A 230,686-nucleotide genomic window follows, 5' to 3' on the forward strand; every position below is an offset into this window, starting at 1 on the left:
CACCGCTACAAGGCGGGAGGTCAATGGATCGAGAAGTTCGCCAATGACGAAAAGGGTTGGATCAATACCGAGCTGGGTTTTTCGCTGCCGGTGGTCATCAAGCCAAAACGTTCGATCTGCGGTTACATCGTCGTGCAGATCAGCCTCGCCGGAAATGGCATCGGTGCAGCGGATAATCACGAGCCACTGATCCATGTCGGATGGTGGGGCGCACCGATTGATTTCGAAGAGTTTCTGATGAGCTTTCCGCTTGATCTGGACAGTGAATTCGATCTTTCACTGCAAGCGGATCGCCTTTTCAAGTGGGCTCACTCTCAGTACGACGATGAGTGGTGCTACAGCCTGTATCTGACCGATATCAACAGCCCCGCGGATGTTCAGGCTCTGATCGTCAACCCTGTAAAAGCGTTGCTGGCAGGCAGTGATGCCGAGCAGGCCCTGTCGCGCACGCGTGCCGTCAGGTATGAAAAATTACTGCACGGGGAGCCCGTTCAATACCGGACTTTGCCACGCTGAGAACGCACACGGGAAACAGCACATGCTTCAGTATTTGAAACTCGCCGTAGTCGACGACTTTATCGATTGGCTCGCCGCCAATCTTGACCAACCATTGTTTGCTCATGCCTACGTTGATCGTCGCCACGGTCCAAGAACATTCACTGGCTTGCCCGATGCGCTTTCGCAGTATTTCTGGAAGCACAATGGCGCGCTTGGCGCACCTGGTGGCACGTGCCTGACCAGCAGCAATGCCGTATTGAACGCACTTCGACAGGCCTTGAACACCGGGATGAAAAACTCCAACGATGCAGCCACGCTTTCGGCGAGCATCGAAGTCATGGCCTGGGGCGGCGTGCGGGCAGGCAATGCGCGCTGGCTGACTATCAACACCGCAAAACTTGTGAGCATCCTCTCTTCGACGACGGCTGCGCTAGCCAGCCAAAACCTGGCTCATGGACTCCTTGCGACTCGCGGGCAGATGCGCTTCAACGCCGGCATGACCAAGGTCTACTCGCTGTTGGTCGATGATTTCATCATTTACGACAGTCGCGTCGCCGCTGCTCTGGACTGGATCGTAGTGAAATATTGTCAGGCCAGACAACTGCCCGCAGTACCCGCAGAACTGGCCTTTCCCTGGGCGCCTGCGAAAGAAGCAGCCAATGCCAAGGCACCGAAAAATCGCGATCCACGGCAACATAACTATTACTTCCCCCGTTTGGCTGCCGGTGAGCCCCATGCTGTCTGGAACCTGAAAGCTAGCGGGATTCTGGCCGAAGTCTTGCGCCGAGCGCCTTTCAGCACATTCAATACTGCCTCGACGATACCCGCGCTACGCCGACTTGAGGCAGCACTGTTCATGATTGGCTACGACTTGCCACACGGCCGGTCGAGCGAGGTTGCAGTGAGCCCGCGCGAGATTGACGACGAAGAGGATTGGACGGAGTGCTTCACCGCGGCACGCGGCAGAATGTTCCATTATCGAATTCAAACCGATGGCATCTATTTGCAGGATGGGCGCGTCTATCCGGCCGAAGTCATCAACTCGATGCTGAACATTCTCCGTTCACAATTCAAAAGCGGCCATTTTCCGTTGGCGAACAGTGCAACCGATGTTCGTTCCGGAAACAGCAAGCCAGGCGTGGGTAGCGCGTACTTCCAGGCCACCGCAGACAAGGGCAACCCGCCAGACAGCAGTGCTCTGGTCGCCGTTCTGCATGATTTGGGCGCGCTGAACCATACGGCTGGTCGCCGCGATCCATGGTCGATCAACGACAGTGAATTTGCACATCAAAGCAAAATGGATGTGAGTGTTCTGTTCACCCGCCAGCTTGAGTTGAACGACGCCCTGTAGGGTCGGATCGGCAACGTGTTCAGGGCAAATACGGATGATCACGGCGTGCCGTTGCGACCGTAAAGCAGATAGCCGGGACGCTCGCTCAAGCGTTCGTAGTAGGCGTTTACGGCGGGCAAATGCGGATGATTGAGCGGCGTTTCGAACCAGCGATTGACCGACAAGCCAATCGGGATGTCCGCCAGTGAAAACCGCTCGCCGCTGACGTAGGCGCCGGTTTTCTGCAGTTGCCGGTCGAGGATTTGCATGTTTCTCGACCACGCTTGGCAACCGGCGGCCAAGGCGTCCGGATCTTGATAGTCCGGTGACTTGCGCACCAGTGCCATCAGCGGATAAGACCATGAACGGTTCAGCTCCGCCGGCTGCCAGTCGAGCCATTGATCAATCCGCGCCCGCTCGCGTGGATCAGCCGGATATAGGTGCGAGCCCTCAAAGCGCGCGACCAGATAACGAATGATCGAGTTGGATTCCCACAGGGTGAAATCACCGTCCTGAATCACCGGTACCATGGCGCACGGGTTCAGCGCGAGAAATTCAGGCGTCTCGGTGGATCGGAAGCCTGAGCCCCAGTCCTCACGTTCAAACGGAATCTGTAATTCAGCGCAGGTCCACAGCACTTTGCGCACGTTGATCGATGATGCCTTACCGAGTATTCGCAGCATTGGATGTCCTTGTCCTGCTATTCGATGGGCCTATAGGAATACCACAGAGTTATGCAGGAGGCCCGCACCGCACAGTCACTCTTGTCTCACCGACTCAGTCCTGAAGACTGCTCGTCAGCGTCCGAGGCTGGCTGATAAGATTGCCGATCGTCGATATTTTCTAACCGAAAAATGACGAGTCAAAGCCACATTAAAGGAGCTGTGAATGACGCTTGCGGATGGTCTGGTGGTGATGTCGTTGATATTGAGTGTCTTGGCTTCAGCCTTTTTGGCCTATGACGCGATATGGGCACCGGGTGCACGTTTTCAGCAAAATGTCAGAGTGAGGAAACTGGAACACCTCAATCATTTGATTGAGTCGCAAACGCTGAAGATTAATGAGCTTCCCGCTGTTTATTCTCCGCAGGAGAAAGCCTGGCTGATTTCTCAACTTCAGGAGAGGCTAGCGCCGGGCAAGGAAAAAATGGAGTCCGAATTGCAGCTTTGGGAGGAGCATCCATTGCGGGTAACTCTCTACGCACTTTTAGGTCTTTTGTGCCTTTCCATTGCGTCGATATTACAAGGAGTGGTGTATTTCATTGGCAAGTAAAGGTCAGATTTTTCAAGCGATATCCGTATAGTTGAAACACTGAATATCGTGTCGATCTACGCATGAAGCCATTTAAAAAGTCATCGCGAACAAAGGGCATTGATGAAGCATTCAATGCCCTTTGGCGGGTTAAATCGCCGCAGATCAACTATCTGGCAGCCTTTTTTAGCCCTATATCCGGCGTTCAGACTCTCTGTGCATCAGCGATTCAGGAACGCCAACAAATCCTCATTCAACGCCTGCGCATGCGTCACCGCAAAACCATGCGGTGCGCCGGCATAGACCTTGAGTTCAGCCCCTTTGATCTGCGCGGCGGCCTGTTTGCCGGTGGTTTCGAACGGCACGATCTGGTCGCCGTCGCCATGAATCACCAGCGTCGGCACATCGATCTTCGCCATGTCCGGACGGAAGTCGGTTTCCGAGAAGGCAGTCACGCAGTCCACGGTGCCTTTGAGCGACGCCAGCAGCGCGACGTTCAGGGTTTGCGTCAGCACGCCGTCGGAGACGGTCTGGCCCTGATTGGTGCCATAGAACGGCGCGGCAAAGTCAGCGATGAACTGCGCACGATCTTTCAGCAGACCGGCCTTGATGCCATCGAACACCGACGTATCTACGCCCTGCGGGAAGTCGGCTTTCTTGCCGAACAGCGGCGTCACTGCGCCCAGTAAAACCAACCCGGCAACGCGCTCGCTGCCGTGCCGGGCGATGTAGCGGCTGACATCGCCGCCGCCCATGGAGAAACCCACGAGCGTCACTTCACGCAGGTCCAGATGATTGATCAGTTGCGCGATGTCATCGGCAAAGGTGTCGTAGTCGTAACCGGTCCACGGTTGATCGGAACGGCCGAAACCCCGACGGTCGAAAGCGATGGTGCGATAGCCACGACTGCTCAGGTATTCCATCTGGTATTCCCACATGTCGGCATCCAGCGGCCAGCCGTGGCTGAACAGCACGGGCTTACCGCTGCCCCAGTCCTTGTAATAGATTTCGGTGCCGTCTTGCGTGGTGAGCGTGCTCATGGAAACTCCTTGCGTCAGGGTTCTTCGAAGGGCGTGCATGGATTGCCGAAAAGGCAGCCTTCACTATCCCCGCAATCGCAACCGGTCACTTGTATGCAGGTGCTGGGTTGGATCTCGGCATCAGGGTTGTATGATGCAACCCTGAGCCACAAGGCCGATCACTGGTTTGAGGGAGTACGTTGACGTGAAGCGCAAAAGCCTGCAAGGCAATGCCTGCCCGGTTGCCCGGACACTGGACCTGATCGGTGACTGGTGGTCGTTGCTGATCATCCGCGATGCGCTGGAGGGCATACGCCGGTTCAGCGATTTTCAAAAGAACCTGGATATCGCCAAAAACATGCTCAGTGCCCGCCTCAAGGCGCTGGTGGAGCAGGGCATCCTGCAAACAGTGCCGGCAGCCGATGGCGGCGCCTATAAGGAATATGTGCTGACCGAACGCGGCAAGGCCTTGCAGACCGTGATTGTCGCGCTGTCGCAATGGGGCGGCGAGTTTATGTACGAGCCGGGTGAGGCGGGATCAGTGATGGTCGATGCGAAGAATCGCCAACCGATCCGCAAGATTGAACTGAAGGCAGCGGACGGTCGCGTGTTGGCGGCGAACGAGGTGGCGACCCGATTCGGCGTCGAGCATTGAGCTAAAACAGCCAACACACCGACAGACGGACTGAACATAAGTTTGACGTCAAAATGATGGCCATCTAATATCGCGCCACTATATTGATATTGCAATCCGTCTCGAGGGATCGAACATGTGCCCACCCGCCCTCATGGCGAGGTTGTGCGTAGCTTTGCTGTGCCTGTCTCCGCTTCATTTTGCCTTCGCTGCAACCACCCCCGGTGATACCGACCTGATCCGTGATCGCCAGAATCGCCTGCTCGAAGAGCAGCAGCGGCGTCTCCAGGAACTCAAAGATCTGCCTGGCAAGGACATCAAACCCGTCCAGCCTGCAGCACCCACCGACACGCGGTGCTTCCCGATCAAGGGCATCGAGCTCAAGGGCGCCGACAGCCTTTCCGAGAGCGAAAAAAACCGCCTGCTCAAACCCTATATCGGTGAATGCCTCGGCGTGCCGCAGCTCAACGAGCTGCTCAAAGTCATCACCGATTACTACATCGAGAAAGGCCTGGTCACCAGCCGCGCCTACCTGCCGCAGCAGGATCTTTCCGCTGGCCATCTGAAGGTGCTGGTGGTCGAGGGCAAGCTCGAGGGGATGAAGGGGGCCGAGAACAGCAAGCTATCGGATCGCGAATTGGCCATGGCGTTTCCCGGCAAGTCGGGGGAATTGGTCAATCTGCGGGAAATCGAGCAGATGGTCGATCAGCTCAATCGCCTGCCCTCCAACCAGGCAAAAATGGAATTGGCGCCGGGCAAAAACGTCGGCGGCAGCGAAGTATTGGTCACCAACACGCCTCAGAAACCCTGGCGCGTAGGGCTGTCGCGTAACAACGACGGCCAGCGCAGCACCGGCGAACAGCAATGGAACACGACGTTCGACTGGGACAGCCCGCTGGGCCTGGCCGATCAGTTGAGCCTGCGCGGCGGTCACGATGCGATGACCGATCACCAGCACACCTCCAAAAACGCCATGCTCAATTACAACTTGCCGTTGGGCTGGTGGAACTTCAGTTACACCTACAGCCAGAGCGAGTACCGCTCGCAGATCGTCGCCAACCTCTTCAAGTTCAAGCAGACTGGCGACAGCGAAAACCATCAGTTGCGCGCTGAACGAGTGATCCACCGCGATTCCGTCAGCAAGACCTCGCTCAACGCTGGCCTCTCGTACTTGCGCACCAACAATTTCATCGAAGACAGCAAGCTCAAGTTGAGCAGCAACCGCATCAGTGAAGCGCAGTTCGGCTTCAACCATGGCCGCCGTGTCGGCAGTGCGTTCGTCAACTTCGACGCGGGCATGCAGGAAGGCATTGGCGCTTTCGACGCTCAGGGCAGCCACGATCCCGGCCCCGGTGAACCGAACGCGCGCTATCGCAAATACACCGCCACCTTGAGTTATTTGCAGCCGTTCAAAGTGTGGGGCGAGTCCCTCACGTTCAGCAGCCTGATGACCGGCCAGCGCAGCGAAGACGTGCTGTTTGGTCCGCAACGCACCAGCCTGGGTGGGTCGTCCTCGATCCGTGGCTACAAGGATCAATCGTTGTCCGGCGACAGCGGCGGTTACTGGCGCAACGATTTGCGCTGGTCGCGTCCGGTCACCCTTGAATGGTTGCAACCGGTGTTCTCCGAATACGGCACCAGCCTCGGTTACGACCAAGGCGTAATTCGTGGTGATCGCTACAACGGTGATCAGCACGGGCGTATGTCGAGCAACTCGCTGGACCTGTTCGCCCGCGGCAAGCACGTGTCCGCCGGCGTGACGTTTGCCCACTCCCTGGAACGACCTGACGCGCTGACCGAGCACGAAGCGCCGATCTATTTCCGCCTGGAATTCTTCCTCTAATACCTGCCTGCCCCGAGATTCTGAAATGGACATTCGTCATCTGAGCTTGCTCGCCGGCCAACCCTGCGCGGACGCTAAATCCCACGAGCAGTTTTGGGGCATGCCTAAACGTGGACTGGCGTTTCTGCTGGCGAACGTTATGTTTTGGCAACCGATGTGGGCGCAGGCCGACGGCATTGTGGTGGCTAACCCGAACACCTCGATGGATCGGGCGGGCAACGGCGTGCCGATCATCAACATCGCCACACCCAACGGCAGCGGGCTGTCGCATAACCAGTTTCACGATTACAACGTCGGAGCGCAGGGCGTCATCCTCAACAACGGTTCTGCGCAGACCACGGCCACGCAACTGGGTGGCCACATCGTCGGCAACCCGAACCTTAAGAACAGCGTTGCGGCGCAGGCGATTCTCAACGAAGTCATCAGTGGCAACCCGAGCCAGCTGCGCGGTTACACCGAAGTGGCGGGGCAGTCGGCGCGAGTCATCGTCGCCAACCCGTACGGCATCACCTGCAACGGTTGTGGTTTTATCAATTCGCCGCGCGTCACGCTGACCACCGGTAAACCGGTGCTTGATAGTGGGCGTCTGGATCGTTTTCAGGTTGACCAAGGCTCTGTGGCCATTGAAGGCGCCGGGCTTAACGCTACCAACGTCGACCGCTTCGAAATCATCACCCGCAGCGCGAAGATCAACGCTCAGCTTCAGGCGCAGAATCTGACGATTGTGGCCGGTCGCAACGACGTCAACGCGCAATCGTTGAATGCCACCGCGCGCGCCGAGGATGGCAGTGCGAAACCACAATTGGCGATCGACTCTTCTGCACTCGGCGGCATGTATGCCGGCGCGATCAAACTGGTCGGTACCGAGGCCGGGGTCGGCGTGAAGCTCGACGGCAAACTGATTGCCAGCGGCGGCGACATTCAGCTCGACGCCAATGGTCATCTCAGTCTGGCGGACACGTCAGCGACCGGTGCGCTCAACGTCAAAGCGGCCAGCCTTGACGCGCAAGGTCCGGTTTACGCCGGCACTGCGCTAAACGTGCAAACCCAAGGCAATCTGACTAATCGCCAGACTCTCGCGGCACGCGACAGCGTGGTGCTGAGTGCTGGTGGCCAACTGACCAACGTCGGCGCCATCGAAGCGGGCGTCAATGCCGACGGCAGCCGCAACGCCAGCGGTGATTTGAGCCTGACAGTGCAGTCTCTCGACAACACCGGCAAAAGCCTCGTCGCCAGCCGCAATCTGACGGTCAACACCGCGCAAACCCTGAACAACCAGGGCGGCACGCTCAGCGGCCAGACCACCACGATCACAGCGGGAATACTGGACAACCGCAGCGGCGATATTTCCAGTAGGGGCCTCACTCGTGTCATCGCCGGTACGGTGAATAATCGTAGCGGTGAGATCCTTGGCGATCTTGGGCTGAACATCGATCTCAGCGGCGCAATGGATAACCGTGACGGCGTTCTGGGTTCCGGTCAGTCGGTCAACTTCAAAGCGGCCAGCCTGGATAACCGCGAGGCCGGTGTGCTAGTCAGCGACGGCGGCCTGACGGTGCGTATTGGCGGCTTGCTCGACAACAGCAACAAGGGTGATATCTCGGCCAAGGGTGTCATTGATGTGCAAACCGGCAGCGTCAATAACCGCGACGGCAAAGTCATCGGTAAAAGCACCCTGGCACTGCGCAGCGATGTTGCCGATAACCGCGCCGGGGTGATTCAGGCCGACCAGCAACTGACGCTGAATATCGGGCAACTCGATAACCGTGAGAAAGGTGTCGTCAGCGGAAAGGCTGGCATTAATTACACCGGCACGCGTCTGGATAACAGCGGCGGCTTGATCAGCGCGGTCGGCCCGGTCAGCCTCACACTTGGCGAAGTCCAGAATGCTGTCGGGCGGATTTCCAGTCAGAACGACCTGGCCGCCACGATTGGTCTGCTGCAACAGCAGGGCGGCGCCCTCGTCGCGCAAGGCAACCTGAGCCTGACCGGCAAGACGCTCGATAACCGTAACGGCGGGTTGGTCGGTACCACGAAAGCGCTGACCTTGAATGTCGACGAGATCGACAACCGCAATGGCGAAATCTCCAGCAGCCTGCTGATGAACATCAAGGGCCAGCGGCTGGATAACAGCGACAGTGGCAAGATTCTCGCCGGCAGTGATCTTGGGCTTACGGTTGCCAAACTGATCAACCAGAGCACAGGTTTGATCACCGCCAAAGGTGCGACCACTTTGACCGGCGGCACGCTGGACAATAGCGGCGGCAACTTCAACAGCCTCAAAGGTCTGGTGATTACGCTCGATGATGCGCTGATCAATGCTCAAGGATTTATCAGCAGTGAAGGCACGCTGACCCTCAAAGCCGGGCGTGTCGATAACAGTGCTGGCAGCCTGAGCAGCGCCGGTAACCTGCACATTACCAGTGCTGGTATGTTGCTCAATCGGGCCGGTTCGCTCAGCACCAATAATGAGCTGACGCTCAACAGCACCCGCCTCGATAACAGCGAAAAAGGCCTGATTTACGCTAAAGGCAACAGCCGAGTCGATACCGGCAATCTCGACAACAGCCAAGGCGGGAAACTGACCGGCGAAGCGTCCCTGACGCTCAAAGCTGCTCAAGTCAACAACGCCACCGGCCGTATCGCCAGTCAGCAGGCACTGGATGTTTCAGTCACTGGGCTCGATCAACAAGGCGGCGAACTGTTCAGCAAATCCAGTTTGACCCTTGATCTGAACAACGGTCAGTTGAACAATCAGAAAGGTTTGATCAACGCCCCCGGCACGCTGCTGCTGAAAAACCTCAACGGCGTGAACAACCAGGGCGGTGAAATCTCCAGTCAGCAAGCGTTCGAGATCGCGGCTCATGACCTGGACAACAGCGACGGCAAACTGATCAGTCAGCAGGGTTTGACGCTGCGTATTGCACAGGCGTTGAACAACGTCAAAGGCACTCTTTCCGGCACATCGCTGGACAGCCATAGCGACAGCCTCGACAACCACGAGGGCCTGATCAGCAGTCGCGGCGAGATGTTGCTGACGACCGACAAGACGCTGGATAACCAGCTCGGCACGGTCATTGCCGACGGTCAACTAACGCTCACCGCTGATGTTCTGGATAACACCAGTGGCAGCATCGCCGGTAAAACCGACGCCGTCGTCAACGCAAAAAAAATCGACAACCAGAAAGGCAAATTAATCGCCACTGGTGCGCTCGAGGTGAACGCCGATGTACTCGATAACCGTCAGGCGGGCCTGCTCGGTGCGACAAAAGCGCTGACCCTCACGGTCGATGATCTGGACAACCGCGGCGGCGAAATCTCCACCAACAGCGATCTGCAAATCAGCGGTAAAAAACTCGACAACAGTGACGCGGGCGAAATTTACAGCGGCAATGCGTTGATCCTGACTGTCGATGAACTGATCAACCGCAACAAAGGCCTGATCAGCGCCAATACGCAATTGACGTTGCAAGGGCAGTCGCTCGACAACAGCGGCGGCGAGTTGCTCAGCCAGCAAGGTATGCGCCTGACCCTAAGCGGCGCATTCGATAACACCAAGGGCAACGTCAGCAGCGAAGGCGTGCTAAACGTCAAGACAGCGCAACTGACCAACGTGCAGGGCAGTCTTTCCAGCGCTGAGGATTTGACCCTCGACAGCGACGGCAGCGTCGACAATCAGGACGGTAAAGTCGTCACCGATGGCGCGCTTGTGCTCAACAGCGGCAGCCTTGATAACCGCCAAAAAGGCACACTCAGTGGTAAAGGTGCAGTCACCGTCACCACTGGCGCCTTCGATAACAGCAGCGGCACGCTGAGCAGCGCCGACACCCTGAACCTCGTTGCAGGGCAGGTCACCAACAGCGATGCCGGCAGCATTGGCAGCCAGGGCGCGTTGACGGCATCGGTCACCGGTCTCGATCAACAGGGCGGCAAGTTGTTCAGCATGACTCGCCTGAGTCTGGACCTGAACAACGGCCAATTGAACAACCAGAACGGCGTGATCAATGCGCCGGGCACTTTACTGCTCAAACAACTCAACGGCGTCAACAACCAGGGCGGTACGATTTCCAGCAAGGAAGCGTTCACCCTTACCGCACAGAGCCTGGATAACAGCAACGGCAAGCTCCTGAGTGATCAGGGTCTGATTTTGCGCATCGCCAACGCGCTGGATAACGTCAAAGGCATCATCGGTGCCGCGTCCCTGGATGTGCACGCCGCCAGCGTGAATAACAGTGGCGGCCGTCTCGTTAGCCGAGGCGACCTGGACCTTACCGTCGATGGCTTGCTGCGCAACGATGACAACGCCCTGATCAGTGCAGCGCAAACGCTGCACATCGACAGTGCTGAACTCAACAACCGTGACAGTGGCTTAATCATCAGCGAAGGCAACCTGACGCTGACGGCGACCGATCTTGATTCCAGCAACAAAGGTGAAGTTTCGGCCAGCGGCGACATCGATCTGAAGCTGACGTCGTTGAGCCAGAACGGTGGTCGCCTGATGGGCGACAAATCCGTCACCATCGATCTCGCCAATGGCGACCTCAATAACCAAAACGGATTGCTCACCGCCAAAGGCCCGCTGACCCTCAAGCGTCTGCGCGACCTCAATAACCAGAGCGGCGAAGTTTCCAGCAACCTGGGTTTTGATCTCATCGCCCGAGCCGTCAACAACACCTCCGGCAAAATCATCAGCGGCGAAAAACTGCTGTTGCGCGGCACGAGCCTGATCAACCAGAAAGGCTTGATGTCCGGCTGGCAGGGGCTCACGGTCAACGGCGACAGCCTGGACAACCGCGACAGCGGCACGCTGTCCAGCAAGTCCGCTGATGTGACGGTCGACCTCAAAGATGCGCTGCTCAACAGCGGCTCAGGCGCGGTGGTCGCGCAGGGCAGTCTGAACATCAAGGCTGGTAGCCTCGACAACAGCAACAAGGGCAATCTGAGCAGTGGAACAGGGCAGACGCTGACACTCGCTGGCGCGCTCAATAACAACCAAAGCGGACTGATCGCCAGTGGCGCAGCGCTGGATATTGTCAGCACTGCGTTCACCAACGTCGGCGGCGCCATCAATGCGCAACAGGCCATCAATGCCACGGCTTCGCGCCTGGACAACAGCGGTGGAGAGATCGCCGGTAACGGCGCGATCACCCTCAACCTGAGCGGCCAACTGAACAACAACGCCGGCAAACTGGCCGGTGCCGGTCCCGTGCTGATCAACGGTGTGACTGACCTCATCAACCAGAACGGCCAACTCGCCAGCCAGAAAACTTTGGAGGTGCGCACCGGCTCGCTGGACAACAGCAACAAGGGCACCGTCGCCGCCAATGACCAGTTGAAAATCACCGCAACGGGTACTGTAAAAAACAGTGCCGACGGCTTGATCTACAGCCAGAAGGCCGATGTTAAACTGAAAGCGGCAAGTTTGCTTAACGGTAAAGGCGCAATCCAGAGCGAAACGGCGCTGACCCTTGAAGTCGCTGGCGACTTCGATAACCAGAGCGGCAAAGTCATCGCGCAAAACGGCGACGTCTTCGTCAAGGCTGCCAACATCGATAACCGTGGCGGCACGCTCTCCAGCATCAAAGGCGCGCTGGAGGCGCGTACGGTTGGTGTGTTGCGCAACGGCTTCGACCTGAACAACAACCGTCAGGGTGGCATCATTCAGGCGCAGAGCCTGACGCTGACGGCATTGGCCGGCCTGAACAACAATGGCGGGCGGATTTCGGCACAGGCGGCAGATGTGAGTATCACCACCGCGGCGCTGGATAACGGCAATGGCGTGCTCTATGCGAAAGGGTTGTTGGGCGTTACTGGCGCAAGCCTGAACAACGCCGGCGGAAAAATCGCCGCCAACCGTATCGACTTCGGTCTCAGTGGTGCGCTGAGCAACAACGCAGGTGTCATCGAAAGCGATACTCAACTGACCGTAAAAGCGGCCAGTGTCGACAACCAGAACGGGCGCCTGCGCTCTCTGGGCAACACCGGCAAGACCCTGTTCCAGATCGGCGGTTTGCTCGATAACCGCAACGGCGTGCTGGAAACCGCAAACATTGACATGACCCTTGCCGTTGGCGGCTTCCTCAACGCTGGCGGGCAACTCAACCATGTCGGCCGCGGCACGTTCGACATCTCCACCGCCAATGTCGTCGGCGCCGGCGGCAGCATCGTCACCGGTGGCCTGCTGGAACTCAATGCCGACACCTGGAGCAACTCCAACGTGATTCAGGCCGGTCGCCTGAACGTCAACGTCGGGCAATTCAGCCAGACCGCCAGCGGCAAATTGTTGGCTTCCGATTCCCTGCAGATCCGTGGCGGCAACTGGACCAACGATGGCTTGATCGCCAGTGATGGCACCCTCGATATGCAAATCGGCGGCACCTATGCCGGCAGCGGCCGTTTGACCAGTCAGCGTGGGGCTTATCTTTCCGTCGCACAGATGAACGTCGCGGCGGGCGGCAGTTTCGCGGTAGGCGCAACGTCGACCGTCAATGTCGGCGGGCAATTGACCAACTCCGGGCGCATGACCTCCAGCGAAGACCTGACGATCAATGCGGGAAGCGTTACCAACTACGGCACCCTGGGCGCGGCGCAGAACCTCATCATCAACACACCTTCGTTGCTCAACGATCGCGGGCTGATTTTCAGCGGCAACAACATGACCCTCGGCGTCAGCATGCTGACCAACCAGCACGGTGATTTCTACGGTCTGGGCGATGTGGTGATGGGCGGGTATAGCGGCGCGGCACGGGCAGCAGGGGTGTACAACATCTCCGGCTCAATGGAGAGCGGGCGTGGGTTCACGCTCAGTGCCGATGTGTTCGAGAACCGTACCGAAGGACCGACGGCATCGGTTGAGCGCAAATTGATCTCCGGGTTGATTGCAGCCAGCTGTGGGGACTGCGTTGGCGGCACCTTTAACAACTTCCTCGCCAGCCGCGAGACTTACCAATTCTTCGACACCGATACCAGCGCCTCGGCGATGTTCAACGTCGGCAAGGATTTTACGTTCACAGGTGGCACGTTCCTCAACAGCAAAAGCACGGTAGCAGCGGGCGGCAACATCACCATCACCGCTGACAGCTTGGAGAATATCGGTGCCAAGAGCGGGACCGTTGAAGTAACGCGTCAGTACAACTTCGAGATGGGCACTGGCACCACGGCGCAATTCATGGCCAACGTGATCATGCCGTACAACCAGCGTAACAACCCCGATTTCCCGTTTGTGTACTACGTCATCGCGCCGGAAGGTCTGATCCGTAAAGCGATCGCCAAAACCGTGGGCAATGGCATCGTCATCGTCGACGCCGAGACGGGTGAAAACGTCGGTAGTCGCAAATATGGCCGGGCCATGTCTGGTTATACCGCGGGCTTTGAAACCTCAACGCCATCGATGTATGACCCGAATAATTTGCTCGCCTTACCGAGCGAACTGGCGCCTTACCAGAGCCGCGTTGCATCCGAAAACCCGGTTAACAGTACCGGTACTGCTGATACCAACAACTCGCGCAACGCAGTGATTCAGGCAGGCGGCAACGTCTCGATCACCGCCACCCGGGAAGTTGCGAACGGCGTTATCCATCAGGACTACAGCTCGACCGGTGGCACCAACAAAGTTGCTGATACCGCGGTCGGAAACAGCGGCACTGTCGTTGTGCGCATCAACAGCCAACTGCCGCCGAACCTTGCACAACAGCAAGTCAATCCGTTGAGCCTGCCTGGCTTCTCTCTGCCGACGGGCGAGAATGGTTTGTTTCGTCTGAGCGGGCAGGGCACCAGTGGCGCCGCAGCCGGCAACACCGGGCCAGCACCGACCTGGACGGTCGGCAGTGAGGCGGTGAATGCCCAGGACCATATGGTTGCCGCCAGCAGCGGCGGGCCGCGCAACCTGTTCATTGACGCCCCTGCGCCGGTGTCCGACAGTACCCGCGCAGTGGACAAGTTCAACCGCACCCCAAGCATGGTTAACGCCGTCGCCACCACGGTCGACGTCAATGTGCCGGTGAACTCCGCAGGCCCGGGCAAGCCCAACCGCGGCAACGACATGAAAGAGTCGATCGACACCCGTCCGGTCACTCGTGTCACCGGCCTGCCAGACACCACGGCGCCCTCAAACCCGCACAAATACCTGATCGAAACCAACCCGGTACTCACCGACCTCAAGTCGTTCATGAGTTCCGATTACCTGCTGGAAAAACTCGGCTACAACCCCGACCAAAGCGCCAAACGTCTGGGCGATGGCCTCTACGAACAGCGCCTGATCCAGCAAGCCGTGACCGCGCGCACCGGTCAGGCGTTCCTTGATGGCCAGACCTCCAACGAGGGCATGTTCAAGTACCTCATGAACAATGCCATCGCCAGCAAGGACGCACTTAACCTGTCGGTCGGCGTCGGTCTCACGGCGCAACAAGTCGCCGCGCTAACCCACGACATCGTCTGGCTCGAAGAGCATGAAGTAAACGGCGAAAAAGTGCTGGTGCCGGTGGTTTATCTGGCGCAGGCCAGCGGCCGTCTCGGCCCGACCGGTGCGCTGATTGCCGGTAATGATGTGACGCTGATTGCCGGGGAAAACCTGGATAACGTCGGCACGTTGAAAGCGACCAATAATCTGTCGGCAACGGCAGGAAAGGATCTGGTCAACAGCGGTTCGATCGAGGCGGGCAATCGTCTGGATCTGCTGGCGACCAATAACATCGTCAACAAGGCTGGCGGCATCATTGCCGGCAAGGACGTCAGCCTGACCACCCGCACGGGCGATGTGATCAACGGGCGGACTATCACTTCGTTGGACGACCAATACGGCTCTGTCACCCGGCATCAGGACTTTGCCGATAACGCCGCCCGGATCGAGGCCGCCAACGACCTGACCGTGAAAGCGGCGAAGGACATTAACGTCATCGGTGGCGTGATGAAGAGCGGCCAGGACATGGTCTTGAACGCCGGTCGCGACGTTAACGTGGCCTCTGTGCAGATCAACGACAGCGCGTCGCTAGGCTGGAGGGGAGCCGTCAGCAGTGTCACGCAATTGGGCGCTGATATTGATGCCGGGCGTGATTTCAAGGCGGATGCCAAGCGTGACATCAGTGTGATTGCCAGTGAGATTGATGCCAAGCGCGATGTGTCGATGTCGGCGACTGAGAACATGTTGATCAGCTCGGCGGCGGATGAAGAACACTCGCTATCGAAGAGCAAGAAAGTCACCCGTCAGGAAGACCATGTCAGTCAGGTCATGTCCGGCATTACGGCGGGTGGCGATGTGTCGCTGTTCGCTGAGCAAAACCTCGCCGTCGTTTCCAGTCGTGTCACCGCTGGGGATGAAGCCTATCTGGTGGCAGGCGACCGCCTCGATATCCTCGCTGCGCAGGATACCGATTACTCGCTGTATGACATGAAGAAGAAGGGAAGCTTCGGTAAAAAGAAAACCAAGCATGATGAAGTCACTGATGTGAAAAACATCAGCAGCGAAATCACCTCCGGCGCCAGCATGGTGCTCGCCAGCGGTGGCGATCAGCATTACCAGGCAGCCAAGCTCGACAGCGGAAACGACCTGATCATCAGCAGTGGCGGAGCCGTCACTTTTGAGGGCGTGAAGGACCTGCATCAGGAAAGCCACACAAAAAGTAATACCAGCCTGTCCTGGAACTCGATGTCGGGCAAAGGAAAAACCGACGAGACCCTGCGCCAGAGCCAATTGGTAGCCAAAGGGCAATTGGTGATCAATGCGGTTGACGGCCTGAACATCGATATAAAACAGATCAACCAGAAATCGATCAGCCAAACCATTGATGTCATGGTCCAGGCAGATCCACAACTGGCGTGGCTGAAAGATGCCGAGAAGCGCGGTGACGTGGACTGGAAACTGATTAAGGAAACCCACGACTCGTTCAAATACAGCAGTTCGAGCCTCGGTCAGGGCGCCATGTTGGCGATCATTATTATCGTCACTGTGCTGACGGCCGGCGCCGCGAGTGCGGCAGTGGGAACTGCCGCCAGCGCTGCGGCGGGATCAGGGACAGCCATGGCAGCTGCGGGCACGGCAACCGCATCGGCAGTTGCCGGTGGTGCTGCAGTCGGCTCTACCGTTGCCGCGGGGTTAGGGAACGTGATGGCCTCTGCGGTGTTGACCTCCATGGCCAGCGCCGCCGCCGTTAGTACGATCAATAACAAAGGTAACGTGGGAGCAGCCTTCAAAGACGCCTTCTCTTCTGAGAACCTCAAAGGCTATGTGCTAGCAGGCGTCACCGCGGGCATCGCTGCACAGTTTGGCTTTAACCCTACAGAGTTGACGTTAGATTCGGCCGGTGCCAAGGCAGTGACAACCAAGATTGCAGCGGACACCGTGGCCAAAACGGCAATTATGGGAGGTAGCCTGACGGATAATTTGGTCGACGCTACGGTAGGGGCAGGGATCAGTATTGGCGGGGCCCTTGGGGCCAGCAAGATCGGTGATGTAACTCTGTTTGAAAACGGCAAGTTGACGAAATTCGCGATGCACGCGGCTCTCGGCGGCCTGATGGCTGAGGCCATGGGCGGCGACTTCCGTACGGGGGCTCTAGCTGCGGGGGCAAATGAAGCGGTCGTAGATTTCCTGGCTGACAAGTTGTTACCGGTAGGTGTGGATAGAAATAGCCTCGAGTACCAGCAAGGGATCAGCAAGTTGCTGGCTGCGTCACAACTAATTGGTGTTTTAACGGCGGCTGTAACGGGGGGGGATGCATCGTCAGCCGCTGCAGTTACGGCCAACGCAACGCAATACAACAACCTCGACCACCCATCTGCTGAAAGGTTACTTGAAGAACTTCAAGGTTGTCGGGTTACCGCCGGCTGTAGTTCAGAAAATATTCGCGAGATTATTGCGCAATACGAAGATTTATCCACCACGCGTTCGATGGCAATCAATGCCTGTGATAGCAGAGCATGTGTAGACTCGATTCAAAAAAGTGCCGTTTCATTAGAAGCGCCGGTGGCCAAGGATTTGATGGCGTTCTTGCGCCAGCATGTTTCCTACGATATGGCCGGACTCCTCACCGGGAATCCAGGAAGTATTGCCGTTCCATCGCAAGGGGTCGACGGTTGGGGAGCTCTGTTTACTTCGGACAAACAAATGGCTTTTGCGAAGAACCTAAAGGAAGGTTGGCTGACGCAGAGTGAGTTGGCAGGTGTCGATCAGTGGGTCAAGGAAACCAGTTGGCTTAATCCACAGTCTGGACAACAGCTGTCTCTAGAAGAGCGGGCAACGTTGCTGACTGAGCTCAAGTTCACGCTGGGAATGGCCATCCTAGGCAAAAGCCCGATCAGTGCAGGTAGTGGCGGTCCAACGACTACCCGTGTAAAAATTGAGCCTGTGTACAAAACTAACGCTGAGGCTCAGCAGGCGGCAAAAAAACTGGGATTTGAAAAAATAAACGAGACAATCCACGGTGGTCAGGCAATATTCAAGAAGGGTAATTATTATATTACTCGAGACATCGCTGGGCATGTTGGTGGTGCATGGAAGATGGCAGACTCTGTCAAGTCACTTGGAAGTAAAAAGACTAGGTCAGGGACTTATGACATAAACTTAAATCGTATTGGAGATTGACATGAACGATAAAAACAATCCCGTTTGGATTGGCCGGGGGAAAACTATTAAGCAGCTTATATCGGAGCTCCAATCGTTCGAGAATCAAAATTTGTTAGTTGAATTGTCAACGGATGATGGTGTGACTACAAAATCGATTAATTTGGTTGTCAAATCTGGAGATGCTTGTGTGTTGATAAGTTGCAGTTCGTAGAGAATAAGTGGGGGCGCGTTTAGAATGATTTGATAAACGTAGTCTGTCCTCCTTTTTTTTGGGTGAAAAACAGTATCTCATTGACTAATGTAAAGTCGCTGAATGAGCTTTGTTTTTTTCTGACGCGAATACGCATATGTGGAAGTTATTCGTATTGGCTCGGAAAATGTGCTTTTCAGTTACAATTACTGATGGCGCTGGCGGAGTATTCGCATTCTGGGGGGGGCGAATATAGTCATGGTTTTTTATAACGTAGGCGCTTTGAAAGTACGAGAATTTGGTGGTGGCTTGGCACAGTTCATGGATTTTCGCGTCTCGATAGTTGAGGGCGGACTGGATCGCATTCGCTTTAAGCTAGTTGAGGAGGAAGACGAAAAAATATATTTTAAGTTTCATGCCTTTGAATTGCTGAACGACGATCATTGCATCATCGAATAAGGCGTGGAAGCCAGATTACGAAATCGATGCTCGTACCTGTGTAAGAGAAACGCCCCGTATAAGTCGGGGCGTTTTTATTTGTTCTTTACGGTTTTCTCCAAAATACACTCACCGAAACACCGGCACCACGTGCTTGATAAACAACGCCAACGACTTCTTCTTCTCTTCATGCGGCAGACTGTTATCACACCAGAAACTAAACTCATCCACCCCCAGCTCCTGGTAGTACTTGATCCGCGGAATAATCTCCTCCGGCGTACCAATCATCGCGGTCTTGTGCAAACTCTCCAGCTCAAACTCCGGACGCCCTGCGAACTTCTCCTCCGGACTCGGCGCGAGAAAGCCGTTCACCGGCGTTTCCTTGTTACCGAACCACGCATCAAACGTGCGGTAAAACCGCGAAATCGCTTTCGCCCCGACTTTCCAGCCTTCCGGGTCATCTGCGGTGTGCACGTGGGTATGACGCAGGACCATCAATTGCGGGCGCGGCACGTCCGGGTTGTTATCCAACGCAGTCTGGAATTTGTTCTTCAGGTCGAGAACTTCTTCATCGCCTTTCATCAATGGCGTGACCATCACGTTGCAGCCGTTGGCGACGGCGAAGTTGTGTGAGTCCGGGTCGCGGGCGGCGATCCACATCGGTGGATTGGGCTTCTGGATGGGTTTCGGCACGCTGGTGGAGGTGGGGAATTTCCAGATGTCGCCGTCGTGGGCGTAGTCGCCTTTCCATAGGGCGCGGACCACCGGAACCATTTCCCGCAGGGCTTGGCCGCCGCTTGATGCGGGCATGCCGCCGGCCATGCGATCGAATTCAACCTGATAAGCGCCACGGGCGAGGCCGACTTCCATGCGGCCGTTGCTGATGACGTCGAGCAACGCGCATTCACCGGCGACCCGCAGCGGGTGCCAGAACGGCGCGATGATGGTGCCGGCGCCGAGGTGGATGGTGGTGGTTTTGGCTGCGAGGTAGGCCAGCAGCGGCATCGGGCTCGGCGAAATCGTGTATTCCATGGCGTGGTGTTCGCCGATCCACACGGTGCTGAAGCCACCGGCCTCGGCCATCAGGGTCAGTTCGGTGAGGTCTTCGAACAGTTGGCGGTGGCTGACGCTTTCGTCCCAGCGTTCCATGTGTACGAACAGGGAAAATTTCATGACGCTTCCTCGGATTTTTTGTTGTTGCGGCCGCAAAACTGCAGGAGCGAGTCTGCTCGCGTTGGCGTCGTGTCAGTCGCCATCTGCTTGCCTGTAACACCGCTTTCGCGAGCAGGCTCGCTCCCACATTTGATCTGCATGAGTCTGGAGGTTTTGATCAGGCCAGGACGGGCAGGGCGCCCATTTTGCCGTGGCAATACACCAGCGGTCCGGCGCACTGTTCGGGCACGATCAGGTTCTTCACCGCACCGACCATGATCGCGTGGTCGCCACCTTCGTATTCGCGCCACAACTCGCACTCGATCACCGCTGTCGCGTTGGCCAGAATCGGATTGCCCAGCTCGCTCAATGTCCACTCGATGCCCTGTGCCTTGTCCTTGCCTTTACGGGCGAAGGCGTAGGCCTCGCTTTGCTGACCACCGGACAGAACATGGATCGCGAAGCGTTTGTTCTTGATCAGTACCGGGTAGGAATCGGAACTGTAGTTGGGGCAGAACAGCACCAGAGCCGGATCGATCGACAGCGAACTGAAGGCGCTGGCGGTCAGACCGACGATCTGACCGTCGTCGTCCAGGGTAGTGATGACGGTTACGCCGGACGGGAACGAGCCCATGACTTGTTTGTAGATGGCGGCATCGATCATTGGGCAGTCCTCGGGTGTTGTGATGCGATTATTATGTATTTGTTGGTCTGATGGTATACCAGTATTTGTTCTTTGCAAGGGCTTTTAAGCGGATCCGATAAGCGTGGCTTTTGCGTCGAAAAGCCGATGTCCAACGGGGTTTGAATAGTCGCGAAGTGGGTGAATCGAGTACGAACAATGCCCAGCCATTCACCGGCTACTTTTGTTTGCGCATAACAGTGGTCATTCAAATTGGCCATATCGATCCCCTTTTGGCCCATCGCCCACTGTGATCCATCTACGCGGTCAGCAAGAATCAAAGCCACAACGAAACGCCAGACCTTTTTACCCTTGGCTATCTTTAGCCACTGCCGTGTACAGAACATAAAAACCATCGAACTCACGTCGCTTTTTGGGAAAACAACCATGGTCACGATGAAACGTATTCTGGGTGCCACCGTTTGTGGACTGACGCTGCTGGCCAGCGCGGTCCAGGCTGAGCAGCGCGAACTGCGGGTGTATAACTGGGCGGATTACATCCTGCCGGCGGTGCCCAAGGATTTCGCAGCGCAAAGCGGCATCAAAGTGACCTGGGACACCTTCGACACTAACGAATCCCTGGAAGCCAAACTGCTGACCGGTAACTCCGGTTACGACCTCGTGGTGCCGTCGAACCAGTTTCTCGAGACCCAGATCAAGGCCGGTGTGTTTCAGAAACTCGACAAGTCGAAGTTGCCCAACTGGAAGCACCAGGATCCGGAGTTGTTGAAGCTGCTGGGCAAGAACGATCCCGGCAACCAGTACGGCGTTCCCTACATGGTCGGTACTGTGCTGATCGGCTTCAACCCGGCCAAGGTCAAGGCGGCGCTGGGCGAGAATGCACCGGTGGACAGCTGGGATCTGGTGTTCAAGCCCGAGAACATGGAAAAGCTGAAATCCTGCGGTGTGGCGATGCTTGATTCGCCGACGGAAATTCTGCCGCTGGCCCTGCATTATCTGGGCCTCGACCCGAACAGCCAAAACCCCGCCGACTACGAAAAAGCCAAAGAGCTGATGCTCAAGGTTCGTCCTTACGTAACCTACTTCCACTCCGCCAAATACATGACCGACATCGCCAACGGCGACATCTGCGTAGCCATCGGTTACTCCGGCAGCTTCTATCAGTTCGGCAATCGCGCGAAAGAGTCGGGCAATGGTGTCGTGGTCGACTGGCGCCTGCCGAAGGAAGGCGCGCCGATCTGGTTCGATACGTTCGCGATTCCGAAGAGCGCGAAGAACGTCGCCGAGGCTCATGAGTTTCTCAACAACCTGCTTGACCCGAAGGTCATCGCGCCGATCAGTGATTTCCTCGGTTACCCGAATGCGAACAAGGATTCGATGGTGTTGATCAACAAGGAAATCACTGGCAACCCGAACCTGACGCCGACCCCCGAGGCGCTGAAAACCCTTTACGTCGTCCAGCCGTTACCGCAAAAAGTCGAGCGTGTACGCACCCGGGTCTGGACCAGCATCAAATCCGGTAATTGATAGCACACAATCCTGTGGGAGCGAGCCTGCTCGCGAATGCGGTGGATCAGCCAACATAATCGTTGAATGACACGACGCCTTCGCGAGCAGGCTCGCTCCCACGGGGTTTCAGGGGGACTGGTTTTCCGGCGCTTTGCCCTTCGTCGTGATCAGGCTCAGCAGCACCGACCCGAAAATCACCCCACCCACCACCGCCAACGACCATTCCACCGGCATGTGGAACCACGGCATCAATGTCATCTTGCCGCCGATAAACACCAGCACGATCGCCAAACCGTACTTGAGCAGGTGGAAGCGGTCGGCCATGTCCGCCAGCAGAAAGTACAGCGCCCGCAGGCCCATCATCGCGAAGATGTTCGAGGTGAAGACAATGAACGGGTCAGTGGTGACGGCGAAGATCGCCGGGATGCTGTCGACCGCGAACATCAAGTCGCTGGCCTCGATCAGTACCAGCACCAGAAACATCGGCGTGGCCCAGCGCACGCCGTTTTGTAGGACAAAAAACCGTTCGCCATGAAAGCCGCTGGTAATCCGCATATGCCCGCGCACCCAGCGCAATAAAGGGTTTTTCTCCAGATCCGGTTGCTGATCGGCAAAGATCAGCATCTTGATACCGGTGATGATCAGGAACACCCCGAACACGTACAGCAGCCACTCGAACTGCGACACCAGCCACACCCCGGCAAAAATCATCACCGCGCGCATCACGATCGCCCCGAGTACGCCGTACAGCAGCACCCGACGCTGTAATTCCGGCGGCACGGCGAAGTAGGTGAAGATCATCACGAAGATGAACATGTTGTCGATCGACAGCGACTGCTCGATCAGATAACCGGTGAGGAATTCCAGGGTTTTCTGTCGGGCGATTTCGCCGCCGAATTCGCCGTTCAGATACCACCACAGCAGCCCGGCGAAGCTCAGCGCCAGCAAGCACCAGGCAATAACCCATGCCGAGGCTTCCCGCACTGAAACCCGATGCGCCTTGCGCCCGCCGAACACAAAAAGGTCCAGTGCCAACATCGCAAGTACGAAGACGATGAAGGCGCCCCACATCCACGGTTCGCCGATATTGATGTTCGTTTCTGGCATGTCACGCTCCCTTTTTCTGGTTGTATCAGGGTCAGACGAGGCCATGCTAGCGACGTGTTTGGGCGAAAGAAAAATCGTTTATTTCTGGTTTAGAGTTCGTAAATAACGAAGTGTCGAGCCATGGCTTGGCTCCGGCCGGTGCCCGATTACCCCGGTGGTGTAAATGTCGTGATCCTGCACTTTCAGTGATGAGCGCCGACGCGCTGGCAGAGTTAACAGCCTGGGCGGTAACATGCCATTAAAGGGGAGTGAGCATTTAAAGAGGAGGGAAGTAGCTGCCAAACACAGCGAGAGATAACGTTCTCGTTTGGCATTTGTTGTTCTTTAATATCTAACAATCTGCTTTAAACAGGGCCGGTTGCCCGAAGAAATAACTTCCCGTTCTCTACTTTGTATACTTCGCCTTCATGGACTATTTCATAGTTGAATGTTGCTTCGATTGTTTTGTCTGCTTTATTTTGCTTCAGCGTGATCTGGCCATTTTGTCCTGAAAGAATCGGACTGAAATTGACCGGTGTCACGAAGTGGGCTCGGGCTTTGCTGCCGCTTCCTTCCTGCAATTCGTGCGTGCCGTCCTCAATGTCGCGTTCCAATATAAAGCCTGCTTGATAAAACATTCCTGGCGTGTTGTGGCGCGCAATGATACTAATTGTATCTAATGACAATGAAGCATAGATGTATTGGTTGGGAGCGAATTCAGGCATTTGAGGGAAACCAGGCGAAAGCGTCAGCTTGAAATACTCCTCTTGTGTGATTTTTTTATGCGCGGTTGGCACGGGCTTCAGCGTTTTATCGACGCCGAGTTCGGTAAAATAGTCAAGCTTGCTCATGATGTCAGATCCTTTAGTCATGGATTTTTAATTTGACGGTGTTTGCCAAATGGAGCCATCAACAGTTCGTACGCTACATATTCGATATGCGCTGGACAACTGTAAGATCTGACAGTTGACAGGTTATAAAAATGTAGTGGGAAAGTTTCACTGGTAAGTCAATGACTTGGTTTCTCGACAGCGAAACCTAGCGAAAAAACTCCCCCGGCGTCTCCCCAAACTGCTGGCGGAACGCTGCAATAAACGCCGACGTCGAGTCGTAGCCGCAGGCCAGCGCGACGTCGGTGACGCGTTCGCCTTTTTCCAGTGGCGTCAGCGCTCCGAGCAAGCGCAAGCGTTGGCGCCAGGCGCGGAAGGTCAGGCCGGTGTCGCGCAGGAACAGGCGCGTGAGGGTTTTTTCGGTGACACCGAACTTCTCGCTCCAATGGCTCAGCGTGGTCTGCTGTTCGGGATGTTGCTCCAGGCTCTGGTAGATCTGCCGTAAACGCGCGTCTTGCGGTAGCGGCAACATCAGGTCGATCTGTGGCGCTTCGGCGAGTTGATCGAGGATCACCTGGGCCAGCCGTCCGTGTGGGCCGGATTGATCGTATTCCACGGGAACCTGGCTGAATGCGCGGATCAGTTCACGCAGCAAGTCGCTGACACCGAGCACATGACAGTGCTCAACAGCCCAACCGGCAACGCTGCAATCGATATACAGACTGCGCATTTCGGTGTGTGGCGAACTGAATACCCGATGCGGCACGCCGGCCGGAATCCATACAGCACGCTCAGGCGGCGCAACGAAGCGTCCGGCACTGGTCTGGACCTCAAGCACCCCTTGAATGGCGTACGACAATTGCACCCACGGATGGCTGTGGCGGCGGGTCAGTGCGCGATTGGGCAGGGATTCAGTGCGTCCGTACAACGGGCGCGGAAGGCTGGGCAGCCCGGGAATGCTGCGCCGAATACTTTTGATATGTCCTTTAGGCGGCATCTGCAGGCTCTTCGGCGTTAGTCGGTAATTGCCGCTCACGTTAGAGTCGTCGGCACGCACTGGCAACCCCCGGATGAACACACCATGACGCGCCCAAGATTCCTGCCCGACAACTTCACCCTGACGCTGATCGGCGTCGTGCTACTGGCGAGTTTTCTACCTGCCAGCGGTCAGGTCGCGGTCGGTTTCGGCTGGCTGACCAACATCGCCATCGCGCTGCTGTTTTTCCTCCACGGCGCCAAACTCTCCCGTGAATCGATCATCGCCGGTGCCGGTCACTGGCGCCTGCATTTGCTGGTGTTCGGTCTGACCTTCGTGCTGTTCCCGCTGCTGGGGTTTGCCTTGAAACCGCTGCTGTCGCCGCTGATCGGCGACACGTTGTACATGGGCATGCTTTACCTGTGCGCGTTACCCGCAACGGTGCAATCGGCGATTGCCTTCACTTCGCTGGCGCGAGGCAACATTCCTGCGGCGATTTGCAGTGCGGCGGCATCCAGCCTGTTCGGGATTTTCCTCACTCCGTTGCTGGTGACGCTGCTGTTGGACGTCCATGGTGACGGCGGTTCGACCCTCGATGCGATCCTGAAAATCAGCATGCAGTTGCTACTGCCATTCATCGTGGGTCAGATTGCCCGTCGCTGGATCGGCGCGTGGGTAGGGCGCAACAAGAACTGGCTGAAGTTTGTCGATCAGGGTTCGATTCTGCTGGTGGTTTACGGCGCGTTCAGCGAGGCAGTCAACGAAGGCATCTGGCATCAGATCCCGCTGATCGAGTTGCTCGGGCTGGTAGTGGTCTGCTGTATTTTGCTGGCACTGGTGCTAGTGGCGGCGACGTTGCTGGGCAAGGCCTTTGGTTTCAATCAGGAAGACCGCATCACCATTCTGTTCTGCGGCTCTAAAAAGAGCCTGGCCACCGGCGTGCCGATGGCTCAGGTGTTGTTTGCCGGCAGCACCATTGGCGTGCTCATCCTGCCGCTGATGCTGTTCCATCAGATTCAATTGATGGTTTGCGCGGTGTTGGCGCAGCGCTATGCGAAACGGCCGGAGTCGGTGCCGGAGTTGATGGCGCAGGTCGATCCATAACCCCACACCGTCACCTGTAGGAGCTACCGAAGGCTGCGATCTTTTGATGTTGGTTTTTAAAGACAAGCTCAAAAAATCGCAGCGTGGCGGCAGCGCCTACAGAGTTCCTGCATATTTCACCGCAGCGGCCGCCCGTGAGGGCACGTTGAGCGTGCGTAGTAAAGAAGACACATGAATGCGCACCGTGAACGGAGAAATATCCAGTTCGCGAGCGATTTCCTTGTTGGTCTTGCCCTGGGCGATCAAGCGCAGGACGTCTTGCTGACGGGGTGTGAGCGGGGTGCCGGTCTCCAGCGGCAACAGCCCTGACGGCGCAAACTTCACCAGCACCTCGCCTTCACGAATCGCCAGAATCGCCTGACCGATGTCGGCCGGGGCAATGTTCTTGCCGATAAAGCCGTCAATGCCGACGGCCATGACGTCACGGATCAACGCTTCATCATCGACCATCGACACCACAATCAGCGTGCTGCGCGGCAAGCGCTGGCGCAGTTCGGCGAGCTGGCTGACGCCGGTCAGTCCGGGAAAGCGCAGATCCAGTATCAGTGTGTCCGGCTCTTCACCCAGTGCCAGCAGCGCCCGCACCGCGTCCAGATCGCCGGCTTCGTCGATGACGGCTTCGGGCAGCAATCGCTGAACCGTGCGCAGCATCGCCTCACGAAACAGCGGATGATCGTCGGCTATGATAATTCGGCATGTCATGGCATGTCCCTCCCTGGGTCAGGCATTGCTCAAGGCTTGCACCTTAGCACCGGGCGCGATCGTTGCCTGTAGGCTGCTTCCGAATCTGACGATTGCTGCACAAGGACGTTTACCATGAAGTTCGAGAAAAATACCGAACTCGACCAGGCCAATCTGCGCATCATCATTGCCAGTATTGCCGTGGTTTACATGCTCGTATTGGGTTTTTTGCCGGGCGAGCGCTTCGATACGTATCTACCGGTGATCACCTACATCATCGTGTTTCTGCTGGCTTCTATCGGGTTACGCCAGGCAATTGTGCGCTGGCCGGGGCATTACCCGGCACGGCGGATTTTCGCCATTGTCCACGATTACACCGGCACCTGCTTTGGTCTGGTGGTGGGAGGCGAGGCGGCGTTGCCGCTGTATGCGGTCATCATTTGGGTCAACCTCGGCAACGGCATGCGTTATGGCTCGCGCTATCTGGCGATTGCCACGGCCCTGGCGTTGCTGGCGCTGCTGTGTGTCTATCGCCTGACCCCGGTGTGGCAGGCGCAACCGTTCATGGTGTTGATGCTGATGATCACCAGCACGGTGATCCCGTTTTACGCCCATCTGTTGCTGGAGCGCACGCGCAAGGCGTCGGAAGAAGCAGTCGCGGCCAATCTGGAGAAGTCGCGGTTTCTCGCGCAGGCCAGTCATGACTTGCGTCAGCCGATTCACTCCATTGGACTGTTTACCGCGTGTCTGCGCGAGTCGCGGCTGGGTGACGAGGAGCGTCGGCTGGTGGACAACATCGACCGTTCGCTGCTCAACGTGTCGCAGCTGTTTCGGTCTATTCTCGACCTGTACACCCTTGATAACGGACGGGTGTTGCCGAAGCTGCAAACCATCAACTTGCACGAATGGCTGACCGAACTGATTCACCAGAACGCCGAAGCTGCGCGCTGGGCTGGCGTGGACCTGCGCTTGCGCCCCTGTAAATACTGGGTGCGCACCGATCCGGTACTGCTGGCGACCATGGTGCAGAACGTGCTTTCCAATTGCTTCAAATATGGCGCGCATCGGCCGGTCCTGATCGGCGTGCGTCGGCGCGGGGCAGGGCTGGCCATCGTGATTTATGACCGCGGCAATGGTATCGCCGAGGAGCATTTGCCAAAGGTGTTCGAGGAGTTCTATCGGGTGCGGCAAGTGCGCGACAAGGATGTCGAGGGTGTGGGGTTGGGCCTGTCGATCGTCAAGCGACTGGGGCAATTGATCGGTGTGAGTGTTGCTTTGCGTTCGCGGCTTGGGCGGGGCACGGCGGTGACCTTGTACGGATTGCCGATCGCCGCGCCGCCGCCATCAACGGTCAATCGTGATGAGGTGCGCCAGGTCGGTTTGCTGACCGGGTTGAAGGTGTGTCTGGTTGAGGATGATCGCAACGTGCTGCTGGCGACGTCAGCATTGCTGGAGCGCTGGGGCTGTGTGGTTCAGGCCGAGTGTGCGGCAGCGTATCTGGTCACCGACTGCGACATCATCGTCGCCGACTATGACCTCGGCACCCATGCCACCGGCATCGAATGTATCGATGAAGTGCGCCGGCAGAGAGGCTGGGCTGTGCCGGCGATGATCATCACCGGGCATGACATCGAAAAAATACAGGCGGCCTTGCACGACCGCCAAATTGCCATCCTGTCCAAACCCGTGCGCCCGGCCGAGCTGCGCGCGACCTTGCGGGCACTGCGCGACCGGCAACCGGAGTCGCTCGAGCAGGCTTGACTCAGCGCTTGCAGAGATAATCCTGAGTGATAGTGGTTTGCAGGCAGTTGTATTGACCCATGGTGCGGCAGATATTTTTCTCCGAGCCGGTGACCTCGGCGTTTTTGTAGCCCCAGGTCTTGCAGCGTTGCGAGGCGACAGTCAGACCCTGTTCGGCGCTGGTCTGGCCGCTTTCGAACTGGCCCAGTTCATAGGAGACCTGGACGACGCCATCGTTTTTGCTGCCGCCGGTGGCTTCCCATTGTTTCGGGGTGGCGCAGCCGCTGAGGACAAGTGTGGCAACGGCCACAACGCCGAACTTGCTGAGGTGTGCATGCAGTTTCATGGTGTTTCTTCCTTGGTGTTGTTCTGATTTCCACGCGCAATGATCCTGCACACCGCCAAGTGGCAGTGTTGAGAAGCATCGGGGGGTGCGAGGAATATAGCGCCGGGGGGCGGAGCGGTCGATTAGCACAAATGTGCTAGTGCGCAGCGGGGATATACAGGGGTTAGGCGTTTCCCTTCCTGCACGTTCTGCGCAAAGCTCAAATCAGTCTAAAAATCCCGCGCCGCCTCCGTAAGCCTTTGCTAGGCTCAATGTTGTAGGTGAAGACGCAGACTGATGCGCAAACGGATAGCAAGGGGACGTGGGGCGCGTTCCGAAGGGTGCACGGTTAGAAAGATCTCCGCGCTGAGATCCAGCCCTTATGCCGTGTGAAGCAGCCGAGGCACTACCTTTTTCAATTTGGCCCGGTACTGTGAGAAGCCTGATAAACCTTGCAAGCCAGAGACCAGCACTGGCCGCCTACTCGAATACCAAAGCCCGCTTCGTGCGGGCTTTGTCGTTCTTGCAGCGCTAGATTTTCGTCAGGGCATACGCCAGATCGGCGCGCAGGTCTTCGACGTCTTCGACGCCCACCGACAAGCGTACCAAGCCATCGCCAATTCCCAGTTTCGCGCGGGTTTCGGGTGGAATGGTGGCGTGCGTCATGATCGCCGGGTGCTCGATCAGGCTTTCAACGCCGCCCAGACTTTCCGCCAGGGCGAAGATTTTCACGTTCTCCAGAAAGCGCCGTGCGCCGGCCAGATCACTGTTCAGGTCCACGGAAATCATCCCGCCGAAACCGCGCATCTGCCGCTTGGCCAATTCATGCTGCGGGTGCGATTCAAGACCGGGGTAGTAGACGCGTTTGACCTGCGGTTGCTGTTCCAGCCACTGCGCCAGATCCTGCGCGTTGCTGCAATGACGCTCCATGCGCAGCGCCAGGGTTTTCACGCCACGCAAGGTAAGAAACGCATCGAACGGCCCGGATATCGCACCCACCGCGTTCTGCAAAAAGCCCAGACGCTCGGCCAGTTCGGCGTTCTGCCCGACCACGGCGATTCCGCCGATCACGTCGGAGTGACCGTTCAGGTATTTTGTGGTCGAGTGCAGCACGATGTCGAAACCCAGCTCCAGCGGGCGCTGGATGTAGGGGCTGGCAAAGGTGTTGTCGGCCACGCTGATGATCCCGCGTGCTCGGCAGATGCGCGCGATGGCCGCCAGGTCCGACAGGCTCAGCAGCGGATTGGTCGGTGTCTCGACCATGACCATGCGCGTGTCGTCCTGTAACGACGCTTCGAATGCCGACAGGTCAGTCAGGTCGACGTAGCTGAAGCGGTGCCCGGCGCTGCGTTGGCGCACCTTGTCGAACAAGCGAAAGGTGCCGCCGTACAAGTCGTTGCCGGAAATCACGTGAGAGCCCGCGTCAATCAACTCGAGAACGGTGGAAATCGTCGCCAGACCGGAGGCGAACGCAAACCCGCGGGTGCCCCCCTCCAGATCCGCCACGCAGCGCTCAAGGGCAAAACGCGTCGGGTTGTGCGAGCGCCCGTAGTCGAAACCCTTGTGCACGCCGGGGCTGTCTTGCAGGTAAGTGGAGTTGGCGTAAATCGGCGGCATCAACGCGCCGGTGGTCGGGTCGGGCTCTTGCCCGGCATGGATTACCCGGGTCGCGAAACCTTGGGAATTGTTGTCCTGCTGACTCATGCGAGGGATCTCCGTAATTGGTTGAGCATGTCGACGCGGGTGATCAGGCCATGGAAGCCCGATGCGTCGGCGATGATGGCGACGAGGCCACGGCTGAGCACCGATTCCAGCTCAGCCAGGGGGGCGTCGGGCGCGAGGGTTTGCAGTTTGTCGGTCATCACGCTGGAGACCGATTGGCTGAAGCGTGCAGCGTCCTCGTGCACCCCCAGCAAAATGTCCGATTCGTCGATCACCCCGACCAGTTGTTTGCCTTCCACCAGCACGGGCAACTGCGAGACATCCGCCAGGCGCATGCGCTGAAAGGCGGTCAGCAGCGTGTCATCGGGCCCGACGCTGATGACCCGACCGTCTTCAAAACGTCGGGCGATCAAGTCCCGCAGGTCGCCATAGCCTTTGCGCTGCAACAGGCCCTGATCGGTCATCCACTGGTCGTTGTAGACCTTCGACAAATAGCGCGTGCCGGTGTCGCAGACGAAACTCACCACGCGTTTGGGCTCGGTCTGTTCGCGGCAATAACGCAGCGCGGCAGCGAGCAGGGTGCCGGTCGATGACCCACCGAGAATGCCCTCGGCACGCAGCAACTGACGGGCATGGTCGAAGCTTTCTTCATCGCTGATCGAATAGGCGTGGCGTACGCTGGAGAGGTCGGTGATCGACGGAATAAAGTCCTCGCCAATGCCTTCAACCGCCCATGAACCGGGGGTTGGCAGCGAGCCGTCGCGGCTGTATTGCGCCATCACCGAGCCGACCGGGTCGGCCAGAACCATTTCCAGATCCGGTTGCACCCGTTTGAAAAAACGGGTCAGCCCGGTCAGGGTGCCGGCCGAGCCGACGCCGACCACAATTGCATCCAGATCATGTTCGGTTTGCGCCCAGATTTCCGGCGCGGTGCTGCATTCATGGGCCAATGGGTTGGCCGGGTTGTTGAACTGATCGGCAAAAAATGCGCCGGGAATGTCTTTCGCCAACCGCGCGGCGACGTCCTGGTAATACTCGGGATGACCCTTGCCGACGTCGGAGCGGGTGATGTGCACCTCGGCGCCCATGGCCTTCAAATGCAGGACTTTTTCCGTGGACATTTTGTCCGGGACCACCAGTACCACGCGATAACCTTTGGCGCGCCCGACCAGTGCCAGGCCCAGGCCAGTATTGCCCGCAGTCGCCTCGACGATGGTGCCACCGGGGGTGAGGCGACCGTCACGTTCGGCGGCGTCAATCATCGCCAGACCGATTCGGTCCTTGATCGAGCCGCCAGGGTTTTGTGATTCGAGTTTGAGAAAGAGTGTGCACGGGCCGGTATCGAAGCGGGTCACTTGCACCAGCGGCGTATTTCCTATCAGCCCGAGTACGGCAGGGCGGGATTCCTTTGACATTCTTCACCTCTTGTTGGTGATTGATCGCGTTCCATTCGCGGGGAAAAGCTCGCCTGCAACATAGGCCGTGAAGGGATCTCCCGCAACCATTCGGTGGGCTGAAAAGCTCAACGATTTTGATCTAACTATAGAACTGAATTTGGCAAGAGGCCGGGCGTTATGAGGGAGGAGGGTTATGCGGATTTGAACGCTGGGCAGAAAAAACTGTAGGCGTGAGGGGATACAAAAAGGCCCCGACAGCACCGTTGATCCCTGTGGGAGCTGGCTTGCCAGCGATGGCGGTGGGTCAGTTTGCATCAATGCCACATGTGCGCAACATATCGCTGGCAAGCCAGCTCCCAAAGGGATCAGCGGTGCTCAAACATTTTCAATCCATGCAGATCCCGCTGAAGGAATGCAGGCAAATTGTGGCAAGGTCAGTGCTTGGTCATCAATCCGTGCAGCACACCCAGGCGCAATCCTGGTTCAGATGGCACCATCTGTGAGATGCCGAACGCCTTGAACGCGGCGAGTATCAGCACCAGGCCGCCGGGCAGGATGCTTTGACGGTGTGGTTGCAGGCCCTGGAGCCTGAGCTGCCGGACGTTCGTCACCTCCAGCAGAAGCAGCGACAGGCGCAACAGCCCCGCGTAGGTGATGCCGTCCTCGCCGAAGTCGTTCAATCGGTTGGCCTTGAGCACTTTGGCGAGCATCCGTGCGGTGCCCGAGGAGCCGATGGTCTGCTGCCAACCCTGAGCGCGATAGCGTCGAGCGACTGTTTCAAACTCGAGGATGGCGACGCGTTCGGCTTCTTGCAGCGCACCGGGGGAGATCTCGCCGCCGCGAAAGAATCGGGCACTCAATGTTCCGCTGCCGATGGCAATGCTTTCGGTAAGCAGCGGTTGTGAGCCCTGGCCGAGGATCAATTCGGTAGAACCGCCACCGATATCGACTACCAGGCGCATGTCTTCGACGCCCGGTAACGCGTGAGCCACGCCTGCGTACACCAATCGCGCTTCTTCATGCCCTGAGATGACGTCGATGCGAAAGCCCAGATGCCGCTCCGCACTGGCCAGAAACAGCTGCGCGTTATCGGCCTCACGCACTGCACTGGTTGCCACTGCCCGCACGCGGCCCGGCTCGAATCCGCGCAGTTTCTTGCCGAACCGCGCCAATGCCTGCCAGCCTCGATCAAGGGCGAGGGTGTCAAGCGCACCACCGTCGAGCCCCTCGGCCAGACGCACCGGTTCGCGCAAGGTTTTCACTTCCTGAATCATCAGGCCTTTGCGACTGCGGACCGACTGGCCGATCATCAAGCGAAACGCATTCGAACCCAGGTCGATGGCGGCAAACAGCGAGGCGTCGTCTTTCATGGCAGTCCTTGCAAAGCATCCGTCGCGAGGCTCAAGACGGTTTGCGAGGATTCTGCCGTTATCTTGATGACATCCTGATGACGGGTCAGGGGCCGTTCAGTGAATTGTTGTTTGTCATGACACTGTCATTATTCGATACCCATACTGAGCTCAACACATCGCGTGTTCTTAAAGTTTTTGCTGCCATTTCTGGCAGCTTTTTTTTGCCCGAAATTCAACAGACACAACCCTGTAGGGGCTGCCTTGTGCAGCTCCTACGGGGGATTGGCCTAGCAGCCTTGAGGGGTTTCGCCTCGGGCCAGCCGCGCGTTGATGTCGTCGATCACCTCGGGTAACTCTGCAATGGTGTCGATCAGGTAATGCGGGCGCGAAGGGGCAAACATCGTGCTGATGCGCGCGCGCTCCTCGGCGAGTCTGTCCGATGGCAGCGCCTTGTATTGCTCGTAGGTCAGGCCCAGCGCGTTACCGGAGCAGGTCAGCGCCACCGTCCACATCCCCGCACTGCGACCCTCGAGAATTCCCGGCCAGGTGTCGTCAACCTTCACGCACGCAGCCACGTCATTGATGCCCAGCGCTATCACGTTAGCCAGTGCCTGTGCCGGATAAGGGCGACCATTGGGCACTTCATCGGTAGCGACGACGTGGTCAGCGACATAACCGTTTTTCCGTGCCAGCTCGATGACCCTGGCCATGACCACCGCCGGATAACCTGAGCACGAGCCGATCTTCAAACCCTTGTCACGCAGCGCCGCGATGGCTTCAAGCGCGCCGGGGATCAACGCAGAGTGGAGGGCGATTTTCTCGATCTGCAGCGGCATGAAGCGCTCGTAGATCGCCGTCACGTCGTCATCGCTCGGCAAGCGACCAAACGCGGCGCGGTAGCGTTCGCCAATCTGATCAAGGTTGCACAAAGTGCGGATATGGTCCCATTTGCCCATGCCCATCGGGCCACGAGCCTCTTCCAGCGACACGGCGACACCGAACTCGGCGAAGGCTTCGACGAAAATCTGCGTCGGCGCGAACGAGCCGAAATCAACAACGGTGCCGGCCCAGTCGAGAATCGCGGCTTGCACGTAAGTAGGTTGCTTGTACTGCATGATCAATCTCCGTTTTCAGGTGAGCGTGTGCCGTCCCTCGATATAGAGGTAGGCCGGTTGGAATAAGTGTTGAATCAGAGCATCGGTGAATTCGAGTCGAACAGCTCCGCGATCACCGGTCGGTTCCTGCGGATGCCGAGGCAGCACAAGTGGTATTCGATGAAGAACGGATGGTCGACAAAGGTGATCGGCTTGGTGCCCGGGGTCTGCGCATACTCGACGGCGGACACCAGGCCGATGCCGATGCCTTTGGCGATCGCATGGACGATCGCCTCGCGGCTGTTCAACTGCATTACGCAATCGAGTCTGACGTTAAGCCGCGTGCAGCTTTCTTCCACCAGTTGCCGGGTGCGTGAACTCTGCTCGCGCAGCACCCATTTCTCATGGCTGATCTGGCTGACGTGTACCTGCTCCTGGCTGGCCCAGGGATGATCGTCACGCACCACGGCAATGATCGGATAGCGGTGATACAGCCGCGTGTGGAAGCGCTGATCGAATTCCGACAGCGCCAGAATCGCCACATCGATATCAAAATTGAACAGTCGCGCCAGGGTTTCCTTTTCCGAGGAGAACGAGGTCTCCAGTTCTATATCAGGGTGGCGCTGCATTAGCTCATAAGTCAGGTTCATCGCGATCGGCGGCGACACGGCGCCGAGGCGCAGCATGCCGGATTTGCGTTGCTTGAAGCTCTGCAGCAGTTGCACCGCCTCATCCTCCTGACCAAATAGGCCCTGGGTAATTGCGTACAGCTTGTGCCCGGCCGCGCTCATCTCGATGTAGCGCCCGCGACGATGGAACAGTTCCACCGAGAAGGTTTTCTCCAGCGCGTTGACCTGCTCGCTGACGGTCGGCTGACCGATGCACAGAAACTCGGCGGCGAGGGTGAAACTGCCGGTCTTGGCCACGGCATGAAATGAACGCAACCACTTGTGGTACTGGTACATGCAGGCCCCGTCAGCGTCGGATGAACATTGCCACCGCCGCGCTGCAAAGGCAGGCGCTGGTGACCACGATGAAGATAAGAGACGTATTTGCCGTGGAGTCAAGCAAACGGCCGATCAGCGGTTCGGCCAGTCCGGCGAACAGATAGGACGAGAAGTTCATCACCCCGGTCGCCGTGCCCGCACGCTTGGCACCGACCAGGTCAGGACACAGTGCCCAGAAACTCGAAGCCGGGCCGTAGACGAAGAAGCCGCAAAGGAACAACGCCACCAGACCGACCAGACTGTGCGGCGGCAGGCTCCACATCCACAGACTGGTCGCAGCGCCGAGGACCATATAAAGCATGATCGCCAGATAGCGCCTGGAGCCGAACAGCTTGTCCGACACCCAGCCGTTGCTCAGGGCGCCGACCGCCATGCCGACGGGGAGGGCGACGGTGATCCACTTCGGATCGACCATGCTGTCGCCGCTTTTCCAGTTGGCGCCGAGAAAGTGCACCGGCACCCAGACGATCAATCCGTAGCGCGCGGCGTTCTGGAAACCCAATGCCAGCGCGGCGATAAGCAAGCGTGGATTCTTCAGTACAGCCTTGTAGCGCTGCGCCGAGGACTCGACCTCGCCGTGGGCCGCTTCCTGATGTTTGTCGTCGGTGTTGGCGACGCCAGTATCAGTCAGCGGCTCGAAGCCGAGATCCTGAGGCCGTTCGCGAGCGACCAGATAGAAAATGATCCCGCCGGCCAGCATCAACAACACCGGCAAACGGAAGATCCAGCGCCATTCCAGTTGCAACACTTCCAGAATGACGATGGAGGTGACGTACGACAGAATCGACGCGCAACCCGCGGCGAAGGTGTAGAAGCCATAAACCTTGCCGCGCTCGCCGGCCGCCCACCAATTGGAAAGCAGACGGCTTCCCGGCGCCCAGCCGAGCGCCTGAAAGTAACCGTTAACGCCCCACGGCAGGATCAGGCTGGTGAGTCCACCGGCAAAACTGGTCACCCAATTCGCCCCGCACGACAGCACTGCGCCGAGGGTCATGATGCGCCGACCACCGAATTTGTCGGCGAGGTTGCCGTTGATTGCCTGGCCGATGGCATAGGCCCAGAGCATCGCGGCGGATGCCCAGCCGAGGGTTTCCTTGGTCAAGCCGAATTCGGCCTGGATACCCGGGATAGCGAAACCGAAGGTTTGTCGACCGGTGTAGAAAAACAGGTAGCAGAACATCGCCGCCAGCAACATGCGCCATTGGGCGACCCTGAACGAGGCAGAACGTACGGCGAGACCAGGCAGGGTTTGGGCACGATTCATGATCTTTTCCTTATTGTTGTGGGTTCCCGCCGAATGTCGGCAGCGGGTGCACTCTTTTTTGGTGCGACAGGAAATCACCGCAGCTTTTGGCTGCTGGCTGTGCTTGGGTTATTTAGCAATTGCGACGCGTCAGGCGGCCTGTGAACCGATGAAGTTCTTGCCGCGCGCGCCCTGCATCGCGAGATGGATGATGTCTTCGGCTTCCTTGGCCGAGACGCCATAATCGGCGAACTCGGTCTTCACGCCGAGGCTGTGCAGGAACTCGCGCAACTGCTGTTGGGCTTTGGCCAGGTCTTCGCCGAAGATGCGTTGCAAGGTGCGGTCGCGGGTAGCGTCATGGCCCCAGGCCAAACCCAGCACCAGCGGCAGAGTGAAGGAGCAGGCGATGCCGTGGGGCAGGCCGTGGCGCAGGGTCATTTCGTAGGAGATTGAGTGCGCCAGCGCGGTTTTGGTGTTGGAAAACGCCAGGCCAGCCTTGAGCGCCGCCAGCGCCATGCGCGTGCGCAGCTCCTGGCTGGACAAGTCCTTATGCAGGCGCGGCAGGCATTCGAGAATGTCTTCAATGGCCGAGATTGCGAAGGTGTCGGACACCGGGTTGGCGTTGACATTCCAGATTGATTCCAGCGCATGCGACAGTGCGTCGAGCCCGGTGGAAACGGTGACGCCGGCCGGCACGGTGAGCATCAGTTGCGGGTCGATGATTGCCACGCGCGGCCAGGTGCATTCCAGGTGCAACGAATATTTTTTCTGGCTGGCGCTGTCCCAAATCGTCGCCCACGGCGTGACTTCACTGCCGGTGCCGGCCGTGGTTGGCGCGGCGATCAACTGTTTGCAGCGCGGCGGGGTGAATGGTTTGCCGGTCGCCAGCAGCGCCAGTAATTCATCAAAACGTCCCGAGGCGGTACCGACAATCAACGCTTTGGCAGTGTCGATCGCACTGCCGCCGCCAACCGCCAGCACTACGTCGCACGTGTCGGCACGCTGCCAAAAATCTTCGTAAGTGCTGCGCAGATGCGCGACATCCGGGTTGGGCTGCACGTCTTCGAAGACGTAGACCAGACGATCACCGAGTAACTCTTGCAGACGATCGACCAGTCCCAATCCACGCGCTTCGGGGAAGGTGACGAGGGCGACGGTCTGTTGTTCGGTGAGGGCGTCAAGTTCTTGCAGGCTGCCCCAGCCGAAACGGGTATCAACTGGGTTCTGGAAGCGGGCAGTCATGGTGAATCCTTCTTGTTGTTGTCGGTAGTGGCGCCATACTCAGCGCCCGTCGGCAACGGCTAAAATCGATAATTCGCAGGTTTGAATCGGCTGAGGCGATAACAGCGTCCGCAACCGTTCATGGTTGCCAGGCTCTAGTGATTAGAACCGCTCTGGATTGCGGCGCGCAGCCGACTGGATATCGCATCGGCGACGATCACCATGAAGGTGATGACGATGATGCAGGTGGCGGTTTCCTGATATTTGAACAGCTTGAGGCTGCTCACCAGTTCGAATCCGAGGCCGCCGGCGCCGACCATGCCGAGCACCGTGGCCGAGCGCAGGTTGACTTCGAAACGGTAGAGAATCACCGCGATCCATGCGGTAATGACTTGCGGCAAGACGCCAAACACGATCACTTGCAAGGGCCGGGCGCCGGTTGCCTGCAACGCTTCAATCGGACCTTGATCGATCTCTTCGATGCTCTCGGCAAAGAACTTGCCGAGCATGCCCACACCGTGCAACGCCAGCGCCAGCACACCCGGGAACGGGCCAAGGCCAACTGCCGAGACGAAGATCAGGGCGAGGATCAACTCGTTGATGCTGCGGGTAAAATTGAGTGCCTGGCGGGTGGCGTGAAACACCAGCCGATTACGGCTCAGGTTGCGCGCTGCGAGAAACGACAGCGGAATCGCCAGCAGCACACCGAGCAACGTGCCCCAGATGGCGATCTGCAGGGTTTCCACAGCGGGTGCCAACAAGCGCGGCAGGATACTCAGGTCTGGCGGGAAGGTTCGCGAGAGGAAGTCGCCGATCTGCGGCAGTCCCGCAGCCAGTTCGCCCAGGCTGAGTTGGGCGCCTTGGGCGCTCCAGTTCAGGGTCCACAGCATGATCAGGACGACGGCGCCGACGGTCAGCCAACTGCGTGTACTGCGGGGCCGGTCGCCCACCCACTGATAGTTGCTCGATTGCATGTTCAGGCCCTCGATGCGGCGCAGTAGGTCAGGTTCGGGGTCGCAGTGTCTGCGGACAATTGCGTGGATGGCTGCGGATAGATCCGCGCCAGATCGGCATCGGTCATGCTCGAAGCCTTGCCATCGAACACCAGATTGCCGTGAGCGAGGCCGACCACGCGGTCGCCGAATTCGCGGGCATATTCGACCTGATGCAGATTGCACAGCACGGTGATGCCCAGCTCGCGAGTGGCATCGCGCAGGTACTGCAGCACCAGTCGCGCAGTTTTCGGGTCGAGGCTGGCAATCGGTTCATCGGCCAGGATCACTTGCGGTCGTTGCGCCAGGGCACGAGCAATCCCCACTCGTTGCTTCTGCCCGCCGGACAGCGAATCGGTGCGCTCGCCAGCCTTGTGCGCCAGTTCGACGCGCTCCAGGCATTGCATGGCCAACGCCACGTCGTCACGCCGAAACAGCTGAAAAATCGAGGCGAGGGTACCGATCGATCCGAGGCGACCGGTCAGCACGTTCTTCAAGACACTCAGGCGCGGCACGACATTGTGGTGCTGGAAAATCATTGCCACTTCTCGACGCAAAACGCTGGTGTCGGGGCAGCCGAGAGCGTCAATGCCGGCCACGCTCAGCGTCCCGCTATCGGCCTGCGCCAAGCGGTTGATGCATCGCAGCAAGGTCGATTTCCCGGCACCGGACTGGCCGAGTACCACGACGAATTCACCAGCAGCGACCTCAAGATCAATTCCGCGCAAAACCGGGTTGCTGCCGTAGTGTTTGGTCAGTTGGCGGATGCTGATCATTTCATGCTCCGCAAATCGAGATCGAGCACCTTGGCGGTGTCGCGCACCACGTCGTAAGCCGCGTCAGTGGTGGGCTGAAAGCCATTAAGTACGCCCTGATCACCCCACGGTACGTCTTTGATCGATGCCAATGCGTCGGCGATTTTCTTCTTCAATTGCGGATCGAGCGCCTTACGCCAGACCATCGGCGATTCCGGGATCGGCTTGGAACTCCAGACCACTTCGAAGTCATCCTGCTTCACCACACCCTTGGCCACAGCGCTGGCGAAGATGCGGTCGGCGACGGCGGCGGCATCCACCTTTTTGTTCTCGACGGCGAGGATGCTGGCGTCGTGGGAGCCGGAGAAAATTACTCGCTTGAACAAGGTGTCCGGAACAAAACCGGCTTGCTCAAGCCCGGCCTTGGGGAACAGATGCCCGGAGGCGGAGCTTGGATCTACGAAAGCGAAGGTATGGCCTTGCAGATCAGCCAGCGAGTGAATGCCGCTGTCCTTGCGCGCCAGAATCACGCTTTTGTAAGCGCTCTGACCGGTCTTCTTGGTGACCGCCACGGAGAACGCTTCGACATCCGCGACTGAGGTCGCCAGCACATACGAGAACGGGCCGAGATAGGCAACGTCGAGTTTGCCCGAGCGCAGCGCTTCGATGATGCCGTTGTAGTCGGTGGCCACGAACGGCACCACCGGCATGCCGATTTTGCTTTGCAGATCGTCGAGCACTTGTTTGCTCGCCTCGATCATCGCCTGGGAGTCTTCAGACGGGATCAGGCCAATGGTCAGTTTGTCCTTGGCCCAGACCTGGCTGGCGCTCAGGGCGAGTACGGTAAGGCTGACGACACGCAGAAACTGGTTAATTGTTTTCATGGCATTCCACGGTGTGGTTGGGAGTTGCCACAGGCTAGGTCTGTCACGTGACAGTCATTCAATCAATTCAATATGGGAAACAGCAGCTAACTATTGATGGAGTCTATGGATGTCGAGCGCCAAACTGCGGGCTTTTCTGGCCGTCGCCCGTCACGGCAGTTTTAGTGCCGGGGCGCGGGCTTGCGGGCTGACTCAGCCGACCTTGACCACTCAGGTGCAAAGCCTGGAGCGTCAGCACAATGTCGAGCTTTTTCATCGACGCGGACGGCGGATCGAGCTGTCGGATGTCGGCCGGCAATTGCTGCCGATTGCCCAGCGCATCGCCTTGCTGGAACTGGAGGCGCACAACCTGATGCGCGACTCGGGGCGGCTCGACAGCGGCCAGCTCAAGCTGGGGGCAGTGGGGCCGTTTCATGTGATCGAGATGGTCGACACCTACCTGCAACAGCACCCGAACATCGACGTGTCGATCCGCGTGGGCAACTCGGTGCAGGTGTTGTCCGATCTGGAAAACTACGTGACCGACATCGCGGTGTTGGCCGGGCGTCAGGATGACCCGGGGTTGTGTGCGGTGCACTACGCGCGGCACGCGATCATTCTGTTCGCGCACCACGAACATCCGTTGGCCAACCGCGGCAGCGTGCGCCTGGAGGAGCTCGAAGGTCAGCGCTTGCTGCAACGCGAACCGGGCTCGACCACCCGTTTGGTGCTGGAGCAGGCATTGCACGCGGCGCAGGTCAAACCGCGTATCGCCATGGAAATCGGCAGCCGTGAAGCACTGCGTGAAGCGGTGGTACGCGGCCTGGGCCTGGGGGTGGTGTCGGAGGCGGAGTTCATTGCCGACCCGAACATCCGTGTGATTCGCATCGAAGGCGCGGCGCTCTACACCGAGACCTATCTGTATTGCTTGGCCGAGCGGCGTTCGAGTCGGCTGATCTCTTCGTTTTTCGACGCGGCGCTGGCTTGATTTGCAATTCTTGCTGATGCTTAGCTAATATACGAACCATATACACTTCGTATCGGATTTCGCTATGGGCATCGTAAAGATTTCAGAGGACATGCACGAGAACCTGCGCATTTCCAGCAACGCACTCAGCCGCTCGATCAACGCGCAAGCCGAGCACTGGATGCGCATCGGCATGCTCGCCGAACTGCATCCCAGCCTCGACCACAGCGCGATCTGCCGTTTGCTGATTCGTGCTGAACAAAACGGCGGGCTGGACCTGCAACAACTGACTCAGGAAGACGTCACGGCATGAGAAACCAGATCAAGATCAACACCCCGACCGACATCGCTCAATCGCGCGCCGCCGGCAAACTCGCCGCGCAAGTGCTGGCGATGCTGGTGCCGCACGTCAAGGCAGGCGTCACCACCGATGAACTGGATCGGTTGTGCAACGACTACATCGTCAATGTGCAAAAAGCCATTCCCGCCAATGTCGGCTATCACGGTTTCCCGAAAACCGTGTGCGCCTCGGTCAACGATGTGGTGTGCCACGGGATCCCGTCTGGCACGCCGCTCAAGGATGGCGACATCGTCAACCTCGACATCGCCGTGATCAAGGATGGCTGGTTTGGCGATACCAGCCGCATGTATGTGGTCGGGGAGGCGACGCCTGAGGCGCAGCACCTGATCAAAACGACGTACGACGCCATGTGCGCGGGCATTCGCGTTGTAAAACCGGGCGCGACTTTGGGCGATATCGGCCATGCGATCCAGAGCCTGGCGGAGAAAGAAGGCTTCAGTGTGGTGCGTGAGTATTGCGGCCACGGCATTGGCAAGGTTTATCACGATGAGCCGCAGATCCTGCATTACGGCTTCCCGAATCAGGGCATGAAGCTCAAGGCCGGGATGATTTTTACGGTTGAGCCGATGCTCAATGCCGGTAAACGACATGTGAAGAACATGCCCGATGGCTGGACCGTGCTGACCAAGGATGGCTCGTTGTCGGCGCAGTGGGAACACATGGTGGCGGTGACGGAGACTGGGTTTGAAGTGCTGACGGCGTGGCCGGATCAGATTGAGGGGTTTACCCCGATCGTCTGAGCACCGCAAAATCACTGTGGGAGCGAGCCTGCTCGCGAAGAGGCCGTATCAGTCAACATCAACATTGAATGACACACCGCATTCGCGAGCAGGCTCGCTCCCACATTCGCAATACATTCTTGTAGGAGCTGTCGAGTGAAACGAGGCTGCGATCTTTTGATCTTGTTTTTTCACAGCAAGATCAAAAGATCGCAGCCTGCGGCAGCTCCTACAGGGGGGGCTCAGTGGGCCCCGGCGGCTTTGTTGAGGTCGCCTTCGGTCCACTCGGTGTAGACGCAGGCGTCGGCGGTGGCCCAACGCACCCGCACCGCATCGCCGGCCTTGAGGGGCATGCCCGCCGCCGACAACGCCTTCACCGTCATCGATGTGCCACCCGAAGTGACCACGCTGCAAGTCTGGCTCTCGCCCAGGAACAGCACTTCCACCACCTTCGCTGAAACTTCATTCCATCCCGCCGCCAACGGTTCATCGCTCGCCTGCTGCACGCTCAGCGCCAGCGCCTTTTCCGGGCGCACCATCAGCAACACATCCTGATCGGTGTGCAAACCGGCCGTCAGCCGAATCGACAACGATTGCCCCTCAAAACTCGCCGCCGCATTGCCCTGCGCCTTGAGCTTGAGGAAGTTGGAGTTGCCAAGAAACGACGCGACAAACGCATTCGGCGGATTCTGGTAGAGGTCATACCCGCTGCCCAAACCGACAATCTTGCCGTGACTGAAAATCGCGATGCGCTGCGACAAACGCATCGCTTCTTCCTGATCGTGGGTCACGTAGACGATGGTGATGCCCAGACGCCGATGCAACTGGCGCAGTTCATCCTGCAAATCTTCACGCAGCTTTTTGTCCAGCGCCCCCAGCGGTTCGTCCATCAGCAGAATGCGTGGCTCGTAAACCAGCGCACGAGCGATTGCGACCCTTTGCTGCTGACCACCGGACAGTTGCGAAGGGCGGCGATGGGCGAACTGTTCGAGTTGCACCAGTTTCAACATCGCATCGACACGCCGTTCGCGTTCGGCAGTCGCGAGTTTGCGGATTGCCAACGGGAACGCAATGTTGTCGCGCACCGACAGATGCGGGAACAGCGAATAACGCTGGAACACCATGCCGATGTCGCGCTTGTGCGGCGGCACGTTGACCAGCGACTGACCGTTGACGAGGATCTCGCCGCTACTCGGCGTTTCGAAGCCCGCGAGCATCGACAGTGTGGTGCTTTTGCCAGAGCCGCTGGAGCCGAGGAAGGTGAGGAATTCACCGTCCTTGATGTCCAGCGAGATGTTGTCCACGGCAGCAAAGTCGCCGTAGTGCTTGTTCAGGTTGCGCAGGCTGACCAGGGGTTTGTCGTTCTGCTGGGATGCGTCTTTGATCACGGCACTCATGTCGTACTCCTGGGCGCTCAGGCGCTGATTTGATTGCGCCGGCGCAGGGCGGCGGCGATCACCATGACCAATACCGACAGGCCGATCAGCAGCGTCGAAGCGACGGCGATCACCGGTGTCAGGTCTTGACGCAGGGTGGTCCACATTTTTACGGGAAGGGTTTGCAGCGTCGGGCTGGCCATCATCACGCTGAGCACCACTTCGTCCCACGAAACCAGGAAGGCGAAGAGGGCGCCGGCGACCATGCCCGGACGAATCGCCGGGAACGTCACCTTGAACACCGCTTGCAGGCGCGAGGCCCCGCAGATCACCGCTGCGTCTTCAATCGACTGATCGAACAGCTTCAACGAGTTGATGATCGAGATGATGGTGAACGGCAGCGCGACGATCACATGGCTGACGACGAAGGCGAACATCGTCCCGGTGTAACCGAGCTTGAGAAACAGCGCGTACACCGCCACCGCGATAATCACCAACGGTACGATCATCGGCAGGGTGAACAGGCCATAGAGCATCTCGCGGCCGGGGAAGCGCCCGCGCACCAAGGCAAACGCCGTTGGCAAACCGAGGGCCACGGCGCAGATCGTCGTCAGTACCGCGACCTTGAGGCTGGCCGCTGCGGCGTTCATCCAGTCGGGGTTGGAAAAGAACTGGCCGTACCATTTCAGCGTCCAGCCCGGTGGCGGGAACACCAGCCACTGCGATGAACCGAACGACAGCAGCACGATAAAGACGATCGGCAACAGCAGAAACAATCCGATCAGCCCGGTGGTGGCGTAGAGGCCGAAACGCATGCGCCGGCTCATTGCGTTGGGAGTCAGGAGCATGTCGGCTTACCTCGCGTTACTGGCGCCAACCGGGGATTCCGGCTGAAGCTTCAGGTAGAAGTAGAACAGCACCAGCGTGATCGCGATCAGCAACGCGGCGCCGGCACTGGCCAGGCCCCAATTGAGGAACGATTGCACCTGCTGAATGATGAACTCCGGCAGCATCATGTTTTGCGCCCCGCCGAGCAGCGCCGGGGTGACGTAGTAACCGAGCGACATCACAAACACCATCAAGCCGCCGGACGCCAGACCTGGCCGGCACAGCGGCAGGAATACCCGGAAGAAGTTGGTCCAGGGACTGGCGCCGCAGATCGAGCCGGCCTGCAGTATCATCGGATCAATAGCCTGCATGGTCGCCTGCAACGGCAGCACGATGAACGGGATCATGATGTAGCTCATGCCGATCACTACGCCGGTGAGGTTATGCACCATTTCCAGCGGCTGATCGATGATGCCCATCGCCATCAAGGCTTTGTTGATCACCCCCGAAGCTTGCAGCAGCACCAGCCATGAATAGGTGCGAGCGAGGAGGCTGGTCCACATCGAGAGCAGCACGATGTTGAGAATCCAGCGCCCCCAGCCGCGCGGCACCAACGTGATCGCCCAAGCCAGCGGGAAGCCCAGCAGCAGACTGAACACCGTTACCAGCCCGGCCACCGAAAAGGTGTTGAGCAGCACGCGGGCGTACGCCGAGTTGGCGAACAGTTGTTCATAGTTGCCCAGGCCAGGCACAGGTTCCAGGACGCCGCGCAACAGCAGGCCAATCAGCGGCGCAAGAAAGAACAGGCCGAGGAACAGCAGCGCCGGGAGGAGGTTGCCGGCACCGCGCCAGCGTTGTTTGAGGGACTCGGCTTGCGGCATCGCAATCGCCTTTTTGCCTTCGGCCGAGCCGGCAGCGCGGGCGGCGCTCCCGGTGGCAGTGGAGGGACGGGACGCAGTGGCCGCCATTTTCATTTGACCAGCCATTCGTTCCACCGTGTCGCGATGGCCGGACCGTTCTTGGCCCAGTACGCGAAATCAAGAGTGATCTGATCCTTAGCGTAGGCAGTCGGCAGGTTGGGGGCCAGCGTCGAATCCAGACGCTCCACACTGTCGAGGTTGACCGGGGCGTAGGCTGTCAGGTTGGAGAAGTCGGCCTGGCCCTTGGCGCTGCTGGCGTTGGCCAGAAACTTCATCGCCGCGTCCTTGTTTTTCGAGCCTTTGGGAATGACCAGAATGTCGGCCATGACCAGGTTCTGTTTCCAGCTCACGCCAACCGGGGCGCCGTCCTCTTGCAGAGCATGAACGCGGCCGTTCCAGAACTGGCCCATGCTCGCTTCACCGGACGCCAGCAGTTGCTGCGACTGCGCGCCGCCGCCCCACCAGACGATGTTTTTCTTGATGGTGTCGAGTTTTTTGAAGGCGCGATCCAGATCTAGCGGATAGAGCTTGTCGGCAGCTACGCCATCGGCCAGCAGCGCCAGTTCGAGTACGCCGGGGCTTGGCCATTTGTACAGGGCGCGTTTGCCGGGGTAGGTCTTGGTGTCGAACAGGGCGCTCCAGTCCTGCGGCTTGTTGGCGCCGAGTTTGCTCTCGTTGTAGCCGAGAACGAAGGAGAAGAAGAACGAGCCCACGCCGTGATCGCTGACGAAACGCGGGTCGATTTTGTCGCGCTGGATGACGTTGAAATCGAGGGGTTCGAGCAGGCCTTCAGCCGCGGCGCGCAGGGCGAAATCGGCTTCAACATCGACCACGTCCCATTGCACGTTGCCGCTTTCAACCATGGCTTTGAGTTTGCCGTAGTCGGTCGGGCCATCCTGTACGACGGTAATGCCGCTGGCTTTGCTGAACGGATCAGCCCAGGCCTGTTTTTGCGCATCCTGGGTGCTTCCGCCCCAACTGACAAAATTCACGCTCTCGGCGGCCATCGCGGCCTGGCCGGTAACGCTGAGCAGTCCCGCAAAAAAGATCGCGGTTGCAGCTTTGTTCAACACCATTTTCACGCCCTCATTGTTGTGTTTTTGAGCGGGCTTGCGTTGTTGCCCGCCTGTCGGGAGCAGTAGATGGACGTTCGTGGAAGTGTCCGGTCTATGGAATATCATATTATGGTATTCCAAGTTTTGTGCAAGCACTTTGCCTGACCGGTTATCTGGCGAATCTGCTTTTTGTGGCTTGAAATGCGAAACACTGTGGGAGGTCTCGGGTTATTCGCTGAAGGGGATGCTCTCGACCACCTCCAGGTCATACCCCGTCAACCCCGCATACTTCAACGGCGGCCCCAGATGCCGCAGTTTGCCAACCCCAAGGTTCTGCAAAATCTGCGCTCCGGTCCCCACTTCAGAATAGATCCGCGATTGCGAGCGGCTGAACTGTCGTGGCGGTTGAGTCAGTTGTGGAACCCGCTCCAGCAACGCCTGCGAAGACTCATGATTGGCCAGCACCACCACAACACCATGACCCTCTGCCGCGACCCGTTGCAGCGCCGCCCACAGCGTCCAGTTGCTTGGCCCGCTGTAGTCGGCGCCGACCAGATCGCGCAGCGGATCGATCACATGCACGCGCACCAGCGTCGGTTCTTCCCGGCGCAAATCACCCATGACCATCGCCATATGCACGCCGCCCTCGATGCGGTCCTCAAACGTGATCAGGCGGAACGTGCCATGCACCGTCGGCAAATCGCGTTCGCCAATACGTTCGATGGTGTGCTCGGTGCTCAAACGATGGTGGATCAGGTCGGCAATGGTGCCGATCTTGATCCCGTGCTGGCGCGCAAACACTTCCAGATCCGGGCGACGTGCCATGGTGCCATCGTCATTCATCACTTCGACAATGACCGAGGCCGGAGTAAAACCGGCCAGTCTGGCCAGATCGCACCCCGCCTCTGTATGGCCTGCACGGGTCAGCACGCCACCTTCCTTGGCGCGCAGTGGAAAGATGTGGCCGGGCTGCACCAGGTCTTCTGCGCGGGCGTCCTTGGCCACGGCAGCGGCAACCGTGCAGGCGCGGTCAGCGGCGGAAATACCGGTGGTCACGCCCACCGCCGCTTCAATCGACACGGTAAACGCGGTGCTGAACACGCTGCCATTGCTCGGCACCATTTGTTCAAGCCCTAGCCGCTGGCAATGTTCGTCGGTCAACGTCAGGCAGATCAGACCGCGTGCTTCACGGGCCATGAAGCTGATCGCCTCGGGCGTGCAACAGTCGGCGGCCAGCAACAGGTCGCCTTCGTTTTCCCGATCTTCGTCATCGACCAGCAAGACCATTTTGCCGAGGCGATAATCTGCGATGATTTCTTCGATGCTGTTGAAGGCCATGCTGGACTCTCAGTGTTTGTTGGAAATATTATTGGTATACCATAATACATAATCGACAAAGAGGTCACTATGAAGGCGTACTGGATTGCTCACGTAGACATTGCCGATCCCGACCACTACAGCCAATACACCCAGCGCGCGCCGAAGGCATTCGCCGAGTTTGGCGGGCGGTTTCTGGCCAGAGGTGGTCGCAGCGAGGCGATGGAAGGACGCAAGGCACCGCAGCGCAGCGTGGTGATCGAGTTTGATAGCTTTGAGAAGGCTGTGGCGTGCTACCACTCAGCGGCGTATCAGGAAGCGAAAAGTTACCGCGAGGAATGGGCGAGGGCGGAAATCATCATCGTCGAAGGCGTTGCCCCGATGTAAGCAACACCACTTCACCCTGTGGGAGCGAGCCTGCTCGCGAAGGCGGTCGTTCATTCAACATTTGTATCGACTGACCCGACGCCTTCGCGAGCAGGCTCGCTCCCACGCGGGGATAGGTGGGGATTAGCGGATAAAGTGAATTTTGCCGCTGTCGTCATTGCCCACATAGATCCCGTAAACCCCGGCCTGGCGTTCCTCGATATAGCGTTCGAGGATCTGCCGGATCGCCGGGTAATAGATCTGCTCCCACGGGATGTCCTCGGGGGCGAAGAATTTATAGTCGAGGGTTTCCGGCCCGAACTGGCCGGTAATCTCCAGCGCGATGGCGCGGAAGATGATGTACACCTCGCTGATTTTCGGCACGCTGAAAATCGAGTAGGGCGAGAGGATTTCCGCGCGCACGCCGCTTTCTTCCCAGACTTCACGCAGCGCGGCCTGCTCGGTGGTTTCGCCGCTTTCCATGAAGCCTGCGGGCAGCGTCCAGGTGCCCGGGCGCGGGGGAATTGCCCGTTGGCACAAGAGGTACTTGCCGTCCTGCTCAATGATGCAGCCGGCAATGATCTTCGGATTGACGTAGTGGATGAAGCCGCAACCGCGGCACATCAGGCGCTCGTGCGTATCGCCCGGCGGTACCTGCTGACCGAGATCAGGTCCACCGCACTTTGGGCAAAAGCTCGGGCTGAACATGTCAGTGACCTATACGGGGTTCTTTGAGCGGGATGGGCAGGGTGATCGGTGGCGTGCCTTTGACAGCGATGCCGGTTTCTTCCTGCTTGCGCTTGAGGTAGTCGAGCGCAACGGCAGCGGCAGCGCGAACGTGGTCCACGCAAGCCTGATGCGCCAGCAGCGGATCGCCGCTCTTGATGGCCTCGACCATTTTTTCCATTTCCTGGTTACTCGCGCCGCGACGGTTTTCCTGAGACACCGAGGTCGCGCGCAGGTAGCTGATGCGTGCCTGCAACTGACGCAATTGTGTGGCCGCGACGTGGTTGCCTGAACCTTCCAGCAGCACATCGTAGAAACCTTGTACCGAGTCGATCACTTGCTGCAATTCGCCGTCCTTGAGCGCCTTGCGGTTCTCATCGAGGGCTTTCTCCAGCGCTTTGATGTCCTTGGCTTTGGCGCGCAGGGTGAACAGCTGCACGATCAGGCCTTCCAGCACGCAACGCAGTTCGTAGATATCGACGGCATCGGCGAGGGTGATGATGGCGACGCGTGGGCCCTTGGCATCGGCAAACTCCACCAGGCCTTCGGATTCGAGGTGACGCAAGGCTTCGCGTACCGACGTGCGGCTGACGCCCAGGCGATCGCACAGATCGCGTTCGACCAGGCGGTCGCCCGGCAGAAGCTGGAAGTTCATGATGGCGCTTCGCAGTTTATCCAGCACGATTTCGCGCAGGGTAACGGGGTTGCGATTGACCTTGAAGCTGTCGTCGAGTGGCAGGCGTTTCATGGGGTCCGCTCTTTACTATGGCTGTCCATGCCAGACGGGCATCAAAACAGCCGAGGGGTTAACTGGAGGCCTCGGCGTCGGCGTCGGCAAAGGCTTCGCGGGCCAGCCGGAAACTGTCCACGGCCGCCGGGACGCCGCAATAAATGCCGACTTGAAGCAGAATTTCGCGTATTTGCTCACGACTCAGGCCGTTACGCAAGGCGCCACGCACATGCAGCTTGAGTTCGTGCGGGCGGTTGAGCGCCGAGATCATCGCCAGGTTGATCATGCTGCGTTCCTTGAGCGACAAACCCTCGCGACCCCAGACATGGCCCCAGCAGTATTCGGTGACCATTTCCTGCAACGGGCGGGTGAAGTCGTCGGCGTTCTCTATTGAGCGTTGCACATAGGCTTCGCCCAATACCTGAGTGCGGATCTTCAGGCCTTTTTCGTATTTCTCATTGTTCATGATGTTCGCCTCAACTCGATCCCTGTGGGAGCTGGCTTGCCAGCGATAGCGGTAGATCACTCAACATTGATATCGAATGTGATGCCGTCATCGCTGGCAAGCCAGCTCCCACAGGGTTTATGTGAATCGGTCAGGTCAGGGCAGGCAACGCGCCCAGCTTGCCCTTGTGATAAATCATTGGCGTCACCGGTTGTGCCGGCAGAATCAGATTCTTCACCGCGCCAACGATGATCGCGTGATCGCCACCATCGTATTCGCGCCACAATTCGCACTCGATGATCGCCGTAGCCTTGGCCAGAATCGGGTTGCCCAGTTCGCTCAAATGCCACTCGATGTCTTTGGCCTTGTCCTTGCCTTTACCGGCAAAGGCGTAGGCCTCGGCAGTCTGCTCGGCTGAGAGCAAGTGAATGGCGAAGCGCTTGCTGTCGCGCAAGATCGGGTAGGTATCGGAGGCGTAATTGGGGCAGAACAGCACCAATGCCGGATCAATCGACAGGGCGCTGAAGGCGCTCGCGGTGATGCCGACGATGCCGCCATCCGGGTCGAGGGCGGTGACCACCGTGACGCCGGACGGAAACGAGCTCATCACGTCTTTATATATGCCGGGTTCGATCATGTCGCAGGTCTCCTAGCGCATCACAAACGGATCAGGCATTGGCGCCTGAGAAAGGTTGATCCACACCGTTTTCAGTTCGGTGTAGGCCAGCACCGAATCGATGCCGCTTTCGCGTCCATAGCCACTGTTCTTGAAGCCGCCGATCGGTGCCATCGCCGACACCGCGCGGTAGGTGTTGACCCAGATGATCCCCGACCGCACATCCCGGGCCAGACGATGGGCACGGCCCAGGTCACGGGTCCAGATGCCGGCGGCGAGACCGAACTGTGAGTCGTTGGCAATCGCCAGCGCTTGGGCTTCATCTTTAAAGCGAATGACCGATGCGACGGGGCCGAAGACTTCTTCCTGCATGATTTTCATCGAATTGCTGTCGCACTCGAACAGTGTCGGCTCATAGAACCAGCCGTCACCGAGCCCCGTCGGGCGCTTGCCACCGGTACGCAAAATCGCACCTTCGGCGAGGGCATCGGCAACCAGACCTTCAACCACCGCGAGCTGCTGCGCGGTGGCCATCGGGCCCATTTCACTGCTGTCTTCCTGCGGATTGCCAATGCGAATGCGCTGGGCGCGCTCCACCAGTCGACTGACGAACTCGTCGTAGATTTCGTCCTGCACCAACAGTCGCGAGCCGGACACACAACTCTGACCGGATGCCGCGTAAATCCCGGCAATCGCCCCGTTAATCGCGCTGTCGAGGTCGGCGTCGGCGAAGATGATGTTCGGCGATTTGCCGCCCAGTTCCAGCGACAGCTTGGCGAAGTTCTCGGCACTGCTGCGCACCACATGCCGTGCCGTGGCCGCGCCGCCGGTGAAGGCGATCTTGCGGATCAGCGGATGACGGGTGAGGGCGGCGCCGGTGCTCGGGCCGTAACCGGTGACGACGTTGACCACGCCCGGCGGGATCCCGGCTTCGAGGGCCAGACGCGCCAACTCAAGGATGGTCGCCGAAGCATGTTCGGACGGCTTGATCACAATCGTGTTGCCGGCGGCGAGGGCCGGGGCGAGTTTGATCGCAGTCAAATAAAGCGGGCTGTTCCAGGGAATGATCGCGGCGACTACACCCATGGCTTCGTGAACCGTGTAGGCGAACAGATCCGGCTTATCCAGCGGCAAGGTGCCGCCTTCGAGCTTGTCGGCAAGCCCTGCGGTGTAATGGAAAAATTCTGGCAGATAGCTGACCTGACCACGGGTTTCGCGGATCAGTTTGCCGTTATCGCGGCTTTCCAGTTGCGCCAGGTGTTCCTTGTTCTCAGCGATCAAGTCACTGAGACGACGCAGCAATTTGCCGCGTGCCGTGGCGGTCAGGCCACGCCATGCCGGGCTGTCGAACGCGGTTTGCGCCGATTGCACGGCGCGCTCGACATCCGCTTCATCGGCGTCGGGCAGCTCGGCCCAGGCTTGGGCCGTGGCCGGGTTGAGGCTTTCGAAAGTCTTGCCGGAGAGGGCATCGACCCATTCTCCGCCGATGCACATCTGGAAGCGTGCGAGCGTCATGCAACGATCCCCTTTATTTGATTTTGTCGGGAGTGCGCGAATTCGAGAAATTCCAGCAGTGTCTGGTTGACCAGACGCGGCGACTCTACGGGCATCATATGCCGTTGCTCGGGCAGCACGGCAACCTTGGCGCCGGGGATGCGCAGGGCCAGTTGTTCGGCCATCTCCGGGGTCGAGCCCGGATCGAGTCCACCGGTGGCAATCAGCGTCGGCGCCTGAATGCTGCCCAGGTCGTCGGCGCGATACATGTCTTGCGTGGCGAACAGCTCGTAAGTGGTCAGGTAACCCTGCGGATCATTATTGGCCAGGGTTTGCCGCAACGCGGCGATCTGCGCCGGATTCGCTGCCTGATATTCACGGCTGAACCAGCGTGAAAGCGCCGCTTCGGCATTCGCGTCGGGCCCGTGTTCGGCGGCTTGCGCAGTGCGGGCGATGACGCCGGCGCGCTGCTCTTCGCTGCGGTTGAACACGCTGTTGAGCACCACCAGGCTTTGCAGGCGCTGTGGGTAATGCAGGGCAAATGCTCGCGCCACCAGTCCGCCCATGGAAAAACCGATCACCGCCGCCTCAGGCAAGTTCAGGTGATCGAGCAGCTCCAGCAACTGGTCGGCATAACCGAGCAGGTTGGTGCCGCTGGCCGGTCGCGGACTCGCGCCATGGCCGAGCATGTCGTAGGCGATCACCTGATATTGGCTGGCGAGGCCGACAATCTGGCCGCCCCACATTTCTTTGTTCAGGCCCACGCCGTGGATCAAAACCACGGGCTGGCCTTGGCCGGTCGCCAGGTAACTGGTGCCAGCCGGGGTGAGTTCAGCGGTGAGCCGAATCATGGAGCGCTCCTGCTTGCCTTTTTTATTGTGATTACTGGGCTTTTTCGGCGGCCAGTTCTTCCAGATCGATGTAACGGTTACCGATGCGCGGGTGCAGACGACCACCGTCGGCGCAACCCAGCACGACGACGATTTCATCGGCACGCGGCGCGTCTTCGATCTGTATTTCCAAGGTGATGTAGTGCGAACGCAGGCCTTCGTCGTCCTTGTGCATCATCGGGATCTGAATCGAGGTGCCCGGGCCGCCGCGCTTGTTGGTGAAGCTCAGGTAGCTCTTGGCCTTGACCGCTTCGCGGTAGTGGTTGCCGAAGCGCAGGGTGTGGATCACGGCGGAGGCGTGCTCGATCTCGCCATCAGCGCCGACCACAGCGGCTTTGCCGTAGGCCTCGATTTTTTCTGCGCCGCCAATGATCCCGACCAGACGCTCGACCATCAAAGCGCCGAGATCGGAGCAGTTGGCGCGGATCTGCGGCTTGAGGTCTTCCACAAAGCCGTTGCCCACCCAAGGGTTTTTCATCACCACGGCGAGGCCAACCATGGTCACTGGCTTGTCGGTGGCTTTACCGCCTTCGATGAAGGTTTCTTCGACATAGCTGACGATCTTGCGAATTTCGAAACTCATGAGCTGCTCCGGTGGGGGATTGAGAGTGTCTTTCCGTCTGATGGTATACCATAATACCTATCGTGCAAGTCCCCCTTGCGAGTTTTGAATCATCTATCCGGCGAATGGCGGTGCATTCAGCCGCCACCCCACATCCCCAATTCGCCTCAGGCCCCTGTGGGAGCGAGCCTGCTCGCGAAAGCGGTGGGTCAGCCAATAAAGAGGGTGACTGTCACCCCGCATTCGCGAGCAGGCTCGCTCCCACAATGGAAATCACTGGCAGGAGAAGCCTGTGTGCGGTTAACAAAAGATAACGTGGCGCCGATTGTCAGACGTTTCCAAAGCCCGATAGGATGAGCCAGCTTCCGAAGGGGCTCTGGATTGCGGGTTTCAGGACTATGCTTCTGACCAGCGATCGCTCGAACACCCTTGCGGCGCCCTTTAAGGCCAAATGGCCTAACAATAATAAATAGGGGAAGGTCTATGAGTCGTTGCCGCCCGCCGGCGTTACGCAACACCGCGTTGCTGGCCACAGCACTCTCGATGCTGGGCTTTGCCATATTGTCGGCACCTGTGATTGCCGCCCAGGCTCCAGCCGATGTGGTTTATGCCACCGAATCAGCCAAAGCCGCGAAAAGCCTCATTCTTGACGTCGTCCACGCTGGCGCCCGTTTGGTCGCCGTCGGGGATCGCGGGCACATTCTGTATTCCGATGACCAGGGCAAGACCTGGACGCAGGCCAAGGTGCCGAGCCGGCAGTTGCTGACGGCCGTGTATTTTGTCGACGACAAGCACGGCTGGGCGGTCGGCCATGACGCGCAGATTCTCGCCAGCGAGGACGGCGGCCTGACCTGGACCAAACAATTCGAAGATCTCAAACGCGAATCGCCGCTGCTCGACGTCTGGTTCAAGGACGCCAACAGCGGCTTTGCCGTGGGCGCTTACGGCGCGCTGCTGGAAACAACCGATGGCGGCAAAAACTGGGAAGACGTCAGTGACCGCCTCGACAACGAAGACCAGTTTCACCTCAACGCCATCGCTGCAGTGAAAGACGCCGGGCTGTTCATCGTCGGCGAGTCGGGCAGCATGTTTCGCTCCGCCGACGAGGGCCAGACCTGGGAAAAACTCGAAGGCCCATACGAAGGCTCGCTCTTCGGCGTGATCGGCACTGCTCAACCGCAGACGCTGCTGGCTTACGGCTTGCGCGGCAACCTCTACCGCTCGAGCGATTTCGGCAGCAACTGGGAACAGATCGAGCTCAAAGCCGCGCGCGGAACACTGGAATTCGGCCTTTCCGGCGCTGCCTTGCTCGACGACGGCTCCATCGTGATCGTCGGCAACGGCGGTTCGGTGATCAGCAGCAGCGACAACGGTGAAACTTTCAGTGTGTTCAACCGCGCGGATCGCATTTCCCTGTCGTCGGTCACCGCCGCCGGCAATGGCAACCTGATTCTGACCGGGCAGGGTGGCGTCCACACCACGCTGCCGAACGGCGCCGAGATCAATAATAAGAAGGCGGGGCTATGACTTCCTTGAACACACAAAACCAGGAAAAGGCGACGGTCCTCGAACGCCTGATTTTCAACAACCGCCCGGCGGTGATCCTCATCTGCCTGGTGGTGAGCATTTTCCTGTTCTGGCAGGCCACGTTGATCCGGCCGTCCACCAGTTTCGAAAAAATGATCCCGCTGCAGCATCCGTTCATCGAGAAGATGATGGAGCACCGCAACGATCTGGCGAACCTGGGCAACACCGTGCGGATTTCGGTGGAAGCCACCGATGGCGATATCTTCTCCAAGGAGTACATGGAGACCCTGCGCCAGATCAACGACGAGGTGTTCTACATCTCGGGCGTTGACCGCTCCGGGCTGAAGTCGCTGTGGAGCCCGAGCGTGCGCTGGACCGAAGTGACCGAGGAGGGTTTCGCCGGCGGTGAGGTGATTCCGCAGAGCTACAACGGCTCGCAGGACAGCCTCGATCTGCTGCGCAACAACGTGCTCAAGTCCGGTCAGGTCGGCCGTCTGGTGGCCAACGACTTCAAGTCGAGCATCGTCGACATCCCGCTGCTGGAGTCCTACCCGGACCCGCAGGATCAGGGCAAGTTGCTGGCGCTGGATTACCGCAAGTTCTCCCATGAACTCGAAGACAAGATCCGCAACAAGTTCGAAGCGCAGAACCCGAACATCAAGATCCACATCGTCGGTTTCGCCAAGAAGGTCGGCGACCTGATTGACGGTCTGGTGATGGTGGTGCTGTTCTTCGGCGTCGCCTTCGTGATCACCCTGATTCTGCTGCTGTGGTTCACCAACTGCGTGCGCAGCACCATCGCGGTATTGAGCACGACGCTGGTGGCGGTGGTCTGGCAACTCGGCTTGATGCACTTCTTCGGCTTCGGACTCGATCCGTATTCGATGCTGGTGCCGTTCCTGATTTTCGCCATCGGCATCTCTCATGGCGTGCAGAAGATCAACGGCATCGCGCTGCAATCCAGCGAGGCGGACAACGCGCTTACGGCTGCACGACGCACGTTCCGGCAACTGTTCCTGCCGGGGATGATTGCGATTCTCGCGGATGCGGTCGGCTTCATCACGCTGCTGATCATCGACATCGGTGTTATCCGTGAATTGGCCATCGGTGCGTCCATCGGTGTGGCGGTGATCGTGTTTACCAACCTGATCCTGTTGCCGGTCGCCATCTCCTATGTCGGCATCAGCAAACGCGCTATCGCCAAGAGCAAGAAGGACGCGAACCGCGAACATCCGTTCTGGCGCCTGCTGTCGAACTTTGCCAGCCCGAAAGTTGCACCGATCTCTGTAGCCCTGGCGCTGGTCGCCTTCGGTGGTGGCCTCTGGTACAGCCAGAACCTGAAAATCGGCGACCTCGACCAAGGCGCGCCGGAGTTGCGTCCTGATTCGCGCTACAACAAGGACAACAACTTCATCATCAGCAACTATTCGACCAGTTCCGACGTGCTTGTGGTGATGGTCAAGACCAAGGCTGAAGGCTGTTCACGCATTGAAGCCATGGCACCGATCGATGAACTGATGTGGAAGATGCAGAACACCGAGGGCGTGCAGTCGGCGATCTCGTTGGTGACGGTGTCCAAGCAGATGATCAAAGGCATGAACGAGGGCAACCTGAAATGGGAAACCCTGTCGCGCAATCCGGACGTGCTGAACAACTCGATTGCCCGTGCTGATGGTTTGTACAACAACAGCTGCTCGCTGGCGCCGGTGCTGGTGTTCCTCAACGACCACAAGGCCGAAACCCTTGATCGTGCGGTGCATGCGGTGCAGGAGTTCGCCAAGGACAACAACAAGGACGGCCTGGAATTCATCCTCGCCGCGGGTAACGCCGGCATCGAAGCGGCCACCAACGAAGTCATCAAACAGGCTGAGTTGACCATCCTGATCCTGGTGTACATCTGCGTGGCGGTGATGTGCATGATCACCTTCCGTTCATGGGCGGCGACCTTGTGCATCGTGCTGCCGCTGGTGCTGACTTCGGTACTCGGCAACGCGCTGATGGCGTTCATGGGCATCGGTGTGAAAGTGGCGACGTTGCCGGTGGTGGCGCTGGGTGTGGGTATCGGCGTCGACTACGGGATCTACATCTACAGCCGTCTGGAAAGTTTCCTGCGTGCCGGTCTGCCGTTGCAGGAAGCCTATTACCAGACCCTGAAATCCACCGGTAAAGCGGTGCTGTTCACCGGTCTGTGCCTGGCCATCGGCGTGTGCACCTGGATCTTCTCGGCGATCAAGTTCCAGGCCGACATGGGCCTGATGCTGACCTTCATGCTGCTGTGGAACATGTTCGGTGCGCTGTGGCTGCTGCCGGCACTGGCGAAGTTCCTGATCAAGCCAGAGAAACTGGCGGGGCAGAAGGGCAACTCGCTGTTTGCGCATTGATCTGAAGGGCTGAAATGAAAAAGCCGCAACCTTAGGGTTGCGGCTTTTTTTGTGGATCAGGATCTTTTGACTTTGCTTCAAGAAAGCTCAGCCCCAAGCACAACACTCAACGCACTGCGCGCATCATCCAGCTGCACCAACGTTGCATGCCGAGCACCCAGCGCATCGCGATTTTCAATGGCCGTCAAAATCGCCTTGTGCCGCGGCAACGCGAATTCATGCAGGTTCGGCCGCTGATTCGAATGCTTCAGCGCCTCGGCAATCGCCACCGACAGCATGTTGCACAGGTTCGCCAACAAATCATTGTGCGTCGCATCGGCAATCCGGCTGTGAAAGTCCAGGTCCGGTTGCAGCAGTGCTTCCGGCGTCGGCGCCGCTTCCATGCGTTGGTAGGCTTCGCCGATGGCGGCAATGTCGGCATCGGTCGCATGCTGGGCGGCGAGGGCGGCGGCGGCAGGTTCGATGATGCTGCGCACGCTGGTCAGCACGTTGAAAAACTCATTCTGCGGGCTGCTTTGCATCAGCCAGTGCAGCACGTCCGGGTCGAGCATGTGCCATTCGCGGCGCGCCTTGACCACCGTGCCGACGCGCGGCTTCGAATACACCAGACCCTTGGCCACCAACACCCGCGTGGCTTCGCGCAACACCGGCCGGCTGACCGCGTACTCCTCGCACAACAAGGCTTCGGCGGGCAGTTTGTCATCGGGCAAAAAGCGTCCGGAGACGATCTGCTTGCCCAATTCCTGGACAATGCGCGAGTGCATGCTTTTGCGGTCGGAAGGTTTACGGTAATCCATGGGGGGCGGCGCGATCCTGAGCGATGGAGATGCCGCGCATCATAGCAGGCACGGCACAATCTTGAGGCAGACACAGAAACCAAATGTGGGAGCGAGCCTGCTCGCGAAGGCGGCATATCAGTCAAATAGATGTCGACTGACACTCCCTCTTCGCGAGCAGGCTCGCTCCCACAGGGGACTGCGGTGTTAGTGAGAGTGGCGGGGTACTTCCGCCCCACGGCAACCGACCAGGAAGTCAAAGTCGCAGCCCTGATCCGCCTGCAACACATGGTCGATGTACAGCTGACGATAACCGCCCACCAGCAACTGTTGCGGTGGTTGCAGATCGGCCATGCGCGCCGCCAGTTCGGCATCCGGAATGTCCAGGTGCAAACGGCCAGTGGCGCAATCGAGTTCGATCCAGTCGCCTTCCTTCACCGTGGCCAACGGCCCACCGGCTGCCGCTTCCGGCGCCACGTGCAAAACCACCGTGCCGTACGCCGTGCCGCTCATCCGCGCATCGGAAATACGCACCATGTCGGTCACGCCTTGCGCTAGCAGCTTGGCCGGTAGGCCCATGTTGCCGACTTCGGCCATGCCCGGATAACCCTTCGGCCCGCAGTTCTTCATCACCAGAATCGAGTTGGCATCAACATCCAGTTCCGGATCATTGATTCGTGCTTTGTACATGTCGAAGTTCTCGAACACCACTGCACGTCCACGATGCTGCATCAGTTCGGCGCTGGCGGCGGACGGCTTGAGCACCGCGCCCAGTGGCGCGAGATTACCGCGCAGCACGCAGATACCGCCGTCAGCACGAATCGGATTGTCGAGCGTGCGGATCACTTCGTCTTCGCCATAGATCGGCGCGTCCTTGGTGTTCTCGCCGATGGACTTGCCGTTGACGGTCAAGGCATTCGGATGCGGAATCAGGTTGGCTTCACCCAGGCGACGCAGCACGGCTGGCAAGCCACCGGCGTAGTAAAACTCTTCCATCAGGAAACGCCCGGACGGTTGCAGATCGACGATGGTCGGCATGCCGCGGCCGATGCGGGTCCAGTCGTCCAGATCCAGCTCGACGCCAATGCGCCCGGCGATGGCTTTCAAGTGAATCACGGCGTTGGTCGAACCACCGATGGCAGCGTTGACGCGAATCGCGTTTTCGAAGGCTTCCTTGGTCAGGATCTTCGACAGTTTCAAATCCTCGCGAACCATCTCCACCGCCCGCATGCCGGACATGTGCGCCAGCACATAACGCCGCGCATCCACCGCTGGAATTGCCGCGTTGTGCGGCAGCGAAGTGCCCAGTGCTTCGGCCATGCACGCCATGGTCGACGCCGTGCCCATGGTGTTGCAGGTGCCCGCCGAACGCGACATTCCGCCCTCGGCCGCGAGGAAGTCGTCAATGGTGATGGTGCCGGCCTTGACCTGTTCGCTGAGCTGCCAGACCACGGTGCCGGAGCCAATGTCCTTGCCCTTGTGCTTGCCGTTGAGCATCGGCCCGCCAGTGACGACGATGGCCGGCACGTCGCAACTCGCTGCGCCCATTAGCAGCGCCGGAGTGGTTTTGTCGCAACCGGTCAGCAGCACCACACCGTCAATCGGGTTACCGCGAATCGCTTCCTCAACGTCCATGCTCGCCAGGTTGCGGGTGAGCATGGCGGTCGGGCGCAGGTTGGATTCGCCGTTGGAGAACACCGGGAATTCCACCGGGAAGCCACCGGCCTCGATCACCCCGCGTTTGACGTGCTCCGCGATCTGGCGGAAATGCGCGTTGCACGGGGTCAGTTCCGACCAGGTGTTGCAGATGCCGATGATCGGCTTGCCATGAAACTGGTGGTCGGCGATGCCCTGATTCTTCATCCAGCTGCGGTACATGAAGCCGTTCTTGTCGGCCGTGCCAAACCATTGGGCGGAGCGCAGGGTGGGTTTCTTATCAGACATGATCGATTCTCTTATTGTATGACTATAGTGTTCCGGTGATGGCCTAACATAAGCTCAAATTCGGCGGTTTGGAAGTGTTGTTGGGTAATTAGTAATACTATATAGTCGTTTTCGACGGAGGGATGGCCCTGGCGGTTTTCCGCGAGAGGCGTCCCCCGAGGTTCTATAAAAACAACAATCGGAGACCGATCTCATGAGCCAGGAATTGCGCCTGATACGGCGCATCACACTGAAACTGATTCCCTTCCTGATCCTGCTGTACCTGATCGCCTATGTGGATCGCTCCGCCGTCGGCTTCGCCAAGCTACACATGGGCGCCGACATCGGCATCGGCGATGCGGCCTATGGCCTCGGTGCCGGGCTGTTCTTCATTGGTTATTTCCTTTTTGAAATTCCCAGCAACCTGATGCTCGAACGCTTCGGCGCGCGGCGTTGGTTCGCGCGGATCATGATCACCTGGGGCGCGATCACCATCGGCATGGCTTTCGTCCAGGGCCCGCACAGCTTTTATGTCATGCGCTTTTTGCTCGGCGCGGCAGAGGCAGGGTTCTTCCCCGGCGTTCTCTACTACATCACCCAATGGTTCCCGGTGCGCCATCGCGGCAAGATCCTCGGGCTGTTCATTCTTTCGCAACCGATCGCCATGATGATCACTGGTCCCGTGTCCGGCGGTTTACTGGGCATGGACGGCATTCTCGGCCTGCACGGCTGGCAATGGCTGTTCATCGTCATCGGCATCCCGGCGATCCTGCTGACCTGGCCAGTGCTGCGCTGGTTGCCTGACGGTCCGCAACAGGTGAAGTGGATGGATCAGGCCGAGAAAGACTGGCTGACCGGTGAGCTGAAAAAGGATCTGCAAGCATACGGCCAGACCCGTCACGGCAATCCTTTACATGCGCTGAAAGACAAACGCGTGTTGCTGCTGGCGCTGTTCTATCTGCCGGTGACCCTGAGCATCTACGGCCTCGGTTTGTGGCTGCCGACGTTGATCAAACAGTTCGGTGGCAGCGATCTGGTGACCGGATTCGTATCGTCGGTGCCGTACATCTTCGGGATCATCGGCCTGCTTATCATCCCGCGCAGTTCCGATCGCATGAACGATCGCTACGGGCATTTGGCGGTGTTGTATGTGCTGGGCGCGATTGGCTTGTTCCTCAGTGCCTGGCTCTCGTTGCCGGTGGCGCAACTGGCGGCGCTGTGTCTGGTGGCGTTTGCACTGTTTTCCTGCACGGCGGTGTTCTGGACCTTGCCGGGGCGGTTCTTTGCTGGCGCAAGTGCGGCGGCGGGGATCGCGCTGATCAACTCGGTGGGCAACCTCGGCGGCTACATCGGGCCATTCGTGATCGGGGCGCTGAAGGAACACACGGGTAATCTGGCTTCGGGGTTGTACTTCCTGTCGGGGGTAATGGTGTTTGGTTTGATTTTGACTGGTGTGGTGTATCGCGTGCTGGAGCGTAAACACGTGTTGCCGGCTGACCAGTTTGCAGCGAGTGCCCGCGGTGCCACACGCACCTGACACGCCCCTGTGGGAGCTGGCTTGCCAGCGATGGCGGCGGCACATCCAACATTGATGTGTCTGACAGATTGCTATCGCTGGCAAGCCAGCTCCCACAGGGATCTGCGGTGTTTTTGAAGGAATAGGAGAAAAACATGCATCTGGTTCAATTCGAATTGAGTAACGGCGAACGCCGCGTCGGCGTGGTCGAAGGCGCTGTGGTGCGCGAAGTGCAGGCCGCCCGCAGCGTGCGTGATCTGGCCCTGGCCGCCATCGAAGCCGGCGGCACTCTGGAGCAACAAGTCAAAACCCTCGGCCTGGGCAGCAGCCACGACTATGCGCAATTGCTCAAAGACCTGCGCATTCTGCCGCCGCTCGATCACCCGGACCCGGCGCACATGCTGGTCAGCGGCACCGGTCTGACGCATCTGGGCAGCGCCTCGGCCCGCGACAAGATGCACCAGCAGGCCGGTGACGAAACCGCGATGACCGACACCATGAAAATCTTCAAATGGGGCGTCGAGGGCGGTAAGCCGGCGGCGGGGCAGGCCGGTGTTCAGCCGGAATGGTTCTACAAGGGCGACGGCAGCATCGTCGTGCGTCCCGGCGAAGCGTTCCCGTTGCCGCCGTTTGCCGAAGACGCTGGTGAAGAGCCGGAAATGGCCGGCCTGTACATCATCGGCCACGACGGCAAGCCGTATCGCCTGGGGTTCGCCGTCGGTAACGAGTTCTCCGATCACGTCATGGAGCGCAAGAACTACCTGTACCTGGCCCACTCGAAATTGCGCAGTTGCAGTTATGGTCCGGAACTTCGCGTCGGTGAGCTACCCCAACACCTTGCGGGCTCCAGCCGCATCCTGCGTGACGGTAAAGTGCTGTGGCAGAACGAGTTCCTCAGTGGCGAGGCCAACATGTGCCACAGCCTGGCGAACCTCGAATACCACCACTTCAAGTACAGCCAGTTTCTGCGCCCGGGTGACGTGCACATTCACTTTTTCGGCACCGCGACCTTGTCGTTCGCCGATGGCATTCGCACCCAGCCGGGTGACGTTTTCGAAATCAGCCAGGCCGAATTCGGCGCACCGCTGATCAATGGCATCGCCCCGGTTCAGGCCGTTTTCGAACCGGACAGCATCGGCACCCTTTAAGGAGATCCCATGACTCAGATTCTCGGTCACAACTACATCGGCGGTCAGCGTAGCGCTGCCGGCAACGTCAAACTGCAAAGCGTTGACGCGACGACGGGCGAACAACTGCCTCACGACTTCATCCAGGCCACGGCCGAAGAAGTTGACGCCGCCGCCAAAGCCGCCGCTGCCGCCTACCCGGCCTATCGCAGCCTCAGCGCTGAGCGTCGTGCGCAGTTTCTCGACGCGATTGCCGACGAACTGGATGCGCTCGGTGATGATTTCGTCGCCGTGGTCTGCCGCGAAACCGCGTTGCCGGCTGGGCGCATTCAGGGCGAACGCGGTCGCACCAGCGGCCAGATGCGTTTGTTCGCCAAAGTGCTGCGCCGTGGCGATTTCTATGGCGCGCGGATCGACCTGCCGTTGCCGGATCGCCAGCCATTGCCACGTCCGGATCTGCGTCAGTACCGCATCGGCCTCGGTCCAGTCGCCGTGTTCGGCGCGAGCAATTTTCCACTGGCATTTTCGACTGCCGGTGGCGACACCGCATCGGCACTCGCTGCCGGTTGCCCGGTGGTGTTCAAGGCGCACAGCGGTCACATGGCCACGGCCGAACTGGTGGCTGATGCACTGATTCGCGCGGCGGAAAAAACCGAGATGCCAGCGGGTGTTTTCAACATGATCTATGGCGGTGGCGTCGGCGAGTGGCTGGTCAAGCATCCGGCGATTCAGGCTGTCGGTTTCACCGGTTCGCTCAAGGGCGGACGTGCGTTGTGCGACATGGCTGCGGCACGCCCGCAACCAATCCCGGTGTTTGCCGAGATGTCGAGCATCAACCCGGTCATCGTCTTGCCGCAGGCGCTGGCCGCTCGCTCGGAAAGCGTCGCTCGCGACCTCACCGCGTCGGTCGTGCAGGGCTGCGGTCAGTTCTGCACCAATCCGGGTTTGGTCATCGGTATTCGCTCGCCTGAGTTCAGCGCATTCGTGCAGCAGGTTGCAGGTTTGATCGGCGACCAACCGGCGCAAACCATGCTCAATGCCGGCACCCTTGGCAGTTACGGCAACGGCTTGCAGAAGCTGCTCGCGCACCAGGGCATCGAACATCTGGCCGGCAACCCGCAGCAGGGTAATCAAGCGCAGCCGCAGCTGTTCAAAGCGGATGTCAGCCTGTTGATCAACGGCGATGAAGTGCTGCAGGAAGAAGTCTTCGGCCCAACCACGGTGATTGTCGAGGTGGCCGATCAGGCGCAACTCAGTGCCGCATTGAACGGTTTGCACGGGCAGCTCACGGCGACGATCATCGGCGAGCCGGCGGACTTCCAAGCGTTCGCGGAGTTGACGCCGCTGCTGGAACAGAAGGTCGGGCGCATCCTGCTCAACGGCTATCCCACCGGTGTCGAGGTGTGTGATTCGATGGTCCATGGCGGCCCGTACCCTGCGACGTCCGATGCTCGTGGCACTTCGGTCGGCACACTGGCCATTGATCGGTTCCTGCGTCCGGTGTGTTTCCAGAACTACCCCGACAGCTTGCTGCCGGAACCGCTGAAAAACGCCAACCCGTTGCGTATCCAGCGTCTGGTGGATGGCAAGCCTTCGCGCGAAGCGTTGTAAGGCAACACGCATAACCTGTGGGAGCTGGCTTGCCAGCGATGACTGCGGCACATCCAACATTGATGTGTCAGACAGATTGCTATCGCTGGCAAGCCGGCTCCCACAGGGATCTGTATCGACAATAAGCTATCATTCGCTCTTTCCCCCCTAGAAAGACTGTTCACCATGACTGCCCAAACCCTTCTCAACGCCCTCGAACACTGCGGTATGGTCGAAATCGACGGCCTGCACGCTTTCGAATTCGCCCTCGATGAAGACGACAATCTGCACATCGAATGCATTGATGGCCGAGCGGCCAAGCATTGGGAATTCACGCCGGCGCAGGTCGCTGCAGCCACCTTCGATGATTCTCTGCAGAGCTGGTTGATCGTCGGTTATTTCAATGAGACCAAAGCTATCGGCGAACACCGCCTGGTCTGCCACGGCGACGTCGTCAGCAGCAGCGACGACGAGGATGAAACTGATGAAAATGCGTAAATTCTGGCCGTTGCTGATGGCCGGCAGCGTCGGTGCGATGGGCCTTTCCAGTGCATCCGCTGAAAGCTTCCAGCTGCTGGTCGGCTCTTACACTGCCGGCGCCAGCCAAGGCATCTATCGGATGAGCTTCGATAGCGCCACCGGTCAGATCGAAGCCAAACCACTGCAAGTGGTGAAAAGCGAAAACCCGTCGTGGCTCACTCTGTCCAAAGACCAGAAACGCTTGTTCGTGGTCAACGAAAACGGTCCAGGCCAGACCGATCCGGTCGGTCGCGTCAGCAGTTATGCGATTGATCCGAAAACCCATGCGCTTAGCCTGATCAATCAAGTCCAAAGCCTGGGCAACGAGCCGACCCATTCAAGCCTCAGCCATGACGCCAGCCATTTGTTCGTCAGCAACTATTCGGTGATGGAAGATCCGGGCGGCACCCTGGCGGTGTTGCCGGTAGGCGCAGACGGCAAACTCAAACCGGTGGTGCAGATGAGCGCGCACCCGGCGAGCCGGGTCAACCCCGAGCGTCAGGCGTCGAACCATGTGCACTCGACGGTCTCTTCGCCGGACGGCCGTTACGTGTTCTCCAATGATCTGGGCGCGGACAAGGTCTTCATCTACCAGTTCGACCCGAAGGCCAACCCGGAGCTGCCACTGACACCGGCGAAAACCGCTGCCGTGCCTATGCCAGCGGGCAGTGGCCCGCGTCACCTGCTGTTCAGCGCCGATGGCAAACACGCCTGGCTGACCATGGAAATGAGCGCTCAAGTCGCCGTATTCGATTACAACGATGGCGTGCTGACCCAGACGCAATTGGTTGATCTGGCGGCTGGCCAGCCGACCTCGGACAAGGCTGCCGCTGCTTTGCATGCCAGCGCTGACGGTAAATTCCTCTACGTCAGCAACCGTGGCACCGCCAATCAGTTGGTCGTGTTCAGCATTGATCCGGCCACCGGCCAGCTCAAGGAACTGCAAAAACGCTCGGTGGACGGTGATCACCCGCGCGAATTCAGTCTCGACCCGAGTGGCAAATTCCTGCTGATTGCCAACCAGAAGAGCAATGAGATCGTCGTCGTTGAACGCGATGGCAAGACCGGCCTGCTCGGTAAAACCGTGCAGAAACTGCCGATGGATGCGCCCAGCGATCTCAAGTTTGTAGTGCGACAATAAGCCACAGGCCCCGATTCACGGGGCCTGTCTCTATGTATTAATCGCGCTGATAACTGCTACTGTTACAAAGCATTTCAAGCGATCAACCCTCGAGCGTTAAGTTGGCTCCACAGCCCAACCGGGCAAGCAAGCCAACCGAACACGAGGGTTACCACCATGAACTTCAATCTCTTCTCCGTCATCGCCGCTTCCGCCATCTCCGCCACCGTGGTTCTGCCAGCCAGTGCCAACGTCGAGATCAACGGCAAAAAATCCCACGCCCAGAGCTACACCCAGAAATATCTGCAACAGAGCGCCAACTTCTACGCCGCGCTGGATCACAAAGCCCAACATTGAAATTCCCCGTTCCCGAGAGATATACGATCTCCTGTAGGAGCTGCCGAAGGCTGCGATCTTTTGATCCTCAACGTCAAAAGATCGCAGCCTTCGGCAGCTCCTACACGTTTGTGGGTGCGAAAAATCCTCGTGTAATGGTTTTATTCAACACCGAAATAGACTGGCTTAATGATCAACGAAGCTGATGTTCACTATGGGAAACCCTGAGTGGTTGCCACAGCTTTTTTGATCGATTCTGTGGGCATCGAAACATGCCCACGGGAGAACACCATGGCCAGCACAATCATCTCTTCTGCCAAATTCGGCGCCTACCTGGCCATCGGCCTTTACCTGGCGCTGGTGCTGATCGTCAGCATCTCGTCGCAGATGGAACACAGCTTCGACGCACCGATTCAGGTCGCAAGCCCCGGTGTTCAGTTCGAACACCGCTCGCAAAGCGTGATGGTCGACCCGGCGGAACTCGCAGGAGTCGGCGGCGCATGAAAGGCTACAGGCTTTGGGTTATCGCCAGTCTCGCATTGATGACTAACGGCGCATCGTTGCTGGGTATTGGTCAAGGCTCGGTGGGAGCGCTGGCGCGGGCCATCGAGGCCAATCACAACATCGCCCACGACATTGAGCGGGCGAATACGCTGGGGCTGCTGGCCGGCAATCCGCCGAGCAAGGCCGCGGCGAATTTCCTCGGGCCGTTCGAAGTGGATTGCTCGGCCCTCGGCATGTGCCAGGTTTTGGCCTGACCCCGTGGTTATTTCTTCATGATCGAGGTAAAGAGCTCGGATTCGAGGAATCGCTGAAGCCACGCCTGCAAACGAACGTATGGCGTCTGCGCGAACCACTCGCGATCGACATGGGCGAACTGGCGTACGAACGGCAATAACGCAATGTCCGCCAGGCTCGGATGATCCGTCAGCAAGTAATCGCGCCCTTCAAGCAACTCTTCGAGCCTGCGCAAAAACATCTCCCCCTCGGCCCGATAAACTTCCATCGGCTGCTCGGGATAGCGCTCGGCATATTTGTAGCGGTTCAAATGGACCTTGAACACCTGATCATTGGCTTCGATCAACTCGGCAACCCGAGCATCACCGCTGAGCAACCAATCCTGCGGATCATTCTGTGCCAGCGCCCAGCGCATGATTTCCAGGCTTTCATCGATCACCCGACCGTCCGCATTCAGCACCGGCACCGTGCCTTTGGGCGAGATCGCGAGCATCTCGGCGGGTTTGGCCTTGAGGCTGACCTCGACAATCTCCACCGGTACGCCGCAATAACGCAGGGCCATCCGCGCGCGCATGGCGTAGGGGCAGCGGCGGAATGAATACAGCGTATTCATTTCACCTCCAGCGTGCTCAAACCGTTGCCCTGGCGCAGGACTTGAATCTGCACCGGGATCCGCTCGTGCATCTCCTGCACGTGGGAAATCACCGCGACCTTGCGGCCCTGCGCCTGCAAGCCGTCGAGGGCATCCATCGCCAGTTGCAGGGATTCCGGATCAAGACTGCCAAAGCCTTCGTCGATAAACAGCGATTCGATTTTCAGCGTACTCGATGCCATTGATGCCAGGCCCAGCGCAAGGGCCAGCGAGACCAGGAACGTCTCGCCGCCGGACAACGAATGCACCGAACGCAATTCGTCGCCCATCTCCGTGTCCATCACCAGAAGGCCGAGCATGCTGCCGCCGCGTTTCAGGCGATAGCGTTTGACCAGTTGGCGCAACTGCACGTTGGCGTGGTGCACAAGCAAATCGAGGTTGTAGGCCTGGGCGATCTTGCGGAAAGTGTCGCCCGTCGCCGAACCGATCAGCGCACTCAGACGTGCCCAGCGCTGGTACTCGGCGTAGGCGTCGGCGATTTGCTGCGCCAGTGCCTGATTGGCGTTCTGCCGGCGCTGGTCTTCAGCCTGTTCGGCGCGCAATTCGGCGCATTGCTGCTCGCTGACGTTGAACTGGTTCTGCAGGTCAACGAGGGCGCTGGCGAGTTGTTCGGCATCGAGATTGCCGTTGTGCTGCGCCTGATGATCGAGCAAACGCTGATCGCGTTCCTGCAACAGCACTTTGGCCTGTTCGATGGCTTTTTCGTTGCGCTGCAAGTGTTGGCGCAATTCAGCCAGTTGCGTGTCATCGACCCGCAGTAGATCTTCGAGACCGCCATCGTCCAGCTCGGGATGGCGGGCGCGCCAGTCGGCAATCTTGCCGGCGAGATCCTTGTCTTCACTTTCCAGCGCTTGCAAACGTTCACGCTGGGCCTTGAGTTCAGCGGCGATCTGCACGAGTTGCGTGCTGATACTTTGCAGTTCTTGAGCCGTGCCGGTTTCGGCGTTGCGCGCCTGTTCAACGGCGTGTTCGAGTTGCTGCTGCCAGTGCTCGGCGCTGCTGTGCTCACCGAGCAGTTGCGTGAGTTTTTGCTGGCAAGCCTGTTGTTGCTCGGCCAGCGCATTGAATTGCTGTTCGGCGGCTTGCGATTGCTGCACGCGGGTCTGCTGGCGATCCTGTTCTTTCTCCAGCGTTTGCTGACGTTGTTGCTGCTCGGCCAGTTCTTCCTTCTGCTGCTCGACTTGCGCCAGGCGCTCGGCAATCTGCTGGTCGAGCTGCATGAACGTCGCGGCTGGTTCCAGGCGCAAGGCTTCGAGAGTGTCCGCCGGCAGCAGGCTGCCAAACGCGGTGAGTTCTTCATCAAGGCGCTGACGATCGCTGCTCAACTCGCGCTGCTGGTTACTCAAGTGCTGCGCCGCTTGCTGATGCGCAGTTTCGGCCTGACGCAATTGCTGGGTCAGGCGCGCGGCGTCCTGTTGCAGAGTGAGCAGGGCGCCTTGGCGTTGTTCGTCCTGAGCGATGCTCTGATTCAATTGCTCGTTTTGGCGGGTGAGCCAGGCGTCGCGTTTCTCGGCGTCCTGATTATGCAACTGCGCGGACAGCGGATGAGCGTCGAGGCTCGGCGCCAGCGCCTGTTGCTGAGCGGCCAATTGTTCCTGTTGTTGCAGCAGCTCTTTTTGCTGAGCAATGACACCACCGACCTCGGCGCGCAGTTCAACCAGTTTTTCCTTGAGCTGATCGACCACTTGCTGGGCGTTGGCCTGTTCGCTTTCATCGTGGCGACCAAGGCTTTGCAGCAGCGCTTCGGGCTGATGATACGGGTGCTCGTTGCTGCCGCAGACCGGGCAGGGCTGATCGTCCTGCAACTGCGCGCGCAGCTCTTCGACACTGGCACTGCGGGCCAGACGCTGACGCTCCAGCAGTTCGCGGGTGACGTTGAGGGTTTGTTCGGCGACGGTCAGTTCAGCCTTGGTTTTTACGCCGTCCTGGGTCAGCCGCTCACGTTCCTGCTGGGCGCTGAGCTGGCGTTGTTGCAGCTCGCCGCTGCGCTTGTGCAGCTCCTGTTGGCTGGCCCACAGGCGCGACAGGTCTTCGAAGGCGCGCAGTTGCTTGCGATTGTCCTGCAACAGATTGCCGAGAATGCCGATCTGCTCGGCGACGGCATCGGGTTCGGCGCCGGCCTCCTTGAACAGCACTTCAAGTTGCTGCTTTTGTGCGGCGAATGCTTCAGCGTTGCGCGTGGCGCTCTCTTCGAGCGAAGCCAGTTCGGCCTGACCTTTGTTCAAACGGTTGCCGATCAGCATCAGCTGTTGCAGGCGATCGCGGTAGGCATTCCACGCATCGCTCAATGGCGCCAGATGCGCGCTTTTCTCAAGTCCGGCTGCGATGTGTTGCAGGCGTTCAGCGACCTGGCCCTGCTTTTCCAACAAGGCTTGTATGTCACTCTGGCCTTGTGTGCAGGCGTGCTGTGCACGCTGTTTGGCATCGGCGCTGCCGGCTGCTTCTTTGGCCAGACGGGTGAGGGTGCTTTGCTCTTCAAACGCCTGACGCAACAGCGGGGCGTTCTCGCTTTGGCGCTGTTGTGCCTCGCTCAGGGCGACTTTCGCCGCCGCCAGATTTTGCTCCAGCAGCGTCTGCTGCTTGCTCAGTTCTGCGTGTTGTTGCGTGTGCGCGGCAATCTGTGCAGCCAGCGGTGTCAGCAGCGCATCCAGTTCGGTTTTACGCGCGAACTGGTGACGTTGCGGGCCGAGCTGCTCCAGGCGCGTCAGTTTCACGCGCTCGCCGGCCAGACTTTCCCATTGTTGTTGCGCGCTGTGCAGTTGCTCGGTGGCGGCCTGCTGCGATTCCTGCAACAGGCGCAACTCCTTGAGCCAGCCGTGCTGCTGTTCAAGCTGCTTGAGCTGCGTCTGCTGCACTTTCAGTTGTTGCTGTGCGGCGTTGAAACGCTCATCCAGTTCCGCCCGCGCTTCGGGCGCAAGCGGGGTGACGCCGGTGGCCTGATCCTGCAACAGCTTGTGCGCTTCGCGGGCCTCCTTGGTCTTGTCGAAGGCGCGGCGCCCGAGCTGGGTGTACAGCGCGGTGTCGGTGAGTTTTTCCAGCAGTTCGCTGCGATCGTTGTCGTCAGCCTTGAGGAAGGCACTGAACTCGCTCTGGGCCAGCAGTACGGCGCGGGTGAACTGTTCGAAGTTCAGGCCCAGCGCGGCTTCCAGTTGAGTCTTGTATTCGCCTTTCTGGCTGGCGAGCAGTTGATCCTGATCGATGTCGCGCAGGCTCTGCCGACTGGCCTGTAACTTGCCGCCAGCCTTTTCCCTTGCACGATTGGCTTCCCAGCGCGCACGGTAGCGACGACCATCGACACCGACAAAATCCACCTCGGCGTAGCCTTCACCGGTGCCGCGACGCAGCAACGTGCGCGGATCGCCGGTGGCGATTTCGCCATCGGCATCCGGGACTTTGGCGTCACGGCCGGTGTTGTTCAGACGCGGCACGGCGCCGAACAGCGCCAGGCACAAGGCATCGAGCAGGGTACTTTTACCGGCGCCGGTCGGGCCGGTGATCGCGAACAGACCGGCGCTGGCCAGCGGTTCGGCAGTGAAGTCGATTTCAAACGGACCTGCCAGCGAGGCGAGGTTCTTCAAACGAATGGCGAGAATCTTCATGGCTGCTCGCCCTCCATTTGCACGTCCTGCAACAGTTCGGCGAAGTCCTTGAGCGTTTGCTCATCGACCTCGTTGCCATAGTTGTCGAGCCACGCGCGGCTGAACAATTCCTGGGGCGTGAGTTGGTCAAGTTCGATCAACGCGGTGCCGTCCTCCACGCCATCGGCACCCCGGTTGCCGGCGTATTCGGCGGCGATGCGCACCAGACGCACGGCTTTGCCTTGCAGGGCGGTTTCTACCTGATGACGCAGATCCGGTTGCGGCTCGTCGAGGCGCACGCGCACCTCCAGCCATGGTTGGCGCTGGGTTTCAGCCAGCAGATCGACGTTCGGCAAGTCCGCCAGTTGCACGAGGATTTCCGCCAACGGCGCCGGGCCAATGCGCTGCAAGTTGACAGCGCGAGGGATCAGCTTCGGTTCGACGCTGACCAGTGTTTCGCCGTCGAGGGTGATCTCTAGAATCTGGTGCTGATAACCAATCTCCGAGAACGACAACGGAATCGGCGAGCCGCTGTAGCGAATGCGCTCCTCACCATTGACCTTCTGCGGTTTGTGCAAGTGACCGAGGGCGACGTAGCTGATGCTCGGCCCGAACAGACTGGCGGGCAGGGCTTCGGCGTTACCGATGATCAGGCTGCGCTCCGAGTCTTCCGAAACCGAACCACCGGCCATGTGCGCATGGCTGATGGCGATCAGCGCCTGGCCCGGCTTGCGCTTGGCGTTGGCCGCTTCGATCAGCCATTCATGCACTTGGCCAATGCCACGCAAATAGTTGTCGCCCAGATGCGCGCCAGTCACCTCCGCCGGGCGCAGGAATGGCAGCGCCAGGCACCACGCGGCGACTTCGCCGGTTTTATCCGGCAACGGCAGCAGCAGGCGTTCGGCATCCAGTTGCCCATCATCCAGCCACAGCACCCGACCCAGTGCGTGGGTGCGCAAACGGCGCATCAACGGCGCAGGCAGTTCGATCCGCGAGCCGGAATCGTGGTTGCCGGCGATCATCACGATGGTCAGCAACGGTTGCTGCTCGTGGGCGCTGACGATGAAATCGTAGAGGCGTTCCTGGGCTTTGACCGGTGGATTGACCGTGTCGAAGATGTCACCGGCAATCAACAGCACATCCGGCTGTGCCAGTTTCAACTGGCGCAGCAGCCATTCGAGGAAGCACGCATGCTCGAAATCGCGCTCCTGGCCGTGCAGGTTTTGCCCAAGGTGCCAGTCGGAGGTGTGAAACAGACGCAAGGTGGACTCCGCAACAGATAAAGAGGTGATGGCCGCGGGGAAATGAGGGGCGGCGAAAGAGGGGAGAGTTTACAGATTATTGCGGTGTGAAGGCTGGTTGTGGCATCGAGCGCTTACTGATGGAGAGCTGGATTTTACCTTGACCATTCGTCCGCGACAGACAGCGGACGCATCTATTAATTGACGCCAAAATAGTGGCTATCTAACATCGCACCATCAATTTGATATCAAAGCGCTGGCAATCGAGCTTTACCCTTGTTTGCTCTCGTGGGCGCCAAGGTCCGGGCCTGTTGGATCAACTGCGCTTGTCGTCAATCCCGTATTCCTGCCTGCTGTAATGAGATTTTAAACATGGACGTCCGCCACTTCGACTTGCTCGCTCGTCAGCCTGCTGCTGCCGTGAAACCCCGTGAATCGTTTCTGGGCATGCCCAAGCGCGGGTTGGCGTTTCTGCTGGCGAACGTCATGTTCTGGCAACCGATGTGGGCTCAGGCCGACGGCATCGTGGTGGCGAACCCGAACACCTCGCTGGACCGGGCGGGCAACGGCGTGCCGATCATCAACATCGCCACACCGCAAGTGTTTTACACGATTGACGGTAAAACCAAGTCCGTAGTGTTCGAAAACGAAGCCCGAAAAATACCGGAGATAATCGAGTGATCACAGAAGATCTAGAAATCGTCAAAAAAATTTTTCACATGGTCGAAGGGGGTATTGTTCACGGGTACGACGCCTTTCGATACGAAATAGAGGTAAGTCAGGGGTTTATGGAAGCCGAATTGACCGTTGAAAAAAACGGTGTTGAGGTAACTGATGCCGAAATCGATTTTGATATCTCCGACGTGTATTTTTTGGCAAAAGAATTAAAGGCTAATGCCGTGCAGCGCGGTGAACCATGGAAATCGTTTGTCATGTCCTACCGAGAGGGTGGGGAAGTGAAGATGAAGTTCAGCTATTGATTATGGAGTTATTGGCGCATCACTTAATGTCTGGAGCAACGGACGGCTACCGCCCTCCGTTTCCATAACAAGCACGATTGGTAGCGTTATGAAAGAACAGCTGGATATTCTAAACACGTTGGCTTCGCTGATTTACGAGCAAGCCCCGGGTTCTTGTGACGAGATAGTCTATAAAGCCAAAACTGATCCCGATGAAGGCTGGGTTGAATCAAGCTTTTTCTACCATAAAGATGGTGAGCGGCATTCCGTTTTTTTGGCTGACGCTTGTGAATCAGAAGCGTCGGAGCTGGTATCGAAATTAAATGAAGTCATGTTTGCGTATACGGGAGGCAGATGGCGATCTTTTGTTTTGAAGTTCGACAGCAACCTCAAGGTTTCTACAGATTTTAACTATTGAAAATGTAGCGGGCACCCTCGAGGCGCCCCGTTTCATTGTAGAGCGGAGAACGAAATCAAGCCTACTTCGGATAAAGCGGCGGCAACCCACTCTCACCCACCGGATCCTGCACCCGTTCCGCCGCCGGAATCGTGCGAATCGCCCGCCACAAATCCTCACCCTGCCAGTGCTGCCCCGTCTCGCTGTACAGCGCGCCATTGAGCCCATCCAGCGCATCCGACAACGGCACAAACCGCGCCGCCATATCCGCCAGCGTCTCTGGTTGCTGACGCGCCCAGGCATCCAGTGCCTGGCGGGTTGCGTGCGGATCGTTGGCCTGGCTCGCACGCTTGATGTCGTCCATCAATGTGCGCGGGCTCGGGCCGGTTTGGGCGGCGCGCAGGATCGCCGGTTGCCAGCGCGCACGCCACCAAAGACCGAAGCCGAGCAGGGTGGTGCAGGCCAGGATCAGCGTGCTGAGTTTCCACCACCACAACACATCATTGTCGACCGCGCTCGGTTGCAGGCTGCCGGTCGGGGTGTCGACTTGCAGGCTCGGGTTGTTGGCCACTTGCAGGATGCGGGCCGGCAGGCTGGTGTGTTCCAGGTGATCCTCGAAAGTGTTCCACCACACCACGTCCACCGTTGGCAGGTCGATTAAACCGCTGCGGCTCGGGACCAGCGCTTCGCGTTCTTCACGGCTGCCGATCAGGCCACGGTCGCTGCTCTGGTTGCTCAGCACCGGTTGATCCGGGTAGCGCCGCAGGCCGTTGACTTCGGTGGCGGGCATGGCGGGCAATTGAGAGCTGGCCAGGCCTTCGACCTTCAGGGTCAGGCTGCGTGTCAGCGAGTCGCCGACCTGAGTGTGTTCTGGCTCAGGGTTCCAGCTTTCGCTCAGGCTCAAGCTGCGGGCTGGAAGCCATGGCGCATCGATCGGGTAGGTCAGCGGCTTGGGTTTGACCGTGAGGGGGATTTGCGCGGAGCTGACTCGCATCAGTTTGCCGGGTTTCGGCCCTTGTGCGGTCGAGTCCTGAGCGGGCTGAGTCTCGACCAGCGTTGCACTAAACGTCTGCGGCGCAATGGTCAACAAGCCGCTGTGCTGCGGATAGATCGCGTAGCGCATTTCGATCACGCCATGGCGCACGCCGTTGATGTCTTTCTCGTAGGTGCGCGTGTCACCGAGTTGCTCGACGCGCGCGTCGGCGATTTGCAGCGGGGTCAGGCTGCTGTCGTCGTACAGCGACACCGAATGGTAGATGCGCAGGGTCAGGATCGCCTGGGCCTGCACGTAGACGCTGGACTGATCGAGACTGGCCTCGATGAACACCGGGTCGAGGCTGTTTTTGTCCTCGCGAACATCGCTTTCGACCACTTGCACGGTGATCGGCTGGCTCTGGACATCGCCCACTTGCAGCGGCGGAATCAGCACGCTGCCGTTTTCCTTTGGCAACAGGGTGATGATCCAGCGCGTGGTGGCGCGGTTGTCGCCGTTGAGGGTGTTCAACTGGTTGACCTGCCGCGTGCCGCGTACTTCGAACAGCGGTTCCAGCGGTGTCAGGTCGGGTTTGCCGAACTGGGTGACGTCGCTGGTTTCGAGGGTGAGTTCGACCGTCTCGCCGGAATTCAGGCGACTGCGATCCACGCTGGCGATCAACTCGGCCGCGTGCGCGGTGGCCGTGCAGATCAGCAGGGGCAGCAAGAGAACGGTGAAGCGGGTCATCGAATGTTTTCCTGATCCTGATGTTGTTGCTGTTCGTACCAGAATTTGCGTCGCAGCAATTCGCCGGGGTCATCCGGGATCTTGCCCAGCCATTGTTCCAGTGCCTGACGTTGCTCGCCTTCGAGGTTGTCCTCGCTGGGACGCAGCGTCGGCACGGTGTTCGTTTCTTCTTCCTCGTCACTGCCGGGCAATTCGTCAGGGCCTGGCAGCGGCGGGGCGGTCGGTGGTGGTTCGCTGGCCGACTCGGCGGGCTGAGCCTCGCTGCGAGTTTCACTTTGTACCGCAGGTGGCGGCGCGGTCGCTGGCGGCGGTTCATCGCCAGGCAGGTTTTGCTCCGTCGGTTTGCGCTCCGGTTCAGCGGGCGGTGGTGTTTTTTGCAGCTTCAGCAGATTTTCCACCAGCGCCTTGTTGGTCTGCGCCGGGCGCAAGTCCGGTTGCAACTCCAGTGCCTGTTCATAGGCATCGATGGCGGCGTCCAGCTCACCGCTTTTCGCCAGCGCGTTGCCTCGATTGTAGTGGGCGCGGGCGTCGCTGCCTTCGGCGAAACGCTGGGCGGCGCCACTGTAGTCGCCGGCCTCGTACAACGCCACCCCTTGCCACTGATGATCGGCAAAATGTTGCGCCGCTTCGGCGGGGCGTTTCTGCTTCAGCAGGTGCAGCCCGCGCTGGTCGGGGCGCAGCCACAGGTCTTCGAAGTCAAAAGCGTAGCTGGGCTGCGGCAGGCAGAACAGCAGCGGCAGACAGAACAACCAGCCGCGACGCCCGGCACACGCCGCCAGCAATAACAGCGGCAACAGCAACCAGTAACCCTGATCAGCCCAGGTGTCGAGGCGCACGGTCTGGCCGTCGTCGCGCAAACTGCGCGGGCCATTGAGCAAACCGAGGGCGCCCAGATCGCCTTCGTCCAGCCGTGCGACGTGATAGTCGCCGCCGACGCTGTTGAGGAAAGCGCTGAGGCCCGGACTGTCGAGTTGCGGCACGCGGATCGCGCCTTGTTCGTCCTTGAGGAAACTGCCGTCCTCCTGAGCAATCGGTGCGCCTTCTGCGGTGCCGACGCCGAGCATCAACAGTTGCGCCGACTCACCGCTCAGGGCACGGCGAATGCCTTGACGCTCTTCTTCATTCAGGGATGAGCCGATCAACAGAATCCGGCCTTGGCCGAGCGCGCCTTGTTTGAGCAATGCCAGCGCTTTGCTCACCGCAAGGTCTGCGCGATGACCGCTTTGCGGCATCAGCGAAGGCTTGAGGGCGTCGAGCAGGTTACGACTGGTCGCCAAATCATCCGACAGCGGCACCAGCGTGTGGGCACTGCCGGCGTAGACGACGATGGCGGTCTGCGCATCGCTGCGTGCCTGCAACAGATCGAAGAGTTTGCGTCGCGCCTGTTCCAGTCGCGTCGGCGGCGAATCGGTGGCGAGCATTTCCGGGGTCAGTTCCAGCACCACCACCAAAGGATCGGCAGGTTTCTGACTGGTCTGTTCGACGCGCTCCCAACTCGGCCCGAGCAGCGCCAGAATCGTCAGCAGCCATGCCACGCCCAGGGCGACCCACGGCAGTTTGCTGTCGCGACCACTACCGCCGCTGAGCAGGGTGGCGTGGAATGCCGGCGGCAAAATCATCTGCCAGCGGCCAGCGCGTTTTTGCCGATGCCAGAGTTGCCAGATCAGCCAGCCGAGCAGCGGCAGCAACAGCAACCACCACGGACGAAACCAGTGCGGCCAGAGGGCGATCATCGGCGCCTCCGCAGACGCAAGCGTTTGAGGCGCTCACGCCAGTCAGGCAGCGGACTTTGCAGGTACAGCTCCTTGTTGAACAGGCGTTGCAGCGGGTTGTCCGGCCACAATTCACGCGCGACCAACAGCAGGCTCAGCCACAGGGTCAACGCCAGTGGCCAGTGATACAAGGCTTGCGCCGGTCGTGCCTGGGTCGGTTGCTGGGTCACCGGCTCGAGTTGGTCGAGGGTGTCCTTGATTGCTTGCAGTTCTTTGCCGTCGTGGGCGCGGAAATACTGGCCGCCGGTGACTTCAGCGATCGCTTTAAGCGCCGGCTCGTCGAGGTCCAGGCTCGGATTGACCCCGAGCAACGCGGTGGATCCGCTGTCTTCCGGATTGGCGCCGATGCCGATCGGGTAGATCTTCACGCCTTCGCTGGCCGCCAGTTCCGCCGCGGTCAGCGGGTCGATTTCGCCGCCATTGTTGGCGCCGTCCGTGACCAGAATCAGCACGCGACTTTGCGCCGGACGCAGGCGCAGGCGTTTCAAGGCCAGACCGATGGCGTCGCCGATGGCGGTGTTCTTGCCAGCGATGCCGATCCGCGCTTCGTCGAGCCAGACACGCACGGTGTGGCGATCGAAGGTCAGCGGTGCTTGCAGATAGGCCTGGCTGCCGAACAGGATCAGGCCAACGCGATCGCCGTCGCGGCTTTCGAGGAAGTCACCCAGCAAGTGTTGCACCAGAGTCAGGCGGCTGACGTCCTCGTCCTGCCATTGCATGTCGGGGAAGTCCATTGATCCGGACACGTCCACCGCGACCAGCAGATCACGACCGCTGGCAGCAATCGGGAGTGGTTCGCCAAGCCATTGCGGGCGTGCAGCGGCGCTCAACAGCAGCAGCCACAGCAAAATGAACGGTGCCTGTTGGCGCCACGCCGGCAGATTGGCCCGAGCACGACGACGCGCGAGGCCTTCAAGGTCGGAGAGGAAACTGACTTTCAACGCCGGCTCGCCGCTGTCGGCCACCGGCAGCACAAGGCGCATCAGCCACGGCAGCGGCAACAGGACGAAGATCCACGGCCAGGCGAATTCAAACATGCTTGCGAATCCAGGTGTCGACCGCTTGGGTCAGTCCGGCGATGGCTTTGTCGTCGAGTTTGCATTCCGGCTTGTAGGCGCCTTCAACCAGCACCATCCAGCGCGTCAGCCCGGCGGCCGGACAACGGTTGTCGAGAAACGCCAGCCACTTGCGGCCATTGAGCGTGTGGCTCTGGCTGTAGGGGTAATGGTTGCGGCACAGGCGTTTGAGCAGACCGTTGAGTTGTTGCAGCCAGGCTCCGGCCGGGGCGCCGTCGTAGGGTTTGGGCATTTGTGCCAGTTCGGCGAGGGCGGCGATGCGCACCGGGTCGAGCGGCTGTTCGGCGCGCACCACCGGGCGTTTTTTAATCGGGATGAAACGGCGCAGACGCCACACGGCGAAGCCGAGCAGCGGCAATAACAAAAGCAGCAACCACCAGCCCGGCGCCGGCGGCCAGAAGGCAATCGGGGGCGGGGAGATAAGCGGTTGCAGTTGTTCGAGGCCGTTCATCGACCTTTCCCCGGTCGCTGCGGATTGAGGAACTCGCGCATCTGCTCGACCATCTCGCTTTGGGTGCTCAGCGGCATCAGCAACACCCGCAGCTTTTGCGCGAGCAATTCCCAGCGGGCGATACGTGCTTCGGCCTGGGCGCGATAGGTTTGGCGCAGGTCAAAATTGAGCGTGTCGAGTTCCAGTTGCGCGCCTCGTTCGGCGAATCGCAAAAGGCCGGCGGCGGGCAGGGCGTGATCAAGCGGATCGGACAGCGGCAGCATCAGCAAGTCGCAATGCCGAGAAAGCAGGCTCAGTTGCTGCTCTGCGCTATCAGACAATGCGCGCTCATCGCAAATCACGATCACCAGACTGCCCGGACGCAGCACTTCACGGGCGCGGCGCAGGGCCACGCCGAGCGTGTCGCGATCCGGTTCGCGCTCGGTGTGCAACGACTGGTTGACTTTCACCAGACGGTTGAGCAGTTGCAGCAGGCTCTGTTTGCTCCGTCGCGGCTTGATTTCGTAGTGCTCGTTGTCGCCGAACACCAGCCCGCCGACCCGGTCGTTATGGCCGAGCGCGGCCCAGCCGATCAACGCCGCCACTTGCGCCGCCAGCACCGACTTGAACATCAGCCCCGAGCCGAAAAACAACCGCGTGCTTTGCTCGACCATGATGAAGATCGGCCGTTCGCGTTCCTCATGGAACAGCTTGGTGTGCGGCTCTTGGGTGCGAGCGGTAACGCGCCAGTCGATGGTGCGCACGTCGTCGCCGGCCTGATAAACCCGCACTTGATCGAAGTCGACGCCACGCCCGCGGAATTTCGAGTGATGCAAGCCGATCAACGGGCTGCGCTGGCTCGGCGTGGAAAACAGCTGCACTTCGCGCACACGGTGGCGCATCTCGATCAGTTCGGCGAGGCTGACGCGGATGCCCGGTTCGGACGGCAGAGGGGCGTTCATGGGGGTCAAGCGACGGCTACGACGTCGAGAATCCGCTGCACCACCCGATCCTGATCGATGCCGGCGGCTTCGGCCTCAAACGACAGAATGATGCGATGACGCAACACGTCGAACAGTACGGCTTGAATGTCTTCGGGGCTGACGAAGTCGCGTCCGGCCAGCCAGGCGTGGGCCCGGGCGCAGCGGTCGAGGGCGATCGAACCCCGCGGGCTGGCGCCATAGGCGATCCATTCGGCCATTTCCGGGTCGAACTTGGCCGGGGTGCGCGTGGCCATGACCAGTTGCACGAGGTATTCCTCCACGGCGTCAGCCATGTACAAGCCAAGAATTTCCTTGCGGGCGGCGAAGATCGCCTGCTGGCTGACCCGGCGCTCGGGTTTGGTCTCGCCGTTCAGCGCTTCGCCACGGGCTTGCTGGAGGATGCGCCGTTCGACGGCGGCGTCGGGGAAGCCGATTTTGACATGCATCAGGAAGCGGTCTAGTTGCGCTTCGGGCAATGGATAGGTGCCTTCCTGCTCGATCGGGTTCTGCGTCGCCATCACCAGAAACAGCGGCGATAGCTCATAGGTGCTGCGCCCGACGCTGACCTGGCGCTCGGCCATCGCTTCAAGCAGCGCCGATTGCACCTTGGCCGGGGCCCGGTTGATTTCGTCCGCCAGCACCAGGTTGTGGAAGATCGGCCCCTGCTGAAACACGAAACTGCCGGTTTCCGGGCGATAGATCTCGGTGCCGGTGATGTCGGCAGGCAACAGGTCGGGGGTGAACTGGATGCGATGGAACTGGGCTTCGATGCCCTCGGCGAGTTCTTTGATCGCTTTGGTCTTGGCCAGACCCGGAGCGCCCTCGACCAGCATGTGGCCGTCAGCGAGCAGGGCGATGAGCAAACGCTCGATGAGTTTTTCCTGGCCGAGAATCTGCGTTGAAAGAAAGGTTCGCAGCGCCAGCAGCGCTTCACGATGTTCCATCGGTGACTGTTCCTGGAAAGGGGTGGCCACAGGCGCAAGGATAACGCCGGGGCTGGGGGCGTTACTTTAATCCATCGCGGGGGGTGGCGACTAACGGCATTTCGCGCAAAGTGCGGGAAATGATCGTGGGAATTGTTGGATTTTTGTAGTACCCGGGAAGGGCGGTGTTGTTTCGGGTCTCTTCGCGAGCAGGCTCGCTCCCACATTTGAGCGGCGTAAATCCGTCAATGTGGGAGCGAGCCTGCTCGCGAAGGGGCCAGTTCAGACAACATCAAATCTGGTTAATAAAGGTCCCGGTGCCATCAAGGATGTTCTTCAAAGTCTCCACAACCTCATCCATATCCACCATGTCCGGGTTGAAGCTGATCTCCAGCACATCATCCCCGTTCAACGCATCGGCATCCGCCGCCGCAATCTCGATCTTCAGCAGGGTCGAGGTCAGGGTGACTTTGACGCCATCGAGCGTCGAAGGCTCGCCATCCAGCGTAATCTCCAGCTCATCCTCGTCCGGATAACGGCTCATCAGGAACATGTCGCCCTTGTCGCTGTGGCAGCAGAGCATGGCCATGTTGTCTTCTTCGTCGTCGCACGGGTTGACGATGAGTAGGGCGGTGGTCATTTGCATGGGGGAATTCCTGCCTCAAAGGGCGTGTTGGTCGCAATTGGGCGCGATTCTGCCAGCCCTCGGGAATTTCTGCATGTGAGAGTGTCAGAGGATGTGTCGTGAACGCGACATGGGTCAATGGTCATTTCTGGCACGGATGTACCGTAAAACCGGGCATTCAGGCCGACGTTCTGCGCCATGAATGCTAGTGTTTAACCCAGCCAGAGCCTTGGTTTACGTGCCAATGACCGAATATGTCGCAGCACCGCAAGCAGACACATTGTCGCACCCATTAAGCTGCGCAACGGATGAGCACCCGTAAAGGCATTGTCGGCAGCCCCGGACAGTCGCTTTTGCAGATGCTCATTCATGGAAGGTGAATGTGACCTGAGTGTCCCGTCCAGCTTCACCCACCTGTCCCCCTGTTTCCTCTGCCCGAGAATCAGGAACAGGGCGACACAAGCCCCGAAAGGGGTGTTGCACGCGACGCTTTCCATCAATAACAAGCTTAAGCGGAGTACCACAGATGGCGTTCTTCACCGCAGCCAGCAAAGCCGACTTCCAGCACCAACTGCAAGCGGCACTGGCGCAGCACATCAGTGAACAGGCACTGCCACAAGTGGCGCTGTTCGCTGAACAATTCTTCGGCATCATTTCCCTGGACGAGCTGACCCAGCGTCGCCTCTCCGACCTCGCTGGCTGTACTCTCTCTGCGTGGCGCCTGCTTGAGCGCTTCGATCACGCGCAACCGCAAGTGCGCGTCTACAACCCCGATTACGAGCGTCATGGCTGGCAGTCGACCCACACCGCGGTCGAAGTCCTGCACCATGACCTGCCATTTCTGGTCGACTCGGTCCGTACCGAGCTGAACCGCCGCGGCTACAGCATCCACACCCTGCAAACCACCGTGCTCAGCGTGCGTCGTGGCAACAAGGGCGAGTTGCTGGAAATCCTGCCAAAAGGCAGCACCGGCGAAGGCGTACTGCACGAATCGCTGATGTACCTGGAAATCGACCGCTGCGCCAACGCGGCCGAATTGAATGTGCTGAGCAAAGAGCTGGAGCAGGTTCTCGGTGAAGTCCGCGTTGCGGTCGCCGATTTTGAACCGATGAAAGCCAAGGTGCAGGAACTCCTCGCCAAGCTCGACACCAGCGCATTCGTCGTCGATGCCGACGAGAAGAACGAAATCAAGAGCTTCCTGGAATGGCTGGTGGGTAACCACTTCACCTTCCTGGGCTACGAAGAGTTCGTGGTCACCAATCAGGCCGACGGCGGCCACATCGAGTACGACCAGAACTCCTTCCTCGGCCTGACCAAGCTGCTGCGCACCGGCCTGACCTACGATGACCTGCGCATCGAAGACTACGCCGTGAGCTACCTGCGCGAACCGACCCTGCTGTCGTTCGCCAAGGCTGCGCACCCAAGCCGTGTGCACCGTCCGGCCTACCCGGACTATGTGTCGATCCGTGAAATCGACGCCGACGGCAAAGTCATCAAGGAACACCGTTTCATGGGCCTGTACACCTCTTCGGTGTATGGCGAGAGCGTGCGGGTCATCCCGTTCATCCGCCGCAAGGTCGAAGAAATCGAACACCGCTCCGGCTTCCAGTCCAAGGCTCACCTGGGCAAGGAACTGGCGCAGGTGCTCGAAGTGCTGCCGCGTGATGATCTGTTCCAGACCCCGGTCGACGAACTGTTCACTACCGTGATGTCGATCGTGCAGATCCAGGAACGCAACAAGATCCGCGTGTTCCTGCGCAAAGACCCGTACGGTCGTTTCTGCTACTGCTTGGCCTACGTGCCGCGTGACATCTATTCCACCGAAGTTCGCCAGAAGATCCAGCAAGTACTGATGGAACGTCTGAAGGCGTCCGACTGCGAATTCTGGACGTTCTTCTCCGAGTCGGTTCTGGCGCGCGTGCAGCTGATCCTGCGTGTCGATCCGAAAAACCGTCTCGACATCGACACGGTGCTGTTGGAAAAAGAAGTGGTTCAGGCCTGCCGCAGCTGGCAGGACGACTACGCCGCACTGACCGTCGAAAGCTTCGGCGAAGCCCACGGCACCAATGTGCTGGCTGACTTCCCGAAAGGTTTCCCGGCCGGCTACCGCGAGCGTTTCGCTGCGCATTCGGCTGTGGTCGACATGCAGCACCTGCTGAGCCTCAACGAAAAAAATCCGCTGGTGATGAGTTTCTATCAGCCGCTGGGTCAGGTTTCCGGCCAGCGCGAGCTGCATTGCAAGCTGTATCACGCCGACACGCCGCTGGCACTGTCCGACGTGCTGCCGATTCTGGAAAACCTTGGCCTGCGCGTTCTGGGTGAGTTCCCGTATCGCCTGCGTCACACCAATGGCCGCGAGTTCTGGATTCACGATTTCGCGTTCACGGCCGCTGAAGGCCTGGACCTCGACATCCAGCAACTCAACGACACCCTGCAGGACGCCTTCGTCCACATCGTGCGTGGCGAAGCCGAGAACGATGCGTTCAACCGTCTGGTACTGACCGCCGGCCTGCCGTGGCGCGACGTGGCGCTGCTGCGTGCCTACGCCCGTTACCTGAAGCAGATTCGTCTGGGCTTCGATCTGGGTTACATCGCCAGCACCCTGAACAACCACACCGACATCGCTCGCGAACTGACCCGGTTGTTCAAGACCCGCTTCTATCTGGCGCGCAAGCTCAGCGAAGACGACCTGGAAGACAAGCAACAGCGTCTGGAACAAGCGATTCTGACGGCACTGGACGACGTTCAGGTGCTCAACGAAGACCGCATCCTGCGTCGTTACCTCGACCTGATCAAAGCCACGCTGCGTACCAACTTCTACCAGACTGACGCCAACGGCCAGAACAAGTCCTACTTCAGCTTCAAGTTCAACCCGCACGCAATTCCAGAGCTGCCGAAGCCAGTACCGAAGTTCGAAATCTTCGTTTACTCGCCACGCGTTGAAGGCGTGCACCTGCGCTTCGGCAACGTTGCTCGCGGTGGTCTGCGCTGGTCGGACCGTGAAGAAGACTTCCGCACTGAAGTCCTCGGCCTGGTAAAAGCCCAGCAAGTGAAGAACTCGGTCATCGTGCCGGTGGGTGCGAAGGGCGGTTTCCTGCCGCGTCGTCTGCCACTGGGCGGCAGCCGTGACGAGATCGCGGCCGAAGGTATCGCCTGCTACCGCATCTTCATTTCCGGTCTGTTGGACATCACCGACAACCTGAAAGACGGCACGCTGGTTCCGCCATTGAACGTGGTTCGCCACGACGATGACGACCCGTACCTGGTCGTCGCAGCGGACAAGGGCACTGCAACCTTCTCCGACATCGCCAACGGCATCGCCATCGACTACGGCTTCTGGCTGGGTGACGCGTTTGCCTCCGGTGGTTCGGCCGGTTACGATCACAAGAAAATGGGCATCACCGCTAAAGGCGCGTGGGTTGGCGTACAGCGCCACTTCCGCGAGCGCGGCATCAATGTTCAGGAAGACAGCATCACTGTGGTTGGCGTCGGCGACATGGCCGGTGACGTGTTCGGTAACGGTCTGTTGATGTCGGACAAGCTGCAACTGGTTGCTGCGTTCAACCACCTGCACATCTTCATCGACCCGAATCCGAATCCGGCGACCAGCTTCGTCGAGCGTCAGCGCATGTTCGACCTGCCGCGTTCGGCCTGGACCGATTACGACACCAGCATCATGTCCGAAGGTGGCGGTATCTTCTCGCGTAGCGCGAAGAGCATCGCTATTTCCCCGCAGATGCAGGAACGCTTCGACATCAAGGCTGACAAGCTGACCCCGACCGAGCTGCTGAACGCCTTGCTCAAGGCGCCGGTGGACCTGCTGTGGAACGGCGGCATCGGTACTTACGTCAAGGCCAGCACCGAAAGCCACGCCGATGTCGGCGACAAGGCCAACGATGCGCTGCGCGTGAATGGCAACGAACTGCGCTGCAAAGTCGTGGGCGAGGGCGGTAACCTCGGCATGACCCAGCTGGGTCGTGTGGAATTCGGCCTCAATGGCGGCGGCTCCAACACCGACTTCATCGACAACGCCGGTGGTGTGGACTGCTCCGACCACGAAGTGAACATCAAGATCCTGCTGAACGAAGTGGTTCAGGCCGGTGACATGACCGACAAGCAACGCAACCAGTTGCTGGCGAGCATGACCGACGAAGTCGGCAATCTGGTGCTGGGCAACAACTACAAGCAGACTCAGGCCTTGTCCCTGGCAGCGCGTCGTGCGTATGAGCGCATCGCTGAGTACAAGCGTCTGATGGGCGATCTGGAAGGCCGTGGCAAGCTGGACCGTGCCATCGAGTTCCTGCCGACCGAAGAGCAACTGGCTGAGCGTATCGCTGAGGGCCACGGCCTGACGCGTCCTGAGCTGTCGGTGCTGATCTCCTACAGCAAGATCGACCTCAAGGAGCAGCTGCTGGGCTCCCAGGTGCCGGACGATGATTACCTGACCCGCGACATGGAAACGGCGTTCCCGCCGACCCTGGTCAGCAAGTTCTCCGAAGCCATGCGTCGTCACCGCCTGAAGCGCGAGATCGTCAGCACCCAGATCGCCAACGATCTGGTCAACCACATGGGCATCACCTTCGTTCAACGACTCAAAGAGTCGACCGGCATGAGCCCGGCGAACGTGGCCGGCGCTTATGTGATCGTGCGCGACATCTTCCACCTCCCGCACTGGTTCCGTCAGATCGAAGCGCTGGACTATCAGGTTTCCGCTGACGTACAGCTGGAGCTGATGGACGAGCTGATGCGTCTGGGTCGCCGTGCCACTCGCTGGTTCCTGCGTGCCCGTCGTAACGAGCAGAACGCTGCCCGTGACGTCGCGCATTTCGGTCCGCACCTCAAAGAGCTGGGTCTGAAACTCGACGAACTGCTGAGCGGCGAAATCCGTGAAAACTGGCAGGCGCGTTATCAGGCTTACGTTGCAGCCGGTGTACCGGAGTTGCTGGCGCGTATGGTTGCGGGCACCTCGCACCTGTACACCCTGCTGCCGATCATCGAAGCGTCCGACGTGACTGGCCAGAACCCTGCCGAAGTGGCCAAGGCCTACTTCGCCGTGGGCAGTGCGCTGGACATCACCTGGTACCTGCAACAGATCAGTGCTCTGCCTGTTGAAAACAACTGGCAGGCGCTGGCCCGTGAAGCGTTCCGTGATGATGTGGACTGGCAGCAACGTGCGATCACCATCTCTGTCCTGCAACAGGGCGACGGCACTCAGGACGTGGAAACACGTCTGGCGCTGTGGATGGCGCAGCACGAAAGCATGATCTCGCGCTGGCGCGCCATGCTGGTGGAAATCCGTGCCGCGAGCGGCACTGACTACGCCATGTATGCAGTCGCCAACCGTGAATTGCTGGATCTGGCGTTGAGCGGCCAGGCAGTCATTCCTGCACCGACAACGACCCCGGCCAACGCCGAGCTCGAGCCGGCAGTCTGATCGGCAACTGAATGAAAAAGCCCCGCATCGTGAGATGCGGGGCTTTTTTGTTTATGCGGACTCAACAAGTGCAGCCGCGGAAATCTCTCGGATACAGTCGATGCTATTACGCGTCGACTGCTCCTTCATTCGAAAAACCCGAACTTTAATTCGAATCCAGTCTCAGGAATTGTTGCACCGAGCGCGAGAATCCGTAGTTCGCCAAGTCATCAAAACCGCGTTCGACGATTTCAATGTTGAGTTTGACCAGAGTCCCCTGTTGCCCGCTAAAAGTGTAGACCTTATCGTCGAGCACTTGTCTTTTAATGAAATCGCCCTGATTCAATTTCAAATAAACGCTGGCATTGTTTGTTGTAATGTCATCCAGGGTGACGACATTCAAGTTGGCATCGAACAGTGCAAAAGAACCTGTGGTGTTCGATTCCGTGAAGGCTCCGAGAGGATAGCCGATTTTGACACCGGCACCGAGATACAACGCATGGTTCGTGCCGCTGCGGAATTGTATCTTGTACGTGTAATCGTCGTGGCCAATAAAGTAAGCGTAGTCCGGGCCATCCCACCTCGCTGGAGAGTAGCTGGCCAGGGCGTCACCGGATTTTTCGGGGCCGTGGGATGTAGTGATGTGGCTCTTGCGGAACTCGTAGTTTTTGCCGAAAGGATGTTTGTCGAAGAATACGATGTCAGCATCATCGAATTTGATTTTCGCCAGAAAAGATCGGCTATTCGAAATACCCATGGGTTCGTCCTTGTTTGGTTGGGTTTAAGTTCTGTGTTGCATCGACAGTATGCAATTCATTGAGTTTTTTAAAAGCCTGGAACGGTTACTTGTTATTGCGCGAGTGAAGATTACGTTAACGGCTTGGCATAACTTGTAAAGAAGTTACCTAGTGCAGTCGGGTTGCGAATTCTTTTGTGATGTTGCGCGCGTTAAAAAGCATCGCCTCTGCTTATCATCCAGGCAGAGGCGTTGCCTGTTAACGGTGGCGTTAGTTGTTTTGCAGCATTGATACGGTATTTACAGCGGGTTTCAACACGTTGTTTAGCGATTGGTCGAATTTTTTCAGAGCGCTTGTTTGCACATCCTGCTGCTGATTAATATCCGCAACAATTTCTTCCGAACGTTTGAAGTCCGCCCAGAGTGGTGTCAGTTCTCTTGCCGCGGAGCCCTTTGCCGTTGCGATATAGCTTAACTGGGCGTCATAAAAATCGGCGCTGACGTCGGCCTTGATGTCGGAACTGCGTGACGTGATCAATTGACTATGGGTATCGACGATGGCTACCACATCAGGCTTGGCCGCACGCAGGCTCTGCATGTCGGGATACACCGTCACCGAGCCGAACTGACGCTGCAGGGATGCGTTGACCCAGTCAACCGCCATGTCCGGTTTCGAACTGGCGACGTAGGCGTCATGGATCGATTGCACCAGCAGGCTTTGGCCGAAGCCGGTGCCGGCGTTGGCCTGATAGCCGCGCAGGTATTCGCGGTTGGTCTGGGTGCTTGGGCTTTAGACCACGCCGAGCGAAACGCCGGGGCCACTTTTTACCAGGGTGGCGCTGCTGCGGCCGGTTGGATGAGGAAGCAGAGTGTCCAGTGATGAAACCGCTCTGGGGGCGGTGGGAATCGAACAGGCTGACAGGGCTAAAACCGATATCGCTAATACACTGGTGAGCGCAAGTTTCATGGTGTTTCTCCCGTGAAACAACATCGGTCGGAAAGTTTTCAATGTCGTTCATGGCGACAGTTGATCCAGACTAAACCCACCGGGCTGACCCTTTGCCGGGTTAAAACGACTTGAATAGTTTCATTTGCTGTAACCCGTTGCGGGTAATTACTGCGGGAAATAAAAAGGCGCCGATTGTCGATTTGCGCCTTTTTATTTATGGCTGACTAAACAGCCATCAGTTTTTCAGCGGGATCAACACCTGTTCATCCGGGGCCAGCACCATGAACACCAGCAACTTCGCCGGTTTGCTTTGGCTGGCATTTTTCGACAGCAGATGTTCGGAGCCGGCCGGTTCGTACCAGAACTGACCCTTCTTGTAAGTGACTGCTTCTTCGCCCTTGACCTGGGAAATCACCTCGCCCTCCAGCACATAGGCCATGGCAGTGCCCTCGTGTTTGTGGGCGATGGACGACTGGCCCGGCTTGTAATCGACTTCGATCATCATGGCTTTTTTGCCGGGGACGTTTTTTAGCATCTGGTCTTGCAGGACGGTGATTTTCTCGGATGGGTCATGAGCAAAAGCGGCAGAAGCGCAAAGGCTCAGGGCGAGGGCAGCGGTGAACAGGGGCAGGGCTTTCATGGCGGGTTACCTGTGATGATTGGGGGGTTGCTGATCACAGTAGTCCGCGCAAAGGGGCATGCAAACGGCCAATATTCGGGAAGATCGGGTGACCAATTGGCAGCGTGTCAGAAAGCGTATCGGTACGTCGGAAAACGCCTTCGCGAGCAGGCTCGCTCCCACAGGGGTATGGGTTGTACTCAAAATATATGAGCAACCAAGAACCTGTGGGAGCGAGCCTGCTCGCGAAGGGGCCAGATCAGACGATGGGGAAACTATTGAAATCCACACTGTTGGCCAATCGACTGTCGATCAGGTCGATAAACCCCTGTGCCTCGGGCCGGTTGAAATGCGCCTGCATCGCCGCCTCCGACTGCCATCGCGCACTGACCGTCCAGCGGTGGTTGTCTTCGGGGCAGCGGTCGACCAGATAAGAATCGCAGCCCGGCGTTTCGCGCAGGGTGTCGACGATCTTCTGCAGTTGCCTGCCCAGCTCATCCGAGCGGCCGGCGGCAGCCTGCAGTTGCACCGTGTTGATCACTTCGTTGGACATTACTCACACTCCTGAATCAGGCCGGACGAATCCTGCTCATTGAGGGATAACGCCTGTGCAGAATAGGCCTGCCCCTGTCGATCACCAATAACCAATCGGCGGTTAATCGCCGAGACCAATCATTCAGGCAACTTGTTGCAGAATGTCGCGCAGGCGATCCAGGGCGATATCGATGTCGAGGGTTTCGATGGCGCCGAAGCCGAAATACAAACCGCTGCGCACGGGCTGCTGGTAATAGAAACCGTCGATGGAATACAGCCCGACCTCGACTTTTTTCGCCAGTTCGATCACCAGCGGCAGGTCGATCGGTACTTTGCATAACGCGGCCATATGAAACCCGGCACTGGGCGGCACGGCCTCGAGCCACGGCGACAGATCGCTGGCCATGCGCGCCAGAATCCGTTCGCGCCGCTGGGCGTAAATGGTGTGGCAGCGGCGGATGTGTTTGAGCAGACAGCCCTCGGCGATGAACTTGGCCAGCGCCCATTGCGGCAGGGTCGAGGCGTGCAGATCGGTAAGTTGCTTGGCGCGGATCACCGCTTCGAGGATCGATGGCGGCAGGATCGCGTAACCCAGGCGCAGCTCCGGCAGCAGGGTCTTTGAGAAGGTGCCGACGTAGGCAACGATGCCGCGCTGGTCGAGGCTATGCAGTGAATCGGTCGGACGCCCTTCATAGCGAAATTCGCTGTCGTAGTCGTCCTCGATGATGATCGCCCCCAGTTCATGCGCGCGAGCCAGCAAGGCTTCGCGGCGCGCCGGGCTCATCGGCATGCTCAGCGGAAACTGATGCGACGGCGTGACATAAATCAGCCGCGTGCCATCAGGGATGTGTTCAACCTGTATTCCCTCGGCATCAACGGGAACACCGACCACCTCGGCGCCATGTGTGCCGAACAACAGGCGTGCCGGCGGATAGCCCGGATCTTCCATCGCCACCAGGCTGCCGGGGCTGATCAACACGCGAGTGATCAGGTCCAGCGCCTGTTGCGCGCCGTTGCACACCACGATGTCTTCGTCCTGACAGTTGACCCCGCGAGAAAACGCGATGTGCCGGGCAATCGCATTGCGCAGCGCCGGCAGGCCTTCGGGCACGCTGTAGAAACCTTTGGACGCGGCCATCTGGCGCATCGCGTGGGAGACGCAGCGGCGCCAGTCGTCATGGGGGAACTGGCCCTTGCTGGTGGCGCCACCGATGAAGTCGTAGCGCAGCGAACCTTGCAGCGTCGGATGGCGCAGGAACACCGGCAAGTTGCGCCAACTCTCGATCACCTCTGCACCGGCCAGCTCGGTGTGGCTTTGCTTGCGCTGGACTTGCGCCGGGCGCGCATTGACGTAGGTGCCTTTGCCGATCACGCCGGTGAGGAAGTTTTCGTAGGTCAGTAGCGCGTAGGTGTCGGAAATGGTTTTGCGCGAAATACCCAGTTGTTCGGCCAGCAAGCGGCTGGGCGGTAACTGCGTGCCGGCGGCAAGACGCCCGGATTCGATGGCCTCGCGCAGTTGCTGATACAACTGACCGGCAAGATCCTTGCGGCCGTTGATCACGACGTGAAGTTCCATACCGACGAGGCTCCGGGGGCTATTTGGTGTGCCGGCCAGATTACCGCTGTTGCGTGGTCGGCAATAGTTGCGCACCACAAAAACCCGAAATTGGCCTAGATCCCTGTGGGAGCGGGCTTGCCCGCGATAGCGGTACATAAGGCGACATTTTCGTAGGATGTGCCGACGTCATCGCGGGCAAGCCCGCTCCCACAGGGATCTGCTGTGTCTGCAATTTTTGTGTGAAACACCATTGCTCCAATTAGTGGTGTAGCCAATTTTCGTGGAATTGGGGCTGTAACGCCGCTGTTGCAGCGCATACCTTGAGGTCACTATTGCGCTTCCCGAGATCCCCCATGTCCCCGCGCCTGGATTACTACAACGCTTCGCCCAAGGCCATGAAAGCCATGATTGCCATGGAGGCACTGACCGGTAACTTGAGCATCGAGCAGCCGTTGCTGCAACTTATCCGGATCCGCGCATCGCAGCTCAACGGCTGCGCGTTCTGTACCGACATGCATTCGGTGGACGCACGGCGGGCCGGGGAGAGTGATCGGCGGTTGTATGCGATTGCGGTCTGGCGCGACAGCGACTTCTTCAACCCCCGCGAACGCGCGGCGCTGGCGTGGGCCGAGGCGGTGACGTTGCTCTCGGAAAGCCATGTGCCGGACGACGTCTATCAACTGGCACGCGAGCAATTCAACGAAGGCGAACTGGTCGACCTGACGGTGGCCGTGACCACCATCAACAGCTGGAATCGGCTGGCAGTGAGCTTTCGCCAAACGCCAAGTGACTGAAGATCAAAAGATCGCAGCCTTCGGCAGCTCCTACATGGGATCAACTGTAGGAGCTGCCGAAGGCTGCGATCATTTCCCTAATTCGGCGGGCGCTGCGGTTTCACCGACGTTCCAAACGTATTGCCCATCCGCGTGCTGGTCGCCGCCGGTGTTGCCAGGCCAACCTGATTCGGCGGCCGTTTGTTCACTGGCACATTCAGCGCTTCTTGATTCTTCTGCGCCGCCGCCGCGCCTTCCGGGTTGTTGCCCATCTGCTGACTCAGGCAATCGTAATTCGGTGCCTTGTAGCCACCGACCGTCACATCCACGCAACCCAGCCGCTGCTCGGCGTGGGCACTGGCGAACAGGCTCAGCAACAGCCCACCGAAGGTGATTTTCCACAATGATTTCATGCAGGCCTCCTGGCAGACCCGAAGGGGCCGCGCTATGGAATGAGTCTAGTGCACGCCGTGCGCAATTCCCGTGATGGTTTTTTTGCACCGCCCGTCACACCAGATTCATAAACAGCCCTCAGGATGACGATTTTCAGGGATACGTCAGCCGTGCAGCGAGGCAGTTCCAGGGACGGTCTTCAGCGTTCAACGACACTTGTGCGCCAGATCACGCTGGGGCTGCTGCTTGGCTTGCTGGCAGGCAATGCGAAAGCAGCGCCCGTGCCGACGGACCTGCGCATGACGCTGCATATTCCCGCGCAGGATCTGGCCGGGGCGCTGGATCAGTACAGCCGCGCCACGGGGGTTGCAGTGCTGGTCGACAGCCAATTGAGTCGCGGCAGGCGTTCCTTGGCGGTGGATGGCGAATACACCGCGGCGGACGCTTTGCGCCGTTTACTCGGTGGCAGTGGCTTGATGGCGCGCTATGCCCGTGACGATGCATTCACCTTGCAAGTGGCGCAGGTCGAGGATGTGCCGGCGACGCTGGAAAAACCGACCCCCGCCAGCATCGCGGTCAACCGCAGTTACGCCACGGCAGTGCAAACCGCCATCGAGCGCAACCTGTGTCGTTCGCCGCTGACCCGCCCGGGCAATTACCGCGCGGTGTTGCAGGTGTGGGTGGGGCGCGACGGCGTGGTGCAACACAACCGGTTGCTTACTTCGACCGGAGATGTACGGCGCGATACCGCGCTGGTGGAAAGCTTTCGCAATCTCAGGATCGACCGGCCGACGCCCAGTGCCTTACGTCAGCCGGTCACGTTGCTGTTGTTACCGGAGTCGTCAGGAAAACGCATGGAATGCACTAAATGGGAAGGAGTTTCCGGGGGATGAAAGACACCGGACAAGGTTCGATGGTCCAACTGTTCCTGACGTCCTACGAGGACTTTCGGGTGCGCCTGCGCAGGCGTCTCGGTTCGGAGGATCTGGCCAACGACGTGCTGCACGAAACCTACCTGCGGGTCGACCGCATGGAGACGCCGCCGAACCTGCTGCGGCCGAACGCCTACCTCTATCGCATGGCCCTGAACATCGCCGCAGACCGGCGTCAGGCCGATGCGCGGCTGCTCACCGGCGAGGAAGTCGAGGAGCTGCTGCAAATTGGCGACGAAGCGCTCGACCCTGCGCGGGTGGTGGGCGGGCAGAAGGAAATCCAGTCGCTGCTCAGTGCGTTGTACGAACTGCCGGCACGGCGCCGGAAGATCTTCATCGCGGCGCGTCTGGAAGAGGCGCCGCACCTGGAAATCTCCCAGCGCTTCGGCATTTCCACGCGCATGGTCGAGAAGGAAATCAAGGCCGCGTTGGGCTTCTGCGCAGCGAAACTGGAAAGAAAAGTGTTTCAGCGGTTCGGTCGCGGGGCCGGAAAACCGTCTTCTGAATAGTGCCCGATCAATTCGTTGAGAATCTGCGCGTTTGAACATCTTTCGACTGACACCTGCCGAGCCATCGGCGGCCGACAATCTGCACAGCGAAGCCCGCGACTGGCTGGTCCTGCTGACCTCCGGCCGCGCCACCGTGGCCGATGCCCGTGCACTGCGCGAATGGTGCGCGCAAAGTGCCGAGCATGCCCGCGCCTTTGAGGAAGCCAAAGCGCTGTGGCATTTGTTGCAACCGGCGGCGCAAGGTTTGCAGGCACCACGTGGGTTTGGGCGACGCGCCTTTCTCGGCGGCGCCATTGCCGCATCGGCGGCGTTTTTGCTGGTGCGCGGGACCATCCCCGGTGGCTTCGAAGGGCTCGGTGCCGACTACATCACCGAAGTCGGCCAGCAGCGCCGCGTCGAACCGGCGCAGGGTGTGAGCCTGGAGCTGAACACCCAGACGCGGATCAATCAGCGTGCAGTGTCTGACGGTGTGCAGGGTTTTGAGCTGGTCAGCGGCGAAGTCGAGGTGCAGACCGCACGTCTGCCCTTGGCGATGCAGGCTGGAGGAGGGTGGTTGCGCGCCAGTCAGGCACGTTTCAACCTGCGCAACACTGATCAGCAAGTTTGCGTGACCTGCCTTGATGGCGCGGTGGAAGTCGACGTGGAAGGCCGAAGCCTGCGCCTCGAACCGGGGCAGCAAGTGACTTATGACGCGCGGCGGGTTGGCAGTGTGCAGAGCGTTGATACGGCGGCTGTGATGAATTGGCGGCAGCAGGTGTTGGTGTTCAACGGTGCGACGCTGAGCGAGATGATTGATGAGATTAATCGGTATCGGCCGGGGATGTTGCTACTGCTCAACCGCGAGCTTGGCCAGCGCCGGGTGCAGGCGCGGTTCAGTCTTGATCAACTCGCTGGCGTCGCGATGCTGATTCGCGATGCCTATGGCGTTAAATGCACCGAGCTGCCGGGCGGCGTCGTTGTTTTGAGCTAGTGGGGTTGATTGGGTACATATCCGTTGCTGCGGTAACGGCAGCCTAGGGTTCCGCCCTTACGGCGGGTCACTTTTTCCAGACGCCCGGAATGCCGGCCCAGAAAAAAGTAACCAAAAAGGCTTGCTCCAACGTCCGGCCCGCTCGCTAAAGCTCGGGGTTCCTTCGCTCCGGGATCCATCCACTCAGCCTCCCGACGTCGTCCGTGAATCAAGATCAACAGCGGCAGCCGAGCTTGCGCTCATCCTGTTGAGTGGTGAGGAGCGGAGGCGGTGTGCGCTGCTCTTGCTTTTGCTTTTCTGTGGGAGCTGGCTTGCCAGCGATGGCGGCCTCACAGCCAACCAATTTCAAACAGGCCACACCCAATCCTGATGTAGGAGCTGCCGAAGGCTGCGATCTTTTGATTCTGGTTTTTATTTGGGCTTTGGGAGTACATATCCGTTGCTGCGGTAACGGCTGCTTAGGGTTCCGCCCTTACGGCGGGTCACTTTTTCCAGACGCCCGGAATGCCGGCCCAGAAAAAAGTAACCAAAAAGGCTTGCTCCAACGTCCGGCCCGCTCGCTAAAGCTCGGGGTTCCTTCGCTCCGGAATCCATCCGGGGCATCGATTCCGGTTTGCTTCGCTGCACCTCCTTTCGATGTCCTCCCCGGATGAATCCCTCCACTCAGCCTCCCGACGTCGCCCGTGAATCAAGATCAACAGCGGCAGCCGAGCTTGCGCTCATCCTGTTGAGTGGTGAGGAGCGAAGCGGGTCGGTGTGTTGCTTGCTTTTCTCTGGGAGCCAGCCTGCTCGCGAAGACGGCCTGCCAGCCAACCCATCTTCAGCACATGCACCCAATCCCTGTGGGAGTTGGCTTGCCAACGATAGCGGCCTCACAGCCAACCAATCCCCAACTGACCTCACCCAATCCCACTGTGGGAGCGAGCCTGCTCGCGAAGACGGCCTGCCAGCCACCAGTTTTTTGGCAGGTGCACCCGATCCCAATGTAGGAGCTGCCGAAGGCTGCGATCTTTTGATCTTGCTTCTGAAAAACAAAATCAAAAGATCGCAGCGTTCGGCAGCTCCAGGTATCTCCCGCGGTAACGGGGATAATCTGCAGAGCAGGCGCGTGTTAGTCCAACGGCCCAATCACCTGCCGATATTTCTCCACCCCCTGCGGCGTCTGCCGAGTCAACCGAATCTCCAACCCCGCCGGATCCTCCCGCCGATTACCACTCAACTGCCGCCACCCCTTATCCACCTCCCAAACCCGCACCTGCGCATCGCTAACGTCGTTCAACACCGCAACCCCATTCCCAGGCGCCGGCAACGGATACCGACTCCGCGCCTCAGCCACCGCCCGATACAACGTGCCGCCCTTAACCCACCAGCGAACCCGCTGCAAAGCCCCCGGCTGATCAGCCGCTGTACGAATGATGTCGAGCCGAAACCCCGTACTGTCACTGCTACGCACGGTGAGGGCTGGGGGCGCGGTCGGCGGCTCATCATCCACGCCGACCTTCTTCGGCTCGGTCAACTCAATCCCCGCGCGCATCTCCACATCCCGCTGCAACTGATTCAGCGCCCGCAACAGGCTGTCACTCTGCTCACTGCTGGCCTGCAAATGACTGTCCGCCCGCGTCACACTGTCCAGCCCCCGCCAGGCAATCAAACTCACCACCGCCATCAGCAGAATCGCGACCATCACCTCAATCAGGGTAAAACCTTGTTGGTTTCTCATTGCACACTGATCCGGCCGGCGCCGTCGCGCAGCACGCTGAGGCGATTGAAACCGTCGGACAAAGTCAGTTGCAGCGGCGGATTGATCCACTCGGCGTTGAGCACGACTTTCTGTCTGGGCTCCACGCGCACTTCCAGTTTCGGGCTCTGCCACTGCCGTGGGCGCAATTGCGGGTCCTGCGCGAAATGATCAAACCCCTTGCCACTGTCACTGCGCCGACTAAACCGAAACCCCTTGGCATCACTCACCCACACAATCGGCCGCCCATCGGCGCGGGCCTCGGCCTGCGCCACTTGCAGCAACTGCGCCACACGCTCGGCATCCTTGCGCAGCAACTGCAACGGATCGGGCTTGATACTCAGGCTGATTGCCGCACTGGCGATACCGATGATCACCAGCACCACCATCAACTCGATCAGCGTAAAACCCTGTTGCTTGACCCCGTTCATCGATTGCGCGCTCCTTTGCGTCGGAAGTCATCCTGCACGGCCAACATGTAAGGCGTGTGAAATAAAACGGAGAGAATTGCCGCGTAGGCTGGCAGCAGGGATAAAAAGGAGATTCAACCCATGACCTTCACCGCACGCTTTTCCCCACCCCAAATGGTCCAGGCCCTCGCGCTGCTCGCGGCGCTGGTCGGCGTGGCGACATGGTCGTCGCTGCTACTTACCTCCGCCGAATCACACACCCCGGCAGCGGCCCCGCAATTGCTGGCAGCGCGAAGTGATAGCCCGGCGTTGCAGTGGTTTTCCAATCAAACGGCGCCGGTGGACATCAAGGTGAGCGGCGTGATGGCGGGGAATCGGGGGGCGGTGGCGATACTGAGTTTGAATGACGGGCCGCCGCGTAGTTTTTTGCAGGGGGAGAAGGTTGGGCCTGGGGTGAATTTGGTGGCGGTGGAGGGGGATGGGGTGGTGATTGAGCAGGGTGGGGAATCGGTGCGGTTGGGGGTGGAATCGTTGCCGGAGGGGCCAGTTTTACCAAGGTTGGTGATACCGTAATTAGTGGGGCAAGGTTGGTTGTTTTCGGCGTTTACTTGTGTATGAGTTCACGGGGTTAATACCTTGTGTTTTTTATAGAAAATTTGAAGATGGAAAAAGGCAAAAAACGGAGTTGAGTAAATGGTAAGAACTTACACCCTTAATGCGAGTAATGGCGCCGTTTATAATGAAGTTGATTTCAGGAGAAAAGATTCATCTGAGATATGTCTGAAGTTGCCGAATCAAAGCGTAAAAGATTTTTATTTTAATTGCGGTCGTAAGAAAGGCCGAAGAACTTAACTTCGGCCTGCTCACAGAGTGGACTTTATTCTAATTTATCATGGCAGCTCAAAGTGCTTTTCATCCGGACGCACAGAAGGTACCTCGATATTTGTAACCGTCCTTAGAAATTCCTCCGTTTTCATAATGACGGACATGTCCACGCTGACGAAGCCAAGTGGCACCGCGTGGCCATATGTGGCCTCGACGGGAAGGTGCACTAGAACGACGGCCAGCAAGCCCGGTACTAGTAATATCTCTACAAAACGAGGCAGCTGGCCCGTATTAAGTAGAATGGTTTTTCGAAAAGCCTTGTCGGGAGCTCGATGAGTTTCGTCACGAATTAAAACAGCCGAAATCAGTGGGTCATAGAACTCTGATTTACTAGACAGTAGTTGCGATAATCTATCGATCAGCTGCGGCAGAGTTCTGGTTCTCCCCCAGTGCCAAGTGTAAGGGGCGCGCCAATAAAATTTACTAGGGAGGCTTTCTGTAGGTGTATTAGCAACTCCTAAGGCGAGTCCGTTTAATATTAGGCGCATATTCTTTGCTGTAAAGAGTGGGCCGACTATAGGTATTGTGGTTCTGTTCTTTCGGAAACCTCCTGGTTTTAAAGAGATCACGTCTGTGTAGAATTTTTTTACAGAGATACCCTCTTTTCCAGAGTAGTTAACCATTAAGTTTGGCGCTAGGTTGAGAAGAACTTTATACTGTTCTTTCGCATCCCTCGGCAAGGAGAATCGTAAATCCTCGACAAATCTAGCTGCGGCAGGAGTTATTTTTGCTCTATTATCTAATTCGTCTTCTGATCGCCAGAATGTTAGATCAGGCTCTCCACGAGAGGGCAGAGACTTCTGTGCTTTCACAACTACCGGGACGACAGAAACAAAGCGATCTCCTGGAGATACGTTGTCAATAGAGTAAAGTGATTTTCTGGGGCCTGATTTGAACTCGCGCCGAAAAGCAATTTCACTGAAGTGTTTCTTAAACGAAATAGTAACTTGTTCTGTGCCCTTGCTAGCAATGGTGGGGTCAATGGCAAGTTCTGGTAGTGCCGGGTCGAAATGGTCAATCCAGCCTTTCTCTTGTGGAGCAAACGATATCTGATCGAAGCCGATATCCAATGAGCTATTATCAACATTGAAAATTTGCGGGCTGTCGTTATCAGGAACAAAAAGATTTCGTCCAGCACTAGTTAACCACAATCGTCCTGCATCACGATTGACATAGCCTAAATTCAATGACTCATTCAATAAATAAGTCATCTCAATTGCAGAAAAGTCGAAAAATTTCGCAATTTCAGTTTCGTGGATTCCGTCAATGGAATGGATTAATCGTAGTAAAAATTCAGTCGTTAACGAAGCTTTTCCAGTCTCGGCAACCTTATAGTTTATACGGTAACGTCGGCATGGAAGGAAAACATCATAGACTCCTATTTCAATAGTAGAGACTTCCTTCTCCGGCTCAAAACTATCTGAAATGATATCGTCCATCATAGGCTCTCCTCGCCATTATCTGTTTTTCGACTAGACGAAACATCATTTGTTTGATGCTCGCGTTGTTTCGCAAGAAGGCCTACTGCATTAACGAATGCTCCTTGACCTGTGCTTACCTCTTCGCTGAAGTGCTTTACCAGTTCGGCCATTGGCCCCGCAGGCGCCCATCTACTGCTTGCTCCGACAATGATCAACCAATCCATAGCACGACTGATCGCTACGTTTATTCGATTTGGACGAGACATAAATCCCGGTCTAATTGTAGAGCCTTCATTGTTGCGAGCGCCATCAGCGTTGTTTCGAACAAGTGATAATATGACAATGCGGTTTTCTTTGCCTTGATAACTGTCAACAGTATCGACTTTAAGGGAGTTGAGTAAATCTTCGTTTAAGTTTGCTAGTTGGATTTTATGGCGGATAGCAGCGGCTTGGGCTCCATACGTGCAAATTACTCCGATTGCCGGTTCCACATTTCTTCGCTTGCGCAACCATGCGAGAAAATTTTCATCAGTATTCCATTCGCTGAGTATGCCTACAATAAGATCTATTTCAACTTGGTTGATCAGTGACTTACGCCCTCTGCCAATGTGTTGCTTTTGGTATGAAGACTCGCCCATTTCATCTGTATAAATCCAAGTTAGAGGATGGGAAAATCCTACAGGGATTATCTTTTCTTCTTGTTCTGTCTCAGACCTGCCAGCTTTCAAATCTTTATTATAAAAAGTGTCCGCAACTACTCGACCAATCGAAGGCAGCATTCGGTATTGAACGTTAAGTTTTTGACTGATTTTTGCTCCCAACGGCGTTTCGAACACCTGTTCAAAAGCGCTTTTGACGATATCTTCTGCCGGATAGCCAGTTTGGTCAGCTACCACAGAAACCACTTTTTCCTGACTGCGAGGCTCCAACTGTCGTTGATCTCCTACAAGAACAATCCACCGCCCAGCTTGCATTGGAACGGCTAGCTCACTGGCAGAGCACCGTGCAGCCTCATCGATAATAACGAGATCAAAAGCTGTTGACGTCAGGCCAAGCGATGAACGTCCTAAACCTACACAGGTACCCGCCACGATCTGTCGCGTCCCTGCTAGGAAGGTTTCAAAACTCCGATCCGCAGTTGAAACACTACCAATAATATCTTGAGTCAAACGGGAGACAGATCGAAGCTTATCGATTAAATCAGGAGCACAATGAAACTTTCGTGCTACTGCTGAGTAAATATCATCCATAAAAAAACTGTCAGGCAGAGTTTCGAGTTTTGGAGTAGTAACATCTATATCCAAACCAGATAACAAAGTCTCTACTGTTTGTAGCAAGCTTTTGACTCTAACTAGCACGCCTTCAGGGATGATATCTACAGATAGAGCATTCAATTGCTCGAAAACTGGGCTCAGGGTTGTCTCAATTTGAATAAGAACCGTAGTGACGTCATCTGGCAGACCGATGGAAATGGATGCCGCTTTAAGTCTTTGTTTTAGCGTCGCCCGAAACTTATCCTTATATAGTTGTTCTACTTTCGCTACATGATAAGGCAGAAGCTGCTCGGAAACCTTTTCTTCTTGGCCAATTCGAATAATGCTTGGGGCATCCTCTGTACTAGGGAAAAGTTTTAAAACCGCTTGAGCTGCATTGTTTACAGCCTCGTGAGATTGGCTTGCGATGAGTACGTTTCGCACAATATTCTTTGACAAAGCGTAGTGTACTAAAGCTCCAATCCATCGTGTTTTACCGGTACCGGGCGGCCCTTGAAGAAGGGTCATAGGCCTTATTTGAAAGGCGCGGACTAATGCTTCGGCTTGACGTTGGTTTAGACCATATGTAGCTTGAATTTCTAACTCATCTATTTGGATTATTTGTTCTGTCACAGGCGGTGATACAGCAGGGTCAAAATAATCTATTAGATTCCTGACAACTGATTCACGATTTAGGATGCGTTTAACTGCGGCTTCTCGACGAGTAATGTCGGAAAAATGCAGTTGGCTCTGAAACCGCAATCTTTGGTCCGAGTCCAACAGGTTTCCCATGAATGCGTTTCTGCCGCCATCATCAATATGGATAAATTCGGCACTTGACTTCGATACATCCAGTAAACCCACCCGTCTCCATCTGTTGTCATTACCCATTTTCTCAACAGTTACTTTGTCGTGTCGAGAAAACTCAAATGTTCCACACTCAAGAGTTATTGGTACAGCATGTAGCTTAGTCTCTTTTCTGAAGGTGCTAGGCCCCAGTGTAGTGGCTTCGTTCGTTAAACTAACTTCTACATCAACAAGAGCTCGCCAAAGTTCAGGAGTGCTTGATTTTGTCCTTCCGTTGTTTTTTTCAATAATTTCGGTAACAGCATCCTCGTCTGTGTCTGCTTGAGTTACTTCTCCACTATCCTCTGGGTCTTCATATTCTACAGAAATATCTGACTCATCAACCGCTTGTTCGCCTTCGCTAAATTTACTTGAAATCAATTCAAAAAATGGACTCTCTTTGAAAAGTTCAATAAACTCCGCGTATGAATCTTGTACGCCTCCAACGACTTTAATGGATGCGGAAAATATCCCTTCCTGCATTCGCAAGAGCCGGCGGTGCTCTGCCTGTGGAGCACTTGAACATTTAACTCTGTTCAAGATTTTGTTAGCGAAACTAAAATATAATATATCCGACACGCCTCGGATAAAAAGCTTATTTTTATTGAATCCATAACCAAAGAAACCTTCATCTGGCAAAATTTCGATGGACTTTGACTCAGATAGAGCGATTGACAAACTGCGTTTTGCTTCGGAGCCTTCCGGCCGGAGAATATTAGCCAGAGCATCCCTAAGCGGGAGCAACGTAGCATTTGCTACAATGGTACCGCGACACTCAGAGATAGCACCTCCTAGCGACGCACGTACATTTCCATCTAGGCTGGTAACTGCTAGTAGCTCTTCAACTATCTTCGTGATTGCGAACCTATCGCGCTCTAGAGTACCTCCCAAAGAAGGAGCATACGCAGATGTACTGATTTCTCCATCAGCTTGGCAACTAAAGTCGAGATAATCAATCAGCTTGGGCTCCATATCTTCGCCGTACACCAAGATGTTATCTGGTTTTAAGTCTCCGTGAGCATGCCCTGAATCATGGAGTTTTATAATGCATTCGACCAAGTCAAAAAGGAATTTTATTAGTTTTGCAGCGTCTAGAGTGGCGGGCTCAAGCATCATTATATGAGAGGCTAAATTTGGTGCATCAACATAGTCTTGGATAATGGCAAATGAATCTGACAGCCAGTACGCCTCGCGAAGTTGTACGCATCCTGGCGGGGGTGAGATAGCGAATTGTCTCGCTTTTTCAAGAAAGTCAAGTATACGAGGCTGGTCTATTCCTCCATCGCTCCAAGAAGCTCTTTTCCAGAGTTTTCCGAGAAGTCTCCCTGCATCTTTTTCTGAAATCCATATTGTTTTGAAGTCATTGTCGGTAATAATGATTTCATCAGGAAATTGTCTGAAGAGCTGCCGTTGAGAACTAATTGACTTAAACGTGTCAAGCCTTTTTAGAATTGCTGTACCTGTGTCCAATGGCTTAAGTGCATTATTGAATTCATCTAGAAAAGCTGACGCATCTGCATATCGTGAATTGTCCCAAGCAATGGCGCGTTCTAATACGTGATGAAGATGCTTGAATTGGATTTCGACATCTATAGAAGGGTCCCATTCAGGAGGGTCAGATTTTGGGGGCGTACCCCAGAGTATCAAATGAACTAGTACGCCTAAATGGAAAACATCCTTCTGTTCGGATGTCGACTTAAAGTCGATGATGTCATCAGGCAGACTGGTGTTTGATAGAAACTGATAACGTTTTTCTCCAAGCGACTCAGCTTCCGGATACCTAGCGGTCATTAAGTGCGAAAGTTTTACTTCGCTGGGTAATGCAATCCACACACTGTGCTCACCTATATCAAGATGCGCCGTCTGATAGGAGTGTAGGCAACTGGCCTGATGAATAAGCTGTCTAGCAATCTCTATTCTTTCTTCTGATCTTAAACGGGGGAGTTCACTCCTGGTGAATTCCGAAAGCCGCTTCATTCTCTTACGTAAGTCGTAAACCTCCCAATAGTCTACACTTTTCTCTGGGTCTTCAGCCTTTGGCTGAAGTACAGCATTCGCACAATTCTCACTTCTGTCGTTGAGCCAGCCGATAATACTTCGCTCTCTACCGGCTATTTCGAAACGACCACTCTCCGTTTGAAAGCGAGTATCCGCTTTTGAAAAATCCCAACGTCTCAGAAGTCCTACTGCCTGAGCTGCTGAAACGTCATTTACTATAAACTCTTGAAATATTTCTTGTTTGTGAATGTAATTCGCACTGCTTTGCTCAGTGGCAATATATTCGCCATACCGACGGACGCCATGTTTAAAGTAACCAGAGCTAACGTTGAAAAACTGATTGAGCCATCGTCCCCATTCGACTGAGCAAATCGGAGTTGTTACAAAGTCTGGCGGCACTCCTCCGAAGCGCTCGATTCGTGCGTTAGTGTCTTTAACTGTAGTTACAAACTGCTTGGCGGTGAAGACTGAGTTGATTTCGGTTGGTGCAATCCCGTTTAAGTCATGGCTGCTCGTCAGGATTACTGCTCCATAAAGCCTTGGTGTAAGAAGTTTTGGATAACCTGTGCGCTTGGAGTGTTTCTCCAAGAAGTTAGCTAAAAGAATGTGTGTCTCTCGCGTATTATCTAAAATTTTCTGAACTGGAGATTGTCCATCGAGAGACTTTCCATTTAGTGTCCAACCACCATCGACACTCGCGTATTTTCCATGGCCATCTTTAAGATCAATCAGAAAAATTCTATCTATTGCAAAAACGATTAAGTCTATTTCACGGGCTCCGAGTGGCAACGAGAGAGCTAGGTTCGTGTGGCCAATCCAGTCGTCAGGCAAATGCTTTTGCAAATACGTAATACCAGGGACTTCACGCTGATGAATTCCTTTCCCATGATTGATAATTCTCATTAACTTCCCTTGTCCAGAACTGACTTTAGGCTAAGTTAATCCATATCTGGAAAATGTGCCACCATCAGCTTTTCATCGTAAAGCAATGGTGATAGGTAACAGAATAGCTCCGAATGTCGTAGACACCCGCATGTCTTATGGATGGGGAGAAATGGGTGGCTCGTCGCCACCCCGCGTTCCTCGGAAGAGTTCAAAATCCCGATGCTCAATCAAGCGAGTAGCAAGAAGCTCTCTATTGCTGATATCGCGTCTGCCTTGACGTTTCAGCTAAGCATCGGTAGTGCGAAGGGAATCGCTCGGGGTCAGGAGAGAAGGCTAAGGTTCTGTTTTAATGGAGAATTGGTGCAATGAGACTTCTATAAACGCCAATGTTTAAAACGACATGTCAAGATACTCTCTCAGGCTACACATCCTTGCGCCTTTGCCTACAGCTACGCCAGAATCCGCCGGCTTGTGCGCTTTGGGGGTGGGTTTTATTGTGGTCCGGTCGCTGACGAATCAGCGATCGGGTTTGGTAGCCCGGCTTAGACTTGGCGCATAGCGTCACCCGATACAGGCCTTTTTGGGGCTGTGTATTTATGGTGGCCATGCGCAGGGCGTCTTCGGGCGCGCCGGTTTTCCAAGTCACCGGTCTACCAACCTTCGTATGGCCACCACCCCTTCGTTTGGTAGCGAAAGATGATGGCTCCTTTTCTATGATTTGGAGATTCACTCATGATCAAACCAACACTCAACCCGCCCGAAACCGATCCGGTTTCCCCCTACGAATCCCTCGACTCAAAAAAACTCCACGAAGCCGCTGACCGCGCCCTGGACCATTACCTCTGCCCACCCGGTTCCACGCCGCCGCCACGCAAAACCCGTGGGATGTACGCGGTAACCGCAGACAACAAAAACGAAGAACTGCTGATCGATGCCAGTGAAACACTCGCTTCGGCGCAAACCATCGCGCAGAACGTCGCCAGTCTGTTGCCGGCGTCGCAGCGTCGGGCGTTATTGGGGATTGCGCAGTTGATCATGCTCGGGGAGTTGGCGGTGAATCGGGCGTTGGATAACTTGCAGTTGCCGGAGTGATGCGGGTTTCGGGGCACTTGGTGATTGATCAGGTGTGAGCTCTGGCGCCTTCGCGAGCAGGCTCGCTCCCACCTTTGAGCGTGTTTCAAGGTGGGAGTGCGCTGGCTCTTCAGCCGCGATAAATACCGAGACGATGTACGCGTTTCTGTACCTGCGAGCGGGGTGCTTTCTTTACTTCAATCGACTGCCAGGTTGTCCCGAGCCCACTGTTCCGCCGTGGTGACCTGAATCGACTGCTGCTCGTTGAAAGTCCCCGCTTTAGGCCACGACACGCCTCTGCCTTGGGCAAATACGGCGCGGTATTTTTTGATGTGGTGAGTGGGGTCTTTTTCCAGTTCCTGCATCAGGTGCGGCACCGTCCAGACGTTCCGCGTGAACGGACGCCCCAGCACACGTTCAAGCAGGCTCGCCACCTGCCCATACGTCACCGTGTCGCCAGACAGGTACACGATCTCATTGCGAAAGCGCGGTTCGAAGAAAACGATTTCTGCTGTCAGCTTGCCGATGTCCTCCGGTGTTGTGAGCGTCACGCTGGTTTCGAGGCTGCCCAAGGCGTTGACGGTGTCGTTCTCAAAATCGACGACCTCAAATACCGGCTCGAACAGAAAGCTCGTGAACATGCCGGTCGAGATGATCACCCATTCGGTTTTGTCCTGGGCGCGTAGCAACTCGCGCACGTCGAGTTGCGCATCGAACAAATCCTGCGGGCTGCCCCGGCCAATCACTTCGAAATCGACGCCAAACTGCCAGGGGAAGTAGCGCTTCACGCCGGACCTGAGCGCGGCTGTTGCCAGTTTCATCGGCGTTTCCCGACCCGCGACCATGCCTGCGCAGCCTATGACGGTGTCGAATGCTGCGAACACTTCGGCCAGTTGATCGATGGAATCGTTAACCAGGTCTGCGGCGACTAGCTGAATGCCCAGGCCGCGCAGTTCATCGATTTCGCGCTTTTTCTCAGGGATTTGCGTGTTGATGGTCGAATCCCTGAGCAGGACGCTGATGGTGCTGCCGGGCGAGTGCCTTGCTACCCGCGCAAGATTGCGCAGAACCGGCAGGCCGAGTTCGCCGGCGCCAAGTACGAGAATGGATTGGGGGGAAGGGTGGGTCGATTCGGTCATGGTGTCTCCTGAATCCGTCGTCTGTATGATTTGGTGATGCTGGCACGATTGGGCAGCGCTCAGAAGAAGGCACACGCGTGATACCAGGGGGACAAATGACCGATGAGGAAACCCTTAGCCAGGCAGAAGCGATCTGCCAGACGCTAAGACGAGACGATGATGGCGTGCGGCGCGAGGTCCTGGCTCACGCCGGTAGCCGCTGGTCACTGGGGATTCTGCATGCTCTCGGTGTGTACGGCACGATGCGTCATGCCGAGATCAAACGGCAGATGACGGGCGTGACTCAGCGCATGTTGACCAAAACGCTCCGTGCGCTGGAACGCGATGGTCTGCTGATACGGCGAGAGTTGGATCAAGTGCCGCCCCATGTCGAGTACGAGCTGACGCCTTTGGGTATGGAGCTATTGGTCCGTATGTCGCCCATTTGGACGTGGGTGGTGGAACACGTCGAGGATTTTCGCGAGGCGCGTCGTGCGTTTGATAGCCAGAGTGGGAAAAAGCCTTCGTGGCAAATTCCGGTGGTGGGGCTGGGCGATTCAGAAGGGGTGGATTGAGTAGAGTTGGTTCGGTTTGGACCATTGCGCAGGACGTCGCGATTATGGTGTCGGTGTTGCGGTGTCGGGCGTTGTTGGGGATTGCGCAGTTGATCATGCTCGGGGAGCTGGCGGTGAATCGGGCGTTGGATAATTTGCAATTGCCGGGGTGATGCGCGTATCGGTATCACCTGGTGATTGATTGGGTGTCCGTCCTGGCGCCTTCGCGGGTAAGCCCGCTCCCACAGGGTTTTGGGTTGGTCAGGGATGTTGTGTCTGGCTGTGAAATCTTTGAGAGCTGGGCTGGCAGTGATGGTGATGGCATATGTGCTGCTTCTGCTGCCTGAGATATCTGTGTAGGAGCTGCCGAAGGCTGCGATCTTTTGATTTTGATCCTGAAAAACAAGATCAAAAGATCGCAGCCTGCGGCAGTTCCTACAGGGGGTGGGCGAGTAGGGTTTCGAGTTTTGCCAGTGGTGGCGCGTCCTGGTTGCGGTCAAATACTTGAATCCCGACCTTGAGCAACCGCCCATTCTGCGCCGCACCAATCACCTGCTCACACCGCAGCAACAGCCGCCCCTGATCACATTCAACGGCCTTCATCCCCACCGGTAACCGACCTTCCAACCGCAACTCCGCGATCCGACTCTGCCCCGCAATCAGCGCAATCGATCGATCCCGCAACACCCCATTGCTCTGCGTCATCAACCCCGCCACGCGCACAGCCGCCGACATCGCCACGGCAATAATCGCCAGCGCCACCAGCACTTCGATCAGGGTAAATCCGCTTTCTCGGGAAGGCGTACGCATGGAGGGCTCAAAGCGAAAACACAGCCCTCGACGCTAACCCCCGTCCTTGACGGCTTGACGACGAAAACTCCCGAGGATTTTCAACATCCCTGACATATCTTCTTGCAACACTGCGCGTCGAATCGAATCAAGCCAAGGAATGTCGAGATGGATATCGCACAGTTCAAACCGCTTAAGCAGTCGCCGCGTATGCCACGTGGGCAGCAGGGTTTTACCCTGATCGAGATCATGGTGGTTGTGGTGATTCTCGGGATTCTCGCGGCGATGGTGGTGCCTAAAGTGCTTGATCGCCCGGATCAGGCGCGGGCGACGGCGGCGAAGCAGGACATTGGCGGTTTGATGCAGGCGCTCAAGCTGTATCGCCTCGACCACGGCACTTATCCGAGCATGAACCAGGGTTTGAAAGTGCTGGTGGAGCGCCCGGCGGATGCGAAGAACAGTAACTGGCGTTCGTACCTTGAGCGCTTGCCCAACGATCCGTGGGGCCGTCCGTATCAGTACCTCAATCCCGGTGCCAACGGTGAAATCGACATCTTCTCGCTCGGTGCCGACGGGCAGCCTGACGGCGACGGCGTGAATGCCGACATTGGTTCCTGGCAGCTGTAAGGCCGGCCATGAACAGACGTTCGCCGGATCTGGCGAAGCAACAAGGCATGGCGATTATCAGTGCGTTGCTGATTGCTGCCGTGGTGGCGGTGATTGCTGCCGGCATGTTGACCCGCCAAAGCGTTGCGACCCGTGCGCTGGAGGCCGATCAGCATCGTGTGCAGGGGCGCTGGGTGGTGCAGGGCGGTTTGGAGATCAGCCGCCAGTTGTTGTGGGACGCTCGCCAGCGCGATCCGTTGACCCGGCTCGATCAGCCGTGGGCGCAACGGCTTGTTGCGCAGGGTTTTGAGGGGCGGCTGGAGGACGAGCAGGGCAAGTTCAACCTGCGCAATCTGGTGGCCAATGAGCGTGTTGATGAGGCGCAGATTCAGGCGTTTGGGCGCTTGTGCGAATTGATCGGGATCAGCGCCGGTTTGAGTCAGCGCATCAGTCAGCGCGTGATCGCGTCCTACCCGCGACTGTTGAATCCGCAGATCGCCAACAACACGAACACCTTCGACAGTGGTCGCGCCACATCACCCAACGCTTCGCGAAAGCCTGAGAATCCGAAACTGCCGATGCTGCGTAACCTCGAAGACTTGCGCAGCGTCGAGGGAGTTAACGACGCCGTCATCAGCAAGCTTGCACCGTACCTGACGGTAATTCCCGCGACGACCTGGATCAACGGCAACACCGCCACCGCGCCGGTGTTGGCCGCGTATGTGCCGGGCCTGTCGCTGGAGCGTGCGCAGGCGTTGATCAATGAACGTGACGCCGGGCGCTGGTTCATCAACCGGGGCGATTTCGTCAACCGTTTGCGCATGCCGAGTCTGGAACTCACCAGCGTCAAGGTCGGCATCACCAGCGACTGGTTTCGACTGCGCGGTGAAGCGCGTCGCGAGCAGCGGCGGGTCAGTCTGGATGCGTTGCTGCATCGCAGCCAGGATCGTCTGCCGCAGGTGATCTGGTCGCGGGTGGGTGCATGAATCAGCTGAGAATTGCCCTGCCGCCCTTGGTGGATCTTGACCTCGACAGTGAATTGAACTGCGCCTGGCTGGATCGTCAGGGCCAGGTCAGCCGCGAAGAGCGCCGTAGCCTGAAGCAGTTGAGTCAGATGCCGAAACAGCCGCCGCTGATGGGTTTTCTGCACCCGGCGGACAGCCTGTTGGCGAGTATCGATTTACCGCCGTTGCCGGCCAACAAGACCGCCGCAGCGGTGCAATGTGCGGCGCAAGCCTTGATGCTCGGCGCCAGCAGCGAGATGCACATTGCCCACAGTCCGCGTGACGCAGCGGGGCGGGTGCAGATCGCGTGGGTGCCGCGGCAGTCCTTGCAGCGACTCGGCCAGATGCTCAAGCAAACCGGTTTGAATCTGCGCGGTCTGTACCCGGCGGCCTACAGCTTGCCGGTGCTGCCGGGCACCGTCGCTTGCGTGCAGGACGGTCACTTGCTGCTGCGCGAAAGCGTGCAGACCGCGCAGGTACAGCCGCTGTTCGATGAAGGCGTCGACCACGCGTTGTGGCAACCGGGCGCGCAGTTGCACTGGATCGGCGCCGCTGCGCCGCCCGGTGCCGATCTGCCGATGGCCAAGGCGCAGCGCTGGACCGGGCCGTTGCCAGGCTGGGGTCTGCACGGTGCGCTGCAACAACAAGGCACTGAACATCGCGGCTGGGGCCGGGCGATCGGGTTTTCGGCGTTGGCCGTGGCGGTGTGGGTGGTTGGGCTCAACCTCTATGCGGCGCGCGAAGCCAGTCAGGGGCAGCAGCTCAAAAGCCAAATGAATCAGCGCGTGAAGCAGGCGTTTCCGGAGTTGCCGGTGATCCTCAATCCGCTGCAACAGGCCCGCCAGCAATTGGCGGCGCGGCACAAAGGTGCAGCGGACGATCCCTCGCAGAATTTCAATCGACTGGTGCTGCAGGCCGCGACGGGCATTCCGTTCATGGCTGGCAGCGTTGAGCGTCTGACGTTTGTCGACGGGACGCTGCAACTCGGTCTGATCGCAGACGCTCGTCGCACCGGCAACGACAAGGACTGGCAAACCACACTGGCGCAGGCCGGCATCAGCGTGACTGCCGATGACGACGGCTGGGCATTGCGCCCGGCCAGCGAAGCGACCACTGACGAAAGCGCAGACAACAGCAGCGAGGCAGAAGATGAATAAGGCATCGCTGGCGATTTACCGCGCACGCTGGCAGCGCTTCAACAGTCAGTTGCAGGCACGTTGGCAGCCGTTGGCGTTGCGCGAAAAACGCATGGTCGGCGGTATGGCAATTGCGGTGATCGGTCTGCTGGTCTGGGTCGCGCTGATCCAGCCACCGCTGAAGAAAATCACTTACTGGCAAAGCGAAACACCGAAGTTGCGCGCTCAGACGCAAGCGCTGGAGGTGGTGCTGCGCGACGTCAGCGTGCGTCCGGACGGTCAAAGTCTCGGCCAGTCGCTGGAGCAGTCCCTGCAGGCGAGCGGTCTGGCCGGACATTATCAATTACAGGTGGCGGATACCGGTTCATGGCAGTTGACCTTCGACGTCGCGCCGGCCGACGCGGTGCTCGACTGGCTGCTGAGCCATCCGGCACAACTTTCTCTGCAAGTGGTCGAGGCCCGTTTGCAACGCGCAGACGCGGCCACGACTGAAGTCACTGCCGGCACTTTGTCAGGCACCGTTCGCATGGATCAGGCGCTTGGCGCTAAGGAAGCTTCATGATGGGGTCAGGATCCAAACCGACGCGCATGGCGTTGCCGCTGCTGCTGATGGCATTGAGCGCGTGCAGCAACACGTCCACACAGAAAGATCAGCCACCGTTGCTGGTCGACAGCGAACTCGGCCGGCCGCTGGCCAACACTCAGCGCAGTGGCGACGCGGTGCTCGACCGTGAACGCATGCAGGCGCAAGCCAGGCCTGCGCCGAAGCAGTTGCACAACATCACCGAGCGCAGCCGTGGCGGTGGTGCTGCACGCGGCACTGCGTTGCCGAGCAATCCACTGGGCGATCAACCGGTGACGCTGAATTTCGTCGAGGCGGATATTCAAGCGGTGGTGCGCGCGTTGTCGCGGTCAACCGGGCAGCAGTTTCTGGTCGATCCGCGGGTCAAGGGCAACTTGACGCTGGTCTCGGAAGGTCAGGTGCCGGCGCGTCAGGCGTACGACATGTTGCTGTCGGCGTTGCGCATGCAGGGCTTTGCCGTGGTCGATGTGGGCGGTGTTGCGCAAGTGGTTCCGGAGGCCGATGCGAAGCTGCTCGGGGGGCCGATCTACAGCGCCGACAAACCCGTTGGCAACGGCATGCTCACCCGCACCTTTCGCCTGCAATACGAGAACGCGGTGAACCTGATTCCGGTGCTGCGCCCGATTGTGTCGCCGAACAATCCGATCAACGCTTACCCCGGCAACAACACCATCGTCGTCACCGATTACGCCGAGAACCTGACCCGCGTCGCACAATTGATCGCCGGCATCGATACGCCGAGCGCCATCGACACCGATGTGGTGCAGATCGAGAACGGCATCGCCGCCGACATCGCGCCGATGGTTGCGGACCTGCTCGACGCGCCGGGCAATGACCCGACGCAGAAAATCGCGGTGATTGGCGATCCGCGTTCCAACACCATCATCATCCGCGCCGGCAGCCCGGAGCGCACCGAGCTGGCGCGTAACCTGATCTACAAACTCGACAACGCGCAGAGCAATCCGAGCAACCTGCATGTGGTTTATCTGCGCAACGCCCAAGCGGCAAAACTGGCCCAGGCACTGCGCGGTTTGCTCACCGGAGAAAGCGACAGCGGCACCAGCGACAGTGCGCGTTCGGTACTCAGTGCAATGGGTAGCAATAGCGGCAGCTCCGGCGGGCAAAACGGCCAGAGCAGCACGCAAACCAGCGGCACCACGTCGACCACTTCAACTGGTAGCACTGGCGGCAGTTACGCGCAGGGCAGTGGCGGTACCAGTGGCAATGGCGGTGCGCAGGCCAGCGAGCAGAACGTCGCTTTCAGCGCTGGCGGCGTGACGATCCAGGCTGACGCGACCACCAACACCTTGCTGATTTCCGCGCCGGAGCCGTTGTATCGCAGTCTGCGTGAAGTCATCGACCTGCTCGACCAGCGGCGTGCGCAAGTGGTGATCGAAAGCCTGATCGTCGAAGTCGGCGAGGACGATGCCAGCGAATTCGGCGTGCAATGGCAGACTGGCGATCTGGGCGGTAAAGGCGTGATCGGCGGGGCGAACCTGGGCGGCTCGGGGATCAACCTCAGCGGCAAGACCAGCCTCGATGTGCTTCCGCAGGGTTTGAACCTCGGCTACGTCAACGGCACCGTGGACATCCCCGGCATCGGCAAGATTCTTGATCTGAAAGTGCTGGCCCGCGCCTTGAAGAGCAAGGGCGGCACCAACGTGCTGTCGACGCCGAACCTGCTGACCCTGGACAACGAAGCGGCGAGCATCTTTGTCGGCCAGACCATTCCGTTTGTCAGCGGCAGTTACGTTACCGGGGGCGGGGGGACCAGCAACAACCCATTCCAGACCGTAACCCGTGAAGAGGTGGGGCTGAAGCTCAACGTGCGCCCGCAAATTTCCGAGGGCGGCACGGTCAAGCTCGACATTTATCAGGAAGTCAGCAGCATCGACGAACGCGCCTCCAACAGCCCGACATCGACGGGCATCGTCACCAACAAGCGTGCAATCGACACCAGTATTTTGCTCGACGACGGCCAGATCATGGTGCTTGGCGGCTTGCTGCAGGACGGCTACAGCCAGAGCAATGAAGCCGTGCCTTGGCTGTCGACCATCCCCGGACTCGGCGCGTTGTTTCGCAACGAGCGCCGGGCGATCACCAAGACCAACCTGATGGTGTTCCTGCGCCCGTACATCATCCGCGACAGCGAAGCGGGGCGCAGCATCACCCTCAATCGTTACGATTTCATGCGCCGCGCGCAGGGCGGTTTGCAGCCGGAGCGCAGTTGGGCAATGCCGGACATGCAGGCGCCGCAATTGCCTGCAACTGCGCAAGGCGTGCCGGCCCCAGGTCCGAGGGCAACCATTAAAGCGGTGCCCCTGCAATGAAAACACTATCCCCTGTAGGAGCTGCCGAAGGCTGCGATCTTTTGATCCTGCTCTTTGGCAGCATTGAAAAAATCAAGATCAAAAGATCGCAGCCTTCGGCAGCTCCTACAGGGAATCGTATTGCCATGGGGGAGATCATTCGCGTTGGGGAGGGTGGGCGATGAGTGCGTTGCCTTACGCCTGGGCCAAGGCTCAGCGCATTTTGTTGCGCGACGGGGTACTGACGGTGTGTCCATCGACGCCGGGCTGGTCGATCAGTGAAGCGCGGCGGCAGTTTGGCGCGACCACGATACAGCGCGTGCGCGATGACGAACTCGATGGCTTGCTCGCCGCTGCCTACGCCGATACCGGCAGTGCCGCAGCCGTGGTGGGTGCCGCAGAAAACGAGGTCGATCTCGATCGCCTCATGCAGGACATGCCGGAAATCACTGACCTGCTCGACACCCAGGACGGCGCGCCGGTGATCCGCATGATCAACGCCTTGCTCACACAAGCGGCGCGGGATGAGGCCAGCGACATTCACATCGAACCGTTCGAAACCCATTCGGTGGTGCGCTATCGCGTCGACGGTACGCTGCGTGACGTGGTCTCGCCGCGCAAGGCGCTGCACGGTGCGCTGGTGTCGCGGATCAAGATCATGGCCCAGCTCGACATCGCGGAAAAACGTCTGCCGCAGGACGGCCGCATCGCTTTGCGCGTGGCGGGACGGCCGATCGATATTCGTGTTTCCACGGTGCCCACCGGCCACGGCGAGCGAGTGGTGATGCGTCTGCTCGACAAGCAGGCCGGGCGTCTGCACCTCGAAACCCTTGGCATGGACGCGCAGGTGTTGGCCAAGCTTGATCACCTGATCCGCCAACCCCACGGCATCGTGCTGGTCACCGGCCCCACCGGCAGCGGCAAAACCACCAGCCTTTATGCGGCGCTGGCGCGGCTGGATGCGAGCACCAGCAACATCCTTACCGTGGAGGACCCGGTGGAATACGACCTGCCGGGCATCAGTCAGATTCAGGTCAACGCCAAGATCGACATGACCTTTGCCCTGGCACTGCGGGCGATTTTGCGGCAAGACCCGGACATCATCATGATTGGCGAAATCCGTGATCTGGAAACCGCACAAATCGCCGTGCAGGCGTCGCTCACCGGTCACCTGGTGCTGGCGACATTGCACACCAACGACGCGGTGTCGGCGGTCAACCGCTTGATCGACATGGGCGTCGAGCCGTTTCTGCTGGCGTCTTCAATGCTCGGGGTTTTGGCGCAGCGACTGGTACGACGGCTGTGCAATCAATGCAAGGAAGAAGACCCTACCGCGCCCGGCACTTGGCGCCCGGTCGGGTGCGCAAACTGTAATCAGACCGGTTACAGCGGCCGCACCGGCATCCACGAGTTGTTCTGTATCGACGACGACATCCGCACGCTGATTCACCAAGGGGCAGGGGAGCAGGCCTTGCGTGCGGCGGCCAACAAGGCCGGCATGTTCAGCCTGCGTGAGGACGGTGAACGCTGGATTCGCAGCGGCGCCACCGCGCCTGAAGAAATCTTGCGCGTGACACGGGACGCCTGATGAATCGTTATCGTTTTGAAGCCGCCGATGCCACTGGCAAGATCGAATCGGGGCACCTGGAGGCCGACAGCCAGACTGCCGCGTTCAGCGCATTACGCGCGCGCGGTTTGACTGCGTTGGCAGTGCACAAGGAGAGCAATGTCGCCCAGCATGGCGGCGGTGGATTGTTCAGTGCGCGGTTGTCGGATAACGACCTGGCGTGGGCCACGCGGCAACTGTCGAGCCTGCTCGGCGCCAGCCTGCCGCTGGAGGCCGCGTTGAGTGCCACGGTCGAGCAGGCCGAGAAAAAGCACATCGCCCACACGCTGAGCGCGGTGCGTGCCGATGTGCGCAGCGGCATGCGTCTGGCCGAATCCCTGGCGTCGCGGCCGCGGGACTTTCCCGAGATCTACCGCGCATTGATCGCGGCGGGCGAGGAGTCCGGGGATCTGGCGCAGGTGATGGAGCGACTCGCCGACTACATCGAGGAGCGCAACAACCTGCGCGGCAAGATTCTCACCGCGTTCATCTACCCCGGCGTGGTCGGGCTGGTGTCGATCGGCATTGTGATTTTCCTGCTCAGTTACGTGGTGCCGCAGGTGGTCAGCGCGTTTTCCCAGGCGCGCCAGGATCTGCCGGGGCTGACGCTGGCGATGCTGACGGCCAGTGATTTCATTCGTGCGTGGGGCTGGTTGTGTGCAGCGGTCATGGCCGGGGCGTTCTGGAGTTGGCGTTTGTATTTGCGCAACCCGGCGGCGCGTTTGAGCTGGCATCACCGGGTGCTGAAATTGCCGTTGATTGGTCGTTTTATTCTGGGCCTGAACACCGCGCGTTTTGCCTCGACCCTGGCGATTCTCGGCGGCGCGGGCGTGCCGTTATTAAGAGCCTTGGAAGCGGCGCGCCAGACCTTGTCCAACGACCGTTTGAGCCTGAGTGTCAGCGATGCCACGGCCAAGGTGCGCGAGGGCGTCAACCTCGCCGCGGCGCTGCGGGTCGAAAATGTGTTCCCGCCTGTGCTGATTCATTTGATCGCCAGTGGCGAGAAAACCGGCTCGCTGCCACCGATGCTGGAGCGCGCGGCGCAAACCCTGTCCCGAGATATTGAACGCCGGGCGATGGGCATGACGGCGTTGCTGGAGCCGCTTATGATTGTGGTGATGGGTGGGGTGGTGTTGGTGATTGTGATGGCGGTGTTGCTGCCGATCATCGAGATCAATCAGTTGGTTCAGTAGTGGTGTATCTGATGTTTTGATGGTGTCTGGGTTGGCCCCATCGCTGGCAAGCCAGCTCCCACAGGGATTTGTGTTGTTAATGCAATCTGCCCCACAACACTCAAACCTGTGGGAGCGAGCCTGCTCGCGAAAGGGCCATTCCAGCCGACAAATTTCTCAAATAACGTTCACCGGTCTGCCTACCACCCGAGCCCCACCCCCGCCATCCTCGGGTTCTCCTTTCTGTCATCTGCAACGGCTCTTCAACGGCTCCAGCCCGATTGCGCGAAACACTTGATCCAGACACACCTTCGACCTGCGCAAACACCCGAGAAACCTTGACGAAAATCACCTCGCAGCTCCCGAGGTTTTTTCCTTTATCTGTCACCGGAAACTGCGAATTTCTCAGTGCGACTTAACCACGGCCAACGCTCGCGAGGGCCCGGTGAGTTTTCCCAGTGTCATGCAAGCAATCTGAAACCCTGTGTTCACAACCCCCGTTGAAAAGGAGATTCTTCATGTTCAAGCGCACTCTGATCGCAGCCTCACTGACCGTCGCCGCTCTGGCATCCGCCCAGGCCATGGCCGTAACCGGTGGTGGCGCTTCACTGCCTGCCGCTCTGTACAAAGGTTCTGCCAACAGCATCCTGCCTGCCAACTTCAGCTACGCCGTAACCGGTAGCGGCATCGGCAAAAGTGCTTTCCTGACCAACAACGCTGCACAGTTCAGCACCACTGGTACTGTGCATTTCGCCGGTAGCGACTCGATCCTCAGCGGCACGGAAGTCAGCACCTACAACACCAACTTCGGCACTTCGTTTGGTCCGCTGATTCAACTGCCATCGGTTGCCACTTCGGTTGCCATCCCTTACAAAAAGGCCGGCAACACCACCCTCAACCTGACCAGCGCTCAACTGTGTGATGCCTTGTCGGGCACCAAGACTACCTGGGGCGCGCTGTTGGGTACCTCCGACACCACCGCGATCCGCGTTGTTTATCGCACCGCTTCCAGCGGCACCACCGAAATCCTCAGCCGTCACCTGAACTCGATCTGCCCGACCAAGTTCGCGGTCAACACCACCTTCACCAACGCACGTCTGCCAGCAGGTTCCGCTGTGCCGGCGAACTGGGTAGGCGTGGCCAATACCGCTGACGTAGCCCCGGCAGTCAACGCGGTTGACGGTTCCATCGGTTATGTCGGTCCGGACGGTGTCAACGCTTCGAGCAACGCTGTGGTTGCCCGTATCAACGGTGTTCAGCCAACCAGCGCCAACGTCAACACTGCTCTGGCTTCGGCTCCACTGCCAACCAACGCGGCCAACCCGGCGCAGTGGTCCCCTGTGGTTGCCAACCCGTCCAGCGGTTATGCAATGGCTGCTTACACCAACTTCATCTTCGGCCAGTGCTACAAGGACGCAGCCGTGGCCGCTGACGTCAAAGCGTTCCTGACCCAGCACTACAGCACTCCGGGTAACGCCGTGGCCACTGCCGCTCACGGTTTCATTCCGGTTCCAACCAACTGGAAAAACGCTGTAACTGCCAACTTCATCACCAACACCACCGGCAACAACCTGGACATCAACAACGCCAGCGTCTGCAACACTGTTGGTCGTCCTTTGTAAGCATCACCTTATAAGCCGCAACAGGAATGGCAGTCCCTTGGGGCTGCCATTTTTTTTGCCGCGCAATTACACCCCGATCATGAAGTTTGTGTGACATCCGTTCGGTCGCGCCCCTCGCCAACTGCCTATGTCGTAACAGCAGGTTTTTGCTGGCCTGCAGCTTTGTGTGGCAACCAAAAAGGATCTCGTAGTGATGCTCGCTCGCCCATCCCGTCGCAGTACCCGTGCCCAGATTCTCAAGCGTGAGGTCGCCGATCCGGCGCTGTGGCTGCTCAAGCCACTGGCGCACGCGGTGGCGTTGTGTCTGGTGGCGGGCAGTGCGCAGGCGCAAACGGCATTCAATTCCAGCTGGTTCGCCGCCAAGGGTGCCGCACAACAAGCGGCGGCTGCGCGACCGAGTACTGGTGGCTTGCCGGGGACGACCCCGCCACTGGCCCAGCAGCAAAGGGCCAATCAGCAATTGCAGCGCTCGTTGCAGACCCTCAACAACACTGTGGCGGCGATTGCCGCCCAGCAGGCGGCGCAGGCGGCTGGCCGAGCGGCGGCGTTGGGCTCGGTGCAGTTCGTGCCGGACGGTCTCGGTGAGGGTGGCTTGAAGGTCGATAACAGCCTCGCGCAAGGCTGGCAGAACGCCAAAGGCCCGCAGCAGACGCAAGCCGATGGCAAGACCAACGTGAAGATCGAGCAGACGGCGGACAAGGCGATTCTCAACTGGGAAACCTTCAACGTCGGGCGCAACACTACGGTCGAATTCGCCCAGCAAGCAGACTGGGCGGTGCTCAATCGGGTCAACGATCCAGGCGCACGCGCCAGTCAGATCCAGGGCCAGATCAAGGGCGACGGCACAGTGATGCTGATCAACCGCAACGGTATCGTCTTCAGCGGCAACAGTCAGGTCAACGTGCGTAACCTGGTGGCCGCTGCGGCCAATATCACCGACATCCAGTTCCGTGAACGGGGTCTGTACTTTGACAGCAGCGCCAGCCAGCCGACCTTCACTGATGCCGCCGGCAAGGTGCTGGTGGAGCGCGGTGCGGCCATCCAGACCCATAAACCGGCGATCTCCACCGACGCCGGCGGCTACGTCTTGCTGTTGGGCAATGAAGTGCAGAACGACGGCAGTATCAGCACCAACAAGGGCCAGACAGTGCTCGGTGCCGGTGATCGTTTCTTTATCCGTAAAGGTTCGGGTACCGAAGGCAATGCGCTGTCCACCACCTTCGGCAACGAAGTCATACCGGGCTTCAAGACCGGCGCGGTTGCCGGCAAGGTCAGCAACAACGGCTTGATTCAAGCGGCGACCGGTGACATCACCCTGACAGGGCATGAAGTGGTACAGAACGGTGTGCTGCTGTCGAGCACCTCGGTAGCGACCCGTGGCTCCGTGCACTTGCTCAACCCGGCATCCGACGCAGCGGGCAGCGTGACGCTCGGCGAGAACAGCGTCACCGCCATCATGCTCGACAGCAGCGACCTTACCGCCCTCGACAGCCAGCGCGATGCTGCGTTGAGCGCAGTCAATGCCAACAACCGGATTCGCAGTGACCAGTCGCGCGTGGAAATCGGCAGCGGCGGCAGCGTCGAGTTTCAGAACGGCTCGATCACGCTGGCTACCGGCGGTCAGGTTGCGGTAGCAGCGGGCCGCCGCAGTCTGGTGCGCGAGGGTGCGGTGATTGATGTGTCCGGCGCCGTGGGCGTGAAAGTGGCGATGGATGCCAACAATATCAAGATCAACGTGCAGGGCAACGAGCAACGCGATGCGCCGGTCAACCGCGAAGGCGGCGCGCTCAACAGCAACGATATCTGGGTCGATGTGCGTGAGTTGGTGTATGTGCCGGCCGGTACCAACGGCTACGCGACAGACCGTTGGTACACGGCCGGCGGCCTACTGGAAGTCGGCGGCTATCTCGGCACCCAGGGTCACACCGTCGGCGAATGGATGGCTCAGGGCGGCACCGTAGGTTTCTCCGGTAACGATGTGGTCAGTGAAAAAGGTTCGCTGATCAACCTGTCCGGCGGGACGCTCGATGTGCAGAGCGGCGAGGTCCGCCAGAGCTGGTTGCGTGGCGCCGACGGGCGTTTGTATGAGGTCTCTCGGGCACCGGGGGATGTGCTCTATAGCGGGTTGTACAAAGGATATGAAGACACCAGCGAGCGTTGGGGTCAGACGCAGGTTTTCTACAATCCACTGATTGCTCCGAGATCGCGTCGGGAATCAGGTTATACCGTCGGCCGCGATGCCGGCCAACTGGTGATCGGCACCCGCAACGCGTTGGTCGAAGGTCAGATCGTCGGCGAGGTGTTCCAGGGCGAGCGCCAGACACAGGCACCACGCGCCGTCATCGACGGTTATGAACAGAGCCAGACTGCACGGGCTCGCCGTGCGCAGTTGGTCGTGGGCCAATATGATCCGGCGTGGTCAGCGACTGCCGGTGGCTTGCAGTATGTCCTTGAACCCATGCTTGATCAGGTGCAGATCGGCGGCGTCCGCGATGCTGCGCAAGAAGTACCCGGCCTTACCGATGCGGTGGCGCAAGCACGTGCCGGCCAGCTGTTTCTCGACAGCGATCTGATCAATGGTTTTGGTCTCGGCGCATTGAAGGTCTCGGCCAGAAATATCATTGACGTCAATCAGGCGGTGACGGTCGATTCGGGCGGCGACATCACGCTGTTCGCCCCGCAAGTGCAGGTCAACGCCAACCTTGTAGCGCGTAGCGGCAGTCTGAATCTGGGTGATGTGTTGACGGGCCAACCGGGACTGGCGGCACCGGCGAAGGCGAGTGTCGGTGTAACCGTGGCCGAAGGCGTACAACTGGATGCGCGTGGTCTGTGGAGCAATCAGCGCACCGATTTCGATGACGTGAACAGCTTGGCATACATCAACGGCGGCGTGGTGTCGCTGCGCAGTACTGGCGACATCAGCCTGGCAAGCGGCAGTCGGGTGGACGTGTCGTCCGGTGGCGCTCTGTTGGCCAATGGCAAGACCCGCGGCGGCAAGGGCGGCGATGTAACGCTTGAGTCCATCCCGCTTACCGTATCGGCGCCGTCACAATTGCGTCTCGATGGCGATGTGCGTGGCTACGGTGTGACGGGCGGCGGCAGCCTGACGATTCAGTCTGGCAAGGTAATGATCGCAGAGCCCGGCGCTGCGTTGGCCGATAACACCCTGCAACTGACAACTGATCTGTTCACCAGAGGGTTTTCCGCTTACAGCGTCACCGGTCTGAACGGCCTGCAAGTCGCTGACGGCGCACAAGTCGATGTCGTCATGCCGGTCTACCGTTTTGGCGATGCGGCGCCGAGCCAACCGAGCGGTGTCGATCCGCGAACGGCGCTCGAACTGTGGACGCCCACCCTGTTCCAGGAAAGCCCTACCAAAGGCTTTTTGACCCAACGAGGTGGCGCCAATCTGTCGCTGCAGGCAGGTTCCAGCGTTGTCGCCCTGATTGACCCGCAGAACAGCTCGCTGTCCATAGGCCGAGGTGCCCGAATCAGCGTCGATCCTGGTCAACACATCAACGTGCGTGGTGGCGGGCAGATCACTGTCGACGGTGAACTCAACGCGTGGGGCGGCGTGATTGATATCCGTCAGCAACAATTTGGTTTGCAGGACGTGGCCACCAACCTGCAGACCGCTGATCCGAATGCCCACGACCGTTCGATCTGGATTGGCGCGAACGCAGTGCTGGATGTTGCGGGACGCGCCTTCACTGCGGTGGATAGGCTGGGTCGGGTCTATGGTCAGGTTGGCAAGGGTGGCAGCATCGTCATTGGTGGCGAGATTGATTCGAAAAAGATCACTGCAACGTCTGCCGATGCCTACGTGATTGTGCGTGACGGCGCACGTCTGGACGCGTCGGGAACGCGCGCGGTTCTGGATATCGCTGGACTGGGGCCAACCGAGATCGCCACCGATGGCGGTCGCATTGCCTTGAGTTCCTACAATGGTGTGTTCATCGACGGTCAGTTGAAGGCGGCCGCGGGCGGCGCAGGCAAGTCGGGCGGTCGCCTGGAGATTGCCCAGGAAGCGCCGCTCTACCCAACCAACCTGGCGAGCGCCGAGGTGCGCGCTCCCCGCGAAATCATCATTGCCCAGGAAACGGGTGAATCGCTGCTGCCCCTGGACTTGCAGGCCGGCGAAGGTGCGCCGCTACTGCGTTATGGTCAAACTCGCTTGAGCGCAGATCGATTGATGTCGGGCGGTTTCGACCACCTGAGCGTGTTGAGTAATGGTTTTCTGACGTTTGATGGCGACGTTGATCTGCGCATGAACCAGAGCCTGAACCTGTACGCAGGCTCGATTTCGTTGGCGCAGTCGTCCAGCGACACGGCCCGGGTCAATCTGGCGGCACCTTACATGCGCTTGTCGGGACTGGGTCTGTATGTGCCTTCGGATATCAACGTCCGCCCACGGGTCATGGCTAACGCGACCACGCAAATGTCCAGTGCCCAATTCACCGCCACAGCCGACCTGCTCGATTTGAACAACACGTTGTCGTTCGGCACCGAAGGATCGATTGCTCAGCTCGGCGCACCGGCCACTTTCGTCAGCCGCCGTAGTTTTGACCTGGTCACGCTCGACAGCCGTGGCGATATGCGTTTCCTCGCGCCAACGGATAACGAACGCAGCTCGCGCTTGTGGACGGCCGGCGACCTCAACTTGCGCGCCGCGCAGATTTATCCCGCCACCGGCGTTTCTGCCGATGTGCGTGTCGGCTATCAGGGCTATACGCCTGTACCGGGCCTGGAGCGCACTTTGCGTATCAGCGGCCATGGCCCGGCGCCGCAGGCCTTGCCTTATTCGGCGTTTGGCAGCTTGCTGTTGGTGGCCGGGAACATCGAGCAGGGCGGCGTTATCCGTGCTCCATTGGGGTTGATCAAGCTGGGGGAAGACTCGCTGGGCAAGACCCACGAGCTTCGTCTGATGCCCGGTAGTGTCACCTCCGTCAGCGGCGCCGGCCTCGTCATGCCCTATGGCGGTACGACCGACGGCATCGACTATCGCTACAACGGCAAATCGGTTGTGTTGAACGGGGTGGCAGGTGAGCTGGATGGCGTGGTGCTTACGGGGCGGCTCGTCGATGTGCAGGGCGGCGCGCTGATCGACTTGTCCGGTGGTGGCGATCTGCGCGGCGCTGGTTTCGTCTCCGGGCGCGGGGGCTCTACCGATGCACGCTTCAATCCGCTGGTGCGCAATGCCAGCGACGGCACCTTCAGTTTGCCGGGCCTGAGCAGCAATCCGGTGTACGCCATCGTGCCGGGCAATCAGAGTACCTTCGCACCAGTGCTCGCAGAAGCCGGCGCCAGCGATCCGCGTATCGGTCAGCAGATTACCGTGGGCGCCGGTGTTCCGGGCCTGGCCGCCGGCACCTATACCTTGCTGCCCTCGACGTTTGCCTTGTTACCGGGTGCGTTCCGCGTTGAAGTCAACGGCCAGGCGACACCAGGCCTGACCACCGGCGCGCTGAAGATGCGCAATGGGTCATGGTCGAGTTCAGGGCTGATGTCGATTGCCAATAGCGGTCTGCGCGACAGTCTGGCCAGTCAGGTGATCCTGACGTCGGCGGATGTCCTGCGCCGCTATTCGCAGTACACCGAAACCAGCTTCAGCCAATTCGTGCAAAGCGACGCTGCCCGTCGCGGCGTGCCGCGTGCCTTGATACCGATGGATGCCAGGTCACTGGTGTTCAAATTGAGCGCCAGTGACAAGTACGATATCGGCATGAATTTCCAGGGGCAGGCATTGTTTTCCCCAGGTGAAGGCGGTGTCGCTGGCACCGCTGTCGTGTCAGGTTGGCAACTGGAAGTGCTTGGTCAAGGACAGACGCGCACGCCAGGCTTTGGCGGCATTTCGGTGTATGCCGATAGCCTCAATCGCCTCAATCCCGGTCGTCTGAGCATCGGCGCGACGCCGACGGTTGAATACGGCTCTGCGGGAAACTTCATCAGATTTGTCGGCATATCGTCCGACATCATCTTGCGTAATGGTGCGATGTTATCCGCGCCGGAAGTGCTTTTGCGCACGACGACACCGAACGGCGGTATCACTCTCGAAGCGGGTTCGGGCATCAACACGCTCGGCCGAGGCGAGGCGCCTTACGACTCCACCGACGGTTTCATTTATCAGCCGGGTGCTGCCAGTCTGTTGATCGTGTCCAACGGCTGGACCAACGTGCTCGCGCCGAAGGCCGGGACCCCTATCGATGGGCCCGGCAGCATCCGCATCGGCAGCTGCACAGTGCAGCCGTGCACTCAGCCGACGCTGCTCTATTCCAGCGGCAGCATTACCGCCGCCACCGATAACCAGTTTGAACTCAACGAGGCTGTTCGCTTCGGTACCCGTCACCTGGCCCTGGCAGTCGGTGCAGTGAACGCCGGCAGCGCCCAGGCACTCGCGGCGGCCGGTAGCGTGCCGAGTGGCCTGACCCTGAATCAGAATGTGCTTGATCGCCTGCTGCGCGGCGACACGCAGTTCGGCGCACCGGCCCTGGAAACCCTGAGCCTCACCACCCGAGACTCGTTCAACTTCTTCGGCAACGTCAGCCTCGATACGCTCGATCCATTGACCGGTGTCAGTCGCTTGCAGAATCTGGTGCTCGCCACGCCTGCCATTTATGGCATGGGTGAGGCCAGCGATGTGGCGACCATTCGCACGGCCAACCTGATCTGGAACGGCGCGACCCAAGCGCCGGGAGCGGTGGCCAGCGGCGGTGCGGGCACGGGCCGAGGCACTCTGAACATCGAGGCGCAACGCATCGAGTTCGGCTATGGCCCCAACCCGCAACCCAATGGGCTGGACCAGAACAATCGTCTGGCGCTGGGGTTTGCCAACGTCAATCTCAACGCCAGCGAACGCATCACCGCCAATCACAAGGGCAGCCTTGCGGTGTATCAGGAGCAGGGCGCCTACGACCCGGTTTCGGGCTACGTCTACAGTGGCGGCAACCTCAATCTGCGCACGCCGCTGCTCACGGGTGAAGCGGCTTCGGTCAACCTCATCAAGGCTGGCGGCAATCTGACCCTGAGCGGCATCGCCAACACGGCCGTGGCCGATGCGCTGGGCGCAGAGTTGACCCTGGATGCGCGCAATGTGCTGCTCGACGGTCGAATTGCACTGGCCAGCGGCAAACTGGTGGTCAAGTCCGAGAACGATCTGACCTTGACCAGCGCCGCGCAGCTGGACCTGGCCGGACGTACCTTGCCCTTCAATGATGTCAGCAAATACAGCTGGGGCGGCGACGTGGCGTTGTACAGCAGCCGTGGCAATATTCGTCAGGCCAGTGGTTCGCGCATTGATCTGTCAGCCCGCAACAATCAGGCCGGCAACCTCAGCGCCGTGGCGCTGGCGGCAGACGCGGGCGTGGTCGATCTGCAAGGTGAAATCCTCGGCGCCAGCAGTGGTTACTACGATGCCGGTGGCACGCTGGTGCCGTACAAGGCTGGCGGCGTGGACATTCGCGCGCAGCACTTGGGCGGCAATCTGAGCGAAGCGTTTGCTTCGCTGAACCAGCGTCTGAACGCAGGGCAAGTGTCTGGCAGCCGCAGCTTCCAGCTCAAGCAGGGCGATCTGCAGATCGGTGACGGGCTCAAGGCCGGTGAGGTCAACGTTTCCGTGGACAACGGCAGCTTGACTGTGACCGGACTGATCGACGCCAGTGGCGAGCGGGTCGGCAGCATTCGCCTGTCCGGCAATAACGGCCTGACCCTGGCCGGCACTGCCGTGCTTGATGCCCACGGTCGTGTGCTGCGGGTCGACAGCTACGGCAAAATCATCGATGCACCGAACCGCGCCATGGTCGAACTCGATTCAGGTGACGGCCTGTTGACGCTGGCGTCTGGCGCACGCATCGACTTGCGCCATGGAACCGATGCGCCGCGGGGCACTCTTGCAGGACAAAACGATGGCCTGCCGCGTGGCACGCTTGAACTCATTGCCCCGCGAATTGGCGTCGGCAACATCGCCATTGATGCCAGCGGTGCGCTGGATATCGAGGGGGCACGCTCTATCGGCCTTAACGCCATGCGTCGCTACACCGATGCAGCTGACGGCACCGATGCTTCCGTCAGCGGGCGCCCGTATCAGGTGATCGATCAGGCTTATCTGGATGGTATCCATGGCGACAGCACGGCCTTCATCAATGCTGCGCTGGACAACACCGATTTGCTGCAACGCAAACTGGCCGGATTGAATAACGCGACCTATACCGATGCGTTCCATCTGCGCCCGGGCGTCGAGATCGCCAGCAAAACCGCCGACGGCGATCTGGTGGTGCAAGGCGATCTGGACCTGTCCGCTTACCGCTACGCCAGTCTGAATCCGCACACGCAAAAAACCGCTGTTTATGGTTCGGGTGAATCCGGCAGTCTGTTGATCCGCGCCGGCGGCAATCTGGATATTTACGGCAGCATCAACGACGGTTTTGCGCCGCCGCCGGAAACGGTTGACGACGCAGGCTGGAAACTCGTCCCGGGCATACAGCCATTTGCTGGCGACCTGATCGTGCCGGGCGCGGGGGTGACGCTGGCAGAGGGCACGCTTTTCCCGGCAGGTACGACCCTCAATTATGACTTGCCAATACAAGGCGCGACGCTGGCCAGCGATACGCTGTTGCCGACGCAAGGCATTCTCGCCGGGTCTTACACGCTGACTGCCGGCACCGTGTTGGCCGCAGCGGTGCACGATGCTGGCGGCAATCTGTTGTACGCCGCCGGTACTCTGCTCAGCGAAAGTGTGACGTTGCCCGCAGGCAGTCGCCTCGGGGCCGGTACCCGGTTGAACGCAGCCGCCGAGATGCAAGCGATGCTCTGGCCCAAGGGCGTGCCGCTGCCAGGCACCGTTGCGGACAACATCCTCGCGGGCGTGAAGTTGAGTGGTTCGCTGGCGTTGCTGCGCGGCTCGCTGATTCCATCGATGACCGATGTGGTGCTGGCCGACGGCACGCCATTCATCGATCTGCGTCCGTTGAACGGTACGCAGCAGGGACGCAACTGGGCTGTGGCAAGCATGCTGCCTTCAGGCAGCACCTCGTGGTCGATGCGCGTAGTGGCCGGTGCGGATCTTGACGCTGCCGACAGCCGAACCGTGAAACCGCTGACCACAGAAGGCCACTTGCGTCTTGCGGACACGCATTACGGGGTAGTCGTCACTACGAAAACCCTCGACACCACTTGGGCGGTTGATAATGCGCTGGGCTTCCCGGCCGGAGAGGTAGTAAAAGAAGATGAAATATTTTGGTGCGATGCCATTCCTGGTGTCTGTGTCGCCCCCGCCAAGTTTCTGTGGGCGGAGGGCAACTGGTTGGGGATGCCGGTTGGCACGCCGGTCGCTGAGGGCGACTTGTTCTGGTGTGACATCGATCTTCAATCCTGCATCGCCAACGTCGGCGGCACCACGGTATCGACGCATAGCCAAATGTTCAGCGTGCTGCGAACCGGCGCCGCTGATCTGGACGTAATGGCCGCTGGCAATCTGAGCATGGCATCACCTTTCGGCGTGTACACCGCGGGTACCCAATCCAGCGATGTTGACGCGCGTTACAACCAGCCACGCGGTCGTTTGTCGGACGATGGTTCGGTGCTGGGCAGCGCGGGCAGTGATAACGAAAAATGGGTCAATGGCGGTAGCGACAGTCTGTATCAGGCCTGGTATCCGCAACTGGGCGGCAACCTCATGATCGGCGCCGGTGGTTCTGTTTCCGGTGATGTCCTCGGGCGACGTGCGATCAGCACAGCGATGGAAACCCGTGAACAGGTGCCAAGTGTTGCCGTTGGAAACTGGCTGTGGCGTCAGGGTACGGGGAACGACGAAATACCGACCGCCTGGTGGATCAACTTCGGCAGCTATGCCAGTCAGCCGTTGGCGGATTCGAGCAGGAGTACCGCGCCGTATCTGGTGGGTTTTACGGGTTTCGGCACGCTTGGCGGCGGTAACATCAGCCTGCGCGCTGGCGCAGACGGTGGCATGCTTGATCCGGTCGGTGATGGCCGCACAAATCTGTATCCGCGTGGCCAGGGCCTGATCGTCGCCGTAGGCAGCACCGGGCGAGTGGGCAGCGATGGCAGCCTGCAACTGACCGGTGGCGGCGATATCGATATGCGTCTCGGCGGTTCGCTCAACCCCTCGCTGCAAGCCCGGGCGGGAGGTACCGGTACGCAGACGCCGCGCCATGATCTGCAAGGCGCGGTGATCAACTTGCGTGGTGCTGCGCAAATCAGTGCCAGTGCCGTGGGCGGCGTCAATCTGCACTACGGTGCGTTTTCCCTGGATCAGGATTCGCGCGAAGTCCGTGCATACGATCCGTTCAAATCGACCCTGGGCAGTGCCTCCGGCGGTCTGGTACTGATTCCGGGAGACTCGGGGATGCGCCTGAGCACCCGTGGTGATCTGGTGTTGGGCGGTGCAGCAGATCCGGGACGCGTGCGCTTGCAAAATTCCACAGCCTTTACTGACGCCAGTGGGGTGGACCATGCGGGCGGTGGATTGACCAGTTTCTCGCTGTGGACCGATCACACCGCGATCGATCTGTTCTCGGCGGGAGGCAACCTCACACCCAGCACGCAGTTGGCCGAATCGGACAATTTGGCGGCTTCCACATCCAATACATCACCCACTGACGGTCGCTTCGTCTATCCGTCGATCCTGCGTGCCGTGGCTGCCCAAGGCTCGATTTACGCGGGATCCTCGGCCGCTTATGGCACGGGCAATGTACCGCCGGCGGAGGGCTACTCGTTGCTTCTGGCACCGTCTACCTCCGGTCAGCTGGAACTGCTGGCAGGCGATTCAATCTACGCCGGCGGTTATGCGATCAATCAATCAGGCGCCAGTCCAGCGGCGATGACTTCGCCATTTGCGCCGTCCTTCAACGGGTTCGTCAGCAACAGCGCGCAAAGGCCGCTCATGACCAATAACAGCGTTGACGGCGTGGCCACGCAACGCAACTCGCGCTACCCATTATTTGCGTTTGGTGCCAATAGCTATTCCGGGTTGAGTGGCGTGCAAGGGCCCGCACGGTTTTACGCGTTGACCGGAGATCTGGTAGGGGTGCGCAGTGGCGAAACGCTGACATTCTCTAGCTCCGGCGTACAGCAGCGCACCTGGTACGAAGCGGCAGGGCCTGTGTGGATGCTCGCCGGGCGCGACATCGTCGCCTCGGGCACTTATCTAGGCCAGCCTACAGCCGTACCGAATGAAGTACTGAGCTACAACGGCGAAGAGATCAGATCCACCGGCAACCTGTTCGTCCACAACCGGCCCAACGATGTGTCACGGGTTTCGGCCGGGCGCGACATTCTCTACAGCAACTTCGACATCGCAGGCCCTGGTGTGCTGGACGTCAGTGCGGGGCGCAACATCCTGATGGAGGACCGTGCCAGCATCACCAGCATCGGGCCGGTGCTGGCAGGCGATAGCCGACCGGGTGCCAGTGTGGTGCTGCAGGCCGGTGTCGGTGCGCAAGGGCCGGATTACTCGCGGTTCATCGCGCGCTATCTGAACGCACAGAACCTCGCTGATCCGCAGGCCTCTCTCAACGGGCAACCGGGCAAAGTGGTCAAAACCTACCTCGACGAATTGCAAAGCTGGCTGACCCTCGGTTATGGCTTCAGCGGCAGCGCAGATCAGGCGCAAGCCTTCTTCGCCGCGTTGCCGAGCACGGAACAGGCGATCTTCGCACGGCAGGTGTACTTCGCTGAATTGCGTGCCGGCGGCCTGGAATACAACGACGTCGATGGCCCGCGCACTGGCAGCTATTTGCGCGGTCGCAACGCTATTGCCTCGCTATTCCCGAGCACCGATGTGGCCGGTAACCCAATCCGTTATGACGGCGACATCACGATGTACGGCGGCGCGGGGGTCAAGACCCTGTTCGGCGGCGACATCCAGATGCTCACGCCGGGCGGCGGTCAGGTGTTCGGCATCGAAGGCGCGGCGCCGCCATCCACAGCGGGGATCATCACCCAGGGTTCGGGCAATATTCAGCTCTATTCGGAGGGCAGCATTTTGCTCGGCCAGAGCCGGATCATGACCACGTTCGGCGGCTCGATCCTCGGCTGGTCGGCCGAGGGCGATATCAACGCCGGTCGCGGCTCGAAAACCACTGTGGTCTACACACCGCCTAAACGGGTTTACGACACCTGGGGCAACGTCACCTTGTCGCCATCGGTACCGAGCACTGGCGCCGGTATTGCCACGCTCAACCCGATTGCCGAAGTGGCGCCGGGCGACATCGATCTGATCGCACCGCTGGGCACCATTGATGCGGGCGAGGCGGGGATTCGTGTGTCGGGCAACGTCAACATTGCGGCACTGACGGTGGTCAACGCGGCAAACATTTCGGTGCAGGGCAAAGCGACCGGAGTGCCGGTGGTTTCGGCGGTCAACACCGGGGCAATCACCTCCGCCAGTTCCGCCGCCTCATCCGCGACGCAAGCCGCTGAAGATGTCGCGCGCCAGCAACAAGCGGCAGCGCGGCAGAACCAGGCGTCGGTGTTTACCGTGCAGGTGCTGAGTTTCGGCAGCGAACAACTCGCGCCGTCCCGCGATGGCGCCAGCCGTGCAGCGGCGCCGGGCTACAACCCGAACAGTCCGGTGCAAGTGCTGGGCGCCGGGGCGCTGGATGAACAGGCGAAACAGCAGTTGACCGAGGAGGAGCGTGGGCAACTGACGCTGTAAGAGACTCTCGTGTAGTACGTTTGGGCGGCCGTTTGGCCGCCCTTTTTTTTCAGCCAGTTAACGTAAAGCCTGCGGGACGGTGGTGGTTGTCAGAACGCGTAGGGAATACTGATTTTGGCCCAGAGCATCTCGCCCTCGGGGCGGTTCTCGACATCAAATTCCTTGGCCCAGCGGATCTCCGCGCTGGCGTATTTGAGGAAGGTGAAGTGCAGCGCCGGGCCGATCGCAAACACCTCGCCGCGCACCCCGTCGTCCACGTCTTGCCCGGCGAACTGCACGGTGCGGCCAAACTGTTTGTCGTCGGTGGTCTGCTTGAGGTAGTAACCGTTGAGACCGAGCATCAGATCGTCGGTGAGCTTGTAGCTGGCCGAGTAGTCGAAGTGGAAAATCTGCCCGGATTTGTAGTCGGTGTCCTTGTTCTTCTCGTTGAAGCTGTAGGTGGTCTTCATCGAGACTTCGCTGCGCTCGGTCGGCAACCAGGTGAAGGAGAACAGCGGCTTGTAGGTGTAGAAATTGTTGCTGGTGTTGGCCAGCCGGTCGACGCTGTATTCGCCGGTGGGTACGGTGATTTCCAATGCGGCGCCGAGGGTCAGGTCCTTGCCCATGTCCCACAGGATGATCGGCGCGACGGTGGTGTCGCCCATGCCTTCGCGGGTGTCGCTCAAGCCGAACACTGACACTTCCTGCTTCAGCCACGGTTGCGCGATGTACCCGGCCAGGCGTCCGCCAAAGATCCGCACCGGACTCAAGTAATCGATGCGCGGAATCACCGCCGTCGACTCGATTTCGACATTCGGCACCTTGCCGCCCAGCGAGCTGATATTGAGCTTCCTGGCCTTGTAATGGTTGTAGTAGACGTTGAACGCGACCATGTTTTCCGCAAGGCTGTCGACCTCCATCGGCAGCATGAAGAAGCCGTCGGTGCCGGTACCGATGTTATCGACGCCGGCCTCGGTGGCCAGGGCGGGAAGGGTCGCGGTGCAGCCCAGCAAAATCAGGGCCAGACGCAGGGGCAATGCCGCGTGGTTGGGGTGCATATCCGTCCTCATTATTATTGTTTTGGAGCGCAACGCGGGCACGCAGGTCGCCCCGCACGATAGAAATAAGCGCTCTGGGCCCGACGGGGCAGGGTATTGGCGGACAGTTAGGGGGACTTCTGCGGACACTCGACAAACCCTGTGCTAACTTCCTTCGACATAACCGGTAACAAAAATAACAATCAAGCGTGATCCGGAATGTCAGCCCACATGAACGTAAAAGTCCAAGACTCGACCTTTGAACTGGCGCTGGTGTCGCCATTTCTCCTGCAAACCCTCGCCGAAGTCGCGCAGAACAAAGGCGTCGATCCTGAAAGCCTGTGCCGTGGCCTGGGTTTTACCCTTGAAGATCTGCAGGACCCGGCGCAGCGGATTTCCTATCGTCAGGCCGTGGCGATGATCCAGCGCGCGCTCAAAGCCCTGCCGAACCAAGGGTTGGGCCTGTGGGTCGGCGCCCAGAACGTACTGGGTACGCTGGGGCTGCTCGGGCACGTGCTTTCACTGAGTAAAACCTTGCGCGATGCGTTTGCCGTGGGGATTCGCCATCAACACACCTCGGGCGGGATCGTGGTTTCCAGCGTCGATGTGGTCGGTGATCAGGTGCATCTCGATGCCGAATGTCGCCTGCCATTCGCCGATGTGCAGGTGTTCGCGGTCGAGGAGTTTTTCGCCAGTTTGCTGGTGTACGGCCGCGCGTTGGCGGGTGCCGACTTCAAGCCGATCGCCGTGGAATTCGTGCATGCGGCGCCGGATTACCTGAGTGAATATCAGCGTCTGCTTGGGCCGCAAGTGCGCTTTGGTTGCTTGCACAATCGCATGCTGATTGATGTGCAATGGCTGGACGTCAACCTGCCCAATCATCATTCACTGGCGTTGCGTCAGGCAGTCGCGTTGTTGGAACTGGAAGCGGCGCAGGTGCACCAGAAAATCGACCTGATTCAAGCCGTGGAGCGTGCGATCGCCCGCGACCTGAGCAGGGGCAGTCATATCGAAAAGATAGCCGGCGACCTGAACATGAGCAGCCGCACTTTACGGCGACGGCTGACCGAGCATGCGCTGACCTTTGAAGCGTTGCTGGAACAAGTCCGGCAGGCGCGGACGATGAGTTTGCTGGCAAATCCGGACATGCCGATCGAGCGGATCACCGAAGAGGTCGGCTACAGCGATGTGCGCAGCTTTCGCCGGGCGTTCAAGCGCTGGACGGGGCTGAGCCCGAGTGCGTGGCGCGTCGAGACCAGCATGACGCTTTAGAAGATCAAAAGATCGTCCGAAGGCTGCGATCTTTTGATCTTGCTTCAACCACACAAACTGTCTGGCTACAGGTAAACTCCGCGCACTTTTTCAAGGAGTTCACATGAGTCACTACCAGCCGGGCATTCTCGCCACCCCCGTTCCATTGCAAGCACGTCATTTGTTTTTCGCCCTGGCCTCGATCGAAGCCTTGCCGCAGGCGATCGACAACCTGCTGAGCCTGGTGGACGGCAAGTCTGCGGTGGTCGGTTTCGGTGAATCCCTGGCCAAGGCCCTCAACGTGGAAATCGCCGGTCTGCGCAGTTTTCCGGCCATGAGTGGCGTGGGCGTGAACAACCCGTCCACCCAGCATGCGCTGTGGGTCTGGTTGCACGGCGTCGACCGTGGCGACCTGCTCAATCGCTGCAACGCCATTGAAGCTGCACTGGCTCCGGCCTTGCGTCTGGTAGAGATGCAGGAAGCCTTCCGCCACAAGGACGGTCACGACCTGACCGGCTACGAAGACGGCACTGAAAACCCTCATGACGAAGCCGCTATTGCTGCCGCGTTGCAAAGCGAAGGCGCTGAAGGCCTGATCGGTGGCAGCTTCGCCGCGATTCAGCAGTGGCAGCACGACCTCAAGGGTTTCCACAAATTGTCCGCCGACGACAAAGACAACATCATGGGCCGTCGCCTGAGCGATAACGAAGAGATCGACGACGCGCCGGTCTCCGCTCACGTCAAACGCACCGCGCAGGAAAGCTTCGCGCCTGAAGCGTTCGTCGTGCGTCGCTCGATGCCGTGGATTGAAGGTGACCGCGCGGGGCTGATGTTCCTCGCGTTCGGTTTCTCGCTGGATGCCTTCGAAGCCCAGTTGCGGCGCATGAGCGGTCTGGAAGACGGCATCGCCGATGGCCTGTACCGCATCAGCCGGCCGATCACCGGCGGCTATTACTGGTGCCCGCCGCTCAAGGACGGTCATCTTGATCTGCGCGCCTTGCGCATCGGCTGATTCTGCATAAGGACTAAAGATGAACGTGGTGCGCTGGGGCATGATCGGTTGCGGCAGTGTCGCGGAACGCAAGAGCGGGCCAGCCTTTTACAAGGCGCCAGGGTCCGCACTGGTGGCGGTGATGGGCCGACGCCTTGAAGCCGTGAGTGATTACGCCGCGCGCCACGGTATCGCTCGGGTTTACACCGACGTCGATGCACTCATCAACGATCCCGAGGTGGACGCGGTGTACATCGCCACGCCGCCCGACAGCCACCGCGATTACAGTCTGAGAGTCGCCGCCGCCGGCAAACATTGCTGCGTGGAAAAACCCATGTCACTCAACGCCGGCCAAAGCCGCGAGATGCAGCAGGCGTTTGCCGACGCCGGTTTGCACCTGTTCGTTTCGTATTACCGCCGCTCGTTGCCGCGCTTCGCGCAGGTGCGGCAATGGCTGGAACAGGGACGGATCGGCGAGGTGCGGCATTTGAGCTGGACGCTGACCAAGGCACCGTCGCCGGCAGATGTGGATGGCCGCGACAATTGGCGCACCGACCCGGCGGTAGCGGGCGGCGGTTACTTCGCGGATTTGGCCAGCCACGGTTTCGACCTGTTCCAGTATTTGCTCGGCGACATCGTCGAGGTCGCCGGTTTCACCGCGCGGCAGGCCGGGTTGTACGCGGCGGAAGATGCGGTCAGCGCCAGTTGGCGCTTTGCCTCTGGGGCGCTGGGCATGGGCTGCTGGAGTTTTGTTGCCGATCGGCGCGAGGATCGGGTCGAGATCATCGGCAGCCTCGGTCGGATCAGCTTTTCAGTATTTGATGAGCATCCGGTCGAGCTGCATGCCGATGAGCAGATCAGCCTGGACATTGCCCATCACGAACACATTCAGTGGCATCACGTGCTGGGCATGAATGCGCATATTCGTGGTGAATCGGAGCATCCGGCGATGGCCGAACAAGCACTGAAGACCGATTGGGTCATGGACCAGATCCTCAAGCGTCACTGAATCTCAGACGTCACCCAATCCCTCTAGGTCGGCTTAGGCCGACTGGCGGTGCTTGTCAGGAAAATCCCACAGGAGTACAAATGTACTCCATGACGAATCTGACTCCCCGCCGTACCGCCATTCTGACTTTTATCCGCGAACGCATCGCCGAACACGGTCAGCCCCCAAGCCTCGCTGAAATCAGCGAGGCTTTTGGTTTTGCCTCGCGCAGCGTGGCGCGCAAGCATGTGCTGGCGCTCACCGAAGCCGGGTTTATCGAGGTCAACCCGCATCAGGCGCGGGGCATTCGCTTGCTCGGGCAACCGGCGCGACCGGAGTTGCTCGATATTCCCGTGCTCGGCCGGGTGGCCGCCGGTGCGCCGATTGGTGCCGATGCCGATCTCCATAGCCGTTTGCTGCTCGACCCGGCGCTGTTCTCCCGTACGCCCGACTACATGCTGCGGGTGCAGGGCGATTCGATGATCGAGGACGGCATTCTTGACGGCGATCTGGTCGGCGTGCGGCGCAATCCCGAGGCGCTCAACGGCCAGATCGTCGTGGCGCGGCTCGACGGTGAAGTCACCATCAAACGCTTTGAGCGCATGGGCGATGAGGTTCGCCTGCTGCCGCGCAACCCGGCCTACCAGCCGATTGTCGTGCGTGACGATCAGGATCTGGCTATTGAGGGAGTGTTCTGCGGCCTGGTGAGGCAAGGCTGATGGGCGCCGTCGTTGCGTTGGATACGCTGTTCAATGGCGGCCAGGTCTGGAAGGGCCGGCCTGCGCCACCGGCCGCGAGCCCGCAACCGACCGGGCATGCCGCACTGGACGCAGCGTTGCCCAGTGGCGGCTGGCCGGAAGCGGCGCTGAGCGAAATCCTCCTGGCCGGCCCCGGGGTCGGCGAACTGCAACTGGTCTGGCCGACGCTGGCGCGGCTGTCAGCGGCGGGCGAGCGCATCGTGCTGGTGGCGCCGCCGTTCGTGCCCTACCCGCAAGCGTGGGAAAACGCCGGGGTCGATCTGCGACAGTTGTCGGTGATTCAGGCCAGTGAGCGCGATGCCTTGTGGGCGGCGGAACAATGCCTGCGCTCCGGCAGTTGCGGCGCGGTGCTGTGCTGGCCGCACAAGGCTGATGACCGCGCGTTAAGGCGTTTGCAGGTGGCGGCGGAAACCGGCCAGACCCTGGCCTTTGCCTGGCGCTCGCTGAGCGAGGCGATCAACCCGTCACCGGCGGCGTTGCGCATTGCCATTGATGCCAAACCTGCCCAGTTGCGCGTGCTCAAATGCCGTGGCGGCCTGGCTCGCGCGACGCCCATTGCCTTTGCCATAGGTCACTGAGGTCGTCATGCGCTGGGTGTGTATTCTGTTCCCGCAATTGGCCCTCGACGCCGTGCTGCGTCAGCGCCCCGACCCCGATGAGCCGCTGGTGCTGCTCAGCGGCCCGGCCCAGCGCCGGGTGTTGCAAGCCGTGAATGGCGCGGCGCGCAAACTTGGCTTGCGTCCCGGCCAGTCCATGACCGCTGCGCAAGCCTTGAGCAAAGGCTTTGCCACCGCCGATTACGACGTCGCCGAGGTCGAGCACTGGCAGCAGTTTCTCGCCGCATGGGCCTATCGTTTCAGCTCACAGGTCAGCGTGCATTATCCGCGTACCGTGGTGTTCGAGATCGAATCGAGCCTGGGCCTGTTCGGTTCCTGGGCGCAGTTCGAAGTGCGGTTGCGCAAAGAGCTGACCGAGCTGGGTTTTCGTCATCGCATCGTCGCCGCGCCCAACCCGGTGGCGGCGCGAGTACTGGCCAATGCTTATGACGGTTTGGTGGTGCCGGACGGTGAAGCCTTGCAGCATCACTTGGGGCAATTGCCCATCGACCGCGTCGGCCTGGAGCCACACGTGGCTACGGCATTGTCGCGCATGGGGCTGCGCAGTCTTAGTCAGGTGCAGAGCCTGCCGCGTCAGGCCTTGGCACGGCGCTTCGAGGCGCAGATGCTCAAGCATCTCGACACCCTGTTTGGCGCACGTCCGCTGGCGCTGGCATTTTATCTGCCGCCGGATCGTTTCGATGTGCGCATCGAACTCAATTTCGACGTGCAGTCCCATCAGGCGCTGCTGTTTCCACTGCGGCGCCTGACCGGCGATCTATCGGCGTTCCTGTGTGGGCGCGACAGCGGCGTGCAGCGTTTCGATCTGCATCTGGAACATGCCGGGTTGCCGGATACGCTGATCAAGGTCGGCCTGCTCAGCGCCGAGCGCGACCCGGCGATGCTCTTCGAACTGGCCCGTGGCCGACTGGAACAAGTGCAGGTCGAGGCCCCGGTGCGCGGCTTCCGGCTGCGCGCCGAAGATCTGCCGAGTTTCGTGCCGCAGTTTCAGGAATTGTTCGACGACCGTCCGCAGCAGACCTTGCCTTGGGAGCAATTGCGCGAACGCCTGCGCGCAAGGCTGGGCGACGACGCGGTGCAAGGCCTGCGTTTTCAGGCCGACCATCGTCCGGAGTGCGCGTGGCAAAACGCCGTCGACAAACAGCGCTGCGCCGGTTTGCCGAGTGTCCAGCGTCCGGGCTGGTTGCTGGGCGAACCGCAAAGCGTACCGGAAGGTGCGGCACGGATCCTCATGGGGCCTGAGCGCATCGAATCCGGCTGGTGGGACGGTGACGATGTGCGCCGCGATTACTACCTGATCCAGAACCGCGCCGGGCAGCAGGGCTGGGCCTATCGGGCGGTGGGCGAGGGCGGTCCGTTGTGGCTGCAGGGCTGGTTCGCATGAACGATGGCTACGCCGAGCTGCACTGCCTGTCGAACTTCAGTTTCCAGCGCGGTGCTTCCAGTGCGCTGGAGCTGTTCCAGCGGGCGAAAAAGCACGGCTATCAGGCGCTGGCGATCACCGATGAATGCACGCTGGCCGGGATCGTGCGTGCCTGGCAAGCGGCGAAATCCGTTGAACTGCCGTTGATTATCGGGAGCGAAATTCGCATCGAAAACGGCCCGAAACTGGTGCTGTTGGTGGAGAACCTTGCCGGCTATCAGGCACTGTGCGGCCTGATAACCCGCGCCCGGCGGCGTACGCAAAAAGGCCAGTATCAGGTGCTGCGCGAGGACTTCAGCGAGCCGTTGCCGGGGTTGCTGACGCTTTGGGTGCCGGACAGCGTCGATGACGTGGAAGAGGGACGTTGGCTGCGACAAACCTTCGGCGAACGGCTGTGGCTGGCGGTGCAATTGCATCGCGGGCAGGACGATCAGCGGCGATTGGCGGCGTTGTTGAGCCTGGCCGCTGAGTTGGGGATTGCCGCGGTGGCCTGTGGCGATGTGCACATGCACGCCCGTGGCCGGCGTGCCTTGCAGGACACCATGACGGCAATTCGGCACCACGTGCCCGTGGCCGAAGCCGGATTGCGCCTGCACCCCAATGGCGAACGGCATCTGCGCAGCGTCGAGGTGCAGCGGGAGCTGTATCCGCCGGCGTTGCTGGATGAGTCAGTCGCGCTGGCTCGGCGTTGTACATTCGATCTGAGTCAGTTGCGTTATCAATATCCCAAAGAGCTGGTACCGGACGGACACACCGGCAGTTCCTGGTTACGGCACCTTACTAAAGCGGGCATCGCCTGGCGCTGGAAACAAGGCGCGCCCTTCAAGGTGCTGCGGCAGATCAACAAGGAATTAAAGCTGATCGCCGAACTCGGTTACGAAAGCTACTTCCTCACGGTGCATGATGTGGTGAACTTCGCCCGCGAACAGCACATCCTCTGTCAGGGCCGCGGTTCGGCGGCCAACTCGGCGGTGTGTTTTGCCTTGGGCATTACCGAGATCGATCCGGATCGCACCACGCTGTTGTTCGAACGCTTCATGTCGAAAGAGCGCAACGAGCCGCCGGACATCGACGTCGATTTCGAACACGAACGTCGCGAAGAAGTCCTGCAGTACGTGTTTCGTCGTTATGGTCGCAACCGTGCGGCGTTGACGGCGGTGGTCAGCACTTATCACGCGGCCGGCGCGGTGCGCGATGTGGCCAAGGCCCTGGGCCTGCCCCCCGATCAAATCAACGCGCTGGCCGATTGCTGCGGCCATTGGAGTGATGAAACGCCGCCGCTCGCGCGTTTGCTCGAAGGCGGCTTCGACCCGGACAGTCCGGTGCTGCGACGGGTGCTGAGCCTGACCGGGCAACTGATCGGTTTTCCCCGGCACCTGTCGCAACATCCCGGCGGTTTTGTGATTTCCGAACAGCCGCTCGACAGTCTGGTGCCGGTGGAGAATGCGGCGATGGCTGACCGCACTATCATCCAGTGGGACAAGGACGATCTCGACGCGGTCGGGCTGCTCAAGGTGGATATTCTCGCGCTGGGCATGCTCAGTGCGATCCGCCGCTGTTTCGACCTGCTGCGCCGTCATCGCCATCAAGACCTGACACTGGCGACGATTCCTGCCGAAGACAAACCGACCTACGAGATGATCAGCCGTGCCGACACCATCGGCGTGTTCCAGATCGAGTCCCGCGCGCAGATGTCGATGCTGCCGCGCCTGAAACCGGCAAAGTTTTACGATCTGGTGATCGAGGTGGCCATCGTCCGGCCGGGGCCGATTCAGGGCGGTATGGTCCATCCGTACCTGCGCCGCAGAAACAAGGAAGAGGCGGAAACCTATCCTTCGCCGGAACTGGAAGTGGTGCTTAAACGCACCCTCGGCGTGCCGCTGTTTCAGGAACAGGTGATGCAGATCGCCATCGTCGCCGCCGACTACAGCCCCGGCGAGGCCGATCAGTTGCGCCGCTCCATGGCTGCCTGGAAACGCCACGGCGGGCTGGAGCCGCATAAGGAACGACTCGCTGCCGGCATGAAGAAAAACGGCTACACACCGGAGTTCGCAGCGCAGATTTTCGAGCAGATCAAAGGCTTCGGCAGTTACGGTTTTCCCGAATCCCACGCCGCCAGCTTCGCCTTGCTGACGTATGCCAGTTGCTGGCTCAAGTGTCATGAACCCGCAGCGTTCGCCTGTGCGCTGATCAACAGTTGGCCGATGGGGTTCTACAGTCCTGACCAGATTCTGCAGGACGCGCGCCGGCATCAGTTGCAGATCCGTGCGGTGGATGTGCGCGCCAGCGACTGGGATTGCAGCCTGGAACCGATCAGCGGTGCGCAACCGGCGATCCGCATGGGCCTGCGGATGATCAAGGGTTTTCGTGAGGACGACGCCCGGCGTATCGAGGCGGCGCGGGCACGCGGAGCATTTGCCGATGTCGCCGATCTGGGGGAGCGCGCCGGGCTCGACAGCCGGGCGCAGGCGTTGCTGGCAGATTCCGGGGCGTTACGCGGTCTGGCCGGACATCGGCATCGGGCGCGCTGGGAAGTGGCCGGGGTGCAGAAACAGCTTGGGTTGTTTGCCGGGTTGTCGAGTCAGGAAGAGCCTGACGTGGTGCTGCCCAAACCCAGTGTTGGCGAGGACCTGCACGCGGATTACACAACGGTCGGCACCACGCTGGGGCCGCATCCGCTGGCGCTGCTGCGCAATGAGTTGAAGGCGCGGCGCTGCCGCAGTTCGCAAGAGTTGCTTGATATCGAGCACGGACGCCCGGTCAGCATTGCCGGATTGGTCACGGGCCGGCAACGTCCGGGCACTGCCAGCGGCGTGACGTTTGTCACGCTCGAAGACGAGTTCGGCAACGTCAACGTGGTGGTCTGGCGCGACCTCGCCGAGCGTCAGCGCCAGGTGCTGGTCGGCTCGCAACTGCTCAGGGTCGATGGCCGCTGGGAACGCGAAGGCGAAGTGCGCCACCTGATCGCCGGACGCCTGAGTGATTTGAGCCCGCTGCTCAACGGCATCCGCGTGCAGAGCCGCGATTTTCACTGATCCGCTTTATATCTGCCGACACGAATCATTCGGGTGCGCGAGGACGAGTCAGTCACGGTCATTTTGAGCCGATTAATTGGCGTCAAAAAAATCTGTCGCGAATGATGGCACTTTGTCATAATGCCGCCCCTTTTCCGCTCCCCACCGCTATGCCGTGCCGGGACACACCGTTTTTCAAGAAGGAATACACAGTGAGAATGATCTCCCGGATGTTGGTCTCAGGCGTTGCAATTGCGGTACTCGGCACGCTGGCTACTTCGCTCACCGGTTGCGCTACCGAAAGCTCCCGCGCGTTGCCGGTGGCCAAGGTTGAAAGTGCTTCTCAAGTCTGGACCGGCGTTCGCGTGCCGATGGCGGTGGGCAAGTTCGATAACCGTTCCAGCTATATGCGCGGGATCTTTTCCGACGGCGTTGACCGTCTCGGCGGTCAGGCCAAGACCATCCTGATCACGCACTTGCAGCAGACCAACCGTTTCTCCGTGCTGGATCGCGACAACATGGGCGAAATCCAGCAGGAAGCAGCGATCAAGGGCCAGGCCCAGCGTCTGAAAGGCGCCGATTACGTGGTCACCGGTGACGTCACCGAGTTCGGCCGTAAAGAGACTGGCGATCACCAATTGTTCGGCATTCTCGGCCGTGGCAAGACCCAGGTCGCTTACGCCAAGGTCAACCTGAATATCGTCAACATCAGCACGTCGGAAGTGGTGTATTCGACCCAGGGTGCAGGCGAGTACGCCTTGTCCAACCGCGAAATCATCGGCTTCGGCGGCACCGCTGCCTACGACTCCACCCTCAACGGCAAAGTCCTGGATCTGGCCATGCGCGAGGCGATCAATCGTCTGGTGGATGGCATGAACGCCGGTGCCTGGAAGCCGGGCAACTGATCGACGCCCATTGCAAGGAGCAACAACACATGAATTTGACTCTGTCGCGGTCGCTGCTGGCCTTGACCCTGGCCGCCAGCACCTTGCTGGCCGGTTGTGCCGGCCCGAAAACCCTGTACCAGTGGGAAGGCTACGAACCGCAGGTCTACGAATACTTCAAAGGCGAAGAGCCGAAAGAAGCCCAGGCCGAAGCGCTTGAACGTGACCTGCAAAAAATCCGCTCCACCGGTAAGGCCGTACCACCGGGTTACCACGCGCACCTGGGCCTGCTCTATCTGAGCATGGGCAAGGATGATCAGATGGTGCAGCAGTTCCGCACCGAAAAGACGCTGTTTCCCGAGTCCGGCACGTACATGGATTTTCTGCTTAAAAACGCCAAGACCGGAGACGCCAAATGATCCCGCGTGCAGTGAAACTGCTGGTCGGTGTGCTGGCGCTGAGCGTGCTCGGTGGCTGCGTCAAGCCCAAGACCGTGGACTATTCGGCGTACAAGCAGGCACGGCCCAAGACCATTCTGGTGCTGCCGCCGCTGAACACCTCGCCGGACGTCAAGGCCTCCTACAGCCTGCTGTCGCAGGTAACGTTTCCACTGGCCGAGGCCGGTTACTACGTATTGCCGATCACACTGGTTGACGAGACCTTTCGCCAGAACGGTTTGACCACGCCGGATGATATTCACCAGGCGCCGGCGCACAAACTGCAGGAAATCTTCGGCGCCGATGCGGCGTTGTATATCACCGTGACCGAATACGGCACGCGTTACATGGTGATCAGCAGCGAAACCGCAGTCACTGCAACGGCGAAACTGGTTGACCTGAAAAGCGGCACCACGCTGTGGACCGGCTCTGCCCGTGCCTCAAGCGAAGAGGGCGGTAACAACGGTGGCGGCGGCCTGATCGGCATGCTGATCACGGCGGCGGTGAAGCAGATCATCAACAGTTCCACTGATGCCGGTTTCCCGATTGCCGGCGTGGCGAGTAACCGCCTGCTGTCGGCCGGGCATCCGGCAGGTCTGTTGTACGGTCCGCGTTCGCCGAAGTACGGCACGGACTAAAAACGCAGATCAAAAGATCGCAGCCTTCGGCAGCTCCTACATTTGGAATGCATTTCCCTGTAGGAGCTGCCGAAGGCTGCGATCTTTTGTTTTCAGGGTTGGCTCAGCACTCCCAGTGCCTCCGTCCGCGCTTGCTACGAGCGCATCAGCGGCAACGCTACCTCGCCCCATCGACTTGCAATCAAGACCCTGCATCTTCCGGCCGAAGGCGATATTCTGCGCGACAGTTCATGCGCCACTGCTGCGTTGCCAGCACTGAAGGAGCTTTCGAATGACCGAGAAAAAACCGGAAACCACGGTCGACCGCGTCTACCAAGGGGTTTACGAGGCGATCAGCAAGCGATCGCTGCGTCCGGGGATGAAACTGGGCGAAGCCTCGCTGGCGGAGTTATTTAATGTCAGCCGCACGTCGGTTCGCGCCGCGCTCAAGCAATTGGAGGCCGACGGACTGGTGACGACCGAGCCCAATAAAGGTGCGTCGGTGTCGTTGCCGAGCAATGAAGAGATCCGTTCGCTGTTCGAAACCCGGCGCTTGATCGAGATCGGCATCGTCACTGAACTGTGCCGCCGCAAGGACACCGCAGCGATGCAAGAGCTGCGTGAACACCTGCTGCTGGAGGAAGAGGCCCACGCGGCCGGGGACCATCCGCGGCTGATTCACTTGCTCGGCGAGTTCCACATCAAACTCGCGCGCAGCCTGAACAACCCGGTGCTGCTCGACTGGTTCCAGAAGCTGATTTCCCGCGCCTCGCTGTACATTGCCGCGCTGGACGACGACAGCCATGAGGCCTGCCGCGACAACGAACACCTGCGCCTGATCGAATACATCGAGGCCGGCGATCAGAGCGCTGCCATCGAGTTGACCTGCACGCACCTCAACGGTATCGAGAAGGCGATTCTCGACGTCGCCGCGAAGATGAAAACTGGCTACCATCCGCTCAAACACCTGATCGGCGTTTAATCCTGAGCCGGCCTTGAAATCGGCTATACCTCTAATGAAACCAATGAGTCAGACGATGCTCGAAACAGACGTGCGATCGCAGAGATCTGGTTTCGCGATCATTCGGGCAAACACACAGGACACCGAGTCACTCGATGCAGTTTTTATCCGATAGCCACGGTTGTGAAGGCTGGAAAGGCGAAATGGCCGCACGCATCTGCGCGTTCGACTGGAGCCATACCGAGTTGGGCCCGCTCGATCGTTGGCCCGCCAGTCTGTGCTGCGCCGTGCAGATGATGCTCGCCTCGCCGTTGCCGATGGTCATGCTCTGGGGCCGCGCCGGTTACATGATCTATAACGACGCCTACTCGGAGTTTGCCGGTGGCCGCCATCCTTACTTGCTTGGCGTGCCGGTGGAGTTGGGTTGGCCGGAAGTTGCCGAGTTCAATCGGCATGTGGTCGACACTTGCCTGGCGGGTGGCACTTTGTCGTTTCGCAACAAAGAGCTGGTGTTGTTGCGCGACGGGGTTCCGGAAGATGTCTGGATGGATCTTTATTACAGCCCCGTGGCTAATGACGAAGGTCGCCCGTCCGGGGTCATGGCAATGGTGGTGGAAACCACCGAACTCGTGCGCTCCGAGCAATTGCGTCAAGCCGCGGAAGAAGCCTTCCGCGCCGACAACGAACGTGTGCGCCTGGCGCTCAACGCCGGGGCTTTGCTCGGCTCGTTTGTCTGGGATGTGAAGAACAATGTGTTGTCGGCGGATGAGCGTTTTGCGCGCACGTTTTCTTACCCGCCGGACCATGATCTGAGCAACCTGGCACAACACTTTGTGCAATCGCGAATTCACCCCGATGACCGTGCCTGGGTTCAGGAAAATATCGACCATTGTGTAAAGACCGGCGCGGCGTACAACGTCGAATACCGCGTACTGCGCAGCGATGGCAGTTACCTTTGGGTGCTGGCCAGCGGCGGTTGCGAATTCGACGAACGCGGCGAAGCACTGCGTTTCCCCGGGGTGTTGATCGACATCCATGAGCGCAAGAGCGCCGAAGAGTCTCTGCTCAAGTTCACCCGTAACCTCGAACAGCGCGTGGCCGATGAAGTCGAAGCGCGGCTCACTGCCGAAGAACAATTGCGCCAATCGCAAAAGCTCGAGTCCATTGGCGGGCTTACCGGTGGCGTGGCCCATGACTTCAATAACCTGTTGCAGGTAATTGCCGGCAACCTGCACCTGCTGGCGCGGCATGAGCCGGATAACGCCAACGTGCAGCGGCGCGTCAGCGCTTCGCTGGCGGCGGTCGAGCGCGGGGCCAAGCTGTCTTCGCAACTGCTCGCGTTTGCCCGGCGTCAACCGCTGTCGCCGGCCGTGTGCAATCCGCAGCAGATCTTCGAAGGCGTCGGCGAGTTGCTGCAACGGGCGCTGGGCGAAACCATTCACATCGATGTGCAATTGCCGCAAGAACCCTGGCACATCAACGTCGACCGCAATCAACTGGAAAACGCCATTCTCAACCTGGCAATCAACGCTCGCGATGCCATGAAAGGCGAGGGCACGATTGTGCTGAGCGCCTTCAATACGTTTCTGGACAGCACGTTTTGCGCCGGCAAAGGCATCGTCCCCGGCGAGTTCGTGCGGGTGACGGTCTGCGATTCCGGCGTCGGGATTCCCGCGCAGATACTGGAGCAGGTATTCGAACCTTTCTTCACCACCAAGGCCGATGGCCAGGGCACCGGGCTCGGCTTGAGCATGGTGTTCGGTTTCGTCAAACAGAGCGGCGGGCATGTCGAGATCGACAGCAAGCTGGGCGAAGGTACGCGGGTCGAGCTGTACTTTCCGCGCAGTTTGCGGCCGATTCGTGAAGAGTGCTCCACCGCTGATGAAGTGTTGGGCGGGGGCAACGAGACCATTCTGGTGGTCGAGGACAACGACGCGGTGCGGGCCTCGGCAGTGGAATTGCTGCGCGATGAGGGCTATCAGGTACTGATTGCCGGCAACGGCGATGCCGCGATGCAGATGCTGCTGGAAGGCGTTGAAGTGGATCTGATTTTCACCGACGTGGTCATGCCTGGGCTGATCAAGAGTTCCGACCTGTTCGCCTGGGCCAAGGTGCAGAAGCCTCCGGTGGCGGTGCTGTTCACCTCTGGCCATACCCGCGACATCATCTCGCGCAATCACCAGTTGAGCCCCGACACACATTTGCTCGGCAAGCCGTATGGCCCGGAATCGTTGTTGCAGATGATTCGTTCGGTGCTAAGCGGCTGAGCTTGAAAACTTCCCACCAAGGCAGGCTGATGACTTCAAAACGCACCTCCAAAGCACCCGCCGGCATGGTTCGCGTGCGCGGCGCCCGTGAGCACAACTTGAAGAACGTTGACATCGACATCCCCCGCGATGCGTTGGTGGTGTTCACCGGCGTGTCCGGGTCGGGCAAGTCGTCCCTGGCGTTTTCCACTTTGTATGCCGAAGCCCAGCGCCGCTACTTCGAATCGGTCGCGCCATACGCGCGGCGGCTGATCGATCAGGTCGGAGTGCCGGATGTCGATTCCATCGAAGGCCTGCCTCCCGCCGTGGCCCTGCAACAGCAGCGGGGTACGCCGAGCACGCGCTCCTCGGTGGGCAGTGTCACTACGTTGTCGAGCCTGATCCGCATGCTCTATTCCCGCGCCGGCAGTTACCCGCCGGGGCAGGCGATGCTGTACGCCGAGGACTTTTCGCCGAACACGCCGCAGGGCGCCTGCCCTGATTGTCATGGTCTGGGGCGGGTCTATGAAGTCACCGAAGCGTTGATGGTGCCGGACCCGAACCTGACCATTCGCGAGCGTGCCGTGGCGTCCTGGCCGCTGGCATGGCAGGGACAGAACCTGCGCGACATCCTCGTGACGATGGGCATCGACGTCGACATCCCATGGCGAAAGTTACCGAAAAAGCAGCGCGACTGGATTCTCTTCACCGAAGAAACCCCGACTGTGCCGGTGTACGCCGGGCTGACCCCGGAAGAGACCCGTGTCGCCCTCAAGCGCAAGATGGAGCCGAGTTATCAAGGCACCTTCACCGGCGCCCGCCGCTACATCCTGCACACCTTCACCCACTCGCAAAGTGCGCTGATGAAAAAGCGCGTGGCGCGGTTCATGCTCGGCAGTCCTTGCCCGTTGTGCGATGGCAAACGGCTGAAGCGCGAGGCGTTGGCGGTGACATTTGCCGGGTACGACATCGGTGAGTTGTCACAGATGCCGCTGCTGCAAGTCGCTGAAGTTCTAAAACCGGTGGCGGCTGCCAGTTATCTGGAGCACGCCGAGGAAACCGGCGAAACCCTCAGTCACGCGCAAACCCGCGAAGCCCGACAACAGCGCGTCGCAAAGGGTGCCAGTGGTCACGCCAGCGCGCCAGATGTGCGCCATACACCGAACCTGTCACTGGAAAAACGCCTGGCGGCGCAGCGCATTGCCGAGGATCTGCTGGAACGGGTCACCACGTTGACCGAACTGGGTCTGGGCTATCTGGCTCTGGAACGCAGCACGCCGACCTTGTCGTCCGGTGAGCTGCAGCGCCTGCGATTGGCGACGCAATTGGGCTCGCAGTTGTTTGGCGTGATTTACGTGCTCGACGAACCCTCCGCCGGTTTGCACCCAGCCGACGGAGAGGCGTTGTTCGAAGCCTTGCAGCGCTTGAAGGCCGATGGCAATACGCTGTTTGTGGTTGAGCATGATCTGGAAACCATGCGCCGCGCTGACTGGTTGATCGACGTCGGGCCGGAGGCGGGTGAGAAGGGCGGTCAGGTGTTGTACAGCGGCCCACCTGCGGGGCTGGCCGACATCGAACAATCGCAGACCCGCGCTTATCTGTTCGCCGAAACGCCACGCCAGACGCGTGCCGCGCGCAAGCCGTCGGCGTGGCTGAAGCTGGAAGGCATCACCCGCAATAACCTCAACAACCTCAGTGCCGAGTTTCCCTTGGGCTGTTTCACTTCGGTGACCGGTGTGTCCGGTTCCGGCAAGTCGAGTCTGGTCAGTCAGGCGTTGCTGGAACTGGTCGGTGCACAACTGGGACGGCCGAGCGTTGAGGCTGAGGCTGAAGAGCTGAGCCTTGAGGACGACGCGCCGCTAGTCAGCAGCGGCCAGATCACGGCCGGGCTGGAGTCGATCAAACGCCTGGTGCAGGTCGATCAGAAACCCATCGGTCGTACGCCGCGCTCCAATCTGGCGACCTATACCGGGCTGTTCGACAACGTGCGCAAGCTGTTCGCCGCCACTCCCCAGGCGCGGGCGGCGGGCTATGACGCCGGGCAGTTTTCCTTCAACGTTGCCAAGGGCCGTTGCGCAACGTGCGAGGGTGAGGGTTTTGTCAGTGTCGAGTTGCTGTTTATGCCCAGCGTGTATGCGCCGTGCCCGACGTGTCATGGCGCACGTTACAACCCGCAGACGCTGGCGGTTTTGTGGGAGGGTTTGAGCATCGCGCAGGTGCTGCAATTGACGGTCGATGAGGCGGTGGAAGTTTTTGTCGGGCAGCCGGGGATTCGCCGTTCGCTGGAGGTGTTGCGCGATATCGGCCTTGGTTATCTACGACTTGGTCAACCGGCCACGGAGCTGTCGGGCGGTGAGGCGCAGCGGATCAAACTGGCCACCGAGTTGCAGCGCAATCAGCGCGGCGCGACGTTGTATGTGCTGGATGAACCGACCACCGGCCTGCATCTGCGGGATGTCGACCGACTGTTGGAACAACTGGATTCGCTAGTGACAGCCGGGCACACGGTCATCGTGGTCGAGCATGAAATGCGCGTGGTTGCGCAGAGCGACTGGGTGATCGACATCGGCCCGGGAGCGGGAGATGAGGGCGGCAAAATTGTCGTGGCGGGCACGCCGCAGAAAGTGGCTGCCAGCAAAAAAAGCCGGACTGCGCCATTCCTCGCCCGCGCCTTGAGCCGATAATGGCTTCGATCCCGATGGCCTGATCGCTGGCAAGCCAGCTCCCACAGGTTTCTGGGTTGTGCTGGGGTTTTGAGTTCCCTTCACTCCATTGTGGGAGCTGGCTTGCCAGCGATAGCGGTGGAGCAGACAGCATTGATGTTGAGCAAGCGGGCCTGATCGCTGGCAAGCCAGCTCCCACAGGTTATTGGGTTGTACTCGGGTTTTGAGTCCCCTTGACTCCATTGTGGGAGCTAACTTGCCAGCGATAGCGGTGGAGCAGGCAGCATTGATGTTGAGCAAGCGGGCCTGATCGCTGGCAAGCCAGCTCCCACAGGTTATTGGGTTGTGCTCGGGTTTCGAGTTCGCTTCACTCCATTGTGGGAGCTGGCTTGCCAGCGATAGCGGTGGAGCAGGCAGCATTGATGTTGAGCGAGCAGGCCTAATCGCTGGCAAGCCAGCTCCCACAGGTTTTTGGGATGTGCTCGGGTTTCGAGTTCCCTTCAATCCGTGTGGGAGCTGGCTTGCCTGCGATAGCGGTGGAGCAGGCAGCATTGATGTTGAGCGAGCTGGCCTGATCGCTGGCAAGCCAGCTCCCTCAGGTTTTTGGGTCGTGCTCGGGTTTCGAGTTCCCTTCACTCCGTGTGGGAGCTGGCTTGCCAGCGATAGCGGTGGTTCAGGCGCCGTCGAGTGTGCGGCGAACCTTGTCCAGCAATTCGCTGATCTGAAACGGTTTGACCAGCATGTCCATCCCTTCGCCGAGAAACACCTGACGGTTGAGCGCGGTTTCGGCGTAGCCGGTCATGAACAGAATCGGTAATTCTTCGCGCCAGCCTCGCGCAACATCTGCCAGTTTGCGCCCGCTCATGCGCGGCAAGCCGACGTCGCTCAGCAACAGGTTGATCGATGGATCGTTCTGCAAGCGATCCAGTGCCGTCTCGATGTCGCCGGCCTGAGTGCAGCGGTAACCGGCATCTTCCAACACTTCGGTGACGAACATCCGCACCGCAGCCATGTCCTCGACGATCAGCACATGCTCGCCAGTACCCCGCGCATTGACCACCTCTGGTGAAGCTTCAACGCCGACCGGATGGCTGGTGGCCGGTAACATGATGGTCACTTCCGTGCCCCGTCGGGCGACACTGCGAATGTGCGCATCCCCGCCCGATTGCCGGGCAAAACCATAAATCGTCGACAAGCCCAGCCCGGTGCCCTGGCCCAAGGGTTTGGTGGTGAAGAATGGGTCGAAAACCTTGTCGATCACGTTGTGCTCGATACCGGTGCCGTCATCGCGCACCGACAACGCCACATAGGCGCCATCGGCCAGATTCGGATCACCGTGGGAATACGCCGCGTAGGTGTTGACCCAGATGTTGCCACCATGGGGCAGCGCATCGCGGGCGTTGATCACCAGGTTGAGCATCGCGCTTTCCAGCTGACTCGGATCGACCAACGCAATTGCCGGTTTGTTGGTCAGCTCCAGCTTCAGGGCAATCCGCTCACCGATGGTGCGCACCAGCAGTTCTTCTAGCGACCGCATGTGCTCGTTGATGTCCACGGGCCGGGTGTCCAGCGGTTGCTGACGGGCGAACGCCAGTAAACGATGGGTGAGCGAGGCTGCGCTCATCGCGGAGTTCAGCGCCGCTTCGGCATACAACTTGACCTTTTCCGGACGATTGTCGTCGATGCGCTTCTGGATCAACTCAAGACTGGTGATGATGCCGGTCAGCAGGTTGTTGAAGTCGTGGGCAATGCCGCCGGTGAGCTTGCCCAGGGCATCCATTTTCTGCACTTGCAGCAACTGCGATTCGGCGCGTTCCAGTTGTGAGGTCGTGTCATCCAGGCGTGCCAGATGCGTGCGTTCGCGATGGCGGTGTTCGGTGACGTCTTCTACGAATACCAGGCTCAGCTCGGGCGTGCGGTACGGCGAAATCTGCCACTCGGTCTCGCGAATCTCGCCTTGCACGCGCATGTTCAGCGTGCCTTTCCAGCGCTCGCCATCGACAAGGCGCAGGCGCAGTTCATTGAGAATCGCGTTTTGATCGTCGGCGAAGCATTCGCTCAGGGCCTGCGGGTCGCGGTTATCCAGAATCAGCTGGGTAAACGCGTGGTTGCACTCATGCACCTTGAGGTTGGCGTCCAGCACCGCAATGGGCGCCGACACATTGACGAAAATCTCGCGGAACCGCGCCTCGCTTTCGCGCAGTGCATTTTCCGTGTCGCGCACCCGCAGCAGGGTGCGCAGGGTGGCGAGCAGCACGTCCGGGTCGACCGGGTGAATCAGGTAGGCATCGGCACCGGCATTGAGGCCGGTGATGATGTCGCCGGTCTGGATCGATGCCGCCGAGACGTGGATCACCGGCAGCAATGCGGTCCGGGCATCGGCACGCAGGATGCGCACAATGTCGAAGCCGCTCATGTCCGGCAGGTTGACGTCGAGTATCAGGGCGTCGAACGCTTCGCTTTCGATCAACGCCAGGCCGTCAGTGCCAGTGCCGGCCTCGAGGACTTCATAGTCGTGGCGTTCAAGACGTTTGCGCAAGGCATAGCGGGTGGCGACGTTGTCATCGACGATCAACAGGCGGATGTCACGTTTCATCGACGTTCTCCAAAGCGATCGCCAACGGAATAGTCACGTAGAAGGTCGAGCCGACGCCCGGTGCGCTGTCCATTCCGACCTCTCCACCCAACAGGGTCGCGAAGCGTTTACACAAGGAAAGTCCCAGGCCGGTGCCGCGCAAGCGTTTCTGCAGCGGCGAGTCGACCTGGGAAAAGTCCTCGAACAATGCACCATGCAGCTCCGCCGCGATACCAATACCGGTGTCGCTGACGGCAAAACGTACTTTGTCCGTGCCTTCAAGTCGCGCCGAAACCCGCACTTCGCCACGCGTGGTGAACTTCAGCGAGTTGGAAATGAAGTTGCGCAGGATTTGCGCAAGTTTCTTGTCGTCGGTGTACAGGCGCGGCAGGCCTTTGGGTTCCTCGAAGATCAGGTCCACTGCCGACGCATCGACGATGGGCCGAAACATCCCGCGCAGGGCGGAAAACAGATCGAACATGTCGAACCACGCCGGGGAAATGGTGATGCGTCCGGCCTCGATTTTCGCCAGATCGAGCAAGTCGTCGACCATGTCGCTGAGTTCGCGGGCGGCAGTGCTGACGAAGGCGACCTGTTTGTGTTGCTCGGGGCTCAGCGGCCCGTCCAGCTCGTCGGCGAGCAGGCTGTTGATGCTCAGGATCGAACCCAGCGGGGTGCGGAACTCATGGCTCATGTACGACAGGAAACGGCTTTTGAGGTCCGAAGCCTGGCGCAATTCCTCTGCCTGAATGTCGAGCTCGGCGTACAGCGCCAGCACGCCCTGATTGGTTTCATCGAGCTCTGCGCGCAAGGCTTCAGTTTCGCTCTGCAACTGGGCGATCAGCGCAGCCTGTTCGGCATTGCTCGCAAGGGGCGACTCAGCCATGGGCGGCCTCCAGAGCAACGACCAGTACCGTTACATCATCCCGACCGCGGCAGAAGTCGCGATGCAAAATGGCGGCTATCACGGCAGGGTGGCGGTGCACCAGGCCGGGGTAGTCTTGAAGATTCCAACGGGACTGCAAACCGTCGCTGTACATGATCAAAAGATGTCCGTTCACATGAGCATAGTCAAAGGGCTGGGCTTTCCGGTACTGGACGCCAACGATGCCAGGGTGCGAAGCCAGTCCGCGGGATTTGTCGGCAGCAATCAGACTGGCGCCGATATTGCCCACCCCGGTGAAACGGAGGCTGGCGCTATCGGCATGAAACTGCGCAAACGCCACCGCGCCGCCACGGGTGCCGATCATGTCCCGGTGCAGGTCTTCCATCAGCATCGTCGGTGTGCTGAAAGGCGCGCGGGCGAACGCTCCCTCGCCGGCGCGGCCGGCAATTTCGGCGTCTTCACCATGGCCGAGGCCGTCAACGATCAGCGCGCTGATGTCTGCGCCGTGATACGCCAGATGCCAGACATCGCCGCAGGCCGGGTCGTCATGCAGCGAGTGCTGACTAACGCCGTAAAGCAGGTCAGGCTGACGGGTGTTGCGCGGGTACAAACGCGCGAGCAACACGGCTCCGCGGTGGTCGGCATACACGTCAAACACATCGGCCTGGCGTGACACCGCGCCAAGGCCGATGCCTTGGGTGCCGCCGGTAGAAAAGCCGTCAGTGAGGCATGCCTCCAGATCAAAGCCCCTGGCACGATCCACCGCCAGCAGTTCGATCCCCGCATCGCCCTGACGTGGCAGCACGCGCAAGTGCAGCTCGCCACGGCCGGCATGTTTGAGCAGATTGCTCGCCAGTTCGGTGACCACCAGTGCCACGCGTCCGGCATCGCTTTCAGTAAAACCGTGCTGTTCGGCAAGCCGTTGAGCCGTGCGCCTTGCATAGCCGATCTGGCTGCTGTCTTCGATCAGTAAGACTTGGGTCAGTGAGCCGTGAATGTTCATGTCCATCGCGTAATCGTTATGCGGGTGCCCTTGCCGGGCTCCGTGTCCAGTTCGAACTCCTGGACCAGCCGTTTAGCACCGGTCAGACCCAGGCCCATGCCGCTGCCGGAAGTCCAGCCGTCGGTCATTGCCAGTTTGATGTCGGCAATGCCCGGCCCCTCGTCGCGAAAGGTCAGGCGCAGACCGACCTTGTGATCCTCATCGAGGATCTGCCAGTCCATGTCGCCGCCACCCCCGTAAACCATGGTGTTGCGCGCCAGTTCGCTGACAGCCGTGACCATTTTGGTCAGGTCGATCAGGCGCATGCCGCACTCGGTGGCCAGTTTGCGTGCGGTCTGGCGGGCCAGCACCACATCCTGCTCAATGTGAATGGGTTGAGTACCGCTACTGCGCACGGTCATTGCTGACTTACTCGTTCCCGCAGCACTTTCATCCCACGCTCGACATTGAGCGCCGTGCTGACACCGGGCAGAGTCAGGCCGAGTTCGACCAAGGTAATCGCCACCGCCGGCTGCATACCGACCAGCATGGTTTCAGCGTCCATGATTTTCGACAGGCCGGAGATCGTGCTGATCATCCGGCCGATGAACGAGTCGACCATGTCCAGCGCCGAGATGTCGATCAACACGCCACGCGCCGAGGTTCTGCTGATGCGTTCGGACAGATCGTCCTGCAGGGTCAAGGCGAGCTGGTCATGCATGTCGACCTGAATGGTCACCAGCAGGAACTCGCCCATCTGAAGAATCGGAATTCTTTCCATGACGTCAGACCGCTTTGCTGAGGGTGATGCCCAGGCGTGTCAGGGCCAGTTTCAACGCATCGGCCAGATTGGCCTTGGTGACCACGCCTTGCAGGTCGAGCCCCAGGTGCACGATGGTCTGCGCGATCTGCGGACGCACGCCACTGATGATGCAATCTGCGCCCATCAGGCGGATCGCGGTAACGGTTTTCAGCAGGTGCTGGGCGACCAGGGTGTCGACGGTAGGCACACCAGTAATGTCGATGATGGCGATTTCCGAACCGGTATCGACGATGCGTTGCAGCAACGATTCCATCACGACCTGTGTGCGCTGCGAATCGAGGGTGCCGATCATTGGCAACGCCAGCACGCCGTCCCAAAGCTTGACCACGGGTGTGGAGAGTTCCAGCAGTTCTTCCTGCTGACGCTTGATCACCGCTTCGCGGGATTTCTGGAAGGTCCGAATGGTGTGCAGGCCGAAGGCGTCGAGCAATTCGGAAACTTCCCAGAGCTGCTCGGCGAGCAGCGCCGGTTGTTCTTTGTAGTGCGCTTGCAGCATCCTGAATAGCGGGCCTTTCAGGGCGAAGATGAAACTCGCGGTTTGTTGCGAGTCCTGGCCGAGCAGGGCGCGGCTATGGGAAAGCTTTTCAAGGAACAGGCGGGTCGTTTCCCAACCTTGCGCATTGACGTTGGTGCCGTTGTCACTCTCAAGGCCCGTGACCACCAGTTGCAGAAATTCGCCGGTTTGCTGCTGCAGGTCGTGTTCTTTCAGATTGCGCGTGGCGCCGCTCGCTTCCAGGCCGTTGATCCATTCGCCCAGCAGTTGTGCCTGCTTGTTTTTCATCGCATCGAGTGTGCTGTTCTGCAGTGCTGCCATGTGCCTGTTGCTCCGTAACGAATGAGGGGCCGATTTCATCAAATTGATCGGCGCGAAATCAGTGACCGTAGCCGTTTCAAATAGTTGTGCAGTCTTCGAGGATATTTTTGATTTGCCTCAAGAAAGGCCCGAGTAACTCTAGTCGGCATGGCTGCAAGGCGCGAAGTTTTGAACGTTGGCGTGCAGGCGGCTTCGAATCTGCAAGGCCCGACTTGTTTCAGTCGCGCTGGCGATGACTAAAGAGGTGCTTATGAACGAGCAATCGACACAGCAGAACAATCAATCCGGGGAACCGATCGATCGCAATGACCCGGCGATTGACCCGCAAGTGCCGGGGCAATCGGCGCCGACGCAGCCTGCGCAGCAACAGGGCGATACAGACCAGGCGCAAAGTGCTGATCCGGCAGTGGATCAGAAGAACCAGAACACCGATAACGACAACGAGTTCAGCCCCGGTTTCGAACCTGAGCCGGATCGGGCGAAGCCGGGTGAGGAGACCGACGCGGATATTGATACTGACGGGGGTTAATCAAGGCTGAAACGAGGAGGCCGCATCCATTGGATGCGGCCTCTTTTTTTGCCTGCCCGATACTTACTTGCTCGGATATTTGGCTTGCAGCTCTTTCGCCGCCGACAGATGTTTTTCCAGACCTGGCAGCATTTTCTGGGCGAAGGCTTTCAGCTCGGTCGCGCCTTTGACCTTGTCATCCGTGACGGTATTGGCTTGCTTCTTGAACAACTCGATGGTGTCTTCGTGGGCCTTTACCTGATTGTTGGCGTAGGCCGCATCGAAGGATTCATCGCGCATCTCGAGAATTTTCTCTTTGGCCTGTTTGACCAGCGTGGTGGTGTCCGGCACCTCGATATCATGAGCCTTGGCAATCGTCGCCAGTTCGTCATTGGCCTTGCCGTGATCGGTGATCATCATTTCGGCAAACTGCTTGATATCGGCAGACTGGCTTTTTTCCAGCGCCAGGCGACTGGTTTCGATTTCGGCGATGCCACCAGCAGCGGCACTGTCGACGAAGTCATTGTCGGTAGCGGCAAATGCGCTGCCCATGCTCGCACTCAGGGCAACGGCGAGAGCCAGGTGACGCAGGTTGAATCCGTCCATTTGGTGTATCTCCACGCAGGTTTTTGTGAGCGTTAAAGAGTGGAGAGGCGAGGGCGATCAAAGGTTTTATCGCATTTGCGACAGGGCGACGAACGGCCACCGCTGGTCTGACAGGGAGTCGACAGAACGGCCCGACCGAGGCCATTCTGATGGCTGGCCAGCGCAATCGGTCGCGTTGGTCACCGATCAACTCACGGAGGTGTTCCATGCCGGTTCCCCATGACCTGTTTCAGGACTTGAGCTGCACGAAGGAAGAGATCCAGCAAAAACGCACCCAGGATCCGCGACTGGATTCATTGATCAACAAGTATTCTCAGGCTGATGCCGACGTGGTCAAGGCAGAGACAGCCACCTCGGACGCCCCCAGCGACGACGCATTGAAAAAACTCAAAGAGAAGCGTCTGAAGGTCAAGGACGAGATCGTCAGCCACTTGCAGGCGCCGTCCTGATCTTCTGGTTGTCCGCCGACCTACGGTTGCAAATGGACGGGAACGACAGCCCCTGCCGGCACCTCGAATGTACAGAGTCCGAATTCATCGACTTCTTGCGAGGTGCCTCATGAGCGATCCCAAATTCCCGAGTGAAGAGCAGGGCGCATTCGACCCGGTGCCGACGCATCCCGAGCCGAACAGCCCGGCACATACCACGGCCAATCCAGATGAGCCTGTCGAGGATCTTCCTGAAGACGAAAACCCCGACAAGTTCGACAAGTCTTCCAACTGACAGACCGCTATCGCTGGCAAGCCAGCCCCCACAGGTATTGGGTCGTGCACATACTCTGTGAACCCCTGTGGGAGCTGGCCTGCCAGCGATGGTGTCAGTCAACTCACCACAAAACCGACAGACTCACTTCAGCGCATCAGCCAACGGCATCCGCGCCATATGCATCGCCTTCAACGACCCGAAATACAACCAGTCCCCATACTCCCTCACCGTGGTGATCGGCGAATAATTGCCCTCGCTCGCATCCTGCAGATTGGTAATCACCTTGCCCTGCAAATCCAGCCCCAATACAAAACCGCGCTTCTCCACGGGTTTGGGCAACACGCTCAACGCCCGCACAATCATCTTGCGCACGAATGGATGCCCGGCCGTGCCATCGAGCAAGGCATTACGCGGTGCGTACAACGCAACCCAGAAACGGTCGTGGCCATTGAATGACAGGTTGTCCGGCAGCCCCGGCAAGTTGTCGATAAACAGGTCATGAGTGCCCGCCTGGGGGCCTTTCAGCCAGAAGCGACTGATGCGGTAGGCGCCGGTTTCATTGACCAGCACATAGGCATCATCCGGGCCGAGGGTCACGCCGTTGGCGAACTGCAGTTTGTCGAGCAGGATGCTGGTCTTGCCGGTCTGGAAGTCATAGCGCAGCAAACGTCCGTCACCGCCGTGCTCAATGATCGCCTCGCCGTCATGACCGTAGCCCCATCGGCTGGAGGCATCGCTGAAGTAGGCATAGTGCCCGGACTTGTCGATCGCCACATCATCGGTGAAACCGAAGGGCACGCCATTGGCTTCTTTGGTCAAGGCCGTCACCTGGCCCTGTGCATCGAGAGACAGCAAACCCTTGACCCCGTCGGCGATCACCAGCAGCCCGTTGGGATGGCGCGCAAGCCCCAGTGGCCGGCCACCGGTATCGGCCAGCACTTTGCGTTCCTTGCCATCAAGACTGCTGCGGATCAGCCGACCGTCATGCAGACCGGTGATCAGGAATTCCCCTTCCAGCAGCAGCGCTTCCGGCCCTTCGATGTCACTGGGGCCGACCTGCACCGCACCTTTGAGGCGCTGGTTATCGGCGTAGATCCCTTCGCTCAACGAGGGCGCCGCCTGCGGTGTCCAGGCGACCGGCTCGACCTTGGTGGGCATCAGCAGCAGAAACGCGATGACGACGACAATCAGCAACAATAGAAACTGCCCCCACCTCATGCGCTGGCCCTCGCTGAAGCCAGATACTGCGTAGCCATGTCACGCAGCGCGAGCATGGATGCGGCGGACTCACGGTCGATCCGGCGCTTGAGCAGCAATCGATTGGCGATACGCATGCCCAAGCCGTCGAAACGATAATCCAGCGTGCGCACAAACCGCGCGCCGTCACCTTCGGCGTAGCACTCGTAAGTCAACGCCAGCGACAACCCGTGATCACCCTGGGCCCGAGCGCACCAGCGTCGCCCGGGCAGGTATTCGGTGACTGCCCAGCTCAGGTGACCTGCGCGGCCGCCGGCATGAATGTCTTCTTCAAAGCATGCGCCGGCATGCAGCGGGCCGGATGGGCCGTCGATCTTCAGCGATGACGGATGCCACTCGGGCCAGCGGCCGACACTGGCCGCGTAGGCGAGTACGGCAATCGGGTCGCCAGCGATATCGATCTGGTGCTGCATGCGGGTCATGGGCATTCTTGAATAGCTCAAAGGGGCGGCTTGCGGCTCCCAGTAAAGGGTGCCGAACAGGTAGTCCATCAGCGGTAGAACAATGTTGAAATTACGCTCTTGCATGCGCTCGCGACGGTGATGCAGCTCATGCAAATGGCGCATCTGACGGATCCACGGCAGGCGCGTCAGCGGGTTGTGCGGCGGCAAGTGTTCGGCGGCATGAAACACCTCGTAGGTCAGATAACCCAGCACCATGCTGCCAGCGAACAGCCCGGCGACGTTGGCGTTGAACTTCGCGAACAGCCACCACAGCGGCAGGGTAATCACCAGCGTATGGATCACGATCAGCCACGCCGGAAACAGAATCACCCGCCAGTCGCGAGCACTGTCGTAGGTCATGTGGCCGGGCGTGAAGAAGCTGTGATGGTCGCCCGCATGCCGGGCGTAGAACATTTTGGCAAAGGTTTTTTTGTGGTGGCCAAGATGGCGATGGACCATGTACACGCCAAAGTTGAAAAACAGCAGGGTCAGCGGCACGCTCAGCCATTCCAGCCAGCTCGCCTGGTGCACGCTGCTCCAGAACGCGCCGATGGCCAGCACCCCGAACAGCAGCACGAAGGCGCCGTGCAGCCACGGGTTGTAGCGCGGATGAATGGCCGCACGATAGCGGCTGCGGAATGCCTCGGTGGTCTGCCTCACTGCGTTCACCTGCGGGTATTTTGTTGTACCCGGCAGATTAGCCGATCCGGCCATCAATGCAGGCCGGACCTTGAGGCCACATGCGCCATGATCCGGTGTAAAGCGCCCACTCTGGCTTCTCGATCAGCTCAGCGGGTTCCAGCGTTGTGACCAATCGTCATCGGTGCGGATCACTTCACGCAGCAGATTGAAGGCTTGCTGCAATGTCGCCGAGTCGCGATCACGCGAATACACCAGATAGGTTGGATAGCCGAATTCCGGGGCTTTGGTCACCGTTTCCAGTGCGCCGCTTTCAAGATAGGTGCGCACCACACGGGTGCGGAAGTAGCCGCTGCCGCCGTTTTCCAGGATGTACTGAAGGGCGAGCGGGCCCAGGTTGAAACTCAGCGCGGCTTTGGCTTTTTCCGGCAGGGCGGCGTCGTGCTGGCGGCGGAAGTCCGGGCCCCAGTCGATATAAACGTAGGGATCCGGGCGATCAGGCGCGCGCACCAGAATCAGTTTTTCTTCCAGCACCTGCTCGACCTGCAACCCCGGCCAGTATTCCGGTTGATAGACCAGCGCCGCGTCGAGCACGCCGAGTTCGAGTTGGCGTAGCAGGTTTTCACCGTCGCGGATTTCCATGCGCAGGGCATGCCCGGGGATTTTCTCGCGCAGCTCGGCGGCCCAGCTGAGCATCAGCGGGTTGCACAGGCTGACCTCGCCGCCGATGTGCAGCACGTTGTGATAACCCTCAGGCAGCGGCAGGTCGCGCCGCGCCGCTTCCCAGGTCTGCACCAGTTGATTGGCATAGACCACGAAGGCCTCGCCATTGGCCGTCAATTTCGCCCCGGCGCGATTGCGCACGAACAGCGTACTGCCCAACTGGCTTTCGAGTTTCTGCACCCGGGCGGTGATCGCCGTTTGGGTGACGAACAGCTTCTGCGCCGCCGCCGCGAGACTGCCGTGACGGACGATTTCCAGAAAGGTGCGAGCGAGGTCGATGTCCATGGGCGGGCCGGTGTTTGAGGTGCGGGCATTGTAAATGCAAAGAGCCTGTCACCCTAACCCTCCCGAAACGTCGGACAGCCCCGAGGGAGAGGGGACCGACCGAGGTGTCTTTCGTCATGCATCGACCTGAACCGCCATGTCGACTATGGATTCAGCGCCAAACCTTCAGGTCGGTCGACTTTGGATTCAGAACAGGTCTTTCAAGTCGGTGTACATCTCCAATATTCCCGAATCGGTTCCCTCTCCCTTGGGAGAGGGCCAGGGTGAGGGGGAAAACAGTCGCCACAGAATCAACCCGCCAACTCAATCCCACCAACCGCGCCGACGATTGCGGGGGTGGCCTGTTCGCACACTGCCAGGTTTCTTTGCTCCAGAACGCAAAAATCCCGCCACAGGGGCGGGATTTTTTGTCACTGAACAGCGGTATTACGAAGGGAACAGCTCGGACAGTTTCATCGCCAGCATCATGTCGCCTTCAGCGCGCAGTTTGCCGCCCATGAACGCTTGCATGCCGTCGGTCGAACCGTCAACGATGCCTTGCAGGGTTTCACCGTCCATGACCAGAGTGACCTGGGCGTCCGGGTTCTCGCCTTCTTGCAGCTCGCAGGTGCTGTCTTTGACGATCAGCGAGAAGTTCTTGGTGTCGTCGATGCGGAAACCGAAGACCAGGTCCAGGCCGGCAGCAGCGGCTGGGTTGAACTTGGCTTTCATTGCTTGTACGGCATCAGCTACGGAGGTCATGGTTCGATCCTTTCTTGGGTAATAGGAGCTGGGTGATTACAGCAAGGGTCACAGTAATCCGGACTCAGCGGAAAGTGATGAGTTCCGGGGCCTTCAACAGTTGCAGATGGGCATGACTGTTGAAGGAAGCCAGGGCCACCTCGCGGCCGCGAAACTTCAGCTGGTTGAGCGAGGTGTTGACGATTTGCCAATTCAGTTCAAAAGCCTGTTTGGCAGGCATTTGTGTAATGAGGTGGAGCAGGGCGGTGATCGTGCCGCCAGAGGTGAACACCGCGATTTTCTGGTTTTGTTCGGCCTGTTCAATAATTCGATGCAACCCGGCCTGAACCCGTTCAACGAAACCCAGCCAGCTCTCCAGCCCCGGTGTGTCATAGGTGCCGGCCAGCCAGCGCTCGATGATCAGGGCAAAAATGCGCTGGAACTCGCCGCGGTTTTGCGCAGCGTTGCGCAAGATGTCGAGGGCTTCAGGCTCGTCTGGCAACATCGCCGGGAGCAGGGCGCGGATTACCGCGTCAGCATCAAATTCGTTGAACGCGGAATCGGTTTCCAGCGTCGGTACCGACAGGCCTTTGGCAGTGAATTGCTCCAGCGCACTGGTGGCCGTGTGTTGTTGGCGGCGCAGGTCACCTGCCAGGCAGCGATCGAAGCGGATCCCCAGTTCAGCGAGGTGCTGACCGAGGATTTCTGCCTGACGCACACCGGTCGGCGACAGGACGTCATAGTCGTCTGCACCAAAGGAGGCTTGGCCATGTCGAATCAAATAGATGCTGCCCACGTCCGCGTCGTCCCGGTACGTTGAAGGTTTGGCGAGATTATGAGGATGCCGGGGAGCTGTCAATGAAAAAACATACGCTTGTTTGAAATGCCCGTTACAGGCGTGTTGCCAGAGGTTTCACGACTGGCCGACGAGCCGGCGCATGGGTATGCTGGGGCCATTACGCGTGGAAATCACATCCACGCTTTGTTTTGAGGAGTCTCTGTGGAGTTTTTCACCGAATACGCCAGTTTCCTGGCCAAGACCGTCACCCTGGTAATCGCCATTCTGGTTGTGCTCGCCAGTTTTGCCGCGTTGCGCAGCAAGGGCCGGCGTAAGTCGGCGGGGCAGTTGCAGGTCAGCAAGCTCAATGATTTCTATAAAGGCCTGCGTGAGCGCCTGGAGCAGACCCTGCTCGACAAGGATCAGCTCAAGGCCTTGCGCAAGGGCGAGGCCAAGTCCGAAAAGAGCGAGAAGAAGCAGAAGAAAAAACCCGAGGCCAAACCACGGGTGTTCGTGCTGGATTTCGACGGCGACATCAAAGCCTCGGCCACCGAGAGCCTGCGTCATGAAATCACTGCGCTGCTGACCCTCGCTACGCCGAAAGACGAAGTTGTCCTGCGTCTGGAAAGCGGCGGCGGCATGGTCCACAGCTACGGTCTGGCGTCTTCGCAACTGGCGCGTATCCGCGAAGCCGGCGTGCCCTTGACCGTGTGCATCGACAAAGTCGCGGCCAGCGGCGGCTACATGATGGCGTGCATCGGCGAGAAGATCATCAGTGCGCCGTTCGCCATTCTCGGCTCGATCGGTGTGGTTGCGCAGTTGCCCAACGTCAACCGCCTGCTGAAGAAGCACGACATCGACTTCGAAGTGCTGACCGCCGGTGAGTACAAACGCACCCTGACCGTGTTTGGTGAGAACACCGAGAAAGGCCGCGAGAAGTTTCAGGAAGACCTGGACATCACCCATCAACTGTTCAAGAACTTCGTTGCCCGCTACCGTCCGCAACTGGCCATCGATGACGTGGCGACCGGCGAAGTCTGGCTCGGCGTCGCGGCGCTGGACAAGCAACTGGTCGACGAACTCAAGACCAGCGATGAATACCTCTCGCAGAAGGCCAGGCAGGCTGAGGTTTACCACCTGCATTACGCCGAACGCAAAAGTCTGCAGGAGCGCATCGGCATGGCAGCCAGCGGTTCGGTAGATCGCGTGCTGCTGAGCTGGTGGAGCCGTCTGACCCAACAGCGCTTCTGGTAAGTCAGTCAGGCATAAAAAAACGCCGGTCAATGACCGGCGTTTTTTTGTCCGCAGCTTTTGTGGCGAAGACTCAGCGGCGACGGAACAGCGGCAGCGGTTCGTCAGTGGCGGCCTGATAGGTCACCGAGAAATCCTTGAGACCTTCCAGCGCTTCGTGCGGATCTTTATCTGCACGCACGGCAAAGGCGTCGAAGCCGCAGCGGCGCATGTAAAACAGCTGATCGCGCAGCACGTCGCCAATCGCTCGCAGCTCGCCTTTGAAGCCATAGCGATCACGCAACAGGCGCGCGTTGGAGTAGTTGCGCCCGTCAGTGAATGCCGGGAAGTTCAGCGCGATCACCTGGAACTTATCAACGTCCTCACCGATTTCCTCTGCTTCCTCGTCTGCGTCGAGCCACACGCCCAGACCGCCGTCGCGAGCCATGAGCATACGGCTGTGTTCACGCCACAGTTGCAGCGGAACGATCAGATCGTCGCAGTTACTGATCTCGTCGATGTTGAAATCCTTGGGCAGCAAGTGCCAGGTTTCGTCGACGACTTCGTTGTTCTTAATGATTCGCTGCATAGACGCGTTCCTTGAAGAGGTCGATGCCAATACGCTGATAGGTGTCGATGAAGCGCTCGTCTTCGGTACGTTGTTCCACGTACACGTCAATCAGCTTCGAGATCACGTCAGGCATGACTTCCTGTGCGAAGGACGGGCCGAGAATCTTGCCCAGGCTCGCATCACGGCTGGCGCTGCCGCCGAGGGAGACCTGATAGAACTCCTCACCTTTCTTGTCCACCCCCAGGATACCGATGTGGCCGACGTGGTGGTGACCGCAAGCGTTCATGCAACCGGAGATGTTCAGGTCCAGCTCACCGATGTCGAACAGGTAGTCCAGGTCATCGAAACGGCGCTGGATCGATTCGGCAATCGGGATTGACTTGGCGTTGGCCAGCGAGCAGAAATCACCGCCAGGGCAGCAGATGATGTCGGTCAGCAGGCCGATGTTCGGCGTGGCGAAACCACCTTCACGCAATTCGCCCCACAGGGCGAACAGTTGGCTTTGCTCGACATCGGCAAGAATGATGTTTTGCTCGTGGGAGGTGCGCAGTTGACCGAAGCTGTAGCGGTCGGCCAGATCGGCGACGGCGTCAAGCTGCTTGTCGGTGATGTCGCCCGGCGCTACGCCAGTCGGTTTCAGCGACAGGGTCACGGCCACATAACCCGGCTTCTTGTGCGCCAGGGTATTGCGGGTGCGCCAGCGGGCGAAGCCTGGGTGTTCTTTGTCCAGATCGGCCAATTGCGCGGTCTGGTTTTCCAGCGCTTTGTAGTCCGGATCGACGAAGTGCCTGGCGACGCGCTGCAGTTCGGCTTCGGTCAACGTGGTCTGGCCACCGCGCAGGTGTTCCATTTCCGCATCGACTTTCTGCGCGAACACTTCAGGGGTGAGCGCCTTGACGAGGATCTTGATCCGCGCCTTGTACTTGTTGTCGCGACGACCATAGCGGTTGTAGACCCGCAGGATGGCATCGAGGTAGCTCAACAGGTCCTGCCACGGCAGGAACTCGTTGATGAACGCGCCCACCACTGGCGTACGACCGAGGCCACCGCCCACCAGGACGCGGAAACCGAGTTCGCCAGCTTCGTTGTGCACCGGCTCAAGACCGATGTCGTGTACTTCGATGGCCGCACGGTCAGCGGTCGAACCGTTGACGGCGATCTTGAATTTGCGCGGCAGGTAGGCGAATTCCGGATGGAAGGTCGTCCACTGACGAACGATCTCGCACCATGGGCGCGGGTCGATCAGCTCGTCGGCAGCGACACCGGCGAACTGGTCGGTGGTGACGTTGCGCAGGCAGTTGCCGCTGGTCTGGATCGCGTGCATCTGCACGGTGGCCAGTTCGGCGAGGATGTCCGGGATGTCTTCCACCGCCGGCCAGTTGAACTGGACGTTCTGCCGGGTACTGATGTGGGCGTAGCCCTTGTCGTAGTCACGGGCAATCTTGGCCATCATGCGCATCTGACGCGAAGTCAGTTGGCCGTAAGGCACCGCCACGCGCAGCATCGGCGCGAAGCGCTGAATGTAGAGGCCATTTTGCAGGCGTAGCGGGCGGAATTCTTCTTCGCTCAGCTCACCTGCCAGATAGCGTCGGGTCTGATCACGGAACTGCTTGACGCGGTCCTCGATGATCCGCTGATCGTACTCGTCGTATACGTACATATAAGTCCTGTTCTCAGGCTTTGGGCTACTCGGAAAACGCTGCGTTTTCGCTTGCTGGAGTCCGATGTTGCCTCTGCAATTCTGCGCGCACGGCCGCGCGCTCCCTAAGGGAGCCGGGGCAATATACCCGTTTGCAGTTATGCGCAAAAGTGATGTTTGAGTATATGTAAAGAACCAAATCGCCTAACGATAACAGTTATTAACTAATCCACATTTGTCGTGCGGACAATCATCGTCTTAACTGTGGTCGAGTCTTTCTGCAATCACCGATAAAACCGATAAGAGGCGATGCAATGAGCAACCCGACCAAGGCAAGAAAAAACGATAGCAGCGTTGATGCGTGGGCCATTTTGTTCCTGATCATTCTCGTCGTAGGAACAGCGGTGTTCTGGGTCAGCCACCAGTAAACGACCCGTCCGGGCCCGCTTCCGACGATTGTCGGACAAAAAGCGGGATCAGGCGTCAATAGCCGGGGTTTCAATGGCTATAATGCGCGGCCATTTTTCCTCGGGCCCGGATGCTTCATGTTCAAGTTTCTCTACATCAGCCTTGCCCTGTTCGGCGCATTTTTCGCGAATGCTGTGCGAGCCGAGTCCGTGCTGTTTCTGAATCCCGGTTACACCGACGAAACGTTCTGGGTCAGTTACTCGCAATTCATGCAGGCAGCCGCCCGGGATCTGGGCATTGATCTGCAAATCCTCTATTCCCAGCGTCAGCCTGAATTGACTCTGGCTCAGGCACGTCTTGCATTGCTGGGCCCCAATCGTCCTGATTACCTGATGTTCGTCAACGAGCAATACGTGGCACCGCAGATCCTGCGCCTGGCGCAGAACAGTGGCGTGAAGCTGTTCATGGTCAATGCGGCGCTGACCCCTGATCAGCAGGCGCTGGTGGGCAAACGCAGCGACCGGATCGGCAGTCTGGTGCCCAACGACGAGGAGGGCGGCTACCTGATGATGAAGGAGTTGATACGGTTGCACCCGCCCGTGAGCAAGGGTGAGCAGATTGAAGTGCTGGCTTTCTCCGGTCTGAAAATCACTCCGTCGGCGCAATTGCGTGAGAAGGGCATGCAGCGCGCACTGGCCGAGCATCCGCGAGTGCGTTTGCGTCAACTTGTCTACAGCGGCTGGACGGAGCAGCGCGCCTATGAACAGGCCAAACAGTTGTTCGCCCGGTATCCGCAGGTGTCACTGGTGTGGTCGGCCAACGATGAAATGGCATTCGGCGCGATGCGTGCCTACGCCGAGAGCGGCAAGGTTGCGGGCAAGGATGCGTTGTTCAGTGCGGTCAACACGTCTCGCACTGCATTGCAGGCGGTGGTTGACGGGCGCCTGAGCGCGTTGGTCGGCGGGCACTTTACCCTTGGCGGCTGGGCACTGGTCGAATTGCATGACTATGAGCAAGGCGTTGATCTGGAGCAGTACGGCGGCCGCGACCGTCAGTTGCCATTACTGCAACTGATCAACAAAACCCAGGCTCGGCAATTACTCGCCATGGGCGACTCGCCGGGCTACAACGTGAATTTTCGCAAGCTCTCGGCCAAGGGACGGCCGATTTCCTACCGCTATCCGTTTACGCTGCAGACCCTGATGCGCTGAAGCCCGTCAAACCCCGGCAAAATGCAGCACCAGTTTGACGATGGCAAACAGCGTCAAAGCGAATACCGCCGTGAACAGAATGCCCAACAGCACGAAATGGCTGGGCTTGCCATGTGTGAAGTCCCTTGCCCGGTTTTTGCCACTCTGCACCCCGAACGCCGCCGCCATCACGCTGTGCAGCATCTGCCAGAAGCTCGGCGGTTTGTTGTCGACTGGATCGTCCATAAATCCCTCGTCTGCCGTGTGTGTCAGACAAGCATAGCCAACCCACGGAAGAACACCGCAAAACCCCTGAAGAGGTCAGTTCAATCACAATCCCTGTGGGAGCTGGCAAGCCAGCTCCCACACGGTAATGCGCTGAATCCGGATTAGTTGTCGTAACCCAGATTCGGCGCCAGCCAGCGCTCGGTCACGCTGAGCTCCTGAGCTTTACGCGAGGTGTAGCTCTGCACCTGATCCTTGTCGATCTTGCCGACAGCAAAGTACTGCGCCTGCGGGTGGGCGAAGTACCAACCGCTGACCGCCGCAGCCGGGAACATGGCGTAGTGTTCGGTGAGAAAAACACCGCTGCGACCGGCACGCATTTCTTCTGCTTCAGGGTCGAGCAACGCAAACAACGCGGCTTTCTCGGTGTGATCCGGGCAGGCCGGGTAGCCCGGAGCAGGGCGGATACCTGAATACTGCTCTTTGATCAGTGCGTCGTTGTCGAGCACTTCGTCCTTGGCATAACCCCAGTGTTCTTTACGCACCTGCTGGTGCAACCATTCTGCGCAAGCCTCGGCCAAACGGTCGGCGAGGGCCTTGACCATGATCGAGTTGTAATCGTCGCCAGCATCCTGATAAGCCTTGGCCACTTCTTCGGCACCGATGCCGGCAGTGGTGATGAAGCCACCGACGTAGTCAGTGACTTCGCTGTCTTTCGGCGCGACGAAGTCGGCCAGCGAGAAGTTCGGCTTGCCGTCGGTCTTGATGATCTGCTGGCGCAAGTGGTGCAGTCTGGCCAATGGCTTGCCGTCATCGCCGTACAGTTCGATGTCGTCGTCATGCACCTGATTGGCCGGCCAGAAGCCGAACACCGCGCGGGCGCTGATCAGTTTCTCGTCGATCAGCTTGGCGAGCATCTCCTGCGCGTCCTTGTAAAGGGCAGTGGCGGCTTCACCGACCACTTCGTCTTCGAGGATGCGCGGGAATTTGCCGGCCAGGTCCCAGGAAATGAAGAACGGCGTCCAGTCGATGTACTCGGCCAGCACCTTGAGGTCGATGTTGTCCAGAACGCGGGCACCGGTAAAGGTCGGTTTGACGGGGGCGTAGGTGCTCCAGTCAAATTGCGGCTTCTTGGCGATGGCGGCGGCATAGCTCAAACGCTCGGTACGGGCGCTGCGGTTGGCCGTGCGCTCACGCACTTCAACGTATTCGGCGCGGGTTCTTTCGACGAAACCGGCCTTCAGCTCTTTGGACAGCAACTGCGTCGCCACGCCGACGGCGCGGGAGGCGTCGGTCACGTAGACCACCGCGTCGTTGCTGTATTTGGGTTCGATCTTCACCGCCGTGTGGGCTTTGGAGGTGGTTGCGCCACCAATCATCAGCGGCAAGTGGAAGTCCTGACGCTGCATCTCACGTGCCACATGGACCATTTCATCCAGCGACGGCGTAATCAGGCCGGACAGGCCGATGATGTCGCACTTCTGTTCTTTGGCAACCTGGAGGATTTTCTCCGCCGGCACCATCACGCCGAGGTCGACGATGTCATAACCGTTGCATCCGAGCACCACGCCGACGATGTTCTTGCCGATGTCGTGCACATCGCCCTTGACCGTGGCCATGAGGATCTTGCCCTTGGCTTCCGGTTTGTCGCCTTTTTCCAGTTCGATGAACGGGATCAGGTGGGCCACGGCCTGTTTCATCACGCGGGCGGATTTCACCACCTGCGGCAGGAACATTTTGCCGGCACCGAACAGGTCACCAACGATGTTCATGCCGGACATCAGTGGGCCTTCGATCACCTCGATCGGGCGGGCGAACGACAGGCGCGACTCTTCAGTGTCTTCAACAATGTGCGTGGTGATGCCTTTGACCAGCGCGTGTTCCAGACGCTTGTTGACCGGCCAGCCGCGCCATTCTTCGGTCTCGGCTTCCTTGACGCTGCCGTCGCCCTTGTACTTGTCGGCGATGGCGAGGAGGGCGTCGGTGCCGTTCGGCGTGCGGTTGAGCACCACGTCTTCGACAGCATCGCGCAGCTCGACAGGGATCTGGTCGTAAATTTCCAGCTGACCGGCGTTGACGATGCCCATGGTCAGGCCGTTGCGGATCGCGTACAGCAGGAATACCGAGTGAATCGCCTCACGCACCGGGTTGTTGCCACGGAACGAGAACGACACGTTGGACACGCCGCCGGAGGTCAGCGCATATGGCAGTTCGTCGCGGATGTAGGCGCAGGCATTGATGAAGTCGACAGCGTAGTTGTTGTGTTCTTCGATGCCGGTGGCCACGGCGAAGATGTTCGGGTCGAAGATGATGTCTTCCGGCGGGAAGCCGACTTCGTTGACCAGAATGTCGTAAGAGCGTTTGCAGATTTCTTTTTTGCGCGCCTCGGTGTCGGCCTGACCGGCTTCATCAAACGCCATCACCACTACCGCAGCGCCGTAGCGCTTGCACAGTTTGGCGTGGTGGATGAACTGCTCGACGCCTTCTTTCATGCTGATCGAGTTGACGATGCCCTTGCCTTGAATGCACTTCAGGCCGGCTTCGATCACTTCCCACTTTGAGGAGTCGATCATGATCGGTACGCGGGAGATGTCCGGTTCACCGGCGATCAGATTGAGGAAGGTGACCATCGCCTTCTTCGAATCGAGCATCCCTTCGTCCATGTTGATGTCGATCACCTGGGCGCCGGCTTCGACCTGTTGCAGGGCGACTTCGAGCGCTTCGGTGTAGTTGTCTTCACGAATCAGACGGGCGAACTTGGCCGAGCCGGTGATGTTGGTGCGCTCGCCAACGTTGACGAACAGCGAGCTGCGATCAATGGTGAACGGCTCAAGACCAGACAGGCGGCAAGCCTTGGGGATGTCCGGAATCTGGCGCGGTGCGTAACCGGCCACGGCTTTGGCGATGGCTTCAATGTGGCCGGGCGTGGTGCCGCAGCAGCCGCCGACGATGTTAAGAAAGCCGCTCTGGGCGAACTCTTCGATGACTTTGGCGGTTTCGATCGGCAGTTCGTCGTACTCGCCGAACTCGTTCGGCAGGCCGGCGTTCGGGTGCGCGGAAACGTGGGTGCTGGCCTTGTTCGACAGCTCTTCCAGGTACGGACGCAATTCACTGGCGCCGAGTGCGCAGTTCAGGCCGACCGAAATCGGCTTGGCGTGGGCCACGGAGTTCCAGAACGCTTCGGTGGTCTGGCCCGACAAGGTGCGGCCGGACGCATCGGTGATGGTGCCGGAGATCATGATCGGCAGTTCGATGTGCAGCTCTTCGAACACGCCTTGCACGGCGAAGATCGCCGCTTTGGCGTTGAGGGTGTCGAAGATGGTTTCGATCAGGATCAGGTCGGCGCCGCCCTCAATCAGGCCTTTGGTGGCTTCGGTGTAGTTCTCCACCAGCTCATCGAAGGTGACGTTGCGGTAGCCGGGGTTGTTGACGTCAGGCGAGAGCGAGCAGGTGCGGCTCGTAGGACCGAGCACGCCGGCGACGAAGCGTGGCTTGTCGGGGTTTTCTGCGGTCTTGGCATCGGCAACCTTGCGCGCCAGGCGTGCGCCTTCTACGTTTAGCTCGTAGGCCAGCTCTTCCATGCCGTAGTCGGCCATGGAAATGCGTGTGGCGTTGAAGGTGTTGGTTTCCAGAATGTCGGCGCCAGCATCCAGATAGGCTTTTTCGATGCCGCCGATCACGTCAGGACGGGTGAGTACCAAGAGGTCGTTGTTGCCCTTGACGTCACTCGGCCAGTCCGCGAAGCGTTTGCCGCGATAATCCTGTTCTTCGAGCTTGTAGCTCTGGATCATCGTGCCCATGCCGCCGTCGAGTATCAGGATGCGCTCTTTGAGAGCTTGCTTGAGAGCTTGAAGGCGGACGCTGCGATCGGACATTTGGACTACTCGGAAAGACCATTACGAAGGAGCGGGATCATAACAAACCTGTGCGGTTTTGGAGCATGTGCAGGTTTTGCATGAATATCGCTCATGTTGGTGCGAGCGTCAGAACTGTAGAATCGCAGCGTTTTTCTTCAGGATCAGGATTCCGGGCATGTCATACCGCGTCATCAGCATTTTCTTGCTGTTCATAAGCTGGGGCGCCGCTGCGCAAGATCCTTCGATCTCATCCTCAATTTCATACAGCCGCGACATTCAGCCGATTTTCACCGAGAAGTGCGTGGCCTGCCATGCGTGCTACGACTCTGCCTGCCAGCTCAATCTGGGCAGTGGCGAGGGCGCCGGGCGTGGCGCGAGCAAGATGCCGGTCTACGACGGCGAGCGCAGTCAGGCGGCGCCGACCACGCGATTGTTCTACGACGCTTTCGGCCAACGCGCCTGGCAGCAGAAAGGCTTTTACTCGGTGCTCGACGCCCAGGGCAGTCAGGCTGCGCTGATGGCGCGCATGCTGGAGTTGGGGCACAAGACCCCGCTTGAGCCCAACGCCAAACTGCCGGAAAACATAGTCCTGGGTCTCAACCGCCCGAACATGTGCGCGATGCCCGCGGAATTTGACGGCTATGCAGGCGCTCACCCGAAAGAAGGCATGCCGCTGGCCGTCACTGGCCTGACCGATCAGCAATACCAGACCTTGCAGCGCTGGCTGGCTTCCGGTGCGCCAATCGACGAACAAGGCCTGGCGCCGAGTGCCCAGGAAGCCATGCAGATTGCGCAATGGGAGAATCTGCTCAACCAGCCCGGTGCACGGGAAAGTCTGGTCGGGCGCTGGTTGTTCGAGCACTTGTATCTGGCCCACATCTACTTCCAGGGCGGCGAGCCAGGACACTTTTTTCAGTGGGTGCGCTCGCGTACGCCGCCCGGTCAGCCGATCGACCTGATCGCCACTCGCCGTCCCAATGACGATCCCGGCACACGGGTGTATTACCGCTTGTGGCCGATACAGGGCGTGATCGTACACAAGACCCACATCACCTATCCGCTGAGCGCGGCGAAGATGGCGCGGGTAAAAAGTCTGTTCTACAGCGGCGACTGGCAGGTCAACGCGCTGCCGGGTTACGGTCCGCAGAGCCGGGCCAATCCGTTTGTCACGTTCGAGGCGATTCCGGCGCAGGCGCGCTATCAGTTCATGCTCGACAACGCTGAATACTTCGTCCGCACGTTTATTCGCGGCCCGGTGTGTCGGGGGCAGATCGCGACCGACGTGATTCGCGACAACTTCTGGGCACTGTTCCAGGCGCCGGAACATGACCTGTACATCACCGATCCCAACTATCGCGGCCAGGCCACGCCGTTGCTGGCCATGCCCGGGCAGAACGACGATGTCGGCAGCGTGTTGAGCCTGTGGCGCAACTACCGCGACAAACGTAATGAATACGAGGCCTTGCGCCGTGACAGTTACGCCGACTTGCCGGCGCCGAGCTGGTCGACCCTGTGGGCGGGCAACGACAACGCGTTGCTGAGCATCTTCCGCCACTTCGACAGTGCCTCGGTGACCAAAGGCCTGATTGGTGAAGTGCCGCAAACGATGTGGCTGTTCGACTACCCGCTGCTGGAACGCACCTATTACCAGTTGGCGGTCAACTTCGATGTCTTCGGCAATGTCTCGCATCAGGCGCAAACCCGCCTGTATTTCGACCTGATCCGCAACGGTGCCGAGCAAAACTTCCTGCGTCTGATGCCGGCCGATTCCCGTGAGGACTACCTCAACGATTGGTACCAGAGCGGTGGCCAGTTCAAGATGTGGCTCGATTACGAAGCCATTGACGACGACAAGCCGACCGCGCTGAAACTCGATGAGAAGGACCCGAAACACGACTTCGCCATGCAGTTGCTCGCGCGCTACGGCGACCTCAATGCGCGGCCAGACCCGATCAACCGTTGCGCCGGCGCTTATTGCTCGCGGCCGAATATCGATCCGGCATTGCAAAATGCCGAGCAGGCGCTGAGCCGTCTGACTTCACGCCCGGCGGCCGGTTTGAAGGTCATCGATCAATTGCCGGAAGCGACCATGCTGCGTGTCGAAACGGCCAGCGGTAAACGCGAGGCTTACAGCCTGATGCGCAACCGCGCGCACAGTAACGTGGCGTTTCTGCTGGGTGAGTCCCTGCGCTATCAGCCGGGGCTGGATACGCTGACCATCTATCCGGGTGTGCTCAGCAGTTATCCGAACTTCATCTTCAACATTCCCGCTGATCAGGTGCCGGCATTCGTCGATGCGATGGAGAATGCCAAGGATACCAACCGTTTCGAAAAAATCGTCGAACGCTGGGGTATTCGTCGCAGTCACCCGCAATTCTGGTTCTATTTCCACGATTTGAGTCAGTACATCCACGAAACCGAACCGGTGGAAGAGGGCGTACTGGACATGAACCGCTACGAGAATCTTTGATCATTTGAGCAACACCTGCTGTCCCAGTTTTCAAGCAGCATCGCAAAACCCCTGTGGAACTGAGCCTGCTCGCGATTGCCCCGGCCCCTTGAGCATTTCTGGTGCCTGACCTTTCGTTATCGCGAGCTAGTCCACTCCACAAGGGTTTTGCGGTGGTTTGAGGGGATGGACAGGAGTGATCGATGTTGATTTCAGTGCAGGCCTTGCGGGCGCTTGCCGCGTGGACGGTGGTCTGCCATCACTTCATGCAGATTTTTTTCGGCTTCCAGGCGCGCGGGCCGATTGGCCAGTTGTTCATCGACAAGGGCGCGGTGGGGGTCGACATCTTCTTTGTCATCAGCGGTCTGGTAATTTTCCTGTCCACCGAAGACAAGGATCTGCGACCCGGAAAATTCCTTCTGTATCGGCTGTTTCGCATCGTCCCGGCGTACTGGCTGTATACGCTGTTGATGGCGCTGCTGGTGGTGTTCGCCCATCCGGTGTTGCCCGATCAGACGCTGGAATGGCGTCATCTCCTCTCATCGTTACTGTTTATCCCGACGCAAAACCCTGGTGGTTACGGCATCTACCCGACCCTGAATGTCGGCTGGACACTCAATTACGAAATGCTGTTCTACGTGCTGTTTGCCTGCGCGCTGGTGTTCCGCTGGCAGGTGCGCCTGCTGGTGGTCGCGACGCTGTTGTTTGCCGCTTGCCAGGCGTTCGGCTTGCTCAACGAGTTTTATCGGGCAGACATCGTCTATGAATTTTTGCTGGGGATCGGCATCGGCGTGCTCTACCGCCGAGGGCTGATCGGGGCGGGGTTATGGCTGCCGCTGTTGGGCATCGTTGGTGCATTAGCAGCGATTTATCATCTGGCTCCGGGACCGAGACTACTGAACTGGGGCGTGCCGAGCGCGGTGCTGGTCATGGCGTGCATCGCGCTGGAGCGCTACGTCGAGCGCAGCAAAGCGCTCAAGCTGCTCGGGGATTGTTCATATTCGGTGTATTTGATGCACGTGCTGGTGCTGTCTGCAGGTGGATTTATCGCTCAACGATACGCCATCAACCCGTATCTGATGTTTATCGTATGTTTGCTGGCAATTGGTGCGGGCTCGTGGCTGAGCTACGAATGGGTGGAAAAACGCAGCTATCGTTGGCTCAAGGCGCAAATAGATGACCGTTCTGTCGAGAATCATTCCCGACAAAAATACTAGGACTTTGTCCGGCGCAACGATTGGCGTAAACTCCGCCACAAGCCTGCGAGGAGTTTCCATGACCGCTATTACCATTACTGACGCCGCCCACGATTACCTGGCTGATCTGCTTTCCAAGCAGAACACCCCGGGCATCGGCATCCGCGTCTTCATCACCCAGCCTGGCACCCAATACGCCGAAACCTGCATTGCCTACTGCAAGCCGGGCGAAGAAAAACCTGAAGATACCGCGCTGGGGCTGAAAAGCTTCACCGCTTATATCGATTCGTTCAGCGAAGCGTTTCTCGATGACGCCGTTGTCGATTACGCCACCGACCGCATGGGCGGCCAACTGACCATCAAGGCGCCAAACGCCAAAGTCCCGATGGTCAACGCCGAAAGCCCGGTCAACGAGCGCATCAACTATTACCTGCAAACCGAAATCAACCCGGGGCTGGCCAGCCACGGCGGTCAGGTCAGCCTGATTGATGTGGTTGAAGACGGCATCGCTGTGTTGCAGTTCGGTGGTGGTTGCCAAGGCTGCGGCCAGGCAGACGTGACCCTGAAGGAAGGCATCGAGCGCACCTTGCTTGAGCGTATTCCGGAGCTCAAAGGCGTTCGCGATGTGACTGACCATACGCAGAAAGAAAACGCCTACTACTAAGTCAGGTGTTCACTGCGAGCATAAAAAAACGGCACCCGTGAGTGCCGTTTTTTTGTGTGAAGTTCCAGGACGCCTTCGCGAGCAGGCTCGCTCCCACATTGAAGCCATGTCGTTCACCAACCCTGCTCGCGAAGGGCCGTCATGGGCGATACAGATGCGCATGCCCGGCGCGATACAGCGATGACTCGCTGAACACCTCACTCCCAAACACCCGCCCAACCAGAATCAACGCTGTGCGGCGAAAGCCTTTGGCGGCAACCTTCTCGGCGATATCCGCCAGCGTCCCCACCACCCAGTCCTGATCCGGCCAGGTCGCTCGGTGAATCACCGCGATCGGGCAGTCGGCGCCGTAATGCGGCAGCAGTTCAGTCAGGATCTTTTCCAGATGATTGACCCCCAGATGAATCGCCATCGTCGCGCCATGCTGCGCCAGACTGCCCAACTCTTCGCCGGCGGGCATTGCCGTCTTGTCGGCATAGCGGGTCAGGATCACGCTTTGCGACACGTCAGGCAGTGTAAGTTCTGCGCCCAGCAACGCAGCGCATGCCGCGGTCGCTGTCACTCCGGGGATGATTTCAAACGGGATATTCAGTTCACGCAGATAGCGGATCTGCTCGCCAATCGCGCCATACAGACTCGGATCTCCGGAATGCACCCGCGCCACATCCTGACCTTGGGCATGGGCGGTTTTGATCAGATCGATGATCTGCTCCAGATGCAATTCAGCGCTATTGACCAGTGTCTGTGCCTGATGACCGTCGAGCACCGCCGCCGGTACCAGCGAGCCTGCGTAGATGATCACGGGGCAATTGCGAATAAGCCGCTGGCCTTTGACGGTGATCAATTCCGGGTCGCCTGGGCCGGCGCCGATGAAGTAAACGGTCATCGTTGAATCCTTGGGAAATAGGCGCGGCAACGCTTCAGATGAAGATTGCTCATGATTGATGGCGGAGATTATCGGGAATTTACGCGGCGCCGGCCAATGCCAGCGTTGCCTGTGCGTATTTTTGTCGGGAAATCAGTAGCTTTGCCGGTGCCTGAATCAGCTGTTCGGCGAGCGCCAGTGCGGCGCTTTCCGCTACGCCATAACAACCGGTGCGTTCGAAGGCAATCTGCGAATGATGGCTGAGTTGCGGTTCATAACTGGCCAATTCCTCACTGCTGAAGTACAGCAGCGGCAGGGCTAGTTGATTCGCGAGTTCCTGCAGGCCGGGTTCATCGCGCTTCAAGTCGATGCTGGCCAAAGCCTTCACTGCATGCAGTTCGATGCGATTGGCTTGCAAGGCTTGATCGAGTAAGGCGCGCAGCGTGCTCGCAGGGCAGCCGCGCTGGCAGCCCAGACCGACCACGAAAGTCGGCGCTGCGCTGTCAGTCGTCATGCGTGGTATTGACCGTCGTTCTTGCGGCGGAACAACCAGGCGCTGATCACGCCCAATGCCAGCCAGAACGCTACGTTGGTCAATTGCGAGGCGATTTTGAACTGCGCTTCCAGTGCTTCTGGAGCGAGCATCGAATGCACCTCCGGTTGCGGTGCGCCGATCACGTGCGGTACAGCGAGGATGGCCACACCGAGGATTTTCATCAGCCAATGACGGCTGAACGCAATCAACGCCAAACCGGCAGCGGTTGAAGCGGCGGTGCTGATCCACCACAACTGCCGCGAAGCCAGATCCGCCGCGGCAGTGCCCGGCAGTTCAGGCGGCAAGCCCAGGGTCGGTGCGAGGACGAACGTCGCGTAACCGGCCAGACCCCACAGCAGACCTTGCGAAGTTTTGGTCGGCGCGCGCAGGGTGTAGAGGCCGGCCAGCATCAGGGCAAAACCCACGGCCACCACCAGATTGCCACCCGTGGTCGAGACTACCCGCTGCCAGCCGTCTTCCGGCTCCCAGGCTTCGGCATCATGGGTGTGCGCGGCAGTGCCGGCGGCGTGTTCGTGAACGGCGGCAACAGGTTCGGATTTTTCATAGGTTTCGGCTTGAAGAATCAGCGGCGACACCCAGAAACTTTGCAGCAGCGTAAGCAGCAAGGCGGCCAGCAGACCGGTGAAACCTGCGGTTTGAGCAATTCGCTTGATCATGTCGGCAGGTCTCAGTGGCACGGGAACGCGGCGCTGTGGCGGGTATCGTGAGCCGCGTTGTGCACGGCTTCGATGTGCGAGAAACCCGCGAAATAGACGAGGCCTGCACCCAGGATCGACGCGAAAATGGCGGCGGTCAGGCGCTGGCTCAGGGTGGCGGTGCTGGAGATTTTGTCCGTGTTGCTGCCGGTGCTGGTGATGATTGACATGGCGCTTCCCTCTGGAATGTCAGCAGGTGAATAGAGCGCATGAAAACCCCTGCGGCGCGGGCACGCAGAGGTTCAAACAGCGCCCGCCCACCGCGGGTTTGTTATGTTCAGCGACGCAGGTGCGCGCTGTGTGTTGCGGGCCGGTCTCCGGGCTCACGAGGGGTTGGCGTCAGGCCGACCTGCAAGCGTCACCTTCCCATGCCGCAATGGCACAGTGGATCTGACGCTTCGCTCGCTTACCGTTGCGGGGGCAGCACCGGACTGACATGGCTCTGAGTAAAGCACATGATTCACCGGTTTCCCGTTTCACCCTGTGAAGGGCACCCGTAACAAGTTGTGTAGGAGAGCATGGTGTGGGGTTTTTAGTCAATTTGCTTTGGGGGCTTATCCGTTGCTGCGGGTGTGGCTTCTTATGGTTCCGCCCTTACGGCGGGTCACTTTTTCCAGACGCCCGGAATGCCGGCCCAGAAAAAAGTAACCAAAAAGGCTTGCTCCAACGTCCGGCCCGCTCGCTAAAGCTCGGGGTTCCTTCGCTCCGGAATCCATCCGGGGCATCGATTCCGGTTTGCTTCGCTGCACCTCCTTTCGATGTCCTCCCCGGATGAATCCCTCCACTCAGCCTCCCGACGTCGCCCGCGGATCAAGATCAAAAGCTGCACTCGAGCTAACGCTCATTGTGTTGAGTGGGGGAAGAGCGTGCGGTTGGCTTTGGATTTGTGGTGGATTTGCCCCTCATCGGAACGCCGCCCGCCCAGCCCTCTCCCGAGGGCGAGGGAGCCGATTTGTGTGCTTTTCAAAGCCTGAGTTCGACTAGGTATCGCACGTCGGCGTAGTTCGCCCAAGCACCCCGGTCAGTCCCCTCTCCCTCCGGGAGAGGGTTAGGGTGAGGGGCTTTTGATCTGGTTTGGCTTTTGATCTAGCTTTTGATGTTGCTCTTGCTCTTAGCCCCCTTCGGCAGGCCGAGCGAAGATGTTCATCCGGGGGTTAGGCGCGCAGCGCCGTGCGGCGAAGCCGCATTCATCGAGAGGAGGTGCAGCGTAGCAAACCGTAGGCGATGCCCCCGGATGGACGCCGTAGCGAGGGAACACTGAGCCTCAGCGAAGTGCCGTACGCCGGGGGCAAAGCCTTTTGGTTCCTTTTTGGCGTTTGAAAAAGGGACTCGCTGTAAGAGCGAAACCGCCAGCGGCAGCACCCACAGCAACGGATATGCCCCGTATCCAAACATTGACCCACCACTGCACCATGCGTAGCCTTGCGCCTTCGAGGTTCTTCGGCATTGCCGAAGCTAAGAAGGGAACGCGGTCAATGCCGCGGCTGCCCCCGCAACTGTGAACGGTGATATTCGCTGCCACGCCACTGCAAGCTCAAACCACAGAGCCCGCGGGAAGGCGCAGCGAATGCCAGGCCCAGCGCCTGAACACTGTCAGCCAGGAGACCTGCCTCGTCACAGATTCTCAATTCAACCGGGCGGGGTGATCCGGTGGCGAACTCTCCAGGCACGCACGCGCGGTGCCGGTTCTCGTCCCGTATGCCCGCCACTTTGCCAAAGGGCATACCGATGAAAACACTGGCCAAACTCCCTGTCACCATCGTCACCGGCTTCCTCGGCTCGGGCAAAACCACGCTGCTGCGGCACATGCTCGACAACGCGCAGGGCCGCCGTATTGCGGTGATCGTCAACGAGTTTGGCGAGTTGGGCATCGACGGTGAAATCCTCAAGCAATGCACCATCGGTTGCACCGAAGAAGAAGCCACCGGCCGCGTCTATGAACTGGCCAACGGCTGCCTGTGCTGCACCGTTCAGGAAGAGTTTTTTCCGGTAATGCGCGAGCTGGTTGCCCGTCGCGGTGACCTCGACCATATCCTCATCGAAACCTCTGGCCTGGCCCTGCCAAAACCGCTGGTACAAGCTTTCCAGTGGCCGGAAATCCGCAGCGCCTGCACGGTTGACGCGGTGATCACTGTGGTCGACAGCCCGGCCGTGGCCGCTGGCACCTTCGCCGCGTTCCCGGATCAAGTCGATGCCCAGCGCAAACTCGACCCGAACCTGGATCACGAATCGCCGCTGCACGAATTGTTTGCCGACCAACTGGCCAGCGCCGACCTCGTCATCCTCAACAAATCCGATTTGATCAGCCCTGAAGACCTGGCGCGCGTACGCCTGGAAGTCGCTGAAGAGCTGCCGCCAGCGGTGAAGATCATCGAAGCCAGCAGTGGTCGCGTGCCGCTGGACGTACTGATCGGCCTCGGCGCCGGTTCCGAAGAACACATCGACAGCCGTCACAGCCATCACGACCATCACCACGACGGTGATGACGACCACGATGACCACGATCACGACGCCTTCGATTCGATCTCCATCGAACTGCCGCAAGCCGACGAAAGCCTGTTGCTCGACGCGCTGACGCAACTGGTGGTCAAGCACGGCATCCTGCGTGTGAAGGGCTTTGCGGCGATCCCGAACAAGCCGATGCGCTTGCTGATTCAAGGCGTGGGCACGCGTTTCGACAAGCATTTCGACCGTCAGTGGGGCGCCGATGAAGCGCGCGTCACGCGTCTGGTGTTGATCGGTCAGGAACTCGACGCCGCGCAACTCGAAGCGCAACTGCGCGCTGCGCTCAGCGTTTAACCCATGCACCTGCTCAGGACCCAGCCCGGCGGTTTCGTCTCGGATGACAACATCGCCGACCTGGGGCAAACCCCCGCCGAGCTGGTGATCCTGTGCAGCGGCGATTCCAGCCTGGCGCTGCTTGCCGAAGCTGCGCAGCAATTGCCCGAGGATTATCCGAGCCTGCGCCTGGCCAATCCCATGCAGGTGCAGAATCACGCTTCGGTCGACCTCTATGTCGATGAGGTGCTGCGTCACGCCAAAGTCATTCTGATCTCGCTGCACGGCGGTATCGCCTATTGGCGTTACGGCGTCGAGCGTTTGATCGAGTTGTCAGAGCGCGGCGTGCACGTGATCCTGGTGCCGGGTGATGATCGTCCAGATCCGGAGCTCAGTGACCTGAGCACCGTCAGCGCCGAAGATCGTGACCGGCTCTGGCAGTTTCTGCGACAGGGCGGCATGGGCAACGCAGTGGATTTCTTTCATTGCCTGGCCAGCCGTTGGCTCGCCCGCGATTACCCGTGGGGCGAACCACAATCCCTGCCACGCACGGCAATTTACCATCCACAAAAAATCAGCGCCGCACTGAGTGACTGGCAGGCCGATTGGCGGCCCGATCAACCGGTCGCGGCGGTGCTGTTTTACCGCTCGCACTTGCAGGCGGCGAACACCGCGTTCATCGATGTTTTCTGCCAGCGCTTGCAAGCGGCAGGGCTGAACCCTTTGCCGATTGCGGTGGCGAGTCTGAAAGAACCCGGCTGTCTGTCGGTGGTCGAGGACTGGCTGGATGAAGTCGAGGCGGGGGTGATTCTCAACACCACCGGTTTTGCCCAGTCGAGTCCCGAGGCGCCGCACTTGCGGCCGTTTCGCCGCAACATCCCGGTGATTCAGGCGATCTGCGCTCAGGACAACGAACCCGGTTGGCGCGATAGCGAGCAGGGCCTCGGTCCTCGGGACCTGGCGATGCACATCGCCTTGCCGGAACTCGACGGACGCATCATAAGCCGCCCGATCAGCTTCAAGGATCTGGCCTGGCGCAGCGAGCGCAGTCAGTCCGACGTGGTCTGCTATCGAGCGCAACCCGAACGCATGGATTTTGTCGCGGAACTGGCACGACGCTGGATCGCGTTGGCGCGGGTGCCGAATGCCGAGAAACGCATTGCGCTGATTCTCGCCAACTACCCGACTCGCGACGGGCGCATCGGCAATGGTGTCGGCCTCGACACGCCGGCGGCAGCTCTGAATATCTTGCGGGCGTTGCAGGCCGAGGGTTATCCGGTAACGGCCGAGTTGCCGGACAGCGGCACCGCGCTGATCCAGCAATTGCTCGGTGGCGTCAGCAATGATCTCGACACCATCGATTTGCGCCCGTGCCAGCAAAGTCTGGCGATGGACGATTACCTGACGATGTTCAACGCACTGCCCGAGGCCAATCGCGCGGCAGTGATCGAGCGCTGGGGCCCGCCACAAAACGATCCGATGTGCCGCGACGGGCGCTTGATGATCGCCGGGTTGCGCTTTGACCTGACGTTCGTCGGCATCCAACCGGCGCGCGGTTATCAGGTCGATCCGAGCGCGGTGTACCACGACCCGGATCTGGTGCCGCCGCACGGTTATCTGGCGTTTTATTTCTGGCTGCGCAACACCTATGGCGCCCACGGCGTGATCCACGTCGGCAAACACGGCAACCTTGAATGGCTGCCGGGCAAGGGCGTCGGCCTCTCGGAACACTGTTGGCCGGATGCGCTGCTTGGGCCGTTGCCGAATATCTATCCGTTTATAGTCAACGATCCGGGCGAGGGCGCCCAAGCCAAACGGCGCACGCAAGCGGTGATCATCGATCACCTGATGCCGCCGCTGACCCGCGCCGAAACCTATGGCCCGCTGCGTAATCTGGAACTGTTGGCCGACGAATATTACGAAGCGCAGCTGCTCGATCCACGCCGCGCCCGCGAATTGCAGCGCGATATTTTGCAACTGGTGCGCGATACGCAGATCGACCGCGAACTGCAACTGGATGCCGCGATGGACAGCGATGCCGATGCCGCGATCTGGCTGCCGCGTCTGGACACGTATCTGTGTGATCTGAAGGAATCGCAGATCCGCGATGGCTTGCACATTTTTGGCGAATCGCCCTCCGGGCGTTTGCGTATCGATACCTTGTTGGCGTTGCTGCGCATTCCGCGCGGCGATGGCAAAGGGGCGCAGTCCAGCCTGTTGCGGGCGCTGGCCAAGGCGTTTGAACTGGGTTTTGATCCGCTGGATTGTGCGCTGGCTGAGCCGTGGGTTGGTCCGCGTCCCATCGAACTGCAAACCGTGACCGATGAAGTCTGGCGCACCGCCGGCGACACCCGCGAACGCCTCGAACTGTTCGCCGCCGAACTGATCTCTGAAACCCTGCACCGTACCTGTTGGAGCGAGCCTGCTCGCTTAGGCGCCGTGTCAGGTGTCATGGAATTACCTCATCCACCGCTTTCGCGAACCGGCTCGCTGCCACAGGGGCCGGGGTGGTCTGATGTACATCTGATCATCCAGGGTTTGCGCGAAGTCGTCGCCCCGCGCCTCGACGCCTGCGGTCCGGCAGAAATGCGCGGCCTGCTCGATGCCCTCAGCGGCCGTTTCGTCCCGGCCGGCCCGAGCGGTGCGCCGAGTCGCGGCCGTCTCGACGTACTGCCTACAGGGCGCAACTTTTACTCGGTGGACGTGCGCAACCTGCCGACCACCACCGCGTGGCGCATCGGGTTCCAGTCGGCCACGCTGATTCTTGAGCGACACTTGCAGGACCACGGCGACCATCTGCGCCAACTTGGCCTGTCGGTATGGGGCACGGCGACGATGCGCACTGGCGGTGATGACATTGCCCAGGCCATGGCGCTGATGGGCGTGCGCCCGGTGTGGGCCACGGGCAGCCAGCGAGTCGACGATTTCGAGATCCTGCCGCTGAGCCTTCTGGACCGACCGCGGGTCGATGTGACGCTGCGGGTCTCCGGATTCTTCCGCGATGCGTTTGCCAACCTGATCCGTTTGTTCGACGCCGCCGTGCAAGCGGTGGCAGCGCTGGACGAACCTGACGATCTGAACCCTCTGGCCGCCAAAGTGCGTGCCGAACGCGAGGCTTTGCTGCAAACGGGCCTGGATGAAGAGGCCGCACGGCGCCAGGCCGGTTGGCGAATCTTTGGTGCCAAACCCGGTGCTTATGGCGCCGGTGTGCAAGGCGCCATCGACGGTCGTCTGTGGCAGACCCGCGAGGATCTGGCCGAGGTTTACCTGAACTGGGGCGCTTACGCCTATGGCGGTGCCGATGAAGGCACCGCTGCCCGGGAACAATTCGTCCAGCGCCTGAGTCAGGTGCAAGCGGTGCTGCAGAATCAGGACAACCGCGAGCACGACTTGCTTGATTCCAACGACTATTACCAGTTCCAGGGCGGCATGCTCGCAGCCGTGGAAACCCTGCGCGGTGAAGCCGCGGCCAGTTATCACGGCGATCATAGCCAGCCGGACTTGCCGAAGATCCGCACTTTGAAAGAAGAGTTGAATCGGGTCATCCGCTCGCGTGCGGCCAATCCGAAATGGATCGACGGGGTCAAACGTCACGGCTACAAAGGTGCGTTTGAACTGGCGGCAACGGTCGACAACCTGTTTGCATTCGATGCCACCACGCAGTTGATCGATGATCATCAATACGCATTGCTGGCTGACGCTTATCTGCTTGATCCGGCCACTCGCGATTTTGTCCGCGAGCATAATCCACATGCACTGCGGGACATGACCGAACGCATGCTGGAAGCGCAGCAACGCGGGATGTGGCAGGATCCGGGGGCGTATAAAGAGGCGCTGGAGAGTTTGTTGCTGGATATAGAAGAGGATGTTTAGCGCGTTCAAAAGCAACCCTCACCCCAGCCCTCCCGAAACGGCGGACCGCCCGGAGGGAGAGGGGCATTCACCTGACACCCCACAAACCTCAAGAACACCAACGACCACGAAAGAGAAACCCCAAAGATGACCGACACGACCCATTTCCCACTCTCCGCCGTGGTCGGCGCCGATGATCTCAAACTCGCCCTGTGCCTCACCGCCATCGACCCGAAAATCGGTGGCGTGCTGATCGAAGGCCCGCGCGGCATGGCCAAGTCGACCCTGGCCCGGGGTTTGGCGGACCTGCTCGCCAGCGGTCAGTTCGTCACTTTGCCGCTGGGCGCCACCGAAGAACGTCTGGTCGGCACGCTCGATCTCGACGCTGCCCTCAGCGAGGGGCGCGCGCAGTTTTCCCCCGGCGTGCTGGCCAAGGCTGACGGCGGCGTGCTCTACGTCGATGAAGTCAATCTGCTGCCCGATCACTTGGTGGATCTGCTGCTCGACGTCGCGGCCAGCGGCACCAACGTGGTCGAGCGTGATGGCATCTCCCATCGGCACTCGGCGAAATTCGTCCTGATCGGCACGATGAACCCGGAAGAGGGCGAGTTGCGCCCACAGTTGCTCGATCGCTTTGGCCTGAACGTCGCGCTCAGTGGCCACACAGCGCCGGCCGAGCGCGGGCAGATCATTCGTCGACGCCTCGACTTCGACAGCGACCCGCAAGCGTTCTGCACGCAGTGGGAAACCGCCCAACAAGGTTTGCGCGAGCGCTGTGAAAACGCTCGTAGCGCGTTGGCCGGCATACCTCTGGACGATGTTGCACTGGCGCAAATCACCGAGCGCTGTTTTGCCGCCGGTGTCGATGGCTTGCGCGCCGATCTGGTGTGGCTGCGTGCGGCGCGTGCGCACGCGGCATGGCGCGCAGCTGAGGCGATTGGCGAAGAGGACATCGACGCAGTGGCCGAATTTGCCTTGCGTCATCGTCGTCGTGAACAGCCATCCTCAAGCCCTCAACAACCGGCGCAATCCCCGGAAAACGCTGCAGCCAACCCGAGCGAAGGGCAGGGCCAGTGGGGCGACATGCCGGCCCCGGCCCTTGCCACGGGCAGCCGCCGCGAAATCCCGAGCTGGCCAAAAAAGCCCTAGGCATTCGCCCCCGATCCGACGTGGGGGCGAATGCCAGACCTCGTGCCGGTCGGCTCGACAACGGACGCCAGGGCAAACGTCACGCGGCTCGCAGTGGTTCAGTGAACTGGCCGGGAACGCTGCTCAAGGGGCGTCCGCAACGTCGTGAAGACCTGCTGTTCCAACTGCGCACGCGCACGCCCCATGAGTTGTGGCTGGTGATCGTCGATGCCTCGGCGTCGACGCGCCGTCATCAGGCATTGAGCGATGCCAAAGGCCTGCTCGCGCAGCTGTTCGATGACGCCTATCGACAACGTGCGCGGTTGGCATTGCTGACCGCCAGTGGTGCAACACCGAAGTGGCAGGTACAGGGTTTGAAAGCATCCCGCGATTTGCGCACCTGGCTTGATGGCTTGGGTGCGGGCGGCGGCACGCCGTTAGTCGCGGCATTATTGCAGGCGCAGCAATGGCTGACGGTCCGGCGCAAGCGCTTTCCGGCCGAGCAACAGCGCTTGCTGGTGGTCACGGATGGACGTTTGAAAGCGTGGACAGGTTTGCCGGCGCTGGAATGCCCGGGGCTGTTGATCGACATCGAGCGTGGGCCCATCCGGTTGGGGCGGGCGAAAGATCTGGCCGGGGCGCTGGATGCGGATTATCGGCATATTGATGATCTTATTCCGGCCTGAAGTCCTCTTCGCCAGCAGGTCGCTCCGAATTCACGGATTCAAACCTGTAGGAGCTGCCGAAGGCTGCGATCTTTTGATCTTGTTTTTAAAAATCAAAAGATCGTCCGATCGCGGCCCGAGCCTGCGGCATCTCCTACAGGGGATTTGGGGGCTGTTACAGATTTTGAAATGATTTCGAGCTGTAGGAAAAGTCACTTCAGGCTGTACGCTTCAAGGCCTTTTTTCATTCAGGATTTACATGAACACCCGCTCGGAGCCTCCCAGTCTTCAGATACGAAGAACGTTCCCCTCGCGCCATGGCGCGGTCTTGACGCACTCGCAACATCCGGTTTTCCGATACACGACTATGGTTGATAACGCGGCCCCAGAGCCTTCGCGTTGCGCTTTGCCGTGCCCGGCAGCCTGAATTTACTGAATAGAGATCGAGACGTTTTATGGAATGGTTAGCGGATCCCACGGCCTGGTTAGGCTTGTTGACATTGATCGTGCTGGAACTGGTGCTGGGTATCGACAACCTGGTGTTCATCGCAATTCTTGCGGATAAACTGCCGCCGCATCAGCGTGACCGTGCGCGGATCATCGGTCTGTCGCTGGCACTGATCATGCGTCTGGGCCTGTTGGCGAGTATTTCCTGGCTGGTCACCCTCACGCAGCCGCTGTTCGAGGTGTTCGACAAGAGCTTCTCCGGTCGAGACCTGATCATGCTGTTTGGCGGTGTGTTCCTGTTGTTCAAAGCCACCATGGAGTTGCACGAACGGCTCGAAGGTCATGTCGGCGAGCGCACGAGCAACACGGCGTACGCACTGTTCTGGCCGATCGTTGCGCAGATCGTCGTGCTCGATGCCGTGTTCTCCCTCGACGCGGTGATTACTGCTGTGGGCATGGTCGATGAGCTGGCGGTGATGATGATCGCAGTGATCATCTCCATTGGCCTGATGATCGTTGCGAGCAAGCCGCTGACGCGCTTCGTCAACGCGCACCCGACGGTAATCATGCTGTGTCTGGGCTTCTTGATGATGATCGGTTTTGCCCTGACCGCTGAAGGCTTGGGCTTCCACATCCCGAAAGGCTACTTGTACGCGGCCATCGGTTTCTCGATCCTGATCGAAGTGTTCAACCAGATTGCCCGCGCTCGACGCAAACGCTCGATGCAGGGCCTGCGCCCGATTCGTGAGCGCACCGCCCACGCAGTCATGCGTCTGCTGGGCGGTCGCACACTGGCGGCGGAGGAAGTCGGCGAGGAGATTTCCGATTTGCTGGACAACGGTGATGCGCCAAGCGCCGAGCTGTTCGACCGTCGCGAGCGAGTGATGATCAGCGGTGTGCTGCAACTGGCCGAGCGGCCGATCCGCCAACTGATGACCGTGCGGGCCGACGTCGACAGTATTGACCTGGCAGACGATGCCGAGGCGATTCGTACCAGGTTGATGCACTCGTCCTACTCGCGTCTGCCGCTCATCCGTGATGGCGCCGTGGATGAACCGCTGGGCTTCGTGCACAAGAAGGAATTGCTCAAGGAATACCTGGCGGGTACCGAGCCGAATCTGGAGCACCTGGCGCGCAAGACGATCAATCTGCTCGACAGCTATTCGATCCTCAACGCACTGGAACAGATGCGCGCGGCATCGACCCACATTGCATTCGTGGTCAATGAGTTCGGCGATTTTGTCGGCGTGCTGACCATGACCGACATCCTCGAATCGATTGCCGGTGAGTTGCCCGATGCCAGCGAAATCGAAGGCCCGGACGTGGTCGAGGAGCAGGGCGGGTTTATTGTCAGCGGCGCATTGAACCTGACGCGTGTGCGTCAGCGCACCGGGTTCGGCGCCGAACCCACCGAGGATTATCAGACCATGGCCGGGCTGGTAATGAGTTTGCTTGATCGGTTGCCGATGAAGGGCGATCGCCTGGAATATGCCGGGTGGCAGATGACGGTCAAAGCGGTCGAGGAGCGGCGGGTGACGCGGGTGTTGTTGGTGCGTGAAACTGCGTAAATCTGACTGTCTGCGCTGACCCTGTCGCCAGCAGGCTCCCACAGGCCCCCTGAACGACGCAAAACCCTGTAGGAGCTGCGGCACGCTGCGATCTTTTGATCTGTTTTTTTAAAACCAGCGTCAAAAGATCGCAGCGTGCCGCAGCTCCTACATGGGTACCGCGCAGCTTCGAAGTGACCGACCACGGGGAATGGTGCAAAGCTGGCGCAGTGACTGACGCAACCACGCAACGTCATGTCGCTGCTTGCGCGGCGCCGCCGGTGCCTTGGTCTTGCCGATGTGCCGGGCAAAGTCCGCTGCCAGCGTTTCCTCTGTACCAATCCCCTTGAGCGTCTTGACCAGCCTGCCGTGCTTGTAGAACAGCACGGTCGGCGTGCCCGTAACCAGCGGATGGCGCGGCGATTCACGGGTGTTCAGCATGTAGATATTCGCCCGCAGCCGATACGGCGCGGCAATCTTGCGAAACACCGGCCCGGCCGATTCACAGGCGGGGCAGTGCTCGCTGGCGAAATACAGGATCACCGGGCGCCAGGTTTTCAGGGCTTTGCGGTAGACCGGAGCCAGATCTGAACTCGGGATGACGGCGTTCATTGAAATCTCCTTTTCAACGACCTCGAAGGTTCATGACGTTAAAGGAGGTCGAAAGGACCGTCTACTGTCAGAAATTACAGGTGTATCTCTCCCTGCCAAGTGTTTTCCCACGGATAGGCAAGACCAACCCGACGCGAAACGCAGAAATGCGGAATGTTGCGACGTGATACCTTTTTTACTCAGCAGAAAATATGCGGGGGGCAAATCGATAGGCGTCGAACATGCATTGGAGTGCTATTTTAAACACCACTAAAAGCACTCCAAGGAGCACTTCATGACACATATCGTTCTTTCTAACGTTGTAGCGAGTATTTCCGAATTGAAAAGAAATCCCATGGGTACCGTGGCCGCTGGCGGTGGCCAATCCGTCGCGATTCTCAACCGAAATGAGCCGGCGTTCTACTGCGTCCCCGCCAAGGAGTACGAGGCGCTGATGAATCGTCTGGAGGATCTGGAGTTGATCGCACTGTGCAAGGAGCGAGAAAACGACCCAACCATCAAGGTTTCGATTGATGACCTATGAGCTGGAGTTTTCCGAGAAGGCCTGGAAAGAATGGACAAGACTTGAAGCTGGACTCAAAGAACAATTCAAAAAAAAGCTGAAGGATCGACTGATTAATCCGCATGTTCCCGCAGACCGGCTCAGAGGGCTGGGGGCGGCTTACAAAATCAAACTCAGAAGCGCTGGCTATCGAATGGTTTACCGCGTCAAAGATGAAGTTTTGATCGTGACTGTTATTGCGATTGGCAAAAGAGAGCGGGGTGACGTTTACGAAAACGCGGCCAAACGCTAAATACCCTCTCGAAAGATATCCAAGCCTTTTGACAATGCATGTTTTTCGCTCGCCGGCGCACCAAACGGGAACCCACTACCCGCACCTTGTGGCCTACGGTAGCGCGCCAAAGCACAACCTTGCGTAACGCCCCCTTTTTGCACTTTGTGCATGTGCTTGATTCCAAAAACATTTAAACCCAGTGCAGATTCTTCCCAAGTCCTGTGGCACACTTTCTGCTGTCTATTCCGTAGTAACAAACCGTGTTCCGGTATAGCGGAATAAACATCATCCTGGAGTGCTTGCCATGCATCGCCGACCTTCTTTGTTCAAAGCATGTATTTTTGTTCTCGCGGCTTCGTCCTCTGCCATGGGCCTGGCCCAGGCCGCCGATGGCAAGCTCGACAGTGTCCTGGCCCGTGGGAAATTGATTGTGGGCACCGGCAGCACCAATGCGCCGTGGCATTTCCAGGGGGCGGACGGCAAGTTGCAGGGCTTTGATATCGACATCGCCCGGATTGTGGCCAAGGGTTTGTTCAACGACCCGAGCAAGGTAGAGTTCGTTGTGCAGTCGTCCGATGCGCGAATTCCCAACCTGCTGACCGACAAGGTCGACATGAGCTGTCAGTTCATCACTGTCACTGCCAGCCGTGCCCAGCAAGTGGCGTTCACCCTGCCTTATTACCGCGAAGGCGTCGGCCTGCTGCTGCCGAACAACAGCAAGTACAAGGAAATCGAAGACCTGCAGGCCGGCGGGGACGGCGTCATCGTTGCCGTTCTGCAAAACGTCTACGCCGAAGAGTTGGTGCACCAGGCACTGCCCAAAGCCAAGGTTGATCAGTACGACAGCGTCGATCTGATGTATCAGGCAGTCAACTCCGGTCGCGCCGATGCCGCCGCCACCGACCAGTCTTCGGTCAAATACCTGATGGTGCAGAACCCTGGCCGTTATCGCAGCCCGACCTATGCGTGGAGCCCACAGACCTACGCCTGCGCGGTCAAACGCGGCGATCAGGACTGGCTGAACTTCGTCAACACCGCGCTGCATGAAGCCATGACCGGCGTTGAATTCCCGACTTACGCCGCTTCATTCAAGCAATGGTTCGGCGTTGACCTGCCATCGCCCGCGATCGGTTTCCCAGTCGAATTCAAATGATCCCGTGAGAGCGGGGCGATTCAAATCGCCCCGCTCAAGGTACTGCTGACCATGAACTATCAGTTGAACTTTGCCGCCGTGTGGCGCGATTTCGACACCTTGCTGGCGGGGCTCGGTCTGGGCTTGCAGTTGGCACTGGTGTCGATCGCCATCGGCTGCGTGATCGGCCTGCTGATGGCGTTTGCCTTGCTGTCGAAGCATCGCGCCTTGCGGGTGCTGGCTTCGGTGTACGTCACGGTGGTCCGTAACACGCCGATTCTGGTGTTGATTCTGTTGATCTACTTTGCGTTGCCAAGTCTTGGGATTCGGCTGGACAAGATTCCCTCGTTCATCATCACGCTGTCGTTGTATGCCGGCGCCTACCTGACCGAAGTGTTCCGGGGCGGTTTGCTGAGCATCCCCAAAGGGCAGCGCGAAGCCGGGTTGGCGATCGGCCTCGGCGAATGGCAGGTCAAAGCCTACGTCACCGTGCCGGTGATGCTGCGTAACGTGCTGCCGGCGCTGTCGAACAACTTCATTTCGCTGTTCAAGGACACCTCGCTGGCCGCCGCGATAGCGGTGCCGGAGCTGACTTATTACGCGCGCAAGATCAACGTCGAAAGCTACCGGGTGATCGAAACCTGGCTGGTGACCACGGCGTTGTATGTCGCGGCCTGTTACCTCATCGCCATGCTGCTGCGTTATCTCGAGCAGCGTCTGGCGATCCGCCGATAGGAGGCTGTGATGTACGAATCCCCCAGTTGGTTGAATGAATTGTGGATTGCCCGCGAAACCTTGTGGCAGGGCTTTCTGACCAGCGTGCAGGTATCGGCGCTGGCGATATTGTTCGGCACGTTGCTCGGCGTCGTCACCGGCCTGGTGCTGACTTACGGCAGATTCTGGATGCGTGCGCCGTTCCGGTTTTACGTCGACATCATTCGCGGTACGCCGGTGTTTGTGCTGGTGCTGGCCTGCTTCTATATGGCGCCAGCGGCCGGCTGGCAGATCAGCGCGTTTCAGGCCGGTGCGTTAGGGCTGACGCTGTTCTGCGGCTCGCACGTTGCGGAAATCGTGCGCGGTGCATTGCAAGCGTTGCCGCGCGGGCAGATGGAAGCGGGCAAGGCGATTGGCCTGACGTTTTACCAGTCGCTCGGTTACGTGCTGCTGCCACAAGCGCTGCGGCAGATCCTGCCGACGTGGGTCAACTCGTCCACCGAAATCGTCAAGGCCTCGACCTTGCTCTCGGTCATCGGCGTGGCCGAATTGCTCCTCAGCACCCAACAGATCATCGCCCGGACCTTCATGACGCTGGAGTTCTATCTGTTCGCCGGTTTTCTGTTCTTCGTCATCAACTACGGCATCGAATTACTCGGCCGGCACATTGAAAAGCGGGTGGCCTTGCCATGACTGAAGCTCAACTTTCCAACGCTGCAAACGGCCAGCCGTTGCTGGATATTCGCGGTCTGCACAAGCAATACGGCGCAGTCGAAGTGCTCAAGGGTGTCGACCTCAGCATGCAACGAGGCAACGTCGTGACGCTGATCGGTTCCAGCGGTTCGGGCAAAACCACCTTGCTGCGCTGCGTGAACATGCTCGAAGAGTTTCAGGGCGGGCAGATCCTGCTCGACGGTGAGTCCATCGGTTACGACGAGATCAATGGCAAGCGCGTGCGGCATGGCGAGAAAGTCATCGCTCGTCATCGGGCGATGACGGGTATGGCATTCCAGCAATTCAACCTGTTCCCGCATTTGACTGCGTTGCAGAACGTCACCCTGGGCCTGCTCAAGGTGAAGAAAATGCACAAGGACGAAGCCGTGGTGCTGGCCGAGAAATGGCTGGAGCGGGTCGGCCTGCTGGAGCGCCGCAATCACTTTCCCGGCCAGTTGTCAGGCGGCCAGCAACAGCGCGTGGCGATTGCCCGGGCGATTGCGATGAACCCGAGCCTGATGCTGTTCGACGAAGTCACTTCAGCCCTCGACCCCGAGCTGGTTGGCGAAGTGCTCAGCGTGATCAAGGGGCTGGCCGAAGACGGCATGACCATGCTGCTGGTGACCCACGAGATGCGCTTCGCTTTCGAGGTCTCGGACAAAATCGTATTCATGAATCAGGGGCGGATCGAAGAGCAGGGGCCTCCCAAGGAACTGTTCGAACGCCCGCAATCGCCGCGTCTGGCTGAGTTCCTCAAAAACACGCGGTTTTAATTTTTATCAGGAGAAATACCCATGAGCATTACTCGTTACGGCACCGGCAGCACCGCCGCAGGCGGCCAGCCTCGTCCATTCGCGCGCGCCGTTGAAGCTGATGGCTGGCTGCACGTTTCCGGTCAGGTGCCAGCGGTGGATGGCGAGATCATTGTTGGCGGCATCGTCGAGCAGACCCACCAGACCATGAAGAACCTGATCGCGATCCTCGAAGAGGCCGGGTATGGCCTGGAAGACGTGGTGCGTGCCGGGGTGTGGCTGGATGATCCCCGGGATTTCAGCAGTTTCAACAAGGTTTTTGGCGAGTACTTCAAACCGGAACATGCGCCGGCGCGGGCCTGTGTGCAGGCGAGCATGATGGTTGATTGCAAGGTCGAGATCGACTGCATCGCGTACAAGAAGAAGGCCTGATCGACGGTGGCTCTTGTAGGAGCTGCCGAAGGCTGCGATCTTTTGGCATTTTTGGATATGTCACAAGGCAAGATCAAAAGATCGCAGCTTGCGGCAGCTTCTACATGGAGATTTTTGAGTGAGAGCTGACATGACCGAAGACACCATCAAGCGCCGGGCACGTGGTCTGGACCGGGCGTTCGATATTCTCGATTTCCTCAAGGAGATCGGCCAGCCGCTGCGTCCGAACGACATCGCCAACGGTATCGGCAGCCCGAAATCCACGGTCTACGAACTCGTCGCGTCCCTGCTGGAGCGACGGATTCTGGAGCCGGTGGGCAAGGACGGTCACGTCTATCTGGGCCGGCAGTTGTACTTTCTCGGGCAGGCGCATTTGCGCCATTTCGACCTCAGTCGCGAGGCCGATCATGCCTTGCAGGAGATCGTCAGCCAGACCCGCGAAACCGCCCAGATGTGCCTGCTCAACGGGCGCAAATACACGGTGGCGTTGATGAAGGAGGGCGAGCGGCATTTCCGTATCTCTTCCGATATCGGCGAAAACGCGCCGATCCCCTGGACCGCGTCCGGGCGTCTGTTGCTCGCGCATCTGAGTGACCAGCAAATCATCGACCTGATCGACGAAGGCGACTACATCCTGCCCGACGGCGAGCGGTTGCCGCTGGAGCGCTTTCTGGCGGAAATTCGTCAGGCCGGCATCGATGGGTTTTTCTCCTTCGACAGCGTCGCCGACACCTTCACCCACTGCTTCGCCGCACCGGTCAAAGACCCTTCCGGCGTAGCCATTTGCACCTTGTGCATCGTCGCCCCGCGGGCCGACGCCAAGACCCATTACAACGACTATCGCCGGGTATTGATAGAGAGCGCCAACAGCCTCGCCCGGCGCATCAACGAATAACCGCGGCTGCCTGCGGCCGCGAATGAATCCGAGGAGTTTGACCATGACGACTGCCATCAATACTGCTGTGGAAAAGGGCGACGCCGCCATCGGCGCGCATCTGGTGCGAGACGTCAGCCTGCCGGCGCTGGTGCTGCACCGCGAAGCGCTGGAGCACAACATTCGCTGGATGCAGGCATTCGTCAGCGACAGCGGCGCCGAACTCGCGCCCCACGGCAAAACCAGCATGACCCCGGCCCTGTTCAAGCGTCAGCTCGACGCCGGTGCGTGGGGCATCACCCTCGCCAGCGCCACTCAAACCCGCGCGGCCTACGCCCACGGTGTGCGTCGTGTGCTGATGGCCAACCAATTGGTCGGCACGCCGAACATGGCGCTGATCGCCGATCTGCTGGCGGATCCGTCGTTCGACTTCTATTGCATGGTTGATCACCCGGACAACGTTGCCGATCTCGGCGCTTACTTCGCCTCGCGCGGTGTGAAGCTCAACGTGATGATCGAGTACGGCGTGGTCGGTGGTCGATGCGGTTGCCGCAGCGAACAGGAAGTCATTGAGCTGGCCAAGGCAATCAGCGCGCAACCGGCGCTGGCGCTGACCGGCATCGAAGGATATGAGGGCGTGATCCACGGTGATCACGCGGTCAGCGGCATCCGCGAATTTGCCGCGTCGTTGGTGCGCCTGGCCGTGCAGTTGCAGGACAGCGGTGGGTTCGCCATCGCCAAACCGATCATCACGGCGTCGGGCTCGGCTTGGTACGACCTGATTGCCGAATCGTTCGAGGCGCAGAACGCTGCTGGCCGCTTCCTCAGCGTGTTGCGCCCCGGTAGTTATGTGGCGCACGACCATGGCATCTACAAAGAGGCGCAGTGCTGCGTGCTCGATCGCCGCAGTGATCTGCACGAAGGTCTGCGTCCGGCACTGGAAGTGTGGGCGCACGTGCAGTCGCTGCCGGAGCCGGGTTTTGCGGTGATTGCACTGGGCAAGCGTGACGTGGCGTACGACGCCGGGCTGCCGGTGCCGCTGCTGCGTTACCCGGCCGGTGTAGTGCCGGCGGTGGGCAAGGACGTTGGCGCGTGCAAGGTCACGGCAGTGATGGATCAGCATGCATTCATGACGGTGGCGCCGGGAGTTGAGCTGCGCGTTGGCGACATCATTTCCTTTGGTACATCCCACCCCTGCCTGACCTTTGACAAATGGCGCGTGGGCTTGCTGGTGGATGAGCAGTTGTCGGTGATCGAAACTATGGAGACGTGTTTCTAGGGCTTCAGACCGAGGCGCCGCCATCGCTGGCAAGCCAGCTCCCACAGGGTGAAGTGTGGATGCACATTTTGTGTACGACCCAAAAACTGTGGGAGCTGGCTTGCCAGCGATGGGGCCAGATCAGACACCATCGATCAACCAGAGACACCACAAAAAAATGACCACTCTCAGCCCCCTGGGGCCCAACACCCCACGCATCGCCCTGATCGGCGAATGCATGATCGAGCTTCAGCAGCGCGCCGACGGCAGCCTGCAGCAAAGCTTCGGCGGCGATACCCTCAACACCGCCGTCTACCTGTCGCGCGCCATGGGCGATAAAGCGCAAGTCGACTACGTCACCGCGCTGGGCGATGACAGCTTCAGCGACGCCATGTGTCAGAGTTGGTCGAGCGAAGGCATCGGCCTCGATCTCGTACAGCGCCTGCCCGGACGCTTGCCGGGTCTGTATTGCATCCAGACCGACGCCAACGGCGAGCGACGCTTTCTCTACTGGCGCAACGAGGCGGCCGTCCGCGATTGCTTTACCACTGCCGCAGCCGAGCCGATTCTGGCGGCGTTGCCGGATTACGACGTGCTGTATTTCAGCGGCATCACCCTGGCCGTGCTCGGTGCGCAGGGCAGGGAAAGATTGATCCAGACCCTGATTGATGCTCGCCAGCGTGATGCGCGAATCGTCTTCGACAACAACTACCGGCCACGTTTATGGGCGTCAGTGGCAGAGGCGCGTGCGGCTTATCGCAGCGTGTTGCCGCACATCGATCTGGCGTTGCTGACCTTGGATGACGAGCAGGCGCTGTTTGGCTTCAGTGACTGCGATGCGGTGTTCGAAGCTTACGCGCAGATTGGCACGCCGGAAGTGGTGCTCAAGCGCGGCGCTGAGGCGTGCCTGATTCGGTATGACGGTGAGGCGTTTGCAGTGCCGGCACAGAAAGTCGAGAAAGTCGTGGACACCACGGCGGCGGGGGATTCTTTCAGTGCTGCTTATCTGGCGAGTCGTTTGCTGGGTGGAAGTCCAGAGGATGCGGCCGAGGCCGGCCATCGATTGGCGAGCCAGGTAATTCAAGTGCCGGGAGCGTTGATTCCGCGGTAACCAATGAATGGCCGCTTGCTGCGCGATCGTTCGCGAGTAGGCTCGCCCCCACAAGGATCAGCAGTGTGCAGGCAACAACCTTGTGGGAGCTGGCTTGCCAGTGATGAGGCTCGAAAGCCAACCACTCAATCCCGGTAAAACACCTGCACCAGGTGATAGCCGAATTTGCTCTTGATCGGCCCATGCACCGTGCGCAGCGGCTTCTTGAAGATCACCGCATCAATCGCACCGACCATCTGCCCCGGCCGAACTTCACCCAGATCGCCGCCGCGTTTGCCGGACGGGCACGTCGAGTATTTCTTCGCCAATACATCAAACGCTTCACCCTTGGCGATGCGTTGTTTGAGCTGTTCGGCCTCTTCGGCGGTTTTCACCAGAATGTGGCGGGCTTGGGCTTTCATCGTGCGGTACCTGATAACGGGGTGACGGCGGGGCGCGGATTATGCCTCAACTCAAGGCGTCTCGCTGATCATCGTGCGAATCTTGCTGGCCAGCAGCTCAATCGAAAACGGCTTGGCCACCATGTCCATGCCGTCCTCAAGAAAGCCCTGACGCTCGGCAGCCTTCTGCGCATACCCGGTCATGAACAGCACCTTGAGCTTCGGATGATGCTGGCGTGCGATTTCCGCCAGTTGCCGCCCGTTCATGCCCGGCAGCCCGACGTCGGTGATCAGCAGATCGACGCGCACATTCGACTCCAGCAAAGGCAGGGCTGTCCTGGCGTCCTCGGCCTCGTAGCCGTTGTAGCCCAGCTCCCTGAGCAGATCGAGCACCAGCATGCGCACCGCCGGGTCGTCTTCGACCACCATCACGGTTTCCCCGGCGGCGATGGGCGCAGGTTGCTCAACGAGTTCAGCCTCCGGGCTTTCCGGCTCGCTGCCATGCAGGCGCGGCAAGTACAGACGCACGCAAGTACCCTGGCCCGGCAGGCTGTCGAGGCTGACATGGCCGCCCGACTGCTGCGCAAAACCATAGATCATCGACAATCCCAGACCGGTGCCCTGGCCGATGGGCTTGGTGGTGAAAAACGGATCGAATGCCTTGGAAAGTACCGAGGGCGTCATGCCGCTGCCGTTGTCGCTGACCGCCAGCATCAGGTAATCGCCGGCCTTGACCGGTTCCAGCGTGGTGATGTCATTGCCATCGAGATAAACGTTGGCCGTTTCGATCAGCAATTCACCGCCATCGGGCATGGCGTCGCGGGCGTTGATCACCAGGTTGAGCAGGGCATTTTCCAGTTGGCTGACGTCGGTGCTGACAGGCCAGAGGTTTTCTGCGAGGCGTAACGTGAGCGCGATCGGATCGCCCTTGGTGCGACGGATCAGATCTTCCAGCGAATGGATCAGCGCGTTGACGTCGAGGGTTTTGCGATCCAGTGACTGGCGCCGCGAAAACGCCAGCAGGCGGTGTGTCAGCGCAGCGGCACGGTTGGCGGACGACACGGCGGCTTCGGTAAAACGCCCGATTTCGTCGGCCCGACCATTGGCGATATAGCGTTGCATCAGGTCGAGGCTGCCGATAATCCCGGTGAGCATGTTGTTGAAGTCATGGGCGATGCCGCCGGTGAGCTGACCGACCGCTTCCATCTTCTGAGCATGGCGCAACGCATCTTCGGCGCGCTCGCGTTCGAACATCTCGTTCTGCAAGCGCTCATTGGCCTGGGCCAATTGTTCGGTGCGGGCGCTGACGCGTTCTTCAAGTGTCTCGTTGAGATTACGCAGCGCCTCTTCGGTTTTCTTGCGCTCGGACTCGTCGATCACAAAGATGTAGAAGCCGTTGACCGCGCCATCCGCTCCGTGGCGGGGCAAGTAGTTCATCAGCGCATGCCGGGTGCTGCCGTCGCGATGGGGCGTGTACAGGCTGAACGAGCAGGGCCGTCCGGCCAGCGCCTCGCCGATGTACGGCGAACGCAGGAAATAGGCCTCTTCGCCGATCACCTCGCGAATGGTGCGGCCATACAGCTCTTGCGGCGTCAGACCGTACCAGTCGAGATACGCCGCGTTATTCAGACGAAAGCGTTCTTCGTGGTCGACATAGCTGATCAGGATCGGCATGGCGTTGATGACCAGTTGTAATTCGTTCTGACTCTGGCGCAACGCATGTTCGTTCTGTTTTCGCTCGGTCAGATCCAGGGCTGCACCGAGAAAACGCACCGGCCGGCCATGATGATCCTTGTAGCAGCGGCCGCGAGCGAATACCCAGCGCTGCTCGCCGCCGGGCAACAGCAAGCGGTACTCTTCGGCGTATTCCGTGCCGTGGGTGATGCAATGTTTGATGCTGCGGGCCAGCAGCGCACGGTCTTCGGGGTGAACGCCGTTCAGATAATCGCTGATGGGCAATTGCCCGGCGCGGGCCGGATCAATGCCGTGCAACTGGGCAAAGTGCGCGTCGGCAATAAAGCGATCTTCACCGATGTCCCAGTCCCAGGTGCCGACCGCATCGGTGGCGGCGAGCGCCAGTTGCAGTCGCTCTTCGGTGTTGCGCTGAACCCTGAGGCTCTCGTCCGAACGCTGCTGCAACTCCAGAGCGATGCGCCGCCGTTCGTTGGTTTCAATCGCGGTGACGAGGATCCCGGCTACCTGTGCGTTTTCATCACGGATCGGGCTATACGTCAGATCAAGCCAGAACTCTGAATCCTTGCCATCGTGTTGCAGGGTGAAGCGCTGTTCACTGTAAGTGCGTACCTGACCTTGTAGGACGGCGCTGTAAATCGGGTCGGTAAAGTCTCGAAGTTCGGGCCATATCTGGTGCGCAGGCTGTCCGAAAGCGTGCGGGTGCTTGCTCCCGGCGAGCAGGGCAAAGCCGTTGTTGTAGATCTGCGTCAACTCCGGCCCCCACATCAGCAACATCGGCATCGGCGAGTGAATCACGATGTCCACGCCGGTGCGCAGGCTCTGCGGCCAGGTGCCTGCAGCGCCCAGAGGGCTGCGGCTCCAATCGGTACGGGCTATCAGTGCCTGGGCGTCGTTGCTGGTTGGTACAGCGTTCATCGTTGCATCCTGAGCGTCAGTCGGTAGGGCGGCGTCTACTATCCTAATCTGGTAGACGCGCATTGGCTCGCGGCGTCACGGCGCGGGTCCTCTCTATTCATTGCAAGCTTCGCAGGTGCTTTTAGCCATGGAAATCGATGCACTGCTCAAACAACTGGCGAGTCGTCATGGTTTGGACCTGTTCCTCTCCACGGGCGCACCGCCCAGTGCACGTTTTGAAGGCGTGCTTACCCCGTTGAGCGAGCAATCATTCAAACCTGGCGAGGTGGCAACGGTAGCCACCTCCCTCATGGACGCCGAGCAGCGCAGGGAGTTCGACCGGGATCTGGAAATGAACCTGGCAATCTCGCGCCCCGGCATCGGTCGCTTCCGGGTCAACATCTTTAAACAGCGCAACGATGTATCCATTGTGATCCGCAACGTCAAACTCGATATTCCGCGTTTCGAGGATCTCAAACTGCCGCCAGTATTGCTCGAAACCGTGATGCTCAAGCAGGGGCTGGTACTGTTTGTCGGCGCCACCGATTCGGGAAAATCAACCTCGCTGGCAGCGCTCATCGATCACCGCAACCGCCACAGCAGCGGACATATCGTCACCATCGAAGACCCGATCGAGTACATCCATCGCCATCAGCGGTCGATCATCAACCAGCGTGAAGTCGGGGTCGACACTCGAAGTTTTCACTCCGCGCTTAAAAATACCCTGCGCCAGGCGCCGGACGTGGTGCTGATCGGTGAAATTCGTGACCGTGAAACCATGGAGCACGCGTTGTCATTTGCCGAGACAGGGCATCTGGTTTTGTCGACGTTGCACGCTAATAACGCCAATCAGGCGTTGGATCGAATTATCAATATGTTCGCAGAAGAGCGCCGGCCGCAGTTGCTACAGGCGCTTGGTAACAACTTGAAAGCATGTATTTCGCAGCGTCTTGTGCGCACGGTTGATGGAAACCGCAGAGCTGCCGTAGAGGTGTTGCTGGGTACGCCGACCGTAGCCGATCTGGTCCGACGTTGTGAGTTCGGGGAGCTCAAAGCCATGATGGAAAAATCCGCGGCTATGGGCATGCAGACATTTGACTCAGCCCTGTTTGCGTTGGTATCGACGGGTGCAATTACTGAGGAAGAGGCGTTAAGGAATGCCGATTCGGTCAACAATCTGAAGTTGCGCTTGAAATTGATCGGAGAGAGCAATATTGATCGAAATTCAACGGCGGGAGAGTGGGGTTTAATGGATTGATATGCTGATCAGTAGGCTCGATATTGATTGTTGGTAATATCGCTTAATATCTTCGAAGTGGACCAGCCCAGTCTGGAAGTTGAGTATTGTCAAGTTTGGCGATAAGCAATTAACTTGATGGGATTCCATAATGGATTTTAAGATAAAAAATAAGATTTTTCAGTCATCAACTAAAGCTCTGGCTGAATTGAATGGCAAGTTGGCTGCGGATGCTGCTGAGTATCTTCAGGTAATTGATGAGCTGGAGTTGGCGCTGGAAGAGAGTAAGGAAGATCAGGTTATCAAATGGTACGCTCGCGAAGTAGCGTTGCAGGCGGGATCCTCAATGTATGAAATTTATAATCCCGGCAGACTTTTGCTTAACGACTTTCTACAAATTAATTTTGTCATTGGTATGATTAATCGGGTGGGGGCGCGTGAGCATGATGGTCTTGTTCGGGTCGGGCCTGATGAGAAAATCGAAGTCTATGGTCCGGACGGCTGGATTGACCTGCGTGCGCGCACCATCCTTGGCTGGTATGAGGAGTATACGAGGCCTTTGAAGTTGATTGCGGATATATCCCGCGCAGCAGGAGGGTATGTATGGCCGGACCTGGATATGACCCTGGACCAGTGGTTTCGCTTTCATGAGCTTGATCCGCCGAAAAATAACGCAGAAGTCAGGAACTTGATTGCCTTGTTGAAGTTTGATCCGGTCGTTGATAATCCCGTCAACTATTGGGAGCACTTTCAGGAGGGTGGGCAGGGATTGTTGAAACTCACGCAGGACGAATTTTCAGAGATCAGACGGGCGACGGCAAAAATCACTTTAGGTAGGAAACTTCTCACAATATTGCACAGCATCAGCGGGCGGCCACGTATAACGCATAAGAACGCCGCTCAGCAAATAAAAAACCTGGTTACACACGCTGGCTCGCTAGTGATCGCCAGAAGATATCTCGAAGAGCTTGAATGGTTTGGCGCAAACGTACAGGAAGAGGTATCTGAGAGCGTGCTGGCCCAGCTATTGATAACGGCTATATTGCTCGACCTTAATACATCGATTGACCAGAGTCTCCGACGCGGACGTGTTGCCGAGTTTGATTTATATGCAGCGACAAACGTTGAACGACATGCCTCGTCAGTACTTCATGACTTGTCGAGCTTTTTGCAGACCAAACAATGGGTAGACGCTGCTCTGGCGCCGCTTGCGGCGCATATGTTACTGACTCGGATTGCACCAGAGTTTCTCGTATCTGGAATACCGTCGTCAGTTACACTTGGCTCGATTGCGTGGATCAATTTCAGTCGTGGCGTGACGCTGGTTAACGCGGTTAAAACCGGCGCCGCTCAAGTGATGACCTATACCCAGATCATGGCTTACGCTGACTTGTATCCGGTAAGTGACGCGCAGAGACATCTACGGGATCTGACCATGATCGACCCGATTGTCGATTGGGCGCTGCTTAATCAAGTAGTGACGCGTGCAGAGCTTGATGAGGCGGAGGAAGCTACTACAAAACGAGCAATTGCGGCATTCGAGCAGCATGCCGAGAAGTTTAGCCAAATAGCCCAAACCTTCTCGACAGTGCTACCTGACAGGGCGAAAATTGCCCGTGCGGCATTGAGTGTCGCGGCGCCGGGCTGCGACACTCTGGACGAAAAAGCACTTTCCGAACAAGGCGGCCAGCAGATCATGTCCATGGTTGATTTGCATCAGTCTGGCGATCTGGTTACCGGCAAGTGGGACCGACGCACCGTCCGCTTGATCACGAACGGGGTGCCGCGACCGGCCATCAATTACAACCCTTCGGGCGTTAGTCTTTATAAGCATTACCCACAATTACTCGCGCTCAAATCCTGTGATGAGGAGATGGATCGTCAGTTGGCGGTGTATCGCAGTGATTTGGATGAGGCCATGTTGACGACCGTAAAAATGGCGTTGGCGCTGATGCCCGATACTGATCTGCACGCGTTCATGAATGCAAAGATCCACTTTCTCACCGTGCGTGGATCCGCGATCTATACGGCCACCAAGCGCATCGGCGGGCCATTGGACAAGGATTTTCAAAATGAAACACTGCAAAGCCGAGACGCTGCAACCGGTCGTTTTGGCGTTGTGATGTTTGCGACTTACAACAATGCCGTCATCTGTTATGAGCTGTTCACCTCGCGCGGAGAGTTTCGAAAAAATGACGCATTGGGTGAGTTGATTGTTCGCCAGCGAACACTGCAGCAGCGCTCAAGGATGAGTCGCCCGGCTGACCTGACATCTCAACTGCCTTTTACCTCCCTTCAGTTATTGCCGCTCAATGTGAAGTGTTACACCCATGGTGTTGCGCCAGACGCTTCGATCAGCAGTAGCATGGCCTTTATCGATAACTTTGGTGCGCTGCCCGAGCCGCAAACAACTGCTAACCCCAAGATGGGATTTTATCAGCGTATCAACGATCCCGACGTTGCACGTATCGCGGAGTTTATTGTTGCTCATCGACCGTTCCTGAATGCTCGGGAGCTCAGAGAGCTAGTTCGTGTACCCACACCTTTGGAGCTCTCCCGAGAAGAGGGCGAACGGCTGATTACTTATTTCATCAACCTGGTGGTGCCGTTCAAGAAATGTATCGAGGACATTACATCCGGTGAACACGACAAAGTGGTAGATGGGATCTATGGTTGCTTGATGGACGGCATCGGGCTGGTGGGAACGGTCGCGGGAGCCAGTTCCAAAGTGTTGAGTGTTTCAGCGAAGGCCATTTCTACAACGGCAAAAGCTGCGCGTTTTACCAAATTGGCGTTTACCTCGGCGATTTCGCTATTCAACCCACTGGACGGCGTGCCGTCTGGCATACAGTTAGGTGGAAAACTGGTACACAAGGGTTTTTTGCGTTTCAACAAAAACTCGCATGCTCTTATCGCGAAGGCGAACAAACAGCTGCGCTCACTCAGGCCGCGACAACACCCACATGTTTTGTTTGACAATAATGGTAGCGCACAATTCGCGCTCGGCACTTGGCGCCCTCGCAGCGTAGCGAGCGATGCCGTGGCGATCCTGGCCGTGCGCCGGGACAATAAATGGTACGCCTTGAATCGTCGCGGCGACGTCTGGGGCAAACCTCTGGACGGTTTCAGGCAGAACGCGCCATTGCCATTGCCTTACCCGACAAAGACCTTGCCGGAGAGCTATTCGCGAAGCTTCATCGACAAAAGTCTGCCGCGCGCGCGAGCGAAAATCGATAATGCCCTTGAAGCCATAAGCCGTCATGACTTCAAACGCGATTGCAGTCGAGTGATGAAAATATTATTCGGCGACTCGTCATCGGTAGCCATAGATCGTTTGATTATCTACCTGCGCTTGATCCGTTTCGATTTTGCCGGGTTTTCGCTAAGCAATATTGTGCTTGACGCCATCAAGGAGAATGAAACTATCGCCGCATTCGATGTTAACGCTTATAAACGCTGGAAAAATGAAGGCGCAACCAATGGGGCTGATCAGGCTTTTGTTGAAATATATACAAAAAACCTCAACAAACATTTCATCAGCCTGGGCTTTAATCATGACGTCGTAGCCGATGATCTGATTCACGAGTTATTCCATGCGAGCGCGCAGACGGACGATGTGGGCTACGCGACTGACACGCAGGCAGAAAAGACCGAAGGACAGCAACTGAATGTGGCAACACTGCTCAATATTGCATCGGGCTGTCTGCCGGTATCAGAAGGCAGCACGGTTTGTCATGCGCCATCCAAAGCCTTTGAAAATGCAGATTCGCTGGCGATGGCCACTTCACTTCTGAGCCAGCTTTGCACAGACAAAGTGACGTTCGACCGCAATATGGCGGACATCACCAGTGCTCTTGAAGCCAGTGGCGCAAACGCCATTACCGAGCCGGTTATTATCACTCTGAACAAGCCGGCGTGATTATGTAGGCCGCGATCTGACTTCCCTACCTGGCTGAATCAATCCGCCAGTTCAGGCCGATCCCGAAACTGCTCCAGCGCTTCGGGATTGGCCAATGCATCGGTGTTTTTCACCGGCTGGCCGTGCACTACGTTCCTGACGGCCAGTTCCACCACCTTGCCACTGATCGTGCGTGGAATGTCCGTGACGGCAACAATCTTCGCCGGCACATGCCGCGGTGTAGTGCTGGCGCGGATCACCTGGCGAATCTGCGCTTGCAGGCTATCGTCGAGTACCGCGCCGTCCTGCAACCGCACAAACAACACCACCCGCACATCGTCCTGCCATTGCTGCCCGATAGCCACGCTATCGAGCACTTGCGAGACTTTTTCCACCTGCCGATAAATCTCCGCTGTACCGATGCGCACGCCGCCGGGATTGAGCACGGCGTCGGAGCGGCCGTGAATCATCATTGCGCCGTGGGGCAACTCTTCGGCGTAATCGCCTTGCGCCCAGACTCCGGGGAACAGGCTGAAATAGGATTTGCGCAGCTTATCGCCCTTCGGGTCATTCCACAGGCCGATCGGCATCGCCGGGAAATGCCGGGTGCACACCAACTCGCCTTTTTCACCGATCACCGGCTGACCCGCGTCGTTCCACACTTCAACCGCCATGCCCAGGCTCTTGCCCATGATCTCGCCGCGCCGCACGGAGGATAGCGGATTGCCGTTAACGAAGCAGGAAACGATATCGGTGCCACCGGACATCGAGGCCAGGCAGACGTCCGGTTTGAAGTCGCGGTAGACGAAATCGTAGCTCTGCGGCGACAAGGCTGAACCGGTGCAGAGCAGGGTTTTCAGGGCGCTCAGATCATGGCTTTCGCGGGGCTTGAGGCCACTGCTTTCCAGGGTTGCGAGGAATTTTGGGCTGGTGCCGAATACGCTGACGCGCTCATCTTCCAGCAGATCCAGCAAACGCTCGGGACCTGGGTGAAATGGCGAGCCGTCATACAGCACCACGGCGCTGCCGACCGCGAGGGCCGACACCAGCCAGTTCCACATCATCCAGCCACACGTTGTGTAGTAGAACAAGCGGTCGCCGGTACCGAGGTCGACGTGTAATCCATGTTCCTTCACGTGTTGCAGCAGCACGCCGCCGGTGCTGTGCACGATGCATTTCGGCACGCCGGTGGTGCCGCTGGAATACAGCACGTACAGCGGATGGGCGAACGGCACCGGGACGAAGAACGGATCGCCGCCCGGCGTGTAGAAATCATCCCAGCGCGTGACATCGGCGTGCGTTCGATAATCTTCCACGCGAGCCTGCGAGCGCGCGTAAGGCACGATGATCAGCTGTTGCAGCGACGGCAGTTGCGCAAGGATTTCATTGAGCTTGGTCGTCTGGTCGATCTCTTTGCCCGCATAGCGATAGCCGGCGCAGGTGATCAGCACTTTCGGCTCGATCTGGCCGAAGCGGTCGATCACGCCATGGGTGCCGAAGTCCGGTGATGAGCATGACCAGATCGCGCCTAGGCTGGTGGTCGCGAGCATCGCCACCAGGGTCTGCCAGGTGTTTGGCATGCACGCCGCGACCCGGTCGCCGAGACCAACGCCAGCCGCTTGCAGGCTGGCCTGAAACCCCGCGACCTGGCGGGCCAGCTCGGCCCAGGTCAATTGCTCGCGCTGACCATTTTCTGCCACGCTCACGACAGCCACCGCATCATCGCGCCGGCGCAACAGGTGCTCGGCAAAATTCAGCGTTGCTCCGGGAAACCACTCGGCGCTGGGCATTTTCGCACCTTCGCGCAGCACGGCGTCGGGCTGGGTATGGAAGCCGATGTCGAAGAAATCAACGATGGCCTGCCAGAACACTTCGCGCTGACCGATGCTCCACTGATGCAGGGCAGGGTAGTCGCCAAGGTTCAGCGAATGGCGCTGATTGACGGAGCGTCGGAACGCGTCCATGCGCGATTTTGCGATGCGGCTGGCGTCGGGTTGCCAGAGGATGTCGGACATTGGTTTGCCTCTTGTTTTGTTGTTCATGCACATCAACTGTGGGAGCGAGCCTGCTCGCGAAAGCATTCTGTCAGTGAATGCATACGGGACTGACACACCGCCTTCGCGAGCAGGCTCGCTCCCACAAGGAGAATGGCTGCGCGAAAAATTACTGCGCCAACCACCCACCATCAATATTCCACGCCGCGCCACGGACCTGGCTGCCAGCCTCGCTGCACAGAAACAACACCAGATCACCCAGATGCTGCGGGGTGACGAATTCCAGTGACGGCTGTTTCTCTGCCAGCAAATCATGTTGCGCCTGCTGCGGGTCGATGCCCTTGGCTGCGCGATCATCGATCTGCTTCTGCACCAGTGGCGTCAACACCCAACCCGGACAGATAGCGTTGCAGGTGACGTTACTGGTCGCCGTTTCCAGACCGACCACTTTGGTCAGTCCGATCACGCCATGTTTGGCCGCGACATAAGCCGCTTTGCCCGTCGAGCCTACCTGGCCGTGGACGGAAGCAATGTTGATGATTCGCCCCCAGCCCTTGGCGCGCATGCCCGGCAAGCTCAGGCGAGTGCTGTGGAACACCGAAGATAGATTGATGGCGATGATCGAATCCCAGCGCTCGATCGGAAATTCTTCCACCGACGCGACGTGCTGGATACCGGCGTTATTGACCAGAATGTCGACGCCGCCGAACTCGTGCTCGGCGTACGCGATCATCTCGGCAATCTGCGCCGGGTCGCTGACGTCGGCCGGATGATGGCCGACCTTGCCGCCGTACTGCGCCACTTCGGCAATCACTTTGGCGGCATCGCCAAAACCATTGAGAATCACGTTGGCCCCAGCCTTGGCCAGTGCAAGGGCAATGCCCAGGCCGATGCCGCTGGTGGAGCCGGTAACCAGTGCGGTTTTGCCCGTAAGAGTCGTCATCAATACCTCACACAATGCCAGTGGCGTAGAAAGTGCCGATCACCACGAAAACCGCCAGGGTCTTGATCAGCGTAATACAGAAAATGTCTTTATAGGCTTCGCGGTGGGTCAGACCGGTAACCGCCAGCAACGTGATCACCGCGCCGTTATGCGGCAGGGTGTCCATGCCGCCGCTGGCCATCGCGGCCACGCGGTGCAGCACTTCCAGCGGAATGTTCGCCGCGTTCGCCGCGCTGATGAATTGCTCCGACATCGCCGCCAGGGCAATGCTCATACCGCCCGACGCCGAACCGGTGATACCGGCGAGCAAGGTCACGGTGATCGCTTCGTTAACCAGCGGATTGGGGATTTGCTTGAGCCAGTCGGCCAGCACCAGAAACCCCGGCAGCGAGGCAATCACCGCGCCAAAACCGTATTCGGAGGCGGTGTTCATGGCGGCCAGCAACGCGCCGCTGACCGCGCTCTTACTGCCCTCGGCCAGTTTGCTACGAATCGCTTTAAAGCCGAACACCAGCACCATGAGGATGCCGATCAGCAACGCCGCTTGTACCGCCCAGATCGCCGTCAGTTTGGCGATTTCAGTGGTGACCGGCGTGGCCATGCCCGGCAGCGCGAGGCTGTGGGTCTTGCCGTACCACTGCGGAATCCACTGGGTGAACAGCAGGTTCATGATGCCCACTGCCAGCAGAGGCGACAGCGCAAGCCACGGGTTTGGCAGCTTCAGGTCTTCGGCCGTTTCCGGCTCGTTGCGCAGCTCGGTGCCATAACCTTCACCGGCGCGCTGGGCCTTGTTGCGCTGACGCTGGAGGAACAGCATGCCGGCGCAAAACACGAAAATCGTGCCGATCACACCCAGCCACGGCGCTGCCCACGCGGTGGTATTGAAGAAGGTGCTGGGAATAATGTTCTGGATCTGCGGCGTGCCGGGCAGGGCATCCATGGTGAACGAAAACGCGCCGAGGGCGATGGTCGCCGGGATCAGACGCTTGGGGATATTGCTCTGGCGAAACATCTCCGCGGCAAACGGATAGACCGCAAACACCACGACGAACAGCGAAACGCCACCGTAGGTGAGCACGGCGCAAACCAGCACGATGACCAGCATGGCCTGCTTGGTGCCGAGCAGGCGAATCGCCGCAGCGACGATAGAGCGCGAGAATCCGGACAGCTCAATCAACTTGCCGAACACGGCGCCGAGCAGGAACACGGGGAAGTACAGTTTGATGAAACCGACCATTTTTTCCATGAACACCCCGGTGAAGGCAGGGGCGACGGCGGAAGGGTCGGTCAACAGGACAGCGCCGAGGGCGGCAATCGGGGCAAAAAGGATAACGCTGTAGCCACGGTAGGCCGCGAGCATCAGCAGCGCGAGGGCTGCCAAGGCAATGATCACACTCATGGTGTGTCTCTCCAGAATTGTTATTTTTGTGGTTGAAACAGGTGTGGGAGAGGCTTTAGCGAGTTTTGTGCCATATATCTAACTTGTTGAAATATATGGAAATTATTTTGAGTCGCGGACATTAAATGAATGCTTTGTCTCTATTTTGAGATGTTTTTTTAATCAGCCGACGTCATCGCTGGCAAGCCAGCTCCCACAGGACTGCGATAAACCTTTGGGAGCTGGCTTGCCAGCGATGCTTTTGTTCTTGTCTTTATTTCGAGATGCATGTCTCTCTATTGAGACTCGGCGATCCCCAACGCCACCATCTTCTTGTACAACGTCGACCGCCCAAGCCCCAGCCGAGCCGCTGCCTCCGGCACCTTGCCCCCACATTGCACAAGCGCAGACTGGATCAATTGCCGATCAAACCGTTCGCGAGCCTGGGCGAAAGTTTCCAAGGCCAAGGGTTCAACAATTGGCGCGCAAGTCCGCTCCACTGGCGTAAACGTGCCGATTGCCGCACGAATGTCGACCTCTGAAAGCATCAAGTCATCGCTGAGCAGCGCCGCCCGTTCCAGCACGTTGCGCAGCTCGCGAATGTTGCCCGGCCAGGCATGCTGCCCGAGCAACGCCAAGGCTTCGCGGTGCAGTTCGTGCTGGCTGCGCAGCTCTTCGAGAATGGCTTCGCTGAGCGCGGGCAGGTCATCGAGCCTGTCCCGTAACGGCGGCACATTGATGGGCAATACGTTGAGTCGGTAATACAGGTCAGCGCGGAACTCACCGCGTTTGATTGCCGCTTGCAAGTCCGTCGATGTCGCGGCGATCACCCGCACATCGCTCTGGATCACTTCATTGGAGCCCACCGGCTCGAACTCTTTCTCTTGCAGCACGCGCAGCAGTTTGCTCTGCAGTGGCAACGGCATGTCGCCAATTTCATCGAGGAACAACGTGCCACCCTGAGCAATCTGCAGTTTGCCGGTTCGGCCCTTGCGGTCAGCTCCGGTGAAGGCGCCTGGTGCCGTGCCGAAAAACTCCGCTTCGAGCAGCGCCTCGGGGATCGCCGCACTGTTGATGCTGACAAACGCCTTGTGCGCCCGTGGCGAAGCACTGTGGATTGCCTGGGCCAACAGCTCTTTGCCGGTGCCCGTTTCGCCGAGCAACAAAACTGGCGAGTCGGCACTGGCGCTGCGGCGAGCGCGACGTTTGACTTCGAGGCTGGCGGCACTGGTGCCGATGAAGTGCGCAAAGTTGTACTTGGTCTGCCGCGCACGCAGCAATGAGCGGGTCGAGGCCAGTTCCTCCTGCATGCTCAGGTAGCGCTTGAGCATCGGCGACAGGGTGCGCAACTCATCAAACAGGGCGAAACCGATTGCGCCGATCACCGTGCCGGCATCGTCGTGAATCGGCAGGCGCATCACCACCAACGGCTCTTTCGGCGTGTCCTGCATGTCCAGCAGAATCGGCCGCCCGCTGCGCACCACTTCACGCAACAGGCTGCCGGGGATCACGCTTTCGCAAGGCTTGCCGATCGCACCGGCAGCGGACTCCAGGCCGAAACGTCGGGCGTAGCGTTCGTTCATCCAGACAATGTTGGCGTCGCGATCGACAATCACCGTGCCTTCGCTCGATTGCTCGATGATCTCGAACAGTGAGCGGATCGCCAGGGTGCGAACCCGTTGGTAGTCCTTGAGGCTTTCAGTGGTGTTCATGAAGGCTGATCCTGAATGTGTGTTGCGACTGCTGGCCTCATCGCTGGCAAGCCAGCTCCGACAGTTTCATTGGTGGACACAACATTTGTGAACGACCGAAAGCCCTGTGGGAACTGGCTTGCCAGCGATGGCCGCGACGCGGTGCAAGCTGGAAACCGATTATGCCTAGCCCGGATGCGCCGCCGCCAACAGCTCTTTGGTATACGGGTGCTGCGGCGAATCGAACACCTCATGACTCGCGCCACGTTCGACGACTTTACCGTCCTTGATCACGATCATGTCGTGGGCCAGAGCGCGGACGACGGCCAGGTCATGGCTGATAAACAGATAAGTCAGACCATGTTTTTCCTGCAGGTCACGGAGCAGGGCGACCACTTGTTTCTGCACCGTGCGATCGAGTGCCGAGGTCGGCTCGTCGAGCAGAATCAGCGCCGGTTTCAGCACCAGTGCCCGGGCGATGGCGATACGTTGGCGCTGGCCACCGGAAAACTCGTGGGGATAGCGATGACGGCTGTCCGGGTCGAGTCCGACTTCCTTGAGTACGCGGATCACTTGTGCATCGCATTCGTCGGCGGTGGATTCGCAATGCACTTCCAGGCCTTCGCTGATGATCTGCGCTACCGACATCCGAGGGCTGAGGCTGCCGAACGGATCCTGAAACACCACCTGCATCTGCCGGCGCCACGGTCGCAGTTGTTTCTGATTAAGGCCATCGAGCGCTGTGCCTTGAAAACGAATGCTGCCTTGCGAATCGAGCAAACGCAGAATTGCCTGACCCAGCGTCGACTTGCCCGAACCGGATTCGCCAACAATGCCCAAGGTCTTGCCGCGCTGAATGTTCAGGCTGATGCCGTCCACTGCGCGCAGGTACTGTTTGCGCTGAAACAGCCCGCCACCGACGACGAATTCCACTCGCAGATCATCGACCTCCAGGACGTTTTCGCGCTCATCCCGGGGCAATGCTTCGCCATCAGGCTCGGCGTTGAGCAGCACGCAGCTGTAAGGATGCTTCGGCTCGGTGAACAGCGTTTCGCAGGGCGCCTGCTCGACAATCTCGCCGGCCTTCATCACGCAGACGCGCTGGGCGATGCTGCGCACCAGGTTGAGGTCGTGGCTGATCAGCAGCAGCGACATGCCCAACCGCTGTTGCAGGGATTTGAGCAGCAGCAGGATCTTGCGCTGCACGGTGACATCGAGGGCGGTGGTTGGCTCATCGGCGATCAGCAACTCCGGTTCGCAGGCCAGCGCCATGGCAATCATCACCCGTTGACGTTGGCCGCCGGACAACTGATGCGGATAGGCCTTGAGCCGCTCTTTGGGTTTCTGGATGCCCACCAGTCCGAGCAGCTCGAGGATGCGTTTTTGCGCCTCTTTGCCACCGAGGCCACGGTGCAGCAACAGCGTTTCGCCGATCTGCTTTTCGATGGTGTGCAGCGGATTGAGCGAGGTCATCGGCTCCTGAAAGATCATCGCGATGCGATTGCCGCGCAGTTCACGCAGGACCTTCGGATCGGAGCCGACCAGTTCCTGCCCGCGATAGCGAATGCTGCCGCTGGTGTGCGCGTCGCTTTCGGGGAGCAATTGCAGGATCGAATGCGCTGTGACCGATTTGCCCGAGCCGGACTCGCCGACCAGTGCCAGGCATTCACCGGGGCGAATATCCAGGCACAAGTCGCGCACCACGGTCTGACCATGGAAGGCGACGTTCAGATTACGGATTTCAATCAGGTTGTCAGTCATGGTCACGCTTCAGGATCGGGGGTCGAACGCGTCACGTAACGCTTCGCCGATGAACACTAATAAGGAAAGGATCAGCGCCAGCGTGAAAAACGCCGTCAGTCCGAGCCACGGTGCCTGCAAGTTCTGCTTGCCCTGGCCAATCAACTCGCCCAGCGAGGCACTGCCGGCGGGCATGCCGAAACCCAGGAAGTCCAGCGCGGTGAGGGTGGAAATCGCTCCGGTCAGAATGAACGGCAGGTAGCTTAACGTCGCATTCATGGCGTTGGGCAGGATGTGCCGGACAATCACTTTGCGGTCAGTCAAACCCAGGGCGCGCGCGGCTTTGACGTATTCCAGATTGCGTCCGCGCAGGAACTCGGCACGCACCACGTCGACCAATGCCAGCCATGAAAACAGCGCCATGATCCCCAGCAGCCACCAGAAATTCGGTTCGACGAAACCGGAGAGGATGATCAGCAGATACAGCACCGGCAACCCGGACCATACCTCCAGCAAACGTTGCCCGAGCAGATCGACCCAGCCGCCGTAATAGCCTTGCAGCGCGCCCGCCGCGATGCCGATCAGCGCGCTGACAAACGTCAGCATCAGCGCAAACAGAATCGAAACCCGCGCGCCGAAGATCACCCGCGCCAACACATCCCGCGACTGGTCATCGGTGCCGAGCCAGTTGACTGCCGTGGGTGGGCTGGGCGCCGGTTTGTTGAGATCGTAATTGGGTGTGTCGTCACTGAACGGGATGGGCGGAAACAGCAGCCAGCCACCGTCCTTGCGGATCAGGTTCTGCACGTATTCGCTGCGGTAATCGGCCTGGAAGGGTAACTGCCCGCCGAACTCCTGTTCGGTGTGCCGTTTGAATACCGGGAAGTACCACTGGCCCTGATAGCTGACCATCAACGGTTTGTCATTGGCGATCAGTTCACCGCCTAACGTCACGACGAACAGTGCGATAAACAACCACAACGACCACCAGCCCCGGCGGTTTTTCTTGAAACGCTCGAAGCGGCGACGCCCCAGTGGCGAGAGCTTGAACATCAGGCGTTCCTCGCGGCGAAGTCGATGCGCGGATCGACGAGGGTGTAACACAGATCGCCAATCAGTTTTATCAGCAAACCGAACAGGGTGAAGATGAACAGCGAGCCGAACACGACCGGATAGTCTCGGGAAACCGCCGCTTCGTAGCTCATGCGGCCGAGGCCGTCGAGGGAGAAGATCACTTCGATCAGCAGGGAGCCGGCGAAGAACACACTGATAAAGGCTTGAGGAATGCCCGACACCACCAGCAACATCGCGTTGCGGAACACGTGGCCATACAGCACTCGACGCTCACTCAAGCCTTTGGCTCGCGCAGTGACCACGTATTGGCGGGTGATTTCGTTGAGGAACGAGTTCTTGGTAAGAATCGTCAGTGTCGCGAATCCACCGATCACCAGCGCAGTGACCGGCAACACCAGATGCCAGAAGTAGTCGGCGATCTTGCCAATGGTCGACAGCGATTCGAAGTTGTCCGAGACCAGACCTCGCACCGGAAACCAGTTCAGCGAGGTGCCGCCGGCAAACACCACGATCAGGAACATCGCGAACAGGAACGCCGGCATCGCGTAGCCAATAATGATTGCCGTGCTGCTCCAGATATCGAAATGGCTGCCATGATGCACGGCTTTGCGGATGCCCAGTGGAATCGACACCAGATAAGTGATCAGCGTGGCCCACAGCCCGAGCGAGATGGTCACCGGCATTTTTTCCAGGATCAGGTCAGTGACCGTCGCGCCACGAAAGAAGCTTTTACCGAAGTCCAGTTGCGCGTAGTTCTTCAGCATCAGCCACAGCCGTTCATGGGCCGGTTTGTCGAAACCGTACTGTTTTTCGATGTCCTTGATCAGTTGCGGGTCGAGACCACGGCTGGCGCGTGATGTACCGCTCATGGTCTCGCCCGAACCACCGCCGACATTCGTCCCGCCAATGCCCTGCAAGTGCGCGATCGCCTGCTCGACCGGGCCGCCCGGCGCGGCTTGAATGATGACGAAATTGACCAGCAGAATGATCACCAGTGTCGGAATGATCAGCAGCAGACGCCGCAGTATGTAACCCCACATCAGCGAGGTCCTCCGGGTCTGCCGCGCGTGATTTTCTCGGCGGTCATCTGTTGATTGGTCAGCGGCGTACGGCTGATTTCCCACCAGCTCTCGATGGCCTCGTCATTGCTTGCCTGAACCGACGGAATGCCGAAACGGTTCCACCAGACCGTCGAACTGCCCGGCGGGTAGTAGTTGGGAATCCAGTAGTAATTCCATTGCAGCACGCGGTCCAGCGCATGGGCGTAGTGCAGCATGTCGGGTTTGGTCGAGGCGCGGATCAGGCCGTTGATCAACGTGTCCACTGCCGGGTTTTTCAACACCATGTAATTGTTGGCGCCAGGGTCGTTGGCGGCCGACGAGCCGAAATAGTTGAGCAGTTCGCCACCCGGCGACGTAGTGACCGGATAGCCAGTGACGATCATGTCGTAGTCGCGGCTCATCAAGCGGTTGACGTACTGCGAGGCGTCGATGCGGCGGATGTTAAGGTCGATGCCGATCTGTTTCAGCGTGCGCTTGTAGGGCAGTAACAGGCGATCGATGCCGTTCTGGCTGACCAGAAAGGTAAAACTCAGCGGCTCGCCTTCGGCATTCACCAGTTGATCGCCGTCAGGCTTCCAGCCGGCCTGCTCAAGCAAAGCGAGGGCTTGCAATTGCTTGTCGCGGATCAGGCCGCTGCCATCGGTTTTCGGCGCCTCGAAGACTTTTGTGAAGACCTCGTCGGGAATCTGTCCACGCAATGGCTCAAGGATTTTCAGCTCTTGTGCATCGGGTAACTCCCGCGCCGCCAGATCCGAATTGGAAAAGTAACTTTGCTGGCGGATGTACAGGTTGCGCATCATCTGCCGGTTGCTCCACTCGAAATCCCACAACATGGCCAGTGCCTGACGCACGCGTCGATCCTGGAACGTCGGTTTCTGCAGGTTGAACACAAATCCCTGGGCCGATTGCGGCGCCTCGGTGGCCAGATGGGCTTTTTGCAGACGCCCGTCGCTCAGGGCAGGGCTGTCATAACCAATCGAGTAGCCAGTGGCTGAAAACTCGCGGTTGTAGTCATAGGCGCCACCGCGCAGCACCTGGCGTGCGACGTCGGTGTCGCCGAAATACTCGATGCTGAAATGGTCAAAGTTGTACAAGCCGCGGCTGACCGGCAGATCCTTGCCCCACCAATCGGGATTGCGCTCGAACGTGATACTCCGTCCCGAGTCAACCTTGCCGACCCGATAAGGGCCGCTGCCCAGTGGCGGTTCATAACCACCACCGCCGGCAAAATCGCGACGCTTCCACCAATGTTCGGGAAACACCGGCAGGGTCGCGATATCCAGTGGCAAGGTACGGTTTTCATCGCTTTTGAAATCGAAGCGCACGGTCAGCGGTGCTTCGACTTCAACGCCTTTGACGTCGGCGAACTGCGTGCGATAGCGCAAGCTGCCTTGGGTCATCAACAAATCGTAGGTGTAACGCACGTCTTCGGCGGTGATCGGCTTGCCGTCGGCGAAGCGGGCCTTGGGGTTGATGAAAAATCGTAGCGACAGGCCGTCGTCCGAGCGCTCCATTTTTTGCGCGACCAGGCCGTAGACGGTGTAGGGCTCGTCCATCGAACGCTGTGCCAGCGGTGAGTACAGCATGCCGTCGATCTGGCTGACGCCTATGCCTTTGTCTATATAAGGAAGGATATGGTCAAAGTGACCGATTTCGAGCGCCGAGCGGCGCATCGTTCCGCCCTTTGGGGCCTGCGGGTTGGCGTAGTCGAAGTGACTGAAGCCTGCGGGGTACTTGGCGGGTTCGCCATACACGGTCAACGCATGTTGCGGTGCAGCGTTCACACCAGCGACGCCCGACAGCAGGGCGAGGGCGGTAAGCATCAATGTTGGGAAAACCAGTCGCATTGTCAGCCTTGGAACCGGGTAATCGATAAGCGCAAGTTGTACGCGAGAGGCGCGTCAGTCGCCAGCCGTATGTGTAACTGAAACACAACGGCCCACCAAAAGGCGGGCCGTTGTATAGCAATCAGACGAAGGATCAGTCCTGACGGCTGGTGACTTCCAGCAGGTGATAACCGAACTGGGTTTTCACCGGGCCTTGCACGACGTTGATCGGCGCGCTGAAGACCACGGTATCGAATTCCTTGACCATCTGGCCAGGACCGAACGAACCCAGATCACCGCCCTGACGGCTGGATGGGCAGGTGGAATTGGCCTTCGCGACTTCGGCGAAATCAGCGCCGCCTTCGATCTGGGCCTTGAGTTCGTTGCACTTGTCTTCGCTGGCAACAAGGATGTGGCGGGCAGTGGCTTTAGCCATGGGGAAACTCTCCAATCTATTTCAGTAAAGTGTGGAGCCTACCGGAATCAGTGGCCGAATTCTCGGCAAAGTTCCGTGGGATTGTCGACTGTCTGATCACAGATTCGCTGCTTTCAGGCGCGCGGCATGCTCTACGTAAAGACTAATCGGGTCGAGCTGACTGGGTAATCCGTTGGCAGGACGGCGCAAGGTGCTCAGGTGGTCCAGCGGATAGTCAGACCGGATCACTTGCCCCAGGTGGGAACTGAAGCGTCCTACGAAACCGTCATTTTGTTGTCCCTCTGTCATGAAATATTGCGACAGCGCCCGATGAACGCCTTGAATCGGATCGAGACTGGGCAGACCGTTTGCAGGCAGCACTCCGCTCCAGGAGTAATAGTGCACGCCATTGACCTTTCCGGGGCCGTCGCCGCCCCAAGTGCTGGGCAAGCCCTGTGAAAATTTGTCGTTGAAAGCGCCAACCCCCTCGGTGGTCAGCGCATTGAGCGCCGCCAGCGCGTTCTGCGGCAGGTTGACGCTACCGCTGAGCAATGAAAGGAAATCGCCAAACAGCGTTGCAATGTTGTGCGCGACCAGTTCCGGCAATTGCCCTGGAACCAGAGCTTTGCGCAGGAAGTCAGCCAGTTCCGAACCGTGGTTTGGACCACTGACCGACGTCACCGAAGCGACGGCGTGCGGAGCAAGCGCCGCTGCATATCTTGCAGTCAGTGCGCCCTGGCTGTGGCCGATGAGGTTGACTTTGCTGGCACCTGTGCCTCGCAGGACACGATCAATCTGCGCCAGCAACTGCTCGCCCCTCATTTCATTATTGTGGGTAGCGGAGAGGTGGGGAACAAAGACCCTGTTTTCAGCGGTTTTCAGCGCCTCCTTGACGTCATGAAACAGCTCGAAATGGCCAATACGCTCGAATCCGAACAGGCCGTGTACCAGAAGGATGGGATAACGAGTTACAGCATTCCGTTGCATGTTCTTACCTTTCTTCGCAGAAGTTCATTGGGGAATCTGTGGGCCACTCTAAAACACACAACTCGTTGAAGAGGTACGAAGAGGCTTCAATTGACCGGTGAATCTGGACTAGTAGTCGTGGGAGTTTTCGGCAGCAGTTGAAGCCTAAATCGGAAGCTCTGGCCGTCCCCCGCAGGAAGCAGCTCGATTTTGTGTAAGTTGCCTACCGGTTCCATAGCTTTTGCGCCATGGATGCGGCGAATTCGGCTGATAGCGAGAGCGCCTGCAAACGCGTTCAATGTTGACTGTCGACGCCGTCAATGAAGACAGCGTTTTGTCCAAGGAATGGAATTGCGAATGAACACGCATGAGATCGAGTTTTGCTACCGGATGCGCCACCCTGCCAGCGCCAGCAAGACAGTTGAATTGTTGCCAGCAGTAACGCTCGATGCGCTGGAGGGCACCGTCCTCGACCCCTCGCAAAGCAAGGTCGTCGTCCGTATCGCCCCGTATTCGGGCATGGCCAGTGGTGATCAACTGCTGTTGAGCTGGGACGGCCTGGATATCGAGGGTTATGCCTATCAGCATGAAATGGTGCGCTTCGTCAGCGACGCTCAGGTTGGCAAAGACGTCATTTTCGTTATCAAGGGCATGCACGTCGCGGCTTTGGATGGCGGCTCGCTGGAGGTCCGCTGGACACTCTTCAGCGCAGCATTGTCCGAGCCCGCATTGTCTGCGCGCCTGCAATTGTCCGTGGGGGATACGCGGACGCAATTGCTTGCGCCGCATGTCGAGGGTGCAAGTGGCGGGACGCTGGACCCGGCGCGTGTCACTGAAGGCGTACTCATCACGCTTCAGCCATACGCCCGCATGGCTGCAGGCGATCAGGTTTTGTTGTTGTGGTCTGGCGACGCATCCCCGCTGTCGTTCAGCGATCGATTGAAGGTCGAAACCTTCGCAGTCTCCGATGTCCTGTCATTTTGGGTCGCGCCTGAATACATCGCGGCGCATCTTGGTGGCGAGGTCTCGGTGCGCTACCGAATCGAGCAGGCGGGTGGGGTTGTGCGCGAATCCGAGCCCGCGCGAATACTCATCACGCCGTTGCTGCTCGGTGAGCTGGATGCGCCTGATGTACTGGAAGCTGAGGACGGTGTGCTACTGACAGAGGATTCGATCGATGGCGTCACTGTGGTGATCGGCAATGCCCAAACGCAAGAAGGTGAGCTGGTCTACCTCAAGTGCGACGGTGCATATTTCAATCATCGGGATGACCGCGAAATCACCCGGGAAACCGCAGGCAAACCGCTGATTTTCATCGTTCCACAGCGCTTCTGGCGTGAGCATCTTGGGTCGACTGTTTCTGTTGCCTACACCGTCGAGCGTCTGGACGACGTCAGTCAGGCGTCTGCGGTAACGCTGGTGCGGGTCGAGGCGTAGTTGCGACTCGCTTCGCCCTCCGGTTTTTTTTAAAAACCGGAGGGCAGGTCTAGATATCAGCCTCTGGCTTGCGTGCCAAGGCGCTGAGCCGCATCGAGCAGCAGTTGCTCGGTTGCGCTGAAACCCAGGCAGCCATCGGTGATCGAGACACCGTATTGCAGCGATGCGCTCAGTGGCTGACAGCCTTCGAACAGATGCGACTCCAGCATCATGCCAATCAACGAGCGATCGCCCTGCAAGCGCTGTTCAAGCACTTCGTTGAACACGCCTGGTTGGCGCAATGGATCCTTGCCACTGTTGGCGTGACTGCAGTCGACCATAATCCGGCTCGGGATCTTCAGGCGGATCAGTTCGGCGTGAATCCGTGCCACGCTCTCGCGATCATGATTCGGCCCCTGATGGCCTCCGCGCAACACCAGATGGGTGTCAACGTTGCCGGGTGTCTGAATGATGGCCGGGTGTCCCTGACTGTCGACGCCGAAATGCCGATGGGGATGGGCTGCCGAACGCATGGCGTCGACGGCAACGGTCGCACCACCGTCGGTGCCGTTCTTGAAGCCCACCGGCATGCTCAAGCCGCTGGCCATTTCGCGATGGATTTGCGATTCAGTGGTGCGTGCACCGATGGCAACCCAGCTCAGCAGATCGTCGAAGTAGCCGGCGGCCATCGGTTGCAACAGTTCGGTCGCCACCGGCAAACCCAGTCGGATCATTTCCAGCATCAGCTCGCGCGACAGTGCCAGGCCACCGGCCATGTCGTCACTGCCATCCAGATGCGGGTCGTAGGCCAGACCTTTCCAGCCGACAGTGGTGCGCGGTTTTTCGACGTAGGCACGCATCACCAGAAGCATTTCGTCGCTGACTTGTTCAGCCAGTCGAGCGAGCTTGCCTGCGTATTCAAGGGCGGACTGAGGGTCGTGGATTGAGCAGGGTCCGACAATTACCAGCAGGCGCTGGTCTTCGCCGTTGAGGATCGCGCGAACCGCCTGGCGGTGGGCGGCGACCTGGCGGCTCAAGGCATGGCTCAATGGCAATTGCTGCTTGAGTTGCAACGAGCTCGGCAGACGCAGGGTCAGGGCTTCGTTGGCGCAAGTATGGGTGGACAATGGCAGTGCAGAAATGGACGAGTTCATATTCGGTCTTCCTGGGCAGGCGGCGGGTGCTTCCCGCTCGCTCGGCCCTACTGGGGTGTTCGACAATTGGCCGTATTGGCTACGTGTTCGGGTTTGCCACCTGTAGGTGACCGATCGGAGGCGGCAGGCTGTCCCGAGCGGAGGCTGGTAAATCGCCAGGCGCTAAAGCTGTCGTAACGGTAATAAGTGGCGTAGTTCATTTGATGAATCCTCAAAGTGTCTGGTGTGTGGCTGAAAAGTTTGTGGCCTGAAAAAACAAAACCCCCGGTCGGGAAGCCGACCGGGGGTTGAGAAATCTCTGGTAGGCGACCCGTTTACTTGGGCGCCGTGTGGGTATCAGGCGCGCCAGTGGCTAAACCAATACCCAAAATAAAAGCTGACCGGAGCGCAAACGTCATTCGCCCGGGCAGCCGCGACCGAGCGCAGGGCGCTGGCGGTGTGAAGCTGTGAGAGAGCGTTGAACATGGTCTGTCTCCAATTAATGCGCCGAGCTTACTAGAGGCCAATACACCTCAGCAATCAGAAAATGCTATCGAGCCGCCAGTGAAACACCTATTGCTTGAGTGCAGCATGCGTTGTGACACACTTCGCTTTTACCCGCAGATGGCAGGGGCGGGTGAGTCCGCTGATGGAGGCAAAATGAGATTTCGTATGTGTCGGGCGACACCTGAAGACTTGGTTTTTGCCCGCGCGCTCACCTGTCAGAACATGCTGCATTACTACATTCATCATGAGCTGTTGTGGCAGGACGAGGCGTTCGACGTGGCATGGTCGGGGCGTGAAAACTGGTTGATAGTGCTTGATGATGTGCCGGCAGGTTTTTTCAGTCTGAGTCGGGATGCGCGGGCGCTGTATATTCGTGAACTGCAAATGGCTGAAGCCTTTCAGGGGCAGGGCGCAGGATCCTGGGCTATCGACCAGATTATCGGCATGGCCCGGCATGAAAGGCGCCCGGCGTTACGCCTGACGGTGTTCGAAAATAATCCGGCAAAAAAATTGTATGAGAGAAAAGGACTACACGTACAAGGCGAGGACGAGTGTTTCCTGCGAATGCAGCTCGATATCAGTACACCTGTGCTCTGAAACCCACGGCCGGCAAGCCCTGAATGATCGTTTGAAACTTTTTAAATGACGCTTGCCGCTAGGTCTGCCGGGCACTTTTTGCTAAGGTGTCCCGCATCCCAATATGACCATATCGCGAGGTGTCTGCTTGATTAGGGTGCTGGTGGTCGATGACCATGATCTCGTTCGTACGGGCATTACACGGATGCTGGCCGATATTGATGGCTTGCAGGTGGTTGGCCAGGCCGAGTCCGGGGAAGAATCCCTGATCAAGGCCCGAGAGTTGAAACCCGATGTGGTTCTGATGGACGTCAAGATGCCTGGCATCGGCGGGCTTGAGGCCACGCGCAAACTGCTGCGCAGTCATCCGGACATCAAGGTGGTCGCGGTTACGGTGTGTGAAGAGGATCCTTTTCCTACCCGGTTGCTGCAGGCTGGTGCTGCGGGATATCTCACCAAGGGCGCCGGGTTGCCGGAAATGGTACAGGCCATTCGGCTGGTCTTCGCCGGGCAGCGCTATATCAGCCCGCAGATTGCCCAGCAATTGGCGATCAAGTCCTTCCAGCCGTCCAATGACTCACCTTTCGATGCCTTGTCCGAGCGCGAAATCCAGATCGCATTGATGATTGTCGGCTGTCAGAAGGTTCAGATCATTTCCGACAAGTTGTGCCTCTCACCGAAAACCGTGAACACCTATCGCTACCGTATTTTCGAGAAGCTTTCGATCAGCAGCGACGTCGAGCTGACACTTTTGGCGGTTCGTCACGGAATGGTTGATGCCAGCCTCTGACATGACTGAAACATTCGATTCCAGTGCCTTTCTGTCGACTGTCAGCGGGCGCCCCGGTGTGTACCGGATGTTCGACAGCGATGCGCGCCTGTTGTATGTCGGCAAGGCCAAGAACCTCAAGAAGCGACTGGCCAGCTACTTTCGCAAAACCGGCCTGGCGCCGAAGACGGCTGCACTGGTTGGACGCATTGCTCAGGTCGAAACGACCATCACCGCCAATGAAACCGAGGCGCTGCTACTAGAGCAGACGCTGATCAAGGAATGGCGGCCGCCGTACAACATTCTGTTGCGCGACGACAAATCCTACCCATATGTATTTTTGTCCGACGGCCAATTCCCGCGTTTGAGCATTCATCGTGGGGCAAAGAAAGCCAAGGGCAAATATTTCGGGCCCTATCCAAGTGCTGGCGCCATCCGTGAAAGTCTGAGCCTGCTGCAGAAGACGTTCTTCGTCCGCCAGTGTGAAGACAGTTACTACAAGAACCGGACCCGCCCGTGCCTGCAATACCAGATCAAGCGTTGCAAGGCGCCTTGCGTCGGGCTGGTCGAGCCTGATGTTTATGCTGACGACGTCCGTCATTCGGTGATGTTCCTCGAAGGGCGCAGTCATGCGCTGACCAACGAGCTGTCCAGCGCGATGGAAGAGGCGGCGATCAACCTCGAATTCGAGCGCGCCGCCGAGTTGCGTGATCAGATCGCTCTGCTGCGCCGTGTGCAGGATCAACAAAGCATGGAGGGTGGCACGGGCGATATCGATGTCATCGCAGCCTTCGTCAACCCGGGCGGCGCCTGCGTGCATTTGATCAGCGTCCGTGGCGGACGCGTGCTGGGCAGCAAGAACTTCTTCCCGCAGGTCGGGATTGATGAAGACGTTTCTGAAGTCATGGCGGCGTTTCTCGGTCATTACTTCATCAGCAGCCCGGAGCGCGACCTGCCCAGCGAGCTGATCGTCAACGTGATGCACGAAGACTTTCCGACGGTGATCGAGGCGATCCATGAATTGCGCGGTCGTGAACTGGCCATCAGTCATCGGGTACGAGGCACGCGCGCGCGTTGGCAGCAATTGGCTGTGACTAACGCCGAGCAGGCTTTAGGTGCGCGTCTGGCCAATCGTCAGCACACTGCTGCGCGATTTGAGGCCTTGGCCGAAGTGCTGAACCTGGATGAGCCACCGCAACGTCTGGAGTGTTACGACATCAGTCACTCCAGTGGTGAGGCGACGGTCGCATCCTGTGTTGTCTTTGGCCCGGAAGGCGCGATCAAATCGGATTATCGGCGCTACAACATTGAGGGTGTCACGGCTGGCGATGATTACGCCGCCATGCACCAGGCCCTGACGCGACGTTTCAGCAAACTCAAGGACGGCGAGGGCAAGTTGCCGGACATTCTGCTGGTCGACGGTGGCAAGGGGCAGCTATCGATGGCCCGCGACGTGCTTAATGAATTGGCCGTGCCGGATTTGATCCTGCTCGGTGTCGCCAAGGGGGCAACGCGCAAGGCGGGTTTCGAAACGTTGTATCTGAATGATGCGGCGCATGAATTCACCTTGCGCGGTGACTCGCCGGCACTGCACCTGATTCAGCAGATTCGCGATGAAGCGCACCGTTTTGCAATTACAGGGCACCGAGCACGTCGCGGCAAAACTCGCCGTACGTCAACGCTGGAAGGCGTTGCCGGAGTAGGGCCGACTCGACGTCGCGACTTGTTGAAACATTTTGGTGGATTGCAAGAGCTGACTCGTGCAAGCATCGAAGAGATAGCGAAAGCCCCGGGGATCAGTAAAAAGCTCGCAGAGTCGATTTATGCGAACCTGCATAGCGAGTAGAATGCCCCTTCACCTCGTAGCCAGTTGTGCCGATGAATATCCCTAATCTGATTACCGTTCTACGCGTCCTGCTCATCCCGATCTTCATTTTGCTGTTCTATCTGCCATATCAGTGGAGCTACATGGCCTCCGCCTCGGTGTTTGCCTTTGCGGCAGCAACGGACTGGCTGGATGGTTATCTGGCGCGTCGCCTGGAGCAAAGCACTCCGTTCGGAGCGTTTCTTGATCCGGTCGCTGACAAACTCATGGTCGCCGTTGCGCTGGTGCTGCTGGTTCAAGAGCATGGCAACCTTTGGCTCACGCTGCCAGCGGCGGTGATTATCGGTCGCGAGATCGTTGTTTCGGCGCTGCGTGAATGGATGGCTGAACTCGGTGCGCGTGCGCACGTGGCTGTATCGAATCTCGGCAAATGGAAAACCGCAGCGCAAATGCTCGCGCTGGTGATTCTGTTGGCTCACCCGAAGGATTTCAATTTCTGGGTTGTCTTGGGTTACACCTTGCTGCTGGTGTCGGCAGGCCTGACTTTGTGGTCGATGGTTCAATACCTGCGCGCCGCCTGGCCACATCTGAAGACCGATGTGGAAAAGAAATAAAACTTTTTTGAATCAAGGGGTTGACGGAGCTTCTTAATTCTATAGAATGCGCATCACCAAGCGGGAATAGCTCAGTTGGTAGAGCACGACCTTGCCAAGGTCGGGGTCGCGAGTTCGAGTCTCGTTTCCCGCTCCAATTTGTACGTGTTTGTTGTTGCGCTACTGACAGCAGATGCTTTGAGGCCGAGTAGCAAAATGGTTATGCAGTGGATTGCAAATCCACCTACGCCGGTTCGATTCCGACCTCGGCCTCCACTATAAACAAGCTCCGTAGATCCATGATTTACGGAGCTTTTTTATTTGCAGTGCGTTGCAAGATTTAGTCTTTAAAACGTTCATTGCAAACTTGCTTCACCGGGAAGTGATGTATATATTTCCCGCTCGGCTGCTGAAGCCTGCATGCTGTCAGGATTGAGAGCATGCCGCTGGAAACAGCAACACAGCGCTACCGCCCGAATGGCGAAACTGGTAGACGCATGGGACTTAAAATCCCCCGCTCGTAAGGGCGTGCCGGTTCGATTCCGGCTTCGGGCACCATTTCTGCTTCTCATGTCTTCTCAAGACTTATCAAAAAGCCCCGCTGGCTAAGACCCGGCGGGGCTTTTTCTTTTCCATCAGTTATCAAGCGTTCTCACCACTTCTCATTATTTTTAGTACATCATTCAGTCCTTCCCCAGTTCGACTGCCATGGTGATGTACTAATGCCTCTCACTGATACCGCTGTGCGCCAGGCCAAACCGGCCGAAAAGAGCTTCACTCTGACCGACGCCAGTGGACTGTCCCTATTCGTTGCCCCAAACGGCACGAAGTCTTGGCACTTCAGGTTTTCATGGCACGGCAGCCAGCCGCGCATGTCCCTGGGTACCTATCCTGAAATCTCCCTGAAAGAAGCCCGCGAACTCCGAGATCAAGCTCGCTCGCTTGTAGCGAAGGGCACTGATCCTCGCTCGCACCGCAGAAAAGAGAAAAAAGCCGCCGCTGATTCTTCGGTCAAAACATTTGAGGTTGTTGCGAACGAGTGGTACGCGTTCAAGTTGCCGCGCTGGGCCGAGGCCAAGAAGGGCGCTGCAAAACAGGCGCAGCTCTATCTGGATAAAGATTTGTTGCCCTCCTTGGGAAAAATCCCGATCGCCGAAGTCTCGCGCAAGGATGTACTAGCGACTCTGCGGATCATTGAAAAGCGCGGGGCACTGAACGTCGCTCGCAAATGCCGCACGTGGCTCAACGAGATATTTCGATACGGCATTGCGTCTGAGTATCTGGACGTGAACCCCGCCGCCGATCTGGACATCGTCGCCGCCAAGGAGCCGCCGGAAAAGCACAACCCGATGCTTCGGCAGCATGAGCTGAAAGAGTTTCTTGCTGAACTGAAGCGCGCCGACCTGAAGGATTACACCCGCAGCGCAATTCGTCTGCTGCTGCTCACGGGGGTGCGCACGATCGAACTGAGAAGCGCAACGATTGATCAATTCGATTTCGACGCCGCGCTGTGGACTGTTCCGGCCGGTACCGTCAAACAACTGAAAAAGGTCATCAGGGTAAAAGGAGAGGGGGTTGTACCGCCTTATTTCGTGCCGCTGTCGCGGCAGGCGATGGAAGAGGCGCGCAAGCTGCACCAGATGACTGGCCGCTACAAACTGCTGATTGCTGGACGGAGCGATCCGAGCAAGCCGATCAGCGACGGCACAGTCAACATGGCTTTGAGGCGCATGGGATATGAAGGCAGGCTGACCGGGCACGGAATCCGCGCCACGATTTCGACGACCTTGAACGAGAAGGGATACAACGAGGACTGGATTGAGGCGCAGCTTTCGCACGCTGGCTCAAGCAAGATCCGGAAGACCTACAACCACGCAGAGTACGTGGAGCAGCGGAGGGGAATGATGCAGGACTGGGCCGACTACCTCGATTCACTTGAGGAGGAAGGCTGACACGGCCTTGCTGCTGCCTTGCCGCTCGCCCACTGGTCGACTTCGGACTTTACCCAGCCGACGGCCGCAGCCCCCAGTTTTACCTGCTTGGGAAACTTGCCACTGACGGCCATTCGGTAAATGGTGGCCGTGCTGAGGCCGCAGATTCGTTTCACCTCGGGCAATTTGATGTATTGGATCGGCGATTCGTGCTGATCGTTGGTGTGAGCTGTATTCATTGTGATGCTCCATGCCGCGCGTGGCGGCAGAAGGTAGTTATTCGGTGCGGAAGACTTCGGCGCGGACGGCGCGCCATTCCTGTTTTGTAGTGACCGGCTCTCGGCCAAACCATTGCTCTGCTTCTTTCGCCAGATCCTCGCGCGCCTGACTCCAACCGCCACCGAGGCGAAGCGCCAGAACGCGCACCTGATCGCCGAGCGATTTGCACCGCCCGATCTTGGTTTCTGCGCAAATAAACATGCATACACCTCGCCCGCCGTACACCGGCAGGCTGTTGAGTAGGGGGAGTGGTTACTGCTGGATGAGTTCGGCGGGAACGTTGACCGTGGCGCCGCGCTTGGCGAAGACCACGGCGCGGAACACTGCGACGGCTCGGGTCTCGCCGGGCTGGCGGTTGAGCGGATCGTTGGTGACGTCGGCCAGCCAAGGCTGACGGTGGCCAACATCGACCCAGACGCCGTACTTCGTGATCAGTTGCTCGGCGTCGGGCATGGCGAAGAGTTGCAGTTGTCCGGTGCCGGGCCGCTGGTCACCCTCGATCGCGTTGATTGCCCAGTCCAGCGCCGGGCCGGTCAGTTCCTCGGTGCGGACGCTGACCATGCGATTCATCGCTCGCGCCTCTGGAAATCAGTGCAGCGCACGATCACTGTCTGGCCGTCGTTCGAAAGCGGCGGCATGGTGCTGAAGGTAAGGTGGCTGCAATTGCGGTGGGCGTGGGTGCAGGTGGCGCACATGCCACCTTTGGGTTGATGGTTCATCGCCACGGCCCTCGGTAGATGTGTTGGAGCATGAATAGGGTGGCGAGGATCATAGTAGGTGCGCTCCTGCTTCGAGGAGGCCGTCTCGGTCTAAGCGCAGGTTGTCTCGTTCCTTCCGCAGCTCTTCGTTCTCGGCGATGAGGGCCAAGACTGCGGCAGGATTAGCGGCTGCAATGAAGTCGGCGTCGGCGAGTGGCTGAGTGCCAGAACCATGCAACTGCGCCGGACCAGCGTTCTCCCACGACCAGTAGGCTTCATCGCCTTCGTACGAAACGCTGACTTCGTTGCCGTCGCTGCGATCCCATGGCCCGGGCGTTGCGGCCTCGGCCAGCTCTTTGAGTTTTGAATGGTCGCTCATGAGGTCACCGCTGCAACAGAGAGGTAGAGAGCGCCCCAGAGGCAGGCGCTCATGGCTGCGGCTTTTAGCATCATGGCGTCACTCCGTACCCATCAGGTAGGTGGGCTCAGTTGCTTCAGCCAGCCAATCGCGTAGACAGCCGCATTCGGCGTGCGGCGGGTCTTCATCGGTCCACTGCCGATCAAGCATGGTTTCGCTGGTCAGCTCGACATCCCAATCTGCGTATTCGGCAGGGTCATCACCGTTCATTTCTGCCAGGAGGCGGCGGGCTTCCTCTTCGCTGGTAGCAGCAACCCAATCGTTATCGCCGACGCTGAAGCAGCGCAGATCTGGACGCGCAGGTTGAGAGCCATCCAGTTCGAACATAGGGTTTTGGTTTTCAGGGGTCATGACTTCGTCCTTTGCCGCTATAGCGGCGAAAAGTTGTACATCAAATTTGAATTCGTACAGCTGTTCAAACCAGTTGTCCGATTCCTTTTCGGCACAGTTGAACTTCGTTCGAATGGGTCTAATTTTGGGAGTTTGTTTACATTCACAAGAAGCGGGCGGGAGAACTTATGAGGCTTCGAGGCGATGTATTTTGGAAGTGGGCAGATCCTGCGCTGCACAGCAGAACTCACGATGAAATCCTCCGTGATGGGACTTACATTGACGTGCAAGTCAGGCTTTCGCGCGCCGGAACCACTGAGATGTTCATCGGGATTTACGCTGCCGATGGCATGGCGCTGTATGAAGAGGCTGACGATTCTCACCCTCGAGAATCAATGACAAGAGTTATGGCTTGGGGCGTAGGTCGGGCTCGGAAGCTGGCGACTGACGTAGGGGCGAGTACTCTTCGATCGTGTAGCGGCTGACTTTGAGTTAATGAAAAGTGAGGGGGAGGGGCTGGAATCAGGATTTTCTGGGGGCAGTGAAGATTTTTCGTGTGGAGTACAGATGTTCTCCTACTGGATCTGATGTTCGCGCTCGAGCATTTCATCCAGCTCCGGGTACTCTGGTCGGGCCGGTGGGTAAGCCAGAGCTGTCATAGCCTGGTCAATGGCGGCGCGAAGGTTCTCGCTGTAGTCCTCACCGATCACACGCTCAGTCGGCTTATCCATCCAGTGGCCGACTATCTCGATGTTGATGCTGCTGTCGCCGGCATCACCGTTGGGGCTGCTGTCGAAGCGAACATCCCAGCAGTTCGATTCGAGTGCATCGAGTCGGGTCTTGTCTTGCGACAGCTCATCAATCCGCTGATCCGCTGCGTTCAGGCGCTGCTGCAGGGCCTCGATCTTTTCCCGGCCCGCCGCTTCACGCGCCAGGAAGATTGAGTAAGCCTCCTGCGAAACGCGAACAGATCGTTCATCGATCCCGAAGTCGACGCTGTCGGCTGGAATCGGCGGCGCGGGAGCAGCGGCCATGGCCTCGAACCACATCTGCAAGACCCCATTTCCTTTCTTCCGCTCGGTCGTCATCGCATCAAGAATCGATTGCGTAGGTTCAACCGGCACCAGTTTCCATTGACTGCTCATGCAGCGCGCTCCCGTCAGTTATCCGAATTGGTGTAGGTGCGCCAAGGCACCTTCACGCCGTTTACGAGGAATCCCCAGTCACCGCGCCACTTGCTGGTGATGAAGAGGGTGACGACGCCTTCGTGGAAAACCTTGTCGATCCGGTGGTATTCGCCGTGCAGCAGTTGCGCGGTGTCACCCGGTTGGCGGTCGATGTATTCGGTGGCTTGGGCGCTGGCCGGGACATTTAGTCCGAGCAGCGCCGGGTCGTCGTGATTGAGCAGGCGCTGCTCCGTGTAACAACCGCGCAGGATGATCGTCCGGGCGTTCCAAGGGTGATCGTGCAGATCCCGATCTTCATCCGGACGCATGATGTGGTGAATGCGGAACGACCACGGGCACCACCATAGCGCCGGCTTATGCGTCTCCCTGCTGTACGGGTTGAACAGCCACCAGCGGCCCATGTACATCTCGGTGCCGTCGGCGGACATGATGTGCTGGTACGGGGTGAGCTTGGCGCGGGCGATGAGCCAGTCGGCAATGGCCGGGCGGGCGAGCAGCTTGGCGACCAGGCGCCAGAAGAGATTGATCATTCCGAAGACCCTCATTTCCTTGGATAGGTTTTTGTCAGCGCACCGTTGACTGCATGGCCGCGCCTCTGGACGACGCGGGCCAACTTCGCCCGGTCTTTCTCGCTGTGGCTGGCCTGACTGAGCAGGCCGAAGTAGCTGTTTGCAGTTTCGCGAAGATCCTCGGCCGGCGCCGCGGCTGTTCGCTTTAGTGCCTGGGCCAGCGATCGCTTGCGCGTTGATCGCCGCCACGGCTTGATGACGTGCCCTACGAAGTCCACGCCCCGATCCACCGGCTGCAAGATCGTCTTGCTGGGGTTCAGCTTGGCGCCGAGGCGAGGCAGGAACACTTCGACCTGCTCGCGCCATTCGTTCAGTTGCTGCGGCGACTCATGCAGGAATACGAAGTCATCGACGTAGCGAACGTAATGCTTTGCGCCAAGCTGGTGCTTGGCGAATTGGTCGAGTGCGTCGAGGTAGACGTTCGCGAAGAACTGCGATGACAAGTTGCCGATTGGCAGGCCGAGGTGAGCAGGCTGTGCAGTCAGTCGCTTGTGCTGCGGTACCCGGTTGAACAGATGGGCCGGGCTGCGCACCTCGTAGTCTTCGCGAGGGTCGTGCATCAGGATCGTTTCGGCCAGTACCAGCCACCAGGGTTCGGTGATCTTCCTCGCCAGTTGCTGGCGCAGCACCTGCTTATCGATCGCAACGAAGAAATTGGCCAGGTCACACTTGAGGTAGAAGATCGGCCTCGACCAGTTTTGGCTAGCGCTGCGTATCTTCGATTCAAGGCGCTTCGCGGCGTACAACGTGCCGCGCCCTGGAATGCATGCGCAACTGTCCGCTATGAAGCTGGCGTAGAAGCGCGGTGCCACACGGTTGTACAGCAGGTGGTGGACGACGCGGTCCCGAAACGCAGCAGCCCAAACCTCTCGGGCTTTCGGTCGCGTGACCACAAAACATATCGATCGGCCTGGCCGGTAGGTGCTGGCAAGCAGGTCGTCGTGTAAACCGATCAGGTTCTTTTCCAGATCCATCTCGAAGGCCAATGCGCTGGCGCTGTTGCGCTTCGTGCGGCGGCAGTCGTAATAGGCCTGAACAAGTTCGCTGAACGGGTAGGGGCCAACAGTCGAATCTGCGGACGGGGCGGACGCGGAGCTCGTTGTTCTTGTCGTTGTTGTTCTGATTGCCATCATCGAAGTTCATGTTGAATGCGTTGTTGGCGGAGCGCTGCGACCTATCGTGCTATCTACGTCGCCAAGCCGAAGGCAGAGCCGATCAGCAAGGAAACTGCGCAAGACCTACACGGACGCTTTAGACCGTCGGTATCTTTGGTGCGCATGGCGGTGGCCCAGAGGCCAGCGGCACGACCAGATTCAATTCGCACAGACCTGAAAGCCGTAACTCTCAGATGGCGGGCGCGGTTGGGGTAGAACGCTTCCAGGCGGTTGCCTGTTTGCCGATTGAGGTTGTCACCTCGATGGCCGTTGCATGCTGCGGGACGCTGATAAACCGACTCTCTTTGAAGAGTCGCATCAGGAACTCGATAACCTGGACTTTCTCGACCAGCAAAGTCAGGTGTGGATGCTTGTCCCGGGTCGAGTTGGCCCGGGCAATCAACATCAGCACGTCGATGCACTC

General features: G+C 59.0%; 188 protein-coding genes, 3 tRNA genes, 3 pseudogenes and 2 riboswitches (2 of these 196 cut by a window edge). Of the genes and pseudogenes, 94 read left to right on the top strand and 100 right to left on the bottom strand.

Features of this window, described 5'->3' with window-relative positions; genetic code table 11:
* Together AB4P92_RS27780 and AB4P92_RS27785 are read left to right on the top strand one after the other, a co-directional pair.
* Nucleotides 1-516, top strand: the 3' portion of a protein-coding gene (locus AB4P92_RS27780) for a hypothetical protein (RefSeq protein WP_395598494.1). The gene continues 138 nt to the left of window position 1, outside the view; the window shows 516 of its 654 coding nt (coding positions 139-654); the start codon falls outside the window, past its left edge; its stop codon occupies nucleotides 514-516.
* A gap of 22 nt (nucleotides 517-538) precedes the next feature.
* The gene (locus AB4P92_RS27785; RefSeq protein WP_052906093.1) at nucleotides 539-1,849 is read left to right on the top strand and encodes a hypothetical protein; all 1,311 of its coding nucleotides are present in this window, start codon (nucleotides 539-541) and stop codon (nucleotides 1,847-1,849) included.
* Nucleotides 1,850-1,887: 38 nt separating this feature from the next.
* Here AB4P92_RS27785 and AB4P92_RS27790 read toward each other — a convergent pair whose 3' ends face one another.
* A complete protein-coding gene (locus tag AB4P92_RS27790; protein ID WP_261736980.1) occupies nucleotides 1,888-2,511 on the bottom strand; it encodes a glutathione S-transferase family protein in 624 nt (207 codons plus the stop codon).
* A gap of 205 nt (nucleotides 2,512-2,716) precedes the next feature.
* On the opposite strand from AB4P92_RS27790, the gene AB4P92_RS27795 reads away from it, so the two are divergent.
* On the top strand, nucleotides 2,717-3,100 hold the full coding sequence (locus AB4P92_RS27795) for a hypothetical protein (protein WP_395598495.1): 384 nt from the start codon (nucleotides 2,717-2,719) through the stop codon (nucleotides 3,098-3,100).
* A 200-nt stretch (nucleotides 3,101-3,300) separates the two neighbouring features.
* On the opposite strand, the gene AB4P92_RS27800 is transcribed toward AB4P92_RS27795, so the two are convergent.
* Complete coding sequence (locus tag AB4P92_RS27800; protein ID WP_047301708.1) at nucleotides 3,301-4,119, bottom strand: alpha/beta fold hydrolase; 819 nt, start codon at nucleotides 4,117-4,119, stop codon at nucleotides 3,301-3,303.
* A 184-nt stretch (nucleotides 4,120-4,303) separates the two neighbouring features.
* On the opposite strand from AB4P92_RS27800, the gene AB4P92_RS27805 reads away from it, so the two are divergent.
* The 4 genes from AB4P92_RS27805 to AB4P92_RS27820 all read left to right on the top strand — a co-directional run bounded on the left by AB4P92_RS27805 (nucleotide 4,304) and on the right by AB4P92_RS27820 (nucleotide 18,784).
* Nucleotides 4,304-4,753: a helix-turn-helix domain-containing protein gene (locus tag AB4P92_RS27805; RefSeq protein ID WP_042559542.1), complete on the top strand. Its 450-nt coding sequence runs from the start codon at nucleotides 4,304-4,306 to the stop codon at nucleotides 4,751-4,753.
* A 115-nt stretch (nucleotides 4,754-4,868) separates the two neighbouring features.
* Complete coding sequence (locus AB4P92_RS27810) at nucleotides 4,869-6,575, top strand: ShlB/FhaC/HecB family hemolysin secretion/activation protein (RefSeq protein ID WP_395598496.1); 1,707 nt, start codon at nucleotides 4,869-4,871, stop codon at nucleotides 6,573-6,575.
* 25 nt (nucleotides 6,576-6,600) lie between these two features.
* Nucleotides 6,601-18,153 (top strand): toxin C-terminal domain-containing protein, encoded by an 11,553-nt coding sequence (locus tag AB4P92_RS27815; protein WP_395598497.1) that lies wholly within the window; start codon nucleotides 6,601-6,603, stop codon nucleotides 18,151-18,153.
* Nucleotides 18,154-18,583: 430 nt separating this feature from the next.
* Complete coding sequence (locus AB4P92_RS27820) at nucleotides 18,584-18,784, top strand: hypothetical protein (RefSeq protein WP_261737330.1); 201 nt, start codon at nucleotides 18,584-18,586, stop codon at nucleotides 18,782-18,784.
* A 108-nt stretch (nucleotides 18,785-18,892) separates the two neighbouring features.
* Here the strand turns inward: AB4P92_RS27820 and AB4P92_RS27825 are convergent, their stop codons facing one another.
* The 3 genes from AB4P92_RS27825 to AB4P92_RS27835 form a co-directional block, all read right to left on the bottom strand.
* On the bottom strand, nucleotides 18,893-19,936 hold the full coding sequence (locus AB4P92_RS27825) for an LLM class flavin-dependent oxidoreductase (RefSeq protein ID WP_261737329.1): 1,044 nt from the start codon (nucleotides 19,934-19,936) through the stop codon (nucleotides 18,893-18,895).
* A gap of 157 nt (nucleotides 19,937-20,093) precedes the next feature.
* Nucleotides 20,094-20,579: a flavin reductase family protein gene (locus AB4P92_RS27830; protein WP_047301703.1), complete on the bottom strand. Its 486-nt coding sequence runs from the start codon at nucleotides 20,577-20,579 to the stop codon at nucleotides 20,094-20,096.
* Nucleotides 20,576-20,992, bottom strand: a complete 417-nt coding sequence (locus AB4P92_RS27835; RefSeq protein ID WP_261737328.1) for a hypothetical protein — start codon at nucleotides 20,990-20,992, stop codon at nucleotides 20,576-20,578. The genes AB4P92_RS27830 and AB4P92_RS27835 overlap by 4 nt, the downstream gene beginning before the upstream one ends.
* Between AB4P92_RS27835 and AB4P92_RS27840 the strand changes: the two genes are divergently transcribed.
* Nucleotides 20,985-22,085 (top strand): polyamine ABC transporter substrate-binding protein, encoded by a 1,101-nt coding sequence (locus tag AB4P92_RS27840; protein WP_042559538.1) that lies wholly within the window; start codon nucleotides 20,985-20,987, stop codon nucleotides 22,083-22,085. The genes AB4P92_RS27835 and AB4P92_RS27840 overlap by 8 nt on opposite strands.
* Nucleotides 22,086-22,193: 108 nt before the next feature.
* Here AB4P92_RS27840 and AB4P92_RS27845 read toward each other — a convergent pair whose 3' ends face one another.
* From AB4P92_RS27845 to AB4P92_RS27855, 3 genes are all read right to left on the bottom strand, one after another.
* Nucleotides 22,194-23,174: a TerC family protein gene (locus AB4P92_RS27845; RefSeq protein WP_395598498.1), complete on the bottom strand. Its 981-nt coding sequence runs from the start codon at nucleotides 23,172-23,174 to the stop codon at nucleotides 22,194-22,196.
* A gap of 344 nt (nucleotides 23,175-23,518) precedes the next feature.
* The gene (locus AB4P92_RS27850; protein WP_395598499.1) at nucleotides 23,519-24,004 is read right to left on the bottom strand and encodes a hypothetical protein; all 486 of its coding nucleotides are present in this window, start codon (nucleotides 24,002-24,004) and stop codon (nucleotides 23,519-23,521) included.
* Between the two features lie 187 nt (nucleotides 24,005-24,191).
* Nucleotides 24,192-24,980, bottom strand: coding sequence for a helix-turn-helix domain-containing protein (locus AB4P92_RS27855; RefSeq protein WP_115147325.1), 789 nt, complete (start codon nucleotides 24,978-24,980; stop codon nucleotides 24,192-24,194).
* 84 nt (nucleotides 24,981-25,064) lie between these two features.
* Here AB4P92_RS27855 and AB4P92_RS27860 point away from each other — a divergent pair, with 84 nt between their 5' ends.
* Nucleotides 25,065-26,063: a bile acid:sodium symporter family protein gene (locus AB4P92_RS27860; RefSeq protein ID WP_261735680.1), complete on the top strand. Its 999-nt coding sequence runs from the start codon at nucleotides 25,065-25,067 to the stop codon at nucleotides 26,061-26,063.
* A 96-nt stretch (nucleotides 26,064-26,159) separates the two neighbouring features.
* On the opposite strand, the gene AB4P92_RS27865 is transcribed toward AB4P92_RS27860, so the two are convergent.
* Complete coding sequence (locus tag AB4P92_RS27865; RefSeq protein WP_047301697.1) at nucleotides 26,160-26,765, bottom strand: response regulator transcription factor; 606 nt, start codon at nucleotides 26,763-26,765, stop codon at nucleotides 26,160-26,162.
* A gap of 114 nt (nucleotides 26,766-26,879) precedes the next feature.
* Here AB4P92_RS27865 and AB4P92_RS27870 point away from each other — a divergent pair, with 114 nt between their 5' ends.
* A complete protein-coding gene (locus AB4P92_RS27870) occupies nucleotides 26,880-28,505 on the top strand; it encodes a hybrid sensor histidine kinase/response regulator (protein WP_395598500.1) in 1,626 nt (541 codons plus the stop codon).
* 1 nt (nucleotide 28,506) lies between these two features.
* On the opposite strand, the gene yecR is transcribed toward AB4P92_RS27870, so the two are convergent.
* The 11 genes from yecR to phnD all read right to left on the bottom strand — a co-directional run bounded on the left by yecR (nucleotide 28,507) and on the right by phnD (nucleotide 40,416).
* Nucleotides 28,507-28,830: a YecR family lipoprotein gene (gene yecR, locus AB4P92_RS27875; RefSeq protein WP_200616617.1), complete on the bottom strand. Its 324-nt coding sequence runs from the start codon at nucleotides 28,828-28,830 to the stop codon at nucleotides 28,507-28,509.
* Between the two features lie 510 nt (nucleotides 28,831-29,340).
* Nucleotides 29,341-30,513 (bottom strand): cystathionine gamma-synthase, encoded by a 1,173-nt coding sequence (locus AB4P92_RS27880; protein WP_047301695.1) that lies wholly within the window; start codon nucleotides 30,511-30,513, stop codon nucleotides 29,341-29,343.
* Nucleotides 30,510-31,886: a pyridoxal-phosphate dependent enzyme gene (locus AB4P92_RS27885; protein WP_115147322.1), complete on the bottom strand. Its 1,377-nt coding sequence runs from the start codon at nucleotides 31,884-31,886 to the stop codon at nucleotides 30,510-30,512. The genes AB4P92_RS27880 and AB4P92_RS27885 overlap by 4 nt, the downstream gene beginning before the upstream one ends.
* Before the next feature lie 416 nt (nucleotides 31,887-32,302).
* The gene (locus AB4P92_RS27890) at nucleotides 32,303-33,238 is read right to left on the bottom strand and encodes a Ppx/GppA family phosphatase (RefSeq protein ID WP_395598501.1); all 936 of its coding nucleotides are present in this window, start codon (nucleotides 33,236-33,238) and stop codon (nucleotides 32,303-32,305) included.
* Between the two features lie 269 nt (nucleotides 33,239-33,507).
* On the bottom strand, nucleotides 33,508-34,335 hold the full coding sequence (gene phnX / locus AB4P92_RS27895) for a phosphonoacetaldehyde hydrolase (protein ID WP_115147078.1): 828 nt from the start codon (nucleotides 34,333-34,335) through the stop codon (nucleotides 33,508-33,510).
* A gap of 74 nt (nucleotides 34,336-34,409) precedes the next feature.
* Nucleotides 34,410-35,279, bottom strand: coding sequence for a LysR substrate-binding domain-containing protein (locus tag AB4P92_RS27900; RefSeq protein ID WP_047301690.1), 870 nt, complete (start codon nucleotides 35,277-35,279; stop codon nucleotides 34,410-34,412).
* Between the two features lie 10 nt (nucleotides 35,280-35,289).
* Nucleotides 35,290-36,585 (bottom strand): MFS transporter, encoded by a 1,296-nt coding sequence (locus AB4P92_RS27905; RefSeq protein ID WP_042559526.1) that lies wholly within the window; start codon nucleotides 36,583-36,585, stop codon nucleotides 35,290-35,292.
* Between the two features lie 129 nt (nucleotides 36,586-36,714).
* Nucleotides 36,715-37,806: an iron-containing alcohol dehydrogenase PsrA gene (psrA, locus tag AB4P92_RS27910; protein WP_395598502.1), complete on the bottom strand. Its 1,092-nt coding sequence runs from the start codon at nucleotides 37,804-37,806 to the stop codon at nucleotides 36,715-36,717.
* Between the two features lie 134 nt (nucleotides 37,807-37,940).
* Nucleotides 37,941-38,759 carry a phosphonate ABC transporter, permease protein PhnE gene (gene phnE / locus AB4P92_RS27915; protein ID WP_261735684.1) on the bottom strand — a complete coding sequence of 273 codons (819 nt, stop codon included), beginning with the start codon at nucleotides 38,757-38,759 and terminating at the stop codon, nucleotides 37,941-37,943.
* Nucleotides 38,760-38,761: 2 nt separating this feature from the next.
* Complete coding sequence (phnC, locus tag AB4P92_RS27920) at nucleotides 38,762-39,553, bottom strand: phosphonate ABC transporter ATP-binding protein (RefSeq protein WP_261735685.1); 792 nt, start codon at nucleotides 39,551-39,553, stop codon at nucleotides 38,762-38,764.
* Nucleotides 39,550-40,416: a phosphonate ABC transporter substrate-binding protein gene (gene phnD / locus AB4P92_RS27925; RefSeq protein WP_080963929.1), complete on the bottom strand. Its 867-nt coding sequence runs from the start codon at nucleotides 40,414-40,416 to the stop codon at nucleotides 39,550-39,552. The genes phnC and phnD overlap by 4 nt, the downstream gene beginning before the upstream one ends.
* 109 nt (nucleotides 40,417-40,525) lie before the next feature.
* On the opposite strand from phnD, the gene AB4P92_RS27930 reads away from it, so the two are divergent.
* From AB4P92_RS27930 to map, 3 genes are all read left to right on the top strand, one after another.
* A complete protein-coding gene (locus AB4P92_RS27930) occupies nucleotides 40,526-41,383 on the top strand; it encodes a LysR substrate-binding domain-containing protein (RefSeq protein WP_395598503.1) in 858 nt (285 codons plus the stop codon).
* 64 nt (nucleotides 41,384-41,447) lie between these two features.
* The gene (locus AB4P92_RS27935) at nucleotides 41,448-41,675 is read left to right on the top strand and encodes a ParD-like family protein (RefSeq protein ID WP_395598504.1); all 228 of its coding nucleotides are present in this window, start codon (nucleotides 41,448-41,450) and stop codon (nucleotides 41,673-41,675) included.
* Nucleotides 41,672-42,463 carry a type I methionyl aminopeptidase gene (gene map, locus AB4P92_RS27940; RefSeq protein WP_047301681.1) on the top strand — a complete coding sequence of 264 codons (792 nt, stop codon included), beginning with the start codon at nucleotides 41,672-41,674 and terminating at the stop codon, nucleotides 42,461-42,463. Before AB4P92_RS27935 ends, map begins: the two co-directional genes overlap by 4 nt.
* 221 nt (nucleotides 42,464-42,684) lie before the next feature.
* On the opposite strand, the gene AB4P92_RS27945 is transcribed toward map, so the two are convergent.
* The 5 genes from AB4P92_RS27945 to ribBA all read right to left on the bottom strand — a co-directional run bounded on the left by AB4P92_RS27945 (nucleotide 42,685) and on the right by ribBA (nucleotide 47,959).
* Nucleotides 42,685-43,839, bottom strand: a complete 1,155-nt coding sequence (locus tag AB4P92_RS27945) for an ABC transporter ATP-binding protein (protein WP_042559519.1) — start codon at nucleotides 43,837-43,839, stop codon at nucleotides 42,685-42,687.
* Nucleotides 43,840-43,856: 17 nt separating this feature from the next.
* On the bottom strand, nucleotides 43,857-44,666 hold the full coding sequence (locus AB4P92_RS27950; protein ID WP_047301679.1) for an ABC transporter permease: 810 nt from the start codon (nucleotides 44,664-44,666) through the stop codon (nucleotides 43,857-43,859).
* Between the two features lie 6 nt (nucleotides 44,667-44,672).
* Entirely contained in the window at nucleotides 44,673-45,620 is a 948-nt protein-coding gene (locus AB4P92_RS27955; RefSeq protein WP_042559517.1) for an ABC transporter permease, read from the bottom strand.
* Entirely contained in the window at nucleotides 45,617-46,642 is a 1,026-nt protein-coding gene (locus AB4P92_RS27960) for an ABC transporter substrate-binding protein (RefSeq protein WP_042559516.1), read from the bottom strand. Before AB4P92_RS27960 ends, AB4P92_RS27955 begins: the two co-directional genes overlap by 4 nt.
* A 207-nt stretch (nucleotides 46,643-46,849) precedes the next feature.
* On the bottom strand, nucleotides 46,850-47,959 hold the full coding sequence (gene ribBA / locus AB4P92_RS27965) for a bifunctional 3,4-dihydroxy-2-butanone-4-phosphate synthase/GTP cyclohydrolase II (RefSeq protein ID WP_261735687.1): 1,110 nt from the start codon (nucleotides 47,957-47,959) through the stop codon (nucleotides 46,850-46,852).
* Between the two features lie 69 nt (nucleotides 47,960-48,028).
* Here ribBA and AB4P92_RS27970 point away from each other — a divergent pair, with 69 nt between their 5' ends.
* The gene (locus AB4P92_RS27970) at nucleotides 48,029-48,325 is read left to right on the top strand and encodes a DUF1330 domain-containing protein (RefSeq protein ID WP_395598505.1); all 297 of its coding nucleotides are present in this window, start codon (nucleotides 48,029-48,031) and stop codon (nucleotides 48,323-48,325) included.
* Between the two features lie 123 nt (nucleotides 48,326-48,448).
* Here AB4P92_RS27970 and AB4P92_RS27975 read toward each other — a convergent pair whose 3' ends face one another.
* From AB4P92_RS27975 to AB4P92_RS28005, 7 genes are all read right to left on the bottom strand, one after another.
* Nucleotides 48,449-49,012, bottom strand: coding sequence for an NUDIX hydrolase (locus AB4P92_RS27975; RefSeq protein ID WP_150592145.1), 564 nt, complete (start codon nucleotides 49,010-49,012; stop codon nucleotides 48,449-48,451).
* Nucleotide 49,013: 1 nt separating this feature from the next.
* A complete protein-coding gene (locus AB4P92_RS27980) occupies nucleotides 49,014-49,778 on the bottom strand; it encodes a GntR family transcriptional regulator (RefSeq protein ID WP_042559512.1) in 765 nt (254 codons plus the stop codon).
* Nucleotides 49,779-49,836: 58 nt separating this feature from the next.
* Nucleotides 49,837-50,226, bottom strand: a complete 390-nt coding sequence (locus AB4P92_RS27985) for a carboxymuconolactone decarboxylase family protein (protein WP_042559511.1) — start codon at nucleotides 50,224-50,226, stop codon at nucleotides 49,837-49,839.
* 130 nt (nucleotides 50,227-50,356) lie between these two features.
* Complete coding sequence (locus AB4P92_RS27990) at nucleotides 50,357-50,842, bottom strand: flavin reductase family protein (RefSeq protein WP_115147070.1); 486 nt, start codon at nucleotides 50,840-50,842, stop codon at nucleotides 50,357-50,359.
* A gap of 12 nt (nucleotides 50,843-50,854) precedes the next feature.
* Nucleotides 50,855-52,336 carry an aldehyde dehydrogenase gene (locus tag AB4P92_RS27995; protein WP_395598506.1) on the bottom strand — a complete coding sequence of 494 codons (1,482 nt, stop codon included), beginning with the start codon at nucleotides 52,334-52,336 and terminating at the stop codon, nucleotides 50,855-50,857.
* On the bottom strand, nucleotides 52,333-53,166 hold the full coding sequence (locus AB4P92_RS28000; protein ID WP_395598507.1) for an alpha/beta fold hydrolase: 834 nt from the start codon (nucleotides 53,164-53,166) through the stop codon (nucleotides 52,333-52,335). Before AB4P92_RS28000 ends, AB4P92_RS27995 begins: the two co-directional genes overlap by 4 nt.
* Before the next feature lie 31 nt (nucleotides 53,167-53,197).
* Nucleotides 53,198-53,788 (bottom strand): amino acid synthesis family protein, encoded by a 591-nt coding sequence (locus tag AB4P92_RS28005; protein ID WP_395598508.1) that lies wholly within the window; start codon nucleotides 53,786-53,788, stop codon nucleotides 53,198-53,200.
* A 462-nt stretch (nucleotides 53,789-54,250) separates the two neighbouring features.
* Here AB4P92_RS28005 and AB4P92_RS28010 point away from each other — a divergent pair, with 462 nt between their 5' ends.
* Both AB4P92_RS28010 and AB4P92_RS28015 read left to right on the top strand, forming a co-directional pair.
* On the top strand, nucleotides 54,251-55,294 hold the full coding sequence (locus AB4P92_RS28010) for a YCF48-related protein (protein ID WP_261735691.1): 1,044 nt from the start codon (nucleotides 54,251-54,253) through the stop codon (nucleotides 55,292-55,294).
* Nucleotides 55,291-57,675, top strand: coding sequence for an RND family transporter (locus AB4P92_RS28015; protein WP_150592138.1), 2,385 nt, complete (start codon nucleotides 55,291-55,293; stop codon nucleotides 57,673-57,675). The genes AB4P92_RS28010 and AB4P92_RS28015 overlap by 4 nt, the downstream gene beginning before the upstream one ends.
* Before the next feature lie 77 nt (nucleotides 57,676-57,752).
* Here the strand turns inward: AB4P92_RS28015 and AB4P92_RS28020 are convergent, their stop codons facing one another.
* Together AB4P92_RS28020 and AB4P92_RS28025 are read right to left on the bottom strand one after the other, a co-directional pair.
* Nucleotides 57,753-58,472 carry a FadR/GntR family transcriptional regulator gene (locus AB4P92_RS28020; RefSeq protein WP_042559505.1) on the bottom strand — a complete coding sequence of 240 codons (720 nt, stop codon included), beginning with the start codon at nucleotides 58,470-58,472 and terminating at the stop codon, nucleotides 57,753-57,755.
* A gap of 186 nt (nucleotides 58,473-58,658) precedes the next feature.
* Entirely contained in the window at nucleotides 58,659-60,395 is a 1,737-nt protein-coding gene (locus AB4P92_RS28025) for an IlvD/Edd family dehydratase (protein ID WP_042559504.1), read from the bottom strand.
* A 193-nt stretch (nucleotides 60,396-60,588) separates the two neighbouring features.
* On the opposite strand from AB4P92_RS28025, the gene AB4P92_RS28030 reads away from it, so the two are divergent.
* From AB4P92_RS28030 to AB4P92_RS28065, 8 genes are all read left to right on the top strand, one after another.
* Nucleotides 60,589-61,911: an MFS transporter gene (locus AB4P92_RS28030; RefSeq protein WP_395598509.1), complete on the top strand. Its 1,323-nt coding sequence runs from the start codon at nucleotides 60,589-60,591 to the stop codon at nucleotides 61,909-61,911.
* Nucleotides 61,912-62,045: 134 nt separating this feature from the next.
* Nucleotides 62,046-63,038, top strand: a complete 993-nt coding sequence (gene araD1, locus AB4P92_RS28035) for an AraD1 family protein (RefSeq protein ID WP_395598510.1) — start codon at nucleotides 62,046-62,048, stop codon at nucleotides 63,036-63,038.
* A 9-nt stretch (nucleotides 63,039-63,047) separates the two neighbouring features.
* Nucleotides 63,048-64,628, top strand: a complete 1,581-nt coding sequence (locus AB4P92_RS28040) for an aldehyde dehydrogenase (NADP(+)) (protein WP_115147066.1) — start codon at nucleotides 63,048-63,050, stop codon at nucleotides 64,626-64,628.
* A gap of 165 nt (nucleotides 64,629-64,793) precedes the next feature.
* Entirely contained in the window at nucleotides 64,794-65,105 is a 312-nt protein-coding gene (locus AB4P92_RS28045; RefSeq protein WP_038368119.1) for a DUF5629 family protein, read from the top strand.
* Nucleotides 65,092-66,267: a lactonase family protein gene (locus AB4P92_RS28050; protein ID WP_210623525.1), complete on the top strand. Its 1,176-nt coding sequence runs from the start codon at nucleotides 65,092-65,094 to the stop codon at nucleotides 66,265-66,267. The genes AB4P92_RS28045 and AB4P92_RS28050 overlap by 14 nt, the downstream gene beginning before the upstream one ends.
* A 156-nt stretch (nucleotides 66,268-66,423) precedes the next feature.
* Nucleotides 66,424-66,603, top strand: a complete 180-nt coding sequence (locus AB4P92_RS28055; protein ID WP_042559499.1) for a hypothetical protein — start codon at nucleotides 66,424-66,426, stop codon at nucleotides 66,601-66,603.
* Between the two features lie 270 nt (nucleotides 66,604-66,873).
* Nucleotides 66,874-67,086, top strand: a complete 213-nt coding sequence (locus AB4P92_RS28060; RefSeq protein ID WP_395598511.1) for a hypothetical protein — start codon at nucleotides 66,874-66,876, stop codon at nucleotides 67,084-67,086.
* A complete protein-coding gene (locus AB4P92_RS28065) occupies nucleotides 67,083-67,340 on the top strand; it encodes a hypothetical protein (RefSeq protein WP_042559497.1) in 258 nt (85 codons plus the stop codon). Before AB4P92_RS28060 ends, AB4P92_RS28065 begins: the two co-directional genes overlap by 4 nt.
* Nucleotides 67,341-67,348: 8 nt before the next feature.
* On the opposite strand, the gene AB4P92_RS28070 is transcribed toward AB4P92_RS28065, so the two are convergent.
* The 3 genes from AB4P92_RS28070 to AB4P92_RS28080 are packed head-to-tail and all read right to left on the bottom strand — an operon-like array spanning nucleotide 67,349 to nucleotide 72,812.
* A complete protein-coding gene (locus AB4P92_RS28070; protein WP_395598512.1) occupies nucleotides 67,349-67,933 on the bottom strand; it encodes a glutathione S-transferase in 585 nt (194 codons plus the stop codon).
* A complete protein-coding gene (locus AB4P92_RS28075; protein ID WP_395598513.1) occupies nucleotides 67,930-71,571 on the bottom strand; it encodes an AAA family ATPase in 3,642 nt (1,213 codons plus the stop codon). Before AB4P92_RS28075 ends, AB4P92_RS28070 begins: the two co-directional genes overlap by 4 nt.
* On the bottom strand, nucleotides 71,568-72,812 hold the full coding sequence (locus AB4P92_RS28080; protein WP_395598514.1) for an exonuclease SbcCD subunit D C-terminal domain-containing protein: 1,245 nt from the start codon (nucleotides 72,810-72,812) through the stop codon (nucleotides 71,568-71,570). Before AB4P92_RS28080 ends, AB4P92_RS28075 begins: the two co-directional genes overlap by 4 nt.
* A gap of 351 nt (nucleotides 72,813-73,163) precedes the next feature.
* On the opposite strand from AB4P92_RS28080, the pseudogene AB4P92_RS28085 reads away from it, so the two are divergent.
* From AB4P92_RS28085 to AB4P92_RS28095, 3 genes and pseudogenes are all read left to right on the top strand, one after another.
* Nucleotides 73,164-73,388, top strand: a pseudogene (locus AB4P92_RS28085) (hypothetical protein); the annotation flags it as partial.
* Between the two features lie 80 nt (nucleotides 73,389-73,468).
* Nucleotides 73,469-73,771 (top strand): hypothetical protein, encoded by a 303-nt coding sequence (locus AB4P92_RS28090; RefSeq protein ID WP_042559493.1) that lies wholly within the window; start codon nucleotides 73,469-73,471, stop codon nucleotides 73,769-73,771.
* Between the two features lie 88 nt (nucleotides 73,772-73,859).
* Nucleotides 73,860-74,168 (top strand): hypothetical protein, encoded by a 309-nt coding sequence (locus tag AB4P92_RS28095; RefSeq protein ID WP_395598515.1) that lies wholly within the window; start codon nucleotides 73,860-73,862, stop codon nucleotides 74,166-74,168.
* Between the two features lie 61 nt (nucleotides 74,169-74,229).
* On the opposite strand, the gene AB4P92_RS28100 is transcribed toward AB4P92_RS28095, so the two are convergent.
* The 7 genes from AB4P92_RS28100 to AB4P92_RS28130 all read right to left on the bottom strand — a co-directional run bounded on the left by AB4P92_RS28100 (nucleotide 74,230) and on the right by AB4P92_RS28130 (nucleotide 81,697).
* Complete coding sequence (locus AB4P92_RS28100; protein ID WP_395598516.1) at nucleotides 74,230-75,867, bottom strand: BatD family protein; 1,638 nt, start codon at nucleotides 75,865-75,867, stop codon at nucleotides 74,230-74,232.
* Nucleotides 75,864-77,600, bottom strand: coding sequence for a tetratricopeptide repeat protein (locus AB4P92_RS28105; protein ID WP_273875481.1), 1,737 nt, complete (start codon nucleotides 77,598-77,600; stop codon nucleotides 75,864-75,866). The genes AB4P92_RS28100 and AB4P92_RS28105 overlap by 4 nt, the downstream gene beginning before the upstream one ends.
* Nucleotides 77,597-78,676, bottom strand: a complete 1,080-nt coding sequence (locus tag AB4P92_RS28110) for a vWA domain-containing protein (RefSeq protein ID WP_395598517.1) — start codon at nucleotides 78,674-78,676, stop codon at nucleotides 77,597-77,599. Before AB4P92_RS28110 ends, AB4P92_RS28105 begins: the two co-directional genes overlap by 4 nt.
* A complete protein-coding gene (locus AB4P92_RS28115; protein WP_115147057.1) occupies nucleotides 78,669-79,166 on the bottom strand; it encodes a DUF4381 domain-containing protein in 498 nt (165 codons plus the stop codon). The genes AB4P92_RS28110 and AB4P92_RS28115 overlap by 8 nt, the downstream gene beginning before the upstream one ends.
* Complete coding sequence (locus AB4P92_RS28120; RefSeq protein WP_042559487.1) at nucleotides 79,163-80,107, bottom strand: DUF58 domain-containing protein; 945 nt, start codon at nucleotides 80,105-80,107, stop codon at nucleotides 79,163-79,165. Before AB4P92_RS28120 ends, AB4P92_RS28115 begins: the two co-directional genes overlap by 4 nt.
* Nucleotides 80,108-80,112: 5 nt before the next feature.
* Entirely contained in the window at nucleotides 80,113-81,072 is a 960-nt protein-coding gene (locus AB4P92_RS28125; protein WP_003218556.1) for a MoxR family ATPase, read from the bottom strand.
* A gap of 271 nt (nucleotides 81,073-81,343) precedes the next feature.
* Entirely contained in the window at nucleotides 81,344-81,697 is a 354-nt protein-coding gene (locus tag AB4P92_RS28130) for a hypothetical protein (RefSeq protein WP_047301644.1), read from the bottom strand.
* Nucleotides 81,698-82,202: 505 nt separating this feature from the next.
* Between AB4P92_RS28130 and AB4P92_RS28135 the strand changes: the two genes are divergently transcribed.
* Nucleotides 82,203-87,110 (top strand): NAD-glutamate dehydrogenase, encoded by a 4,908-nt coding sequence (locus AB4P92_RS28135; protein WP_395598518.1) that lies wholly within the window; start codon nucleotides 82,203-82,205, stop codon nucleotides 87,108-87,110.
* A 145-nt stretch (nucleotides 87,111-87,255) separates the two neighbouring features.
* Here the strand turns inward: AB4P92_RS28135 and AB4P92_RS28140 are convergent, their stop codons facing one another.
* The 5 genes and pseudogenes from AB4P92_RS28140 to AB4P92_RS28160 form a co-directional block, all read right to left on the bottom strand.
* On the bottom strand, nucleotides 87,256-87,846 hold the full coding sequence (locus AB4P92_RS28140; protein WP_395598519.1) for a hypothetical protein: 591 nt from the start codon (nucleotides 87,844-87,846) through the stop codon (nucleotides 87,256-87,258).
* 250 nt (nucleotides 87,847-88,096) lie between these two features.
* Nucleotides 88,097-88,792: pseudogene (locus AB4P92_RS28145) on the bottom strand (ATPase).
* A 217-nt stretch (nucleotides 88,793-89,009) separates the two neighbouring features.
* Complete coding sequence (locus AB4P92_RS28150; RefSeq protein ID WP_042559481.1) at nucleotides 89,010-89,414, bottom strand: cupin domain-containing protein; 405 nt, start codon at nucleotides 89,412-89,414, stop codon at nucleotides 89,010-89,012.
* A 238-nt stretch (nucleotides 89,415-89,652) separates the two neighbouring features.
* Entirely contained in the window at nucleotides 89,653-89,946 is a 294-nt protein-coding gene (locus AB4P92_RS28155) for a putative quinol monooxygenase (RefSeq protein ID WP_042559480.1), read from the bottom strand.
* Between the two features lie 123 nt (nucleotides 89,947-90,069).
* Complete coding sequence (locus AB4P92_RS28160; RefSeq protein ID WP_395598520.1) at nucleotides 90,070-91,503, bottom strand: PLP-dependent aminotransferase family protein; 1,434 nt, start codon at nucleotides 91,501-91,503, stop codon at nucleotides 90,070-90,072.
* Nucleotides 91,504-91,838: 335 nt separating this feature from the next.
* Here AB4P92_RS28160 and AB4P92_RS28165 point away from each other — a divergent pair, with 335 nt between their 5' ends.
* The gene (locus AB4P92_RS28165) at nucleotides 91,839-92,279 is read left to right on the top strand and encodes a carboxymuconolactone decarboxylase family protein (protein WP_200615487.1); all 441 of its coding nucleotides are present in this window, start codon (nucleotides 91,839-91,841) and stop codon (nucleotides 92,277-92,279) included.
* A gap of 77 nt (nucleotides 92,280-92,356) precedes the next feature.
* Here the strand turns inward: AB4P92_RS28165 and AB4P92_RS28170 are convergent, their stop codons facing one another.
* Complete coding sequence (locus tag AB4P92_RS28170; RefSeq protein ID WP_210704917.1) at nucleotides 92,357-92,671, bottom strand: hypothetical protein; 315 nt, start codon at nucleotides 92,669-92,671, stop codon at nucleotides 92,357-92,359.
* 207 nt (nucleotides 92,672-92,878) lie between these two features.
* Here AB4P92_RS28170 and AB4P92_RS28175 point away from each other — a divergent pair, with 207 nt between their 5' ends.
* From AB4P92_RS28175 to AB4P92_RS28185, 3 genes are read left to right on the top strand one after another with little or no spacing between them, the layout of a single operon-like run.
* Nucleotides 92,879-93,544, top strand: a complete 666-nt coding sequence (locus AB4P92_RS28175) for an STN domain-containing protein (protein ID WP_395599712.1) — start codon at nucleotides 92,879-92,881, stop codon at nucleotides 93,542-93,544.
* Complete coding sequence (locus AB4P92_RS28180; RefSeq protein ID WP_042559475.1) at nucleotides 93,541-94,092, top strand: RNA polymerase sigma factor; 552 nt, start codon at nucleotides 93,541-93,543, stop codon at nucleotides 94,090-94,092. The genes AB4P92_RS28175 and AB4P92_RS28180 overlap by 4 nt, the downstream gene beginning before the upstream one ends.
* A 31-nt stretch (nucleotides 94,093-94,123) precedes the next feature.
* Nucleotides 94,124-95,062 carry a FecR family protein gene (locus tag AB4P92_RS28185; protein WP_395598521.1) on the top strand — a complete coding sequence of 313 codons (939 nt, stop codon included), beginning with the start codon at nucleotides 94,124-94,126 and terminating at the stop codon, nucleotides 95,060-95,062.
* 1,111 nt (nucleotides 95,063-96,173) lie between these two features.
* Here AB4P92_RS28185 and AB4P92_RS28190 read toward each other — a convergent pair.
* Both AB4P92_RS28190 and gspH read right to left on the bottom strand, forming a co-directional pair.
* Nucleotides 96,174-96,782: a prepilin-type N-terminal cleavage/methylation domain-containing protein gene (locus AB4P92_RS28190; protein ID WP_395598522.1), complete on the bottom strand. Its 609-nt coding sequence runs from the start codon at nucleotides 96,780-96,782 to the stop codon at nucleotides 96,174-96,176.
* On the bottom strand, nucleotides 96,779-97,231 hold the full coding sequence (gspH, locus tag AB4P92_RS28195; protein ID WP_042559404.1) for a type II secretion system minor pseudopilin GspH: 453 nt from the start codon (nucleotides 97,229-97,231) through the stop codon (nucleotides 96,779-96,781). The genes AB4P92_RS28190 and gspH overlap by 4 nt, the downstream gene beginning before the upstream one ends.
* Nucleotides 97,232-97,351: 120 nt before the next feature.
* On the opposite strand from gspH, the gene AB4P92_RS28200 reads away from it, so the two are divergent.
* Nucleotides 97,352-97,783: a type II secretion system protein N gene (locus AB4P92_RS28200; RefSeq protein WP_395598523.1), complete on the top strand. Its 432-nt coding sequence runs from the start codon at nucleotides 97,352-97,354 to the stop codon at nucleotides 97,781-97,783.
* Between the two features lie 317 nt (nucleotides 97,784-98,100).
* Here the strand turns inward: AB4P92_RS28200 and AB4P92_RS28205 are convergent, their stop codons facing one another.
* Together AB4P92_RS28205 and AB4P92_RS28210 are read right to left on the bottom strand one after the other, a co-directional pair.
* Complete coding sequence (locus AB4P92_RS28205; RefSeq protein ID WP_395598524.1) at nucleotides 98,101-99,537, bottom strand: hypothetical protein; 1,437 nt, start codon at nucleotides 99,535-99,537, stop codon at nucleotides 98,101-98,103.
* Nucleotides 99,534-104,516 (bottom strand): AAA domain-containing protein, encoded by a 4,983-nt coding sequence (locus tag AB4P92_RS28210; RefSeq protein WP_395598525.1) that lies wholly within the window; start codon nucleotides 104,514-104,516, stop codon nucleotides 99,534-99,536. The genes AB4P92_RS28205 and AB4P92_RS28210 overlap by 4 nt, the downstream gene beginning before the upstream one ends.
* A 714-nt stretch (nucleotides 104,517-105,230) precedes the next feature.
* Here AB4P92_RS28210 and AB4P92_RS28215 point away from each other — a divergent pair.
* Nucleotides 105,231-105,590 (top strand): DUF6124 family protein, encoded by a 360-nt coding sequence (locus AB4P92_RS28215; protein WP_395598526.1) that lies wholly within the window; start codon nucleotides 105,231-105,233, stop codon nucleotides 105,588-105,590.
* Between the two features lie 176 nt (nucleotides 105,591-105,766).
* Here AB4P92_RS28215 and AB4P92_RS28220 read toward each other — a convergent pair whose 3' ends face one another.
* Complete coding sequence (locus AB4P92_RS28220) at nucleotides 105,767-106,708, bottom strand: aromatic alcohol reductase (RefSeq protein WP_395599713.1); 942 nt, start codon at nucleotides 106,706-106,708, stop codon at nucleotides 105,767-105,769.
* Between the two features lie 95 nt (nucleotides 106,709-106,803).
* Between AB4P92_RS28220 and AB4P92_RS28225 the strand changes: the two genes are divergently transcribed.
* Nucleotides 106,804-107,262 (top strand): winged helix-turn-helix transcriptional regulator, encoded by a 459-nt coding sequence (locus AB4P92_RS28225; RefSeq protein WP_395598527.1) that lies wholly within the window; start codon nucleotides 106,804-106,806, stop codon nucleotides 107,260-107,262.
* Nucleotides 107,263-107,267: 5 nt separating this feature from the next.
* A pseudogene (locus tag AB4P92_RS28230) lies at nucleotides 107,268-107,414 on the top strand (DUF6124 family protein); the annotation flags it as partial.
* A gap of 262 nt (nucleotides 107,415-107,676) precedes the next feature.
* On the opposite strand, the gene gspI reads toward AB4P92_RS28230, so the two are convergent.
* Nucleotides 107,677-108,051 (bottom strand): type II secretion system minor pseudopilin GspI, encoded by a 375-nt coding sequence (gspI, locus tag AB4P92_RS28235; RefSeq protein ID WP_395598528.1) that lies wholly within the window; start codon nucleotides 108,049-108,051, stop codon nucleotides 107,677-107,679.
* Nucleotides 108,052-108,198: 147 nt separating this feature from the next.
* Here gspI and gspG point away from each other — a divergent pair, with 147 nt between their 5' ends.
* The 10 genes from gspG (at nucleotide 108,199) to AB4P92_RS28285 (ending at nucleotide 130,738) form a co-directional block, all read left to right on the top strand.
* Nucleotides 108,199-108,657: a type II secretion system major pseudopilin GspG gene (gspG, locus tag AB4P92_RS28240; protein ID WP_042559465.1), complete on the top strand. Its 459-nt coding sequence runs from the start codon at nucleotides 108,199-108,201 to the stop codon at nucleotides 108,655-108,657.
* An 8-nt stretch (nucleotides 108,658-108,665) separates the two neighbouring features.
* On the top strand, nucleotides 108,666-109,622 hold the full coding sequence (gene gspK, locus AB4P92_RS28245; RefSeq protein ID WP_395598529.1) for a type II secretion system minor pseudopilin GspK: 957 nt from the start codon (nucleotides 108,666-108,668) through the stop codon (nucleotides 109,620-109,622).
* Nucleotides 109,619-110,797: a type II secretion system protein GspL gene (gspL, locus tag AB4P92_RS28250; RefSeq protein ID WP_395598530.1), complete on the top strand. Its 1,179-nt coding sequence runs from the start codon at nucleotides 109,619-109,621 to the stop codon at nucleotides 110,795-110,797. Before gspK ends, gspL begins: the two co-directional genes overlap by 4 nt.
* A complete protein-coding gene (gene gspM, locus AB4P92_RS28255; protein WP_395598531.1) occupies nucleotides 110,790-111,338 on the top strand; it encodes a type II secretion system protein GspM in 549 nt (182 codons plus the stop codon). Before gspL ends, gspM begins: the two co-directional genes overlap by 8 nt.
* Entirely contained in the window at nucleotides 111,335-113,689 is a 2,355-nt protein-coding gene (gene gspD, locus AB4P92_RS28260) for a type II secretion system secretin GspD (protein ID WP_395598532.1), read from the top strand. Before gspM ends, gspD begins: the two co-directional genes overlap by 4 nt.
* Entirely contained in the window at nucleotides 113,686-113,853 is a 168-nt protein-coding gene (locus AB4P92_RS28265; RefSeq protein ID WP_395598533.1) for a hypothetical protein, read from the top strand. Before gspD ends, AB4P92_RS28265 begins: the two co-directional genes overlap by 4 nt.
* Nucleotides 113,850-115,256, top strand: a complete 1,407-nt coding sequence (gspE, locus tag AB4P92_RS28270; protein WP_395598534.1) for a type II secretion system ATPase GspE — start codon at nucleotides 113,850-113,852, stop codon at nucleotides 115,254-115,256. Before AB4P92_RS28265 ends, gspE begins: the two co-directional genes overlap by 4 nt.
* Nucleotides 115,256-116,467: a type II secretion system inner membrane protein GspF gene (gene gspF / locus AB4P92_RS28275; protein ID WP_047301596.1), complete on the top strand. Its 1,212-nt coding sequence runs from the start codon at nucleotides 115,256-115,258 to the stop codon at nucleotides 116,465-116,467. The genes gspE and gspF overlap by 1 nt, the downstream gene beginning before the upstream one ends.
* A 497-nt stretch (nucleotides 116,468-116,964) precedes the next feature.
* A complete protein-coding gene (locus tag AB4P92_RS28280) occupies nucleotides 116,965-118,068 on the top strand; it encodes a substrate-binding domain-containing protein (protein ID WP_395598535.1) in 1,104 nt (367 codons plus the stop codon).
* A gap of 193 nt (nucleotides 118,069-118,261) precedes the next feature.
* The gene (locus tag AB4P92_RS28285) at nucleotides 118,262-130,738 is read left to right on the top strand and encodes a filamentous haemagglutinin family protein (RefSeq protein ID WP_395598536.1); all 12,477 of its coding nucleotides are present in this window, start codon (nucleotides 118,262-118,264) and stop codon (nucleotides 130,736-130,738) included.
* Nucleotides 130,739-130,827: 89 nt separating this feature from the next.
* Here the strand turns inward: AB4P92_RS28285 and AB4P92_RS28290 are convergent, their stop codons facing one another.
* A complete protein-coding gene (locus tag AB4P92_RS28290; protein WP_395598537.1) occupies nucleotides 130,828-131,775 on the bottom strand; it encodes a transporter in 948 nt (315 codons plus the stop codon).
* A 210-nt stretch (nucleotides 131,776-131,985) separates the two neighbouring features.
* Between AB4P92_RS28290 and AB4P92_RS28295 the strand changes: the two genes are divergently transcribed.
* From AB4P92_RS28295 to AB4P92_RS28355, 13 genes are all read left to right on the top strand, one after another.
* The gene (locus tag AB4P92_RS28295; protein WP_273875521.1) at nucleotides 131,986-133,026 is read left to right on the top strand and encodes an AraC family transcriptional regulator; all 1,041 of its coding nucleotides are present in this window, start codon (nucleotides 131,986-131,988) and stop codon (nucleotides 133,024-133,026) included.
* 103 nt (nucleotides 133,027-133,129) lie between these two features.
* Nucleotides 133,130-134,017: a Dyp-type peroxidase gene (locus AB4P92_RS28300; protein ID WP_042559454.1), complete on the top strand. Its 888-nt coding sequence runs from the start codon at nucleotides 133,130-133,132 to the stop codon at nucleotides 134,015-134,017.
* Nucleotides 134,018-134,036: 19 nt separating this feature from the next.
* Nucleotides 134,037-135,005 (top strand): Gfo/Idh/MocA family protein, encoded by a 969-nt coding sequence (locus AB4P92_RS28305; RefSeq protein ID WP_395598538.1) that lies wholly within the window; start codon nucleotides 134,037-134,039, stop codon nucleotides 135,003-135,005.
* Between the two features lie 80 nt (nucleotides 135,006-135,085).
* Nucleotides 135,086-135,703, top strand: a complete 618-nt coding sequence (gene lexA / locus AB4P92_RS28310; RefSeq protein WP_273875528.1) for a transcriptional repressor LexA — start codon at nucleotides 135,086-135,088, stop codon at nucleotides 135,701-135,703.
* Nucleotides 135,703-136,320 (top strand): translesion DNA synthesis-associated protein ImuA, encoded by a 618-nt coding sequence (gene imuA / locus AB4P92_RS28315; RefSeq protein WP_047301571.1) that lies wholly within the window; start codon nucleotides 135,703-135,705, stop codon nucleotides 136,318-136,320. The genes lexA and imuA overlap by 1 nt, the downstream gene beginning before the upstream one ends.
* Nucleotides 136,321-136,327: 7 nt before the next feature.
* Complete coding sequence (locus AB4P92_RS28320; RefSeq protein WP_395598539.1) at nucleotides 136,328-137,743, top strand: Y-family DNA polymerase; 1,416 nt, start codon at nucleotides 136,328-136,330, stop codon at nucleotides 137,741-137,743.
* The gene (locus tag AB4P92_RS28325; RefSeq protein WP_395598540.1) at nucleotides 137,719-140,817 is read left to right on the top strand and encodes an error-prone DNA polymerase; all 3,099 of its coding nucleotides are present in this window, start codon (nucleotides 137,719-137,721) and stop codon (nucleotides 140,815-140,817) included. Before AB4P92_RS28320 ends, AB4P92_RS28325 begins: the two co-directional genes overlap by 25 nt.
* Nucleotides 140,818-141,014: 197 nt before the next feature.
* The gene (locus AB4P92_RS28330; protein WP_162184601.1) at nucleotides 141,015-141,701 is read left to right on the top strand and encodes a CsgG/HfaB family protein; all 687 of its coding nucleotides are present in this window, start codon (nucleotides 141,015-141,017) and stop codon (nucleotides 141,699-141,701) included.
* 29 nt (nucleotides 141,702-141,730) lie between these two features.
* Nucleotides 141,731-142,099 carry a DUF4810 domain-containing protein gene (locus AB4P92_RS28335; RefSeq protein ID WP_047301565.1) on the top strand — a complete coding sequence of 123 codons (369 nt, stop codon included), beginning with the start codon at nucleotides 141,731-141,733 and terminating at the stop codon, nucleotides 142,097-142,099.
* Nucleotides 142,096-142,755, top strand: coding sequence for a DUF799 domain-containing protein (locus tag AB4P92_RS28340; protein ID WP_150592085.1), 660 nt, complete (start codon nucleotides 142,096-142,098; stop codon nucleotides 142,753-142,755). The genes AB4P92_RS28335 and AB4P92_RS28340 overlap by 4 nt, the downstream gene beginning before the upstream one ends.
* A 271-nt stretch (nucleotides 142,756-143,026) precedes the next feature.
* Nucleotides 143,027-143,716, top strand: a complete 690-nt coding sequence (locus AB4P92_RS28345; RefSeq protein ID WP_042559433.1) for a GntR family transcriptional regulator — start codon at nucleotides 143,027-143,029, stop codon at nucleotides 143,714-143,716.
* 134 nt (nucleotides 143,717-143,850) lie between these two features.
* On the top strand, nucleotides 143,851-145,962 hold the full coding sequence (locus AB4P92_RS28350) for an ATP-binding protein (RefSeq protein WP_395598541.1): 2,112 nt from the start codon (nucleotides 143,851-143,853) through the stop codon (nucleotides 145,960-145,962).
* Nucleotides 145,963-145,991: 29 nt separating this feature from the next.
* Nucleotides 145,992-148,625, top strand: a complete 2,634-nt coding sequence (locus tag AB4P92_RS28355) for an excinuclease ABC subunit A (RefSeq protein WP_395598542.1) — start codon at nucleotides 145,992-145,994, stop codon at nucleotides 148,623-148,625.
* Between the two features lie 652 nt (nucleotides 148,626-149,277).
* Here AB4P92_RS28355 and AB4P92_RS28360 read toward each other — a convergent pair.
* From AB4P92_RS28360 to AB4P92_RS28385, 6 genes are read right to left on the bottom strand one after another with little or no spacing between them, the layout of a single operon-like run.
* Entirely contained in the window at nucleotides 149,278-151,200 is a 1,923-nt protein-coding gene (locus AB4P92_RS28360; RefSeq protein WP_273875535.1) for a response regulator, read from the bottom strand.
* Nucleotides 151,190-152,065: a sensor histidine kinase KdpD gene (locus AB4P92_RS28365; protein WP_047301556.1), complete on the bottom strand. Its 876-nt coding sequence runs from the start codon at nucleotides 152,063-152,065 to the stop codon at nucleotides 151,190-151,192. The genes AB4P92_RS28360 and AB4P92_RS28365 overlap by 11 nt, the downstream gene beginning before the upstream one ends.
* Nucleotides 152,058-153,068: an ATP-binding protein gene (locus tag AB4P92_RS28370; RefSeq protein ID WP_395599714.1), complete on the bottom strand. Its 1,011-nt coding sequence runs from the start codon at nucleotides 153,066-153,068 to the stop codon at nucleotides 152,058-152,060. Before AB4P92_RS28370 ends, AB4P92_RS28365 begins: the two co-directional genes overlap by 8 nt.
* A complete protein-coding gene (locus tag AB4P92_RS28375; RefSeq protein WP_042559428.1) occupies nucleotides 153,065-153,469 on the bottom strand; it encodes an anti-sigma regulatory factor in 405 nt (134 codons plus the stop codon). Before AB4P92_RS28375 ends, AB4P92_RS28370 begins: the two co-directional genes overlap by 4 nt.
* Nucleotides 153,466-153,828, bottom strand: coding sequence for an STAS domain-containing protein (locus AB4P92_RS28380; protein ID WP_042559427.1), 363 nt, complete (start codon nucleotides 153,826-153,828; stop codon nucleotides 153,466-153,468). Before AB4P92_RS28380 ends, AB4P92_RS28375 begins: the two co-directional genes overlap by 4 nt.
* A 4-nt stretch (nucleotides 153,829-153,832) precedes the next feature.
* Nucleotides 153,833-154,684 (bottom strand): STAS domain-containing protein, encoded by an 852-nt coding sequence (locus AB4P92_RS28385; protein ID WP_395598543.1) that lies wholly within the window; start codon nucleotides 154,682-154,684, stop codon nucleotides 153,833-153,835.
* Nucleotides 154,685-154,934: 250 nt separating this feature from the next.
* On the opposite strand from AB4P92_RS28385, the gene AB4P92_RS28390 reads away from it, so the two are divergent.
* Nucleotides 154,935-155,213: a hypothetical protein gene (locus tag AB4P92_RS28390; RefSeq protein WP_042559425.1), complete on the top strand. Its 279-nt coding sequence runs from the start codon at nucleotides 154,935-154,937 to the stop codon at nucleotides 155,211-155,213.
* 63 nt (nucleotides 155,214-155,276) lie between these two features.
* Here AB4P92_RS28390 and AB4P92_RS28395 read toward each other — a convergent pair whose 3' ends face one another.
* Entirely contained in the window at nucleotides 155,277-155,798 is a 522-nt protein-coding gene (locus AB4P92_RS28395; RefSeq protein WP_395598544.1) for a DUF4142 domain-containing protein, read from the bottom strand.
* A 206-nt stretch (nucleotides 155,799-156,004) separates the two neighbouring features.
* Between AB4P92_RS28395 and AB4P92_RS28400 the strand changes: the two genes are divergently transcribed.
* Together AB4P92_RS28400 and AB4P92_RS28405 are read left to right on the top strand one after the other, a co-directional pair.
* Nucleotides 156,005-156,247 (top strand): DUF465 domain-containing protein, encoded by a 243-nt coding sequence (locus AB4P92_RS28400; RefSeq protein ID WP_042559423.1) that lies wholly within the window; start codon nucleotides 156,005-156,007, stop codon nucleotides 156,245-156,247.
* A 109-nt stretch (nucleotides 156,248-156,356) separates the two neighbouring features.
* Entirely contained in the window at nucleotides 156,357-156,521 is a 165-nt protein-coding gene (locus AB4P92_RS28405) for a hypothetical protein (protein ID WP_196304160.1), read from the top strand.
* A gap of 123 nt (nucleotides 156,522-156,644) precedes the next feature.
* Here the strand turns inward: AB4P92_RS28405 and AB4P92_RS28410 are convergent, their stop codons facing one another.
* The 5 genes from AB4P92_RS28410 to AB4P92_RS28430 all read right to left on the bottom strand — a co-directional run bounded on the left by AB4P92_RS28410 (nucleotide 156,645) and on the right by AB4P92_RS28430 (nucleotide 161,366).
* Nucleotides 156,645-157,721: an SMP-30/gluconolactonase/LRE family protein gene (locus AB4P92_RS28410; RefSeq protein WP_395598545.1), complete on the bottom strand. Its 1,077-nt coding sequence runs from the start codon at nucleotides 157,719-157,721 to the stop codon at nucleotides 156,645-156,647.
* The gene (locus AB4P92_RS28415) at nucleotides 157,718-158,863 is read right to left on the bottom strand and encodes an SRPBCC family protein (RefSeq protein WP_395598546.1); all 1,146 of its coding nucleotides are present in this window, start codon (nucleotides 158,861-158,863) and stop codon (nucleotides 157,718-157,720) included. The genes AB4P92_RS28410 and AB4P92_RS28415 overlap by 4 nt, the downstream gene beginning before the upstream one ends.
* 123 nt (nucleotides 158,864-158,986) lie before the next feature.
* On the bottom strand, nucleotides 158,987-159,850 hold the full coding sequence (locus AB4P92_RS28420) for a LysR family transcriptional regulator (RefSeq protein WP_047301547.1): 864 nt from the start codon (nucleotides 159,848-159,850) through the stop codon (nucleotides 158,987-158,989).
* A gap of 426 nt (nucleotides 159,851-160,276) precedes the next feature.
* Complete coding sequence (locus AB4P92_RS28425) at nucleotides 160,277-160,591, bottom strand: SCP2 sterol-binding domain-containing protein (protein WP_007946492.1); 315 nt, start codon at nucleotides 160,589-160,591, stop codon at nucleotides 160,277-160,279.
* 64 nt (nucleotides 160,592-160,655) lie between these two features.
* Nucleotides 160,656-161,366, bottom strand: coding sequence for a histidine phosphatase family protein (locus AB4P92_RS28430; protein ID WP_042559419.1), 711 nt, complete (start codon nucleotides 161,364-161,366; stop codon nucleotides 160,656-160,658).
* Between the two features lie 204 nt (nucleotides 161,367-161,570).
* Between AB4P92_RS28430 and sohB the strand changes: the two genes are divergently transcribed.
* On the top strand, nucleotides 161,571-162,602 hold the full coding sequence (gene sohB / locus AB4P92_RS28435; protein ID WP_042559418.1) for a protease SohB: 1,032 nt from the start codon (nucleotides 161,571-161,573) through the stop codon (nucleotides 162,600-162,602).
* Nucleotides 162,603-162,672: 70 nt separating this feature from the next.
* Here sohB and AB4P92_RS28440 read toward each other — a convergent pair whose 3' ends face one another.
* Nucleotides 162,673-163,167, bottom strand: a complete 495-nt coding sequence (locus AB4P92_RS28440) for a DUF934 domain-containing protein (RefSeq protein ID WP_042559417.1) — start codon at nucleotides 163,165-163,167, stop codon at nucleotides 162,673-162,675.
* Nucleotides 163,151-164,809 carry a nitrite/sulfite reductase gene (locus tag AB4P92_RS28445; RefSeq protein ID WP_200615342.1) on the bottom strand — a complete coding sequence of 553 codons (1,659 nt, stop codon included), beginning with the start codon at nucleotides 164,807-164,809 and terminating at the stop codon, nucleotides 163,151-163,153. The genes AB4P92_RS28440 and AB4P92_RS28445 overlap by 17 nt, the downstream gene beginning before the upstream one ends.
* A gap of 524 nt (nucleotides 164,810-165,333) precedes the next feature.
* Between AB4P92_RS28445 and AB4P92_RS28450 the strand changes: the two genes are divergently transcribed.
* The gene (locus AB4P92_RS28450; protein ID WP_395598547.1) at nucleotides 165,334-166,407 is read left to right on the top strand and encodes an ABC transporter substrate-binding protein; all 1,074 of its coding nucleotides are present in this window, start codon (nucleotides 165,334-165,336) and stop codon (nucleotides 166,405-166,407) included.
* A gap of 6 nt (nucleotides 166,408-166,413) precedes the next feature.
* Here the strand turns inward: AB4P92_RS28450 and AB4P92_RS28455 are convergent, their stop codons facing one another.
* Nucleotides 166,414-166,632, bottom strand: a complete 219-nt coding sequence (locus AB4P92_RS28455) for a DUF2970 domain-containing protein (protein ID WP_042559414.1) — start codon at nucleotides 166,630-166,632, stop codon at nucleotides 166,414-166,416.
* Nucleotides 166,633-166,775: 143 nt separating this feature from the next.
* On the bottom strand, nucleotides 166,776-170,486 hold the full coding sequence (metH, locus tag AB4P92_RS28460) for a methionine synthase (RefSeq protein WP_047301535.1): 3,711 nt from the start codon (nucleotides 170,484-170,486) through the stop codon (nucleotides 166,776-166,778).
* 157 nt (nucleotides 170,487-170,643) lie between these two features.
* Here metH and AB4P92_RS28465 point away from each other — a divergent pair, with 157 nt between their 5' ends.
* From AB4P92_RS28465 to nfuA, 3 genes are all read left to right on the top strand, one after another.
* Nucleotides 170,644-172,938, top strand: a complete 2,295-nt coding sequence (locus AB4P92_RS28465; RefSeq protein ID WP_395598548.1) for a fatty acid cis/trans isomerase — start codon at nucleotides 170,644-170,646, stop codon at nucleotides 172,936-172,938.
* 182 nt (nucleotides 172,939-173,120) lie between these two features.
* Nucleotides 173,121-174,134, top strand: coding sequence for an acyltransferase family protein (locus tag AB4P92_RS28470; protein WP_395598549.1), 1,014 nt, complete (start codon nucleotides 173,121-173,123; stop codon nucleotides 174,132-174,134).
* Between the two features lie 58 nt (nucleotides 174,135-174,192).
* Entirely contained in the window at nucleotides 174,193-174,777 is a 585-nt protein-coding gene (nfuA, locus tag AB4P92_RS28475; protein ID WP_042559410.1) for a Fe-S biogenesis protein NfuA, read from the top strand.
* Nucleotides 174,778-174,916: 139 nt separating this feature from the next.
* Here nfuA and cobM read toward each other — a convergent pair whose 3' ends face one another.
* The 4 genes from cobM to AB4P92_RS28495 all read right to left on the bottom strand — a co-directional run bounded on the left by cobM (nucleotide 174,917) and on the right by AB4P92_RS28495 (nucleotide 177,063).
* Nucleotides 174,917-175,663 carry a precorrin-4 C(11)-methyltransferase gene (cobM, locus tag AB4P92_RS28480; protein WP_395598550.1) on the bottom strand — a complete coding sequence of 249 codons (747 nt, stop codon included), beginning with the start codon at nucleotides 175,661-175,663 and terminating at the stop codon, nucleotides 174,917-174,919.
* 79 nt (nucleotides 175,664-175,742) lie between these two features.
* Complete coding sequence (locus AB4P92_RS28485) at nucleotides 175,743-176,156, bottom strand: cobalamin biosynthesis protein (RefSeq protein WP_047301526.1); 414 nt, start codon at nucleotides 176,154-176,156, stop codon at nucleotides 175,743-175,745.
* Nucleotides 176,153-176,854, bottom strand: coding sequence for a CbtA family protein (locus AB4P92_RS28490; protein WP_210704947.1), 702 nt, complete (start codon nucleotides 176,852-176,854; stop codon nucleotides 176,153-176,155). Before AB4P92_RS28490 ends, AB4P92_RS28485 begins: the two co-directional genes overlap by 4 nt.
* A gap of 11 nt (nucleotides 176,855-176,865) precedes the next feature.
* A complete protein-coding gene (locus AB4P92_RS28495) occupies nucleotides 176,866-177,063 on the bottom strand; it encodes a CbtB domain-containing protein (RefSeq protein WP_042559406.1) in 198 nt (65 codons plus the stop codon).
* 120 nt (nucleotides 177,064-177,183) lie between these two features.
* Nucleotides 177,184-177,406, bottom strand: a riboswitch (cobalamin riboswitch).
* A gap of 903 nt (nucleotides 177,407-178,309) precedes the next feature.
* Nucleotides 178,310-178,522: riboswitch (cobalamin riboswitch) on the top strand.
* A 99-nt stretch (nucleotides 178,523-178,621) separates the two neighbouring features.
* Between AB4P92_RS28495 and cobW the strand changes: the two genes are divergently transcribed.
* The 5 genes from cobW (at nucleotide 178,622) to AB4P92_RS28520 (ending at nucleotide 187,331) form a co-directional block, all read left to right on the top strand.
* Nucleotides 178,622-179,692 carry a cobalamin biosynthesis protein CobW gene (cobW, locus tag AB4P92_RS28500; RefSeq protein WP_047301522.1) on the top strand — a complete coding sequence of 357 codons (1,071 nt, stop codon included), beginning with the start codon at nucleotides 178,622-178,624 and terminating at the stop codon, nucleotides 179,690-179,692.
* Between the two features lie 3 nt (nucleotides 179,693-179,695).
* The gene (gene cobN / locus AB4P92_RS28505) at nucleotides 179,696-183,544 is read left to right on the top strand and encodes a cobaltochelatase subunit CobN (protein ID WP_395598551.1); all 3,849 of its coding nucleotides are present in this window, start codon (nucleotides 179,696-179,698) and stop codon (nucleotides 183,542-183,544) included.
* Between the two features lie 126 nt (nucleotides 183,545-183,670).
* Nucleotides 183,671-184,672 carry an ATP-binding protein gene (locus tag AB4P92_RS28510; RefSeq protein WP_395598552.1) on the top strand — a complete coding sequence of 334 codons (1,002 nt, stop codon included), beginning with the start codon at nucleotides 183,671-183,673 and terminating at the stop codon, nucleotides 184,670-184,672.
* A gap of 20 nt (nucleotides 184,673-184,692) precedes the next feature.
* Nucleotides 184,693-185,337 (top strand): VWA domain-containing protein, encoded by a 645-nt coding sequence (locus AB4P92_RS28515; protein ID WP_258558313.1) that lies wholly within the window; start codon nucleotides 184,693-184,695, stop codon nucleotides 185,335-185,337.
* Between the two features lie 434 nt (nucleotides 185,338-185,771).
* Nucleotides 185,772-187,331: a transporter associated domain-containing protein gene (locus AB4P92_RS28520; protein ID WP_395598553.1), complete on the top strand. Its 1,560-nt coding sequence runs from the start codon at nucleotides 185,772-185,774 to the stop codon at nucleotides 187,329-187,331.
* Nucleotides 187,332-187,478: 147 nt separating this feature from the next.
* On the opposite strand, the gene AB4P92_RS28525 is transcribed toward AB4P92_RS28520, so the two are convergent.
* Complete coding sequence (locus tag AB4P92_RS28525) at nucleotides 187,479-187,922, bottom strand: thioredoxin family protein (protein ID WP_395598554.1); 444 nt, start codon at nucleotides 187,920-187,922, stop codon at nucleotides 187,479-187,481.
* Between the two features lie 274 nt (nucleotides 187,923-188,196).
* Between AB4P92_RS28525 and AB4P92_RS28530 the strand changes: the two genes are divergently transcribed.
* The 10 genes from AB4P92_RS28530 (at nucleotide 188,197) to AB4P92_RS28575 (ending at nucleotide 195,685) form a co-directional block, all read left to right on the top strand.
* Nucleotides 188,197-188,445: a type II toxin-antitoxin system Phd/YefM family antitoxin gene (locus AB4P92_RS28530; protein ID WP_042559397.1), complete on the top strand. Its 249-nt coding sequence runs from the start codon at nucleotides 188,197-188,199 to the stop codon at nucleotides 188,443-188,445.
* Entirely contained in the window at nucleotides 188,435-188,716 is a 282-nt protein-coding gene (locus tag AB4P92_RS28535; RefSeq protein ID WP_042559396.1) for a type II toxin-antitoxin system RelE/ParE family toxin, read from the top strand. The genes AB4P92_RS28530 and AB4P92_RS28535 overlap by 11 nt, the downstream gene beginning before the upstream one ends.
* A gap of 286 nt (nucleotides 188,717-189,002) precedes the next feature.
* Nucleotides 189,003-189,851 (top strand): transporter substrate-binding domain-containing protein, encoded by an 849-nt coding sequence (locus tag AB4P92_RS28540; RefSeq protein WP_395598555.1) that lies wholly within the window; start codon nucleotides 189,003-189,005, stop codon nucleotides 189,849-189,851.
* A gap of 51 nt (nucleotides 189,852-189,902) precedes the next feature.
* Nucleotides 189,903-190,565 (top strand): amino acid ABC transporter permease, encoded by a 663-nt coding sequence (locus tag AB4P92_RS28545; protein ID WP_024012746.1) that lies wholly within the window; start codon nucleotides 189,903-189,905, stop codon nucleotides 190,563-190,565.
* 9 nt (nucleotides 190,566-190,574) lie between these two features.
* A complete protein-coding gene (locus AB4P92_RS28550; protein ID WP_042559394.1) occupies nucleotides 190,575-191,237 on the top strand; it encodes an amino acid ABC transporter permease in 663 nt (220 codons plus the stop codon).
* Nucleotides 191,234-192,031, top strand: a complete 798-nt coding sequence (locus AB4P92_RS28555; RefSeq protein ID WP_047301512.1) for an amino acid ABC transporter ATP-binding protein — start codon at nucleotides 191,234-191,236, stop codon at nucleotides 192,029-192,031. The genes AB4P92_RS28550 and AB4P92_RS28555 overlap by 4 nt, the downstream gene beginning before the upstream one ends.
* A 21-nt stretch (nucleotides 192,032-192,052) precedes the next feature.
* A complete protein-coding gene (locus AB4P92_RS28560; RefSeq protein WP_007912330.1) occupies nucleotides 192,053-192,442 on the top strand; it encodes a RidA family protein in 390 nt (129 codons plus the stop codon).
* 130 nt (nucleotides 192,443-192,572) lie between these two features.
* Entirely contained in the window at nucleotides 192,573-193,337 is a 765-nt protein-coding gene (locus AB4P92_RS28565) for an IclR family transcriptional regulator (protein ID WP_047301511.1), read from the top strand.
* 43 nt (nucleotides 193,338-193,380) lie between these two features.
* Nucleotides 193,381-194,595: an amino acid deaminase gene (locus AB4P92_RS28570; RefSeq protein WP_115147001.1), complete on the top strand. Its 1,215-nt coding sequence runs from the start codon at nucleotides 193,381-193,383 to the stop codon at nucleotides 194,593-194,595.
* Nucleotides 194,596-194,752: 157 nt separating this feature from the next.
* Nucleotides 194,753-195,685 (top strand): sugar kinase, encoded by a 933-nt coding sequence (locus AB4P92_RS28575; RefSeq protein ID WP_261735754.1) that lies wholly within the window; start codon nucleotides 194,753-194,755, stop codon nucleotides 195,683-195,685.
* A 125-nt stretch (nucleotides 195,686-195,810) separates the two neighbouring features.
* Here the strand turns inward: AB4P92_RS28575 and AB4P92_RS28580 are convergent, their stop codons facing one another.
* Nucleotides 195,811-196,086: a peptidylprolyl isomerase gene (locus tag AB4P92_RS28580; RefSeq protein ID WP_025112520.1), complete on the bottom strand. Its 276-nt coding sequence runs from the start codon at nucleotides 196,084-196,086 to the stop codon at nucleotides 195,811-195,813.
* A gap of 51 nt (nucleotides 196,087-196,137) precedes the next feature.
* Nucleotides 196,138-198,675: a PAS domain-containing protein gene (locus AB4P92_RS28585; protein ID WP_395598556.1), complete on the bottom strand. Its 2,538-nt coding sequence runs from the start codon at nucleotides 198,673-198,675 to the stop codon at nucleotides 196,138-196,140.
* Between the two features lie 127 nt (nucleotides 198,676-198,802).
* Here AB4P92_RS28585 and AB4P92_RS28590 point away from each other — a divergent pair, with 127 nt between their 5' ends.
* Together AB4P92_RS28590 and AB4P92_RS28595 are read left to right on the top strand one after the other, a co-directional pair.
* Nucleotides 198,803-199,912 (top strand): PilT/PilU family type 4a pilus ATPase, encoded by a 1,110-nt coding sequence (locus tag AB4P92_RS28590; protein WP_395598557.1) that lies wholly within the window; start codon nucleotides 198,803-198,805, stop codon nucleotides 199,910-199,912.
* Nucleotides 199,913-200,042: 130 nt separating this feature from the next.
* Nucleotides 200,043-203,810, top strand: a complete 3,768-nt coding sequence (locus AB4P92_RS28595) for a hypothetical protein (RefSeq protein ID WP_395598558.1) — start codon at nucleotides 200,043-200,045, stop codon at nucleotides 203,808-203,810.
* A 38-nt stretch (nucleotides 203,811-203,848) separates the two neighbouring features.
* Here AB4P92_RS28595 and AB4P92_RS28600 read toward each other — a convergent pair whose 3' ends face one another.
* The 10 genes from AB4P92_RS28600 to AB4P92_RS28645 all read right to left on the bottom strand — a co-directional run bounded on the left by AB4P92_RS28600 (nucleotide 203,849) and on the right by AB4P92_RS28645 (nucleotide 216,898).
* A complete protein-coding gene (locus AB4P92_RS28600) occupies nucleotides 203,849-205,804 on the bottom strand; it encodes an acetoacetate--CoA ligase (protein WP_395598559.1) in 1,956 nt (651 codons plus the stop codon).
* Nucleotides 205,805-205,952: 148 nt separating this feature from the next.
* Complete coding sequence (gene hbdH / locus AB4P92_RS28605) at nucleotides 205,953-206,726, bottom strand: 3-hydroxybutyrate dehydrogenase (RefSeq protein ID WP_115146995.1); 774 nt, start codon at nucleotides 206,724-206,726, stop codon at nucleotides 205,953-205,955.
* Nucleotides 206,727-206,733: 7 nt separating this feature from the next.
* Nucleotides 206,734-208,125, bottom strand: a complete 1,392-nt coding sequence (locus AB4P92_RS28610) for a GntP family permease (protein ID WP_042559384.1) — start codon at nucleotides 208,123-208,125, stop codon at nucleotides 206,734-206,736.
* A gap of 275 nt (nucleotides 208,126-208,400) precedes the next feature.
* Complete coding sequence (locus AB4P92_RS28615) at nucleotides 208,401-209,816, bottom strand: sigma-54 interaction domain-containing protein (protein WP_395598560.1); 1,416 nt, start codon at nucleotides 209,814-209,816, stop codon at nucleotides 208,401-208,403.
* Between the two features lie 165 nt (nucleotides 209,817-209,981).
* Nucleotides 209,982-211,556, bottom strand: a complete 1,575-nt coding sequence (locus tag AB4P92_RS28620) for an ABC transporter ATP-binding protein (protein WP_395598561.1) — start codon at nucleotides 211,554-211,556, stop codon at nucleotides 209,982-209,984.
* 9 nt (nucleotides 211,557-211,565) lie between these two features.
* Nucleotides 211,566-212,588, bottom strand: coding sequence for an ABC transporter permease (locus tag AB4P92_RS28625; protein ID WP_047301488.1), 1,023 nt, complete (start codon nucleotides 212,586-212,588; stop codon nucleotides 211,566-211,568).
* Nucleotides 212,588-213,649, bottom strand: a complete 1,062-nt coding sequence (locus AB4P92_RS28630) for a microcin C ABC transporter permease YejB (protein ID WP_042559380.1) — start codon at nucleotides 213,647-213,649, stop codon at nucleotides 212,588-212,590. Before AB4P92_RS28630 ends, AB4P92_RS28625 begins: the two co-directional genes overlap by 1 nt.
* Nucleotides 213,649-215,517 (bottom strand): extracellular solute-binding protein, encoded by a 1,869-nt coding sequence (locus AB4P92_RS28635; RefSeq protein WP_395598562.1) that lies wholly within the window; start codon nucleotides 215,515-215,517, stop codon nucleotides 213,649-213,651. The genes AB4P92_RS28630 and AB4P92_RS28635 overlap by 1 nt, the downstream gene beginning before the upstream one ends.
* Before the next feature lie 133 nt (nucleotides 215,518-215,650).
* Nucleotides 215,651-215,932: a peptidylprolyl isomerase gene (locus AB4P92_RS28640; RefSeq protein WP_003445034.1), complete on the bottom strand. Its 282-nt coding sequence runs from the start codon at nucleotides 215,930-215,932 to the stop codon at nucleotides 215,651-215,653.
* Nucleotides 215,933-216,028: 96 nt separating this feature from the next.
* Complete coding sequence (locus AB4P92_RS28645; RefSeq protein ID WP_047301482.1) at nucleotides 216,029-216,898, bottom strand: triacylglycerol lipase; 870 nt, start codon at nucleotides 216,896-216,898, stop codon at nucleotides 216,029-216,031.
* A gap of 336 nt (nucleotides 216,899-217,234) precedes the next feature.
* Here AB4P92_RS28645 and AB4P92_RS28650 point away from each other — a divergent pair, with 336 nt between their 5' ends.
* Nucleotides 217,235-218,314 (top strand): hypothetical protein, encoded by a 1,080-nt coding sequence (locus AB4P92_RS28650; protein WP_261735763.1) that lies wholly within the window; start codon nucleotides 217,235-217,237, stop codon nucleotides 218,312-218,314.
* 56 nt (nucleotides 218,315-218,370) lie between these two features.
* Here AB4P92_RS28650 and AB4P92_RS28655 read toward each other — a convergent pair whose 3' ends face one another.
* Nucleotides 218,371-219,447 carry a 3-deoxy-7-phosphoheptulonate synthase gene (locus AB4P92_RS28655; RefSeq protein ID WP_042559376.1) on the bottom strand — a complete coding sequence of 359 codons (1,077 nt, stop codon included), beginning with the start codon at nucleotides 219,445-219,447 and terminating at the stop codon, nucleotides 218,371-218,373.
* Between the two features lie 639 nt (nucleotides 219,448-220,086).
* On the opposite strand from AB4P92_RS28655, the gene AB4P92_RS28660 reads away from it, so the two are divergent.
* The 8 genes from AB4P92_RS28660 to AB4P92_RS28695 all read left to right on the top strand — a co-directional run bounded on the left by AB4P92_RS28660 (nucleotide 220,087) and on the right by AB4P92_RS28695 (nucleotide 225,648).
* Nucleotides 220,087-220,530: an N-acetyltransferase gene (locus AB4P92_RS28660; RefSeq protein ID WP_200615266.1), complete on the top strand. Its 444-nt coding sequence runs from the start codon at nucleotides 220,087-220,089 to the stop codon at nucleotides 220,528-220,530.
* A 127-nt stretch (nucleotides 220,531-220,657) separates the two neighbouring features.
* Nucleotides 220,658-221,299, top strand: coding sequence for a UvrY/SirA/GacA family response regulator transcription factor (uvrY, locus tag AB4P92_RS28665; protein ID WP_016984198.1), 642 nt, complete (start codon nucleotides 220,658-220,660; stop codon nucleotides 221,297-221,299).
* A gap of 1 nt (nucleotide 221,300) precedes the next feature.
* Nucleotides 221,301-223,124, top strand: a complete 1,824-nt coding sequence (uvrC, locus tag AB4P92_RS28670) for an excinuclease ABC subunit UvrC (RefSeq protein ID WP_042562105.1) — start codon at nucleotides 221,301-221,303, stop codon at nucleotides 223,122-223,124.
* Nucleotides 223,125-223,156: 32 nt separating this feature from the next.
* Nucleotides 223,157-223,717 carry a CDP-diacylglycerol--glycerol-3-phosphate 3-phosphatidyltransferase gene (pgsA, locus tag AB4P92_RS28675; RefSeq protein ID WP_200615257.1) on the top strand — a complete coding sequence of 187 codons (561 nt, stop codon included), beginning with the start codon at nucleotides 223,157-223,159 and terminating at the stop codon, nucleotides 223,715-223,717.
* Between the two features lie 60 nt (nucleotides 223,718-223,777).
* Nucleotides 223,778-223,853, top strand: a tRNA-Gly gene (locus tag AB4P92_RS28680).
* Nucleotides 223,854-223,898: 45 nt separating this feature from the next.
* Nucleotides 223,899-223,972, top strand: a tRNA-Cys gene (locus AB4P92_RS28685).
* A 195-nt stretch (nucleotides 223,973-224,167) separates the two neighbouring features.
* Nucleotides 224,168-224,254, top strand: a tRNA-Leu gene (locus AB4P92_RS28690).
* Between the two features lie 164 nt (nucleotides 224,255-224,418).
* Complete coding sequence (locus AB4P92_RS28695) at nucleotides 224,419-225,648, top strand: tyrosine-type recombinase/integrase (protein WP_395598563.1); 1,230 nt, start codon at nucleotides 224,419-224,421, stop codon at nucleotides 225,646-225,648.
* Here AB4P92_RS28695 and AB4P92_RS28700 read toward each other — a convergent pair.
* The 5 genes from AB4P92_RS28700 to AB4P92_RS28720 all read right to left on the bottom strand — a co-directional run bounded on the left by AB4P92_RS28700 (nucleotide 225,618) and on the right by AB4P92_RS28720 (nucleotide 227,373).
* Entirely contained in the window at nucleotides 225,618-225,866 is a 249-nt protein-coding gene (locus AB4P92_RS28700) for an AlpA family transcriptional regulator (protein ID WP_210704974.1), read from the bottom strand. The genes AB4P92_RS28695 and AB4P92_RS28700 overlap by 31 nt on opposite strands.
* Nucleotides 225,867-225,903: 37 nt before the next feature.
* Complete coding sequence (locus AB4P92_RS28705) at nucleotides 225,904-226,107, bottom strand: hypothetical protein (RefSeq protein ID WP_064116734.1); 204 nt, start codon at nucleotides 226,105-226,107, stop codon at nucleotides 225,904-225,906.
* A 51-nt stretch (nucleotides 226,108-226,158) separates the two neighbouring features.
* The gene (locus AB4P92_RS28710; RefSeq protein WP_395598564.1) at nucleotides 226,159-226,476 is read right to left on the bottom strand and encodes a hypothetical protein; all 318 of its coding nucleotides are present in this window, start codon (nucleotides 226,474-226,476) and stop codon (nucleotides 226,159-226,161) included.
* Nucleotides 226,477-226,674: 198 nt separating this feature from the next.
* The gene (locus AB4P92_RS28715; RefSeq protein WP_395598565.1) at nucleotides 226,675-226,983 is read right to left on the bottom strand and encodes an ead/Ea22-like family protein; all 309 of its coding nucleotides are present in this window, start codon (nucleotides 226,981-226,983) and stop codon (nucleotides 226,675-226,677) included.
* A 78-nt stretch (nucleotides 226,984-227,061) separates the two neighbouring features.
* Complete coding sequence (locus tag AB4P92_RS28720) at nucleotides 227,062-227,373, bottom strand: hypothetical protein (protein WP_395598566.1); 312 nt, start codon at nucleotides 227,371-227,373, stop codon at nucleotides 227,062-227,064.
* 167 nt (nucleotides 227,374-227,540) lie between these two features.
* Between AB4P92_RS28720 and AB4P92_RS28725 the strand changes: the two genes are divergently transcribed.
* Nucleotides 227,541-227,837, top strand: coding sequence for a hypothetical protein (locus AB4P92_RS28725; RefSeq protein ID WP_395598567.1), 297 nt, complete (start codon nucleotides 227,541-227,543; stop codon nucleotides 227,835-227,837).
* A gap of 90 nt (nucleotides 227,838-227,927) precedes the next feature.
* Here the strand turns inward: AB4P92_RS28725 and AB4P92_RS28730 are convergent, their stop codons facing one another.
* The 4 genes from AB4P92_RS28730 to AB4P92_RS28745 form a co-directional block, all read right to left on the bottom strand.
* A complete protein-coding gene (locus AB4P92_RS28730; RefSeq protein WP_395598568.1) occupies nucleotides 227,928-228,497 on the bottom strand; it encodes a hypothetical protein in 570 nt (189 codons plus the stop codon).
* Nucleotides 228,498-228,511: 14 nt separating this feature from the next.
* On the bottom strand, nucleotides 228,512-229,069 hold the full coding sequence (locus AB4P92_RS28735; RefSeq protein WP_395598569.1) for a hypothetical protein: 558 nt from the start codon (nucleotides 229,067-229,069) through the stop codon (nucleotides 228,512-228,514).
* A gap of 11 nt (nucleotides 229,070-229,080) precedes the next feature.
* Complete coding sequence (locus AB4P92_RS28740) at nucleotides 229,081-230,241, bottom strand: RNA-directed DNA polymerase (RefSeq protein WP_395598570.1); 1,161 nt, start codon at nucleotides 230,239-230,241, stop codon at nucleotides 229,081-229,083.
* A 211-nt stretch (nucleotides 230,242-230,452) separates the two neighbouring features.
* Nucleotides 230,453-230,686 carry the 3' portion of a four helix bundle protein gene (locus AB4P92_RS28745; protein WP_095040486.1) on the bottom strand. 123 nt of this gene lie beyond the right edge of the window, so the window shows 234 of its 357 coding nt (coding positions 124-357); its start codon lies beyond the right edge, outside the window; it ends in the stop codon at nucleotides 230,453-230,455.

The organism is Pseudomonas sp. A0308, assembly GCF_044218815.1.
Lineage (GTDB): Bacteria > Pseudomonadota > Gammaproteobacteria > Pseudomonadales > Pseudomonadaceae > Aquipseudomonas > Aquipseudomonas iridis.

Coding starts and splice junctions, on each gene's coding strand:
- AB4P92_RS28340 (WP_150592085.1), top strand. CDS start 142,096: ATGATCCCGCGTGCAGTGAAACTGCTGGTCGGTGTGCTGGCGCTGAGC.
- AB4P92_RS28625 (WP_047301488.1), bottom strand. CDS start 212,588: ATGTTCAAGCTCTCGCCACTGGGGCGTCGCCGCTTCGAGCGTTTCAAG.
- AB4P92_RS28530 (WP_042559397.1), top strand. CDS start 188,197: ATGACACATATCGTTCTTTCTAACGTTGTAGCGAGTATTTCCGAATTG.
- map (WP_047301681.1), top strand. CDS start 41,672: ATGAGAAACCAGATCAAGATCAACACCCCGACCGACATCGCTCAATCG.
- AB4P92_RS28440 (WP_042559417.1), bottom strand. CDS start 163,167: ATGCAGCGAATCATTAAGAACAACGAAGTCGTCGACGAAACCTGGCAC.
- AB4P92_RS28370 (WP_395599714.1), bottom strand. CDS start 153,068: ATGAACATTCACGGCTCACTGACCCAAGTCTTACTGATCGAAGACAGC.
- AB4P92_RS28575 (WP_261735754.1), top strand. CDS start 194,753: ATGACCACTCTCAGCCCCCTGGGGCCCAACACCCCACGCATCGCCCTG.
- gspG (WP_042559465.1), top strand. CDS start 108,199: ATGGATATCGCACAGTTCAAACCGCTTAAGCAGTCGCCGCGTATGCCA.
- AB4P92_RS27880 (WP_047301695.1), bottom strand. CDS start 30,513: ATGAGTCAGCAGGACAACAATTCCCAAGGTTTCGCGACCCGGGTAATC.
- AB4P92_RS28715 (WP_395598565.1), bottom strand. CDS start 226,983: ATGAGCGACCATTCAAAACTCAAAGAGCTGGCCGAGGCCGCAACGCCC.
- uvrC (WP_042562105.1), top strand. CDS start 221,301: ATGACTGAAACATTCGATTCCAGTGCCTTTCTGTCGACTGTCAGCGGG.
- AB4P92_RS27870 (WP_395598500.1), top strand. CDS start 26,880: ATGAAGTTCGAGAAAAATACCGAACTCGACCAGGCCAATCTGCGCATC.
- AB4P92_RS27820 (WP_261737330.1), top strand. CDS start 18,584: ATGGTTTTTTATAACGTAGGCGCTTTGAAAGTACGAGAATTTGGTGGT.
- AB4P92_RS28165 (WP_200615487.1), top strand. CDS start 91,839: ATGTCCCCGCGCCTGGATTACTACAACGCTTCGCCCAAGGCCATGAAA.
- AB4P92_RS28695 (WP_395598563.1), top strand. CDS start 224,419: ATGCCTCTCACTGATACCGCTGTGCGCCAGGCCAAACCGGCCGAAAAG.
- AB4P92_RS28520 (WP_395598553.1), top strand. CDS start 185,772: ATGGAATGGTTAGCGGATCCCACGGCCTGGTTAGGCTTGTTGACATTG.
- AB4P92_RS28290 (WP_395598537.1), bottom strand. CDS start 131,775: ATGCACCCCAACCACGCGGCATTGCCCCTGCGTCTGGCCCTGATTTTG.
- AB4P92_RS28730 (WP_395598568.1), bottom strand. CDS start 228,497: ATGAGCAGTCAATGGAAACTGGTGCCGGTTGAACCTACGCAATCGATT.
- AB4P92_RS28295 (WP_273875521.1), top strand. CDS start 131,986: ATGAACGTAAAAGTCCAAGACTCGACCTTTGAACTGGCGCTGGTGTCG.
- AB4P92_RS28350 (WP_395598541.1), top strand. CDS start 143,851: ATGCAGTTTTTATCCGATAGCCACGGTTGTGAAGGCTGGAAAGGCGAA.
- AB4P92_RS28160 (WP_395598520.1), bottom strand. CDS start 91,503: ATGGAACTTCACGTCGTGATCAACGGCCGCAAGGATCTTGCCGGTCAG.
- gspL (WP_395598530.1), top strand. CDS start 109,619: ATGAATCAGCTGAGAATTGCCCTGCCGCCCTTGGTGGATCTTGACCTC.
- phnC (WP_261735685.1), bottom strand. CDS start 39,553: ATGATCAGCATCCGCCAACTGACCAAACACTACGGCAGCAACCCGGTT.
- AB4P92_RS28510 (WP_395598552.1), top strand. CDS start 183,671: ATGACCGACACGACCCATTTCCCACTCTCCGCCGTGGTCGGCGCCGAT.
- AB4P92_RS27995 (WP_395598506.1), bottom strand. CDS start 52,336: ATGACGCTCGCACGCTTCCAGATGTGCATCGGCGGAGAATGGGTCGAT.
- AB4P92_RS28555 (WP_047301512.1), top strand. CDS start 191,234: ATGACTGAAGCTCAACTTTCCAACGCTGCAAACGGCCAGCCGTTGCTG.
- AB4P92_RS27840 (WP_042559538.1), top strand. CDS start 20,985: ATGGTCACGATGAAACGTATTCTGGGTGCCACCGTTTGTGGACTGACG.
- gspE (WP_395598534.1), top strand. CDS start 113,850: ATGAGTGCGTTGCCTTACGCCTGGGCCAAGGCTCAGCGCATTTTGTTG.
- AB4P92_RS28205 (WP_395598524.1), bottom strand. CDS start 99,537: ATGATGGACGATATCATTTCAGATAGTTTTGAGCCGGAGAAGGAAGTC.
- AB4P92_RS28220 (WP_395599713.1), bottom strand. CDS start 106,708: ATGACCGAATCGACCCACCCTTCCCCCCAATCCATTCTCGTACTTGGC.
- AB4P92_RS28545 (WP_024012746.1), top strand. CDS start 189,903: ATGAACTATCAGTTGAACTTTGCCGCCGTGTGGCGCGATTTCGACACC.
- AB4P92_RS28140 (WP_395598519.1), bottom strand. CDS start 87,846: ATGGGTATTTCGAATAGCCGATCTTTTCTGGCGAAAATCAAATTCGAT.
- AB4P92_RS28065 (WP_042559497.1), top strand. CDS start 67,083: ATGAAAGGCTACAGGCTTTGGGTTATCGCCAGTCTCGCATTGATGACT.
- AB4P92_RS28655 (WP_042559376.1), bottom strand. CDS start 219,447: ATGAACTCGTCCATTTCTGCACTGCCATTGTCCACCCATACTTGCGCC.
- AB4P92_RS28450 (WP_395598547.1), top strand. CDS start 165,334: ATGTTCAAGTTTCTCTACATCAGCCTTGCCCTGTTCGGCGCATTTTTC.
- AB4P92_RS28645 (WP_047301482.1), bottom strand. CDS start 216,898: ATGCAACGGAATGCTGTAACTCGTTATCCCATCCTTCTGGTACACGGC.
- AB4P92_RS28130 (WP_047301644.1), bottom strand. CDS start 81,697: ATGCAAATGACCACCGCCCTACTCATCGTCAACCCGTGCGACGACGAA.
- AB4P92_RS28540 (WP_395598555.1), top strand. CDS start 189,003: ATGCATCGCCGACCTTCTTTGTTCAAAGCATGTATTTTTGTTCTCGCG.
- AB4P92_RS27845 (WP_395598498.1), bottom strand. CDS start 23,174: ATGCCAGAAACGAACATCAATATCGGCGAACCGTGGATGTGGGGCGCC.
- AB4P92_RS28560 (WP_007912330.1), top strand. CDS start 192,053: ATGAGCATTACTCGTTACGGCACCGGCAGCACCGCCGCAGGCGGCCAG.
- AB4P92_RS28265 (WP_395598533.1), top strand. CDS start 113,686: ATGAAAACACTATCCCCTGTAGGAGCTGCCGAAGGCTGCGATCTTTTG.
- AB4P92_RS28465 (WP_395598548.1), top strand. CDS start 170,644: ATGTCATACCGCGTCATCAGCATTTTCTTGCTGTTCATAAGCTGGGGC.
- AB4P92_RS28010 (WP_261735691.1), top strand. CDS start 54,251: ATGAGTCGTTGCCGCCCGCCGGCGTTACGCAACACCGCGTTGCTGGCC.
- AB4P92_RS28535 (WP_042559396.1), top strand. CDS start 188,435: ATGACCTATGAGCTGGAGTTTTCCGAGAAGGCCTGGAAAGAATGGACA.
- AB4P92_RS27990 (WP_115147070.1), bottom strand. CDS start 50,842: ATGATCGAACCCGGCATATATAAAGACGTGATGAGCTCGTTTCCGTCC.
- AB4P92_RS27890 (WP_395598501.1), bottom strand. CDS start 33,238: ATGAAAGACGACGCCTCGCTGTTTGCCGCCATCGACCTGGGTTCGAAT.
- AB4P92_RS28280 (WP_395598535.1), top strand. CDS start 116,965: ATGTTCAAGCGCACTCTGATCGCAGCCTCACTGACCGTCGCCGCTCTG.
- AB4P92_RS28720 (WP_395598566.1), bottom strand. CDS start 227,373: ATGACCCCTGAAAACCAAAACCCTATGTTCGAACTGGATGGCTCTCAA.
- AB4P92_RS28355 (WP_395598542.1), top strand. CDS start 145,992: ATGACTTCAAAACGCACCTCCAAAGCACCCGCCGGCATGGTTCGCGTG.
- AB4P92_RS28075 (WP_395598513.1), bottom strand. CDS start 71,571: ATGAAGATTCTCGCCATTCGTTTGAAGAACCTCGCCTCGCTGGCAGGT.
- AB4P92_RS28595 (WP_395598558.1), top strand. CDS start 200,043: ATGGATTTTAAGATAAAAAATAAGATTTTTCAGTCATCAACTAAAGCT.
- AB4P92_RS28395 (WP_395598544.1), bottom strand. CDS start 155,798: ATGGACGGATTCAACCTGCGTCACCTGGCTCTCGCCGTTGCCCTGAGT.
- AB4P92_RS28120 (WP_042559487.1), bottom strand. CDS start 80,107: ATGAACGCCCCTCTGCCGTCCGAACCGGGCATCCGCGTCAGCCTCGCC.
- AB4P92_RS27970 (WP_395598505.1), top strand. CDS start 48,029: ATGAAGGCGTACTGGATTGCTCACGTAGACATTGCCGATCCCGACCAC.
- AB4P92_RS28030 (WP_395598509.1), top strand. CDS start 60,589: ATGAGCCAGGAATTGCGCCTGATACGGCGCATCACACTGAAACTGATT.
- AB4P92_RS28110 (WP_395598517.1), bottom strand. CDS start 78,676: ATGTTTGAATTCGCCTGGCCGTGGATCTTCGTCCTGTTGCCGCTGCCG.
- AB4P92_RS27955 (WP_042559517.1), bottom strand. CDS start 45,620: ATGAAAATGGCGGCCACTGCGTCCCGTCCCTCCACTGCCACCGGGAGC.
- AB4P92_RS28100 (WP_395598516.1), bottom strand. CDS start 75,867: ATGACCCGCTTCACCGTTCTCTTGCTGCCCCTGCTGATCTGCACGGCC.
- AB4P92_RS28365 (WP_047301556.1), bottom strand. CDS start 152,065: ATGGCTGAGTCGCCCCTTGCGAGCAATGCCGAACAGGCTGCGCTGATC.
- cobN (WP_395598551.1), top strand. CDS start 179,696: ATGCACCTGCTCAGGACCCAGCCCGGCGGTTTCGTCTCGGATGACAAC.
- AB4P92_RS28135 (WP_395598518.1), top strand. CDS start 82,203: ATGGCGTTCTTCACCGCAGCCAGCAAAGCCGACTTCCAGCACCAACTG.
- gspI (WP_395598528.1), bottom strand. CDS start 108,051: ATGCGTACGCCTTCCCGAGAAAGCGGATTTACCCTGATCGAAGTGCTG.
- ribBA (WP_261735687.1), bottom strand. CDS start 47,959: ATGGCCTTCAACAGCATCGAAGAAATCATCGCAGATTATCGCCTCGGC.
- AB4P92_RS27905 (WP_042559526.1), bottom strand. CDS start 36,585: ATGAATCGTGCCCAAACCCTGCCTGGTCTCGCCGTACGTTCTGCCTCG.
- AB4P92_RS28620 (WP_395598561.1), bottom strand. CDS start 211,556: ATGACTGACAACCTGATTGAAATCCGTAATCTGAACGTCGCCTTCCAT.
- lexA (WP_273875528.1), top strand. CDS start 135,086: ATGTACTCCATGACGAATCTGACTCCCCGCCGTACCGCCATTCTGACT.
- AB4P92_RS27985 (WP_042559511.1), bottom strand. CDS start 50,226: ATGAACAATGAGAAATACGAAAAAGGCCTGAAGATCCGCACTCAGGTA.
- AB4P92_RS28390 (WP_042559425.1), top strand. CDS start 154,935: ATGAACGAGCAATCGACACAGCAGAACAATCAATCCGGGGAACCGATC.
- AB4P92_RS28580 (WP_025112520.1), bottom strand. CDS start 196,086: ATGAAAGCCCAAGCCCGCCACATTCTGGTGAAAACCGCCGAAGAGGCC.
- AB4P92_RS27790 (WP_261736980.1), bottom strand. CDS start 2,511: ATGCTGCGAATACTCGGTAAGGCATCATCGATCAACGTGCGCAAAGTG.
- AB4P92_RS28115 (WP_115147057.1), bottom strand. CDS start 79,166: ATGAACGGCCTCGAACAACTGCAACCGCTTATCTCCCCGCCCCCGATT.
- AB4P92_RS28020 (WP_042559505.1), bottom strand. CDS start 58,472: ATGGATTACCGTAAACCTTCCGACCGCAAAAGCATGCACTCGCGCATT.
- AB4P92_RS28150 (WP_042559481.1), bottom strand. CDS start 89,414: ATGAAAGCCCTGCCCCTGTTCACCGCTGCCCTCGCCCTGAGCCTTTGC.
- AB4P92_RS28285 (WP_395598536.1), top strand. CDS start 118,262: ATGCTCGCTCGCCCATCCCGTCGCAGTACCCGTGCCCAGATTCTCAAG.
- cobM (WP_395598550.1), bottom strand. CDS start 175,663: ATGACCGTTTACTTCATCGGCGCCGGCCCAGGCGACCCGGAATTGATC.
- AB4P92_RS27885 (WP_115147322.1), bottom strand. CDS start 31,886: ATGTCAAAGGAATCCCGCCCTGCCGTACTCGGGCTGATAGGAAATACG.
- AB4P92_RS28055 (WP_042559499.1), top strand. CDS start 66,424: ATGAACTTCAATCTCTTCTCCGTCATCGCCGCTTCCGCCATCTCCGCC.
- AB4P92_RS27865 (WP_047301697.1), bottom strand. CDS start 26,765: ATGACATGCCGAATTATCATAGCCGACGATCATCCGCTGTTTCGTGAG.
- AB4P92_RS28360 (WP_273875535.1), bottom strand. CDS start 151,200: ATGAAACGTGACATCCGCCTGTTGATCGTCGATGACAACGTCGCCACC.
- AB4P92_RS28485 (WP_047301526.1), bottom strand. CDS start 176,156: ATGACGACTGACAGCGCAGCGCCGACTTTCGTGGTCGGTCTGGGCTGC.
- AB4P92_RS28400 (WP_042559423.1), top strand. CDS start 156,005: ATGCCGGTTCCCCATGACCTGTTTCAGGACTTGAGCTGCACGAAGGAA.
- AB4P92_RS28070 (WP_395598512.1), bottom strand. CDS start 67,933: ATGAATACGCTGTATTCATTCCGCCGCTGCCCCTACGCCATGCGCGCG.
- gspM (WP_395598531.1), top strand. CDS start 110,790: ATGAATAAGGCATCGCTGGCGATTTACCGCGCACGCTGGCAGCGCTTC.
- imuA (WP_047301571.1), top strand. CDS start 135,703: ATGGGCGCCGTCGTTGCGTTGGATACGCTGTTCAATGGCGGCCAGGTC.
- AB4P92_RS28425 (WP_007946492.1), bottom strand. CDS start 160,591: ATGACCTCCGTAGCTGATGCCGTACAAGCAATGAAAGCCAAGTTCAAC.
- AB4P92_RS28045 (WP_038368119.1), top strand. CDS start 64,794: ATGACTGCCCAAACCCTTCTCAACGCCCTCGAACACTGCGGTATGGTC.
- AB4P92_RS27960 (WP_042559516.1), bottom strand. CDS start 46,642: ATGGTGTTGAACAAAGCTGCAACCGCGATCTTTTTTGCGGGACTGCTC.
- nfuA (WP_042559410.1), top strand. CDS start 174,193: ATGACCGCTATTACCATTACTGACGCCGCCCACGATTACCTGGCTGAT.
- AB4P92_RS27945 (WP_042559519.1), bottom strand. CDS start 43,839: ATGAGTGCCGTGATCAAAGACGCATCCCAGCAGAACGACAAACCCCTG.
- AB4P92_RS27795 (WP_395598495.1), top strand. CDS start 2,717: ATGACGCTTGCGGATGGTCTGGTGGTGATGTCGTTGATATTGAGTGTC.
- AB4P92_RS28210 (WP_395598525.1), bottom strand. CDS start 104,516: ATGAGAATTATCAATCATGGGAAAGGAATTCATCAGCGTGAAGTCCCT.
- AB4P92_RS28490 (WP_210704947.1), bottom strand. CDS start 176,854: ATGATCAAGCGAATTGCTCAAACCGCAGGTTTCACCGGTCTGCTGGCC.
- AB4P92_RS28385 (WP_395598543.1), bottom strand. CDS start 154,684: ATGGCAGCACTGCAGAACAGCACACTCGATGCGATGAAAAACAAGCAG.
- AB4P92_RS28420 (WP_047301547.1), bottom strand. CDS start 159,850: ATGGACATCGACCTCGCTCGCACCTTTCTGGAAATCGTCCGTCACGGC.
- AB4P92_RS28015 (WP_150592138.1), top strand. CDS start 55,291: ATGACTTCCTTGAACACACAAAACCAGGAAAAGGCGACGGTCCTCGAA.
- AB4P92_RS28005 (WP_395598508.1), bottom strand. CDS start 53,788: ATGAGTTTCGAAATTCGCAAGATCGTCAGCTATGTCGAAGAAACCTTC.
- AB4P92_RS28300 (WP_042559454.1), top strand. CDS start 133,130: ATGAGTCACTACCAGCCGGGCATTCTCGCCACCCCCGTTCCATTGCAA.
- AB4P92_RS28105 (WP_273875481.1), bottom strand. CDS start 77,600: ATGATCGCCCTCTGGCCGCACTGGTTTCGTCCGTGGTGGTTGCTGTTG.
- AB4P92_RS28305 (WP_395598538.1), top strand. CDS start 134,037: ATGAACGTGGTGCGCTGGGGCATGATCGGTTGCGGCAGTGTCGCGGAA.
- AB4P92_RS28585 (WP_395598556.1), bottom strand. CDS start 198,675: ATGAACGCTGTACCAACCAGCAACGACGCCCAGGCACTGATAGCCCGT.
- AB4P92_RS28060 (WP_395598511.1), top strand. CDS start 66,874: ATGGCCAGCACAATCATCTCTTCTGCCAAATTCGGCGCCTACCTGGCC.
- AB4P92_RS28550 (WP_042559394.1), top strand. CDS start 190,575: ATGTACGAATCCCCCAGTTGGTTGAATGAATTGTGGATTGCCCGCGAA.
- AB4P92_RS28345 (WP_042559433.1), top strand. CDS start 143,027: ATGACCGAGAAAAAACCGGAAACCACGGTCGACCGCGTCTACCAAGGG.
- yecR (WP_200616617.1), bottom strand. CDS start 28,830: ATGAAACTGCATGCACACCTCAGCAAGTTCGGCGTTGTGGCCGTTGCC.
- AB4P92_RS28410 (WP_395598545.1), bottom strand. CDS start 157,721: ATGAGGTGGGGGCAGTTTCTATTGTTGCTGATTGTCGTCGTCATCGCG.
- AB4P92_RS27855 (WP_115147325.1), bottom strand. CDS start 24,980: ATGCCGCCTAAAGGACATATCAAAAGTATTCGGCGCAGCATTCCCGGG.
- AB4P92_RS28180 (WP_042559475.1), top strand. CDS start 93,541: ATGAAAGACACCGGACAAGGTTCGATGGTCCAACTGTTCCTGACGTCC.
- AB4P92_RS28000 (WP_395598507.1), bottom strand. CDS start 53,166: ATGATTCGGCTCACCGCTGAACTCACCCCGGCTGGCACCAGTTACCTG.
- AB4P92_RS28405 (WP_196304160.1), top strand. CDS start 156,357: ATGAGCGATCCCAAATTCCCGAGTGAAGAGCAGGGCGCATTCGACCCG.
- gspK (WP_395598529.1), top strand. CDS start 108,666: ATGAACAGACGTTCGCCGGATCTGGCGAAGCAACAAGGCATGGCGATT.
- AB4P92_RS28630 (WP_042559380.1), bottom strand. CDS start 213,649: ATGTGGGGTTACATACTGCGGCGTCTGCTGCTGATCATTCCGACACTG.
- AB4P92_RS27860 (WP_261735680.1), top strand. CDS start 25,065: ATGACGCGCCCAAGATTCCTGCCCGACAACTTCACCCTGACGCTGATC.
- AB4P92_RS28225 (WP_395598527.1), top strand. CDS start 106,804: ATGACCGATGAGGAAACCCTTAGCCAGGCAGAAGCGATCTGCCAGACG.
- AB4P92_RS28445 (WP_200615342.1), bottom strand. CDS start 164,809: ATGTACGTATACGACGAGTACGATCAGCGGATCATCGAGGACCGCGTC.
- AB4P92_RS27900 (WP_047301690.1), bottom strand. CDS start 35,279: ATGTACCAGTACCACAAGTGGTTGCGTTCATTTCATGCCGTGGCCAAG.
- AB4P92_RS27830 (WP_047301703.1), bottom strand. CDS start 20,579: ATGATCGATGCCGCCATCTACAAACAAGTCATGGGCTCGTTCCCGTCC.
- AB4P92_RS28640 (WP_003445034.1), bottom strand. CDS start 215,932: ATGGCTAAAGCCACTGCCCGCCACATCCTTGTTGCCAGCGAAGACAAG.
- AB4P92_RS27850 (WP_395598499.1), bottom strand. CDS start 24,004: ATGAGCAAGCTTGACTATTTTACCGAACTCGGCGTCGATAAAACGCTG.
- AB4P92_RS28170 (WP_210704917.1), bottom strand. CDS start 92,671: ATGAAATCATTGTGGAAAATCACCTTCGGTGGGCTGTTGCTGAGCCTG.
- AB4P92_RS28565 (WP_047301511.1), top strand. CDS start 192,573: ATGACCGAAGACACCATCAAGCGCCGGGCACGTGGTCTGGACCGGGCG.
- AB4P92_RS28610 (WP_042559384.1), bottom strand. CDS start 208,125: ATGAGTGTGATCATTGCCTTGGCAGCCCTCGCGCTGCTGATGCTCGCG.
- AB4P92_RS28590 (WP_395598557.1), top strand. CDS start 198,803: ATGGAAATCGATGCACTGCTCAAACAACTGGCGAGTCGTCATGGTTTG.
- phnE (WP_261735684.1), bottom strand. CDS start 38,759: ATGCAATCGAGCAACTATCAGTGGGTGGGCGACCGGCCCCGCAGTACA.
- AB4P92_RS27930 (WP_395598503.1), top strand. CDS start 40,526: ATGTCGAGCGCCAAACTGCGGGCTTTTCTGGCCGTCGCCCGTCACGGC.
- AB4P92_RS28040 (WP_115147066.1), top strand. CDS start 63,048: ATGACTCAGATTCTCGGTCACAACTACATCGGCGGTCAGCGTAGCGCT.
- AB4P92_RS28735 (WP_395598569.1), bottom strand. CDS start 229,069: ATGATCAATCTCTTCTGGCGCCTGGTCGCCAAGCTGCTCGCCCGCCCG.
- AB4P92_RS28050 (WP_210623525.1), top strand. CDS start 65,092: ATGAAAATGCGTAAATTCTGGCCGTTGCTGATGGCCGGCAGCGTCGGT.
- AB4P92_RS28335 (WP_047301565.1), top strand. CDS start 141,731: ATGAATTTGACTCTGTCGCGGTCGCTGCTGGCCTTGACCCTGGCCGCC.
- metH (WP_047301535.1), bottom strand. CDS start 170,486: ATGTCCGATCGCAGCGTCCGCCTTCAAGCTCTCAAGCAAGCTCTCAAA.
- AB4P92_RS28710 (WP_395598564.1), bottom strand. CDS start 226,476: ATGAATCGCATGGTCAGCGTCCGCACCGAGGAACTGACCGGCCCGGCG.
- AB4P92_RS28700 (WP_210704974.1), bottom strand. CDS start 225,866: ATGAATACAGCTCACACCAACGATCAGCACGAATCGCCGATCCAATAC.
- AB4P92_RS28600 (WP_395598559.1), bottom strand. CDS start 205,804: ATGTCCGACATCCTCTGGCAACCCGACGCCAGCCGCATCGCAAAATCG.
- AB4P92_RS28215 (WP_395598526.1), top strand. CDS start 105,231: ATGATCAAACCAACACTCAACCCGCCCGAAACCGATCCGGTTTCCCCC.
- gspD (WP_395598532.1), top strand. CDS start 111,335: ATGATGGGGTCAGGATCCAAACCGACGCGCATGGCGTTGCCGCTGCTG.
- AB4P92_RS27950 (WP_047301679.1), bottom strand. CDS start 44,666: ATGCTCCTGACTCCCAACGCAATGAGCCGGCGCATGCGTTTCGGCCTC.
- AB4P92_RS28380 (WP_042559427.1), bottom strand. CDS start 153,828: ATGGAAAGAATTCCGATTCTTCAGATGGGCGAGTTCCTGCTGGTGACC.
- AB4P92_RS27825 (WP_261737329.1), bottom strand. CDS start 19,936: ATGAAATTTTCCCTGTTCGTACACATGGAACGCTGGGACGAAAGCGTC.
- AB4P92_RS28320 (WP_395598539.1), top strand. CDS start 136,328: ATGCGCTGGGTGTGTATTCTGTTCCCGCAATTGGCCCTCGACGCCGTG.
- cobW (WP_047301522.1), top strand. CDS start 178,622: ATGAAAACACTGGCCAAACTCCCTGTCACCATCGTCACCGGCTTCCTC.
- AB4P92_RS27785 (WP_052906093.1), top strand. CDS start 539: ATGCTTCAGTATTTGAAACTCGCCGTAGTCGACGACTTTATCGATTGG.
- AB4P92_RS28495 (WP_042559406.1), bottom strand. CDS start 177,063: ATGTCAATCATCACCAGCACCGGCAGCAACACGGACAAAATCTCCAGC.
- AB4P92_RS27975 (WP_150592145.1), bottom strand. CDS start 49,012: ATGTTCAGCCCGAGCTTTTGCCCAAAGTGCGGTGGACCTGATCTCGGT.
- AB4P92_RS28455 (WP_042559414.1), bottom strand. CDS start 166,632: ATGGACGATCCAGTCGACAACAAACCGCCGAGCTTCTGGCAGATGCTG.
- AB4P92_RS28190 (WP_395598522.1), bottom strand. CDS start 96,782: ATGAGAAACCAACAAGGTTTTACCCTGATTGAGGTGATGGTCGCGATT.
- AB4P92_RS28525 (WP_395598554.1), bottom strand. CDS start 187,922: ATGAACGCCGTCATCCCGAGTTCAGATCTGGCTCCGGTCTACCGCAAA.
- AB4P92_RS27810 (WP_395598496.1), top strand. CDS start 4,869: ATGTGCCCACCCGCCCTCATGGCGAGGTTGTGCGTAGCTTTGCTGTGC.
- AB4P92_RS27980 (WP_042559512.1), bottom strand. CDS start 49,778: ATGAAACGCCTGCCACTCGACGACAGCTTCAAGGTCAATCGCAACCCC.
- AB4P92_RS28570 (WP_115147001.1), top strand. CDS start 193,381: ATGACGACTGCCATCAATACTGCTGTGGAAAAGGGCGACGCCGCCATC.
- AB4P92_RS28650 (WP_261735763.1), top strand. CDS start 217,235: ATGAACACGCATGAGATCGAGTTTTGCTACCGGATGCGCCACCCTGCC.
- AB4P92_RS28375 (WP_042559428.1), bottom strand. CDS start 153,469: ATGACCGTGCGCAGTAGCGGTACTCAACCCATTCACATTGAGCAGGAT.
- AB4P92_RS27800 (WP_047301708.1), bottom strand. CDS start 4,119: ATGAGCACGCTCACCACGCAAGACGGCACCGAAATCTATTACAAGGAC.
- AB4P92_RS28725 (WP_395598567.1), top strand. CDS start 227,541: ATGAGGCTTCGAGGCGATGTATTTTGGAAGTGGGCAGATCCTGCGCTG.
- hbdH (WP_115146995.1), bottom strand. CDS start 206,726: ATGACGACTCTTACGGGCAAAACCGCACTGGTTACCGGCTCCACCAGC.
- phnD (WP_080963929.1), bottom strand. CDS start 40,416: ATGAAAACAATTAACCAGTTTCTGCGTGTCGTCAGCCTTACCGTACTC.
- AB4P92_RS28615 (WP_395598560.1), bottom strand. CDS start 209,816: ATGAACACCACTGAAAGCCTCAAGGACTACCAACGGGTTCGCACCCTG.
- AB4P92_RS28095 (WP_395598515.1), top strand. CDS start 73,860: ATGAAAGAACAGCTGGATATTCTAAACACGTTGGCTTCGCTGATTTAC.
- pgsA (WP_200615257.1), top strand. CDS start 223,157: ATGAATATCCCTAATCTGATTACCGTTCTACGCGTCCTGCTCATCCCG.
- AB4P92_RS27935 (WP_395598504.1), top strand. CDS start 41,448: ATGGGCATCGTAAAGATTTCAGAGGACATGCACGAGAACCTGCGCATT.
- AB4P92_RS28125 (WP_003218556.1), bottom strand. CDS start 81,072: ATGGAACATCGTGAAGCGCTGCTGGCGCTGCGAACCTTTCTTTCAACG.
- AB4P92_RS27815 (WP_395598497.1), top strand. CDS start 6,601: ATGGACATTCGTCATCTGAGCTTGCTCGCCGGCCAACCCTGCGCGGAC.
- AB4P92_RS28155 (WP_042559480.1), bottom strand. CDS start 89,946: ATGTCCAACGAAGTGATCAACACGGTGCAACTGCAGGCTGCCGCCGGC.
- araD1 (WP_395598510.1), top strand. CDS start 62,046: ATGCATCTGGTTCAATTCGAATTGAGTAACGGCGAACGCCGCGTCGGC.
- AB4P92_RS28200 (WP_395598523.1), top strand. CDS start 97,352: ATGACCTTCACCGCACGCTTTTCCCCACCCCAAATGGTCCAGGCCCTC.
- psrA (WP_395598502.1), bottom strand. CDS start 37,806: ATGACTGCCCGCTTCCAGAACCCAGTTGATACCCGTTTCGGCTGGGGC.
- AB4P92_RS28635 (WP_395598562.1), bottom strand. CDS start 215,517: ATGCGACTGGTTTTCCCAACATTGATGCTTACCGCCCTCGCCCTGCTG.
- AB4P92_RS28470 (WP_395598549.1), top strand. CDS start 173,121: ATGTTGATTTCAGTGCAGGCCTTGCGGGCGCTTGCCGCGTGGACGGTG.
- AB4P92_RS28330 (WP_162184601.1), top strand. CDS start 141,015: ATGATCTCCCGGATGTTGGTCTCAGGCGTTGCAATTGCGGTACTCGGC.
- gspF (WP_047301596.1), top strand. CDS start 115,256: ATGAATCGTTATCGTTTTGAAGCCGCCGATGCCACTGGCAAGATCGAA.
- AB4P92_RS28705 (WP_064116734.1), bottom strand. CDS start 226,107: ATGTTTATTTGCGCAGAAACCAAGATCGGGCGGTGCAAATCGCTCGGC.
- AB4P92_RS28660 (WP_200615266.1), top strand. CDS start 220,087: ATGAGATTTCGTATGTGTCGGGCGACACCTGAAGACTTGGTTTTTGCC.
- AB4P92_RS28740 (WP_395598570.1), bottom strand. CDS start 230,241: ATGATGGCAATCAGAACAACAACGACAAGAACAACGAGCTCCGCGTCC.
- AB4P92_RS28025 (WP_042559504.1), bottom strand. CDS start 60,395: ATGTCTGATAAGAAACCCACCCTGCGCTCCGCCCAATGGTTTGGCACG.
- gspH (WP_042559404.1), bottom strand. CDS start 97,231: ATGAACGGGGTCAAGCAACAGGGTTTTACGCTGATCGAGTTGATGGTG.
- phnX (WP_115147078.1), bottom strand. CDS start 34,335: ATGCAGTACAAGCAACCTACTTACGTGCAAGCCGCGATTCTCGACTGG.